This is a genomic window from Moraxella bovoculi 237, from assembly GCF_000696305.2.
Classification (GTDB): Bacteria; Pseudomonadota; Gammaproteobacteria; order Pseudomonadales; family Moraxellaceae; genus Moraxella; species Moraxella bovoculi.
Map to the genome: position 1 here is coordinate 173,015 of NZ_AOMT01000005.1, position 230,686 is coordinate 403,700.

206 protein-coding genes, 1 other RNA gene and 7 pseudogenes (2 of these 214 cut by a window edge) are annotated in these 230,686 nt (G+C 45.4%); 124 read left to right on the forward strand and 90 right to left on the reverse strand.

Annotated features, from left to right (window positions below; all coding sequences use genetic code 11):
* Both MBO_RS01190 and MBO_RS01195 read left to right on the forward strand, forming a co-directional pair.
* Nucleotides 1-651: the 3' portion of an FAD-dependent monooxygenase gene (locus tag MBO_RS01190; RefSeq protein WP_052585217.1), read on the forward strand. Its footprint begins 606 nt before the window's first position; only the last 651 of its 1,257 coding nucleotides appear in the window; its start codon lies beyond the left edge, outside the window; its stop codon occupies nt 649-651.
* A gap of 280 nt (nt 652-931) precedes the next feature.
* Nucleotides 932-2,329: a serine hydrolase domain-containing protein gene (locus tag MBO_RS01195; protein ID WP_080702131.1), complete on the forward strand. Its 1,398-nt coding sequence runs from the start codon at nt 932-934 to the stop codon at nt 2,327-2,329.
* 116 nt (nt 2,330-2,445) lie between these two features.
* On the opposite strand, the gene MBO_RS01200 is transcribed toward MBO_RS01195, so the two are convergent.
* Nucleotides 2,446-3,357, reverse strand: coding sequence for a lysine exporter LysO family protein (locus MBO_RS01200; protein ID WP_036362244.1), 912 nt, complete (start codon nt 3,355-3,357; stop codon nt 2,446-2,448).
* Between the two features lie 241 nt (nt 3,358-3,598).
* Between MBO_RS01200 and MBO_RS01205 the strand changes: the two genes are divergently transcribed.
* From MBO_RS01205 to ttcA, 3 genes are all read left to right on the forward strand, one after another.
* On the forward strand, nt 3,599-4,783 hold the full coding sequence (locus MBO_RS01205) for a mechanosensitive ion channel family protein (RefSeq protein ID WP_052585218.1): 1,185 nt from the start codon (nt 3,599-3,601) through the stop codon (nt 4,781-4,783).
* An 84-nt stretch (nt 4,784-4,867) separates the two neighbouring features.
* Nucleotides 4,868-7,642, forward strand: coding sequence for a bifunctional 23S rRNA (guanine(2069)-N(7))-methyltransferase RlmK/23S rRNA (guanine(2445)-N(2))-methyltransferase RlmL (gene rlmKL / locus MBO_RS01210; RefSeq protein WP_080702132.1), 2,775 nt, complete (start codon nt 4,868-4,870; stop codon nt 7,640-7,642).
* Nucleotides 7,643-7,689: 47 nt separating this feature from the next.
* Nucleotides 7,690-8,775 (forward strand): tRNA 2-thiocytidine(32) synthetase TtcA, encoded by a 1,086-nt coding sequence (gene ttcA / locus MBO_RS01215; protein ID WP_036362248.1) that lies wholly within the window; start codon nt 7,690-7,692, stop codon nt 8,773-8,775.
* 44 nt (nt 8,776-8,819) lie between these two features.
* Here the strand turns inward: ttcA and aroQ are convergent, their stop codons facing one another.
* A complete protein-coding gene (gene aroQ, locus MBO_RS01220) occupies nt 8,820-9,302 on the reverse strand; it encodes a type II 3-dehydroquinate dehydratase (protein ID WP_036362252.1) in 483 nt (160 codons plus the stop codon).
* A gap of 308 nt (nt 9,303-9,610) precedes the next feature.
* Here aroQ and MBO_RS01225 point away from each other — a divergent pair, with 308 nt between their 5' ends.
* The 4 genes from MBO_RS01225 to hemW all read left to right on the forward strand — a co-directional run bounded on the left by MBO_RS01225 (nt 9,611) and on the right by hemW (nt 12,871).
* Nucleotides 9,611-9,820, forward strand: coding sequence for a cold-shock protein (locus tag MBO_RS01225; protein WP_036362254.1), 210 nt, complete (start codon nt 9,611-9,613; stop codon nt 9,818-9,820).
* A gap of 155 nt (nt 9,821-9,975) precedes the next feature.
* Nucleotides 9,976-10,428, forward strand: coding sequence for a hypothetical protein (locus MBO_RS01230; protein WP_036362257.1), 453 nt, complete (start codon nt 9,976-9,978; stop codon nt 10,426-10,428).
* A gap of 14 nt (nt 10,429-10,442) precedes the next feature.
* Nucleotides 10,443-11,669: a DEAD/DEAH box helicase gene (locus MBO_RS01235; RefSeq protein ID WP_046699902.1), complete on the forward strand. Its 1,227-nt coding sequence runs from the start codon at nt 10,443-10,445 to the stop codon at nt 11,667-11,669.
* The gene (gene hemW, locus MBO_RS01240) at nt 11,669-12,871 is read left to right on the forward strand and encodes a radical SAM family heme chaperone HemW (protein WP_036362260.1); all 1,203 of its coding nucleotides are present in this window, start codon (nt 11,669-11,671) and stop codon (nt 12,869-12,871) included. The genes MBO_RS01235 and hemW overlap by 1 nt, the downstream gene beginning before the upstream one ends.
* A gap of 104 nt (nt 12,872-12,975) precedes the next feature.
* Here the strand turns inward: hemW and MBO_RS01245 are convergent, their stop codons facing one another.
* On the reverse strand, nt 12,976-13,116 hold the full coding sequence (locus MBO_RS01245; protein ID WP_036362263.1) for an entericidin A/B family lipoprotein: 141 nt from the start codon (nt 13,114-13,116) through the stop codon (nt 12,976-12,978).
* A gap of 146 nt (nt 13,117-13,262) precedes the next feature.
* On the opposite strand from MBO_RS01245, the gene MBO_RS01250 reads away from it, so the two are divergent.
* On the forward strand, nt 13,263-13,799 hold the full coding sequence (locus tag MBO_RS01250; protein ID WP_036362266.1) for a tRNA (cytidine(34)-2'-O)-methyltransferase: 537 nt from the start codon (nt 13,263-13,265) through the stop codon (nt 13,797-13,799).
* Between the two features lie 68 nt (nt 13,800-13,867).
* Here the strand turns inward: MBO_RS01250 and MBO_RS01255 are convergent, their stop codons facing one another.
* From MBO_RS01255 to tusD, 3 genes are read right to left on the reverse strand one after another with little or no spacing between them, the layout of a single operon-like run.
* Complete coding sequence (locus MBO_RS01255; protein WP_036362269.1) at nt 13,868-14,185, reverse strand: TusE/DsrC/DsvC family sulfur relay protein; 318 nt, start codon at nt 14,183-14,185, stop codon at nt 13,868-13,870.
* A complete protein-coding gene (locus MBO_RS01260) occupies nt 14,185-14,493 on the reverse strand; it encodes a hypothetical protein (RefSeq protein ID WP_036362272.1) in 309 nt (102 codons plus the stop codon). Before MBO_RS01260 ends, MBO_RS01255 begins: the two co-directional genes overlap by 1 nt.
* 12 nt (nt 14,494-14,505) lie before the next feature.
* A complete protein-coding gene (tusD, locus tag MBO_RS01265; RefSeq protein ID WP_036362275.1) occupies nt 14,506-14,886 on the reverse strand; it encodes a sulfurtransferase complex subunit TusD in 381 nt (126 codons plus the stop codon).
* Nucleotides 14,887-14,977: 91 nt separating this feature from the next.
* Here tusD and glnE point away from each other — a divergent pair, with 91 nt between their 5' ends.
* Nucleotides 14,978-17,770, forward strand: coding sequence for a bifunctional [glutamate--ammonia ligase]-adenylyl-L-tyrosine phosphorylase/[glutamate--ammonia-ligase] adenylyltransferase (glnE, locus tag MBO_RS01270; protein ID WP_036362278.1), 2,793 nt, complete (start codon nt 14,978-14,980; stop codon nt 17,768-17,770).
* A 1-nt stretch (nt 17,771) separates the two neighbouring features.
* Here glnE and MBO_RS01275 read toward each other — a convergent pair whose 3' ends face one another.
* The 6 genes from MBO_RS01275 to MBO_RS01300 form a co-directional block, all read right to left on the reverse strand.
* A complete protein-coding gene (locus MBO_RS01275) occupies nt 17,772-18,302 on the reverse strand; it encodes a glycosyltransferase (protein ID WP_160169649.1) in 531 nt (176 codons plus the stop codon).
* A 117-nt stretch (nt 18,303-18,419) separates the two neighbouring features.
* Nucleotides 18,420-18,989: a hypothetical protein gene (locus tag MBO_RS01280; protein WP_036362281.1), complete on the reverse strand. Its 570-nt coding sequence runs from the start codon at nt 18,987-18,989 to the stop codon at nt 18,420-18,422.
* A gap of 24 nt (nt 18,990-19,013) precedes the next feature.
* Nucleotides 19,014-19,844 carry a glycosyltransferase family 32 protein gene (locus MBO_RS01285; RefSeq protein WP_052585220.1) on the reverse strand — a complete coding sequence of 277 codons (831 nt, stop codon included), beginning with the start codon at nt 19,842-19,844 and terminating at the stop codon, nt 19,014-19,016.
* Nucleotides 19,831-21,258, reverse strand: a complete 1,428-nt coding sequence (locus MBO_RS01290; protein WP_036362284.1) for a mannose-1-phosphate guanylyltransferase/mannose-6-phosphate isomerase — start codon at nt 21,256-21,258, stop codon at nt 19,831-19,833. Before MBO_RS01290 ends, MBO_RS01285 begins: the two co-directional genes overlap by 14 nt.
* A gap of 15 nt (nt 21,259-21,273) precedes the next feature.
* On the reverse strand, nt 21,274-22,875 hold the full coding sequence (locus MBO_RS01295; protein ID WP_036362285.1) for a glycosyltransferase family 2 protein: 1,602 nt from the start codon (nt 22,873-22,875) through the stop codon (nt 21,274-21,276).
* An 88-nt stretch (nt 22,876-22,963) separates the two neighbouring features.
* Complete coding sequence (locus tag MBO_RS01300; protein WP_036362288.1) at nt 22,964-23,428, reverse strand: Lrp/AsnC family transcriptional regulator; 465 nt, start codon at nt 23,426-23,428, stop codon at nt 22,964-22,966.
* A gap of 245 nt (nt 23,429-23,673) precedes the next feature.
* Here MBO_RS01300 and leuA point away from each other — a divergent pair, with 245 nt between their 5' ends.
* Nucleotides 23,674-25,404 (forward strand): 2-isopropylmalate synthase, encoded by a 1,731-nt coding sequence (gene leuA / locus MBO_RS01305; RefSeq protein WP_036363113.1) that lies wholly within the window; start codon nt 23,674-23,676, stop codon nt 25,402-25,404.
* Nucleotides 25,405-25,525: 121 nt separating this feature from the next.
* A pseudogene (locus MBO_RS01310) lies at nt 25,526-26,545 on the forward strand (helicase HerA-like domain-containing protein); the annotation flags it as partial.
* On the opposite strand, the gene MBO_RS01315 reads toward MBO_RS01310, so the two are convergent.
* Together MBO_RS01315 and MBO_RS01320 are read right to left on the reverse strand one after the other, a co-directional pair.
* Complete coding sequence (locus MBO_RS01315; protein ID WP_080702135.1) at nt 26,515-26,931, reverse strand: EamA family transporter; 417 nt, start codon at nt 26,929-26,931, stop codon at nt 26,515-26,517. The pseudogene MBO_RS01310 and the gene MBO_RS01315 sit on opposite strands and share 31 nt — an antisense overlap.
* A 16-nt stretch (nt 26,932-26,947) precedes the next feature.
* Nucleotides 26,948-27,607, reverse strand: a complete 660-nt coding sequence (locus tag MBO_RS01320; RefSeq protein ID WP_036362291.1) for a TerD family protein — start codon at nt 27,605-27,607, stop codon at nt 26,948-26,950.
* Nucleotides 27,608-27,865: 258 nt separating this feature from the next.
* Between MBO_RS01320 and MBO_RS01325 the strand changes: the two genes are divergently transcribed.
* The gene (locus MBO_RS01325; RefSeq protein ID WP_052585221.1) at nt 27,866-28,633 is read left to right on the forward strand and encodes an META domain-containing protein; all 768 of its coding nucleotides are present in this window, start codon (nt 27,866-27,868) and stop codon (nt 28,631-28,633) included.
* An 83-nt stretch (nt 28,634-28,716) separates the two neighbouring features.
* Here MBO_RS01325 and ruvC read toward each other — a convergent pair whose 3' ends face one another.
* A complete protein-coding gene (gene ruvC, locus MBO_RS01330) occupies nt 28,717-29,301 on the reverse strand; it encodes a crossover junction endodeoxyribonuclease RuvC (RefSeq protein WP_036362294.1) in 585 nt (194 codons plus the stop codon).
* 170 nt (nt 29,302-29,471) lie between these two features.
* On the opposite strand from ruvC, the gene MBO_RS01335 reads away from it, so the two are divergent.
* Nucleotides 29,472-30,083 carry an FxsA family protein gene (locus MBO_RS01335; protein ID WP_036362297.1) on the forward strand — a complete coding sequence of 204 codons (612 nt, stop codon included), beginning with the start codon at nt 29,472-29,474 and terminating at the stop codon, nt 30,081-30,083.
* Between the two features lie 130 nt (nt 30,084-30,213).
* On the forward strand, nt 30,214-30,777 hold the full coding sequence (locus MBO_RS01340; RefSeq protein WP_052585222.1) for an MORN repeat-containing protein: 564 nt from the start codon (nt 30,214-30,216) through the stop codon (nt 30,775-30,777).
* Between the two features lie 41 nt (nt 30,778-30,818).
* On the opposite strand, the gene MBO_RS01345 is transcribed toward MBO_RS01340, so the two are convergent.
* Nucleotides 30,819-31,760 carry a LysR substrate-binding domain-containing protein gene (locus tag MBO_RS01345; RefSeq protein ID WP_036363126.1) on the reverse strand — a complete coding sequence of 314 codons (942 nt, stop codon included), beginning with the start codon at nt 31,758-31,760 and terminating at the stop codon, nt 30,819-30,821.
* A gap of 272 nt (nt 31,761-32,032) precedes the next feature.
* Here MBO_RS01345 and MBO_RS01350 point away from each other — a divergent pair, with 272 nt between their 5' ends.
* The 4 genes from MBO_RS01350 to MBO_RS01365 are packed head-to-tail and all read left to right on the forward strand — an operon-like array spanning nt 32,033 to nt 36,510.
* Complete coding sequence (locus MBO_RS01350; protein WP_036362300.1) at nt 32,033-33,565, forward strand: AmpG family muropeptide MFS transporter; 1,533 nt, start codon at nt 32,033-32,035, stop codon at nt 33,563-33,565.
* An 18-nt stretch (nt 33,566-33,583) separates the two neighbouring features.
* Nucleotides 33,584-34,423, forward strand: a complete 840-nt coding sequence (prmC, locus tag MBO_RS01355; RefSeq protein WP_036362303.1) for a peptide chain release factor N(5)-glutamine methyltransferase — start codon at nt 33,584-33,586, stop codon at nt 34,421-34,423.
* Nucleotides 34,416-35,201, forward strand: coding sequence for a HesA/MoeB/ThiF family protein (locus tag MBO_RS01360; RefSeq protein WP_036362306.1), 786 nt, complete (start codon nt 34,416-34,418; stop codon nt 35,199-35,201). The genes prmC and MBO_RS01360 overlap by 8 nt, the downstream gene beginning before the upstream one ends.
* 22 nt (nt 35,202-35,223) lie before the next feature.
* Nucleotides 35,224-36,510, forward strand: coding sequence for an ABC1 kinase family protein (locus tag MBO_RS01365; RefSeq protein WP_227712640.1), 1,287 nt, complete (start codon nt 35,224-35,226; stop codon nt 36,508-36,510).
* A 118-nt stretch (nt 36,511-36,628) separates the two neighbouring features.
* Here the strand turns inward: MBO_RS01365 and MBO_RS01370 are convergent, their stop codons facing one another.
* Nucleotides 36,629-38,017 (reverse strand): DUF3482 domain-containing protein, encoded by a 1,389-nt coding sequence (locus tag MBO_RS01370; protein WP_080702136.1) that lies wholly within the window; start codon nt 38,015-38,017, stop codon nt 36,629-36,631.
* A gap of 210 nt (nt 38,018-38,227) precedes the next feature.
* On the opposite strand from MBO_RS01370, the gene nspC reads away from it, so the two are divergent.
* The 7 genes from nspC to MBO_RS01405 all read left to right on the forward strand — a co-directional run bounded on the left by nspC (nt 38,228) and on the right by MBO_RS01405 (nt 45,308).
* Nucleotides 38,228-39,427, forward strand: coding sequence for a carboxynorspermidine decarboxylase (gene nspC, locus MBO_RS01375; protein ID WP_080702137.1), 1,200 nt, complete (start codon nt 38,228-38,230; stop codon nt 39,425-39,427).
* A 72-nt stretch (nt 39,428-39,499) separates the two neighbouring features.
* Nucleotides 39,500-40,741 carry a saccharopine dehydrogenase family protein gene (locus MBO_RS01380; RefSeq protein ID WP_036362315.1) on the forward strand — a complete coding sequence of 414 codons (1,242 nt, stop codon included), beginning with the start codon at nt 39,500-39,502 and terminating at the stop codon, nt 40,739-40,741.
* Nucleotides 40,742-40,818: 77 nt separating this feature from the next.
* Complete coding sequence (locus tag MBO_RS01385) at nt 40,819-41,415, forward strand: 6-pyruvoyl trahydropterin synthase family protein (protein ID WP_036362318.1); 597 nt, start codon at nt 40,819-40,821, stop codon at nt 41,413-41,415.
* Nucleotides 41,412-41,843 (forward strand): tRNA (adenosine(37)-N6)-threonylcarbamoyltransferase complex ATPase subunit type 1 TsaE, encoded by a 432-nt coding sequence (gene tsaE, locus MBO_RS01390; protein ID WP_036362322.1) that lies wholly within the window; start codon nt 41,412-41,414, stop codon nt 41,841-41,843. Before MBO_RS01385 ends, tsaE begins: the two co-directional genes overlap by 4 nt.
* Entirely contained in the window at nt 41,840-42,991 is a 1,152-nt protein-coding gene (gene miaA, locus MBO_RS01395) for a tRNA (adenosine(37)-N6)-dimethylallyltransferase MiaA (protein WP_036362325.1), read from the forward strand. The genes tsaE and miaA overlap by 4 nt, the downstream gene beginning before the upstream one ends.
* 60 nt (nt 42,992-43,051) lie before the next feature.
* The gene (hfq, locus tag MBO_RS01400; RefSeq protein WP_036362328.1) at nt 43,052-43,714 is read left to right on the forward strand and encodes an RNA chaperone Hfq; all 663 of its coding nucleotides are present in this window, start codon (nt 43,052-43,054) and stop codon (nt 43,712-43,714) included.
* 103 nt (nt 43,715-43,817) lie between these two features.
* Nucleotides 43,818-45,308 (forward strand): SulP family inorganic anion transporter, encoded by a 1,491-nt coding sequence (locus tag MBO_RS01405; protein ID WP_036362331.1) that lies wholly within the window; start codon nt 43,818-43,820, stop codon nt 45,306-45,308.
* Nucleotides 45,309-45,427: 119 nt separating this feature from the next.
* Here the strand turns inward: MBO_RS01405 and MBO_RS01410 are convergent, their stop codons facing one another.
* The gene (locus MBO_RS01410; RefSeq protein WP_036362334.1) at nt 45,428-45,874 is read right to left on the reverse strand and encodes a phospholipase D-like domain-containing protein; all 447 of its coding nucleotides are present in this window, start codon (nt 45,872-45,874) and stop codon (nt 45,428-45,430) included.
* 246 nt (nt 45,875-46,120) lie between these two features.
* Between MBO_RS01410 and sodA the strand changes: the two genes are divergently transcribed.
* Entirely contained in the window at nt 46,121-46,735 is a 615-nt protein-coding gene (sodA, locus tag MBO_RS01415; RefSeq protein ID WP_036362337.1) for a superoxide dismutase [Mn], read from the forward strand.
* Between the two features lie 64 nt (nt 46,736-46,799).
* Here the strand turns inward: sodA and mnmC are convergent, their stop codons facing one another.
* From mnmC to lon, 4 genes are all read right to left on the reverse strand, one after another.
* The gene (gene mnmC, locus MBO_RS01420) at nt 46,800-48,695 is read right to left on the reverse strand and encodes an FAD-dependent 5-carboxymethylaminomethyl-2-thiouridine(34) oxidoreductase MnmC (protein ID WP_036362340.1); all 1,896 of its coding nucleotides are present in this window, start codon (nt 48,693-48,695) and stop codon (nt 46,800-46,802) included.
* Nucleotides 48,688-48,993, reverse strand: a complete 306-nt coding sequence (locus MBO_RS01425) for a YciI family protein (RefSeq protein ID WP_036362343.1) — start codon at nt 48,991-48,993, stop codon at nt 48,688-48,690. Before MBO_RS01425 ends, mnmC begins: the two co-directional genes overlap by 8 nt.
* Nucleotides 48,994-49,032: 39 nt before the next feature.
* Nucleotides 49,033-49,656 carry an inner membrane-spanning protein YciB gene (locus MBO_RS01430; RefSeq protein ID WP_036362346.1) on the reverse strand — a complete coding sequence of 208 codons (624 nt, stop codon included), beginning with the start codon at nt 49,654-49,656 and terminating at the stop codon, nt 49,033-49,035.
* Nucleotides 49,657-49,800: 144 nt separating this feature from the next.
* The gene (gene lon / locus MBO_RS01435; RefSeq protein ID WP_036362349.1) at nt 49,801-52,230 is read right to left on the reverse strand and encodes an endopeptidase La; all 2,430 of its coding nucleotides are present in this window, start codon (nt 52,228-52,230) and stop codon (nt 49,801-49,803) included.
* A gap of 274 nt (nt 52,231-52,504) precedes the next feature.
* Between lon and MBO_RS01440 the strand changes: the two genes are divergently transcribed.
* Complete coding sequence (locus tag MBO_RS01440; protein ID WP_036362352.1) at nt 52,505-53,830, forward strand: Na+/H+ antiporter family protein; 1,326 nt, start codon at nt 52,505-52,507, stop codon at nt 53,828-53,830.
* Nucleotides 53,831-53,882: 52 nt separating this feature from the next.
* Here MBO_RS01440 and MBO_RS01445 read toward each other — a convergent pair whose 3' ends face one another.
* The 3 genes from MBO_RS01445 to MBO_RS10155 are packed head-to-tail and all read right to left on the reverse strand — an operon-like array spanning nt 53,883 to nt 56,907.
* Nucleotides 53,883-55,325, reverse strand: coding sequence for a M16 family metallopeptidase (locus tag MBO_RS01445; protein ID WP_036362355.1), 1,443 nt, complete (start codon nt 55,323-55,325; stop codon nt 53,883-53,885).
* Between the two features lie 15 nt (nt 55,326-55,340).
* Nucleotides 55,341-56,738 carry a M16 family metallopeptidase gene (locus MBO_RS01450; RefSeq protein ID WP_036362357.1) on the reverse strand — a complete coding sequence of 466 codons (1,398 nt, stop codon included), beginning with the start codon at nt 56,736-56,738 and terminating at the stop codon, nt 55,341-55,343.
* Between the two features lie 37 nt (nt 56,739-56,775).
* Complete coding sequence (locus MBO_RS10155; protein ID WP_265013576.1) at nt 56,776-56,907, reverse strand: hypothetical protein; 132 nt, start codon at nt 56,905-56,907, stop codon at nt 56,776-56,778.
* Nucleotides 56,908-57,143: 236 nt separating this feature from the next.
* On the opposite strand from MBO_RS10155, the gene MBO_RS01455 reads away from it, so the two are divergent.
* From MBO_RS01455 to MBO_RS01485, 7 genes are all read left to right on the forward strand, one after another.
* On the forward strand, nt 57,144-57,359 hold the full coding sequence (locus MBO_RS01455; protein WP_036362360.1) for a hypothetical protein: 216 nt from the start codon (nt 57,144-57,146) through the stop codon (nt 57,357-57,359).
* A 47-nt stretch (nt 57,360-57,406) separates the two neighbouring features.
* The gene (ftsY, locus tag MBO_RS01460) at nt 57,407-58,342 is read left to right on the forward strand and encodes a signal recognition particle-docking protein FtsY (RefSeq protein WP_036362363.1); all 936 of its coding nucleotides are present in this window, start codon (nt 57,407-57,409) and stop codon (nt 58,340-58,342) included.
* A 35-nt stretch (nt 58,343-58,377) separates the two neighbouring features.
* On the forward strand, nt 58,378-58,923 hold the full coding sequence (locus MBO_RS01465; protein WP_227540046.1) for a methylated-DNA--[protein]-cysteine S-methyltransferase: 546 nt from the start codon (nt 58,378-58,380) through the stop codon (nt 58,921-58,923).
* A 157-nt stretch (nt 58,924-59,080) separates the two neighbouring features.
* Nucleotides 59,081-60,109 carry a quinone-dependent dihydroorotate dehydrogenase gene (locus tag MBO_RS01470; RefSeq protein WP_036362368.1) on the forward strand — a complete coding sequence of 343 codons (1,029 nt, stop codon included), beginning with the start codon at nt 59,081-59,083 and terminating at the stop codon, nt 60,107-60,109.
* Nucleotides 60,106-60,636, forward strand: coding sequence for a CvpA family protein (locus MBO_RS01475; RefSeq protein WP_227540047.1), 531 nt, complete (start codon nt 60,106-60,108; stop codon nt 60,634-60,636). The genes MBO_RS01470 and MBO_RS01475 overlap by 4 nt, the downstream gene beginning before the upstream one ends.
* 16 nt (nt 60,637-60,652) lie before the next feature.
* Complete coding sequence (gene purF, locus MBO_RS01480; RefSeq protein WP_036362371.1) at nt 60,653-62,173, forward strand: amidophosphoribosyltransferase; 1,521 nt, start codon at nt 60,653-60,655, stop codon at nt 62,171-62,173.
* A 164-nt stretch (nt 62,174-62,337) separates the two neighbouring features.
* Entirely contained in the window at nt 62,338-63,642 is a 1,305-nt protein-coding gene (locus MBO_RS01485) for a lytic murein transglycosylase (RefSeq protein WP_227712641.1), read from the forward strand.
* A gap of 65 nt (nt 63,643-63,707) precedes the next feature.
* On the opposite strand, the gene MBO_RS01490 is transcribed toward MBO_RS01485, so the two are convergent.
* Nucleotides 63,708-64,628, reverse strand: a complete 921-nt coding sequence (locus MBO_RS01490; protein WP_036362379.1) for a transaldolase — start codon at nt 64,626-64,628, stop codon at nt 63,708-63,710.
* Nucleotides 64,629-64,852: 224 nt separating this feature from the next.
* On the opposite strand from MBO_RS01490, the gene pheA reads away from it, so the two are divergent.
* The 6 genes and pseudogenes from pheA (at nt 64,853) to MBO_RS01520 (ending at nt 70,741) form a co-directional block, all read left to right on the forward strand.
* Nucleotides 64,853-65,962, forward strand: a complete 1,110-nt coding sequence (gene pheA, locus MBO_RS01495) for a prephenate dehydratase (RefSeq protein WP_036362382.1) — start codon at nt 64,853-64,855, stop codon at nt 65,960-65,962.
* A 69-nt stretch (nt 65,963-66,031) separates the two neighbouring features.
* Entirely contained in the window at nt 66,032-68,344 is a 2,313-nt protein-coding gene (locus MBO_RS01500) for a bifunctional prephenate dehydrogenase/3-phosphoshikimate 1-carboxyvinyltransferase (RefSeq protein ID WP_036362384.1), read from the forward strand.
* Nucleotides 68,344-69,231, forward strand: a pseudogene (rarD, locus tag MBO_RS01505) (EamA family transporter RarD). Before MBO_RS01500 ends, rarD begins: the two are co-directional and overlap by 1 nt.
* Before the next feature lie 19 nt (nt 69,232-69,250).
* Nucleotides 69,251-69,604, forward strand: a complete 354-nt coding sequence (gene folB, locus MBO_RS01510) for a dihydroneopterin aldolase (protein WP_036362389.1) — start codon at nt 69,251-69,253, stop codon at nt 69,602-69,604.
* A 17-nt stretch (nt 69,605-69,621) separates the two neighbouring features.
* Nucleotides 69,622-70,041: a 2-amino-4-hydroxy-6-hydroxymethyldihydropteridine diphosphokinase gene (locus MBO_RS01515; RefSeq protein WP_052585223.1), complete on the forward strand. Its 420-nt coding sequence runs from the start codon at nt 69,622-69,624 to the stop codon at nt 70,039-70,041.
* 47 nt (nt 70,042-70,088) lie between these two features.
* Nucleotides 70,089-70,741, forward strand: a pseudogene (locus tag MBO_RS01520) (IS1595 family transposase).
* 70 nt (nt 70,742-70,811) lie between these two features.
* On the opposite strand, the gene MBO_RS01525 reads toward MBO_RS01520, so the two are convergent.
* Nucleotides 70,812-71,792 carry an LpxL/LpxP family acyltransferase gene (locus MBO_RS01525; protein ID WP_227712650.1) on the reverse strand — a complete coding sequence of 327 codons (981 nt, stop codon included), beginning with the start codon at nt 71,790-71,792 and terminating at the stop codon, nt 70,812-70,814.
* 103 nt (nt 71,793-71,895) lie between these two features.
* Nucleotides 71,896-73,839, reverse strand: coding sequence for an ATP-binding cassette domain-containing protein (locus tag MBO_RS01530; protein WP_036362395.1), 1,944 nt, complete (start codon nt 73,837-73,839; stop codon nt 71,896-71,898).
* Between the two features lie 78 nt (nt 73,840-73,917).
* On the opposite strand from MBO_RS01530, the gene MBO_RS01535 reads away from it, so the two are divergent.
* The 6 genes from MBO_RS01535 to MBO_RS01560 all read left to right on the forward strand — a co-directional run bounded on the left by MBO_RS01535 (nt 73,918) and on the right by MBO_RS01560 (nt 77,901).
* Nucleotides 73,918-74,133, forward strand: coding sequence for a SlyX family protein (locus MBO_RS01535; protein ID WP_036362398.1), 216 nt, complete (start codon nt 73,918-73,920; stop codon nt 74,131-74,133).
* 185 nt (nt 74,134-74,318) lie between these two features.
* Entirely contained in the window at nt 74,319-75,716 is a 1,398-nt protein-coding gene (locus tag MBO_RS01540) for an outer membrane protein transport protein (RefSeq protein WP_036362400.1), read from the forward strand.
* Between the two features lie 113 nt (nt 75,717-75,829).
* A complete protein-coding gene (gene rpe / locus MBO_RS01545) occupies nt 75,830-76,528 on the forward strand; it encodes a ribulose-phosphate 3-epimerase (RefSeq protein WP_036362404.1) in 699 nt (232 codons plus the stop codon).
* A complete protein-coding gene (locus tag MBO_RS01550; protein WP_036362408.1) occupies nt 76,528-76,860 on the forward strand; it encodes a hypothetical protein in 333 nt (110 codons plus the stop codon). Before rpe ends, MBO_RS01550 begins: the two co-directional genes overlap by 1 nt.
* Nucleotides 76,860-77,171, forward strand: coding sequence for a hypothetical protein (locus MBO_RS01555; RefSeq protein WP_036362411.1), 312 nt, complete (start codon nt 76,860-76,862; stop codon nt 77,169-77,171). The genes MBO_RS01550 and MBO_RS01555 overlap by 1 nt, the downstream gene beginning before the upstream one ends.
* A 61-nt stretch (nt 77,172-77,232) precedes the next feature.
* A complete protein-coding gene (locus tag MBO_RS01560; RefSeq protein ID WP_052585224.1) occupies nt 77,233-77,901 on the forward strand; it encodes a hypothetical protein in 669 nt (222 codons plus the stop codon).
* A gap of 55 nt (nt 77,902-77,956) precedes the next feature.
* Here the strand turns inward: MBO_RS01560 and MBO_RS01565 are convergent, their stop codons facing one another.
* Nucleotides 77,957-78,598 carry a response regulator gene (locus MBO_RS01565; RefSeq protein ID WP_036362415.1) on the reverse strand — a complete coding sequence of 214 codons (642 nt, stop codon included), beginning with the start codon at nt 78,596-78,598 and terminating at the stop codon, nt 77,957-77,959.
* 392 nt (nt 78,599-78,990) lie between these two features.
* Here MBO_RS01565 and MBO_RS01570 point away from each other — a divergent pair, with 392 nt between their 5' ends.
* The 4 genes from MBO_RS01570 (at nt 78,991) to MBO_RS01585 (ending at nt 84,953) form a co-directional block, all read left to right on the forward strand.
* Nucleotides 78,991-80,124, forward strand: a complete 1,134-nt coding sequence (locus tag MBO_RS01570; protein ID WP_036362419.1) for a D-alanyl-D-alanine carboxypeptidase family protein — start codon at nt 78,991-78,993, stop codon at nt 80,122-80,124.
* A 108-nt stretch (nt 80,125-80,232) separates the two neighbouring features.
* Nucleotides 80,233-80,877, forward strand: a complete 645-nt coding sequence (locus MBO_RS01575) for a thiamine phosphate synthase (protein ID WP_036362422.1) — start codon at nt 80,233-80,235, stop codon at nt 80,875-80,877.
* A gap of 11 nt (nt 80,878-80,888) precedes the next feature.
* Nucleotides 80,889-84,431 (forward strand): transcription-repair coupling factor, encoded by a 3,543-nt coding sequence (gene mfd / locus MBO_RS01580; protein WP_080702160.1) that lies wholly within the window; start codon nt 80,889-80,891, stop codon nt 84,429-84,431.
* An 84-nt stretch (nt 84,432-84,515) separates the two neighbouring features.
* Entirely contained in the window at nt 84,516-84,953 is a 438-nt protein-coding gene (locus MBO_RS01585) for an HIT domain-containing protein (RefSeq protein WP_036362425.1), read from the forward strand.
* A gap of 208 nt (nt 84,954-85,161) precedes the next feature.
* On the opposite strand, the gene MBO_RS01590 is transcribed toward MBO_RS01585, so the two are convergent.
* Nucleotides 85,162-85,548 carry a septal ring lytic transglycosylase RlpA family protein gene (locus MBO_RS01590; protein ID WP_046698120.1) on the reverse strand — a complete coding sequence of 129 codons (387 nt, stop codon included), beginning with the start codon at nt 85,546-85,548 and terminating at the stop codon, nt 85,162-85,164.
* A gap of 265 nt (nt 85,549-85,813) precedes the next feature.
* Here MBO_RS01590 and MBO_RS01595 point away from each other — a divergent pair, with 265 nt between their 5' ends.
* From MBO_RS01595 to ruvA, 4 genes are all read left to right on the forward strand, one after another.
* On the forward strand, nt 85,814-87,019 hold the full coding sequence (locus MBO_RS01595; protein WP_036362428.1) for a phosphoglycerate kinase: 1,206 nt from the start codon (nt 85,814-85,816) through the stop codon (nt 87,017-87,019).
* A 238-nt stretch (nt 87,020-87,257) separates the two neighbouring features.
* On the forward strand, nt 87,258-87,563 hold the full coding sequence (locus MBO_RS01600; RefSeq protein ID WP_036362430.1) for a hypothetical protein: 306 nt from the start codon (nt 87,258-87,260) through the stop codon (nt 87,561-87,563).
* Nucleotides 87,564-87,730: 167 nt separating this feature from the next.
* On the forward strand, nt 87,731-88,768 hold the full coding sequence (gene fba, locus MBO_RS01605; RefSeq protein ID WP_036362432.1) for a class II fructose-bisphosphate aldolase: 1,038 nt from the start codon (nt 87,731-87,733) through the stop codon (nt 88,766-88,768).
* 65 nt (nt 88,769-88,833) lie between these two features.
* The gene (ruvA, locus tag MBO_RS01610) at nt 88,834-89,463 is read left to right on the forward strand and encodes a Holliday junction branch migration protein RuvA (protein WP_036362434.1); all 630 of its coding nucleotides are present in this window, start codon (nt 88,834-88,836) and stop codon (nt 89,461-89,463) included.
* Between the two features lie 62 nt (nt 89,464-89,525).
* On the opposite strand, the gene MBO_RS01615 is transcribed toward ruvA, so the two are convergent.
* Nucleotides 89,526-90,398, reverse strand: a complete 873-nt coding sequence (locus MBO_RS01615; RefSeq protein ID WP_036362435.1) for a LysR family transcriptional regulator — start codon at nt 90,396-90,398, stop codon at nt 89,526-89,528.
* 347 nt (nt 90,399-90,745) lie between these two features.
* Between MBO_RS01615 and MBO_RS01620 the strand changes: the two genes are divergently transcribed.
* From MBO_RS01620 to MBO_RS01650, 7 genes are all read left to right on the forward strand, one after another.
* On the forward strand, nt 90,746-91,048 hold the full coding sequence (locus MBO_RS01620; protein WP_036362437.1) for a hypothetical protein: 303 nt from the start codon (nt 90,746-90,748) through the stop codon (nt 91,046-91,048).
* Nucleotides 91,049-91,191: 143 nt separating this feature from the next.
* A complete protein-coding gene (gene leuC / locus MBO_RS01625) occupies nt 91,192-92,610 on the forward strand; it encodes a 3-isopropylmalate dehydratase large subunit (protein WP_036362443.1) in 1,419 nt (472 codons plus the stop codon).
* A 15-nt stretch (nt 92,611-92,625) separates the two neighbouring features.
* Nucleotides 92,626-93,276: a 3-isopropylmalate dehydratase small subunit gene (gene leuD / locus MBO_RS01630; RefSeq protein WP_036362446.1), complete on the forward strand. Its 651-nt coding sequence runs from the start codon at nt 92,626-92,628 to the stop codon at nt 93,274-93,276.
* A gap of 163 nt (nt 93,277-93,439) precedes the next feature.
* Entirely contained in the window at nt 93,440-94,510 is a 1,071-nt protein-coding gene (leuB, locus tag MBO_RS01635; protein WP_036362449.1) for a 3-isopropylmalate dehydrogenase, read from the forward strand.
* Between the two features lie 239 nt (nt 94,511-94,749).
* Nucleotides 94,750-95,724, forward strand: a complete 975-nt coding sequence (locus MBO_RS01640) for an energy transducer TonB (RefSeq protein WP_052585225.1) — start codon at nt 94,750-94,752, stop codon at nt 95,722-95,724.
* Nucleotides 95,725-95,775: 51 nt separating this feature from the next.
* A complete protein-coding gene (locus tag MBO_RS01645; protein WP_036362452.1) occupies nt 95,776-96,330 on the forward strand; it encodes a MotA/TolQ/ExbB proton channel family protein in 555 nt (184 codons plus the stop codon).
* A gap of 10 nt (nt 96,331-96,340) precedes the next feature.
* Nucleotides 96,341-96,742, forward strand: coding sequence for an ExbD/TolR family protein (locus tag MBO_RS01650; protein WP_036362455.1), 402 nt, complete (start codon nt 96,341-96,343; stop codon nt 96,740-96,742).
* A 73-nt stretch (nt 96,743-96,815) separates the two neighbouring features.
* Here MBO_RS01650 and MBO_RS01655 read toward each other — a convergent pair whose 3' ends face one another.
* The 4 genes from MBO_RS01655 to dnaQ are packed head-to-tail and all read right to left on the reverse strand — an operon-like array spanning nt 96,816 to nt 101,190.
* Nucleotides 96,816-98,108 carry a DUF2868 domain-containing protein gene (locus MBO_RS01655; protein ID WP_052585226.1) on the reverse strand — a complete coding sequence of 431 codons (1,293 nt, stop codon included), beginning with the start codon at nt 98,106-98,108 and terminating at the stop codon, nt 96,816-96,818.
* 2 nt (nt 98,109-98,110) lie between these two features.
* Nucleotides 98,111-98,968 (reverse strand): RnfABCDGE type electron transport complex subunit B, encoded by an 858-nt coding sequence (locus tag MBO_RS01660; RefSeq protein WP_227540048.1) that lies wholly within the window; start codon nt 98,966-98,968, stop codon nt 98,111-98,113.
* A 15-nt stretch (nt 98,969-98,983) separates the two neighbouring features.
* The gene (nudC, locus tag MBO_RS01665) at nt 98,984-99,850 is read right to left on the reverse strand and encodes an NAD(+) diphosphatase (protein WP_227712642.1); all 867 of its coding nucleotides are present in this window, start codon (nt 99,848-99,850) and stop codon (nt 98,984-98,986) included.
* Nucleotides 99,847-101,190, reverse strand: a complete 1,344-nt coding sequence (gene dnaQ / locus MBO_RS01670) for a DNA polymerase III subunit epsilon (RefSeq protein ID WP_036362458.1) — start codon at nt 101,188-101,190, stop codon at nt 99,847-99,849. Before dnaQ ends, nudC begins: the two co-directional genes overlap by 4 nt.
* 251 nt (nt 101,191-101,441) lie before the next feature.
* Here dnaQ and MBO_RS01675 point away from each other — a divergent pair, with 251 nt between their 5' ends.
* From MBO_RS01675 to MBO_RS01705, 7 genes are all read left to right on the forward strand, one after another.
* The gene (locus tag MBO_RS01675; RefSeq protein WP_227712643.1) at nt 101,442-102,083 is read left to right on the forward strand and encodes a class I SAM-dependent methyltransferase; all 642 of its coding nucleotides are present in this window, start codon (nt 101,442-101,444) and stop codon (nt 102,081-102,083) included.
* A complete protein-coding gene (locus MBO_RS01680) occupies nt 102,067-103,290 on the forward strand; it encodes a TIGR03862 family flavoprotein (RefSeq protein ID WP_036362463.1) in 1,224 nt (407 codons plus the stop codon). Before MBO_RS01675 ends, MBO_RS01680 begins: the two co-directional genes overlap by 17 nt.
* Nucleotides 103,291-103,437: 147 nt before the next feature.
* Nucleotides 103,438-104,520 carry a 3-phosphoserine/phosphohydroxythreonine transaminase gene (gene serC / locus MBO_RS01685; RefSeq protein ID WP_036362469.1) on the forward strand — a complete coding sequence of 361 codons (1,083 nt, stop codon included), beginning with the start codon at nt 103,438-103,440 and terminating at the stop codon, nt 104,518-104,520.
* A 99-nt stretch (nt 104,521-104,619) separates the two neighbouring features.
* On the forward strand, nt 104,620-105,396 hold the full coding sequence (gene gloB, locus MBO_RS01690) for a hydroxyacylglutathione hydrolase (RefSeq protein WP_052585227.1): 777 nt from the start codon (nt 104,620-104,622) through the stop codon (nt 105,394-105,396).
* A gap of 13 nt (nt 105,397-105,409) precedes the next feature.
* The gene (locus MBO_RS01695) at nt 105,410-105,988 is read left to right on the forward strand and encodes a manganese efflux pump MntP (protein ID WP_036362477.1); all 579 of its coding nucleotides are present in this window, start codon (nt 105,410-105,412) and stop codon (nt 105,986-105,988) included.
* Between the two features lie 81 nt (nt 105,989-106,069).
* Entirely contained in the window at nt 106,070-106,918 is an 849-nt protein-coding gene (gene rsmA, locus MBO_RS01700; RefSeq protein WP_036362480.1) for a 16S rRNA (adenine(1518)-N(6)/adenine(1519)-N(6))-dimethyltransferase RsmA, read from the forward strand.
* Between the two features lie 9 nt (nt 106,919-106,927).
* A complete protein-coding gene (locus tag MBO_RS01705; protein WP_036362483.1) occupies nt 106,928-107,779 on the forward strand; it encodes a symmetrical bis(5'-nucleosyl)-tetraphosphatase in 852 nt (283 codons plus the stop codon).
* Nucleotides 107,780-107,841: 62 nt separating this feature from the next.
* Here MBO_RS01705 and rpsT read toward each other — a convergent pair whose 3' ends face one another.
* A complete protein-coding gene (gene rpsT / locus MBO_RS01710; RefSeq protein WP_036362486.1) occupies nt 107,842-108,111 on the reverse strand; it encodes a 30S ribosomal protein S20 in 270 nt (89 codons plus the stop codon).
* A gap of 300 nt (nt 108,112-108,411) precedes the next feature.
* Between rpsT and MBO_RS01715 the strand changes: the two genes are divergently transcribed.
* The 8 genes from MBO_RS01715 (at nt 108,412) to MBO_RS01750 (ending at nt 116,990) form a co-directional block, all read left to right on the forward strand.
* Nucleotides 108,412-109,122 (forward strand): NAD-dependent epimerase/dehydratase family protein, encoded by a 711-nt coding sequence (locus tag MBO_RS01715; RefSeq protein WP_036362491.1) that lies wholly within the window; start codon nt 108,412-108,414, stop codon nt 109,120-109,122.
* A 133-nt stretch (nt 109,123-109,255) separates the two neighbouring features.
* Nucleotides 109,256-111,943: a DNA gyrase subunit A gene (gene gyrA, locus MBO_RS01720; protein WP_036362494.1), complete on the forward strand. Its 2,688-nt coding sequence runs from the start codon at nt 109,256-109,258 to the stop codon at nt 111,941-111,943.
* A gap of 152 nt (nt 111,944-112,095) precedes the next feature.
* A complete protein-coding gene (locus MBO_RS01725) occupies nt 112,096-112,824 on the forward strand; it encodes a DUF3800 domain-containing protein (RefSeq protein ID WP_036362497.1) in 729 nt (242 codons plus the stop codon).
* Nucleotides 112,825-113,304: 480 nt separating this feature from the next.
* Complete coding sequence (locus MBO_RS01730; protein ID WP_036362505.1) at nt 113,305-114,282, forward strand: DUF1852 domain-containing protein; 978 nt, start codon at nt 113,305-113,307, stop codon at nt 114,280-114,282.
* A gap of 84 nt (nt 114,283-114,366) precedes the next feature.
* A complete protein-coding gene (locus MBO_RS01735) occupies nt 114,367-115,401 on the forward strand; it encodes a methionine synthase (RefSeq protein WP_036362510.1) in 1,035 nt (344 codons plus the stop codon).
* Between the two features lie 80 nt (nt 115,402-115,481).
* Nucleotides 115,482-115,976, forward strand: coding sequence for a flavin reductase (locus MBO_RS01740; RefSeq protein WP_036362512.1), 495 nt, complete (start codon nt 115,482-115,484; stop codon nt 115,974-115,976).
* A 137-nt stretch (nt 115,977-116,113) separates the two neighbouring features.
* Nucleotides 116,114-116,782: a glutathione S-transferase gene (locus MBO_RS01745; protein ID WP_036362517.1), complete on the forward strand. Its 669-nt coding sequence runs from the start codon at nt 116,114-116,116 to the stop codon at nt 116,780-116,782.
* 10 nt (nt 116,783-116,792) lie between these two features.
* Complete coding sequence (locus MBO_RS01750) at nt 116,793-116,990, forward strand: hypothetical protein (RefSeq protein WP_036362522.1); 198 nt, start codon at nt 116,793-116,795, stop codon at nt 116,988-116,990.
* Between the two features lie 55 nt (nt 116,991-117,045).
* Here MBO_RS01750 and MBO_RS01755 read toward each other — a convergent pair whose 3' ends face one another.
* Together MBO_RS01755 and MBO_RS01760 are read right to left on the reverse strand one after the other, a co-directional pair.
* Complete coding sequence (locus tag MBO_RS01755) at nt 117,046-119,136, reverse strand: DNA primase (protein ID WP_036362529.1); 2,091 nt, start codon at nt 119,134-119,136, stop codon at nt 117,046-117,048.
* Between the two features lie 205 nt (nt 119,137-119,341).
* Nucleotides 119,342-120,310: an outer membrane protein assembly factor BamD gene (locus tag MBO_RS01760; protein ID WP_227712644.1), complete on the reverse strand. Its 969-nt coding sequence runs from the start codon at nt 120,308-120,310 to the stop codon at nt 119,342-119,344.
* A gap of 196 nt (nt 120,311-120,506) precedes the next feature.
* Here MBO_RS01760 and MBO_RS01765 point away from each other — a divergent pair, with 196 nt between their 5' ends.
* Nucleotides 120,507-121,538 (forward strand): RluA family pseudouridine synthase, encoded by a 1,032-nt coding sequence (locus MBO_RS01765; RefSeq protein WP_052585228.1) that lies wholly within the window; start codon nt 120,507-120,509, stop codon nt 121,536-121,538.
* Between the two features lies 1 nt (nt 121,539).
* Nucleotides 121,540-122,349, forward strand: a complete 810-nt coding sequence (pgeF, locus tag MBO_RS01770; RefSeq protein ID WP_036362534.1) for a peptidoglycan editing factor PgeF — start codon at nt 121,540-121,542, stop codon at nt 122,347-122,349.
* A 101-nt stretch (nt 122,350-122,450) separates the two neighbouring features.
* On the opposite strand, the gene MBO_RS01775 is transcribed toward pgeF, so the two are convergent.
* From MBO_RS01775 to MBO_RS01785, 3 genes are read right to left on the reverse strand one after another with little or no spacing between them, the layout of a single operon-like run.
* Entirely contained in the window at nt 122,451-122,726 is a 276-nt protein-coding gene (locus MBO_RS01775; RefSeq protein WP_036362540.1) for a hypothetical protein, read from the reverse strand.
* Nucleotides 122,711-123,991 (reverse strand): TolB-like translocation protein, encoded by a 1,281-nt coding sequence (locus tag MBO_RS01780; protein WP_052585229.1) that lies wholly within the window; start codon nt 123,989-123,991, stop codon nt 122,711-122,713. The genes MBO_RS01775 and MBO_RS01780 overlap by 16 nt, the downstream gene beginning before the upstream one ends.
* 11 nt (nt 123,992-124,002) lie before the next feature.
* Nucleotides 124,003-124,740, reverse strand: coding sequence for a cell envelope integrity protein TolA (locus tag MBO_RS01785; protein WP_036362545.1), 738 nt, complete (start codon nt 124,738-124,740; stop codon nt 124,003-124,005).
* Nucleotides 124,741-125,044: 304 nt separating this feature from the next.
* On the opposite strand from MBO_RS01785, the gene hrpA reads away from it, so the two are divergent.
* The 3 genes from hrpA to trmA all read left to right on the forward strand — a co-directional run bounded on the left by hrpA (nt 125,045) and on the right by trmA (nt 131,832).
* Nucleotides 125,045-129,199, forward strand: a complete 4,155-nt coding sequence (hrpA, locus tag MBO_RS01790) for an ATP-dependent RNA helicase HrpA (protein ID WP_036362557.1) — start codon at nt 125,045-125,047, stop codon at nt 129,197-129,199.
* Nucleotides 129,200-129,353: 154 nt separating this feature from the next.
* Entirely contained in the window at nt 129,354-130,499 is a 1,146-nt protein-coding gene (locus tag MBO_RS01795; RefSeq protein ID WP_036362561.1) for a beta-ketoacyl-ACP synthase III, read from the forward strand.
* A gap of 223 nt (nt 130,500-130,722) precedes the next feature.
* Nucleotides 130,723-131,832 carry a tRNA (uridine(54)-C5)-methyltransferase TrmA gene (trmA, locus tag MBO_RS01800; RefSeq protein WP_036363168.1) on the forward strand — a complete coding sequence of 370 codons (1,110 nt, stop codon included), beginning with the start codon at nt 130,723-130,725 and terminating at the stop codon, nt 131,830-131,832.
* Here the strand turns inward: trmA and MBO_RS01805 are convergent, their stop codons facing one another.
* Nucleotides 131,833-132,492, reverse strand: coding sequence for a putative quorum-sensing-regulated virulence factor (locus tag MBO_RS01805; RefSeq protein ID WP_036362566.1), 660 nt, complete (start codon nt 132,490-132,492; stop codon nt 131,833-131,835).
* 109 nt (nt 132,493-132,601) lie between these two features.
* Here MBO_RS01805 and prfA point away from each other — a divergent pair, with 109 nt between their 5' ends.
* From prfA to MBO_RS01845, 8 genes are all read left to right on the forward strand, one after another.
* A complete protein-coding gene (gene prfA, locus MBO_RS01810; RefSeq protein WP_036362569.1) occupies nt 132,602-133,681 on the forward strand; it encodes a peptide chain release factor 1 in 1,080 nt (359 codons plus the stop codon).
* 65 nt (nt 133,682-133,746) lie between these two features.
* Entirely contained in the window at nt 133,747-133,944 is a 198-nt protein-coding gene (locus MBO_RS01815) for a DUF2798 domain-containing protein (protein ID WP_052585230.1), read from the forward strand.
* The gene (locus MBO_RS01820) at nt 133,944-134,333 is read left to right on the forward strand and encodes a hypothetical protein (RefSeq protein WP_052585231.1); all 390 of its coding nucleotides are present in this window, start codon (nt 133,944-133,946) and stop codon (nt 134,331-134,333) included. Before MBO_RS01815 ends, MBO_RS01820 begins: the two co-directional genes overlap by 1 nt.
* A gap of 120 nt (nt 134,334-134,453) precedes the next feature.
* Entirely contained in the window at nt 134,454-135,983 is a 1,530-nt protein-coding gene (lysS, locus tag MBO_RS01825; protein WP_036362571.1) for a lysine--tRNA ligase, read from the forward strand.
* 143 nt (nt 135,984-136,126) lie between these two features.
* The gene (dnaX, locus tag MBO_RS01830; protein WP_036362573.1) at nt 136,127-138,235 is read left to right on the forward strand and encodes a DNA polymerase III subunit gamma/tau; all 2,109 of its coding nucleotides are present in this window, start codon (nt 136,127-136,129) and stop codon (nt 138,233-138,235) included.
* A gap of 302 nt (nt 138,236-138,537) precedes the next feature.
* Nucleotides 138,538-139,410 (forward strand): LysR family transcriptional regulator, encoded by an 873-nt coding sequence (locus MBO_RS01835; protein ID WP_036362575.1) that lies wholly within the window; start codon nt 138,538-138,540, stop codon nt 139,408-139,410.
* Nucleotides 139,411-139,554: 144 nt separating this feature from the next.
* Entirely contained in the window at nt 139,555-142,017 is a 2,463-nt protein-coding gene (locus MBO_RS01840; RefSeq protein WP_036362576.1) for a hypothetical protein, read from the forward strand.
* A gap of 16 nt (nt 142,018-142,033) precedes the next feature.
* Entirely contained in the window at nt 142,034-143,746 is a 1,713-nt protein-coding gene (locus MBO_RS01845) for a hypothetical protein (protein ID WP_036362579.1), read from the forward strand.
* A gap of 196 nt (nt 143,747-143,942) precedes the next feature.
* Here the strand turns inward: MBO_RS01845 and accC are convergent, their stop codons facing one another.
* The 7 genes from accC to yajC form a co-directional block, all read right to left on the reverse strand.
* A complete protein-coding gene (gene accC / locus MBO_RS01850) occupies nt 143,943-145,295 on the reverse strand; it encodes an acetyl-CoA carboxylase biotin carboxylase subunit (protein WP_036362582.1) in 1,353 nt (450 codons plus the stop codon).
* A 7-nt stretch (nt 145,296-145,302) separates the two neighbouring features.
* Complete coding sequence (gene accB, locus MBO_RS01855; protein ID WP_036362592.1) at nt 145,303-145,731, reverse strand: acetyl-CoA carboxylase biotin carboxyl carrier protein; 429 nt, start codon at nt 145,729-145,731, stop codon at nt 145,303-145,305.
* Nucleotides 145,732-145,995: 264 nt separating this feature from the next.
* Complete coding sequence (locus MBO_RS01860) at nt 145,996-146,610, reverse strand: LOG family protein (RefSeq protein ID WP_036362594.1); 615 nt, start codon at nt 146,608-146,610, stop codon at nt 145,996-145,998.
* 32 nt (nt 146,611-146,642) lie between these two features.
* Nucleotides 146,643-147,545 carry a DMT family transporter gene (locus tag MBO_RS01865; RefSeq protein ID WP_036362598.1) on the reverse strand — a complete coding sequence of 301 codons (903 nt, stop codon included), beginning with the start codon at nt 147,543-147,545 and terminating at the stop codon, nt 146,643-146,645.
* A gap of 89 nt (nt 147,546-147,634) precedes the next feature.
* The gene (gene secF / locus MBO_RS01870; protein WP_036362601.1) at nt 147,635-148,777 is read right to left on the reverse strand and encodes a protein translocase subunit SecF; all 1,143 of its coding nucleotides are present in this window, start codon (nt 148,775-148,777) and stop codon (nt 147,635-147,637) included.
* Nucleotides 148,778-148,786: 9 nt separating this feature from the next.
* Complete coding sequence (secD, locus tag MBO_RS01875; RefSeq protein WP_036362605.1) at nt 148,787-150,664, reverse strand: protein translocase subunit SecD; 1,878 nt, start codon at nt 150,662-150,664, stop codon at nt 148,787-148,789.
* Nucleotides 150,665-150,757: 93 nt separating this feature from the next.
* Nucleotides 150,758-151,084, reverse strand: a complete 327-nt coding sequence (yajC, locus tag MBO_RS01880; RefSeq protein ID WP_036363174.1) for a preprotein translocase subunit YajC — start codon at nt 151,082-151,084, stop codon at nt 150,758-150,760.
* A 359-nt stretch (nt 151,085-151,443) separates the two neighbouring features.
* Between yajC and MBO_RS01885 the strand changes: the two genes are divergently transcribed.
* From MBO_RS01885 to MBO_RS01895, 3 genes are all read left to right on the forward strand, one after another.
* Entirely contained in the window at nt 151,444-152,571 is a 1,128-nt protein-coding gene (locus MBO_RS01885) for a CNNM domain-containing protein (protein WP_227712645.1), read from the forward strand.
* A gap of 130 nt (nt 152,572-152,701) precedes the next feature.
* A complete protein-coding gene (locus MBO_RS01890; RefSeq protein ID WP_227712646.1) occupies nt 152,702-153,262 on the forward strand; it encodes a hypothetical protein in 561 nt (186 codons plus the stop codon).
* Nucleotides 153,263-153,608: 346 nt separating this feature from the next.
* The gene (locus MBO_RS01895) at nt 153,609-156,401 is read left to right on the forward strand and encodes a LysM peptidoglycan-binding domain-containing protein (RefSeq protein WP_052585232.1); all 2,793 of its coding nucleotides are present in this window, start codon (nt 153,609-153,611) and stop codon (nt 156,399-156,401) included.
* A gap of 97 nt (nt 156,402-156,498) precedes the next feature.
* Here MBO_RS01895 and MBO_RS01900 read toward each other — a convergent pair whose 3' ends face one another.
* Complete coding sequence (locus MBO_RS01900; RefSeq protein ID WP_036362608.1) at nt 156,499-157,260, reverse strand: Nif3-like dinuclear metal center hexameric protein; 762 nt, start codon at nt 157,258-157,260, stop codon at nt 156,499-156,501.
* A gap of 215 nt (nt 157,261-157,475) precedes the next feature.
* Here MBO_RS01900 and MBO_RS01905 point away from each other — a divergent pair, with 215 nt between their 5' ends.
* The gene (locus tag MBO_RS01905) at nt 157,476-158,654 is read left to right on the forward strand and encodes a S1C family serine protease (RefSeq protein WP_052585233.1); all 1,179 of its coding nucleotides are present in this window, start codon (nt 157,476-157,478) and stop codon (nt 158,652-158,654) included.
* Between the two features lie 50 nt (nt 158,655-158,704).
* Here the strand turns inward: MBO_RS01905 and MBO_RS01910 are convergent, their stop codons facing one another.
* The gene (locus MBO_RS01910) at nt 158,705-159,958 is read right to left on the reverse strand and encodes an NRAMP family divalent metal transporter (protein ID WP_036362613.1); all 1,254 of its coding nucleotides are present in this window, start codon (nt 159,956-159,958) and stop codon (nt 158,705-158,707) included.
* Nucleotides 159,959-160,407: 449 nt separating this feature from the next.
* Between MBO_RS01910 and MBO_RS01915 the strand changes: the two genes are divergently transcribed.
* Nucleotides 160,408-161,163, forward strand: a complete 756-nt coding sequence (locus MBO_RS01915; RefSeq protein WP_036362618.1) for a MipA/OmpV family protein — start codon at nt 160,408-160,410, stop codon at nt 161,161-161,163.
* Between the two features lie 40 nt (nt 161,164-161,203).
* Here the strand turns inward: MBO_RS01915 and yghU are convergent, their stop codons facing one another.
* From yghU to MBO_RS01955, 8 genes are all read right to left on the reverse strand, one after another.
* Nucleotides 161,204-162,004, reverse strand: a complete 801-nt coding sequence (yghU, locus tag MBO_RS01920; protein WP_036362624.1) for a glutathione-dependent disulfide-bond oxidoreductase — start codon at nt 162,002-162,004, stop codon at nt 161,204-161,206.
* An 81-nt stretch (nt 162,005-162,085) separates the two neighbouring features.
* The gene (locus tag MBO_RS01925; RefSeq protein ID WP_036362628.1) at nt 162,086-162,562 is read right to left on the reverse strand and encodes a hypothetical protein; all 477 of its coding nucleotides are present in this window, start codon (nt 162,560-162,562) and stop codon (nt 162,086-162,088) included.
* 43 nt (nt 162,563-162,605) lie between these two features.
* Entirely contained in the window at nt 162,606-163,142 is a 537-nt protein-coding gene (locus tag MBO_RS01930; protein ID WP_036362634.1) for a hypothetical protein, read from the reverse strand.
* Nucleotides 163,143-163,246: 104 nt separating this feature from the next.
* A complete protein-coding gene (locus tag MBO_RS01935; RefSeq protein WP_036362641.1) occupies nt 163,247-164,890 on the reverse strand; it encodes a dihydrolipoyllysine-residue acetyltransferase in 1,644 nt (547 codons plus the stop codon).
* An 11-nt stretch (nt 164,891-164,901) separates the two neighbouring features.
* Nucleotides 164,902-167,727, reverse strand: a complete 2,826-nt coding sequence (aceE, locus tag MBO_RS01940) for a pyruvate dehydrogenase (acetyl-transferring), homodimeric type (RefSeq protein WP_036362645.1) — start codon at nt 167,725-167,727, stop codon at nt 164,902-164,904.
* A gap of 355 nt (nt 167,728-168,082) precedes the next feature.
* Nucleotides 168,083-168,556: a bacterioferritin gene (bfr, locus tag MBO_RS01945; protein ID WP_036362648.1), complete on the reverse strand. Its 474-nt coding sequence runs from the start codon at nt 168,554-168,556 to the stop codon at nt 168,083-168,085.
* Nucleotides 168,557-168,598: 42 nt separating this feature from the next.
* Complete coding sequence (gene bfr, locus MBO_RS01950) at nt 168,599-169,093, reverse strand: bacterioferritin (protein WP_036362653.1); 495 nt, start codon at nt 169,091-169,093, stop codon at nt 168,599-168,601.
* Between the two features lie 413 nt (nt 169,094-169,506).
* Nucleotides 169,507-169,701: a (2Fe-2S)-binding protein gene (locus MBO_RS01955; protein ID WP_036362658.1), complete on the reverse strand. Its 195-nt coding sequence runs from the start codon at nt 169,699-169,701 to the stop codon at nt 169,507-169,509.
* A 305-nt stretch (nt 169,702-170,006) separates the two neighbouring features.
* Between MBO_RS01955 and MBO_RS01960 the strand changes: the two genes are divergently transcribed.
* Nucleotides 170,007-171,419 (forward strand): L-serine ammonia-lyase, encoded by a 1,413-nt coding sequence (locus MBO_RS01960; protein ID WP_036362661.1) that lies wholly within the window; start codon nt 170,007-170,009, stop codon nt 171,417-171,419.
* A gap of 76 nt (nt 171,420-171,495) precedes the next feature.
* Here the strand turns inward: MBO_RS01960 and MBO_RS01965 are convergent, their stop codons facing one another.
* The 5 genes and pseudogenes from MBO_RS01965 to xthA form a co-directional block, all read right to left on the reverse strand.
* The gene (locus MBO_RS01965; protein WP_036362665.1) at nt 171,496-171,897 is read right to left on the reverse strand and encodes a DUF4377 domain-containing protein; all 402 of its coding nucleotides are present in this window, start codon (nt 171,895-171,897) and stop codon (nt 171,496-171,498) included.
* Nucleotides 171,898-172,083: 186 nt separating this feature from the next.
* Nucleotides 172,084-172,996: pseudogene (locus tag MBO_RS01970) on the reverse strand (malate:quinone oxidoreductase); the annotation flags it as partial.
* 235 nt (nt 172,997-173,231) lie between these two features.
* Nucleotides 173,232-173,414, reverse strand: coding sequence for an NF038104 family lipoprotein (locus tag MBO_RS01975; RefSeq protein ID WP_036362666.1), 183 nt, complete (start codon nt 173,412-173,414; stop codon nt 173,232-173,234).
* A 151-nt stretch (nt 173,415-173,565) separates the two neighbouring features.
* A complete protein-coding gene (argJ, locus tag MBO_RS01980; protein WP_036362668.1) occupies nt 173,566-174,780 on the reverse strand; it encodes a bifunctional glutamate N-acetyltransferase/amino-acid acetyltransferase ArgJ in 1,215 nt (404 codons plus the stop codon).
* A gap of 189 nt (nt 174,781-174,969) precedes the next feature.
* Complete coding sequence (xthA, locus tag MBO_RS01985) at nt 174,970-175,785, reverse strand: exodeoxyribonuclease III (RefSeq protein WP_036362670.1); 816 nt, start codon at nt 175,783-175,785, stop codon at nt 174,970-174,972.
* Between the two features lie 118 nt (nt 175,786-175,903).
* Between xthA and MBO_RS01990 the strand changes: the two genes are divergently transcribed.
* The 4 genes from MBO_RS01990 (at nt 175,904) to MBO_RS02005 (ending at nt 177,910) form a co-directional block, all read left to right on the forward strand.
* Nucleotides 175,904-176,347 (forward strand): hotdog domain-containing protein, encoded by a 444-nt coding sequence (locus MBO_RS01990; protein ID WP_036362676.1) that lies wholly within the window; start codon nt 175,904-175,906, stop codon nt 176,345-176,347.
* Nucleotides 176,348-176,434: 87 nt separating this feature from the next.
* Nucleotides 176,435-176,806 (forward strand): ATP-binding cassette domain-containing protein, encoded by a 372-nt coding sequence (locus MBO_RS01995; RefSeq protein WP_036362680.1) that lies wholly within the window; start codon nt 176,435-176,437, stop codon nt 176,804-176,806.
* The gene (locus MBO_RS10275) at nt 176,803-177,021 is read left to right on the forward strand and encodes an ATP-binding cassette domain-containing protein (protein WP_160169650.1); all 219 of its coding nucleotides are present in this window, start codon (nt 176,803-176,805) and stop codon (nt 177,019-177,021) included. Before MBO_RS01995 ends, MBO_RS10275 begins: the two co-directional genes overlap by 4 nt.
* Before the next feature lie 100 nt (nt 177,022-177,121).
* Nucleotides 177,122-177,910 carry an ABC transporter permease gene (locus MBO_RS02005; RefSeq protein ID WP_036362685.1) on the forward strand — a complete coding sequence of 263 codons (789 nt, stop codon included), beginning with the start codon at nt 177,122-177,124 and terminating at the stop codon, nt 177,908-177,910.
* Between the two features lie 26 nt (nt 177,911-177,936).
* On the opposite strand, the gene MBO_RS02010 is transcribed toward MBO_RS02005, so the two are convergent.
* The 3 genes from MBO_RS02010 to MBO_RS02020 all read right to left on the reverse strand — a co-directional run bounded on the left by MBO_RS02010 (nt 177,937) and on the right by MBO_RS02020 (nt 181,859).
* Nucleotides 177,937-178,803 carry an SDR family oxidoreductase gene (locus MBO_RS02010; protein ID WP_036362690.1) on the reverse strand — a complete coding sequence of 289 codons (867 nt, stop codon included), beginning with the start codon at nt 178,801-178,803 and terminating at the stop codon, nt 177,937-177,939.
* A 117-nt stretch (nt 178,804-178,920) separates the two neighbouring features.
* Nucleotides 178,921-179,886: a protease SohB gene (gene sohB, locus MBO_RS02015; protein WP_036362694.1), complete on the reverse strand. Its 966-nt coding sequence runs from the start codon at nt 179,884-179,886 to the stop codon at nt 178,921-178,923.
* Between the two features lie 119 nt (nt 179,887-180,005).
* Nucleotides 180,006-181,859, reverse strand: a complete 1,854-nt coding sequence (locus tag MBO_RS02020) for a potassium/proton antiporter (RefSeq protein ID WP_036362697.1) — start codon at nt 181,857-181,859, stop codon at nt 180,006-180,008.
* 413 nt (nt 181,860-182,272) lie between these two features.
* On the opposite strand from MBO_RS02020, the gene aspS reads away from it, so the two are divergent.
* The 3 genes from aspS to MBO_RS02035 are packed head-to-tail and all read left to right on the forward strand — an operon-like array spanning nt 182,273 to nt 185,738.
* Complete coding sequence (gene aspS, locus MBO_RS02025; protein WP_036362704.1) at nt 182,273-184,069, forward strand: aspartate--tRNA ligase; 1,797 nt, start codon at nt 182,273-182,275, stop codon at nt 184,067-184,069.
* Nucleotides 184,070-184,083: 14 nt separating this feature from the next.
* Nucleotides 184,084-184,995, forward strand: a complete 912-nt coding sequence (locus MBO_RS02030) for a lysophospholipid acyltransferase family protein (RefSeq protein WP_036362709.1) — start codon at nt 184,084-184,086, stop codon at nt 184,993-184,995.
* Nucleotides 184,992-185,738 (forward strand): hypothetical protein, encoded by a 747-nt coding sequence (locus MBO_RS02035; RefSeq protein WP_036362715.1) that lies wholly within the window; start codon nt 184,992-184,994, stop codon nt 185,736-185,738. The genes MBO_RS02030 and MBO_RS02035 overlap by 4 nt, the downstream gene beginning before the upstream one ends.
* 67 nt (nt 185,739-185,805) lie before the next feature.
* On the opposite strand, the gene MBO_RS02040 is transcribed toward MBO_RS02035, so the two are convergent.
* Both MBO_RS02040 and MBO_RS02045 read right to left on the reverse strand, forming a co-directional pair.
* Nucleotides 185,806-185,973, reverse strand: coding sequence for a hypothetical protein (locus MBO_RS02040; RefSeq protein WP_162888273.1), 168 nt, complete (start codon nt 185,971-185,973; stop codon nt 185,806-185,808).
* Between the two features lie 187 nt (nt 185,974-186,160).
* Nucleotides 186,161-187,657 (reverse strand): DUF3360 family protein, encoded by a 1,497-nt coding sequence (locus MBO_RS02045; RefSeq protein WP_036363188.1) that lies wholly within the window; start codon nt 187,655-187,657, stop codon nt 186,161-186,163.
* A 406-nt stretch (nt 187,658-188,063) separates the two neighbouring features.
* Between MBO_RS02045 and MBO_RS02050 the strand changes: the two genes are divergently transcribed.
* The 4 genes from MBO_RS02050 to MBO_RS02065 all read left to right on the forward strand — a co-directional run bounded on the left by MBO_RS02050 (nt 188,064) and on the right by MBO_RS02065 (nt 192,795).
* Complete coding sequence (locus MBO_RS02050) at nt 188,064-188,264, forward strand: DNA gyrase inhibitor YacG (RefSeq protein ID WP_036362720.1); 201 nt, start codon at nt 188,064-188,066, stop codon at nt 188,262-188,264.
* A 30-nt stretch (nt 188,265-188,294) separates the two neighbouring features.
* Nucleotides 188,295-189,458, forward strand: coding sequence for an aspartate aminotransferase family protein (locus tag MBO_RS02055; RefSeq protein WP_036362728.1), 1,164 nt, complete (start codon nt 188,295-188,297; stop codon nt 189,456-189,458).
* 166 nt (nt 189,459-189,624) lie between these two features.
* The gene (locus MBO_RS02060; RefSeq protein WP_052585236.1) at nt 189,625-191,271 is read left to right on the forward strand and encodes a phospholipase D family protein; all 1,647 of its coding nucleotides are present in this window, start codon (nt 189,625-189,627) and stop codon (nt 191,269-191,271) included.
* A gap of 147 nt (nt 191,272-191,418) precedes the next feature.
* Nucleotides 191,419-192,795, forward strand: coding sequence for an MFS transporter (locus MBO_RS02065; RefSeq protein ID WP_160169651.1), 1,377 nt, complete (start codon nt 191,419-191,421; stop codon nt 192,793-192,795).
* 34 nt (nt 192,796-192,829) lie between these two features.
* Here the strand turns inward: MBO_RS02065 and MBO_RS02070 are convergent, their stop codons facing one another.
* The 9 genes from MBO_RS02070 to MBO_RS02110 all read right to left on the reverse strand — a co-directional run bounded on the left by MBO_RS02070 (nt 192,830) and on the right by MBO_RS02110 (nt 198,767).
* On the reverse strand, nt 192,830-193,189 hold the full coding sequence (locus MBO_RS02070) for a DUF1345 domain-containing protein (protein WP_167334323.1): 360 nt from the start codon (nt 193,187-193,189) through the stop codon (nt 192,830-192,832).
* A 42-nt stretch (nt 193,190-193,231) separates the two neighbouring features.
* On the reverse strand, nt 193,232-193,495 hold the full coding sequence (locus tag MBO_RS02075; RefSeq protein WP_160169652.1) for a hypothetical protein: 264 nt from the start codon (nt 193,493-193,495) through the stop codon (nt 193,232-193,234).
* 96 nt (nt 193,496-193,591) lie between these two features.
* Nucleotides 193,592-194,257 carry a ribose-5-phosphate isomerase RpiA gene (gene rpiA / locus MBO_RS02080; protein ID WP_036362742.1) on the reverse strand — a complete coding sequence of 222 codons (666 nt, stop codon included), beginning with the start codon at nt 194,255-194,257 and terminating at the stop codon, nt 193,592-193,594.
* A 125-nt stretch (nt 194,258-194,382) separates the two neighbouring features.
* An RNA gene (ffs, locus tag MBO_RS02085) (signal recognition particle sRNA small type) lies at nt 194,383-194,479 on the reverse strand.
* A gap of 63 nt (nt 194,480-194,542) precedes the next feature.
* Nucleotides 194,543-195,046, reverse strand: coding sequence for a phosphoglycerate mutase family protein (locus MBO_RS02090; protein WP_036362745.1), 504 nt, complete (start codon nt 195,044-195,046; stop codon nt 194,543-194,545).
* Nucleotides 195,043-196,368, reverse strand: coding sequence for an NAD(P)H-dependent glycerol-3-phosphate dehydrogenase (locus MBO_RS02095; RefSeq protein ID WP_036362749.1), 1,326 nt, complete (start codon nt 196,366-196,368; stop codon nt 195,043-195,045). Before MBO_RS02095 ends, MBO_RS02090 begins: the two co-directional genes overlap by 4 nt.
* 49 nt (nt 196,369-196,417) lie before the next feature.
* Nucleotides 196,418-196,996 carry a nitroreductase family protein gene (locus MBO_RS02100; protein ID WP_036363194.1) on the reverse strand — a complete coding sequence of 193 codons (579 nt, stop codon included), beginning with the start codon at nt 196,994-196,996 and terminating at the stop codon, nt 196,418-196,420.
* Nucleotides 196,997-197,007: 11 nt separating this feature from the next.
* A complete protein-coding gene (zapE, locus tag MBO_RS02105; protein ID WP_036362754.1) occupies nt 197,008-198,111 on the reverse strand; it encodes a cell division protein ZapE in 1,104 nt (367 codons plus the stop codon).
* Nucleotides 198,112-198,119: 8 nt separating this feature from the next.
* Nucleotides 198,120-198,767, reverse strand: coding sequence for an alpha/beta hydrolase (locus MBO_RS02110; protein WP_036362761.1), 648 nt, complete (start codon nt 198,765-198,767; stop codon nt 198,120-198,122).
* A gap of 214 nt (nt 198,768-198,981) precedes the next feature.
* On the opposite strand from MBO_RS02110, the gene MBO_RS02115 reads away from it, so the two are divergent.
* Nucleotides 198,982-199,335 (forward strand): hypothetical protein, encoded by a 354-nt coding sequence (locus MBO_RS02115; RefSeq protein ID WP_036362765.1) that lies wholly within the window; start codon nt 198,982-198,984, stop codon nt 199,333-199,335.
* Nucleotides 199,336-199,500: 165 nt separating this feature from the next.
* Here the strand turns inward: MBO_RS02115 and MBO_RS02120 are convergent, their stop codons facing one another.
* A complete protein-coding gene (locus MBO_RS02120) occupies nt 199,501-199,812 on the reverse strand; it encodes a winged helix-turn-helix transcriptional regulator (protein ID WP_197971976.1) in 312 nt (103 codons plus the stop codon).
* A gap of 699 nt (nt 199,813-200,511) precedes the next feature.
* A complete protein-coding gene (locus tag MBO_RS02125) occupies nt 200,512-200,826 on the reverse strand; it encodes a DUF4238 domain-containing protein (RefSeq protein WP_036362772.1) in 315 nt (104 codons plus the stop codon).
* A gap of 298 nt (nt 200,827-201,124) precedes the next feature.
* On the opposite strand from MBO_RS02125, the gene MBO_RS09915 reads away from it, so the two are divergent.
* The 4 genes and pseudogenes from MBO_RS09915 (at nt 201,125) to MBO_RS02145 (ending at nt 205,548) form a co-directional block, all read left to right on the forward strand.
* On the forward strand, nt 201,125-201,367 hold the full coding sequence (locus MBO_RS09915; protein WP_197971972.1) for a hypothetical protein: 243 nt from the start codon (nt 201,125-201,127) through the stop codon (nt 201,365-201,367).
* Nucleotides 201,368-201,856: 489 nt separating this feature from the next.
* Nucleotides 201,857-203,851, forward strand: coding sequence for a BCCT family transporter (locus MBO_RS02135; RefSeq protein WP_036362777.1), 1,995 nt, complete (start codon nt 201,857-201,859; stop codon nt 203,849-203,851).
* A 458-nt stretch (nt 203,852-204,309) separates the two neighbouring features.
* A pseudogene (locus MBO_RS02140) lies at nt 204,310-204,600 on the forward strand (nuclear transport factor 2 family protein); the annotation flags it as partial.
* Between the two features lie 165 nt (nt 204,601-204,765).
* On the forward strand, nt 204,766-205,548 hold the full coding sequence (locus MBO_RS02145; protein ID WP_036362780.1) for a hypothetical protein: 783 nt from the start codon (nt 204,766-204,768) through the stop codon (nt 205,546-205,548).
* 52 nt (nt 205,549-205,600) lie between these two features.
* Here MBO_RS02145 and MBO_RS02150 read toward each other — a convergent pair whose 3' ends face one another.
* The 6 genes from MBO_RS02150 to MBO_RS02175 form a co-directional block, all read right to left on the reverse strand.
* Entirely contained in the window at nt 205,601-207,361 is a 1,761-nt protein-coding gene (locus MBO_RS02150) for an amino acid ABC transporter ATP-binding/permease protein (RefSeq protein ID WP_080702144.1), read from the reverse strand.
* Nucleotides 207,358-209,187 (reverse strand): thiol reductant ABC exporter subunit CydD, encoded by a 1,830-nt coding sequence (gene cydD, locus MBO_RS02155; RefSeq protein WP_080702145.1) that lies wholly within the window; start codon nt 209,185-209,187, stop codon nt 207,358-207,360. Before cydD ends, MBO_RS02150 begins: the two co-directional genes overlap by 4 nt.
* A gap of 104 nt (nt 209,188-209,291) precedes the next feature.
* On the reverse strand, nt 209,292-209,507 hold the full coding sequence (locus MBO_RS02160) for a hypothetical protein (RefSeq protein WP_052585237.1): 216 nt from the start codon (nt 209,505-209,507) through the stop codon (nt 209,292-209,294).
* A gap of 2 nt (nt 209,508-209,509) precedes the next feature.
* Nucleotides 209,510-210,040 carry a PP2C family protein-serine/threonine phosphatase gene (locus tag MBO_RS02165; RefSeq protein WP_052585238.1) on the reverse strand — a complete coding sequence of 177 codons (531 nt, stop codon included), beginning with the start codon at nt 210,038-210,040 and terminating at the stop codon, nt 209,510-209,512.
* A gap of 54 nt (nt 210,041-210,094) precedes the next feature.
* Nucleotides 210,095-212,170: a DUF262 domain-containing protein gene (locus MBO_RS02170; RefSeq protein ID WP_036362782.1), complete on the reverse strand. Its 2,076-nt coding sequence runs from the start codon at nt 212,168-212,170 to the stop codon at nt 210,095-210,097.
* An 11-nt stretch (nt 212,171-212,181) separates the two neighbouring features.
* Nucleotides 212,182-213,516 carry a DUF262 domain-containing protein gene (locus MBO_RS02175; RefSeq protein WP_052585239.1) on the reverse strand — a complete coding sequence of 445 codons (1,335 nt, stop codon included), beginning with the start codon at nt 213,514-213,516 and terminating at the stop codon, nt 212,182-212,184.
* A 538-nt stretch (nt 213,517-214,054) separates the two neighbouring features.
* On the opposite strand from MBO_RS02175, the pseudogene MBO_RS02180 reads away from it, so the two are divergent.
* Nucleotides 214,055-214,351: pseudogene (locus MBO_RS02180) on the forward strand (transposase); the annotation flags it as partial.
* Nucleotides 214,352-214,412: 61 nt separating this feature from the next.
* On the opposite strand, the gene betA reads toward MBO_RS02180, so the two are convergent.
* A complete protein-coding gene (gene betA / locus MBO_RS02185) occupies nt 214,413-216,125 on the reverse strand; it encodes a choline dehydrogenase (protein WP_036362787.1) in 1,713 nt (570 codons plus the stop codon).
* Between the two features lie 38 nt (nt 216,126-216,163).
* Complete coding sequence (gene betB / locus MBO_RS02190; RefSeq protein WP_036362790.1) at nt 216,164-217,681, reverse strand: betaine-aldehyde dehydrogenase; 1,518 nt, start codon at nt 217,679-217,681, stop codon at nt 216,164-216,166.
* A 319-nt stretch (nt 217,682-218,000) separates the two neighbouring features.
* Here betB and betT point away from each other — a divergent pair, with 319 nt between their 5' ends.
* The 3 genes and pseudogenes from betT to MBO_RS02205 all read left to right on the forward strand — a co-directional run.
* On the forward strand, nt 218,001-220,028 hold the full coding sequence (gene betT, locus MBO_RS02195; protein ID WP_036362794.1) for a choline BCCT transporter BetT: 2,028 nt from the start codon (nt 218,001-218,003) through the stop codon (nt 220,026-220,028).
* Nucleotides 220,029-220,108: 80 nt separating this feature from the next.
* Nucleotides 220,109-220,429, forward strand: a complete 321-nt coding sequence (locus MBO_RS02200; protein WP_036362797.1) for a helix-turn-helix domain-containing protein — start codon at nt 220,109-220,111, stop codon at nt 220,427-220,429.
* Between the two features lie 191 nt (nt 220,430-220,620).
* Nucleotides 220,621-220,761, forward strand: a pseudogene (locus MBO_RS02205) (IS3 family transposase); the annotation flags it as partial.
* Nucleotides 220,762-220,847: 86 nt separating this feature from the next.
* Here the strand turns inward: MBO_RS02205 and fumC are convergent.
* Entirely contained in the window at nt 220,848-222,239 is a 1,392-nt protein-coding gene (gene fumC, locus MBO_RS02210) for a class II fumarate hydratase (RefSeq protein WP_036362800.1), read from the reverse strand.
* Nucleotides 222,240-222,371: 132 nt separating this feature from the next.
* Between fumC and MBO_RS02215 the strand changes: the two genes are divergently transcribed.
* Nucleotides 222,372-222,935 carry a 5-formyltetrahydrofolate cyclo-ligase gene (locus MBO_RS02215; RefSeq protein WP_036362804.1) on the forward strand — a complete coding sequence of 188 codons (564 nt, stop codon included), beginning with the start codon at nt 222,372-222,374 and terminating at the stop codon, nt 222,933-222,935.
* A gap of 4 nt (nt 222,936-222,939) precedes the next feature.
* On the opposite strand, the gene pdxA is transcribed toward MBO_RS02215, so the two are convergent.
* Complete coding sequence (gene pdxA / locus MBO_RS02220) at nt 222,940-224,007, reverse strand: 4-hydroxythreonine-4-phosphate dehydrogenase PdxA (protein ID WP_036362807.1); 1,068 nt, start codon at nt 224,005-224,007, stop codon at nt 222,940-222,942.
* A gap of 120 nt (nt 224,008-224,127) precedes the next feature.
* Here pdxA and dnaB point away from each other — a divergent pair, with 120 nt between their 5' ends.
* The 6 genes from dnaB to putA all read left to right on the forward strand — a co-directional run.
* Nucleotides 224,128-225,618, forward strand: a complete 1,491-nt coding sequence (gene dnaB, locus MBO_RS02225; protein WP_080702147.1) for a replicative DNA helicase — start codon at nt 224,128-224,130, stop codon at nt 225,616-225,618.
* A gap of 26 nt (nt 225,619-225,644) precedes the next feature.
* Nucleotides 225,645-226,802 carry an alanine racemase gene (gene alr, locus MBO_RS02230; RefSeq protein ID WP_036362810.1) on the forward strand — a complete coding sequence of 386 codons (1,158 nt, stop codon included), beginning with the start codon at nt 225,645-225,647 and terminating at the stop codon, nt 226,800-226,802.
* Nucleotides 226,803-226,901: 99 nt separating this feature from the next.
* Nucleotides 226,902-227,822: an ornithine carbamoyltransferase gene (gene argF, locus MBO_RS02235; RefSeq protein WP_036362813.1), complete on the forward strand. Its 921-nt coding sequence runs from the start codon at nt 226,902-226,904 to the stop codon at nt 227,820-227,822.
* 160 nt (nt 227,823-227,982) lie between these two features.
* Nucleotides 227,983-228,696 carry an SIMPL domain-containing protein gene (locus MBO_RS02240; protein WP_036362816.1) on the forward strand — a complete coding sequence of 238 codons (714 nt, stop codon included), beginning with the start codon at nt 227,983-227,985 and terminating at the stop codon, nt 228,694-228,696.
* A 79-nt stretch (nt 228,697-228,775) separates the two neighbouring features.
* Complete coding sequence (locus tag MBO_RS02245) at nt 228,776-229,843, forward strand: L,D-transpeptidase family protein (protein ID WP_036362819.1); 1,068 nt, start codon at nt 228,776-228,778, stop codon at nt 229,841-229,843.
* A 202-nt stretch (nt 229,844-230,045) separates the two neighbouring features.
* Nucleotides 230,046-230,686, forward strand: partial view of a bifunctional proline dehydrogenase/L-glutamate gamma-semialdehyde dehydrogenase PutA gene (gene putA / locus MBO_RS02250; protein ID WP_036362821.1) — the start only. Its footprint extends 2,947 nt past the window's final position; only the first 641 of its 3,588 coding nucleotides appear in the window; the start codon lies at nt 230,046-230,048; the stop codon falls past the right edge of the window.

Genomic DNA, 230,686 nt, shown 5'->3' on the forward strand with positions numbered 1-230,686 from the left:
CAGACAGCGATTTGCTGCGCCATTAAGACTGCCCATCCGCATGATAATACCGCGCGTCAAGCCATGCTGCCAACAGGAACATTGGCATTATTGCCATTGGCAGATCTTGAAGAGGGGGATGATGGTCATTGGCAATCGGTGGTATGGACGCTTGCAACCCAAACAGCTGAAGAATGTCTGATGTTATCACCCAGTCAGCTTGCAGATAAACTGAGCATAGCGAGCGGATTTGAGCTTGGGGAGATTCTTGATATTGAGTCGATTGCAAGTTTTCCGCTGTCCGCGCAAGTTGCTAAGACATACACGGCGCTCCACACCTTACTCATCGGTGATGCGGCGCATGGCGTGCATCCACTGGCAGGGCAGGGGTTGAATTTGGGACTGGCAGATGTGCAAGCCTTGCTTGATTTGATGGAGTGTTGCGATTTGTCAGACAATCATCAAAATGCTCGGTTGTTACGCCGCTATGAACGAGCAAGGCGTGCGAAAAACGCGCTGATGATGCACAGTTTTTCATTGATTAATCATGCGTTTGTGGGCGATGTCTTTCAAAAAGAGCCGATGAGATTCATTCGGTCGGAAATGGTGAACATGGTGGGCAAAATTCGCCCCTTGATGGAGTTTTTCAATAAAAAAGCAAGTGGATTTTAGAGAGTAAAAAAGCTTGAATGGGCATGGTTGATCGGATCTTTAAACAAGCGTGGCATTTGGTGAGAATGAGATGATGAAACGCAATCAAACTCTACAAATTTATAACAAAAATTAACCCCATTCATCATGTCGTTGCAACCAAGTTTTGTTATCATGTTTGATGGATATAAAAGGCATGTCGTTACTTTCCTATGGTAATTTTATGATGCGATATTTGCTTTTTAACTTGAAGTTATTTGATTTTTTTTAACTGTAAAATAAACAATCGGAGGTTTTTTTTATGATTAATCGAAAATACACAAACCTTGCCTTGGCAACAGGTTGTCTGTTGTTATTATCAGCATGTGCAACCAGCAATGCAAGCACCAAGCATAGTGGTCATCAGTCAAACACTCCGAAATCCATGCTGAGTGAGGCAGAATCCTCACCGATACTAGATGGAGTACAATCAGAGCCTGTTGGACTTGGCATCATGCAGGGCTTTCCACCACCTGCGGACAAAACCATCAACATACTCAACGCCAGAGACTTTCCTCAGCTTCGTTGGACTTTTAGCAACATTCCAAATCTTGCACCAACGAAAGTCGTTGCATCTGCTCGAGAAAATCTTTATAAATTTCCTGTTGAATTGGACGGCAACATTGGCAAGATTAAGTTCATGCCTCAATTTCTACCAGCCGATCAGACTCAGCCAATCACCGTAGAAGATGCTTTTGTGCGTAAAGTTTATGGCGACTCAATGATCGTGCTACACGATGGAAGGATTGTTTATGAAACCACGCCAAACAAAGCTTATGACCCAATCGACGGTACGCATATTTTGATGTCGGTAACCAAAAGCCTTACAGGTACGCTGGCAGCCCAACTGGTTCATGAGGGCGTGATTGATGCTTCAAAGCCTGTTACTTACTATGTGCCAGAGCTTGCCAAATCTGCATGGGGCGATGCCACAGTTCGTCAAGTGATGGACATGACGGCTTCTTTGGATTATAGTGAAGATTACGCCGATCCTAATTCGGACATCAATGCGTTTTCTAAATCCATGTTGCCTGTACACCCATCAAATTATAAAGGCCCTAAGAGCATGTATGAGTTTTTGACCACAGTCAAAAAAGACACTCATCCGCATGACACTGGATTTGAATACAAAACTGTCAATACTGATGTCTTGGCGTGGATCATCGCTCGTGCAACTGGCAAAAGTGTGAATGTGCTGTTCTCTGAGCGTTTCTTTAAGCCAATGGGAATGAATGTTGATGCTTACATGCTTGTAGATGGTGCAGGAAGTCCTTTTGCTGGCGGTGGCATGAGCATGAATTTGCGTGATATGGCGATGTTTGGTGAGATGATGCGTAATAATGGTCGTTTCAACGGCAAGCAAATCGTTTCTCCATCGGTGGTCGCAGACATCATGCGTGGTGGTGATCGTGCCAAGTTTGCCACTGGTGGCTATCCAAACCTAAAAGGGTGGAGTTATCGCAACATGTGGTGGGTTACCCATAACGATCATGGTGCCTATATGGCTCGTGGCGTACATGGTCAAGCCATCTATATTGATCCAGCGGCTAAAATGGTAATTGTGCGTTTCTCTTCAAACCCTGTTGCCAGCAATGCCCATAATGACCCATGGTCATTACCTGCCTATCAAGCGGTCGCAGAGTATTTGATGAAGCGATGAGCATGAAAGAATGACGGTTTGGCGATTGGTTGAGTTGATCAGCCAATCGCTTTTTTATTGATTGATGCCTTGGTGGGTTTATCCATGCTTTTTTTTGGATTAAAGGGTTGATTGAATTAGCCCAGTGTGCTAAAAAATACCATCATGATGGGTGAGATGATGTTGGTAATGAATCCAAAACTGATGATGGTTGGAATGATCTTAGTGCCGCCTGCTTGGGTGAGTGTTGGCAGGACAAAATCAAGACTGGTCACGCCACCAAGCCCAATCGCGGCTGACTGTGAGTAGCGCATGACCCACGGAATAAAGATCAGCGCGATGATCTCTCTTGATAAGTCATTCAGCAGAGCGACGCTGCCCCATACCGCACCATAGGCGTCTGTCATCACGGTACCTGATAGAGAATACCAACCAAACCCTGAAGCTAAGGCCAGACCCTTAGTGATGGACACTTCCTCAAAGAGCAGTGCAAATACCACGCCTGAAAGCAGGGTAATCACTATAAATACAGCACTAATCTGAAGTCCGCGCTTGTTTAGCATGGCTTCTTTTAATGTCACACCAGACCCCTTTAGGCTAACTCCCACCAAAAACAATAGCGCCATCAATAACACAGTAGTCGTGTTATGAGGCGGCAGTAGGCTATCCGGTAGAACCTTCGCGATGACAAAACCAATTACCAGACAGCTAATCTGTACAAGGCTACCACGCAAGTTGATTTTAGGTTTGGTGTTATTATGATGATGGGTATGTGTAGAGGGCGGCACAAACTTATCAAAGGCAATCAGAGCGGCTGTTCCTACACCAATGGTCAGAGCAATCAGCGTGCTTAGATATAACGTAATGGCGTCGACTTTTTGGCTTAGATTCTCAACAAGACCCAGCTCGATACCAATCACAATCAAAATCAAAAAAACCAGGTAATTCAAGGCGCGCTCGGCAACACTCGCCCAATTTGCGTAGCTAGGTAGTGCAAAGCCGATGAACATGGGTGTTAATATGAGTAATAAGGTGATCAGTCCATTCATCTTAGTAACTTATGCCGTGTCGTATCGAGAGTTGTTTTTTGGTTTTGTTATTTTAAATAGCCAAAAAATAAAAATCTGCCAAAAACCATGATTTACTGACGAAAAAATTCAAATAAAGCAGTTATTTGGCGTTAAATTTTGTTAAAATAAGCAAACTTAACGGATGTCTTGCGACAGGCCATTAAGCCATGCGTATTATGCCATTTTAACATCAACCCGCTCTTAACGCCACCATTAGATTATGAACACCCATAATATCACTCGGTTTTTTGAAAATATCATGCGCGACTTATACCAAAGCGTGTATTTATTTTTGGGTGGTTCGCTTGATGATCAGACCTTAAACTGGGCGGATCGCGGTCTTGCATTTGCAGCGACCATGATTAAGATTGTCATTCTGCTTGCGATTATCGGATTTATCTATTGGTTTTTGGTGTATTGCGTTAAGCATGCGCGTGCTTTTTTACACTTATCTCAGCGTCAAGTGCGCGTGATGCGTGCCGTGCTGCGTTACACGTGGTTTGTTGCCAGTCTTATTGCGATCATGATGCAGATTGGCTTTCATACAGATACAGTGAAGGCGACAGCGAAGGCGGCAGGCTGGGCGGGCTTCTATTATGTGTTGTGGACGATGTCGGGCAAGATGCTCAGCAGCGTTCTAAAGCATTATGAATTAAACGCATCCATCGAGCAGCTGCTAAAGAACATGGTTCTTGTCATCATCCTAGTGCTGACGACAGCGAGCGTACTTGCTCAGTTTGGCTTTGACATCGTGTCGTTGGTGGCGGGTCTTGGTATTGTGGGTTTGGCTGTGGGTTTTGCCGCCCAAAGTACGCTTGCTAACTTCATTGCGGGCATTACCATCTTGATTGAGCAGTCATTTCAGGTGGGTGACTGGATTCGCTTGGGTGACAAAGAAGGACGCGTGGTGAAGATTTCGCTACGAGCGACGCAGATTCTTGATCGTGATAATATCATTATTATCATTCCAAATGCTACCGTGGCATCGTCTGAGGTGGTTAATCTTACCTCTAAGAAGATGATTCGTTTTGATGTCAAAGCGCGTATTGCCTTGGAGGCGGATATAAGTCAAGCTCGAAGCATCATCGTTAAGACGCTTGCCAAAGACGAAGTAGTGTTAAAGCATCCTGCACCAATGGCAACCGTGGCGGAAGTCGGCGAATCTGGCGTGTATTTCATCGTGCGATTCTGGGTGGCACCATTATCCGTGGCACGCATCCCGATCATCAAAGAAAACATCAACGAGAAAATCAAACGCGCCCTAGATGAAGCAGGGATTAAAGCGCCTTATCCGCACATGCGCCTGATCGTCGATGATCATAATATCTTGCACATCCCCACCACTCAGGTGGAGGTAGCAGAGCACATCGAAGAAGATCTAGAATCTGCTGCTCGCAAAAACTAACTGCTATCTAATAATCAAGTAAAAATACATTCAAAATATGCTATAATAGGCGGTTTATTTGCCTTGCGTATTTTTGAGAAAATTATGAGTAGTCACACCCCTGTTCTGATTAATCCTTTTGAGAAGTTCGATGTTAATGATTTTGAGCTGATCATCACTTGTGCTGACGGGCTTGAAAATGCGCTATTAATCGAGCTTGATAGCTTTGGCTTGGCGGGTGAGATTCTGCGCGCAGGGCGTATTCGTGTGCAAGTGAGCCTTGCCAACTTCTACCACATCTGTCTGTACAGCCGTGTGGCGAGCCGTGTGCTGCTGCCGATCGGCGAATATCATTTCAAACAAAAGCAAGCAACCACTAACCAAATCTCAAAAGACGCCAAAGGGCGCACCGTTACCCGCACACTAGACACTCAGATTATCGATGAAGATGTGCCTGAGGCGCTTTATAAGTTCGCTGCGCGATACGACTGGGCGAAGGTTTTTGGTCTGGATGATACGTTCGCCATTCGCCTATCTACGGATAAGCGCCTAACCGTAAATCAGCAGTTCGCCACGCTACGCATTAAGGATGCCATTGCGGATAATTTTAATAAGCAATTTGGTGAGCGTCCTGACGTCTCCAAGACGCCAGATTTTCATATCTTTGCGGCGGCGAATAATAAGTTCGCTGAGCTCTTTTTGGATTTATCAGGCACCAGTCTGCATCGCCGCGGCTACCGCGTGGTTAATACCGCTGCACCCTTAAAAGAGAACTTGGCTGCAGCGTTATTATATGAATCGAATTGGCATACTGGCAAGCATGACGCGCTGATCGATCCGATGTGTGGGTCGGGTACTTTCATTACAGAAGCATTGCTCATGCGTGCCGACTATCCTGTGGGGCTTGATAAGACAACAGCGGAGTTTGGTTTTTATCATTGGGCGTATCATGATGATGTGCTTTGGCAGGAGGCTGTGAGCCGTGCCAGTGAAAGATTCCACGCCAATCTAGATAAGCTTGCCCAAAACCCACCCACCGTCATCGCATTGGATGCAGATGCCAATGCGACTCATGCCTGTCATCAGAACTTATTGGCATCGGGTCTAGCGCCCATCATCAGCCACATCACCCTGCAACAAAAGGCGGTATCAGGGCTAAAAGACACATTGTCAAAAATCCGTGCTGACCATCCGCTAATCATCACAAACCCGCCTTATGGTGAGCGTCTGGGCGAAAGTGATTTTATTAAGCCGCTGTATCATGGGCTTGGCTTGTCGGTGGTGGACGGGCTGATGCAGGCAGACGTGACCCGTGCTGACATGGCAGTGCTGGGCAGTCATGTAGAGCATGTCGATACGCTACCGATCATCGACCCTAAGACACTGCGCTGTCATAATGGCGCGCTGACGGTGTATTTCCGTCATGGGGCGCTTGATTTGTCCAAAAAAGACAGCTTAATTGAGAGTTTCGTTAAGCGCGAAATTAGTAATGAAGAATCGCAAGAATTCATCAACCGCTTCCAAAAGAACTTGGCGCATCTAAAGAAGCTTGCTAAGACTGATGACGTCACCAATCTGCGTGTTTATGATGCTGATCTGCCGAATTATAATGTCGCGATTGACCTGTATGATGATAAGGTGCATGTGCAAGAATACGCACCACCTAAGCAAATTCCTGCCGATGTCGCGAAGGCTCGATTCAATCTGGTGTTAAATGGGGTGCGCGAAGTGCTGGGCGTGTTCCGTGAAGATGTGTTTATTAAGACACGCGCCAGACAATCGGGCAATGAGCAATACACCAAAAATCCCAATGCGGACACCAAGCGCAAAAAAATGTACGTCGCGCGTGAGCATGGGGCGTACCTGTATGTGAATTTCACCGATTATCTAGATACGGGGCTGTTCATTGACCATCGAAACATGCGTCAAATCGTCGCTAACGCCAGCCGTGCCAAGCGTGTGTTAAACCTATTCGCCTATACATGTACAGCAAGTGTACACGCCGCAATGGCGGGCGCGCGATCGGTCACGAGCGTGGATTTGTCCGCCAACTACCTAGATTGGGGTAAGCAGAATTTCGCCCTAAATGGCCTAGTGCTGGATGCTGAATATGAAAGCGGGCAAAAGTATCAGTTCATCGCATCTGATGTCTTTGAATGGATCAAAGAGCACACCGAGCAGTACGATGTGATATTCATCGATCCACCGACTTTCTCAAACTCCAAGAAATTCAAAGGCACCTTCGATGTTCAAAGGGATCATGTTGCCCTGATTAATCGTGCGATGAACCGCCTGTCTGCTGATGGCGTGCTGTATTTTAGCAACAACTACACGCGTTTTGAATTGGATGAGAGCCTAAACGCTCGCTATGACGTGGTGTGTATCACGGATAAGACCATCGGGTTTGACTTCAATCCGAAAAAACCCATCCATCAAAGCTATCAAATCCGCCACAAAAATGGCAAAAAAACCATCAGTCAGCCATCTGATCAATTCGATGCTAAAGCTCAGATCGCAGATGATGAAGCTTATCATGCAAGACGCCACACACAAAAAGACGAGTTCAAAAAGAATCGATTCAAAGATGATTCTAAAGACTTCAAAAAATCTGGCGCCAAACGCGATGACTTTAAAAGACGTGATAAAAAATCAGATGATTTTAAAGGTGGCTTTAGAACGAATGCTAAAGAAAGTTTTGGTAGCACAAAAGACTTTAAAAGAGATCATCGCGACAGAGATTTTAATGGTCAAACTAATACGCCAAAATCAGACAAGCCAAAAGTTCGCTATGAAAAGATTGACGGTAAATTGGTTGCCGTGCCAATCGAAACCGCGCAGACTGACAAACCTAAAAAATATACGGTAAAACCGAAATCTTGATGTTTATTTTAAGATCAATGATGTTTAAAGAAATTTGAGAAACAGCCATGACCGACAGCCAAACCTTAAACGATGACATTTTAAATCAAGAAATCCTAAACGATGTAGACAGTCATTCTGAAATCGTTCACGCCTTATCTACCGATAGCGAGCGAGAGACGGACACGGACGGTGATGATGAACATGACTTTGATGACGGTATTAAATCCGCGCGCTTTAAAAAATTACAAAAGAAACTGCGTAAAGAAGTATCATGGGCGATTCGGGATTTTAACATGATTGAAGACGGGGATGTCGTCATGGTGTGTATCTCGGGCGGTAAGGACAGCTTTACGTTGCTTGATATATTGCTGTTTTTAAAACGTATTGCTCCGATTAACTTTGATGTTGTGGCGGTCAATCTTGACCAAAAACAGCCCAATTTCCCAGAGCACGTCCTGCCCCAATACCTATCCAAACAAGGCATTCCGCATTATATCCTAGAAAAGGATACTTATAGCATTGTAAAATCGGTTGTGCCAGAGGGTAAAACTTACTGCTCGGCTTGCTCTCGCCTAAGACGTGGCTCGCTGTACGGTTTTGCCAAGCAGATTGGGGCGACTAAGATTGCTCTGGGTCATCATCGTGATGATATTTTGGCGACTTTCTTTTTGAATTTGTTTCATGGCGGAAGTCTAAAAGCCATGCCCCCTAAGCTATTATCCGATGATAAGCAAAATGTGCTAATCCGTCCGCTTGCCTATGTTGCTGAAAAGGACATTATTAAATACGCCAATTATAAGCAGTTTCCCATTATCCCTTGTGGGCTGTGTGGCTCGCAAGAAAACCTGCAACGGGCGATGATCAATGACATGCTTCGGGAGTGGGATAATGCCCACCCAAAACGCCTAGCCAGTATGTTTAAAGCCTTGCAAAATGTCGCCCCAAGCCAGCTTGCTGACCGTGAACTGTTTGATTTTGAAAGTCTTAAAACCGAGCGGACGGACGATGAGAGGCTGTTTGAAGGGGATAATATCCAAGTCGGCGTGAGCGAAAAACTTGCCGATATTGGCTTGCCGACCGCCCCACAAGTGCAAACCTTTAACCCAAAATTTAGCAACAAAATCCCAACGATCAATCCTGTACTGGATTAATAAAAAAGCCCTAAATTTAGGGCTTTTTCATCGGGTATAAGTACTCAATGTGAAAGGTTGATTTTGTAGAGATTTTTTAAAAACCACATAAGCGCCATGTCATAACCCATGTCACCAAGTCCGCAGATGACGCCGACCGCCTTATCCGAAAAATACGAATGTGAGCGAAACGGTTCACGAGCGTGCACGTTGGACAGATGCACTTCAATAAAAGGCTTATTGATGGCTGATAGCGCATCTCGAATGGCGACTGAGGTATGAGTGAGTGCTGCAGGATTGATGATAACAGCATCAATGGGCGATTCACAAAGCAGACCCAGATTGCCAACAGCATCAACGATGTCGCCCTCGTGGTTCGATTGTAGGCTGATGAGTTCAATGCCGTGCGATTTGGCTGTCTTGGTGAGTCGCTCTATGATGTCATTTAAAGTGGTCGTGCCGTAGATCTCAGGTTCGCGCTTGCCCAATAGGTGCAAGTTGGGACCGTTGATGAGAAGAATCTTCTTGGATGGGGTGATTTGTTCCATATTGATTGCTTGATTTGATGAATTTGCTTTATTTTATCAGATTTGTGAGTATTTTGGGTGTATTGACGATATTGATGGAAAATTTCAGTCATTATTCCACAAAAACACTTGTATTCTTGGTTTATCATTGATATGATAATTTACAGCAGTTATTCGCAGATGTGGTTTTTTGTAATTGTCTAGCAAAGCGTGTGATTGTATTAGCCATGACAGTGAATGGGTGTTTTTAAGGTGTGGGTGTTTGCCCGACTTGCTCAACTTGCTTGCTTAGGCTTTGGCGTAACAAGCGTTATCGATAGGAATGAAATATGTCAGTTCGTGAACAAGGTACTGTAAAGTGGTTTAATGATTCCAAAGGCTTTGGTTTCATTCAACGTGCTACAGGTGAGGATGTTTTTGTGCATTTCCGCGCGATTCTTGGCGAGGGCTATCGCTCTTTAAAAGAAGGTCAGGCTGTGGAATTTGTCGTGACTGAGGGTGATAAAGGATTGCAAGCTGAAGAAGTAAGCAAGCTGTAACGCTTTTTTTGACCCGTAAAAGTCCGCTATTTTGGCGGGCTTTTTGTTGCTTTGAGCACTCCGAATTGCTTAGATAATTTTGCAAATCATTTGCATAAATTGATACAATATGCTATTGTGGTGGCATTTTTATGTGACAATTTAGGAGTAATCAGATGAAGTTTGCACAAAAATTAGCAATCGGCGCATTGGCAGTGACAATGAGTGCATCAGCCATGGCTGCTGACAACAAAGGCGCAGATGCACTAACCAACGCAGAAGAAGGTGCACTAAACATCTGTGATGTCGTGTCTGAGGGTATATTCAACATCTCTGCCATGCATCAATCAAACATCTCAGAAGCCGAAGCCAAAAAAACCATGGACGAAGTCGCTGCTGATTTGATTAAGCAGCATGGCAATGATGAAGTAACCGCATTCGTCAAAGAATTCTGGCAAGACAGCTTATCAACCATCATCTATAAGCAGCCAATCCAAACCGCTGATGACAAAAAACGCGAAATCGTTCAAGCCAATGCCATAGAATCAGGCCTTGCTTGTCTGGGTATTTTGCTTGGCGAGAAAGAAGCTGAGCAAGCACTCAAGAAAATACAGCCCGGCCAAAAATAACTAAGGATATCAATTTGAGCCATCAAGCCAATAAAGACACAACTACTCCATCAGGTTTTGTAAAATTTCATGATTTGCCATTGTCTGAGACGACATTAAAGGCGATTCGTGCGCTGAATTTTGAGAATCTGACACCCATTCAGTCTCAGATTCTACCGCATACGCTTGCCAATCAAGATGCCATTGGTCAGGCTCAGACTGGCACTGGCAAGACAGGGGCGTTCTTGATTACTATTATTGAGTCGTTGTTAAAGCGTCCTTTTGGCGAGGATGAGCGAAGATTCTTAGGTGAGCCGCGTGCGCTTATTCTGGCGCCAACGCGTGAATTGGCGCAGCAAATCTATGCTGACTGCCGAGAGCTGACCAGATTTAGCGACCTTTATAATCTGTGTATTACAGGTGGTGCCGATTTTGACAAACAAGCCAAGCAGCTTGAGTGTCGCCCACTTGATATTCTGATTGGTACACCGGGTCGTATTATTGATTGGGTGCAAAAAGGCGTTCTATTCTTGGATCGGGTTGAGGTATTTGTACTTGATGAGGCTGATCGCATGCTTGACATGGGATTCATCCCTGATATTAAGCGCATTGTGCGACACATGCCTGCCAATACCCATCGCCAAAGCCTGCTATTCTCAGCGACATTCAATACTGATGTGATGAATTTGGCGTATCGCTGGCTTAATAATCCTGCTTTTGTGGAGATTGCACCTGAGAGTAAAACCAATAAAGCCATTGATCAGCAGTTTTATCTGCTGACTGAACGTGAAAAGATGTCGGCACTAAGAGAGATTCTCTCAGGTAGTGATGTCAAAAAAACCATCGTCTTCGCCAATCGTAAAGATCAGGTAAAGCGTCTGTATGACAATCTGCGCCGTCAATTTGAAGTTACCATGCTCTCAGGCGATGTCGCCCAGCAAAAACGAGAAAGATATCTACAGCGCTTTAAAGAGGGCGAAGTAAATATTCTGGTCGCGACAGACGTGGCAGGGCGTGGCATTCACGTTGATGATGTGACCCATGTGGTTAATTATACCTTGCCTGATATGCCTGACGACTATGTACATCGTATCGGTCGTACAGGGCGCGCAGGGCACACTGGTGTGTCTATCAGCTTTGTTAGCGAGAATGATGCTTTTAACCTGCCTGCGCTCGAAGATCACGTCGGGATTAAATTTAAACTAAATCAGTTTGATTTTAAGCCTGCCGATGTTGTTGATAATCCTAAGAGTGATGATTGATGAATCCTCTTTTGGAGCTGCTGCCCGAACGTATTCCTTTGTCATTATACATTCACATCCCGTGGTGTGTGAAGAAATGTCCGTATTGTGATTTTAATTCACATGCGCTACCCGATTCACCTGATGATGCTGTGCTGACTGCGCCATTCTCTGACTATGTGGATGCGATGATTTTGGATGCGCGTTCTCAGCTGTCTTTTGTGCAAGGGCGTCAGATTCATTCGGTGTTCATCGGTGGCGGTACGCCGTCACTATTGCCCGTTCATGAATTTGCAAGATTATTCGATGCGCTGCGTGCGATGTACGACTTTGCAGATGATTGTGAGATTACACTTGAGGTTAATCCAGGTACGGTAGAGCATGCGCCTTTTGAGGAGTATCTGGCGCTTGGGATTAATCGACTGTCCATTGGTGTGCAGACCTTTAATGAAGAGGCGCTGGGAGTACTTATGCGCATTCATAATCCCAACCAAGCCATCAATGCCATTCGCAATGCCAAGCAAGCAGGATTTCGCCGTATTAATGTAGATCTGATGCATGGGCTGCCGAATCAGACGGCAGACTTTGCGGTTCATGACCTACAAACAGCCATAGACGCTGGCGCAACGCACATCTCATGGTATCAGCTGACCATTGAACCTAATACGGCCTTTTATCGTGCACCTCCTGATCTGCCCGAAGAGGATGTGTTGGAGTCAATCGAAGAATCAGGGCGTGCGTTACTGACTGAGCATGGCTTTGATAATTATGAAGTGTCAGCATGGACAGGCAAGGATGATACACCATGCAAGCACAATATTAATTATTGGCAGTTTGGGGATTATCTAGCCATCGGTGCAGGCGCGCACGGTAAAGTTACATTGCATGGACATCCTGAGCATGATGATGGCATTTATCGCTTTCATAAATCGCGCCTACCCAAGGACTATATGCATGCCGAATCATCAGCGCCCAAGATGGTAAATTTTGAAAAAATCAACGAAGAAAATCTGCCATTTGAATTTATGATGAATGCACTAAGATTGCGCCATGGTGCTAGCACGCAGATGTTTGAGGAGCGTACGGGGCTGTTTGTCAGTACGATTGATAATGAGCTTTTGCCATTACAGCACGAGGGCTTTATGGTGCATGACGCTAACCTACTAAGCCCAACAGCCATGGGCTTTAGATATGTGAATCATTTGGTGCGTTTATTTTTATGATGTTTTGGCAATGAACTAATCGTTAATTTTTGATTGATTTACGCCAAAAATAAAATGCCGAAACTTGATTAATTTCAGCATTTTATTGATAATTTCAAAAGAAATTAGATTTTGTTTTGAACTTTTTGTGCGCCGTCAGTTACTGCGTCGCCAGCTTTTGATACGTCTTTGCCAAGACCTTTAACGGTGTTGCAACCAGTTAGAACAAAAGCAGCAGCAACAGCAGCGATGATTAGTTTTTTCATGGGAATTTCCTTAAAAAATTGGGGTTGGAATAAGTTCTTTTTTAATGAACTTAAACTTATATTAGCGAAATTTTGAACAACTTTGTGTAATTGTATGTAACTTTAAGTTATTAAATGTCAACTTAAAAGTTTATTAATCCAAGACCATGACCACTATCCATATTGTATTATTTTCACCCAAGATTCCAAATAACACCGGCAATATCATCCGTCTGTGTGCAAATACAGGTGCAAAGCTGCATTTGGTACGACCTTTGGCGTTTGAACTTGATGATACCAAGCTAAAACGAGCAGGGCTGGATTATCACGAATACGCCCAAATGCGGGTGTATGAGAACTGGAGAGAATGCCGAGATGCGCTGAGGGCTCAGGGTATTCATAAGATGGTTGCGATGACGACGAAGTTTAGCCATTCTTTCTATGAATATGATTTTAACCATGTTGATGGCGGTGATGTTGCGCTTGTATTTGGTTCTGAGACGGACGGTCTGCCTCAGGATGTGCGTGATGACATCGGTTCGGATAATTGGCTAAGGCTGCCGATGCTGCCAGAGTCTCGCAGCCTTAACCTTGCCAATTCGGTGTCTATCTGCCTGTATGAGATATGGCGACAGCTTGACTTTACGGGAGATGTTGGCGAGAGTGTGGGTTATCATCGACTATCGTCTCGTCCTGAGGATTGATCGGTTTTAATATTAAAGGCGATGTTTTGTGCATCGCCTTTTTGTTTAGGGTTATTTAGCTTTAGGTTTTATAGGCAATTCGGTGGCTTGGGCAGTCCTGCGATGCGATTCACGTGACGTGCCACTAGGCCTGTGTTAAATAATGCTTGTAATTTGGCATTATTAATCTCATCATCGGGTAGGGTAGATGATAAATGCTTGATAAGTGGGCGTGTGGCGGGACTGTGATGATATTTATCAAAAAAAGCCCGCACTTGCATTAAGATTCGATAGTGAACATCGGTAAGCTCGACATCCAGCGCATCCGCCAAAGTCTGTGCGACACTTAGCGTCCATTGTGTGTGGTCTTGGAGGTGTCCATCAGCATCTAATACTAAGTCTGTCATTAAAACTCCAATATGCTGTCAAATAAAGACAAATCAACTTGCGCACTTTCTGTCTGTGTAAGCATGTCCTTGATAGCATCATCGAATTGATTAACATCAAACGTCGTCCAAGCCTTGGGCAGGTCGTACAGTTCAAGCGATTGAACCATGCCATAGAGGCGCGATTCCTTATCTGCTAAGATAACATTAGACTTGTCCGCAAAATAAAACTGCACCTCGTGATCGAAGCTTGCTAGGGTAAAACCTAACGCGATCGCTTCATAAGTGATTAGCTCACTGTCTGATTTTATATTGATTAAGAATCTCATGCCAATCTCTCACTAAAACTGAATCACGGTGGCGCCGTCATCAATCCGTAATGCCAACTCTGATAGCCCAACCAGGCGAAAGGGCGCGCGTAGATTATCGCCATTAAGACCGTGTCGATTGGCGTTATCGACATCAGTAATACCGCGCGCCAATGCCGTGCTGACACAGACGGGTAGGTCTAGATTGTGCTGCTTTGAAAGTTTCACCCATTCATCGCTAATGCTGGGCACATCGGCGGTTTGCCAAAGTAGGCGGCTGGCTGTATATGCGCCATCACCATAAAAAAATACGCTAAGCATCTCGCCAGCTGTTAAGCGTTCTTGGGCGGTGTGTAGTGCCTGTTTGCTCTGGTTGCTGTGAGGGCTTGAAGTGATGAGTAATAAAGTTGCCATAAATCAAAAAATCACCAAATTTATGCTTATTATAGCCTAATTTTTGGTGTAAAATGGCAAAAATTGAGCGGCTTTTTAAAATTTATCCATCATGATGACATCTGTATTCACACCCAATCAAACCGAGCTTGAGATTCTAAGTCTTGCCAGTCCTTTTGCTTACTCAGTGTACGATAAAAAAATTGACGAGGCACAAGCATTCTTGGGGGAGTTTGGCTTTGAGCGTGCGTTGACCCGAGGTGATTTTGATGTGCTGATTGGGCGTTTTGCAGCGCATTCCGATGAAAACGCTGTCATGACAGGGTTTAGACAGCTTCGTAATCTACTCATGCTAAAATGGGTCTGGCAGGATGCGCTGGGCGTGATAGAGCTTGAAAAGTTGATGGGTGAGCTCTCAGAATTTACCAACGCCTGCATCTGCCATGCCAAAAACCACGTCTATGATAGGTTGGTTGAGAGATATGGCGTGCCGATGACGGTGGTCGAGGGGCGAAAACAGGTAGATGAATTCGCCGTGATCGCCATGGGTAAGTTGGGTGCGATGGAGCTGAATTTATCCAGTGATATTGATTTGATCTTTATTCATAAGGGTGTGGGCGAGACTGACACGAGCGAACACGGCAGAAAAAGCATCGACAATCAAAAATTCATGACCAATCTGGGTCGTGGCATCATCCGTCTGCTCGATGAGGTGACGGCAGATGGCTTTGTGTTTCGAGTGGACATGCGACTGCGCCCGTGGGGTGATGGTTCGCCGCTTGTGATGACGACGGCCGCACTTAAGAAGTATTTTGGTCAGCATGGACGTACTTGGGAGAGATTTGCTTGGCTAAAAGCACGAGTAGTGAATGAGGTTTCTGAGCCGTTCTTGACCCAAATACTCAATCTGCGCAAGAACTTCGTCTATCGTTATTATATTGACTACAGTGCGTTCGGTGCGCTGCGTGAGATGAAGTCGATGATCGTCAGCCAGCAGACGCAGCGTCAGGATCTAGATAATGTCAAGCTGGGTGTTGGTGGTATTCGTGACATTGAATTTATCGTGCAGGCATTCGCACTGATATATGGTGGCCATCAGGCGGCGCTCGGAGAGAATTTATCCTGTCTTGCTGCCATCGGTGTGCTTGATGAGTTTGATTATCTGTCCCGCGCTGAGGCGGATGAGTTGGCGTCAGCTTATCGATTCTTAAGACGGCTAGAGCACGCCATCCAAGCACGCCACGACAAACAAACTCAAAAACTTCCTGACGACCTCGATGAATTAACTGCCATCGCTCAGATTATGGGGTTTGATGGTGTTGATGATTTTCGGCAGGTGCTTGACACGCATCGGCAAAAGGTGTCTGTGCCTTTTGAGCGCATGGTGACGGATCGTCAAAGTCCTACCCAGGAGCTCAGTGACACTAAGGATGCTTGGCAAGAAATCAAAGACGTGCTAAGTGATGAAAGCGTACAAGCGCTTGATGAATTCATGTCATCAAAGTTGGTGCAGGGTCTGGATGATGAACCAAAATCCCGCCTAGAATCTGCCTATCCCATCATATTACACGCGCTATTAGAGCACGCCAAAAAAGATGGTGTAGAGCGTGCAGACATGGCAGTATCAAGGTTGGTGAGCTTGCTTGAGGCGATATGTCGCCGCTCGATTTATCTTGTGATGATCGCTGAGAACCCAAATGCCACCATTGCGCTCATCCCGATGTTGTCAGCAAGTCCATGGATCGCCAAAGAGCTGGCTTTATACCCCATGCTGCTGGATAACTTTTTACAAAAGCGCTATTTGCATTTGCCCGATAAAGCAGAACTTGCCGACATTCTGCGTCAAAGCTTGCTTCGGGTGGAGCGTTTTGATGATGAAAGTTATTTGGCAAATATTCGATTATTTAAAAAGACTCAAGTTTTGGCTGTGGCGACTGCCGATGTGTTGGGGCTGCGTCATATCATGAAAGTTTCTGACAGCTTAACGTTCATCGCTGAGGTGGTGGTGGAGTCAGCACTGTATCGTGCCTTTGATGAATTGGTGTGTAAGCACGGCTATCCAATGCTACAAAATGGCGAGAGAGCAAGTCATGCGCACATTGGCTTTGCAATCATTGGCTATGGCAAGCTTGGTGGCATTGAGATGTCTTACGCCTCCGATTTGGATGTGGTGTTCTTACATGAGATCGATGAAAAGGCAGACACGGATGGTGAGCGTGCGGTGAGCGGCATGAAATTCGCCTCTCGCCTGATCCAAAAGATTCTCACCTATCTGACCACACAGACCCGCGATGGTCGCGCTTATGAGATTGACATGAGGCTTCGACCTTCGGGTAATGCTGGCGTGATGGTGGTCTCTTCGCATGCGTTCGAGATGTATCAGCATGACAAGGCGTGGGCATGGGAACATCAAGCGTTGGTGCGGGCGCGTGCCATCGCTGGGGATGTGCGCGTGATGGCAAGCTTTGATAAGATTCGCACTGACATTCTAACCAAGCCTTATGATAAGGCGAAAGTGCGTACGGATGTCATCGAGATGCGCCAAAAGATGCAAACCCATCTGGGCAATAAAGACAGTGGGAGGGCGGAGTATCAATTCCATCTAAAACAGGACTTTGGCGGTCTGGTGGATATTGAGTTCTTGGCGCAGTATGTGGTGCTTGCCTTTGCTCATGATTACCCGAACCTGGCCATATGGTCGGATAATGTTCGTATCTTTGAGGAAGTAGCGAAAACTGGGCTGTGGAGCGTGGAGCGCTGCGAGAAATTAATCCAAAGCTATCTAAATCTACGCAAAAAAACCCATGAACTTGCTCTGATGGAGCAAAAAATCATCGTCCAAGACGACACTTGGCAGGAGACTCGTGAGTTTGTCCGCGGGGTTTGGGATGGGGTGTTAGGTTAGGTTAGTCCATGACTTCATTATTAAATATTTGTTTGGCAAAATTTTGCCATGAAATGGGCTGATAATGTTGTTTTATGTGCTGCTCTTTTTGGGTGATGTAATCGGGATTATTGATTAAAAACAAGAACTTATCACACCAAGCATTGACATCATGCGGACTGACATAGTCAATAAAATCACCACCTGCTTCTGGCAGGGCACCTGCATTTGATGCTAAACAGTATTTGCCCATAGAGAGGGATTCTGCCACAGGTAAGCCATAACCTTCGATAAATGAAGGATATAGCGTAAACCAACAATGTTTAAATAAAGTGATGAGTTGGTGGTCAGTAATGTTATTTAGCATGACAATCTTGTCTTTAATGCGTTCATCGGTGGTTAGGTTATGTAATAGTTCATCAACTTTCCAGCCTTGCCTGCCAACAAAATAAACTTTTGGCAAATGGTCAATGCCTTTTTCTAATAATTGAAGATACATCTCATAAATCAAGGCATGGTTTTTACGAATCTCAATGGTGGAAACAAACAGCAAATAAGGTTCATGGATTAAAGATTGTATAAAAGTATCATCACTACCACTATCTGCTTTGGTATGCAAATCACAACCCAAGGTTAAAACCTGCATGGGGACAAGTGGTAGGTTATTTTTTTAATAATAATCTATAAGTTCATGTTTGGTAAAGTTAGAATTGCAATAGAAAATATCCACCACTTTGGCAGCTTCTTTTATGTACTCAAAAAATAATTGAGTATTGGCATTAAAAAAATATTGGGGATAATTAATGGGAATTAAATCATGGCACAAAACTTTTAAAGTAATATCCTTTCTTTTTTTGACGAATGCAAAAGAACGCATTTCAAGATGACCAAGTTTTTGCCCAACACCGATAATCGTGTCATTATCATTAAAGCAATGATTAACAATACCAAATAAAAATTTGATTTTATTAATTCTTTTTAAAACACTTCTTTTAAATTTCTCAGGAAACTTAGGCTTGGTTGTCTGTGGATAATTGCCATTTTTTAAGTTTTGTAATGTTTGGCGTAATTTTTCATTTTCAATAATCACAAAACCCATGCGGTCATCAAATGTACAAAAGCCGATGGTTTTTCCTTGTTGTTGCAATTGGTAAGCGTACAGGCATAACTCGTATTCGGTGCGAGCAATGCCAGAGAATTTGGTTTCAAATAAAATATTTGAGATGTTAATCCAAATCATAATGACTCTCTTGGGTGGAGAAAATTATTCTTTAAATTTGCCCATGGATTTTAGGGTGTTTTTAAAGAGTCTGGCGAAAACGATGTATGTGCTGGATAAAAAATTAAGCCAAGTGCCTTGATTCACCACATAGCCTTTGTGACTTGCATAATGCCCTTTTAGGACTTTTGTGTGAGCGGTATTAGACTCTAAGGCGCTATAAACAAAGCCGATGTCTTTATCAAATCTTTCAAAGCGAATGGAGTGTAAATGTTTTATTTCGTGAATGGCTTTGGTGTATGCAAGGGGACCTGTAACGAACAATACGCCACGCTTGCCATAACTATGCACACCATAGTGCCATGCTCGGTAATTTAAAATGTTATCCACGACTGAATCTAATATATGTTTCATGACGGGTGAATGTTTTTCACAGATGATAAACCATTGTTGGTATTCGCCATCTTTGATGCCAAGCTCTTCGGTAAGATATAAAAATTTACCCGTGCCTTCGTCTTTTTGCCCTGCTTCATTTTGCCATTGGGTAACAATAAAGTTATCATCGGGCTTGATGACTTCACTTAATGGATGGATGCAAGTGCTTTTGATGTCAAGATATACACCGCCTTCATGGTAGAGTACCAAATAGCGGAATAAATCGGCTTTGGCTGCTCCATAGACAGGATTGATGCGATGATAAGCATCCAAAATCCGACCATCGTCATGTACCTTGATGTATGCCAATACAGCAGCATCATCATAAAAACGGTATTCCCAATCAGGATTTTTATCCTTAAGTTCGGCAACAATCGGAGCAATGGGTGTTGGCAGCGTTTGGGTTTTATAGGTTTGATGAATGATTTTAGGAATTGCCATTGCCAGTCCTACCATAAATGTCATCAAAACGAACGATGTCATCTTCGCCCAAGTAGTCGCCAGATTGCACTTCGATAATCTCCAGTGGAATCTTACCAGGGTTCTCCAAAGAATGGGTTTCACCAAGGGGGATATATACCGACTCGTTTTTTGCTAATAAAAAACTCTTATCTGCTTTATGGATTTTTGCGGTGCCATTTACCACAATCCAATGTTCAGAGCGGTGATGGTGCATTTGCAAAGACAGCTTTTGGCCGGGATTGACAACGATGTGCTTGACTTGATAGCCTGTATCCTTGGCAAGGCTGTCATAATGACCCCAAGGGCGATACGCTTCTCGATGAATGTCGTGTTCGTATCGGTCGTTGTTCTTGATTTTTTGAACAATGTGCTTTATGTCTTGGGCGTGGTCTTTATTTGCAACCAAAATGGCATCTTTGGTTTCAACCACGACCAAATTCTCCACCCCCACCAAAGTGATTAGGCGATTTTCACTATGAGCATAGTTATTATGACTGTTGTGGGTGATGACATCGCCAATTAAGATATTGTTTTCTTGGTCTTTGGTTTGGATGTCCCATAATGCCGACCAAGAACCAACATCGCTCCAGCCTGCATTTAAAGCAACAACCACTGCATTGTTGGTGTTCTCCATGACGGCATAATCAATAGAGTCAGAGCGACAGCTTTCAAAAATGGCTTTATCAATGCGAATAAAATCCAAGTCTTTCTGGGTGTTTAGCATGGCTTTTTGGCATACGTCTGCAATATCAGGCGCATGAGTGGCCAGCTCCTTTAGATACTGACTTGCCTTAAACATGAACATCCCACTATTCCACAAAAAATCTCCGCTTTTCAGGTAGTTTTGGGCGGTAGCGTAATCGGGCTTTTCTACAAAGGTGTCAATATGGTGCCCGTGTAATAAGGCTTTGCCTTGTTTGATGTAGCCGTAACCTGTCTCGGGATGTGTGGGCGTGATGCCAAAAGTGACCATGTTGTCTTGCAGGGCAAGCTCATGGGCGTTGATGATACTTTCGGTAAATGCTTTTTCATCATTGATGACATGGTCAGCAGGCAACACAAGCATGACGGCATCGTCATTTTTCTTTAGGTGATATGCCACCAAAGCAGTTGCAGGGGCGGTATTTTTGCCAACAGGTTCAAGAATAATGGTTGGATGAACACCAATCTTACGCACTTGTTCTGCTACTAAAAAACGATGTTCTTCATTGCAGATTAATATGGGTTCAGCACAATTTAATTCTTTTAAACGCAGAACGGTTTTTTGCAGTAGAGTGTGTTCATCCAGCCCCAAAGTAAGAAATTGTTTTGGGTATTTAGTTCTTGACAAGGGCCATAGCCGAGTACCGCTACCGCCAGCCATGATGACAGGAATGATGTTGGTGGAATGCATAATGATGTTCCTATTTTATTTATTCTTGTTAGACCGATTCATCTGCCACAGCATGATGTATTTATCGAACGTATAGCCCAAAGACGCTGCCGCCAAGATATAGCCATACGCTCCGCCCATAAAGTCTGCACGGATAATGTACTCACGCACAAACGAAAACCACGAGCGAGCGAGCAGTCCTGCCATGCTTACCGTTTTGCCTTTTGTGTATTTTTCTTTTGCCCAATCAAAGCTGTATCGGATGTTTTTTACCAAAAAATGGTGTAGATTGTCGTTGGTAATGTGGGGCAAATAGCCCTTTAGTACCACGCTTGGCACGCCTTGTTGGTCAAGTGATTCATGGACTTCTAAATCCGAATATTTAAAATGCGTGCGAGTATAGAGCCGAGCAAGCTTGTCGGTGTACCATGAGCGTGGCTGAACCTCCACACCACAAAAGGTATTGACCCGAGCAATGGCAAAGACCTTATCCGTCTGTACAGGCTGTCTTAACACGTCGGCGATAGACAGCCTTAATTCTTGGTCAAGGCGTTCGTCCGCATCCAGCACCAATACATAATCGCTCGTGGCGTAGGACTGAGCAAGTTGGCGTTGTTTACCAAAGCCTTGCCAGTCGGTATTGAGGTACCATTTTGCCCCAAAAGATTCAGCAATCTTGCGAGTATCATCGGTGCTACCGCTATCTAGGATAATGATTTCATCTACCAAATCATGCACGGTATCAAGGCACGCTTTTAGGTGCTTAGATTCGTTTTTGCAAATCATGACAAGCGACAGCGTACTTTTTTTTTCGGTTAAGTCAATAGGCGTAAGAGTTTTGGTAAATTCTACTGATTTTAAAAACGCTTGTTCGGCTTGGTTGTGGGTCAAATCGTACAAAATGGCATATTTATTAAAGGTGTATTGGGCAAACATGAGCGAGTAAATCAGCCCATATCTGCCCTGCAAAAAACGACCGTCCACAAAATACTGCTTAAAAAACGCCCAAAATGGGTTTAAAATCACCTTGCTAAATTTGCCTTTTTTGCCCTGTCTGTGCCTATCGTCCGCCCATGCTTTGGCGTATTCTAGGCGTTTGGTGAGCCAAAATAGGGGTGTGTCTGCCGTATGATGTCTCATAAAGCCGTCAAGTGTGGCAGTACTTGCCCCATTTAGCACGACCGATTCATGCACTAAGTTATCGTCATAATTGTGTTTTTTGGGATACAGTCGCCAATGAGCCTTGACCGCCCATAGCCTGTTGTCAATCTCATATCCAAAAATACAGTCTATGCGTTTGATACCATATACCGTATCAGCAGGGGGATTTTTGATGACCGCCAAAACGCTCTGTTTTAGCTCATCGGTTATCTCTTCATCAGCATCCAATGCCAGTATCCACTCGCCTGTGGCATAAGATTGGGCAATTTGTCGCTGCCTGCCAAAGCCTTGCCAGTCGGTATTGACGTGCCATTTTGCCCCATATTGTTCGGCAATTTCAAGGCTGTTGTCGGTGCTGCCGCTATCTAAGATGATAATCTCGTCCGCCAAGCCGTCTAGGGCAGGCAAGCTGATTGCCAAATTTTTGGCTTCATTTTTGACAATCATGACGACCGATAGGGGGTATTGATTTTGCATGGGTGATTACTGTGGATAAATTCTGGATATTATACTTATTAATTTGCATAATTTTAAGTGGTTAATGATATATTTTTTCATTAACATTTTAGGTGGCAACCCGAGTAAAAACCTCTCTTAACTCAAAACTGGTATGAAGCTGACTGACCCCATCAATTTTGCTCAGCCTATGGAGTAAAAACTCTTCATAATGACTCATATCACGCACCACCACCTTTAATAGATAATCTTCCGACCGTCCTGTAACAAGGCTACATGACACCACTTCATCAAAGGTTTTGATGTGATTTTCAAATTCGCCAAAGCGTTCGGCGGTGTGTATATCCATACTGACCGCCACAAAGACGGACAATGTATTGCCAAGCGAGCGAGCGGACGTGTGGGCGTGATAACCTGTGATAACACCCATGTCTTCAAGCCGTTTAATCCTGCGAATGACAGGTGTGGCGGTCAGATTGACCTGCTCACAGATGTCGGCAACAGCAAGGCGAGCGTTGTCCGTGAGTAGTTTTAGGATTTTATGGTCAATGGGGTCTAGATTAATGGCACTCATTATGGAAATTCATCAAAATTTGGCGGATTTTACCATAAATTTATCATTTTTTGGTAAATATGGCTAAGATATGCCAAAAACTTTTGTAAAATTGGTAAAAATTAGTGCAAAATTTTGGTATGATAATACAATGATTTATTAAGGTTTCCCGTTTGTCCTGAGTTTATCGAAGGGTAGGAAAACCCTTGTGGTTCGACAAGATCACCACGAACGGTTTTAATTTAAAAAATATAGCGAGCCTAGACATGACAACACCCAAAATCACCCCAAAAAATCCTGCGTTTGATTTTACCAAATACCGCCCCTTTGAATTTGCCCCAAACCTGCCCGACCGCACTTGGTGCGACAGACGCATAGAAAAAGCCCCAATTTGGGCGAGCGTGGATTTGCGAGACGGCAACCAAGCCTTGATTGACCCCATGACCATTGAGCAAAAATTACGCTTTTTTAAGTTGCTCGTGGCGGTTGGGTTTAAAGAGATTGAGATTGGTTTTCCGTCTGCTGCCCAAGTAGAATTTGATTTTACACGCTTACTTATTGAAGGAAACCATGTGCCTGATGATGTTACTTTGCAGGTGCTTGTACAGGCTCGTGAGCATTTGATTGAGCGTACCTTTGAGAGCCTAAAAGGGGCAAAACGTGCCATTGTTCACGTTTATAACAGCACGTCAAGGGTGCAACGTGATAAGGTCTATCAGCTTGACAAGGACGGTATTAAGGCGATTGCGGTGGGTGGAGCGACTTTGCTAAGAGACATTGCGGGGCGTTATCCTGAGACCGAGTGGATTTTTCAGTACAGCCCTGAGAGTTTTAGTCAGACCGAGACCGATTTTGCCGTAGAAGTGTGCCAAGCGGTGTGCGATGTGTGGCGACCCCAAGACGGTCAAAAAGTGATTTTGAACCTACCTGCAACGGTAGAAGCGTCCACGCCCAATCTATATGCCGACCAGATTGAGTATTTTTGTCGTCATTTACCAAGCCGTAAAGACGTGATTGTGAGTCTGCATGCGCACAATGACCGTGGCTGTGGGGTGGCGGCAAGTGAGCTTGGCGTGATGGCAGGGGCTGACCGTGTGGAAGGCACATTGTTGGGTAATGGCGAGCGTACGGGCAACATGGATATTTTGACCATGGCGATGAACCTGTACACACAAGGGGTGGACCCTGAGCTTGACTTGTCGCAGGTGAGCGAGATTGTGCAAGTGACGACCGATTGCACCAATCTGCCTGTACACCCACGCCATGCCTATGTCGGTGAGCTTGTGTTTACCGCATTTAGCGGTTCGCACCAAGATGCCATTAAAAAGTCGCTTGACTATAACGAAAAACACCCCGAAACCGAACAGCATTGGGACGTGGCATACTTACCGATTGACCCTGTGCATATCGGACGCAGTTATCAAGACGTGGTGCGTATCAATAGCCAGTCGGGTAAGGGCGGGGCGGCGTATATCTTACAGCGTCATTATGGCTTTGATTTGCCACGTTGGACGCAGATTGATTTTGCTAAAGTGGTGCAGAACCAAGCCGAGAGTTTGGCTCGTGAGCTAAAAACAGATGAGCTCCTTGACATCTTTACCAAGACTTATTTGACCCAAGAGATCTTTAAATTAAGCGATTATCAGATTAACAACAAGGGCGGAGATGTGTCATTTAACGGGCAAATCGCCACGCCAACCGATGTGCTAGAAATCATCGGGCAGGGCAATGGGGCATTGTCGGCATTCATTGGCGGTCTTGTTAAGGCGACAGGTAAGGATATCCACGTTACCAATTACTCCGAACACGCCATTAACGTCAAGGCGACCGAGAGCCTACTTGATGACGAGTTTGGCGACAACCAAACCAACTCAGCGGCGGCATCATACGTTCAGTTAAATATTGACGGCAAAGTGTATTCGGGCATTGGCGTGTGTAGCAGTACCGTATCGTCGATGTTAAAAGGCGTGTTGTCAGCTTTAGCCCAAACTTGGTAAGAAAAGCAAATAAAATAAAATAGCGCAATCTGTGATTGGATTGCGCTATTTTTTGTGATGAAATTTAACAATTTGATAATTTTGACACTGGTGAATTGCGATTCACACCAAAGGGTAAACAATGATCCATTTTAATCTAGCAAAGACAATCGATAACGCCACCGACTTATCCTTGATGGGGAAGATGGCGAACCGCCACGGACTTATCGCAGGTGCGACTGGTACGGGTAAGACCATCTCGCTTCGTAAGATGGCAGAGGAATTTAGCCGAGCGGGAGTGCCTGCATTCTTGGCGGACGTGAAGGGTGATTTATCAGACATTGTCAAGGCAGGCGAGTCAACTGGTAAGGTTGGTGAGCGTATGGCACAGTTCGGTTTGGATGAGAATTACCTGTCTGGCTTTCCTGTGCGATTTTGGGATGTATTTGGTCAGACAGGTATTCCTGCGCGTGTGACGGTTAGCCAAATGGGTGCGATGCTACTAGCAAGATTGATGAATTTGAATGATACTCAAGAAGGGCTTTTGAATGTTGTATTTAAAGTCGCTGATGATAATGGCTGGCACATCCTAGACCTAAAAGACCTGCGTGCGATGCTGACTCACATCTTGGATAATGCCAAAGAATACCGCACCAAATATGGTAACATCTCACCTGCCAGCGTAGGGGCAATTCAGCGTCAGCTACTACAGTTTGAAAGTGAAGGTGCGGATACTTTCTTTGGCGAGCTTGCCCTAAACCTTCAAGATTGGGTGCAAACCAATGACGGCAAAGGTATCATTAACATCCTAAATTCCGAGAAGCTCATGCGTGTGCCACGCTTGTATAGTGCGTTTTTACTTTGGTTCTTGGCGGAGATTTTTGTGACTTTGCCTGAGGTGGGCGACCTTGATAAGCCAAAATTTGTATTATTCATTGATGAGACGCATTTGTTGTTTGATAATTCACCAAAAGCACTGGTGGAGCAGATTGAGCAGGTGGTGCGACTCATCCGTTCAAAAGGTGTAGGTGTGTACTTCGTCACCCAAAATCCATTGGATTTGCCTGATAGCATCCTGGGTCAATTGGGCAATCGCATCCAGCACGCCTTACGCGCGTTCACACCACGCGATCAAAAAGCCGTCAAGGCGGCGGCTTTAACTTTGGTTAGTCTTTCGCCTAGAAAGAGCGACGCCATCAAGATGATCGCAGCACCTGCCGCATAAGTTAAAAATGCCACTAAGGAAATCGATGCTTCGCTGAACGCCCAAGTCTCAAAGAAATATAAACAAAATATCCCAAAAAAGAATAACAGGGCATAATGATGCCAGTATCGTGAGAGTGTGCGGCATTCGATACGCAGCTTGGGCTTTGATAGACAATAGATAGCAATGATGATAAAGGCGATGAAGCATTTATAAAAGGCGAGAACGCTGGGCATCAGTCCTGCCTGAAGTCCAAGACGCGTAAATACCCCAATCGTACCATTTAGCATCGCTGCTATGAGTGCCAGATATTCAGCGCGCATGGGCGTGATTTTGAGGTTCATCGATCAATCGTATTGATTACCAACGCGTGCTATCAGCACTCATGAACTCTGCAGCACTGTCTAGTAATTTTGCCATCTCGTTATGCTTGATGGGGTGTAGTGGTACGTGTACAAGCCAATCGTTACCGTCTTTTTTTAGGTGCCATGCGATGATGGCATGGGTATTTTTGTCAAGTGATGCCAATTCAAACTCATGTGCCAATACGCCATCGTTATCTCTTAAGATGCCCAACCCTTTAGTAGCGCGTGTCAGACAGTGACGATGATGGCTGGCGATGACGATGAGAATGTGATGGGTTTTCTTGTCCAGTTTATCTAGATGTAGGTCGATTTTTTCTTGATTGATGAATTTATCTTCGAAGCTGGTTGCGCCCGTGAGTGCATCGCCGCCATGACGCACACTGTTATTGTCTGTGCGAATGTTACCGTAATAAACGCGTTGTAATTCACTGCCGCTTTGATCCAGCAGTACGCACGCCATGTCAATATCCATGGGTGTTGGCTTCTTATTCATCTTAGGTAGACAAGACAGAAGTGCCTGAATGCCTTCTTTGTTGATTTCTGTAGCTTCATAGCGCACAGCAGGCGTGATGATTTGCCCACTAAGTCCTAATTCGCTTAGTGTCTTGGGTTCAAAAAAAGCTCTTAATGGTTTATCAATCGGTGATTGCGACATGGTTTTCCCCTTTAATTTTTTGCTATTGTAACAAATTTTCTATAAAAAACCTAATGTATCAACACAAGAATGTTGATATCATCTAACCAAAATTTGCCAAAATAGATGGCTTGGCACTAAAGTCAACTACCGACCAATAACAAAAACTAACACACTTGTTTGCTCAATGATGCTATCATCGTAGAAAATCAGAACTTATTTTTAATTATTGTTAAATAAATCTACCAGTTTTGGATAAAGTTTTTAAAGTTGAATATCATGACAAAAACAATCATTCAAGCCTTAATGCTATGTACGCCATTGGCGTTATTGGGCTGTCAGCACAATAATGATGTGGCGACACCCAATCGCGATCCGACCGCCATCACCAAGTCTTTGGCGGATGAGCTGTACGATTATGATTGGCGGCTTGTTGCGTCTGATGATGCTCGATTTAATCAGTTCATTGAGGCACGCTCGGTGTATTTGACGGCGGCTGAGGATCGATTAAGCTTTGGCGTGGGGTGCAATGTGCATTCGGCTGGCTTTACGCTTGTCAAGGATGTCTTGACCATCAGTGACGGTGTTGCTGCGACTAGCAAAGCGTGCGACCCCAGTGCTCATGAGGCTGAACGAGCGTTGGTAGCGTCATTTAACAATGCCAAATTGACGCTAAAAGTTCAAAATGATCGTCAGGCTGTTCTGACGCACACGCACCAAGATAAAAGCTGGACATGGCAAGGAGTTAAAAAACCTGACGTGCTGTACGGTGAGCCGGTGGCGTTATACTGGGAGATTGAGCCTGAGCCGATATTGTGTGCCAATAATGCTCCAAACTGCCTTAAGGTGCGCAATGTACGCTATGATGAGCAAGGCATTAAGATGGGTGCGGGTGCTTGGCGTGAGTTTGATGATGTGATTGAAGGCTATCATCATGAGGCTGGTGTGAGTAAAATCATCCGTCTAAAAGCCTATACAGACAAATCCACAGGCGAAACTTTCTATGTCTATGACGGCACGGTAGAATATGGATTGGCTGATCGTTGATGATGACACACTATAAATAAAGCACCGTGATATGGGTGCTTTATTTATATCTGATGAGAATTTAACACAGTCAAATCAAATCATCAGCGTAAGTTCAAGAAATCTTCTTCGGACAGTCGCCAGCGGCCTTTCTTCTTTGAGCTACTGCGACCTGCCAATGCCGTATTGCCCAGAAGCTTATGCATGGAATGGCTTGAATGCGCATGGCAAATGGCGCACGCCAAACCATCGGCGGCATCCGCTTGCGGCACGACCTCTAATGACAAAATGCGGCACACCATGGCACAGACTTGTTCCTTGTCGGCGGCGCCATAGCCGCAGACGGCTTGTTTGATTTGGCGGGCGGTGTATTCTGACACCATCAGATCAAGCGCGGTTAAGGCAGCGATGGCAGCGCCGCGAGCTTGCCCCAGTTTTAGCGCAGAATCAGGGTTACTTGCCATGAATACTTGTTCGATGGCGGCGTGCATGGGCTGATCGCTGTATTTTTGATAGTGCTTGACGATGCGCGACACCCCAGAGAATATCTGTCCTATGCGTGTCGGCATGTCGCTGCCATCGGTGCGAATCGTCCCTGCATCTAAGAAGGTAAGCTTGTCCGCTTGGGTGCTGATGATGCCATAGCCCGTCATGCGTGAGCCAGGATCGATGCCGATGATAAGTGTCATAAATTCGCCAAAAGTGTCAAAACTGAATAATTGTGCTAAAATCTAAAATGCTGGGCTTGAATTTTTTATATTTGCCCAAATTTTTGAATGCACCAAGAGGTTGCCATAGTATAGCGCATTTTTGGTTGTTTTTGAATTTATTCACTGTTCAGGTTTTTTAAGGAAAATATATGGGTGCTGTTGTTGGCATTGCTTTGGTTTGGTTTGTCATTGAGATGCTGCTTTGGTATCTTGTTGCGCAGTTTGTGAGTGGCTGGTGGGTGTTCTTTTGGTTCATCGTCGCTGCTGTCATCGGTCTGATGCTGATTAAAAATGCCGCCGCCACGCTTAACCCAATGGCGCAGCAGCTAAAACAAATGCAAAGCGGCGTTATCCCCAACCCTGCCAATCAGCCCGCTGAATCTACCGTTGCTAAGTCAGTTGCGACAGGGATTGCAGGTCTACTATTGTTACTACCAGGCTTATTGAGTGATGTGGGTGCGGCATTGTTGCTATTGCCATTCGTGCAGCGCAAACTTACCAGCGCCGCCAAGAATTACGCCCTAAAAAACCAAGACAAGATGATGCAGATGATGTCTCGTCAGATGGGTGGTCAAAGCCCGTTTGGCATGGGTGGCACTGTTAATCCGAATAACCCATTCGGACAAGGCAATCCGTTCGGTCAAGGTGGCGGCTTTAGTGGTTTTAGCAAAGGCGGTTTTAATCAAGGTACGACCGTGGATGGAGAGGCTAAACCCGTCCAAAAAGACATTAAGCGATTGCCATCTGCCAATGATGAATGATTAAAATCTACCTAACCTGTCCAGTGTGGCGGGTTTTTTATTGCGTACTGTGATTGTTTTGGTTAATATAAAGATTTTATGAAGTGGATAAGTGATGATGAGAAAGGCTATTTTGCTTGGTGGAATATTGATGCTGGCTGGGGCCGTTCACGCCAAAGAGCTGCCCGAAGGATTTAATGAGCTTATACGCACCGATGAAGGCTGTTATCTTAACAACTCATTCCCAAAGCCAAAAGAAACTGCCTCATGGACAGGCGGCTGTGTTGATGGTTGGGCTGACGGATTTGGGGTGATGCGCTGGTATAGTGATGGCGTGCTAACTGAGACCTATGTCGGTGAATACAAGAAAGGCAGGATCAATGGCGTGGGGCAGTACACATGGCGAGATGGTGGCATTCAAACAGGTGTCTGGGTGGATGATGTCATGCAAGGATTGGGCGAGGCTATCGCGGGCAAGGGGCGGTATCGTGGCGATGTCTATATTGGTAATTTCAAAGATGGCATGATGCATGGACGAGGTAAGTATCATTTTCACATGCATAATGAAGATTTTCAAAAACTATCAGGCGGCAGGGCGGTTGATTTGATTGATATTTCGGTTCGCAGCGGGAAATATTGGGTTCTTGATGTTATTCATGATCATAATGACGTGGTAGCAGTGTGCGGCATACATGAGCATGAAGACTGTGAGTAACCAATCCGCGACGTGACACGGATTTGGTGTAAGGTGCTGATTTAACCTGCAAATTGCGCTTGGCACAGCTTGATGAATTCGTGCCCGAATTTACGAATCTCGCTGTCGTCACGCACCGCAATCCAACTCGTGAATCGCCCAAAATGCGTGATGGGGATCGCCACAAGGTCTGGATAATGCTTGGGCTCGTAAGCCATCTCAGCGATGATGCCAATGCCAAGACCTGATGATACATAGGTGCTAATCACATCGGAGTCAAGCGCCGCTAGGACGATGTCTGGGGTCAGCCCTTTTTTGGTGAATGCCTTGTCAATCGCACCGCGACCAGTAAAACCGCCATGATATGTCACAATCGGATAGCTCGCCAAAGTAGGCAGATCCACACCATCAATCACGCCTGCCAGCTCCGCCAGTTCGTGATCCTTAGGCACGATGACCACATGCGACCAATCATAATAGCGGTGGCAGCGCAGAATGTCATTATTGAGCAGGCTCTCGGTAGCGATGCCAATATCGGCCTGTCCGCGAATCACCATCTGCGCGATGGTCTCTGGGTCGGCTTGTTGAAGTACCAGATTGACTTTGGAGAATTTCTCGCGGAACGCCTTGATGATGCTAGGCAGAACGTAGCGCGCCTGAGTGTGCGTGGTGGCGACCGTCAGTGTACCTGCCGCGGCATCATTAAAATCAAGACTTAGATTCTCAATCGTACGAATCTCAGCAAATATCGCTTCAATGTGCGGCAATAATGCCTTACCAATGGGTGTCAGCCCTGTCAGTCGTTTACCTTGACGTGTGAAGACGTCTGATTTTAGCTGGTTCTCTAGAGCGGCGATTTGTTTGGATAGGCTCGATTGGCTGGTGTGTAGCAGTTCGGCAGCTTGACTAAGGTTATAGCCATTGACCACGGTGTGCCAGACGGTTTCGAGTTGTTTTAGCTGGATTTGTAGGTGACGCTGATTGATGACGATGTCAATTGCCATGAGAATGCTCGATTGTAAACCAAAAGACCAAAAATGTTCGTAAGAAATAAAGCTGCCGATGAGTGGCTTTAACTCTGCCATTATAAAAATACTGACATAAAAACAAACCGCTAAGACAGTAAAAGTATATTCCAAAATTGAATATACTGCAAAAGTTTATTCTAAATAATGACTTAATTAACAATAAACTTTGCAAAAAAAGCATTTTTATCTTAATATTGCACCATTTATCTTAATTTTAAGATTTATATTATTATCAAAAGAGATGGTTCATGACTGACTTGGTTCGCTCGACTTCGTCGTTCGCCGCCTTTAAAGAGGCGTATTTTAACCCGCAGGCGCTTGCCATGCTGTTCTTGGGCTTCGCTGCTGGTGTGCCGATTCTACTGATTTTTAGTAGCTTGGGGCTTTGGCTGCGTGAGGCGGGCATTGATCGCAGTACGGTGACGATGTTTAGCTGGGCGGCTTTGGGTTATTCGTTCAAATTCATCTGGTCGCCTTTGGTGGATGTACTGCCTGTACCTGTGCTTAATAAATGGCTTGGTCAGCGTCGCGCTTGGCTATTATTGACACAGATGGGCATCATCGGTGCGATCGTGCTCATGGCGAGCGTTGATCCAGCAGAGTCTAGGCTATCCATCATGGCGCTGGGTGCGGTGCTGCTTGGCTTCTCGGCGGCGACACAGGATATTGTGATTGATGCGTATCGTATCGAATCAGCACCCAGTCAGATGCAGACCGCGCTGTCAGCGACTTATGTCGGTGGCTATCGTATCGGTATGATTGTCTCTGGTGCAGGCGCACTTTATTTGGCGGATTTTTTTGGTTCGAGCGAGGCGGCTTACAGCTATGCAGCATGGCAAAAAACCTATCTCATCATGGCGGCGGTCATGCTCATCGCTGTGGCAACGACCTTATTCATTCGTGAGCCAAAATACACCGCCAAAAAAGAACACATGAATTCAACTCCGGATAATCTGCGCTTGCTTGTTGTCTTTGCGGTATCGGTGATTGGATTTATCTTCACCTATGTACAGGTGGGCAGTGTGCTACCTAAGACGGATAGCGTGGGTCTAGGTTTCTTGTATGGTGTGGTGCGATTCATATCAAGTGGCATCGTGATGGGTTTGATTGGCTATGCGCTGGTACAGGTTGGCTTGGTGGCTAAGTCTGTCGCGGCGCGTGCATGGGTGATGCCGATCAGAGATTTCTTTGAGCGTTATGGCAAAAAGGCGCTGTTGGTGCTTGCGCTCATCGGGCTATATCGTATCTCGGACATCGTCGCTGGTAACATCTCTAATATCTTCTATCAAGACCTGGGATTCACCAAGACACAGATCGCCAAAGCGGTGAAAGTCGTTGGCGTGATTGCAGCCATTGGTGGGGGCTTTGTGGGCGGCTGGATCGCCCAAAAAACTGGCGTCATGCGTGCGATGATGATTGGCGCACTGCTTGCCTGTGCGACGAATTTGCTATTTATCTTGTTATTCTATACGCCGACATCGTTCATGATGTATATGGCGGTCATCACGGATAACTTGGCAGCAGGACTGGCAAGTGCGGTATTTATTGCGTTCTTGTCAGCTTTAACTTCCATTCGCTTTACGGCGGTTCAGTACGCACTGTTCTCATCACTGATGACGCTGTCGCCAAAGATTCTAGGCGGCTATTCAGGGGCGATCGTGGATGCGACGAACTATCCAGTATTCTTTGCCATTACTTTTGTGATTGGTATCCCGATTCTGTTATTGGTGTATTTGGTGAATAAGTACATCACCATCGAAGAGCCTGTTATCAAGAAATAGATTCATACTAAAAATCATATGTTAAATCAATCCATCAAAACCATCAAGCAACAATGTCGCACCATGAGCAGTGAGGCATTGCCTTATCAGTGGCTCGAAGGATGGCTCATGTCTGTGCTAGATAAAGACAAGCTGTTTTTAATAATGCATGATGATTATATGCTGACTGCGGATGAATACGACAGATTCATGCAAGGCGTGGCGCGAATGAGATCAGGCGAGCCGTTGGCATATCTGGTGGGTGAGCAGGATTTTTTTGGGCGTACGTTTAAGGTGAATCCCAGTACGCTGATTCCTAGACCTGACACCGAAAGGCTCATTGAAGCTGTACTTGATTGGCTAAGCGCCCAAACCATAGATTCGCCCAGTATCTTGGATCTGGGTACTGGTTCAGGGTGTATCGCGATCACGCTCGCTAAAGAATTACCAACCTCGGACGTACTGGCAGTGGATATGTCGGTAGATGCGCTTGCGGTAGCGACACAGAATGGGCAGAGATTGGCTGCGGATAATTGTCGTTTTGTGCAGTCGAATTGGTTCGGTGCGGTACAGGGTGAATTTGATACAATTGTATCTAATCCGCCATATATTGATAAAGCTGATAAGCATCTAAACGCGCTTCATCATGAGCCAATGACGGCGCTCGTGGCGGATGATCTGGGGTTGTCTGACATTATGATGATCATTGGTGGTTCGGTAGAGTATCTAAAATTAGGTGGTCTTCTTGCCATCGAACATGGTTATGATCAGGGGCAAAGTGTGCGTGAATTGTTCATACGCCAAGGCTTTGATGATGTGCAGACCATCAAAGATTATGGTGGTAACGATCGGCTAACGATGGGGGTATGGCATGGCTGACCAAAATACACAAGCAAACACTGAGCTGACAGACAGCGAACTCATGCGCTACTCTCGGCAAATTCTACTAAATGATTGGGACATGGATGCGCAAATCCGCCTAAAAAATAGCACCGTTCTGATCGTGGGTGCGGGCGGTCTTGGCTGTCCTGTATCTCAAATATTGGCGCGTGCTGGGGTGGGCAGGCTGCACCTGATCGACCATGATGTGGTGGATGATAGCAATCTACAGCGCCAAACATTATTCACCAAAGAAGACATTGGGCGATCCAAAGCCGAAACCGCCTGCCATAAGCTACGTGAACAAAACGAGCTCATCAGCATTGATTATACGTATGTCAAGCTGAATGATGAAAATATCAGTGGCCATCTCGAGCAGGTATCGCCTGATTTGGTGATTGATTGCACGGATAATTTTGCCATCAGGGATCTATTAAATCACGCCTGCCGTCAGCGTGGACTGCCCTTATTGTCCAATTCAGCGATCGCAGAGACGGGGCAGATTGCGCTATTTACCAAGGAAACCGGCTGCTATCAATGCCTGTTCGGTGCCGAGAGAGGTGATGAACTCAACTGCGCGACATCTGGTGTTCTGGGGAGTACGGTATCCATCATCGGCTCGATGAGTGCTCAGATGGCACTGGATTTTTTGGGACGTGGAAATAATCCGATCGCTCATGAACTGCTGCTGTGGCAGGGGCGCAGCATGAGCCTGCGCAAGATGAGATTTGCCAAAGATGAGACTTGTGCCATCTGCTCTGCTACCAATGTTATCTAAACTAAAATTATCAATAAAGACCATGCTAAAAAAATCACCACTATCCTTAGTCAAATCCTCTGTCAGTACATCGCTCAATGTCCTTGGGCGCATCCAAAAAACCGCAAGCGTGGCAGGGTTGTCAGCGCTTAGGGTGGCTCAAGGCGAAAAGATGGATGCACAGCTACTCAAAGAATCATTTGAGCAGATGGGCGTGACTTACATCAAGCTTGGGCAATTCATCGCAAGTACACCGTCTATTTTTCCCAGAGAGTATGTACTTGCCTTTCAAGACTGCCTAGATCAGACCACGCCTGTGCCGTTCGATGAGATTTTGGCGGTGCTGCGCGAAGAACTTGTGACTGATGAGCGTGGTCTGGGTGATATTTTTAATTATATTGACCCAAAGCCCATCGCGTCGGCAAGCATTGCACAGGTGCATAAGGCGGTACTGAGTGACGGCAGGCAGGTTGCCCTAAAGGTGCAAAAACCTAAAGTCGCTGCGATCATTCATACGGACCTGACTGTATTGCACAGCAGTTTTTGGGTGGTGGAGAAGATCATACCGTCGATGCGTGCGGCGAATCTTGCACCCATCCTGGATGAGATGCGTGCGCGCATGCTGATGGAGACGGATTTTTTGGCGGAGAGTCGCCATATTGAACGCTTCAAAGATTATCTAAAGAAAATTGGCAATACTAAAGTTACCGCACCTACCGTGCATAAAGAGTTAACTACCAGGCGTGTATTAACGATGGATCTGTTGGTGGGCAAATCCTTGGTGGATGAGAGCTTAGGACTTACCAATAATACCGAACACGCCAAGCAGGTGATGAGTGATGTGCTAGACACCTGGTTCTTGTCATTGATGATGACGAGCGAATTCCATGCCGACCTGCACGCGGGTAATCTGATGATGCTTGAGGACGGTCGGATTGCGTTTTTGGATTTTGGTTTGGTGGGACAGATTGAGCCTAAGAGTCTGCAGGCGTGCTTTATGTTGGTGCAGAGCCTTCAGGTGAGCGACTATCTGGGCATGGCTCAGGCGATGGTAGATATCGGCATGACAGGCAACAAAGTGGACGTGAATCGACTCGGTGAGGATCTGCATCGGATGCTAGGTAAGGTCGGTAAAGACAATCAACCAGAGAGTCTAAATGTAATGATGCTGGAACTAGCCGAGATTGGCAAACGTCACGACATTCATTTTCCTAGAGATTTTGCGTTACTGCTTAAGCAGCTGTTGTATTTTGATCGCTTTATGGTGACACTTGCGCCTGATATGGAGTTATTTGAGGGTGAGCGTCTAAAGATTGTTGGTGATGGTTAAGTGAGCTTCACTAAGGTGCTTACCATCGAGAATTTAACCAATAATAAAGCGTTTAATTTTCACATAACACAACAGAAACCGGCGATATCTTTCGCAGTTTCTGCTGTGTTTTAATTTATCAGTCTAATTTTTCTAGGTGCTCAAGTAGTATTGTGCTGAGTTTATCGCTTAAATCTTGGCGCAGTCCCATGTTGTCCTCATAGCGACCATCTAGGCTGGAATAGTGCGGATTGGCGCGCGCTTTTTTTAGGGGGCTTGGCAGTTTATCGGTTTGCCATGGTAGGGTGTTGTCAGGGTTATCCGTTGCGATGGCATTTAGACTGGCATGCCCGCGGTGTCGTAGCGCATGATGTAAATTCTGCGCGCGTGTGGCAAGTAGCGTGAGCGTGGCAGCATCGATGGTCAGTGTCTGAATGCCCATTGCCTTATCCTTGATGGCGCCCGTATTCGGCAGAAGTCCGCCAATCACGCCGCCCAGCGCTGTACCCAGCCCCAGACTCGCTCCTAATGTGGCCACGTCAATACCCGCGCCTACGATCATGCCCGTCACGCTGCCGCCAGCCGTGCGAATCCCATAACGCGTCAATAGATCGGTGTCAAATACGTCCTGTTCTCGACCTTTAATCTCAATATCCACCTCGTCAACGGCGGCGTTATAGAATTGATATAGGTGCAATAATTTGCCCTGCATGATGTCCTCAGACTGGCGCACCGCTGTCTGCATGGCGCTTAAGGTTGGCGCAGGATCTTCATCTTCATCGATTTTTTTACTAAAGCTTGCAACATTCACTAGGAAGTCAGCGATGATGGCAGAGCCTGACTCGGCCATGTCCTGCCAACTGTCTCGTCTGTTGTTTTGTAGGCTAGTGAATGCGTCATCGTGCGTGCTTAGAGTGGCAAGGTTCTGCCAAAGATGCATCTCGCCATCAAAGTCAAACGCCACAGTATCAAAGGCATTTACCACGTGAAGTGCGCGCCGAGACAGCATGTCGCGCCAGGTTGCCATGTTTTCTTCATTGCCTTTAATGAAGTTAAACACAGGCAGGACAGGCGTGCCGCTGCTGGCGAGAATGGCAAGTTCGTCTTTATATTTTGATAGTACAGGTTCGCGAGCATCGATGACATAGATGGCGATATCAGCATCGATGAGGCTGCGGATGACCTTGGTTTCTTGGCTAAAATCATCGCCAAGTCTGGGGTCGTCATTGTCCACCGCTGCTAAGAATCCTTGAAGTCTCTCAATGCCGTCGGTGCGCCCATCGGTATGTTCTTGGATAAAATCCATCACACCTGTCGCATCCTCCAAGCCTGGGGTATCATGCAGCGTGATCAGTGGCTGACCATGAGCGTCCATGATCTGCACTGCAGCGACATGACGTGTGGTGGCAGATTCGTTCTTAACCTCGCCAAATTGTGCATCGCGAAGTAGGGTACGCATGAGAGAGGTTTTGCCGACATTGGTATGTCCGATGACGGTGATGCTGGCTGTGTTCTTAGTGGTGGTCATGATGTGATGATTTTTAGGGTTTTGATTATTATAAGTGCATCAACAGCGAAATAAAAGCTAAAAATACGACGAGCTCATTTAGGCTGATTAAAATTAAGTCTAAATATGTGTTTGGGATGAGCTGTGCGGTCGATTTGGCAGTCAATGCATTGGTTTTTGTAAAATTTATGTTACAATGATGGCACTTTATTTTAAGCCTAAGATTATCTCATGAACGATACGAAACTTAATATAAATCCACCACAGAGATCCGCTCAGCAGGCTTTGCTGTTGCAAGGTCTAACCACGCCTTATTATCTCTTAGATGAACAAAAAATCACCCAGAACCTTGCCATCATAGACCGCCTGTGCCAACTGTCGGGCGCTAAGGCTTTGCTTGCACTGAAGTGCTTTGCGACTTGGGGTGTGTTCGAGGCGATGCGTCCTTATCTGCATGGTACGACATCTTCATCGCTCTTTGAGGTGAGATTGGGTGCTGAGAAGTTCGGCGGCGAGACGCATGCTTATAGCGTTGCGTACAGTCATGGCGAGATTGATGAAGTGCTCGACCATGCTGATAAGATTATCTTTAATTCTATTAGCCAGCTTCACGCCTTTAAAGACAAAGCTATTGCCAAAGGCGTGCCTGTCGGACTAAGACTTAATCCCAATACGAGTAATTCTGCGTTTATTTTGGCGGATCCAGCACGTCCTTTTAGTCGCCTTGGTGAGCACGATGCCACAAAGGCGATGGCGGTGGCTGATGACATCACAGGCGTGATGCTGCATTATAATTGTGAGAATGAGAGCTTTGAGGCGTTTAGCGCAAGCTTAGATGACATCGAACACAAATTCGGTGAGCTGTTTTATCATCTTGATTGGGTGAGCTTGGGCGGCGGTATTCATTTTATCGCAGAAGATTATCCGCTTGAGAAATTGGCGCAGCGGTTAAAGGATTTCTCCCAAAAATACAATGTCCAAATCTATCTAGAGCCAGGCGAGGCATGCGTGCATGATGGTGCGGTGCTTGTATCTAGCGTGCTCGATGTCATGGAAAATGGCAAATCGCTCGCCGTCGTAGATGCCGCCACAGAAAGCCACATGCTAGATTTACTTATCTATGGGCAGTCGGCCAATCTGCAATCCATCAATGGCAAGGATATTAACCTAGCGCCACACACAAGTGATGACAGCACCATCATCTATGGTAAGACCTGTCTGGCAGGCGATATTTTTGGTGAATATCGCTTGGCTGAGCCACTAAAAGTGGGCGATCAGGTGGCATTTGGTAACGCGGCTGCCTACACGATGGTAAAAAAGAACTGGTTCAATGGCGTGGACATGCCATCCATCATCATTAAGAAACTAGATGGTACGATTGCGATTCAGCGCTGTTTTGATTATGAAGATTACAAAAACAGCTTGTCTTAATACGTGTGATTTAAATAGCCAATCTGATTAAACGACATAAGAGCTGTGTGATGGCTCACAAAAGGAGAGAAAATGTCTAAACCCAACATTTTAATTCTAGGCGCAGGCGGTGTGGCGCAGGTGGTCGCGCACAAGGTGGCAGAGTATCGTGAGTATTTTGGCGATATTCACCTTGCCAGTCGCAGCATTCATAAATGCACCGCCATCACTGATGATGTGGCGACTAAGCGGGGAGTATCCATACACACTCATGCGATAGATGCATTGGATACGGAGGTATTGATAGAATTCATGCGCTCGATAGATGCTAATATCGTGATTAATGTTGGTTCGACATTCATTAATCAAAGTGTGCTAAAGGCCTGTATTGCGGTGGGCGCAGACTACCTAGATACCGCGATTCACGAAGATCCTGCCAAAATCTGTGAGACGCCGCCGTGGTACGAGAATTATGAATGGAAGCATAAAGACGCCTGTGAGCAAGCGGGCATCACCGCCATCTTGGGTGTTGGATTCGACCCTGGCGTAGTGAATAGCTACGCGCGCCTTGGGGTTGATTATTTTGATAAAGGAACAACGACCGATATTGACATCATCGACATCAATGCTGGTAACCACGGCAGATATTTTGCGACGAATTTCGACCCTGAGATTAACTTTAGAGAATTTACAGGCAGGGTTTATACTTGGCAGAATAATGCTTGGCAGACCAATCAGATGTTTGAGGTCAAGCGCACCGATGATCTGCCTGTGGTCGGCATCCAGAACAGTTATCTAACGGGTCATGATGAGATTCACTCATTGCATAAGAACCTAGACGTGCCGAACATTCGTTTTTGGATGGGATTTAGCGATCATTATATCAATGTCTTTACCGTGTTAAAGAATCTAGGCTTGCTGTCAGAGCAGCCTGTTACGACAGCAGAGGGCTTAGAAGTTATCCCACTAAAAGTCGTCAAGGCAGTACTGCCAGACCCAAGCTCACTTGCGCCAAATTACACTGGCAAAACCTGCATCGGCAATAAGATGCGTGGCAAAAAAGACGGCGTGGAAAGTGAGATTTTTATCTATAACGTTGTCGATCATCAAGAGGCCTATGCGGAGGTTGGTAGTCAGGGCATCTCGTACACCGCAGGTGTGCCGCCAGTTGCAGCTGCCATTTTGATTGCCAAAGGCGTATGGCGCACACGCAAAATGGTCAATGTCGAAGAGCTTGATCCACGTCCATTTATTAATCTTTTGAATACCATGGGGCTGGTGACGCGCATTGTCGATGATGGCGGTGATCGCTTACTTGAATTTGATGGGGTGTGATGGGCGCGGGAAAATCGTTTCATAAAAAGGTGCTTTATGTTAGAATAAAAAGTTATCCTAATAAATAATACATTATCATGCGTATCCGTAAACTTTTCAAATTTGAAAACGCCCACATCGTCCGCAACTGCACGTCCGACCGTTGCAGTCGCTCCATTCATGGGCATAGCTATCAGGTCGAACTTATCCTAGAAGCCCATGCCCTTGATAACGGGCAAATGGTCTATGATTTTGGGCTATTAAAGTCGCACATTAAGGACTTGATTGACAGTTTTGATCACGCAATTACCTTTTGGGATAAGGACGATGGCGATTATATCCGTGCGTGCAAGGACTTTTCGGCTCGTTGGATAAGCCTGCCTGTGTCGCCGTCTGCCGAGCAGTTTAGCCGTGTGATTTTTTATTGGGCGGACAAAGTCATGCAAAACACCACCACTCAAAATGGCGAAACAGACGTATCAGTCTATTCGGTCATCGTCCACGAGACCGCCACAGGGTACGCCCAGTGCTTTCGTGAAGATGTTGAAAGCGAACGCATGGGCAAATTGTCGCTTGATATGTTTGAATTTAGCGAGCAAGTCAAAGCCGAGTGGGGCGATAGTGAGCTGTTTGATAAGCTAAAACGTGGCGAGAAATTTGTCAATCCAAAGCCGTTAAGACAGGTTGAAGTATGACAATCATCTTAAAAGACGAAACCGACACCCAGCGCCTTGCCAACGCCCTTGCCAAAACCAACCCCGCAGGCAGTTTGTGGCTATCGGGCGATTTGGGGGTGGGCAAGACGACCTTTACCCGTTATCTTTTGCGTGAATTGGGACATACAGGGGCGGTAAAAAGCCCAACTTATACCTTAGTTGAGCCGTACAATATCAAGGGTAAGCCTGTGTACCATGCCGACCTATATCGGCTAAATGACCCAGAAGAGCTGGATTTTATTGGTTTTTTTGAATATTTTGACGAGACAGATTCGCTGATTATCATTGAATGGGCAAGCCGTGCCGAGACTGTCTTGCCAAAGCCTGATATAACGATAAACATCACAAGAAAAGCCGATGAAAGGCGGGTGGTAGAGATTACTGGGGTGGATTTGGATTTGTCATGAATTTACATTATAAATCCCTGCCTGATAACACTGTCCTATCGCTTATCGCTCCAACGGCAAGCGGTAAGACTGATTTGGCGTGCCGTCTGTATGAGACAGGGCGGTTTGAGCTGATTTCAGTGGACAGCGCGTTGATTTATCAGGACATGAACATCGGCACGGCAAAACCGACCGATGACGAGCTTGCTCGTTTTCCGCATCATCTCGTTAATATCATCAAGCCCACCGAAACTTATAATGTCGCAACTTTTGTGGCGGACGTGGAGCGACTGATTACAGGCATTCACGCACGGGGTAAGATTCCGCTACTTGTGGGTGGTACGATGATGTATTATATGGCACTCTTGGACGGCTTGTCCACCGTGCCTGACACCGACCCTGCCATTCGTGGGCAGGTCATGGCGTGGCTGTCTGACAAAGGCATTGGCGAGCTGTACGTCTATCTACAAACGCACGACCCCAAGATTTGTGAACGTCTAAAAATCTCTGACACCCAGCGTATCACAAGGGCGGTGGAAGTGCATATGCAGACAGGCACGCCCATGAGCGCATGGCAAGATACGCCCAAAGTCGCCCCTTGCCATAATCCACGTCAGCATTGGCTGACCCTATCGGTTGAGCCTGAGCGTGCGTGGTTACATGAGCGTATCGCCAAACGCCTTGATATTATGTGGGAGCAGGGCTTGGTGGATGAAGTGATTTATCTTTTGCAAAGATACCCCGATTTAACGCCTGACATGCCGTCCATGCGGTGCGTGGGCTATCGGCAGGTATTGGAATTTTTGGCGAAAATCAATCACAAAGCCATGCAAGTGAACCCTGCAATGGCAGAGCTTAGCGACAAAGTGCGTTCCAAGATGCCTGATGAAGATAGGTTGTTTTTTGATCAAGGGGTGAATTTGGATGAGTGTTCACCTTTTTTGATTAATAAATCGACAGATTTGACAATAAATTTACAAAAACAACAGCCAAATCTCTTACAAATGGCTTGTCAAGATATGAAAAATAAGGCATTATATGCAACAAGACAGTTAGCAAAACGCCAATCAACTTGGCAGCGTAGCCTTGCTCGTCTGAATGGTTCATCGCATGATGCGGTGATTGTACCATTTTCTAGCATACAACAAGTAGAAAAGCAGTTATTATAAAATCCAATCCTGCTTACGCATTGCATATTTGCATTATTTACTTTCGTTCGGAGAATTTTTATGTCAAAAGGGCAAAGTTTACAAGATCCATTTTTGAATGCGCTGCGCAAAGATCGCATTCCTGTGTCGATTTTTTTGGTTAATGGCATAAAGCTACAAGGACAAATTGAGTCTTTTGACCAATATGTAGTACTTCTAAAAAACACCGTCAGTCAAATGGTTTATAAGCATGCCATCTCGACGGTGGTGCCAACGCGTAACCCGCGTACAGACGGCGCACCTGCTTCTGGCTCACCGACAGGATACCCAAATGCCCCAATCGGTGTGATGTCATCGAGCAGCTATCAATCGGGCTCTATGTCTGGTGGCATGAATCCAGGTTTTGACCGTGGTATGAATCAGGGCTTTGAGCGTCAAGGTGGCTTTAACAATCGTCCTGCTGGTGGTTTTACACGCACGCCGCCCGCTGATGGTTTTGGCTCTCGCGGTGGATTTGATCGCGGCGGCTATCCACAAGGCGGCGGCATGAATCAAGGCTTTGACCGCGGTATGAATAATACAGGTTTTGATCGCAGCTTCGATAGAGCGGCATTTGATGAGCGCGGCTTTGATGGTAAAAACTTTGACAAGAAAGAAAACCGCAATCTAGATCGCGGTGGATTCAATGATAAAGGATTTGATGCCAAATTTGGCAACGAAGGTGACGACAAATTCAATGGCTAAATGATAATTCACAAAAACCGCATGGCAAATCATGCGGTTTTTTTTGTTTTTTCCATACTGGTCTTTGTGATAAAATAGCTGATTTTTTTATTGTTGGTTGATTATGAATTTTGAAAATATCAAGCAAGCATGGTTTTCGAATGTGCGAGGCGATGTGCTATCTGGCTTGGTGGTGGCGCTTGCACTCATTCCAGAGGCGATCGCCTTTTCGATCATTGCAGGCGTTGATCCTAAAGTTGGGCTTTATGCGTCGTTTTGTATTGCGGTGGTGATTAGTTTTGTTGGTGGTCGTCCTGCCATGATATCGGCAGCGACGGGCGCGATGGCACTTGTCATGGCAAGTCTAGTGCGATATCATGGTTTGCAATATTTATTGGCAGCGACATTACTAACCGGTGTGATTCAGCTCGTTGCGGGATTTTTCAAGGTGGGATATTTGATGAAGTTCGTCGCCCGAGCTGTAGTGGTGGGCTTTGTGAATGCTTTGGCGATTTTGATTTTTATGGCGCAGTTGCCTGAGTTTGTGGATGTCACTTGGCATACTTATGCGCTTGTCGCAGCAGGCCTTGGTATTATTTATCTGTTCTCATACCTACCTAAGATTGGCAAGATTATCCCATCACCTCTGGTAACGATCGTGACTTTGACGGCTGTTACGGCAATATTGGGTATTGATGTGCGAACAGTTGGTGACATGGGCGCGCTGCCTGATACATTGCCTGTGTTTTTGCTGCCTGACATTCCATTGAATCTTGAGACGCTTTTGATTATCTTACCTTATTCTGTGAGTCTGGCGGCGGTGGGCTTGCTTGAGTCTTTGATGACGGCGACCATCGTTGATGAGATGACTGAGACGGACAGTGATAAGAATCGCGAAAGCAAAGGTCAGGGCATTGCGAATATTGTCAGTGGTCTGTTTGGTGGTATGGCGGGCTGTGCGATGATTGGGCAGTCGGTGATTAATGTTAAATCAGGCGGTCGCACGCGCCTATCGACATTGCTGGCGGGTATAATTCTACTGATTATGGTGGTGTTTTTGAGTGATTTGATTTCAATCATCCCCATGCCTGCGCTTGTCGCTGTGATGATTATGGTGGCGATCGGTACGTTTAACTGGCAATCCATCAAGGAGCTAAAGACGCATCCGCTTGGGTTTAATGTGGTGATGCTGGCAACAGTTGCGATCGTTGTATATACGCATAATTTGGCGCTGGGTGTGGGCGCTGGTGTGCTGCTGTCTGCATTGTTCTTTGCCAATAAGATTGGTAGATTCATGACGGTGCAAAGCCTGCCGACAGGTCGTGATGACAGTTTGGCTTATGGCGTCCTTGGGCAAGTGTTTTTTGCGTCTGCGGATCGCTTTATGGATCAATTTGAATTCCACCCACAAGTTAGGTCAGTCAGCATCGATGTCAGTCATGCGCACTTTTGGGACGTGACGGCGATATCAGCACTTGATAAAGTGGTGTTAAAATATCGTAAAATGGGTGCAGATGTGGAAGTATTCGGGCTAAATGAAGCCAGTCAGACGTTGGTTGATAAATTTGGTCAGCATGATAAGACCGAAGACGTGGATGTGATCTTTAAGCACTAAACATCTAATTATTTAAAACCATCTTGTCGGATGGTTTTTTTATTTAAAGTGGCCATTCGATGGGCAGCTACTTTAACAGCCAGACGCCAACGCGTTTGTGCCAAGATGCAGCGGGGTCTTTATGGTAGGTTGTTTAAGATATGCTCATCAGCAGCCTGCGCCATCTCTGGGCTGTTGATGATGCCCATCTCGTTATTATGAATGGCGGAACGTGGGTCTAGATTGTACGAACCCACGAACATATATCGACCATCAACGGTAAAAGTTTTGGCGTGAAGGCTTGAGCCACTACCGCCACGATAGATACTTGCCAGACCTTGTTTTTTCTTTTGGGTGATGGGTGCGGCATCGGGCTTTAGTTCAAATAGCTTGATATCTGCCTTTAGTAGCGGTTTTCGGTATTTGGCGTAGCCACTATGCACAGCAGCGACATCATTCGCCGCCAGTGAATTGGTGAGAATATGAATGGATGTGCCTGATTTTGCAATATCGACAGGCAGCTTTTGACCGTATTTGGTCGGGACGAAATAATGCAATAAACAGTACGCCGCATAATAGATAGGCAATGATCATGATGGTCCGCCAAAAGGTTACTAGGATTATAAAATAATCGCAAATTTTTTAAAAGTGAATTTAAGATACATACATCAAAATACGCCAAATCCTTGGTATGTGCTCTATGTAACGCTTGTGTTGATTTTACGCAACTTTTGGTTTTTTACTTGATTTTGTCATACTAAACCCTTATATTACAATGAACAGTTAAACACTGTTGTAACATCATTCATCATTAATTTATAAGGAATACCGTTATGGCATTTGTATTACCAGAATTAGGCTATGCATACGACGCTCTAGAGCCACATTTCGATAAAGAAACCATGGAAATCCACCACAGCAAACACCACCAAGCTTATGTAAATAACGCCAATGCTGCGCTAGAAGGCACTGAGTGGGCGGATAAATCTGCTGAAGAAGTAATCGCAAATCTTGACAGGATTCCTGCTGACAAGCAAACCGCAGTCCGCAACAACGCAGGCGGTCATGCGAACCACAGCCTATTTTGGACCATCTTAAAAACTGGCACAGAGCTTAGCGGTTCACTAAAAGAAGCCATCGAGCGTGATTTTGGTTCTGTAGATGCGTTCAAAGAAGAATTCGAAAAAGCAGCGCAAACTCGCTTCGGTTCAGGCTGGGCATGGTTGGTTAAGCAGGGTGATAAGCTGGCTGTTGTCTCTACTGCTAACCAAGATAGTCCATTGATGGGCAAATCAGTAGCAGGCTGCGAAGGTCAACCGATCATCGGTCTTGACGTTTGGGAGCATGCTTACTACCTAAAATACCAAAACAAACGCCCAGACTACATTAAGGCATTCTGGAACGTGGTAAACTGGGATGAAGCACAAAAACGCTTTGAGGCGCTATAATCATTAAGTTGATTCCAAATAAAAAAACGGCTAGTAAATCTGGCCGTTTTTTGTATTTGATGAATTATTCATTGTCCGATAAAGGGGTTTGAAGTCGTGGACGATTTGGGCTGATTTTATTCAGCAGGATTTCACTGATGGGCAGAACCTCATCACAGATCATGCCTGCGATCATCTCGCCGCATAGTGGCGCGAAAGTAAAACCCTTTGATCCCATGCCATACATCGAATAGACGCCACCTTCAACCTGTCCGACGATGGGGTGGTAGTCAGGTGTTTGCGCGCGAATGCTGGCACGCCCAGATAGGCGATCAGGAGATGGATTTAGATGCTTAGAAATCGTTGGCAGTCCTTGGGAGAATTTATCAATATTAAATTGGTGTTCTTCATTATTAACGTCCGTATCTGTACAATTACGCACAAAGCTGGCGCCCATCAAGAAATAATTCTCATCATCATTGAATTTGGCGCAGTAGCCATCGTATTTGATCGGCTGATTTGGCAGCTTGGAGTTAGTATCATCATCAATGGCTAGCCATGAGACTTGACCGCGAATTTTACGTGGGTTAAACAGCTTGTCATGCAGTAGATGGCTTTCATAACCTGATGCGATGATGACGCCATCGGCAAAATGAGTATTGTCGCTTGCGTTCAATATCACGTCGCTATCGGCATCAGCTATCTTTGTGATTATCTCTTGTTTAAATGAGATGAGCGGATGGGATAGGATGGCTGTAGCAAGGTTCTTGGGGTGGATGAGACCTGCCTTTGGCACGAGGGTATGGATTTTCTGATTTGGATAGACTGATGTGATCTCATGGATGAGCTCGTCAGGGTAAGGACTGATCAGCGCTTGTAGCTTGTCCGTGCTTTTTTGGGTGGGTAATAAAAAATCCATCACGCCCGACTGCACGAAGACATCGCCATGTTTATTTAATGCTTGATAAAACCGCTCGGCATATAAGAATGAAACCGTGGATAGATGCTCCTTGGCGTGTTCGATGAGTGAGAGCTTGGGGGCGAACAGCGCTCTGGGATTTGCCGATGCACCTGTTGGTGGTGTGTTCTTATCAAAAATAGTCACCTGAATACCGCGTCTGGCAAGTGCCAAAGCGGCACACAGCCCTGATACACCTGCGCCAATGATGGCGATGTGATTGTGAATCTGCTTAGGTTTACCGTCTTGACAGGATAATTTACCTGTCAGCATTTCGCGCTTACGACCAAATCCTTGGCGCTTAGTCACCTCAAAGCCGGCAGCTTGCAACCCACGTCTGACAAAGCCTGCTGCGGTGAATGTCGCGAGCGTCGCACCTGAATTAGACAGCTGACTGATGGCGCTAAACAGCTCATCTGACCATAGGTCACTATTCTTGCTGGGAGCAAAGCCATCTAAGAACCACGCATCAACCATCAAGGTAGGCTTATTCTGTACACATCGAGATTGAATTAAGTGGTCAAAGCTCTCTTGGGCATCACCTAGCCACAGATCAAGAGTAATGTCATCTTGAATGTGAATGCGATGACAGCCTGGCAGGGGTAGCGGGTATTGATGGATGAACTGATCGATGAAGTGTTGAATTTGTTTATCATCTTGCCATGCTAAAAGAGCGGTGCGCAGATCATCTTGGCTTAGGGGGAACTTTTCAGTACTAATGAAATGCAGTCTGGCACTGGCATTTAGTTGTTGATTTTGTTTTAAGGTTGTCCAGAATTTGCACAATGCCAAGAAGTTTAGCCCTGTGCCAAATCCAGTCTCGGCGACGACAAAGGTCTGTCTGTCGCCAAGGTTGGCCAGTCTATCGGTAAGGTCATTGCCTTCGATGAATACATAATGACTTTCGTGTATTCCACCTGCATGCGAAAAATACACGTCATCAAATGCGTGCGAGACTGGCACGGTGTTGCCCAGATGGTCAGTTTGCCATGTGATGTCGGCAACACTCAGCGTGTTAGTCATTGCTGTCTTTGGGCAGTGCTTGGATGAAAGGCTTAACATCGACGTGGCTGTAGACGCCACTGTGTAGGTATGGTTCATCGCCCGCCCATGTGCGCGCTTGTTCGATGTCGTCAAAATGCGCGATGATCAGGCTGCCACTCATGGCAGGTTCACCGTGATTGATGGGTGTAGGACCTGCGATAACGAGGCGGTTTTGAGCGTGTAGGGCGGTCAGTCGCTCTAAGTGAGCAGGGCGAATCTCGGCACGCTTGGCGGTGCTGTCGGCGACGTCATGACCGATGATGGCGAATAATGGCATGGTGTATTCCTTGTGTGATTGATGTTGTGATAAAAGTTATTATTTAGTAGGTGCTTCTTCAAATTTAAAATGCTTACGCAGCACGACAAACATACCCACCATAAAGCTCATCATGACAATAATATCACCAAAAGCGGTAAATTCACCCCAGTATTCGCCGTTCATGAATACAAAGGCAAAAAAGGCGTGTAGGCTTGCCATAAGCGTGAATAGCCCAACCCATGCCCAGTTCAATTTCATCCAGCCCTGAGCGGTTAAATTTAATACAGGGTCTAGCAGCTTACGAATGATTGGCTGGCGTGCTTTATTAAATAATGGCGAGATGGCAAGACCTAGGGCGAAGGCAAGATTAATCAATATCGCCTTTAAGCGGATGTAATAATCGTCACTAAGCGCAAGGGTTAGCCCACCAAAGACGACAGTCATCAGCAGAACGAACCATTGTTGTTTTTCTAGGCGGAATTTTTGACTAAAAAACAAATAACCATAAATGATAGTCGTCGCAAGTATGAGCCCAAGTGTACCTACCAAGATGTGATTATTATCCACACCGCCAGACAGCCCAAAGATTGACAACAGGGGATGGTTGGCGTCTGTCTTATCCGTGTTCTTATAAAGAACATAAAAGATGATGAGCGGTAGGAAGTCGAGTAGGGATTTCATGAGTTTAACTGTTTTATTTAAACGTCATATTTTACATGGTTTTGGCCGAAAAATCAGCCTTTAGTTGCTAGTTTTGCCGTAATTAAACCATCGAATCTAAAATAACAAATAAGCCCAAATCAATTGGGCTTATTTTATCGTTCATTAGCTTCTTAGTGTCTTATCGTTCGCATCAACGACCACACTCGGCTTTAAAGGCATAAGTGGGGCGACTAGGGCGACTTTTAGGACTTCGTCAATGGTCTCAACCGCTTGAATGGTTAAGCCTTCTTTGACGTTGTCAGGAATGTCGGCAAGGTCAGGTTCGTTGGACTTGGGGATAAGCACGTGCTTGATACCGCCACGATGTGCGGCAAGTAGTTTTTCTTTTAGACCGCCAATTTTTAGCACCTTACCACGCAAGGTAACCTCACCCGTCATGGCGATGTCGGCACGAATGGCAATGCCTGTAAAGGCGGACACCAAAGCGGTGGTCAGAGCGATACCTGCGGACGGACCGTCTTTTGGCGTGGCACCTTCGGGCATATGCACATGAATGTCGGTGTCTTTGAATTTGTGATAGCTGATACCAAAGCGTTCGCCCCCTGCTCGCACCACGCTCATGGCGGCACGGATAGACTCTTTCATGACATCGCCAAGCGACCCTGTAAAGACAAGCTCGCCCTTGCCCTGCATGGTGGCGGTCTCAATGGTGAGTAGCTCACCGCCCACCGAAGTCCACGCAAGCCCTGTAATCCGCCCGATTTCAGGTTCTTTTTCGGCAAGTCCAAAGTCAAAGGGTTTAACGCCCAGATAGTCAGCGATGTTATCGTCCGTTACCGACAACGGCTCAATTTTCGTGCCTTTTTTGGGTTTAATGCCATAAGTCTCAACTTGCGAACGCACCGCTTTACGGCTGATTTTGTTAATCTCACGCTCCAAGTTACGTACGCCTGCTTCACGGGTATAGTGGCGGATAATGCTAAGAATGGCATCATCGGTAATGTCCAACTCATCTTTACTAAGCCCGTTTTGTTCTAGGGCTTTGGGGGTGAGATAGTTGTGAGCGATGTTCATTTTTTCGTCTTCGGTGTACCCTGGCAGACGAATAACTTCCATGCGGTCAAGCAGGGCAGGCGGTATGTTCATGCTGTTGGCAGTACAGATAAACATCACCTCCGACAAATCCAAATCTAAGTCAAGATAATGGTCATTAAAGCTGTTGTTTTGAGACGGATCAAGCACTTCTAGCAGGGCAGACGCAGGGTCGCCACGGTAGTCCTGTGCCATTTTGTCAATCTCATCAAGCAAAAACAGCGGATTTTTGACTTCTACTTTTGCCAAAGACTGCACGATTTTGCCGGGCATGGCTCCGATATAGGTGCGTCTATGCCCACGAATCTCAGCTTCATCACGCACACCGCCCAACGCCATACGCACAAACTTACGCCCTGTGGCACGAGCGATACTCTCGCCAAGCGACGTTTTACCAACCCCCGGCGGGCCTACTAGGCATAGGATAGGACCACGCAGTTTTTTGACGCGAGATTGTACCGCTAGGTACTCAACAATGCGGTCTTTAACATCATCTAGCCCATAGTGGTCTTTATCAAGAATATCTTTAGCTTTATTTAGGTCAATGGATACCTTGCTTGCTTTTTTCCATGGGGTGTCAAGTATCCACTCCACATAGCCGCGCACGACAGATGCCTCAGACGAGCTTGGGGGCATTTGCTTTAACTTTTTAAATTCGGTTTCGGCTTTTTTGCGGACATCATCAGGTAGGTCGGCTTCTTTTAGGCGTTTTTCAAGTTCGCCATCTTCTTCGTCGGCACCATCATTTAGGTCAGAAAGCTCATTTTTGATGGCTTTCATTTTTTCGTTCAAGAAGTACTCGCGCTGATTATTTTCCATCTGTTTGCGTACAGTGTCTTGAAGCTCGTGCTCTAAGGTGCGCTCTGCTTTATTACTGGTGAAATATTCAGTCAGCGCGGTGTAGTACGCCATCATATCATCGCGCTCTAGGATGTTTTGTTTGTCCTCGAGCTTCATGGAGATGCGTGTGGCGATAAAATAAGTCAGCTCAAGAAAATCATCAATGCGACTGGCAACACGAATAATCTCACGCGCATTACGCAATGAGGTCTCAGCATAATCGGCAAAGAAATCAAGCAATACAGCACGATGCGCATCGCTCTCGTCATCACTCATCGGGCTCTTGACAGGCGCTTCATGGAAGCGAGCGATGAATGTATCGGCATCGATGTCGTCGATTTTGGCGCGGTATAGACCTTCAATGAGGACTTTTAGGCAGCCATCATCATTGTCGTGTGGCATGGTGCTAATCACACGGCAAACTGTGCCGTACTCGTACAAGTTATCAATGTCCACCTCTTCGCTCAGAGAGTCTTTTTGAGAGACGACAAAAATCTTCTCGTCGTATTCATCTTGGGCAGTCTTAATGGCGGCCAGTGACTGCTCACGACCGACGAACAGGGCGATCTGCATGTGCGGATAGACCACGACATCGCGCACCGCCAATAATGGCAAAGTGTTTTCGTTTTCGTTGTCAGAAGTTAGGACTTCATCAGTCATGAAGTTCTCCTTAATATCGTTAGTTATCGTGCTTTGGTTTATGGTGGCGATATTTTAAAAATGCAAGCAAGTTGGTTAATTTTTACTAAAATGAAATCAAAAACTTCTCAGATTTATTGAGTTATCATGAGTTATATTTTTGCTATTTTGTTAGTTTTTGTAATTTGTCTAGACCAATATAATTGATAACTTATTGATTTTTTATTATTTTTTAATTAATTTAAAAAATCAAAAATCCGCTATAATTAACGACTTTTCTTATTAGGAGTTAATCATGAATGCAGTATTGATTGCTGTTATTGTCATGGTCGGTCTGTCATTGGCACGCGTGCATGTCGTGCTAAGCTTAATCATCGGTGCGCTCATTGGTGGTTTGATGGCAGGGCTTGGGGTGGCAGACAGCTTAAACGCCTTCCAAGAAGGCATCAAAAATGGCGCGCAAATCGCGCTTTCCTATGCGATCTTAGGTGCGTTCGCGATGGCAATCGCTCATTCAGGCGCACCAAAGTTGCTTGCGGACAGTCTGACTGCACGCCTAAATGGTGCTGGCACAACTGGTGCGGTGAAGTGGGCGTTATTTGGGATTATCCTTGTGATGGCGGTGTTTAGTCAGAACTTGATTCCTATTCACATTGCTTTTATTCCGCTGATTGTGCCGCCGCTGCTGTTGCTATTTAATGGCTTGCAGGTGGACAGACGATTGGCGGCGTGTATCATCACCTTTGGTCTGGTGAACACTTATATGTTCATCCCTTATGGTTTTGGTGATATCTTCTTGAACCAAATTATCCTAAAAAATGTCGGCGATGCAGGCATGGATACCACAGGCGTATCGATCATGCAGATCATGATGATTCCTGCTTTAGGTATGCTACTGGGTCTGCTGACGGCCATCTTTATTAGCTATCGTAAGCCAAGGGTTTATAAAAACATCCAAGTTCAAACCAGTCAAGAGCATGATAACACAGCATCTGATAAGCCAAGCACTTACCGTGCGGTGGTGGCGCTGATTGCCATTGTGATCGCGTTCGTGGCGCATCTATATACAGACTCGCTGCTAATTGGTTCGATGGCAGGCTTTGCGGTGTTCATGGCATCTGGTGTGGTCAAATGGCGTGAAGCAGATGGCGTGTTTAATGACGGCATCAAGATGATGGCAATGATTGGCTTTATCATGATTAGCGCGCAAGGCTTCGCCGAAGTGATGAAGGCGACAGGGCAGATCGATGCATTGGTGGCAGGTGCGATGGACATCTTTGGTGGCAACAAAGGTGTGGCAGCGCTGGTGATGCTGATCATTGGTCTTGTTGTGACTTTGGGGATTGGCTCGTCATTTTCTACTGTGCCGATTCTGGCGGCAATTTATGTGCCATTATGTATGGCGATGGGATTTAGCATACCTGCGACTGTGGCGCTGATTGCGACAGCTGGTGTGCTTGGTGATGCTGGTTCTCCTGCTTCGGATTCAACACTGGGTCCGACCATGGGTCTTAACATCGATGGACAGCACGACCACATCAAAGACACGGTTATCCCGACTTTCGTGCATTATAATATTCCGCTGATCATTTTTGGCTGGATTGCGGCGATGGTATTGTGATACCTTATATTCATAATAAAAAGGCGGATGTCATCATCCGCCTTTTTTGTTTTTATTCTTGGAACAAATGAGATAAATCAGGCTTATCTTGACCCACTGTTACGATGATAAAATCATTGGGCTTGATGGTGCTTTTAAGCGCTTGATTGGCCTCGTCTAATTCTGTGCTTTGGATGCGTTTGATTTCATCGGTTGCATAGCTGTCAGGGAGGTTATGCAAGTTTAGCGTCGTTGCTATACCATGAATGGCGGCATTACTGGCAAAGCTCATTGGATAGCGATGGGTTTGTTGGTTTTTTACCAGATTTAGCTCATCTTCGCCGATGCCTTGGCTGATCGTGTCATTAACTATTTGTAGGGTATCATTGATGGCATTGATAGCTTGATTGCTGGCGGTTGAGAAGCTGATTTGATAACTGCCGGCATTCTTAAGCGATGTGCTTCGACCGTAGATGCCGTAGGTGTAGCCGCGTTTTTCACGAATCTCATCCATCAGACGCGCATTGAAGCTACCGCCTGCTAGGGCATTATTTGCCAGACCAAACTGCGTTTTTTGGATGAATTCTTGCTCATTGGTGGCGAATTTTGGGGCGAGATGTCCGATGATGATGCTCGTCTGGGTGCTGTCATGCGGCACGTGTATGTGAGCTTTGGTCGGATTAGTCGGTGTGGCTATCGCGCTAGATGCTGTGCCATTTGGTAGGCTGCTTGCGATGTCGTTAGCGATCTGGCGCGCACGTTCCTGACTAAGATTGCCAGTGATGGTGATGGTGGCATTTTGACGTACCAAGAACTTATCCATGTAGGTGTTTAGATCATTACGAGTCAGCTGGTCCACGGATTCAATGTCGCCTGTGGTAAGCGTGCCATAGGGATGGTCTTTGAATAGCGCTTGGGTATAAGTACGGTTCGCGATGTAGTTTGGGTTTTGTTCATTTTGTCTAAGGGTGTTTTTTAGGGTTTCTTTATTGCGAGCCAATACCGATTCATCAAAGGCAGGCTCTGTCAACATCTGCTTCATCAGATCAAGGGCGTCATTGAGTGTCTCTTCGTCGGACAGGCTGCGCAGCGATACGCCAAAGCTGTCCTTACCTGCTCCTGCATCTAGCTGTATGCCTAAACTGTCTCTTTTTAATAAGAAGGCTTCTTCATCGAGAGTTTTTGTGCCTTTGGTTAGGAGTGTGGCGGTCATGTTGGCGATGCCTTGTGCGTCTGGGCGAATCTTGCCATCATGAGCTGACCCTGCACGAAATTCGACGCTGATATCCACCATTGGTAAGCTGTCTAATTTTGTAAAAATAACAGGTACATTCCCAGCAGCCTGGAATCGCTCAAAGCTGGGTAGATGAAATTCTGCCTGCTTGATATTTTCTAAGCTATCAAGTTTGGGCAAAGGCTGACTAAAATCAATGGGTGTCGTAGCTGCATGATCGCTTGCGTGGGCAAGACTAGTCATGCTAAGTAATATACCAAAAGTCAGGTATTTGATTTTCATCGTTTTTATCCTTTTTTATTGAGTGGATTGATTATCCGAATCGTTGTCTTTAGGCAGTATGTATAATGTCGTTAGGTTGTCTTTGGTGAGATAATGCTTGGCGACTTCTTGCACCTTTGCGGGGTGAATTTGCTTTAGGTCTTCAGGTAGTCTGTCATAACTGTCCACAGGCAGACCCATGTTGGCAAGCCTCCCGATGATCTGCGCCTGAGCGGTAATGCTGTCTTGGGCGAAAGTCAGCTCAGACAGTAACGATGTGGTGATGCGCGTCATCTGCTGGTCGGTAATCGGTGTGTTCTTGGCGGCATTAATCACATCTAAGATCGCTTGTTCTGCTGTGTGTAGATCGACACCTTGTCTAGGTACGGCCTGAATAAAAAACAGACCATCGCCACGATCAAAGGCATCATAAGAAGCATAAATCTGGCTAAATAGCTGCTTTTCGCGCACCAACACACGCTCAAAATAACTCGACATGTCGCCATCTAGCGCATACTGGAATAAAGACAGGGCGTGTGCTGTTTGTTTATCGCTGGTGGTGATGGATGGCACATTATACGCCATCATGAGTGAGGGTAATTTTACCGCTTGCTCAGTGGTTGCATGGCGATAACCTTGATGGGTGGGCTGCGTGGGCATAACGCGCTCTGGGATGTTGATGGCCTTTTTGTCACCAAAATATTTTTTGGCGTTGTTGATGACTTCATCATAATCGACATCGCCGACGACCACGAGCGTGGCATTATTTGGTGCATAATAGGTGTCGTACCACGCCTGTAGATCTGCCGTGCTAAGATTCTCGATGTCTGCCATGCTACCGATGACGGGGCGGAATTTTGGGCTGTCTGGCTGACTTAGCGCGATAAATTCTTCATAAGCCTTAGATAGAGGGTTATCCTCAGTGCGTTGGCGACGCTCTTCTTTGATGACCTCTTTTTCGATGGCGACTTCGCTGTCTTTTAGGTGTAGATCCTGCATGCGAAATGATTCCATCTGCATGGCGAGCGGATAATAGCTGGCAGGAAATAATTCGTAGTAAGCCGTGTGCGTATCTGAGGTGAAGGCGTTATTTTGACCGCCGAACTCTGAGATGAGGCGGTTAAATTCCGTGCGTTTAAGGTGTGCATTATCTTTGAACATCATGTGTTCTAAGAAATGCGACATACCCCCTTTGCCGATGGGCTCATCATTTGAGCCGACTTTATACCACAGCTGTGTCATGGCGATTGGTGCGCGAGCGTCTTTTTTGATGACGATGTGCAATCCGTTATCTAGGGTGGCTTCGTGATAGTTGGTTTGTTTGACTGGGGTGGTTTGTGAGGCTAACGCGGTGTCGCTTGGTAAGCTTTGGCAGGCGGTGAGCGATAATACACCCACAATCATCGCCATGCTAAGTTTGGTTCTTAAAAACATGATACAACCTTATTGTGTTAAATAAAAAATGTAAGAGTTAAAATCCTGCGCCAGCAACGACACTGACCGTGGGTTTGATGCCGCTATTTTGAAGGGTCTGGCAGGCGCTAAGCTGAGTTAAGCCAATTGCGATAAGGGCGATGGCGATTATTTTGTACAATGATGTCATGGGATGTCCTTGCTAAGTTGGTTGAAATTGCTAAATTTGACCTTATCTAGTGTGCAAAAATAGCATTAAAAACCATCATAAGTCAAATAAATGAGAATGGTTAGCACAAATATTCCTTGTGTGGCATGATTTGATTGGTATGATGCTCGGCGTGGGATGTATTTTTGTGTGATAGACTGATCATCAAAATATCGACAAGACTATGATATAATACAAAACAAAAAGAGGCGGTCATCATGAATGACATAACAAAAAATATACCCAAGAATCAAACAGTAATGCCAAGCGATGATGAGCAGATGCTTGATGAGATTAAGCATGAGGATGATAATTTTGTTCCATTATCAAGCCCGCCAGATTTGACGGATGATGATGAAGATGCTCGTCTTAAGGTTATCAATGAGAGCAACACCAAAAAAGAAATCGTCGTGCCTGTGATGCCATTAGTTTGATGTTGTCTGAGGTTAAGAAAATTTAGTTTGTTGAATGTGAGTGAATAATGAGCGAAAATCAAGGCTGGTTTAGCCGAATGAAACAAGGACTGTCCAAGTCTAGCAAAAACCTAACCGAAGGGCTGATGAATGTTCTGGTTGGGGGCAAAGAGATTGATGACGAGCTGCTGGAGGAAGTCGAGGATCAGCTTTTGGTGGCGGATATTGGCGTTGATGCCACGAATCGCATCATCAAGAGCTTAACCGAGCAGACGGCACGTGGCGATTTGATCTATTCGCATTCATTATATAAAGCCCTAAAAAAAGAGCTGGTCGAGATTCTAGAACCTAAAGTCCATCCTCTACAGATCGACACGTCAAAAAAACCATTCGTCATTCTTATGGTAGGCGTCAATGGCGTGGGTAAGACGACCACCATTGGCAAGCTCGCCAAGCGACTACAAGGCGAGGGTAAGTCGGTGATGCTCGCAGCGGGGGACACTTTTCGCGCTGCTGCAACCGAGCAGCTGCAGATCTGGGGCGAGCGTAATGGCATTCCTGTGGTTGCCCAAGGACATGGTGCTGACAGTGCTTCGGTCATCTTTGATGCCATGCAGTCAGCGCGCGCCAAAGGTATTGATGTGCTGATCGCAGATACAGCAGGACGCCTGCAAAATAAGATACATCTGATGAACGAACTAGAGAAAGTCGTACGCGTCATGAAGAAGGCAGATGAGACGGCGCCGCATGAGACGATGATCGTTCTAGATGCTGGCACAGGTCAAAACGCCATCAACCAAGTTCAGATATTTGGTGAGGCGACGCCATTGTCAGGCATTACCATCACTAAGCTAGACGGCACCGCCAAGGGGGGTGTGGTCTTTAACGTTGCTCAGAATACCGACGTGCCGATTCGCTATATTGGCGTGGGCGAGCGCATTGATGATTTGCAGGCATTTGATCCTAATGATTTTGTCGATGCGCTGTTTGATGAAGAGCAATAACAATCTACGAACCGTCCACCATTTAGGGTAGCTTCTTGTGGGTAGAATTTAGCATGGTTTATCTGACTTATGGACCACCATTTGATTTGCCGATGATGGTACTGTGCGTGCATGAGGGTAGGCTGTGCTCGCTGCATTGGCAAAATGAACCTACTCAGGCGCGATTTAATTTGAGTGCTGAGCCAGTTCATCTGATTTTGCAGGACTTGAATTTCGATGTTGCAGATCATGTACTGGCTCATGAGGTGACAAGGCAGCTTGATGAATACTTTGCGGGCAAAAGGCGAGCGTTCGATGTGCCGCTTGATTTGTCTTGTGGTACGCCTTTTCAGCAGCAGGTGTGGCGAGCACTATGCAGCATTCCTTATGACGAGACCATCAGCTACAAAACTTTGGCGACCATGATTGACAAACCCACCGCCTATCGTGCTTGCGCCAACGCCAATGGTAAAAATCCCATCAGTCTCATCGTTCCGTGTCACCGTGTGATCGCAGCGGATGGCAGTATTGGTGGCTATACCGGAGGCATTGGGATTAAAGAAGTTCTGCTTGGTGTCGAAAAAGGTGAATTAAAATTATGATAAATCATCAAGTTGATGCTCATAGCAACGCCAGAGAATTAAAATACGAACTGATGACAAAAACATTGGCAAAAGCTATCTTAGGTCATGTATCTGTGTTATAATTAAACGATTTTTTTCAATTTTGTATCTTCTTAGGCTTTTTGGGGTTATTTTCATGTCATATGCGTTACTTCGTCCGTTCTTGTTTAACATGGCTCCAGAGCGCGCACATGAATTCACCTTGAACATGCTTGAAAAAGCCAATAATGCTGGATTGCTGGGCTTTGGCTATGCCAAGCAGGCCTTGCCAACCACTTGCATGGGGGTTAATCTGCTTAACCCTGTGGGGTTGGCGGCCGGTCTAGATAAGAACGGCTCACACATCGATGCGCTCAGCGAGCTAGGATTTGGGTTCTTGGAGATTGGCACAGTAACGCCGCGCGCGCAGTCAGGTAACGATAAGCCAAGACTGTTTCGCATCCCGCAGGCGGGCGCGATCATTAACCGCATGGGCTTTAATAATGAAGGCGTCGATCAGATGATCCAAAACATCGAACGCGCCAAATACCAAGGCGTGCTTGGCATTAATATCGGTAAGAATGCCGTTACCCCTGTTGAGAAGGCGCTTGATGATTATGTGTACTGCCTAGAGCGTGTCTATCCTTATGCCAGCTACATCACGATCAATATCTCAAGTCCTAACACTAAGAATCTGCGCAGCCTACAAGGCGGAGACGCGCTGTCAGCACTACTAGATGGCATCAAAAATTGCCACAGCAGACTGGCGAATGACTATGGTTTTTATGTGCCGCTTGCCCTAAAGATCGCACCAGATTTGGATGAGTCTCAAGTCGATGAGATTGCACGCACGGTGATTGAGTTTGATGTTGATGGTCTGATTGCTACCAATACGACACTATCTCGCGTGGGTGTGGAAGATTATCCATATGCTGATGAGACGGGTGGTCTGTCAGGTCGTCCTGTGAGCCACAGCAGCACGCAGATTTTATCGCAATTCCATGATCGCTTAGCGGGCAGGGTGGATCTGATCGGTGTGGGCGGTATTGATGAAGGTGAGCTTGCGGTTAAGAAACTAAAAGCAGGCGCCAAAGCCGTACAGATCTACTCAGGTATGATTTATAAGGGTCCTGCGCTCGTGACAGACTGCGTTCAGGCTATCGCAGGTTACCAAGACGGACAATGACAGCACTTACCGAATCTATGACGCTCATCGATGTTTTTATCGCCTTTATGGTGCTGATGGGCTTGTGGCGTGGCTTTACTGCTGGTTTTGTCAAGACAGCAGCGTCTTTGGTGGCGTGGCTGTCAGCACTTATCATCGCCTCACGCACCGCTAAGGAAGTAGCGCCATTTTTGGCAGGATTTATCGAAAATCCTGTGCTACAGATCGCGGCTGCTTTTTTGTTGGTTGCGCTTGGTGTGGTTGCTGTGGTGTATCTTTTGACATCCATCATCACAGGCGCATTAAAGACCCTAAAGCTGGGCTTTGTGGATCGTCTGCTTGGTGGTGTATTGGGTGCGGCGACAGGCATTCTAAAAGTGCTCATCATTCTAAGTATCGCATCACCGCTATTGATGCATCTGCCTAACTGGCAACAATCAATCTTAGCTCAAAATCTCTTACCACTTGCCCCGATCGCCATGGAGCTATTACAAGAAGCGCTGGGCGGTGCATGGCAACAAATCCAAAATCCCTACCAATCATCTTAATCAATTGGAGTAAATTATGTGTGGCGTAATCGGCGTTGTGGCGCATGAACCGGTAAATCAGATGCTGTATGATGGCTTAACCATGCTGCAGCATCGTGGACAAGATGCGGCGGGGATTGTCACCTTAAAAGACGATCGTCTATACCTACGTAAAGACAATGGCATGGTGCGCGATGTCTTTTTGAATCAGCACATGGTGCGCTTGGTGGGTAATTTTGGTATTGGCCATGTGCGCTACCCAACGGCAGGCACATCAAGTACGGCAGAGGCTCAGCCGTTGTATGTAAACTCGCCTTATGGCATTGCGCTGGCGCATAATGGCAACCTAACCAATGCTGATAAGCTTGCCAAAGAGATCTATGAGAGTGATCATCGTCATCTAAATACCGATTCGGATTCGGAAATTCTTTTGAATGTTTTTGCCAATGAACTCCAAAAATCCACCAAGCCGAACCTTGAGCCTGATGATATTTTCCATGCACTAAAAGCGGTCTATCAGCGCTGTGAAGGTGCGTATGGTGTGGTTGCCATCATCGCAGGTCACGGTCTGCTTGCGTTCCGTGATCCGAATGGTATTCGTCCTCTAGTCTATGGTCGTCGCCTGACAGATCAAGGCGTGGAGTATGTCGTGGCATCTGAATCCGTGGCGATTCAGGCGCTTGGCTTTGAAGTGGTTCGCGATGTGGCGCCAGGCGAAGCGATCTTTATTGACTTACATCACAACCTACACACCAAGCAATGTATTGAAGGCGTTAAGCACACACCTTGTATCTTTGAGTATGTTTACTTTGCCCGCCCTGATTCGATCATTGATAACATCTCAGTGCACAAAGCGCGCATGCGTATGGGTGAGAAGCTTGCCCAAAAAATCGTCCGCGAGTGGGGCGAGGATCACGGCATTGATGTCGTCATCCCTATTCCTGATACGTCTCGTAATTCAGCGCTTGAGCTTGCTATGCATCTGAATGTCAAATATCGTGAGGGCTTCACCAAGAACCGTTATATCGGCCGTACATTCATCATGCCAGGGCAAGGTCAGCGTAAAAAATCCGTCCGTCAAAAGCTAAATGCCGTACCACTTGAATTTAAAAATAAAAACGTTCTACTAGTGGATGATTCTATCGTGCGTGGCACAACTTGTCATGAAATCATTCAAATGGCGCGTGATGCGGGCGCAAAAAATGTATTCTTCGCCTCTGCTGCACCAGAAGTGAAATTCCCGAACGTCTATGGTATTGACATGCCATCTCGTCATGAGTTGATCTCATCAGGCCGCACAGTGGAGGACGTTCGCGAGATTATCGGTGCGGATCGCCTAATTTTCCAAGATTTGGATGATCTGATCGAAGCGGTAAATAATACCAAGTACAGCCGTGTTGATGAGTTTGACTGTTCTGTTTTTGATGGTAATTATGTTGCAGGTGGTATTGATGAAAAATACCTAAATGACCTGCAAGCCAAGCGTAATGACGCCGCCAAAAATACCGTAACCGTCGTGGATACGCCTGTGGACATGACCGGCATCACTGGTGTGTAAGATTAGTGCTAAAAATAAGTCGCCGTGTGGCGGCTTATTTTTTATGGGTTATAAGTACCAAATGACGAAACGTAACTTAAAATTATTCGACTTTTGCGTAATTTTACGTTAAAGTGTTGGCGCATTTATTAATTAGTTGTGAAGATTTTATGAAGCGTATCAATTTGAAACCGGGCCTTGCCCTAACTGTGCTGTCTGCAGCAGTATTAACCGCATGTAATAACACAGCGCCAGTTAAGCAGCCACCCATCAAAATCGTACATGGCACCAGCATTCCACAGCCTGCACCGATGCCCAAGCCTGTGGTGATACCACCGCCACAGCCTGCACCGCAAGTTCAAATGCCAACGGCGCGTTATTATGCTAATTTTGATGAATGGAAGCGTGATTTTATCAATCGCACCATCGCCCAAGGCTATGAGGCGGGCTCAGTTCATCGCCTGATGAGTGGCGCAAGCTTGAATCAAAGAGTAATTGATCTTGATCGTTCTCAGGCCGAATTTACCAAGATGCCTTGGGAATATGTCAATGGCGCAGCATCGTCGAATCGCGTCAATCAAGGACGCGCTAAAATCGGCGAGTATCCAACCACCTTCAATAACACCCAAAATAACTACGGTGTTCCAAAGGAGATCGTCGCAGCGATCTGGGGTATGGAGTCTTCATTTGGTGCAGGCATGGGCAGCATGGATCTGGTCAGCGCCTTATCGACCTTGGCTTATGATGGACGTCGCCGCCAGTTTGCAGAAGATCAGTTGATCGCCATGTTAAAGATGATCAACCGCGGTGATGCATCTATTAGTCAGCTAAAAGGTTCGTGGGCAGGCGGTATGGGTCACACACAATTCATCCCAAGCACTTGGATGAATGAAGGTGTTGATGGTAATAATAACGGTCAAATCAGCCCGTGGAGTATCGGCGATTCACTAAACTCTACTGCAAGCTACCTAAAAAATGCCGGCTGGATCGTGGGTCTGATGCCGTATTATGAAGTAAGGTTGCCTGCTAATTTTGATTATAATTTACTTAAGAACAAACAAAGCCTTGACGCATGGCGACAGCTGGGTCTGACTTCAGCAAGCGGTGAATATTTTGGCGGTCAATATCTGTCAGAGTTGTGGCTGCCCGCAGGTAAAAATGGACCTGCGCTACTACTAACGCCGAACTTCGATGTCATTAAAGTCTATAATAATTCATCAAGCTACGCGCTAGGGGTTTCATTGCTGGCGAAACGCATTGGCGGTGGCGGTGGGTTGGTGGCGTCATGGCCAACTTATGAAGAGCCGCTGTCTCGCACCCAAATCCAAATCCTACAAAGAAACCTAACCGCTCAAGGCTTTGATACTGGCGGTGTTGATGGTGTGGCAGGCTCTAATACGCGCCGCGCTTTTGCCAATTGGCAGTCGGTCAACGGACAAGTTCCTGATGGGTTCATCAGCCAGAACACCGCGCGTAATTTGATCTGGTAAATTAAGCCTATCAATCACTCATAAGAAAAACCATGCTATTTAGCATGGTTTTTCTTTGGTATAAATTAAGCTTGTCTTAGATGATTTGTTAAGGTTTCGCGTGCTTGGATAAATCCGTCAATGCCTTTGATCAATAAAGCATTCAAAGGTTCGTTGTCTTGGATGGTGCGAAATTCTGCTTCGGTCAGTGGTGTTGGCTTTGGCAGGATGTCACCTTGATAATCAAGCACTTTGGAGACAAGAAGGCTACTATTAGCCAGCTCATCAAGCAAGGCGGGCGAGATGGTGAGTAGGTCGCAACCTGCCAAGGCAATCAGCTGATGAATGTTCCTAAAGCTTGCACCCATCACCTCGGTACGATAGCCATGTTTCTTGTAGAATTCGTAGATACTTTTGACCGAGTTAACACCCATGTCGTCTTCGATGGCGACGTCATTGACGCCTTCTTGGGCTTTTTGAAAGTCGGTAATGCGACCCACAAAAGGCGAGATGAGTGTGACATCAGCATCTGCACAAGCGCGTGCCTGAGCTTTAGTGAACAGGAGGGTAAGGTTGCAAGCGATGCCTTGTTTTTCTAGGATTTCGGCGGCTTTGATGCCTTCCCAAGTCGCGGCTATCTTGATTAGGATTTTCGATTTATCAATGCCCAACTCTTCATATAATTTAATGAATTCTAAAGCTTTATCGACAGTGCCTTGGGTGTCAAAGGACAGTCTGGCATCCACTTCGGTGGACACACGACCTTCAACCAACTCACTGATTTTTTTGCCGAGGGCGACCGTTAGATGATCGATGGCGACATCAAAATCTTGCCCTTTGACTTGGTCGATAAGGTCGTCATGCTCACCACTTAATAGGGCGGCGGTGATTAGGCTTGGGTTGGTCGTGGCGTCCTGTGGTCTTAGTCGAGCGACGGCGGACAGATCGCCAGTATCTGCAACGATGGTGGTGTGTTTGGCAAGCTCGGTTAGGCTATTTTGAGTCATAAGTTTTCCTAAATAATCATCAGACAATGGCGTGAAATTAGCATATTTTTGGTGATTTTACCAGTGATTTACTGAAGCTTCATGACAATATCATAAAATGTGACAGTCCAAATAAGAATTTTATAAAAATTATCAAAAAAAGTGCGCGCAAGTCGGTAACAATTGTTCAAAATCATGGTATTATTAACGGTATTTTAGTTATTCGAGCATAAAGGGTTAAATGTATGAGCGATAATCAAGCGACGAACCTAGACACCAACCAAATCAGCGATTTGCGTGGTAAGATTGACAGCATTGATGAACAAATTCAACGACTTATCAACGAGCGAGCAGGCATCGCCCAGCAGGTCGCCATTTCCAAAAAGAACCATGAAGACCACCCCATTTTTTATCGCCCTGAACGTGAAGCCCAAGTGCTAAAAGCGGTCATGGCTCGCAACACAGGCCCGCTATCGGGCGAGAAAATGGCACGCCTATTTCGTGAGATTATGTCGGTGTGTTTGGAGCTTGAAGCTCCGCAAAAGGTCGCTTTTTTGGGGCCTGTTGGCACGTTCACCCACGCCGCCGCCCTAAAACATTTTGGCAAGGCAGCGACAACCGTACCGCTTGCCACGATTACCGATGTGTTTCGTGAAGTGGAGGCAGGCTCTGCCATGTATGGCGTGGTACCTGTGGAGAACTCGTCTGAGGGTGTGGTTAATCATACGCTCGACGCATTTTTGGGGTCAAGCCTAAAAATCATCGGTGAGGTGGAACTGCCCATTCATCATAATTTTTTGGTGGCAGAACATACCAAAGTGGACAGCCTAAGTCGCATTTATTCGCACCAACAGTCGCTTGCCCAGTGCCGTCATTGGCTTGATGTCAATTTCCCCAACGTGGAGCGTGTGGCGGTGTCAAGCAATGGAGAGGCGGCAAAACGCCTACAAAACGAATGGCATTCGGCAGCCATTGCAGGCGATGTGGCAGTGGCAGAATACAGCTTGCACAAATTATACGAAAATATTGAGGACAACCCCAACAACACCACTCGCTTTCTTATCATCGGGCATGAAGCGGTCGCCCCAAGTGGGCAGGACAAAACGTCTATCGTCGTGTCAAGCCCAGACCGTGCGGGGGCGTTGATCGAGCTACTAGAACCCCTCAAAAAACACGGCGTATCCATGACCAGTATTGAAACCCGTCCCGAGCGTCCGAACAAATGGGCGTATGTGTTTTTTATTGACATGACGGGGCATATCGCTGACGACAACGTCAAAAGCGCTATTGAAGACATTGCCAAAATCGCCAAAGACGTGCGAGTATTGGGGTCATATCCAAAGGCGGTCTTGTAATCGCCGAATCATCAATCAGGCTTGATGGAGATTGAGCCTGATAAATTGTAACTTATGAATGAATAAAACATGATTATGTTCCAAAAAGTCGCTATCATCGGGCTTGGAATGATTGGTGCGAGCATCATCAGTGCCATGCGCGATAGAGGGTTGTGCCATCATGTCATCGCTGCCGATCATAATCTTGATGGGCTGGATTTTGCCAAGCGTATCGGTCTGATTGATGAGATCGGGGCGAGTGTGGCAGATGTGTGCCGTGATGATGTTGATTTGTATATCATTGCAGCACCAACCAAGGCAACCACGCAGATCATCAATGAGCTTGCTCATGCTAAGATGGCTGGACTGATCGCTGATGATGCCATCATCACGGATGTGGCAAGCACGAAAGGTAGTATCTACAAAGCAGTATTGGAAGCCTGTGAGAATGTGGGTCAGCCAACGGATTTTTTGAGCCTTGTGTTGTCGCATCCCATCGCAGGTGCGGAGAATTCAGGCGTCACTGCGCGTAACGCCAAATTATTCGTTGGACGACAGTTCATTATCTGTGATGATAATCCACCCACCGCCCAGAACTGCTTTATCCAAAAAATCAAAGCTCTGTGGGAAGCGATTGGGGCGAATGTCATCATCATGACCAGCCAAAGACACGATGAGATCTTGGCTTATACGAGCCACCTACCACATTTATTATCCTTTAATCTGACTCATCAGCTTGCCAGCCACGATGATAATTTGGACATCTTTAGGTATGCAGCGGGCGGTTTTAAGGATTTTAGCCGTATTTCGGCAAGTAGTCCTATCATGTGGCATGATATTTTTATGGATAATAAGGATGCTTTGCTAAAGTCGCTTGATGATTACGAAAAAAACTTGCAGGATTTTCGCAAACTGATCGAGCAGGGCGATTCTGAAACATTGATAGCATGGTTGACCGCCGCTCGCCATGCACGCCGTCACTTTGGCCACATGCTTGCCCAAAGTCAAATCAGCCAAGCAGGTCAAAACAAACATAACGATTCAACCATACAGGAAAATGACATGACAAGCCAGGCTTATCACATTCGCCCAAGTCGCCATATCAACGGAACAATCACGGTTACCGGCGATAAATCCATCTCTCACCGTTCTATCATGCTGGGTTCATTGGCGGATGGGGTGACTCATGTCAGTGGATTCTTAGAGGGTGAAGATGCTTTGGCGACCTTGCAAGCCTTTAAGGATATGGGTGTAAAAATCGAGCGAGATGGTGATAAAGTTACCATCCATGGTGTCGGTGTGGATGGCCTAAATGCGCCGCAAGATGCGTTATACATGGGGAATTCTGGCACAAGTATGCGCCTGCTTGCAGGGATTCTGTCTGCACAGGCTTTTGATAGTGTGATGACAGGTGATGTCAGCCTATCAAAACGTCCGATGGAGCGTGTGGCGACACCCCTAAGAAGCATGGGTGCAGCGATTCAGACCACGGGAGAAAAAGGCACTGCACCAATCTCTATTACTGGTGGTCAAAAGCTGTCTGCCATTGATTATACGCTACCTGTGGCATCTGCTCAGATTAAGTCTTGTCTAATCTTGGCCAGCCTATGGGCAAATGGCACGACCACCATTACAGAGCCAGAAGTCAGTCGTGACCATACAGAGCGCATGCTGAAAGCTTTTGGTTATCCAATCAAAAAAGACGGTAATTCAATTTCCATCACAGGCGGTGGCCGTCTGACAGCGACAGATATTGTCGTGCCTGCTGACATCTCTAGCGCTGCATTCTTTATGGTGCTTGGCGCAATTGGCGGTGGCAATGGTTTGACGATTCGCAAGGTAGGCATGAACCCAACGCGTACGGGCGTAATCGATATTCTACGCCTAATGGGTGCTGATATCACCGTGTCTAATGAGACTGTGGTTGGCGGTGAGCCGATCGCTGATATCACGGTTAAACCATCTGAACTAAAAGGCATTGATATCCCTGAATATCTGGTGCCACTTGCGATTGATGAATTTCCTGTGTTGTTCGTCGCTGCCAGCTGCGCGATCGGTACGACCAAGTTAACAGGAGCTAAAGAACTCCGAGTTAAAGAATCTGATCGCATTCAGGTCATGGCTGATGGTCTAAGCGCTCTAGGTATTGACTGCACCGTACTGGATGATGGCATCATCATACAAGGCAAGGGTGAGCCGATGACTGGTGGCGAGCGCAATACAGTCTTTGGCGGTGGCGAGATCCAAAGTCATCACGATCATCGTATCGCCATGAGTTTTGCGGTGGCAAGCGTACGCGCATCGGACGATATTATCATCCAAGGAACAGAAACAGTAGCGACAAGTTTCCCGAATTTTGCTGAGCTTGCCAATGAAGTGGGTTTAAACATCGCGGTTAGCTAATGGCAAATACAGGCATTCAAGCCACCCCAAAAGGGCTAATGACGGCTCTTTTGGCGTTTTTGATGTGGGGTAATTTTCCCTTTTATTTTAAGCTGTTGGACGGTTATCATGCTGTTGAAGTCATCGTTCATCGGGTGGTGTGGACGTTTGTGGTTTTAAACCTTGTTGTCATCATCGGCAAACGGACGGCTTGGCTTAGCCAAATTCGCCAAAATCCCAAATGGCTAGTCTTGACCTTTGTGTCGGCTCTCTTGATTGGCACAAACTGGCTAACCTATGTGTGGGCGGTGGCAAATGATAGGGTGCTTGAAGCAAGTCTTGGCTATTTTATCAATCCCTTAATGGGCGTGGGGCTGTCGCTTGTCATCTTTAAAGAACGCTTGCGACTTTTATAAAAAATCGCTGTCGCCCTTGCCGTGCTTGCCGTTGGCATTCAGGTGGTGCTGTTTGGCGGTGTTCCGTGGGTAAGCTTACTGCTTGCGCTGTCCTTTGTCTTTTATGGGGTTTTGCAACGCCAAACGCCTTTTAATGCCATTGACGGCTTATTTATTGAGACGGCTTTATTATTGCCTTTATGTCTGATTTGGCTTGTTGGTGCAAGTGTTGTCAGCTCCGATGTGGCATTTTGGCTATCAAGCAGTGTTTGGCTGCTTGCTTTGGCAGGTCCAATTACGCTAATTCCACTGTTATTGTATAATCAATCAACCAAACTCGTGAGTTTTAACACCTTGTCATTTTTGGGTTATTTAACACCCAGTATTGTCTTTATCATTGCGGTGTTTTATTATTATGAGCCGATTGATGTCAAGCGCTTGGCTATCTTTGGTTTGATTTGGCTTGGACTGTTGATATTTAGCGTGGACATGGTTAGATATAGAAAATCTTAAATTAATTAAAGGAAATGTGATGAGCGACATTGTCTTTGTGCAGGGATTAAAAATTGATACAGTGGTTGGTGTGTACGATTGGGAGCAGGCCATTAAGCAAAGCCTAATCATCGACGCCAAAATCAGCTGTGACATCAGCCAAGCGGCTGCCACAGATGACGTCGTGCATGCTGTTAATTATAAAACCGTTTGCGAAGACATCGAGCGCATTTGCCATGAGATGAAGGCAAAGCTATTGGAATCATTGGCGGAGAGTATCTGTCGCCATATCCTAGATCATTACCCTTGTCACAGCATTACACTCACCATCCATAAGCCCAATGCCATCAAGCAAGCCAATAGTGTTGGTGTTAGCATTACGCGTAACAAATAATCACCATGGATAATACTATGGGTGACTTAAGTGATGAATTGATGGTGCGACGCCTTGTGATTGCACTTGGCAGTAATGCTGATAGTGAGCATGCCTTTAGCATCGCCAAAGCTGAGCTTATAAAGCTGGGCAATGTTCGACACTCATCAATGGTCATCGGTCGGGACTTTACAGGCAGAACACAGGCCATCTATTATAACGCTTGCGTGTACCTTAAACTGGATAAGCCTTGCTTGATGAGTGTTATCTATCATAAATTAAAAACCATTGAAAGGCTGTGCGGGCGTACAGATGATCGAAACGCCGTACCCATGGATTTAGATGTCTTGGCGGTGTCTGATGGTCATGGGTGGCGCATTAGCAAAAAAAGACTGCCGTTTAAGGCGCATGAAAGGGCAGGCTTATCAGAAGTGGCGGTTTTTTTATTGGCGTACTAAAAAATTATGAGGCTGTACTAGAATAACTCTCATGTTATACTAGTTTTATGAAGATAACCCATTGTAAACTAAGTAAGAAAGTACAAAAAGACTGCTTGAATTTTTTGTACTTGAAGTTACTGCTCGCTCGGCAGCTGATTTGCTACAAATACACTCAAATTCATCAGCGCTATTCTATCACAAAATCAGACTTGTGATAGAATACCATCTTAATCTTGAGGCTAAAGAATTGTTTGATGGCGAAATAGAGCTTGATGAAAGCTATTTTAGCGGCATTCGCAAAGGCAAGCGTGGTCGTGGAGCTGGTGGTAAAACAGCTGTCTTTAGTCTTTTAAAACGCAGCGGTAAAGTCTTTGTGCTTGTGGTTAAAGACACCAAGACTAACACACTAATGCCCATTATCGTCGGTAAAATCAAACCTGACAGCATTGTCTATACTGATAGCTATAAAAGCTACAATGCGCTTGATGTAAGTGATTTTAAGTATTTTAGAATTAACCATTCCAAAGAATTTGCCAAAGACCACAATCACATCAACGGCATTGAGAATTTCTGGTCACAAGCCAAGCGTGTTTTAAGAAACTACAATGGCATTGACAAAAAACATTTTCACTTGCTTATTAAGGAAGGTGAATTTAGATTTAACTATGGCACACCCTTTAATCAACTTAAAGTGCTGGGAAAATGGTGTGGGGTTTAGGCTAATCTAGTACAGCCCCAAAATTATTTAAGCGCGAAAAAGCGGATAAAAATTTTATCCGCTTTTTGCTTTATTGATAATAATCCGTCCCGTCCGCCTGTGTTTTAAACCGCCGATGAAACCACATCCATTGGGTAAGGTCTTTTTTAATGTTATTTTCTATCATATCATTAATACGCTGTGCGTCCGCCACTTCATCATCGCTAGGATAATTTTCAATGACAGGCGATAGGCTAATATGATAATGCGGACGTTTGCCTTTGGGGATATTATCAGGCGTTTGGCGAATCATGTCAAAGGCAATAAATACAGGCGGATTTTTTTTATTCATGCTGGCAAATCGCCTTTGGGCGGTAATGGTTGCAGACGGCACACCAAAAAATGTCGCCATAACCCCATGCTCTAAGCCAAAATCTTGGTCAGGGCTATACCATATCACTTTGCCGTCTTTAATCCGACTAATGAGTTTTTTCATATCACGGCTGTTGATTTGTTCGTCAAAAATATGACGGCGACCATTATAAATAAACCATTCCAAAAGTGGGTTGTTTTGTTTGCGGTACATACAATCGGCAGGGAAAAACTGCGTACATAACCGCCCACCCAAATCTAATGTGGTAAAATGCCCACCCAATAATATCACAGCTTTATTTTCTTTTTGGGCGGTGATTAAATGCTGCAATCCTGAAATGCTAAATGTGCGTTTAAAGACATTGGGGCGGAACCATGCGTTTAACGTCTCAAAAATACCAATGCCTTGATTGACAAAAACTTGTTTGGCGATTAGCACTTTTTCATCATCAGATTTATCAGGGAACGCCAAAGTCAGATTGGTGAGCGTATCTTTGACCCGTCTTTTTATTAACATATACGCCAATTCGCCAATTTTTCTGCCAAGCCAAAACTGCATACGCAAAGGCAAATAAATAAGCGGTAAAAATATCATTAACGCAAACCAAATTCCCCAATATTTTGGTAATAAAAATTCCCATTGGAATACAGCTTTATCCACCACGTTTGTTTGCTTGTGCGTGGCGGTCAAATCGGGCATTTTTTTAATGTCAATTTGTGGGTTATTTGATTGTGGGGCTTGGTTATCGGTGTGGCAATTACCCCCACAACAGTTTTTGTTGCTCATTGTTTTTTGCCTATGTTTATTTTACCAAATTTTCCAATTCGTCCCAACGCTCCAACTTCTCCATTAAAATCTCATCAATCTCCCCAAGCCGTTCGCTATATTGGGTCGCCAATGCCAAATCGCTAACGAATAGCGAACCGTCCGCCAGTTTGTCATTTAGCTCGCTTTGCTCGTTTTCAAGTTCGGCAATTTCATTGGGCAGGCTTTCTAATTCACGTTGTTCCTTATAGGAGAGTTTGCGTTTTTGCTCAGGCTTGGACGTGTCGGATTTTGGTTTGTCGGCTTTGATTGTTTCTGATTTTTCAACTTTATCTGCTTTGGGCTTGGTTGGTTCACTCCGTGCTTTTTGGGTGAGATAATCTTGATAACCGCCCACATATTCGTCAATCACGCCATGACCGTCCTTGTCCGTGCCAAATACCCACGTTTGTGTTACCACGTTGTCCATAAAGGTGCGGTCGTGGCTGATGAGTAAAATCGTACCGTCAAATCCTGCAACAAACTCTTCCAAAAGCTCCAAAGTTGCCATGTCAAGGTCGTTGGTCGGCTCATCAAGCACCAAGACATTGGCAGGTTTTAGCAAGTTTTTGGCGAGCAATACACGGGCTTTTTCGCCCCCTGATAGAGCCTTGACAGGCGTTCTGGCACGGTTTGGCGTGAACAAGAAGTCCTGTAAATACCCCAAGATGTGCGTGCGTCTTCCGCCCACGTCCACATAGTCTGAGCCTTCGGAGACGTTTTCGGCAACGGATTTATCAAAGTCTAATTGGTCTTTTAATTGGTCAAAAAAGGCGATATTTAGGTTCGTACCAAGCTTGACTGTACCGCTCACTTTGGCAGAGTCATCAAGCCCAAGCACGGTGCGGATTAGGGTCGTTTTGCCCACGCCATTATTGCCGATGATGCCAACTTTATCGCCACGCATGAGCAGGGTTGAGAAGTTTTTGACCAGTATTTTGCCGTCATATTGCAGGCTTAAGTCCTTGACTTCACACACGATTTTTCCTGATTTTTCGGATACGTTTTGGGTGAGTGAGACGCTCCCCACCACATCACGACGCTGCTTTCGCTCTTCACGAAGTGCCTTTAACGCACGCACACGCCCTTCGTTGCGAGTACGCCTTGCCTTAATGCCTTGGCGAATCCAGACTTCTTCTTGGGCAAGTTTTTTGTCAAATTCTTCAAAGGATTTGGCTTCGCTGGCAAGCTCCAATTCCTTTAATTCTTGATAACGAGCATAGCCCTTAACCCCTTGCGTTACGTCATAAGTGGAGAGTTTACCCCTATCCAATTCCACAATGCGAGTGGCAAGATTGTCCACAAATTTGCGGTCGTGCGTGATAAACAGCACGGTTAAATTTTGCCCGAGCAGGTAGTTTTCCAGCCAATCAATACTCTCCACGTCCAAATGGTTGGTCGGCTCATCAAGTAGCAACACATCAGGCTTAACCACCAACGCCCGAGCGAGCAGGACACGGCGTTTTCGTCCGCCTGATAAGTCGGCAAGGCGATCTGTGGGATTTAGCCCCATGTTGTCAAGCAAGGTGCGGGCACCTCGCTCCAATTCCCAGCCGTGCAAAGCATCAATCTCATGTTGCACGTCCGTCATACGCTCGCAGGCGGTCATGTCGCCCGCTGTGCATTTGTCCGATAGGTCGTGGTATTGGCGAAGCAGGGTTGCCACTTTTTCATCGCCATTCATGACAATGTCAAGCAAGGTACCGTCATCGCTTGGTACGTCTTGGGCGAGCATGGCAATCTTAACACCGTCTGCGATGATAATCTCGCCGTCATCAGGGGCTTGCGTGCCGTCAATGAGCTTAAAAAGCGTGGATTTGCCTTCGCCATTTCGTCCGATGAGACACACCCGCTCGCCTTTATCAAGGCTAAAATTGACATGGTCTAAGACAGGAGCAACGCCAAAGGCAAGGGAGATATTTTTTAGATGAATGAGTGCCATAATTTATTTTCAATACGGATTTTCAATGATAAAATAGGTCAATTATAGCAAATTTTACACTTTAGAGGGGAAAATAAAATGAGCGATACTCATGCTGATATTACTGATTTGCAGATCAAAATCGCCTATCTTGAAAATACGGTAGATACGCTAAATGATGTCATCGCCCAACAAGATAAAGCATTAAAAGATTTGCAAGATCAGTTAAAGTTATTGTATAAATTCTTAGAAAGTCGTGATGATGACGGTATTGCTCCGTTTGATTTATTGGCAGACAGACCACCACATTATTAAGAAAATTGCCGATAAATAAAATACAAATTGCAATGAAATTACCTAAGTTTATCCCTTGTATTGCGGTAAAATTTGTTTTAATATGTACAAACGCAAGTTGTTACACTTTATGTCTAGGATGATGTCTTGCGTATCAACGGGTTGGTGAATAAAACCCACAACAAGGACAAACTTGGAGAATGACGATGTCTAAATTTAATTATACAACGCTTGCCGTTGCAATCGCTTCTATTGGGGCGATTGGCTCAGCGCATGCAGCAGGTCTTGATCGCTCGGGTCAGGATGTATCAGCGTTTTTGCAGGACGGTACATATGCTGAGGCAGTCTATACTTATATCGATGCGGATATATCCGGAAAGGATAACAGTGGACGCTCAACGGGGGATGTCGCAGAAGCTTATGATTTCTTCCGTTATGGGGTAAAAACGGACATTAATGACACATTTAGCGTGGGTATTCTCTATGATGAGCCTTTTGGGGCGGCAGTTGATCATTTTGGCAGCAGTAATTTTATTACTGAAGGCGGCGATGCAACTGTAAATGCTCTAACAGGTGGGAGGGCGCCAACTTTGGCGGCCGCTCAAGCAGGCCTTGCCCAAGCACAAGCTGGTATTGCTCAATTGCAAGCCGCCATCGCGCAAACAAAAGCAGCAGGTGGTGATACTACTGCGTTGCAAGGACAGCTTGCATCTGCTGCAGCGACTGTACGTCAGCTGGGCGGGGCAATTAATGCGGCAACCACAGCTGAAGCGCAGAGTGGTCAAGGAACTAATGTAGAAATTCGTACGAATAATATTACCGGTCTTTTGGGTGCAAAATTTGGCACTAATAAAAATTTCCAAATTTATGGCGGTCCTGTTGCACAGCGTTTAAAGGGTGAGGTTCACTTGCGCGGTGTGGCATACCAAGCTGCGACAGGCTATGATGCAAAAATCTCAACTGATACTGCACACGGTTGGGCTGCGGGCGTTGCTTATACTAAGCCAGAAATTGCCTTAAAAGCTGCGCTTACCTATCGTTCGGAGATTGAGCATGAAAGTAGCATCTCTGAAGTAATGCCTGCACTAGGCGCTGCTGGTGTAACCACACGTGATTTTAGTGTAACCCTGCCAGAGTCTTGGAACTTAGACTTCCAAACTGGCATTAATCCAACTACATTACTAACTGCTAAAGTTCGCTATGTACCTTGGTCTGATTTTGATATTCGTCCGCCAACATATGGCGATGCGACCCTTGCCAGCATCGGTAATTCATTACCTATCATTGACTATAGCAAAGATCAATGGTCGGGCGAATTGGGTCTTGCTAAGAAGCTCTCTGATAAAGTGGCGGTATCTGGTAGCGTTGGTTACGACAGTGGCGCGGGCAATCCTGCCAGCAGTTTAGGGCCAATTAAAGGCTATTACAGTGTCGGCTTGGGTGGTCGCTATAACTTTACGCCAGAATGGTCATTCTCTTTGGGCGCTAAATACTTGAAATTTGGCGATGCTACAGCGCAGTTGCCAACTCGTACTACCGTCGGCGAATTTGACGATAATGATGGTTTCATCTTAGGTGCTAAATTGGCTTACCACGCCAAATAATCCGATAGCAATCCCAGATGAACAAGCCAAAGCCGTGCGTTTTGGCTTGTTTTTATTTTCAAAAATATCTAAAATCTGTTATCATAAGCCCAAATTTTTAATCATTCGACCTTATGAAAATCCTACCTGAAAAACAATTTCTTATCGCGCCATCCATTCTGTCTGCTGATTTCGCCAGACTTGGTAAAGATACTGCAGCCGTGCTAGACGCAGGGGCGGATATAGTGCATTTTGATGTCATGGATAATCATTATGTGCCAAATTTGACCTTTGGTGCGATGATTTGTAAAGCCTTAAAAGACTACGGCATCACCGCGCCGATTGATGTGCATCTTATGGTAAAGCCTGTGGATAGAATGATCGAAGAATTTATCAAGGCGGGGGCAGACATCATCACGTTCCACCCAGAAGCAAGCGAGCACATTGATCGCAGTCTACAACTCATCAAAGATGCAGGTGTTAAATGCGGACTTGTTTTCAACCCTGCCACGCCACTGCATTACTTGGATTATACCATCGATAAACTTGATCAGATTCTTATCATGAGTGTCAATCCTGGTTTTGGCGGCCAGAAGTTTATTGATGGCACGCTTGATAAAGTGCGTGCAGTTCGCAAGATGATCGACGAGCGTGGGCTTGACATTCGCCTAGAGATTGATGGTGGTGTCAATCCTGATAATATCCGTGCGATTGCGGATGCAGGCGTGGATATGTTTGTGGCGGGTTCGGCGATTTTTAATAAGCCTGATTATAAAGCTGTCATCGATCAGATGCGTGCAGAACTTGCCTTAGTGCAGACGAAGGTAATCTAATGAGTGATAAACATAATTCAAGCGCTGCCAACATTGCGCCAAAAAGCGTCATCCCCTTGGGTGTGACCATCTCTTTATTTGTCGCATCGCTTGTACTAAGCTTGGCAGGGTATGGCTTTCGTCTGATGGCGGGTGATGATGTGAATGACGTGCTGAGTCATGCGATTAAGGTCGTGCCTTTTTTCTTATTTGTCATGCCGGCTTTGATTTGGCTTGGTAGCGTAGTACTGAACAAAGTAGGTAAAGCTGCCATTCATCCGCGTAATGCGTGGACGTTGGGCTGGCTGTTATCCACGGTATCCATGCTGTCCATCATGGGAGTGTATAGCTAATGTCAGGTCGTCTCATTCCTGATAGAATCGTACCCAAAGACATCCCAAAAGGCTTAATCGCAACCTTGATCATCTTGGTGATGCTGATTGGGCTGTCAGGTTTTCGCTTAGGTCAAGGTAATCGCCTACAAGGTTGGCTGCATGTGCTTGAAAATTGGGTCATCTGTCTGATTCTTATTCCTGCCTTTACTGCCTTGGTCGCGGCACCCATCAAATACCGCGATCGCAGTTTTGACCTTAAGATGGCGTACTATCTTGGTATGTTTGTCTCGTTTTTATTTATGATGGCAAAGCTTCGCTATTGGCGTTAAGACTTGAAAATTTTGTCATTGTCTTTATTATGGTTATAACTGCAAAATTTTGGAGTGGTCGATGTTTGATAAAGCTGATAATGAATTGATTAAGCGTCTAATAGAAGAGGCTGAGGTCATTATTGAAGAAGAAATTCAAAAAAGATTATATCAAGAAAATAACGCTGTTAGCACAAAAAATCAGAAAGAAGTTACCCATACAGATAATTCTGATGATGCTCAGGAGTCTGTACCAAAAAAATCACGAAAAAGAACCAAGAAATCTAACGATGCCTCAAGTGAGTCTGTAGATGGTTTGGCTGCCGAATCAAGCGACCAAGACCCGCCTAAGCGTCGTCGAGGTCGCCCAAGAAAGGTAGTTAAACCAGAAGTCGTCGATGATGAGGCCGATAGCGCAGATGCTAACTTGCCATCATCTACCGCCAACAAAAAACCCATTGCAAAAAGCCTTATCAAAGAGCGAGTTGATGGTGAGATGATGATAAAAGAGGCGATATTAGAATTTGTTGAGCGTGAAGATGGCGTGCTGACCTTGCAGGAAGTGGGTAATGAAGATGAGCCGATGGTAACCATTCATTTCTCAGAGCAAGTGAAGGCAATGATTGGCAAAGATGAGATCCAAAATGTCGGTCAGAACATGATTCATGCCGCCATCGCTACTGTCATGCAGCGCCAAATGGATTCATGGCACGCTCACATCTATGACGAACAGCCGACCCATTATAGTTAATATAAATAAACAAAAAGCCACGGATTGTGGCTTTTTGTTTGAGCGATTCGGTTGGTTAATTGGCCTCAATGAGTCCGTGTCTGATAGCAAGATGCGTGAGCTTAACGTCGCTATTAACACCCAATTTCTCAAAAATACGATAACGATAGGTGTTCACAGTCTTAACGCTAACGAACAGCTGATCGGCAATCTCTTGGGCGCTTTGGCAATTCACAACCATCATCGCAACTTGTTTTTCGCGTTCAGACAGCGCATCAAAAGGTGACTCCGCCTGTTCGCCAAGTACGGTATCTGCCAGCTGTTCGGCGACATCGTGGCTAAAGTACTTACCGCCACCATGCACCTTTTTGATGGCGCGAATCATCTCGTCGAGTGGTGTGCCTTTGGTGATATAGCCATTGACACCTGCCTTTAGTAGCATCGAAGGGTAGGGCTGTGCTGATAAGCTGGACACAGCGAGTACTTTGATGTTCTGATCGATCTGCTTGATGCGGCGAGTTGCCTCAACACCGCCCACATTTGGCATATTAACATCCAATAACACGACATTAGGACGATGGTGGCGCGCAAGTTGAACCGCGGCATCGCCATTGTCAGCTTCGGCGATCACTTTGATCTGAGCATCATCATCAAGCATTCGCGCAATACCCATGCGCACTAAATCGTGATCATCGACTACTAGCACTTTAATCGACATATGTGTTCCTTGGATGTTATTTCATTTTTTGAAAGTTTAGCACAATTTGTAATGATTACAACCAAATATTACAGATTTTAAGATTCATCAATTTTATTGAAAAATACCAAATTATTACCAGAAAATTACCCATTATAATTACTTACAATATTATTAATCTTTTGGGATGTTTTTATGGGTTTTCGTGAAAAATATACGCTTTTGTCACACATCGGACAATTTGATGTGTTAGAATAAAGACGTCAAAAATTGTCTTTATTTTGGGTGGATTGCATAGACAATCTAATAAATAACCAAGGGTGTCGCTTGTGCTTTTCTAAGATGTTTCATCATAAATCACAAAAGTGCGGCAAATCAATAGGCGAGTGGTCGCCCATAGTTAAGGATTTATCATGAAAAATGCTGAATTAATGAAACGTGCTAGTACTCAGATTGCTGTTTTGGCTTTAATGACCTCAGGTGCTTCAGCGAATGCATTTACTGTAGATAGTAGCAATCAACGCACGGTGACTGTCACTCGTGCCACACCTTCAGTAACAACCACTGTGACGCGCGCTGTGCCTACGCCACCACCTAGTAATACGGTCAAAACTACCAAAACCATCACGCCAGCAACAGCTCCTACTGTTAGTTATCGTTCACAGCCAACCCAGACGACATATAACGCACCAACATACACCGCACCTGCTATTCCTGTGACGCCAGCTACTATCATAAATACAGTTAATGCTAACAATTACAATGCACCTGTGTTTGACCAGCTTGCTATTAGCACCAATTCATCAGCAGTGGCGGTACTTGACCTACAGTCAGGCGATCTGATTTATTCTAAGAACATCGATGCAACCCGATCTATCGCCTCTGTGACTAAAGTAATGACTGCAATGGTCATCTTGGATGCTGGGCTTGACATGCGTGAAGACATCACCATTATTCCATCAGACCTGGTGGGTGCCAAAAAAGCAAGTACGAACCTGCGGGCAGGCGACCGCCTAAGCCGTTCAGAGTTCACCTTAATGATGCTGATGAAATCAGAAAACCCAGCTGCTAAAGCGCTTGCTCGTACTTATCCAGGTGGCTACAATGCATTCATCCGTGCGATGAATGATAAGGCTGCCAGCCTAGGCATGTATCAGACTAGCTTCTCTGATTCATCAGGCTTGGACCCGCGCAACGTCGCTTCTGCCAATGACCTTGTGAAGATGATGAAAGCGGTTAGTGAAGAGGGTCGCTATCAGCTGATCCGCAATTTCTCAACTGCGCCTAGTTATGATTTTTACATTACTAACTTTAACAGCGGTAACAGGACATACAAAGCCAACAATACCAGCCGTCTGGTACGCTCAGGTGGTCATCCTATTGGTGTGTCTAAGACTGGCTTCATCCGTGAGGCGGGTTACTGCGTGGTGATGGAGACGCATGTGAACAACAAGCCGGCGGTTATTGTTCTACTTGGTGCTAACGCCTCTCAGTCTCGCTGGAATGACGCAGAGAACATCTTGACTGAGCTTGCTTATCGTCGTTAATAGCTGATGATTTGAGCATGAATATTAAGCCTAGATTTATAGATCTGGGCTTTTTTGTGTTGGTAATTTACGTTATAATGATGTGATTTTTTATGATTAAAATGCCTTATGTCAAGCCCAAAACTCTACCTACTCACCAATGATGATGAGATTACAACACTCATAGATAAATTAGAACGCGCATTAGACACAGGCGTGGTATCGCTACTGCAGATCCGCCGAAAGGCAACGCTTAAACAATATGACTTGGCGACAGTTTACCAAGAAGCTGAGCTTTTGGTCAGCCTTGCGGATAAATATGATGCCGATGTGGTGATAAATGATGATTTGGAGCTGGCATCGCATTTTTGTACGGGACTGCATCTGGGGCAGCGAGACGGCAGTGTGGCGGTGGCACGAGAGATTTTAGGCGATGATGTGGTGATTGGTCGCACTTGCCATTCGGACATCGCATTATTCAAGCAGGCCAAAAAAGAAGGTGCAACCTATGGGGCGATGGGCACCGTGTTTGCTTCTTTCACCAAGCCAAAAGCAGGGTTGGTATCCATTCCGACACTTCAAAAAACCGCTAATCTAGGCTTGCCATTATGCGTAATAGGTGGCATCGCACTTGATAACGCCTATCAGCTTAGAGATGGGTTGGCAGGCACGCCACTAGAATACATCGCAGTGACGGCAGACATCATGTCACACAGTAGTGATACCATCGCCGCCAAATGCCGAGCATGGCAACTAAAATTGCAAAATTGGTAACCTATATTATCATGACAGACATTCATATTCACACGCCTAGTTTTACAGCCAACCTCCACACCCACTTTACTGCCCAAGCGGACGCAAGTTTTGCCTTGTGGCTTGCCACTCTTGCCAAAGACAGCACGGATTTGACCTTAGTCATTTGCCAATCCCAAAGCGAATTACAACGCCTTGCCGATGAGCTGCATTTTTTTGGCATATCCGCCCATGTGTTTGCCGATTATGAGACGCTTGTTTATGACAATCTGTCGGTACACCAAGACATCATCTCCGAGCGGATTGACCTTTTGACGCATATGCCGACAAGGGGCGTGCTACTGGTGAGCGTGCAGACACTCATGCAAAAAATCACACCGCCAAGCTATCCTTTGGGGCGGTTTTTTGATCTGAATGTAGGCGATACCTTTGATATAGAGCATGAGCGTGAACGCCTTGCCAAGGCGGGCTACAAGGCGGTGGATAACGTCTATATGGCGGGCGAATTTGCCGTGCGTGGAAGTATTGTGGATATTTTTGCGGTGGGGCAAGCCTTGCCGTTTCGTTTGGAATTATTTGATGATGAGATAGAAACGATTAAATTTTTTAATCCTGATACTCAGCGAACTGTTACCGATGAAGAGCTTGATAAGCTCAAAAAAGACGGCGTATTTGACGACAAAACCGCCCCAATATCGCCCAAAGTGGCAAGTTTTCGTCTACTGCCTGCCCGTGAATTTGACTTAGACGACAAAGAGACGTTCCGCCAAAATTTTGCCAGCCTTTTTCCCAATGCGTCCGCTCGCAAAGTGGAATTTTATAATGACGTTATGAATGGCATACAGCCGTCTGGGGTGGAGTATTACGCACCGCTATTTTTTGATTTGCATGAATGGCAGGCGGCAGGCACGCTGTTTCATTATTTGCCCAAAAATACGCTGGTTGTCTGTGATGACAATTTGTCCGCTCATCATCACAACTTTTGGGAGCAGGTAAACGCACGCTATCATTCTCGGGCGTTTGATAAGGACGTGCCAATCCTGCCCCCTGATTATTTGTATTTGCCAAGCAATGAATTTTTTCAAGCCTTAAAAGTGTATCCAAGGGCAGTATTTGGCAATAAAGAAAATTCACTTTCCTTATTTCGCCAATTTACCGCCCACACCGTCCCCAATTTGCCAATCAATCATCAAAAAGACGAACCCTTGGGCGAGTTTTTGGACTTTGTGGGGGCGTGTGATGAGCCGATTTTATTGGTGTGTGAAAGTGCAGGTCGCCGTGAGATTATTTTAGAATTATTAAAAGGCAAACTTGACAGCGACACGGTGGCGGATTTTGGTGAGTTTTTGGCAAATTTGGATAAATTTAACCAAAAAATTGCCTTAACTGTTGCCCCGATAGAGCGTGGATTATGGCTAAAAAATAAGCAAAATCAAGGCTTTTGTGTCATTAGCGAAACCCAAATTTTTGGGCGAGTGGTCGCTACTACCAAACGCAAACGCCAAAATGCCTTATCGCAAGCCTTTTTGATAAAGTCGGTAAGCGAGATGACCGAGGGGTCGCTTGTCGTGCATTTGTCTTATGGCATTGGGCGGTATCAGGGGCTTGTCGTGCTTGACGTGGGTGAGGGCGAGCAGGAATTTATCCATATCAAATATGCCGATGATGCCAATGTTTATGTGCCGATTACCAATCTTGCTTTAATTGGGCGGTATAGCGGTACCGATAGCGAGGCGGTGCAGTTGTCAAAACTTGGCTCGGGCAAGTGGGACAAAGCACGCCAAAAGACCTTGACCGACATTTATGACGTGGCGGCGGAGCTGTTGAATGTGCAGGCTCGCCGTAACGCCAAGCAGGGCATTAGTTTTGACATTGACATGGCAAGTTATGAGCTGTTTGCCAGTGGGTTTGCCTATGACGAAACGCCTGACCAGCAAAGTGCCATTGAAGCGGTGATGTTTGACATGAAACAGACTAAGCCCATGGATAGGCTTATCTGTGGTGATGTGGGTTTTGGCAAGACGGAGGTCGCCATGCGGTCAGCATTCATTGCGGTGCAGGCAGGTTATCAGGTGGCGGTGCTTGTGCCAACTACGCTACTGGCGGGGCAACACGAGGACAGTTTTAAGGACAGATTTGCCGATTGGGCGATTAAGATTGAAAGTCTGTCTCGTTTTGTCGGTAAAAAAGCCCAAGATAAAGTGCTTGCTGACCTAGCAGACGGTAAGGTGGATATTGTCATCGGTACGCACCGAATTTTGCAAGATGATGTTAAATTTAAAAATCTAGGCTTGATGATAATTGACGAAGAGCATCGTTTTGGCGTACGCCATAAAGAAAAAATCAAAGCCATACAAGCGGACGTGGACACGATCACGATGACCGCCACGCCCATTCCACGCACGCTGAACATGGCTTTGTCTGGTATGCAGGACATTTCTATCATTGCCACACCGCCAGCCAGAAGGCTTGCCATTAAAACTTTTGTCGCTGAAAAAAACGAGCAGACAACCAAAGATGCGATTTTGCGTGAGATTTTGCGTGGGGGTCAGGTGTATTATTTGCACAATGACGTGGCGAGCATTGACACGGCGGCAGAGAACTTGTCCGAGCTTATCCCTGAGGTGCGTGTGGGCGTGGCTCATGGGCAAATGGCGGAAAAAGAACTCCACGATGTCATGAGTGATTTTTATCACAAAAAAACGAACGTGCTTGTTGCCAGTACCATTATTGAGACAGGCATTGACGTGCCAAATGCCAATACGATTATCATCAACCGAGCCGATAAGTTTGGACTTGCCCAGTTGCACCAACTGCGTGGGCGAGTGGGGCGATCTCATCATCAGGCGTATTGTTATTTGTTTGTGCCGTCCATTAAGGGGCTGACGACTGATGCCAAAAAACGCCTTGATGCCATTAGCCGAGCCAATACGCTTGGGGCAGGGTTTATGCTGGCGAGCGAAGATTTGGAGATTCGTGGGGCGGGCGAGATTTTGGGCAAGGAGCAGTCGGGCAATATGCAGACCATTGGTTTTGGGCTGTATATGGATATGCTAGAACGTGCCACAAAGGCGATAAAATCGGGCAACACGCCAAGTCTAGCGACCCCGCTTGATTTGGTGAGTGATATTAACATTCATGCGTCCGCCTTGATACCGAGCGATTATTTGGCGGACGTGCATGAGAGGCTTTTGTGCTATAAGCGTATCGCCAATGCCGAGACGGTGGACGAGCTAAATGAGATGCGTGCCGAGATGATAGACCGTTTTGGGGCGATGCCAACCGCCCTTGCCAATTTGTTTTTGGTACACAAAATGCGAGTGCAAAGCATACCACTTGGCATTAGCAAAATTGACGTAACTGCTCATGGGCTTAGTATGGAGTTTAAGGCGGACACGCCTGTGGACGGTTTGGCGATTATCAAGCTCATTCAGTCTAATGACGGCTATCGTATGAACGGGGCGACAGGGCTAAAATACACCTTTAAAGACGAAAAAGACGTGGTGGGGCGAACCAATGCGGTGTTTGAGCTATTAAGTTATCTGAGTGGTAATTCATCAAAAGATAAAAGCTAGCTTGCTATAAATACTCAACACACCCCAAATTTTATGTTACAATAGCACAATTTATAAGATTTGATTAATTAAAAGAGAAAAGTAATGTTTCAACTACATCCAACATTAGCCAAAGATACGTTTTTGGTGGGGGATTTTCCATTATCTACCGTTCGTTTGATGAACGATTGCCAATTTCCTTGGCTGATTCTTGTGCCACGCGTGTCGGGCGTTAAAGAAATCTACGAGCTATCACCTGCTGATCAAGTGCAGTTTTTGCGTGAGTCAAGCTGGGTATCTAGCCAAATGGCTAAAATCTTTGGCGCGGATAAGATGAACGTGGCAGCATTGGGCAACCAAGTACCACAGCTGCATTTTCACCACATCGTCCGCTACCAAAATGACAGTCGCTGGCCGAACCCCGTATGGGGCGTGCCTGCGATTCCTTATACCAAAGAAGTTTTACAGCACATGCAGCAGACCTTGATGATGGCACTGCGCGGACATCATGAAATGCCCTTTGACTGGAAGATGAGTGTTTAAGGTTTAAGCTGTTGATTGGTCTTAAATTATTTTAAAAGTATGTTGTACATACTACTAAATATATTGCCATTAAAGCCCCGTTACTCAAGCGGGGCCTTTAACTGCTCTAATCTTTATTGCTTATTACTCATGTGATTTGATTGAATTGCTCTGTCTTATAAGCATTAAAAATCCCCAATCATTCGGTTGGGGATTTTTATGTGGGTGATTATTCGTTGTAGGCTAAGCTAATTTGTTCTTCTTGCTTAGGCTGGTTCTTTTGAACAGGTTTTACAGTAACTTTAACCAGACCTTGAGACAGTGGCGCAAGCTGAGAAAAGCCATTTTTGGTGAGGTCGATGCGACCTGCTTTGCCGATGCGGTCATTAACCTTGCAGATGATGGAGTTGCCATTTTTTTGGTTGGTTACTTCCACATAAGTGCCAAGTTTGTATTGGTTCGATGCGCAGGTCATGCCTCGGTTGCTGAACGTTTCGCCGTTGGCGGTTTTGCGACCGTTGAACTTGTCTGCATAATAAGATGCAGTCGTTGATTGAGCATGAGCGGCTTGTGTGGCAAGCATGATTGCTAAAAAAGCACCAAAATAATTTCGCATAAATACCTTGTTGGTTAAAATGGACGCTTATTATACTGTATTTGCAAGCGATATGCAACAGCTTTACTTTGTCTTTACAAAATGATAACTTTTAGATGGATTGGACTAAAGTAATAATTATTTTGTGAAAGCTAAGTCTGCGCCTAGCAAATTATTGGTGTATTTGTTGCAGGGTAGCAGTGAATTGTTTATAATAATTCGCGCAAAAATATGGTAATTTTAGGTGAAAATCCTAAGTCAATATAACTTAACAAGGTGGATAGACATGACAGTTTTATCAATGAAGGATGTGGATTTATCAGGTAAGCGTGTACTGATTCGTGAGGATTTGAACGTGCCAATTAAAGATGGTGTGATTACCAGTGATGTACGCTTGCAGGCGGCATTGCCCACCCTAAAAGATGCGCTTAATCAAGGTGCGGCGGTTATTGTCTGTTCACATCTAGGTCGTCCTACTGAGGGTGAACCTGAAGAGAAATATTCGCTAGCACCTGTGGCGGACTACCTTGCCAAGGCGTTGGGCTGCCCTGTGAACTTCTCAAAAGATTATCTAAGCTTAGGCGTCGATGCTAAGGCGGGTGAGATTACTTTGCTTGAGAATGTTCGTTTTAACGCAGGCGAGAAAAAGAACAGCGAATCGCTGTCACAGCAGTACGCCGATCTGTGTGATGTGTTTGTGATGGATGCATTTGGCACCGCCCACCGTGCCCAAGCCTCAACCGAGGGCGTGATTCGCGCAGCGGCAGCGGCAGGTAAGCCTGTGTGCGCAGGCAATCTACTATCAGAAGAGTTGTCGGCATTGTCTCGTGCGCTGGATAAGCCTGACGCGCCTGTGCTTGCCATTGTTGGTGGCTCAAAAGTCTCAACCAAGCTGGATGTTCTATTAAGTCTGGCTGACATCTGTGACAGCATCGTCGTGGGCGGTGGTATTGCCAATACTTTCTTGGCAGCGACAGGCGTGAACGTGGGTGCGTCTTTATATGAGGCGGATCTGATTGATACTGCCAAGACCATCATGACGAAGACGAACATTCTATTGCCAACCGACGTCGTGGTTGCTAAGAAGTCTCAGATTGATTTTGAAGATTTTTTAGGTTCTTTAGAAAAGGCGGATGCAATCACCAAGTCTGTCAATGATATCGCTGATGATGAGATGATCCTAGATGTAGCAGAAAATAGTGCCAACGCCATTGCAGATGCCATCAAGGGTGCTAAGACTATTTTATGGAATGGGCCAGTGGGTGTCTTTGAGGTTGACAAATTCGGTAAAGGCACGCAAATTCTGTCATTAGCAGTAAAAGATAGTGCAGGCTTTAGTATTGCAGGCGGTGGTGACACATTGGCCGCGATTGATAAATATGGCGTGGCAGATGATGTCAGCTATCTATCAACAGGTGGCGGTGCGTTCCTAGAATTCGTCGAGGGTAAGGTATTGCCTGCCATTAAGGCTCTAGATGAGGCGAATGCTTAATCATCTAAGCGAACCTTTGTTATTTACCAACGAATTGTTATTTTTTGTTGCGTTTGTCAGATTTAGCCTTGTAAATTTTATTTGACAAGGCTAAACTAACGACATTATTTTTAGTAATGTGCTCATTTAGAAGCTTAAAAGCAAGTCGTGATTAAATTGACTGTTCATTTTTGAATGATGCTATAAACTATCTAAATAACCATGCACAAAAACCAATAACTAACTAAAGAGAATTCTTATGAAAAAATTACTTGTCGTTATTGCTGTTATCGGCACATTTGCTTTGGCAGCTTGCAGTCAAAACACTAAAGACAAAGCTGCAGAGACAGCTGATGCTGCCAAAACTGACATCGCAGCGAACACCGCTGCAGTAGCTAAAGAAGCAGAAGCTGCCGCACAGAATGTAGCAGAAGCTGCTAAGTCTGGCGTAAAAACTGCTGCTGATAAGACTTCTGAAGCAGCCAAAGAAGTTGGTGCTATGGCGGATGCTGTGACCAATGTTGATAGTGCAGAAGCAAAAGTTCCAGAAGATCAAAAGTACTGATCTGATGAATAAAAAAGCTCAACTTGATTGGGCTTTTTTTATTGCAAGTTATAAAATTTCCAAAAAATCAACTAGGCGATAATATGATAATTTGTTATAATGCATCCTGTTGAAATTTTGGTATTTTTAGTTAGATTCTAGAAGATTTATCGCATTAGGAGATAATAATGGCACTAGTATCATTGCGCCAACTACTTGATCATGCAGGCGAGCACGCTTATGGATTGCCTGCCTTTAACGTGAATAACTTAGAGCAAATGCGTGCCATCATGATGGCAGCAGACAAGACCGATTCACCAGTTATCGTACAAGCATCAGCAGGTGCTCGTAAATATGCGGGCGCGCCATTCTTGCGCCACCTTATCCTATCTGCAGTTGAAGAATGGCCACACATCCCTGTAGTAATGCACCAAGACCACGGTACCAGCCCAGCCGTTTGCCAGCGTTCTATCCAGCTTGGCTTTAGCTCGGTGATGATGGATGGCTCACTGCGTGAAGATGGTAAGACGCCTGCTGACTATGACTATAATGTGAGCGTGACTCGTGAAGTGGTTAAAATGGCGCACGCGTGCGGCGTATCGGTAGAGGGTGAGATCGGCTGCCTAGGCAGTCTTGAGACTGGTATGGCCGGCGAAGAAGATGGTGTGGGCGCAGAAGGTGTTCTTGATCACAGCCAGCTATTGACTTCTGTTGAAGAAGCACGTCAGTTCGTTGCTGATACGAATGTCGATGCGTTGGCGATTGCGGTAGGTACTTCACACGGTGCTTATAAATTTACTCGTCCACCGACAGGCGATATCCTAGCGATCGACCGCATCAAAGAGATTCATGAGGCACTGCCAAATACGCACCTTGTAATGCACGGCTCAAGCTCAGTACCACAAGAGTGGCTACAGATCATCAATGAGAACGGTGGTAACATCGGTGAGACTTATGGTGTGCCAGTTGAGCAGTTGGTAGATGCCATTAAGCACGGTGTGCGTAAGATTAATATCGATACCGACCTACGTCTAGCCAGCACGGGTGCAATTCGTAAATTCCTAAACGACCATCCTGCTGAATTCGATCCTCGTAAATACCTAGCAGCATCAATAAAGGCGATGGAGGAGATTTGTGTGGCGCGCTATGAAGCATTCGGTGCAGCGGGTAATGCCAGCAAGATTCGCCCAATTTCTCTTGAAAAAATGGTTGAATATTATCAATAATTTCAACTCATCGAATAAGGGCGTAATGATTTGCGCCCTTATTTTATTGATATTAGGACTATAATATGATTGGATTAATCAAAGGTGAAGTATGCTATCTAAATGCACCCTTAGTGTGTGTGATGACTCAAAGTGGTGTGGGTTATGAGATTGAATTGCCCATCCCTGCATTCTGCCAACTTAGCCTAAATGAGCCGGTCAGCATCTATACGCATCTGCATGTTCGCGAAGATGCGCAGCTACTGTATGGCTTTGGCACAAAAGAAGATCGCGATGTCTTTAGAAAGCTCATCAAGATTAACGGTGTTGGTGCGAAGATGGCACTTGCGATGTTATCGACATTATCAGCAGGTGAATTAAAGCGCGCTGTTGAGCACGAGGACGATTCGGCACTTGTGCGCATTCCAGGCATCGGCAAAAAGACCGCTCAGCGTCTGATCATCGAGCTAAAAGGCAAACTGCTAGAATTCGGCTCAGACATCAGCGAGCTTAGTGGACAGGGTGAGTTCTTTGATGTAAGCCTGCAGGCGGATAATCAAATGCAGATCATCGCAGAGGTTGAAAGCGCCTTAATCGGGCTGGGCTATAAAGAAAAAGAAGCTCAAAACGCCATCAAGCAAGCTCAGCTTGGTCTGGATGATGTAAATATCTCAAGTCTGCTAAAAGCATCATTAAAACAGCTATCAGGCTTTTAATCATTGGCGTAATAATTGTTTATTAACAAAAAGACAGAATAAGATATTCTGTCTTTTTGCATTTAGTCGCTGATGGATAGCAGATCTAAGAGTGCCTGTGTGCTGGCGGAGCGCGTAAGATTCGGGTTGGTAACCAGACCTAGATGACGCTGTAGCTCAAAATCTTCAGCCATGTCAATTTTGACTAGTTCGTGATTAATCAAGGTCTCTGGCAGTACAGACCAACCAAGCCCGATAGAGACCAACATTCGAATCGATTCGAGCGGGTTTGTGCTCATTGTCGCGTAGGGGCGTAGATTGTGGCGGTTAAATTCTGATAGGGTAATCTGACTGGTAAAGGTATTCACCGCGGGCAGAATGGCGGGGTGGTGCGCTAATTGTAGTAGCGTGACGTCGCTTTTTTGGGCGAGTGGGCTTAGTGTGCCAGTCACGAAATACAGAGGGTCTGACCATAATGTATGGTAATTCAAACGCAGGTCATAAGTAGGCGGCAGGGTCAAGAATGCCAAGCCGACTTCACCTTCAAGTACCGCTTTATGCGCTTCTTCAGAATCCATGAATTTCACTTCTAGCTGTACCGCAGGATAGGTCTGAATGAATTGCTTCAATACGGGCGCTAGGTGATGCAGCCCGATATGATGGCTGGTGCCGATGACCAGTCTGCCGCTGGCGGTTTCTTTTGAGTGTTGAAGACTGGCGCGGCAAGACTCATAATCTTCAAGCCATCTTTTGGCGTAGGGCAATAGATCGTGTGCAGCAGGAGTGGCGATGATGCCGCGTCCGACGGTGTCAAACAGCGTCACGCCAAATTCACTCTCAAGATTCTTGATGCGCTTACTGACGGCAGGCTGGGTGATAAAAAGCTTCTCGGCAGCGCCAGAGATACTGCCGGTCTGCATGACGGTGACGAAGGTGATTAGGTTTATGGTGTTCATAATAATAAGTATCAAATAAATTTGGTTTATTTTAATAAAAAAAGTTTGTAAATAAATAAAAAAATTGATTTTTTATTAAATTTACGTAAATTTTTATCAAAGAATGCGCGATGTTGTATAAGATTCATCGACTGTCACCAAGACCACCAAAAGCTGCCTGAATAATGATATGATGATGGCATCTTATGTAATTGGATAGTGCGATGAAAAGACACCCACATTTACAGCCATTATCTCGCGAGCATCACCCTGGGCTGTTGATTAGTAATAAGGCGATGCAGGCGAACGAAGCAGATTATATGATACATTGGTAGGCGTTGATAAATTGTCTGACCATACAGATCCCAATGCACTTTAATGTTGAGAAGACGTATATTGCTGATGTCATACTCGCCAAGTTCAATGAAGACGAAGCGAAGATGCTCGCTACAGAGATGCTAAAGCAGCACGATGATATTGAAGCCTTGATGGGTATAAAGCAGCCCGGCGTATCTGATGTGCAGGCGCTGGCTTGGGCATTGTATGATCATATCCGCTTTGAGGAGCGTGAAGTGTTTGCAAAGGCGCAGACGGTATTAAGCGAAGCTGAATTAAAGGTGATCTATGATGCGTCTGATGATCGCGTCAAAAGATATGCCAAGAATCGCTAATTTATTAAAATTAAGCTAATAGAATGACTCTTATATATTCCAATAAATTAATTAAAATATAAAAATTATAAATTATTTTTATAAAAAAATATGTGATATAATCACATAAAACCAAATAAATGCCCAGATCATAGGAGTATGATATGGCAGGCAAAACCCTTTACGATAAACTTTGGGACGACCATTTGGTCAAACAACGTGATGACGGTTCATCACTTATCTATATTGACCGCCAACTGTTACATGAAGTAACGTCTCCCCAAGCCTTTGAAGGCTTAGAGCTTAATAACCGTAAGCCGTGGCGACTGTCGGCAAATATCGCAACGCCCGACCACAACGTTCCTACATCTAGCAGAGAGCGTGAACAGGGCATTGCAGGGATTGCTGATGACACCTCTCGCATTCAGGTTAAGACCCTTGATGACAACTGCAAGTCGTTTAATGTCGTACAATTTGGCATCAATGACGTACGCCAAGGCATTGTTCATGTAGTTGGGCCTGAGCAGGGTTTGACCCTACCAGGGATGACGGTGGTGTGTGGGGATAGCCATACCGCCACGCATGGGGCGTTGGGCTGTTTGGCTCACGGTATCGGCACAAGTGAAGTGGAGCACGTTCTTGCCACGCAGTGCCTTGTGCAAAAGAAAATGAAAAATATGCTGGTGAGAGTGGACGGTAAATTGGGCAAAGGCGTTACGCCAAAAGACGTTGTACTTGCTATCATCGGTAAAATCGGCACGGCAGGTGGGACAGGACACGCCATTGAATTTGGTGGACAGGTGTTCCGTGATATGTCCATTGAAGGGCGTATGACCGTGTGTAATATGGCGATTGAAGGCGGTGCTAGAGTCGGTCTTGTGGCGGTGGATGATAAGACGATTGACTATGTCAAAGGTCGCCCCTATGCCCCAACAGGCGATGATTGGGAGCGTGCGGTTGCTTATTGGAACACTTTGCATTCTGATGATGACGCTCATTTTGATACGGTGATTGTGCTAAATGGCGATGAGATTGAGCCACAGGTGTCGTGGGGTACGTCCCCCGAAATGGTCATTCCTATTAGCCAGAACGTGCCAACCCTAGCCGGTGCCAAAGATGACGTACAGCGTAGTGACTGGACTCGTGCCTATCAGTATATGGGCTTGACGGCAGGGCAACCGCTATCCGACATTCAGCTTGACCGAGTGTTTATCGGCTCTTGCACCAACTCACGCATTGAAGATATTCGTGCGGCGGCAGAAGTCGTTAAAGGTCGCAAGGTCGCCCCAAGTATCAAGCAAGCGATGATTGTGGCAGGTTCGGGTTTGGTTAAAGAGCAAGCCGAGCAAGAAGGGCTTGATAAAATCTTTACCGAAGCAGGCTTTGAATGGCGTGAACCGGGCTGTTCTATGTGCCTTGCGATGAATGCTGATAAATTGCAATCAGGCGAGCATTGTGCCAGTACAAGTAACCGTAACTTTGAAGGTCGTCAAGGCAATGGCGGTCGCACGCACCTTGTCAGTCCTGCTATGGCAGCAGCGGCGGCAATCGCAGGGTATTTTGTGGACGTGCGGACGTTTTGAGATAAGGAATAAAAGATGAAAAAATACACCACCGAAATCGGCATTGTTGCTCCGTTAGACCGTGCCAATGTGGACACCGATTTGATTATCCCCAAGCAGTTTCTAAAATCCATTAAACGCACAGGCTTTGGCGATAATTTATTTGACGAGTTGCGTTATTTGGACGAAGGCTTTTTGGGGCAGGACATTGCCAAACGCCCAAAAAACCCCGATTTTGTGCTAAACCAAGAGCGTTATCAAGGGGCAACGATTTTGCTTGCCCGTGCTAATTTTGGTTGTGGGTCTAGCCGTGAGCACGCCCCTTGGGCATTAAATGAATACGGTTTTCGTACTGTGATTGCTCCAAGTTTTGCCGATATTTTTTATAATAACTGCTTTAAAAATGGTATGCTCCCTGTGATTTTATCAGAGAGAGACATTGATGAATTATTTAAAGAGTGTTTTGATAATGCAGGCTATCAATTAACCGTGGATTTGGCAAATCAAAAGGTGATTAGCCCAAGCGATAAAGAATATGCTTTTGAAGTGGACGCATTTCGTAAGCATTGCTTATTAAATGGCTTAGATGATATTGGTTTGACCTTGCAAAATGCTGATGATATTAAGGCCTTTGAAGAAAAAGCCCGTGCGGATAGACCTTGGGTGTTTAGGGAATTAACGGCTTGATTTTTTATAATTTGATAGTTGGTGATAAATGTAGGAGTGAATTGCAATTCGCCTAAAATGATAATGTTATATAGGTCAAATATAATTTGCCCCTACCAATATTTTTAAAACATCATTTATTTATCATATTTTTAGTCTTGAATAAGTACAAAAAGGAAACCCCATGACAAAACACATTGCCATTTTAGAAGGCGACGGTATCGGTCCTGAAATCATCGCCCAAGCCGTGAAGGTACTCGACAAACTTATCGCTGACGGTTTGGACGTAAGCTATGAATACGCCTATTTGGGCGGTTCGGCATATGACAAATACGGCTCGCCATATCCTAGCCAGACCCAAGCCATTTGCCAAAAGGCGGATGCGGTGCTATTAGGTGCGGTTGGCTCGCCACAGTATGACAACCTTGACCGTCCACTGCGTCCTGAGCGCGGGCTATTGGCAATTCGTAAAGATTTAAATTTATTTGCCAACCTGCGTCCTGCCATTTTGTATAAAGAACTTGCCAATGCGTCCACTTTAAAGCCCGAAGTTGTATCGGGATTGGATATTTTAATCGTACGAGAATTAACAGGCGATATTTATTTTGGCGAGCCTCGTGGGATTATTACCAACGACAAAGGCGAGCGTGAGGGCTTTAACACCATGCGCTACAGCGAAAGCGAGATTCGCCGTATCGCTCATGTGTCGTTCCAATCCGCCCAAAAACGTGGCAAAAAGCTGTGTAGCGTGGATAAGGCGAATGTGTTAGAGACGACCGAGCTGTGGAAAGAGATTCTCAACGATGTTGCCAAAGAGTATCCTGACGTTGAATTGTCGCATATGTATGTGGATAATTGCGCCATGCAACTGGTTAAAGCTCCCAAGCAGTTTGATGTGATTACCACAGGCAATATTTTTGGTGATATTTTGTCCGACCAAGCGTCCATGCTCACAGGCTCTATCGGTATGCTACCATCAGCGAGTCTAAACGAGACAGGCAAAGGGCTGTATGAGCCGTCTCATGGCTCTGCCCCTGACATTGCAGGGCAGGATAGGGCGAATCCATTGGCGACCATTTTGTCACTTGCGATGCTTGTGCGTTATAGTCTAAATGATGAAAATCGTGCGGTTCAGATAGAGCAGGCGGTACAAAAAGTGCTAGAACAAGGCTATCGCACGGCGGATATTTATGAAGACGGCACGACATTGGTTGGCTGTACAGAGATGGGCGATAGAGTCATTACTGCGTTATAATAATGATGATGCCAATAGCAGGGTTTGGCAATACATCAAATCCTGCTTTTTTTATGATAAATTCATATTTGTAAATTGTTATCATTATGTTATAATAATGTTTTACAGTTTGTGGAATATTTAAAAAAAATTGGCTTGATATTCTTTATAAAATCCAATATAATACGCCATTGATAATTATTATCGTTCGTATTATAGCTTATCACTCGACAGCATAGGTGTAGCAGGCAGTCATCATCATGAATAATGTGAATTCTACTTCGAATAATGGCATCAAAGCCATGGCGGTTGGTGTGGCGATTGCGCTGCATGGTTTGGCAGGGTTGGGCTTGGCGCACATGCAGATGCCGGAGCTTAAGCCGCTAAAGATCACACCGCCCATCAAGATAGAAATCATTGAACCCATCAAAGAGCCTGAAATCGTTGAAATAAAAATCAACAATCTAGAATCGCCTGAACCACCCAAGCCGATCATGGCGCCAAAAATTGAAAAAAATCCGGATCCACGTCCTGCGCCTGCGCCTACAAAGCCAAAAGTAGCAGAAACAAAGCCTGTCAAGCCCCAACCGGTGAAGCCCGCCCAAACCCCTAAGGTGACTGAACCAGAGGTTGAAAAACCACAAGTAACACAGCCCTCAGTAGATCAGGCGCAACTCATCGCTGCACAGCAACGCGCACAAGAGCAGGCAAGATGGGAGGCTCAGCAACGTGCTGAAGCTGATAGATTAGCTCGTGAAAAAGCAGCTGCCGAAGCTCGTGCAAGGGCAGATGCAGAGGCCAAAGCTAAAGCCGAAGCTGACGCTAAAGCAAGAGCAAGAGCCGAAGCTGCTGCCAAAGCTGCCGCCGCAGCCGCAAAAAATAGCACTGATGCAGGTAGTGGCAAAGGTCATAACTCAGGCGACAGCATAGGACCTGTGTCTTTAAGTGCTGCCGAAGTCGATGCAAGCTGGAGAAGAAAGCCAAACTTAGCTCAACTATGCTCTCCTAGACTAACAGGTAAAACGGTGAATGTCACTGTTAAGCTAACGATTGATGAAAAAGGCTCTATCCAAAATGCTAGCGTTACCCAGTCATCAGGCGACAAATCCTTTGATAGAGATGTTGCCAGAGCTTATAAAAGTGGCAGGTTAAAGCCTTTTATTAGAAATGGTCAGGCGGTTAAAGGCTTTGCAAACGTACCAACAGCCATTACTATCCCTAGTGGTGCTTGTTAATTTAAATTATTAGTTTGATATTATAAACTTTACCTTTTGTGAGGAATTGTTATGGATTTTGCATTTTATTGGGGTCATACAGACGCCGTTAGTAAAACCCTATTCTTTATTCTATTTGCTTTATCTATCATCTCGTGGGTAGTTGGCATCATTCGTGTGGCACAGTCGTGCAAATTAGCAGGCAGCATCGGCGATAGCCTAAAGCAGTCAATCTCCAGTTCAGCTACTGATCTAGACGGGCTTGATTTCGGCCAAAAGAAAATGGTCGTTGAGCAAAAGCTGCTTCAAAACGTCGCTCGCTATCGCTACGAGATGGAAAAAGGTCTGCCAATCTTAGGCACGACAGCATCGATTGCGCCATTCATTGGCCTGTTCGGTACGGTTTGGGGTATTTTCCATGCCTTGCACAGCATCTCTAAGAGCGGTCAGGCTGGTCTGGCACAGGTGGCAGGCCCTGTGGGTGAGGCGCTCATCATGACTGGCTTAGGTCTGGCGGTGGCGATTCCTGCGGTGGTGTTTTATAACATAGCGACACGCATGAACAAGCGCGCCATTCATGTTGCGAATGATGCAGCGCACCAGATTTTAGCTCAGACGGCGCGATAAGGAGTCTGTTATGGCGTTTGAATTAGGCGATCAGGACAATGGCGGCATGAATGAGATGAACCTCATTCCGCTCATTGACATCATGCTTGTGTTGATGATTATCTTCTTAGTCACGGCAACCGTGCTAAATCCTACCGTACCGCTCGATCTGCCAAAGACCAGCGCAAGTGTGAATGAGCAGCCGCCAGAAGTGCTACAAGTTAGCATCGACAGCCAAGGCGACATCTACTGGGACAGCCAAAAAATCAGCCTAGAAGAACTACAAAAACGCTTCGCTGATGAAGCCGCCAAAGGCAATGACCCACAGGTGCATCTGCGTGCTGATCGTGAAGGTAAATACGACATGGTCGCACAAGTTTTGGCGACAGCGAGCACGGCAGGATTGTCTAAGATTGCTTTTGTAAATGAGTGATTCATGAGTAATCGATGATGAATGTATAATAAAAAGCCTTGTGTGATACAAGGCTTTTTTTATTATAGATGATTTATTCATCGATGATGGCAATGCCCATCTTACCAAGCTTTTGATGCCATGCTTGGGCGTGGTTATTCTGAGCATTATCAGCATTGATAATTTGTGCTACCAACCCAGCCGTCGCCAAGCCAGATACCTTACGCATGACGCCACGATCGGGCAGGATGTGTGCATCGATGAGAAGGTAAATGAGCGCATCAGATGCTTTGGCGGTACTGATGGCTTTATCAATGCTACTCTTATCGTCAACTACACCAAATTCATGGCAGATATTGATCGATGGATAGGTGATGGGTGTGTCATTCGGGCGCTCTAGGATGACGCTAATGAATGATTTGTCACTGATGTCCATCGCAGGGGGTGTGATGATGGCACTGCTTGGCGTGTAGTCATCAGGGTCGATGACGCGCTGACTAAATGCATTTAATAAAGTAGCGTAGTAAGGCTTTTTTTGATCGATTTGAAAATCGTGGCGTGACTTGATAAGGCAGGTCACGTACGCGATGAATCTTGGTAGAATGCCATATAATGCGATGCTTAGCATGACCAGCCAGGCAAATTTGGCATTCTGTTCGCTTGATGGTGCGCTCATGTTTGGCAAGTCAAAGCCAAGCAAATTCGGTAGTACCCCAAAGATCTGCATCATCTGCACAAAATGAGCATCGGTAAGCAGTGTTGACTCCCAAGTAAAATCGTAACGACGAAATAAGAATAAGCATAACAATGCCACACTGGCGCCAGTCAGTGATGACAGCCATGCACCATGCAGCAGCGCACCAAGATACCAGCGGCGCACAGGGCGATGGATGTCAATCTGTAACTCTAAGGCGTGCTGCATGGGTGGATTATCACCTGCATCGATGATCTTATACAGTAGCGGCTTTTCGATGGTAAGCCGTGACAAAACCCCACCCAAAAATGACAAGTCATCACGACGAATCAGCCCGATAACCCACCATAGCAGCGATAGGCTGTGCCAACCCAGTAGCGCGAGCAGCACATAGAAGAAGTTGATGATCTGAGTGCCAAGTAAGCCCATCACACCAACAAAACCCATCAAAAAACAAATGATATAAACCAACCGTCCATAGCCTTTGATGTAGAATTTGGCTTGGTCTAGGGCGGACTCTATCTTGCCATTACTGTCAATCTTATGCGCGCGGATGAATAGCTTATCCAGCGGCGAGGCAGATTCGGACTTGACAGCTTCGGTGATGGTCTTTGGGTGCTGTGCGAAGATATAGTGGCTTTCTTCTAATCTTCGTACAAGATCGGTATGTTCGTGGGTGTGTCTGATGGTCATGATCAGCTCGACTCTAGGGATTGTAGTTCTTGATGAAGTTGTGCTAACTTTGTACGTATTGTATCATCATCTCGAACGGACAGCTGTTTGGTGAGTTTTTTTATTTGGGTGCGAAGCTTCGCTGCGGCGATGGTGTTTTTTGCGGTGTTGGCATTGATGGACTGTGTGGTCTGGGTAGATTCGCTGATGACGTTTGCCATCGCTGATTCCACGGTACTAACCACAGGCTTGGTGCCTTGCTTGATGCTGCGTTCGACGCGGTTTAAATGATGGTGATAGCGGCGGCGCAGATTTGACTGCTCATCGATGCGCTGCTCATCGCTCAGTATTCGGGGGTATTCCACCAGTTCGATGCAGTCCACAGGGCAAGGGGTTAGACACAGCTCGCAGCCTGTGCATAGATCGGTGATGATGCTGTGCATGTGCTTGGCGGTGCCGATGATGGCATCGACAGGGCAGGCGGGTATGCATTTGGTGCAGCCGATGCAGTCAGGTTCGTTGATGATGGCGCGTACTTCGATAGGGCGCTGAGTTTGTTTGTCGGTGCGCCATTTGCTGGGCGTGGCTGCACTACTGACAACACCTAGAATGTCTGCGATGCGATCGGTGACATCTTGCCCACCTGGTACGCACAGATTTGGTGCTTCGCCATTCATCACGATGCCATGAGCATAAGGCAGACAGCCATCATGATGACCGCACAGACCGCACTGAGTCTGTGGCAATACAGCATCGATCTGCACGATGGCGATGCGTTTGTCATCTGGTATGTCATCTAGCCTAAGCGGGCTAAACAGGACGGGCAAATCTTCTAATCGGGTAAATGTGATGGTCATGGCTGGCAAGCGCTGGCTGTTCATTAATCTAATTGGTGGTTAAGTGGGCAGATGAATGACGCTTTGGATAAGCGTGTGTGCGATCGTGCCTACTTTTGGCGTTAGGGGTAGATTATCTACATCAAAAAATCTAGCATCTTTAATCTCATCTGCCTGAGGGTAGATCTCACCACCGGCATAATCAGCGATAAACCCAAGCATTAGGTTCGTCGGATATGGCCATGGCTGGCTGCTGTGGTAGCGTAAGTTGGAGACTGACAGACCGACCTCCTCCATAACCTCGCGATAAACGGCACTCTCTATCGACTCGCCTGCCTCTACGAATCCTGCGATGAGTCCATACATGCCAGTATCACCATGTCTGTGATGCAGTGCAAGCAGGATCTGGCGCTTAGCGGTTGTTGGGTGAATGCGTGTGATGGCGGTGATGATGCACGGCTGTACACGTGGATAGACGCGGTGACGGCATCTTTGGCACATCATGGCGTGTTCGCTCTGATGACGATGTGTGCGACCACCACAGCGCGAACAGAATTGATGATCTTGCTGCCATAATATCAGTTGAATCGCTCGGCTAATGGTGTGTGCTAAGGCGTCATCTAGCGTGTTCACGGCATTTCTATAACTTAAGAATGCCAAAGATTTGTGCGTGCTGGTGTCGTATTTATCACCATAGGCGTGAATAAGTTTTGTCTTGATGGCAGCGTCTTTTGAGATGGCGAAGGTGTTAGATGGCGTAACTTGAGAAGCGTGTCCGTTATGCACTTCACCAAAGCCAAGCAAGACCGCTTCGCCAAGCGAGACCGCTTCATCTAGCATCACCCCTTGAATCGTGATGGGCAAGCCATCTTCATCGCACAGGACACTGTCCTTATCTATGATCAGATATTCTACATGATTCATCATGACAGCACCGTCGCACGCCAAGTGCTGTCTGCATCCATGTCACCAGCAGAAGTGCATATCAAACCCGCCAAATCAGACAAATCCTGAAAGCCCGTCGCGCTTGACTTGGCATCTGCATGATCGTCGCCGTATTCCATCTTTATCGCCATCTGCCCGCCTGTCATCGCAAGATAGACTTCAGCCAGAATCTCGGAGTCAAGTAAAGCTCCGTGGAATGTACGATCTTGATTGCCAACATCTAAGCGACGAACCAGAGCGTCAAGTGAGTTTTTTTGGCCAGGATAGAGTTCCTTGGCGATGGCAAGTGAGTCGGTGGTTTGGATGCGATCTAGAAAGTCGGTCAGACCAACTTTATCAAATTCCATCTTCAAGAATCGCATATCGAACGCGGCATTATGTGCGATGACCTCGCTACCTATCATAAAATCATAAATCTGCTGCGCAACATCGGCAAACTTCGGTTTATCTAGTAAGAATTCATTTGAGATGCCGTGAACGCGGATAACTTCATCATCCATCTCTCTTTCAGGATTGATGTAGACGTGTAGCTTGTTACCGGTGAATTTACGATCGACTATCTCAACGATACCCACCTCTACGATGCGGTCGCCACCTTGATCCTCAAAACCAGTGGTCTCCGTGTCCATGATGAGCTGGCGAGCGCGTGAACCATAATTATTCGGCGATGGTAGAATCGCCCAAAAGTCGCCATTAGCGCGCTGAGTATTACCATCGTAATCGGGATTTTGGTTGTTGTCAGGGCTTATCTTAAAAGTGTGGTCATTCATGACTGTGGCTTGTTTTGGATTATTGGTATTATTTGGTTCGCTTTGGTTGGATGTATCAGCATCAGGTGGGTGGTCGGGATTGTCAGAACTGATGTATTCTTCACCTGCACCGATGACGCCTTGATTGGCCAGTTGGTCTGCCATCTCATTGCCTTCGTGTCCTGCGTGCCCCTTGATCCATTGCCAATCGATCATGCGACCTTGGGTCAGTGCATCGAGATCCTGCCACAGTTCAACGTTTAGAACGGGTTTTTTGTCGGCTTTGCGCCAGCCGTTCTTTTTCCAGTTGTGTATCCATTGGGTGATGCCGTCTTTAACGTAGCCTGAATCTGTCCATATCTGTATGGGCGTGTCGGTAGGGGTGTGCTTTAGAGCGGTGATTGCGCCTAATAGCTCCATGCGGTTGTTGGTGGTGTCAGCTTCCCCGCCCCAGAGGTTATGGATGTCGCCATTAGGGTGGATGATGTGCGCGCCAAATCCGCCCGCCGATGCGCCTTGTTTGCCATTGCCTTTACAGGCACCGTCAGTGTAGGCGATGATATAGTTATTCATGATAAAACTGTGATTTAAATAATATGGATAAACCGAACATTATAAATCATCGCTTGGCTTTTGTCATTTTAGATCATTAATTTAAACATTATTGATACAAGTGGCATATTTTAAGGAAGTTCATCAAATCAGGCAGTGCATTCGTGGTAGCGGGTGAGTGCTTTGGGATTAATTTAGCAGTGGGTAATTCATGAATTTATCGGATAGATTTGCTATAATAATTGAATATTTTTTTGTTAAAAGCGATGACCATGAGCGATTTATCCCACCGTTTTAACCGCCTGTTTCGCACAGATGCGATCAGCCCACCTAAGAATGTCGAGCCGTTAGATGTGTCGAATGCGCCATTATATTTGGAAATTGGTGCTGGCAAGGGCAAGCACGCCTTATTATTCGCCAAGCAGAGTCCTGATAGGCATTTGATCGCGATTGAGCGCACCAGCGAGAAATTCGAAGCATTCGATAAGCTTGCTAAGGCGGAGAACCTGCCTAATCTCAACGCCGTCCATGCTGACGCCATCGCTTACACCGCGCATCACATCGCCCCAAACTCGCTTGATGGCGCATTCATTCTATACCCCAATCCTGAGCCAGCCAACAAGAATCAGCGTTGGCTGAACATGCCGTTTTTTGAATTTTTGGTGTCGCGACTAAAGCCAGGTGCGACCATCATCCTTGCCAGCAACATCGGCGAGTACATTGATGAGGCGCAGCATCTGCTTGATGAGGTATGGTTATTGCCTTATGAGCGATTCGAGATTGATGCAGAATCGGCACGTACGCATTTTGAGATTAAATATCTGGCGCGCGGAGAGAAGTGCCAAGAGCTCATCATTCTAAAGCCGAACTATTACCAAACTCGATTCGATCAGATTGATGACCCAAAAGAATAATTCTGCCCCAGCCGTCGCCATCATAGGCGCAGGCGCATCGGGTCTAATGGCGGCGGAAGTGCTGTCAGCGCGCGGTATTGAGGTTCATGTATTTGAGCAGATGCCCACTGCAGGACGCAAAATTTTGATGGCGGGTAAGACAGGGCTGAACATTTCGCATAGTGAGCCTTTGGATGACTTTGTGATACGTTACACACCAAGCGATGTGATGGCGAAGTTTGTCCGAGATTTTCATGCTGAGGACATACGCACGTGGATGAATGGACTTGGTATCGATAGCTATGTCGGCTCTAGCGGACGCATATTTCCTGTGCAGATGAAGGCGTCTGACCTGCTGCGTGCGTGGCTATCTAGGCTGAGCGAGCAAGGGGTGCAATTTCATTATCGTCATGCCTGTATGGGTGTGCAGGATAATTTGGTAAATTTTATAAAAAAAGATAAGCGTGGGGATGAGCTTGATCGCTTTGAGCGTCGGTTTGATGCGATTGTCTTGGCGTGTGGTGGTGGATCTTATGCGCGCCTTGGTAGTGATGGTGCTTGGCAAGCTTGGTTCAGTGATGATGAATTAACACCGCTGTATGCCAGTAATGCTGGTGTGGTGCGTTCGTGGTCGCCATTCATGAATGATGTCTTTGGACAGGCATTAAAGCGCATCACCATCACAGCAGGCGACGAATCTGCACATGGTGATGTGGTGATTAGTCATTATGGCATGGAGAGTGGGCTGATTTATAAGTTAAATCATGCCATGCGTACGATGCTTAACGAGTCGGGGCGTATTCGATTGCAGATTGACCTGATGCCAGACAAGTCCATTGACGACATCGCAAAAGCACTTAACAAATCAAAAAAACAATCACTGAATAACAGCCTACGCAAAGCAGGGCTGGATGCCACAAAAATAGCCTCATTAAGAGAATGTACACATAAGACCGACTGGTCGGATTTATCAAAAATGGCAGCATTTGTTAAGAATTTGCCTGTTGATTTTGATGGGTTTCGACCGATGGATGAGGCGATCAGCACGGGCGGTGGCGTAAGGCTGTCCGTGGTAAATGATCAATTGCAATCACGTCGTAACCCTCATCTATTCATCGCAGGCGAGATGTTGGACTGGGATGCGCCAACTGGTGGCTATCTGCTGACCGCTTGCCTTGCAATGGGACGTATGGTGGGGCAGAGCGTTGCTGATTTTATCCAAAATTGACAACCGTTGGGCTTGAGCGGCTAAGATGGCTGATGTTGGCATGTGCATCGGTTAAGTTTATCATCAAAACCACCCATTAAAGCCTTAAAATCTGCTACAATAGCAATCAATTTTTATCATATTTATTTACTAACTTTGGGGATTGTTATGACTCGTTTTGCTAATTTTTGTGCTGGCCCTGCATCAATGCCGACCGCTGTCTTAGAAAAGGCCCAAAATGAGATGCTTGATTGGCGTGGCACAGGCGCGTCTGTCATGGAAATCAGCCATCGCAGCGCTGACTACATTGAGATCGCCAGTAAGGCAGAGGCCGATCTGCGTAAGCTGATGAACATCAGTGATGATTATGCGGTACTGTTTTTGCAAGGTGGTGCTGCATTGCAGTTCTCGGCGATTCCTTTGAATCTACTCAATGGCGGAACAGCCGATTATCTAAATACAGGCGCATGGTCAAAAAAGGCTTACAAAGAAGCCAAGCGTTATGAAAACTTAGGTTTGGGCAAGGTTAACCTAGTCGCTACCGGTAATGGCGCTGATGTACCAACTCAAGACTCTTGGCAGCTGACGGATGGTGCGGCATATTTTCATTATTGCCCAAATGAGACCATCCACGGCGTACAGATCTTTGAGACGCCAAAAGTCAATGCGCCAATCGTGGCTGACATGTCATCTTGCATCCTGTCCGAGCCGATTAATGTGAATGATTTTGGTATGATTTATGCAGGTGCACAAAAGAACATCGGACCTGCCGGATTGACTTTGGTGATTATCCGCAAGGATCTGCTAGAGCAAGCGTCGTCTTGGTGTCCGAACATCATGAATTATAAAAATCAATTCGACAATGACAGCATGCTAAACACACCATCGACCTATGCATGGTATCTGTCAGGATTGGTGTTTGAGTGGCTATTGGATAATGGTGGTGTTGAGGCGATTGCTAAGATTAACCGAGCCAAAGCACAGACGCTATACCGCGCCATCGATGAGAGTGATTTTTATCGCAATAAGGTCAACCCAAAACACCGCTCCATCATGAATGTGCCATTCCAATTGGCGGACACTAAGTTGGATAAGCTATTCTTAGAAGAAAGTAAAAAAGCAGGTCTATTAAACTTAAAAGGTCACCGTGCCGTCGGTGGTATGCGAGCGAGTATCTATAACGCCATCACGCTTGAGCAAGTAGAATCCTTGGTTGATTTTATGAAAGCTTTCGAGCAAAAACACGGCTAATGTGGCGGTCACATGGAGAAACCACGGCAGGACGCAGGCTCTTGTGCGTGGTTTTTCTATCTCATCGGCGTATCAATATAAAACAACAAGGATAAGATCATGCTAAATATTCATGCGTTAAAAGCATTTAATGATAATTATATCTGGTTGCTGGTCAAGGGCGATCAAGCCATCATCATCGATGCAGGCGATGCACAGCCAGTCTTGGATTATCTAGCAGATAATGCGCTTAAACCCATTGCTATGATCATCACACACCATCACGATGATCACACAGGCGGCGTGGCGAAAATTAAAAATACCTATCCTGGAATTCAGATCATTGCCCACAGCACCCATGGAGTTAATGCCACCCAATGTGTGGATGAGGGTGATGAGTTTGAATTGCTGGGCGTTGTATTTAAGGTATGGCGAACAGCAGGGCATACAGACACCCATTTATCCTATCTGTGCGACATGGGCGATAGGAAGCATGTATTCTGTGGTGATACGCTGTTTAGCGGTGGCTGCGGGCGCGTGTTCACAGGAACGATGGGCGAGCTTTTTGATAGCATGATGCGATTTAATGGTTTGGCGGATGACACGCTATTTTATCCTGCGCATGAATACACATTGTCCAACCTTAAATTTGGTCATACAGTTTGTGCTGATGATTATAAAACGGCAATTGAAAATGCCATCGCTGAGACTAAAGTCAAGCTCACTCGTGGCGAGATTTCATTGCCTACTACGCTGGGTAATGAAAGACAAATCAATGTGTTCTTGCAAGTGCATCACGAGCAGATGATAGATACTATCAAGGATAAATACCCACTTGCTGATGAATTGCCACTGAGTGTATTCACCGCGCTACGCGAACTAAAGAATAACTTCTAAGATTTTTGCACTCATGAGTATTGTTTCTTTGGTGGCGTTGGCACTTGGTATGTCGATGGATGCCTTTGCCACCGCCATCGCCAAAGGGGCGACCTACCAGAACCCTAGCCTTACCAGAGCATTGAAGGCGGGTGTGTTGTTTGGGGTGATCGAAGGGGTTGCACCCATCATTGGCTGGCTGCTTGGAGAGGCGGCGCAAGGCTGGCTGTCTCATGTGGATCATTGGGTGGCTTTTGCGCTGCTTGGCTTTTTGGCGTTTAAATTCATGCGCGATGCACTCAAAGGCGATGTGCAGATCAAAGATGATCAGCAAAACATGGCAAAAAGTGGCTTTGGACTCATGTTAATCACCGCAGTGGCAACGAGCATTGATTCACTGGTCGTGGGTGTGTCACTTGCCTTTTTGGAGGTGAATATCTGGCTGGCTGCCGCCCTAATTGGCTTGGCGACGATGATTATGGTTACACTTGGGCTGTATCTGGGTAACCGACTGGGGCGTCGTTTTGGTAGGGTTGCCATGTTCGTTGGTGGGGTGGTGTTGCTCATGATCGGCACGATGATTCTAGTCAGTCATCTGATGAGCGCGAGCTGACGTGATTTGTCTAGACGAGCGGCATAGAAAAAACATCAAAAATATGCTATCATTAATTGTTATAATCATTCAAAGAGCAACATGCGACACATCCCAAAAACCCCACAAGAAGCCCGCCACGCCCCAAGAAAACGCTTTGGGCAGAACTTCCTTCATGACACCAGCGTGATTCGTCAGATCGTTGATAGCATTCGCTTATCACGTGGCGATAACTTGCTTGAGATTGGGCCTGGACTTGGTGCATTGACTGAGCCGCTCTTGTCTGAGGTTGATGGCATGACTGTGGTGGAGCTTGATCGCGATTTGGCAAGTTCATTAAAAATCAACATCGGCGCGAACAGCCATGAAGATTTCACCATCATTAATGACAATGCTATGCACGTAGATTATCGCGAACTTGCGCACAAAGTGGGTAAGGGTGCATTTAGAGTGGTGGGCAATCTGCCTTATAATATCTCAACGCCCATTCTGTTTCGCTTGTTGGAATTTAGCGATGTTATCACCGACATGCATTTTATGCTACAAAAAGAAGTCGTTGATCGGATCACCGCTGAGCCGAACACCAAGGCGTACGGGCGACTGTCCGTCATCATGCAGTACTATTGCATGGCAGATTATCTCTTGACAGTGCCAAAAGGCGCATTCAACCCACCACCAAAAGTCACCTCTGCAGTGTTTCGTCTAACCCCATTTAAACAAAAACCCATCACCGCCCAAGACGAAGCGTTATTTGCGACCATCGTTCGTGAGACGTTCAACCATCGCCGCAAGACCTTGCGCGCGATATTCAAGACCGTGAGCCTATTACCAAAACTACAAGAACAAGACTTTGAATCTGTCGGCATCGATCCTCAGGCACGTCCAGAGTCGCTATCAGTGGCAGATTTTGTTCGCCTGTCTGACCTAGCGGCTCAAAAGCAAGTTAATTAATAAAAACCTATGAAAGACCAACAACTTATCAACAGAGCCTATCGCCATGAATACGTGATTGGCGATTTGCAGGGGTGTTTTTTTGCATTTAATCGTCTGCTTGAGATCTTAGATTTTGATGAGACACAAGACAAAATCTGGCTGGCAGGTGACATTGTGGCACGCGGTGAGGATTCTTTGGCAACCTTACGAGAGGTTAAGAGACTATCGGATATCGGCGCGCTGACCACAGTATTAGGCAATCATGACATCACGCTCGTCGCGGTATGGCGTGGTATCATGCCGCCTAAGCCAAAGGATAAAACCTTGCCCATCTTTGCTGCGCCAGATTGTGACGAGCTGTTAAATTGGTTACGCAAGCAGCCGCTGTTAGTGTTCCCTGATGACAAGACAGTGCTGGCCCATGCAGGCATCCCGCCCAATTGGTCAATCGATGATGCTGATCGCCATGCCAGAGAATTGCAAAAGGCATTAAGCGGTGATCTTGATGATCTGGACGAGCTACTGCCAAAGCTATACAGTAAGAAATCTGAAGGCTGGTCGGATGAGCTGCGCGGTGCCAAGCGGATGCGTGCGATAGCCAACTACCTCACCAGAATGCGACTGTGCGATGAGAATGGCGTCTTGGAATTTAGCTTTAAAGAAGGGCTATTAGATGAGATGCCCAAAGGATTTCGTCCTTGGTTCATGTGGGATGTGGCGCGGGAAAGACGCATTTTGTTTGGTCATTGGGCAGCATTAAAGGCGCAGATCGCCAGCGCAAACGTTCGTGCGCTAGATGGCGGCTGTGTGTGGGGTGGTGAGCTGGTGGCTTACCGTCTAAGCGATGGCGCAGTGATTCGATTTGGCGATGATGATTGAGACAGTCTCACCAAAACATAAAAGCCCTAACAGAAGTTAGGGCTTTTATTATTCACTAGCAATTAAGCGTCTTTAAGTGCTTTGATTGCTTTGTTTAGGCGACTCTTATGACGAGCAGCTTTATTCTTGTGGATGATGCCTTTGTCAGCCATACGGTCGATTACTGGAACAGCTTTCTTGTAAGCTTCAGTAGCCGATTCGTATGATTTTGCTTCGATGGCTGCATTCACGCGCTTGATGAAAGTACGCACCATAGAGCGTTGAGACGCTAAGTGTTGGCGACGTTTAGTGTTTTGACGAGCGCGTTTGCGAGCTTGTGCTGAGTTTGCCATGGTTTATCCTTGGATAAAAAATTGTTAATGTTAAATTCAAAAATGCTAAGCGAGATAATTCTGGCAGCCACCGAATTATCAATTTTGGTATTCATGACCAAAAATAGACACGTTGCCTAACATATAAAGCACCATTTTATCAAAATATCTAAAAATACTCAATAAAAATCGACACTTATCTGAGGATTGGCGTATTTTACGGTATTTTTGGGGTATTTGGCAAGCCCTTGACGTAACACAGTGAGAAATTTGAAGCAAAATTATGGTAAAATAGCCTGATTTTAGAATGTTTTTTGATTTATGAAAAGAAAAGCAATTATCATCGGTGGTTCGGGGCGTGTAGGACAGGCGTTGGTGCGCGAGCTTTCTGCATTATATGACACACTCATTATCATCACACGCACACAGCCACGAAGCATCAGTGAGAACATGCACGTGTATCATGTGAATAACTTTGATGCGTTGGAAGATACCATTGCTTCGATGCCCATCGGCGCTGATACGGATGCTTTTAGTTGTCTGGGCGCTGCCAAAAAAGACACCGCCAGCCAAGATGAATTTTATCAGGTTAATGTGCTGTTTAATATCGCCTTTGCCAAAGCTTGCCGTGATAAGGGCGTATCTCGATTCTTTTATTTGTCAAAAGCAGGTGTGGAGAGTGCAGGTAAAGACGCTGAGCTCATCGCCAAGGCGGATGTTGAGTATTATCTAAAAACCCTAAAATTCGATGATGTGACGGTGTTTAGATTGCATAAATTAAGCCCCGCCAAAGAGAAGCTTTCTTTAAAAACAGCCGGTAAGCTGAGCCTTAATCTTGCCAAAAATACCATCGGTGCCATCATACCTTTTGATAAAACGAAAATGCTTATGCCAAAACGTGTGGCGGCTGCCATGTCGCTGGCTGCTTATCGGCTGAATCTACGGAGTAAATACCGCACGAATGAAGAGAATTTTCACGTGATTTCTCATGATAAGATGTGCGCCATGACCGAAAAACAAACACATCATTAAGTGTGGTTGGTATTGCTCCCAATTTTCCATCTTAATGCCCAAAAAAGCCCTGCTAATGCGGGCTTTTTGTGTTATTTTTTATAGTTTTATGGTAAAATAGACGTTTGATTTTAAAGAGAAAAAAGGGTTCTTTATGACCGATAGCGTAACCCCCGTTGGGATTGTTGATGAATTAAAGCAGTCCTACCTTGACTATGCGATGAGCGTCATCGTCTCTCGTGCCTTGCCTGATGTGCGAGACGGCTTAAAGCCTGTTCACCGCCGTGTGATGTACGCCATGCACGAGCTGTCCAATGATTATAACAAACCCTACAAAAAATCTGCCCGTGTCGTGGGCGATGTTATCGGTAAATATCACCCCCACGGCGACACTGCCGTGTATGATGCCATTGTGCGTCTTGCCCAGCCGTTTTCTATGCGGTATATGATGGTGGACGGACAAGGTAACTTCGGTTCGGTGGACGGCGACCCGCCTGCCGCCATGCGTTATACCGAAGTGCGTATGCAAAAACTCACGCATCAAATGCTTGCCGACCTTGACAAAGACACGGTGGACTGGGAGGATAACTATGACGGCTCCGAAAAAATGCCGTCTGTGCTACCTGCCCGTGTGCCAAACCTGCTTGTCAATGGAGCAACGGGCATTGCGGTGGGTATGGCGACCAACATGGCACCGCATAACCTAACCGAAGTTGTGAACGCTTGTCTTGCCTATGCCGACAATCCACAGATTGATGGCGATGAGCTGGCAAGCCACATCAGCGGACCTGATTTCCCCACAGGTGGTATCATCTATGGGCGAAGTGGCATTTTTGACGCTTATCGCACAGGTAAGGGGCGACTGCACATTCGTGGGCGTTATGTTATTGAAAATATGGAAGGGGCAAGTAAAGACCGTGAACGCATTGTCTTTACTGAGATTCCTTATCAAGTCAATAAAGCCAAACTCATTGAGCAAATCGCCCAACTTGTCAATGACAAAAAATTAGACGGTATCACAGGCGTGCGTGATGAGTCTGACAAAGAGGGTATGCGGATTGCCATTGACCTAAGACGTGGCGAAAATGCCGAAGTGGTGGTAAATAATCTATTTTTGCAAACACCCTTAGAGTCCAGTTTTAGTATTAACATGGTTGCTCTTGACAACGGACAGCCACGCCTTATGACCTTGCATGACTTGATTGCCAGCTTTATCCGTCATCGTCAAGAAGTCGTTACACGCCGTACCATTTTTGAGCTGAATAAAGCCAAAGCTCGTGGACATTTGCTAGAGGGTTTGACCATTGCCCTTGCTAACATTGATGACATCATTGAGACCATTAAAAAGTCCGCCAACCGTGCCGAGGCTCGTGAGAACCTGCTTGGGCGTATCTGGCAGGCGGGCAATGTGGTTGTCATGCTAAAAAATGCAGGGGCAACGTCTATCCGCCCCGACATTATAGAGGGCGAGGATTTAAACGCCCCGTTTGGGCTTATCAATGACGACAAAGAATACCGCCTATCACCCGACCAAGTAAACGCCATTTTGGATATGCAGTTGCATCGCTTGACAGGTTTGGAGCAGGATAAATTGTCCAAAGAATACCAAGAGATTTTGGGCGAGATTGCACGCTTACAGATGATTTTGGCGGATTTTGATAAGCTCATGGGCGTGATTAAGGCGGAGCTTATCCAGATTCGTGATGATTTTGGCGATGAGCGTAAGACCGATATTGTGGACGCACGAGCTGATTTTAGCCGCGAAGATTTAATCCCAGAGCAGACGGTGGTCATGACCGTGTCGCATACAGGCTATGCCAAAACCCAAGCGGTGAGCGACTACCAAGCCCAAAAACGTGGCGGAAAAGGCAAATCAGCGACCGCCATGAAAGAAGATGACGTGATTGAGCATTTATTAGTTACCAGTACGCATGCCCATATTTTGTGCTTTACCAATACAGGGCGAGTGTTTGGCTTGCGTGGCTTTGAAGTGCCGATTGCGTCTCGTGGCTCAAAGGGCAGACCGCTTGTCAATCTTATCAACATTGACCCAAGCGAGAGCGTAACCGCCATTTTGCCCGTGGAGAGTCTGGCTGATGACGGTAAATTTGTGTTTTTTGCCACGGCAAGCGGTACGGTCAAGCGTGTGGCATTGTCGCAATTTGCCAATTTGCGTGCCAACGGACTAAGAGCCATTGACCTTGTGGATGGCGATACCTTGATTGGCGTGGCGATTACGGACGGTGAGCAACAGATTATGCTGTTCTCCAACGAAGGCAAAGCCATTCGATTTAAAGAATCCGCCATTCGTGCCATGGGACGTACTGCCAAGGGCGTGCGTGGTATCCGTGTCAATCTGCTCGCCAGTCTCGGCTTGGACGATGATGAGCCGACCGATGATGATACCGATGATAGTGATAATGACAGCGTAGTGTCGGTCAGTCGCGTGGTGTCGCTCGTGGTTGCCCCACAGGCAGGCGAGATTTTGACAGCGTGCGAAAACGGCTACGGCAAACGCACTCCGATTGACGACTATCCGACCAAAGGACGTGGCGGTCAAGGCGTGATTGCCATTAAGACGTCAGAGCGTAACGGTCAGCTTGTCAAAGCGGTGGCGGTAACAGGCGATGAAGACGTGATTTTAATCTCCGATAAAGGCACGCTTGTCCGCACACCTGTCGCTCAAATTGCAACCGCAGGACGTAACGCCCAAGGGGTCAAGCTCATTCGCATTGGCGAGAGCGAAACGCTGGTGGGGCTTGCCTGTGTGGAACATGAAGAGCCAAGCGATGATGACAGCGAACATGGCGAGGTGATAGAAGCGAGCCAAGATGGCGAATGATAAAAAAGGCGGATTGATGTCCGCCTTTTTGTTTGGGGGTATTATTTTTTTGACTTAACCCACCATCTTATTTTTTAGAAAAAAACAGGATAGTATTTTTTGGTATTTTGTTTTTATAATGACGACAAAATAGCAAACCGTTAAGAGATGACATGAATTTTAGTGATTATATTGTTTATGTAGATGAAAGTGGCGACCATAATTTGGATAACATCAATTCAAAATACCCTATTTTTGTTTTGGCATTTTGTATTTTTAATAAAAGATATTATAACAATCATACTGTTAAAGAGATTCAAAACCTAAAATTTAATTATTTTGGGCATGACATGATTATTTTACATGAGCGAGACATTCTAAAACGTAAGGGGGTGTTTAATCAGCCCAATGAGACACACCAAGCATTTTTAAATGATATTAGTGAATTGATGAAAAATAATAAATTTGTTGTCATCGCTTGCGTTATTCGCAAAGATGAACTGCCCAAAGCCGATACTGCGGACAATCCTTATCATTTGGCAATGTCAATGGGGCTTGAACGCTTGAATGATTTTTTGGATGAAAAAAGACAGCAAGATAACCAAACTTTTGTGGTATTTGAGCAACGTGGATTGAATGAAGATAAATTGTTAAAAGCTGAATTTGAGCGTGTTTGCCAAGATAAATGCTATCCATTTCAACTGATTTTGGCATCAAAATATGCCAATTCATCGGGTATGCAACTGGCGGATTTAATCGCACGACCCATTGGTAACCATGTATTAAGACCTGATCAGACTAACAGAGCCTTTGATATTATTAAACATAAATTTTATTGTAAGCATGGAGCAAGCAATACAGGGCATAATTATGAAGATTTGGGATTGAGAGTTTATCCCTAAAACAAAAGCCCCAAATTTCTTTGGAGCTTTTGCCGACTAGGAATTACGCTTACGCTACCCTGTCCATGGTTATATCTTATCCTTATTTGTGCATAAGGTCAATGAAAATTGCAAAAAAATGTGCATAAAATTGTAAAAATATTTACATAAAATTAAAACGCGCGTTGAACTAGCTTCATAGGGTACGTCCCACGCACCTTTTGAATAAAAAAATCTTATTGGTGCGTATTACGCACCTTGCCACCAATAAGAAATTTAATGCGGTTTTGTGGGAACAAACACAACACCCAAAAAATCATACCTTATCACCAACCAAATTGCAATTTACCCCCACAAATCCACTCAAAAACAAACGCCCAAAACCAAAAAAATCTCAAACCTGAATTTTTTTCAACTTTTTTTAAAAATATATCATTTTTCTTTATCACAAAAATGTGGTTTAATATACACATTCCAAAAACAACCCCGCAAGGTGAAAAAATGACCACACAATTTCAATGCCGAGTGCATGCCCAGCGTTTTGATGAAAACTATGAGCCAGCCAGTAGCACTCGTTTGACCACCAACTTTGCTAACCTAGCTCGTGGCGAAAACCGCAAACAAAACCTACAAAACGCCATTAGAATGATTAACAACCGTTTTAACGATTTGGCGACTTGGGACAACCCAACCAACGACCGCTATTCGGTGCTGATTGACATTGTGTCCATTGACATTGACGTGTCAGGCAAGGGCGAATTTTTCTCAGGATTGGAGTGGCTAAAAACGTCTGTACTTGACCACAAAACAGGCAAAACCATTGATGGTATCATCGGCAACAGCTTTTCATCGTTTGTCCGTGATTATGATTTTAGCGTGCTACTTCGTGAGTACAACAAGGATAAGCCTGAATTTAGTGTGCCAGAAGGCTATGGCGATTTGCATGGCAAATTGTTCAAATTTATGGTTGCGTCCGAAGAGTACAAAGCCCAATCCAAAAAACCGCCTGTACTGTGCCTTAGTGTTGCGACCACTCGCACCTACCACAGAACGACCAATACGCACCCGATTTTGGGCGTGGAATATGTACAAAACGACTATTCATTGACCGATGAATATTTTGCCAAAATGGGCTTAAAAGTGCGTTACTTCATGCCACCAAAATCGGTTGCTCCGTATGCGTTTTATTTTGATGAAAATGCTGATTTGTTGAACGATTACACTAACTTAGAGCTCATCAGCACCATTGCGACCATGGAAGCGTTCCAGCGTATCTATCGCCCAGAGATTTATAGTGCCAATTCGGTGGCGGGGCAAGTGTACAAGGGCAGTCTAACTTATGAAGACTATGCCGTGCCGAAAGTGGATTATGACCGTGTGGAGCGTAACGATTTGGCGGTAAAACAAGGCAAACTTGCCGAAGAGCAATTTATTAAGCCGTATAAAGAGATTTTGGACGCTTGGCTTGCCGAAAAATAAAAGATGAATTTCAATCAACCGATTTAATTGTCGGTTGATTTGAATTTTTTTGGTATAATGCAAATTTTAATTTAGGAAAATACAATGAGCAAAATTTTACTTCCCACTTCCACCGCAGGCAGTCTGCCAAAACCATCTTGGCTTGCCGAACCCGAAAAACTGTGGTCAGAATGGAAATTTGAAGGCGATGAGCTACGCCAAGCCAAGCAAGACGCCCTTTTGATATCGCTTGCCGAGCAGTCCAGAGCGGGCATTGACATTGTCAGTGACGGTGAGCAGACTCGTCAGCACTTTGTAACCACGTTTATTGAGCATTTGGACGGTGTGGATTTTAACAAGCGTGAAACCGTCCGCATTCGTAACCGCTACGATGCGTCTGTCCCTAGCGTGGTAGGCGATGTGTCTCGCCCAGAATCAGTGTTTGTGGACGATGCCAAATTTTTGCGTCAGCATACCGACAAGCTCATCAAATGGGCTCTGCCTGGTCCGATGACGATGATTGATACCTTGTATGATGGGCATTATAAGAGCCGTGAGAAGCTCGCGTGGGAATTTGCCAAAATCCTAAATGAAGAAGCAAAAGAGCTAGAAGCGGCAGGCGTGGATATTATTCAGTTTGATGAGCCTGCGTTTAATGTGTTTTTTGATGAACTAAACGATTGGGGCGTGGCAACTTTGGAGCGTGCCATCTCCGGGTTAAAATGCCAAACAGCGGTACATATCTGCTACGGCTATGGCATTAAGGCGAACACCGATTGGAAGCAAACGCTTGGCAACGAATGGCGACAATATGAAGAGAGCTTCCCAAAACTGCAACAATCCAAAATTGACATCATCTCACTAGAATGCCAAAATTCTCGTGTGCCAATGGATTTGATTGAACTGATTCGTGGCAAAAAGGTCATGGTTGGGGCGATTGACGTGGCGACCAATGAGATTGAAACACCTGAGCAAGTGGCGGATACGCTTCGCAAAGCCTTGCAATTTGTGGACGCCGATAAACTCTACCCAAGCACCAACTGCGGTATGGCTCCACTATCTCGTGCGGTTGCTCGTGGTAAGTTGCACGCTCTTAGCGAAGGGGCGAAAATTATCCGTAACGAGTTGACAGGTAAATAATCAGCCAAATCGAATGAATGTTGGGTTTTCTGTATGAAAATCCAACATTTGTATTTATAAAATAATTTAAGAAAATAACAATGGTATCAGTAACAGATTTTAAAGACGCAATGGCAAAACTCACTACCGCTGTTCATGTGATAACGACAGACGGTGTGGCAGGGCAACATGGTTTTACGGCATCGGCAGTATGTAGCGTGACCGACACGCCCCCAACCTTGCTTGTGTGTATGAATACAAACATCGGATTTTATGACAATTTTGTCAAAAATGGCGTGCTTATGGTCAATACCTTGACCGCTGAGCAGTCGCACTTATCTAATGCGTTCGCATCACGGCTAAATTCTGATGAGCGTTTTGAACACGGCACTTGGGAGAGACTTGCCACAGGTTCGCCAATGCTAACTGATGCCTTGATGAGCTTTGATTGCAAGATTGGCGAGATTAAAGAAGTTGGCACACATGGGGTCTTTATCTGTGAGATTATCGCCATTCGTCAAGGCGACAGCGATAAGGCATTGACCTATTTTAACCGTAATTATCACAAAACCGATGAAGGCACGGCATTGGCATAAGATGACTGGGCGAAAAGCATAAAGCATGACGTGAGTTGTAATCTTTTTGTTTTGGTGGGCTGATAAATTTATCGCAAAAGCTAACATTTTTTAATAATCGGCATTATAATAATCCAATCTCCACAACAGGAAATCCTATGCTAACTCTTCATCATCTCAATCAATCTCGCTCATTTCGCATCTTGTGGCTGTTGTGTGAACTAAACACCTTATACGGCACGCACTTTAAAGTCATCAAACACAACCGTACAAAAAGCCACCTTGCTCCAAAAGAGCTAACCGACATTCACCCCATGGGCAAAGCTCCGATTTTGGTAGATGAAACTCATGGGCGGACGCTTGCCGAGTCAGGCTTTATTATTGAATATCTGCTACGATACTATGATACGGACGGCAAATTATCGCCCACCGATGAGACGTGGGAAGATTATGCGTTTTGGTTACATTTTGCTGAAAGCTCCATGATGCCACCGCTTGTCATGCGACTAATTATGTCAAAAGTCGCCACCAAATCGCCCTTATTGGTGCGTCCAATTGCCAAAAAGATTGCCGATAAGGTGGAGGGTTTGGTGATTAATGATAATGTCGCCCAAAGTTTCGGGTTATTAAATGCCCATCTATCGGATAAAGACTGGATAGCAGGTGACTTTACAGGAGCGGACGTACAGGCGTATTTTGCGGTCAAGGCATTACAAAGCCGTGGCGGACTTGGCAGTTGGGATAATTTAAAGGCGTGGCTTATCCGCTGTGAAAATCGTACTGCTTATAAGCAAGCGGTGGAGCAGGGTGGTAAAATTTTTGAATAATGGATTGATGATGAATCAGCCTAATAAACCAGAAATCATGAATAATATTGGCATTAAGATATTGGTTGCGGCGCTTTGTGCTATTAGCTTCGTGGCAGGCATGTATGCCCATAAGTCACGTCAGATTAACGCTTGTCAAGCGATCGGTGGCGAACTGACAGAGCATGGCAGTGCGGTGTTATGTCATATGAGTGAGCATCAGAAGTGATGCATGATGGCGTGGTAGATTAGCCATCTTTAATAGCCATCTGATTGGGCTACTGTTATGAATTTAGGGATTTGGAGAGTAAGCTTTTTTGGTTGCTATCCCATTGTCTGAGTGCGTGTAGGCGCCGCTTATGAATCTCTGATAAGATGATGTGCTTGCTTTGTTCTTGTTGTTTTTTGAAATGATATTGTAGAACTTGGCTTAGTAGTTCATTGAAGAATAATGAAATATTCTGAGGTTCGTGCCCATCAATCTGCAAGAAGAACTCTCGCCAATGACTGACCAAGACGTCATGTAAGGCATGGTTTGGTAGGCTTGCCATGATAAAATGCGCTTGCTCATCGATGGTATGCCGATCGTTGGTCTGAATTAGTGGAGTGATTAAGCCATCTTTGCCGAGTTGGATTAGGCGAATGATGGTCTGAGTTAGTTCAAATAGCGCAGCATCACCGATCGACTGCCAAGTTGGCAATGCAGGCAGATGCAAATTATGTGCTTCAAGTTTATCTACGAAATCCACATGTACATCCACCACGCCCGAATCGGTCAAAATATCGCCCAATAAATCATGCTCCAATAAATGCGGTGCGTACAGAAAGCACAAGTACAATAAAATATTGCGATTGACACTTGCTTCGTAATTGGCCTTATCGATGATATAACGCTGACCACGCTCATCTTTTGCGCCCAGACGGCGATAGATGTCGTTATTTAGCCACCATTTAAAACTAGAGCCTTTGGGGAATTTTGCGGTGAGCTCTTTTAGGTTTGCCATGGCTGCCGCCTTGTTCTCAGGCAGGTGAACATCATAGCGTGAGCTTAACACGTCAAACACGTATTCTGATGTACTGAGCGCACCTTCAATTTGCGCTCGCATCGCATCTGTGCCATGCGCTTTGATATAAGTATCAGGGTCATGGTTGTTGGGTAGGGTTAGAAATTTTAGCTGTTTGCCATCGGGCAGTACGGGGGCAGCGACTTCCAGAGTTCGCCAAGCGGCACGCTGTCCTGCGCCATCGCCATCGAAGCACAGTGTGAGCGTGTCATTGTATTTTAGCAGATTGGCGATTTGTCCTTCATTCGCAGCAGTACCCATCGGTGCGACCGCGCCGTAGATGCCCGCTTGATACAGCGCGATGACATCCATGTAGCCTTCTACCATCAGATAGTCATTGGCACGCGCCTGCCGCGATTCATACAGGCCGTACAGGATATGCTGCTTGGCGAATACGGGGGATTCTGACGAATTGATGTATTTTGGCATCTCATCGCCAAGTGCGCGACCGGCAAAACCAACCACGCGGCCTTGCTTGTCCTTGATAGGGAAAATGACGCGATCACGCAACAGATCAAAGTCGCGACCCTTCTGAGAAGTGCGCACCAAGCCTAGTAGCTTTAGCCCCTCGATGTCCTGCGGGAAAGCCTCTTCAAGATGTTGCCAACCTGGTGGCGCATAACCCAATTCAAAAGTATCAATCGTCTGTGTGCTAAGACCGCGCAAACTAAAATATGCCAGTGCTGACTGGCTGTTCTTTAGATGGTATTTATAAAATTCACAAATATGACGTAGCAATGTATATAGATCGCCTTGCTCATTGGTAACTTCAGGTTGTGGCGATGGGTAATCCTCATAATGATCGCCATACACATCATCATAAAACACATCTTCGCGTACGATTGCAGATTGTTTTGGGTGCTGCTGATTAAAATCAACAGTGTTGGTGTCAGACTTGATGTTTTGAGAGGGTGCAGACTGTGCTGCTTGCTTTGCCTTTGGGGTGTTTGGTTTTGTGGTGTTGGGTTTTTGAATGTTGGTTTTTTTGTATTTGATGGATTTTTCAAAGGCATCGTCTTTGGGCAGCTCAATGCCTGTTTGCTCAGACAGGGCTTTTAACGCCTCGCCAAAACTCATCCGTTCTAACTCTCTTAGAAAGGTAATCGCATTGCCTTTTGAACCACAGCCAAAACAGTGATAAACATTCTTCTCAGGATCGACATAAAAAGAGGGGGTTTTTTCACCATGAAACGGACAGCATCCCTTAAATTCGCGACCAGCAGGCTTTAGTATCGTGTGGCGACGAATCATGCCGACCAGATCGGCTTGACTGTTTAGCTGTTCAATAATGGATTCAGGAACACGAGGCATGATTGGCTACTAATAAAAAGACGATAATCCCACAAATGTTTAATTTATGGGATTTTGGGTTAGATTGCAAGAAGTATTTGTCTATCTATGACAAATATTAACGTGGCACCTCATTGGCTTGACCCGCTTCAGCTTCTTGAGCTGGTAGACCCAACCCGATGCGTGGACGATGCGTCTTTTGGGTTAGAGTTACTTCTTCTTGCTGCTACTGAGTGGCGACAGGCAGTGATAGGTTTCGACCTTGGCGGATGATCTGTTCGCGCGTTTTGCCTGCATAGTTGCTAGAAGCTGGCTCAAACTTATCCTTAGTACGACCGAACTTACCAAAGCTTAACGTCGATAATGTGCGCTTACCCCAAGATGTCGCGCCTTGGTTTGGTAGGCGAACTTCGCCGTTGTTGGCTAGATGTTGCGGGTAGTTGATTTGTAGTAGGGTTTTGTATTGATTGGCGGTATCGGTCATGCCTAGCTTATCATAGCTATACGCCAACACAGCAACTGCCTCAGGGGTAGCGGTTGATTGTGGGTAGTATTGGAATACCCATTTGGCGCGGTTGGCAGCAGCCAGATACGCTTCACGCTTAATGTACCAACGTGCTGCTGTCATCTCATGCTCAGCAAAGTCGTTATAAATCGCCGTCATGCGCTGCGCTGCATCTGGTGCGTATTGGCTGTTAGGGAAGTTATTAACCAATGTCTGAAAATCATTGAATGCCAGACGCAACCAAGAGGTATCACGCTGTGATTGATCTAGCTTGAATAGGCGTGATGCCTTAGGTGAGCCGCCCATGTTGGTAACGCCTTGTACATACAGTACGTAATCAAGGTGGCGACTGGTTGGATACGCGCGGATAAATTCTGCGGTGCTTTGAGTGACCGCTTCAAAATCATTAGCTTGGTACTGAGCATAGATCAGATCAAGCAGAGCGTCTTGAGAATATTGACCTGTTGGGTAGAATGTTCGTACATTCGTTAATGCGGTGATCGCCTCGCGATAACGCTGTTTAGCAAGTGCATTTTGAGCATCGGTATAGTAGCCGCTTTCTGGTTTTTCAGCGGTGCTGATAACTTCTTCTTTTTTGCCAGTTATGCCTTTTAGGGTATTACAGCCAGTCAGGGCAACACTGCCTGCGATGACAGCCGTGATGACTTTTAGTTGTAATGATGTCTTCATATCGTCCTCGTATGATGCTTAATGCAAATGCAAACTTTTTAATAAAAATAAACGTTCGTTAGTTTACCACAATTTTAAACCAAAAAAAGACTTATTGTATTTTTTGATGATTATGACAAGAAAAAAAAGCACAAATGTGATAAAGTGATAAGCCATTTTATCTTCTTATTTATAAAGCAGTATCAAAAGTAACAAAATGACAACGCACAGCACCGAACAAGACATAATGCTTGACAGTCACATTGATGGCGAATTTGATGAAGAATTAAACACCTCTGCCAAAAATACCGTAAATCTCACCCATCGGGTCACGGATGATGAAGTGGGTTTTCGCCTTGATAAATTAGCATCGATGGTGCTTGAGGATTTCTCTCGAGTGCAGCTACAGGGATTTATCGAAGATGGTACGCTTACGGTTAATGGCGCAGCCCAAAAACCAAAATATCGCGTGAAGTTAAACGATGAGATTCATCTGTGTGCTGTCATCGAGAATCATTCTGAAGATCTGCCGGAGAATATTGACATCAATATCATCTATGAGGATGATGACGTTGTGGTTATTAATAAGCCAGCGGGCATGGTGGTGCATCCAGGGGCAGGCAATCGGACAGGTACCTTGGTGAATGCACTGCTTTATCATTATCCTGATAGTGCACATCTACCACGTGCAGGATTGGTGCATCGCATCGATAAAGAGACAACTGGGCTCTTGGTCGTGGCACGCACTAAGGCAGCGCAGATGAATCTGATCGAACAACTAAAGGACAAAAGCGTGTATCGCCATTATCAGTGTATCTGCCAAGGTGTGCCTAGCGATATCTTGAGGCATTCGGTGATTGATCTGCCCATCGCGCGCCATCCGACTCAGCGCACCAAGATGGCGGTGCGTGATGGCGGTAGAAATGCCGTAACTTACATCATGAAAGCCACTCCCATCCATGAACGTTATAGTCTGCTTGATGTGAGACTTGAGACAGGGCGTACGCATCAGATTCGTGTGCATTTGTCGCATTTGGGCTTTGCGCTGGTGGGAGATCCTGTGTATGGTGTGCCCATCAAGTCTGGCTTGGATAGGATTCATCTAGAAGCCTTAAAATCTTTTAATCGTCAGGCTTTGCATGCTTATAAATTGGGTTTCATTCACCCAGTAACGAGCGAACAGATGGCATTTCATGCGCCATTGCCTGATGACATGCAGGCACTGATTGATGTGATTAGTGAGGATTAAGATGGGCGATAAATTAATGATTCTACATCGCACGCCGCGCGTATTAGTTGCTCAGACGACGGCGGGTGATTTTGATAAATTTGGATGTGACCTATATGGGCAATTCAATGTAGGATTGCATGTTGGCGATAGTCCTGCCAATGCCCTGCAAAACCGCGCGAAATTACTAAAAATGCTAAACGAGCTTGGTCAGGTGAATGCCATTCACTGGCTTGATCAGGTGCATAGTGACAACGTTGTGGATGTTGATCAGTCATCATCTATGAATGCACATACGGCAGATGCGCTCATAACGAAGTGCAGAGGGCAAGCGCTTGCCATCATGACGGCCGACTGTGTGCCTGTGGCGATCTTTGATGATGCGAATGCTGATGCGAGTGTTGCATGTATCCATGCAGGTTGGCAGGGACTTACCAATGGCATCATTGCCAAGGCCTTATCAAAAATGCGTGCATCGAATACATCTGCCAGCCATCATGCGGTCATCGGTGCGCACATCAGTCAGTCTGCTTATGAGATCACCAGAGAGCTGGCTGATAAGATTGTCAATTTGGTGTGTGCCAGTGATTTGGTGGGTATGGATGGCGATGAGCTGTATCAAGCCATCATTGCAGACAGTCAAGATAATGATAAATGCCTGATAAATCTAGATAAATTAACCAGATTACAACTAGAAAATCTCGGCGTGCAGGTCATGAATCAATCATCGCTGTGCACTTATACAGACCCAAGGTTTTATTCTTATCGTGCGCAAACACACGCCAACAAGAGCACAACTGGCCGTATGGTGGCTATCGTTGTCAAGTTATGATTGGTGTATTGATATTGTAACAACAAAGCAATGCCAATTCATACACCGATATTGACAATCCAAACATCGACACCCAAGAGCAATCGTTTGGCTCTATATGTCTAAAACCAACTTTCTAACAGATAGAACCCTTGTGAATCCGCGAACTTCTTGGTGGCGGATTTGTTCTTTATGGGGGAGTTGGTTGGGGTGAGTATGATGGGGCTGTCTGTTTTGGTAGGTGTGTTGGCATTAAGCGCAGCCTTTTGGGCAGCGTTCGGTGTCAATGTGATGGGCAGAGGACTTCTGGCCACCTGAATGTGCTGGCAGCCCGATAGTGTCACAATGCCCATCAATGATAAAGTTAAAATGCGCTTAGACATCATCGTGCTGACCATGTTGGATCTTTGATGATGCCTGTGGTAGGTAGGATGATTTCACGCCCTGTATTTAGCTGCTTGATGATGAGCTTGCTGTCGTTGCCTATATGAGTACTATAGACGATGCTTGTGCCATTAGGTGAGAAGCTTGCCATGCCTTCGGTGCCGATTTTTGCGATGGTTTTTGGGTTGGTGCCGTTAACATTTGCAACGATCAGATTGCTGCCTTGAGTGTAGGCTAGGCGTGTGCCATCATGGCTGACTCTAGGGCTGCCGCCTGCAGTGATGCGAATTGGGGTGTTGTTATTTAGGCGGTAGATGCTTTGGCTGCGAGTGCCATTATCAGCGGTGAAGATGATTTGACCGTTAGGCAGATACGATGGCGAATTCTCGGCACCGTCTAGCTGAGTGATGGTGCTGAGTCGATTGGCAAGCAAGTCAAGTCGATAAATATTCGGGTTGTTGTTATCATGGCTGCCTGAGAATAGCAGAGCGTTGCCATCTGCTGAAAAGGCTGGCGAGAGATTACTGCCCTTAAATGGCGTGACGAGTGTTTTTTGATCGCTGCTTAACTCTTGAATATAGATAAGCGGTAGTTCATCTTGGCGCAGTATGGTATAGGCAAGCTTAGTGCCATCTGGTGAGAATACGGGTGTTAATATGGATCCATTGACATTCTCGATGTTCTTAACGTTCTGCGTGGCGACATCCATGACTTTAAGCGTAGAGATTTTTTGATTGGCCTTGTCGGTCTCTTCGACATAAGCAATCTTACCAACTAAGTCATTCGTCGTACCTGTGATGGCAGCATAGATCTTATTACTGATGGCTACCGCGGCGGCTTGTAGTTCTTGACTGCTGGTACCAAAGATGTGTGTTTGCCGCGCGCCGATGAGCTTAGGGGAGCTTAGATCGACAATATCAAAATTGGTTGCAGTCTTGTCGCCTAGGATGATATGGCTGCTACCGATAACCACATATCGATATCCGGTGTTGCGCCACGCATGAATGTTATTGATGACATCTTCGGCGTTCTGCGGGTGGTTGGGTAGGTTGTTGTCGCTGCTTTTTAATTTGGTGTTATTAAGATGTGTTAATGTCAAGTCGCTTAGGGTTTGATTGCCCAGAAATGGCACGATTGCCACTTGGTTTGGGTTTGTGTTGCCTGCCTTTGTGACTTGTAGTACCAGATCTTCAGCATGTGCAGCTGGTGTGACTGACATGGCTAAGGCTACTGATAGGGATATCGAGCTTAGTGATCGTGAGATGAATTTTGTGTGCATATAATATCCTATTATTGAGTGCTGTTGAATTCAATGGTCAGGGAATTTTTAAGTCCTGCCATCTCGCTAATTGGTGAGCTGTCATAGATGGCCGCCGTAGCACTCGAGGCAAGCTCCTGATCGCCATTGCCAACACGAACGCCCGTGACATTACCTGCATCATCAAGCTGCATCGTGACCATGAGTTTCTTACCGCCTGTGTCATTATATTTTTCCCATGCCATGATGATGCGCGCTGTGGCAGCACTTGCGGCTTGTTTTAGGTCGGCGCTGGGCGTGGTCTTCTGCGTAGTGCTTTCTTGGACAGTTGGTGTATCGATGGATGCCGATCCTTGTGTATCATAAGTCATTATGGCTTCATCAATGGGCGGATGCTCGATGTGTTCATACTCATATACAGGCGGATGACTTGGCTGCTGAATGTCTCGGATGGGTTGCCATTTCGGCTTGCTGGGTGTGCTTGATCTGAATATCGGTTGAAATTCTGCTTGGTCGCCTACATTATGATGAATGGTTTTTTGAACTATTGTTCTACTTAACGAACGAATGCGCTTGGCATCTGCTTGGGATAGGGTTTGAGTCTCTAGAACATTGACCTTAGGCGGATGGACAGGCTTTACCGATAGCATCGGCAAGATTGCAAGCAAATGCACCAATATCGTCACTAAGATGGCAATTAAAATGGTGGATTTTGTGATTCTTGCAGGCTGAATATTGACTGGCTGTTGATCGGAAGTAGCGCTACTCATGGGGCTTATAGATGGGCTAAAACTTGGATCATTTTATCATAGTTTTGGGTGCTTGCCTATTTGTGGATATTATCGACTGCATTCACTAAGAACAAAATTGCACCCTTGCCAAAAGTCCATTACAATATTACCAAATCTGATAAAGGTTGCCTGTCAATTGATTTGTATGTTGATATGGGCAGCTTTGAAATATTATAAATCGACATCTCGGTCAATGATAAATGAGCCAAACATCAATATTATATAATCTAAACAGAAGCTAAATTTTTAACTTAAATACATCACCAAATAATATAGAACAACGATGAATAATTTACCCATATTAGCCAAAGATCAATACTATCTAAGCAGACTTGCCAGAGAAATAAAGCACGCCCACGCCGAAGACAAAACAAAAAAACAAGTACGGTTCGATGAGATCGCACAGCGCTCACGCAAGATCGTGCAGGCGCGCATCGATAATATTCCTGCCAATCTGACCGAGCTTTTGAATCAAGATCTGCCGGTAACCAAAGAGGCGGACACACTCATTCAAGCCATTAAAGATCACCAAGTCATCATCGTCGCAGGCGAGACAGGTTCGGGCAAGACAACTCAGCTGCCCAAACTTGCCATGCTGGCTGGTCGCGGCATCACAGGGCAAATCGGACATACGCAGCCAAGACGTCTGGCGGCGCGTTCGGTGGCAGGGCGTATCAGTGAGGAGCTGGGCGAGAGTCTGGGCAAGACAGTGAGCTTTAAGGTGAGGTTCACCGAAGAGGGCGGTCAGCACAGTATCGTTAAGCTGATGACGGATGGTATTTTGCTCGCTGAGCTTGGCTCGGACAGGTTCTTAACGCGTTATGATACCATCATCATCGATGAGGCGCATGAACGCAGTCTTAACATCGATTTTATTTTGGGTTATCTAAAGAGTCTGCTGCCAAAGCGCCCAGACCTAAAAGTCATCATCACGTCTGCCACTCTAGATACGCAGCGATTTGCTGATTATTTTGCCAAGGATGGTAAGCCTGCGCCTGTATTTAGCGTCGAGGGGCGCAGTTACCCTGTGGAGGTGCGTTATCGTCCTTTGACCGATCAGATCATAGCCAGCCATGACGATGATGCCTTTGATGAGGCTGAGGATAATCTGCCCAGAGCGTTGACAGCTGCAGTCGCTGAATGCTTAGATGATGCTGCCAAAAAAGGTCATCCGCATCAGGCGGATATCCTAATTTTTGCCAGTACAGAAGCCCAGATTCGAGAGCTTCAAGACATCTTGACCACGTATGCGCCACTGCACACCGAAGTATTGCCGCTCTTTGCTCGTCAGAGTTTTGCTGAGCAACAGAGAATCTTTGCGCCATCGGGTAAGGGTCGGCGCATCATCATTGCCACCAACGTCGCAGAGACTGCCTTGACTGTGCCGAACATTCGCTACGTCATTGATTTGGGTTTTGCGCGTATCAGCCGTTATAACTACCGTTCACGCATCCAAAGACTGCCCATTGAAGCCATTAGTCAGGCAGCGGCCAATCAGCGTAAAGGTCGCTGCGGTCGTATCGGTGATGGTGTGTGCATCCGCTTGTATTCTGAAGAGGATTTTAATGCGCGCCCTAAGTTTACTGAGCCTGAGATTCTACGCACCAATTTGGCAAGTGTGATTTTGCAGATGGCGCGGTTGAACTTGGGCGATGTGGCTGAATTTGATTTCATTACCCCACCAGATTTTCGTTTGGTGAATGATGGCAAGAAGCTACTGCTTGAACTCGGGGCGATCCATGATGCGCCAACCAAAACCGCCATCAAAAAACGCAAAAATACCCCAAGTAGCCTAACCAAAATCGGTCAGCTGATGGCGAAGATGCCGATCGATCCGCGCCTTGCTAGAATGCTAGTCGCAGGTGATCATTTTGACTGCTTGGCGGACATGCTTATCATCGTATCTGCGCTGGCGGTACAGGACGTGCGTGAGCGCCCGATGAATAAACAAGCCCAAGCCGACCAAAAACATGCCTTATTCCGCCGTGATAATTCTGACTTTTTGTTTTATTTAGAGCTGTATCAGGCGTTGTTTGGATTGCATGAGACTAATGATAACCAGCTGCTTAGTAGCAATGCAAGGCGAAATTTTGCCAAAAAGCATTATCTTAGCTTTACACGCATCCGTGAATGGCAAAAAACCCATGAACAGCTATCTGCGATGATGGCAGAATTGGGCTTTGAAATCAAAAAGCCCGCAGATCAAGATTCTAAAGATACACCAAAAATCGACACAAAAAAAGGCACACGTCTATCATTAAATAAAAGAGGCATCAAAAAGACCAAGGGTGTCAGCCTAAATGCGCTAAAATCTATCAGTGCCAATGGTGTGCCTGATAAAGCCGCGATTCAATACGCCAATATCCACCGCGCATTATTAACCGCGCTTTTGTCCTTTGTGGCGCATAAGACTGACACGCTGGGTGAATATCTCATGGCGCGCAGCCAAAAGGCGCGAATCTTTCCTGCCAGCACCCTGCACAAAAAAGGCGTCGATTGGCTCATGGCGTTCGAGGTGGTGGAGACCTCTCAGGTGTACATGCGCTGCAATGCCAAGATTGAACCTGAGTGGATTGTCTCAGCGGCGGCAGATCTTTTAAAATACCATTACTTTGAACCGCATTGGTCAAAAAAGACAGGGCGGGTGCGTGCCTATATGCAGATCAGCTTGTTTGGGCTGATTGTTGTTGCCAAAGAGCTGACCAACTACGAGCCTGTGGACATTGAGCACGCCAGAGAGATCTTTATCCGAGATGCGTTGGTGGGGGATAATTATGGTTTTAATGCCAAATTCCTAACGCATAACACCGCCAAAATCAAAGACGTGGAGCGCATCGAAGACAAGCTTCGTCGCCGAGATCTGTTGGTGGATGAAGAGCGGCTTTATCAATTTTATCATCAGCAAATCCCTAACCATATCGCCAGTCGTAAGGCGTTTGAAGAATTTTATCATGAAAAAGCGAGCGACAATCCTAACTTCTTGTTCTTTGAAGATGATGATGTGCTCAATGAAAACATCAACGCCAATCAGGACTTTCCTGAGACATGGCAGCTGGGCGGGGTTAAGTTACCTCTGTCTTATGTCTTTGACCCAAGTTCAGACGATGATGGCGTGACTGTGCGCGTGCCGATCAAGGCGTTATCTCAGATTGACCCGGTGGCGCTCCTGTGGGGGGTTGCAGGTTGGCGCTATGAATTGGTGCTTCAGCTATTAAAAACGTTGCCCAAAGAGCTGCGCCGTCAAATCGTTCCAATTCCAGATACAACGGACAAGATTTTTGATAGATTAAATGCCGATAGCGGCGTAGGGCTACTAAGTCAGCTGTCTGATAACCTACTGCGTCTAGGCGTGCGTGTCAGCCCCGATGATTTTGATCTTACCAAAGTAGATAACTATCTAAGACCGCTCATCTGCGTGGTGGATGATAAGAATCACATCATTGAAAAAAGCCGAGACTTAGAGCGATTAAAATCGCGCCACACCACGACCATTCGCCAAGAAGTGATGGTCGAAGAAGGCTTGCACCATGCATTCCCTGAGCATTTTAATTTTGTGCGTAATAAACACACTTCTGGTGTGGTCATGCAAGAATTCTCTGCATTAAAGGCGGACAAGGTGGGCACGGCGGTGTCGATTGTCCAATTTACCGAACTAAAATCCGCCCTTAGCACGCATAAGCAGGGCGTGCTGGCGCTCATCAAATCAAAGCTTAGTGCCAAACAAAAGCAGCTCACCAGTCAGGTGGATAAGACATTTAAATTGGCGTTCGCACCACTTGGCGACCTTGAGAAGCTAAAAGCCATCGTTGTTGATGCAACATTGCAGGCGTGTTTTTATGATCATGCGCCAAGATTCATCGACAGCTCCAGCGAGGATGCTCGTCAGCACATTGGTGCGCTTATTGATGATGAAACGTCTTGGTTGGTTGAGCATTTGCCTTTTGATGCTGATGAGTTTAACGTGACCCGAGATAAGATTTTGAGTGAATTTCTCTTAACGGGTCAAGGCGTCCTAAAAATTCTAAAAGACATCTACACCGCTTGGCAGACGGCGCGCGGTAAGCTGCTCATGCTAGATAATGAGATTTTTGGTGAGAGCATTGAGGATGTTGAGGATCAATTGGATGATTTGGCGTTGTCTGACTTTGTATATCGGACGGATGTCATGCGCTGGCGAGAATATCCGCGTTATTTGCAGGCACTAAACACCCGATTGGACCGCTTGACTCACAACTTAGATGCTGATCTTGATGGGGTGTATCTGCTTGATGTACACATGGAGCGACTCGCCAATCGTGCGCATGATCCTAAGATCGCCGAATATCGCTGGCTCATTGAAGAATATCGCATCAACCTATTCGCTCAGCCCATGAAGACAAAATCACCTGTATCCACTAAGCGGCTTGAGAAACTGTGGGCAAACTTAAACACAAAATAAGTCGTTTATAGCCATTTAAAAAACCCTTAAATTAGTGAAAAAATGTTCACTAATTTAAGGGAAGTTGTGATAAAATTTTACAACTGGTTACATCTTTTGTGATAAACTAAAGACAGTTTATTATATTAATAGTGAATAATACTAAGGATTATTTATGCCAATTTATCTTACCGCAACAGGGCTGCACACCCCAAAAGACAAAATCACCAACGAAGAGCTCGTGGCGAGTTTTAACACCTATGTGGATAATTATAACCGTGATAATGCTGCTGCGATCGAAGCAGGCGAGAAAGTCGCGTTGCAGCATTCTACCGCTGAATTCATTGAAAAAGCATCAGGCATTAAGTCTCGCTATGTCATCGACAAAAAAGGCATTTTAGATCCTGAAATCATGGCGCCAGTTTTCCCTGCGCGCAAGTTGGGCGAAGAGCTGTCCATCATGGCGGAGATGGGTGTTGATGCACTCCAAAAAGCCCTAGATGCTGCAGGACTTAAAGGCGAAGATTTAGATGGCATCATCTGCGCCTGTTCTAACTTTCAGCGCGTGTATCCAGCCATCGCCATCGAGATTCAAAACGCCATCGGCATGAAAGGTGGCTTTGCCTTTGACACCAATGTGGCGTGTAGTGCGGCGACTTTTGGTATTGCTCAGGCTACTGGCATGATTAAGGCCGGTCTTGGTAAGTGTGTGGCGGTGGTGAACGTTGAGATTACCTCAGCTCATCTAAATTGGCGTAATCGTGACAGCCATTTCATCTTTGGTGACATCGCGGCAGCCACCATCGTCGAAGAGCTAGGCACACCAAAAGGCTATGAAGTACTCGACTGCAAGCTCTACACGCAGTTCTCAGCCAATATCAAAAACGAATACGGATTCATGGACAGAAGTGAATATCTGGCAGCAGGTCAAGACATTCATGCTGACATCAAAGAGCCTGTGACAGATAAGTTATTCTTACAAGAAGGGCGTAAAGTATTCCGCGAGGTCTGCCCAAAAGTATCTGAAATCATCAGCACCCATTTGGCAGAAAATAACATTGATAATCAGCAAGTTAAGCGCCTATGGCTACATCAGGCCAATATCAACATGATCGATCTAATCCTGCGTACTGTGATGGGCAAAGAGGCGGATAAAGCCATTGCGCCGATCGCCATTACCGAATATGGCAATACCAGTTCGGCAAGCCCAATGATCGCTTTCCATGAGCATCAAGATGGCATTGAAAGTGGCGATCTTGGGGTGATTTGCTCATTTGGCGCAGGTTATTCGATCGGTTCTGTCATCGTGAAGAAAGTTTAATCATTGAAAAACACCTCAACTGGCTTGAGGTGTTTTTTTGTTCTTTATAATTTATTTAACATAATCCAAATGGCAGACCCAAAGGCTAAAAAAATAAAATCGTACCTTTAAGTCAGAACTTTACTAAGTTTAACCGCAAGCCTTATGGTGAATTTGGATGACAATATTTTGTTGTCTGGCTTAGCATCTGTTATAATGCATGTTTTATTTAGATATTGATATGATGAATCCTCAAGCCTACCAAGCCCAGTTGTCCGCTAAGATTGACCGCATTCAATCGCAGTTTGCGCAGTTTAACCCCCCAACCCTAGAGATCTATGAATCGCTTGTCAGTCATTTTCGTCAGCGTGCTGAATTTAGAATTTGGCACACCGAAGATGATTTGTTCTATGCGATGTTCGAGCGCAATGATTCGGGTAATAAAAGCGTCGCACGCGTGGATGAATTTCCCATAGCGAGCAGGGCGATTAATGAGCTGATGCCGATTTTACTTAATCATCTTAAAGCTGATCCGCTGCTGTCAGAGCGATTATTTGAAGTGCATTTTTTAAATACCTTGCATGGACAAATGCTGGTTACGCTCATCTATCACAAGAAGCTGAACGAACAATGGCAAGCTTTGGCAAGCGATTTGACCGATAAATTAAACATCAAGCTCATCGGGCGTAGCCGCGGACAAAAATTAGTATTGTCCGATGATTTCGTCGTCGAGAAGATGACGGTGAGCATTAAGGGGCGAGACGAGGACTTTTATTATCAACAGATTGAAGGTGGGTTTAGTCAGCCTAATGCTTATGTGTGCCGCCACATGCTAAATTTTGCTTGCGATGTAGCGGACAAAATCAGCCAAAATGACCAGAGAGATCTGCTGGAGTTGTACTGTGGTAATGGCAATTTTACCCTGCCATTGTCTAAATATTTTAATCGAGTGCTTGCCACTGAGCTGGCAAAATCGTCGGTAAACTCAGCCAAATGGGCGATTGACCATAACGACATTCAGAACATTGCCATCGCACGTCTGTCTGCCGAAGAGTTCAGTCAGGCGCATAATGGCGAACGTGAATTTAGACGATTGACCGAGAGCGATATCGATATCAAATCTTACGATTTTAATGCTGTATTTGTTGATCCGCCGCGCGCAGGAATTGATGATGAGACGTTAAAGATTTTGGCGAATTTTGAGAATATTATTTATATCTCGTGCAATCCTGATACACTATTCGATAATTTGCAGATGCTATATCACACGCATGAAATTAAGCGTTTTGCGTTATTTGATCAATTTCCCTACACGCATCACATCGAAAGCGGTGTTTGGCTTGTCAAGAGATAATCAGCATTCTAGCGCCGTCTTTAGCGCGATACCAATGTCTTGTCTGGCAAGCCATCGCTTATAATCAGGCGGTATGTCTTTGAATTCTTTGCCTTTGTGCTTGCCAAATGGCATGGTCTTAGGCAGGCAATTCAAGAACAGCGTCTCAAAGTCATCCGCTTTAATGCGCTCATTCAATGCCATCAGCACCTTATGGGTAAACAGCACATCAAAATACGCCCCATGCGCGTGCATCTTATAAGTCTGCCTATCATCTGGATAAAAGTGCGTCAGTAGCGCGCCAAGGCTAAACTTGGGCAACTCATCAAAAAATTTCCGCGCCAGTATGCAGGTACAAATCGGCTTGATATTTGATATATCAACGCCTGCATTTTTGAGAACACTAAGATCATAACTGATGTGATGACCGATGAGATAGGTGGTCTGTGGCATGACAAAACTGGTGTGGGGTGGGCATTCTGCAACGTCTTCATCATAGATGCCAGTGACTTTGCTGGCGCCGTATTCGATGGGTTTTTGAGGGTTGAACCGAGCGTTAAAATGCTGACCTGTCGGCATAAGAAGGTTGTCAATCTCAAGCCATGCGATTTCGGTGGCATGAGGGTCTTTGGTGCCTGTGGTCTCGGTGTCTAAAATCAGCGCATGGGAAGAAGTATTCATCTGGTAGGTTTAAATTTTAAAAAAGATTGGGTGGATTATACCAAAAATTTAATGCAAAAACCGTCAAAATATGGCAAAATAACCCGTTTAAAATTAGCTTATAAATACCATGAAAGAGAGCCTACGCCACCGCCTAGACCAAATGGCGGACAGATTTGAAGAAGTGACCGCCTTATTGTCTGACCCTGACACGATCAGCGACAGTAAGAAGTTCCGTGCTTTGTCGGTTGAGCATAGCGATTTGTCCGAGCTTGTGGACGCTTGGGGAAAGTTTTGCCAGGCTGAAGAAGACCTAGCAACTGCTAATGAAATGCTGTCCGACCCTGACATGAAAGAGATGGCAGAAGAAGAGATTGATGCTGCCAAAGCTGAGATTGAGCGTCTGGGCGATGTGCTAAATGTCCTAATGCTGCCCAAGGATCCCAACGACAAGGCGACCGCCTTTTTGGAGATTCGAGCAGGGACAGGGGGTGATGAAGCGGCGATATTTAGTGGCGATTTGTTCCGTATGTACCAAAAATATGCCCAAAGTCAAGGTTGGCAGGTGGAAGTCTTATCTGCTAACGAAGGCGAGCATGGTGGCTATAAGGAAATCATCACCCGAGTGTCGGGCGTGGGCGTGTATGGACGGCTTAAATTTGAAAGTGGGGCTCATCGGGTTCAGCGTGTACCAGCCACCGAGTCACAGGGACGTGTACATACGTCCGCTTGTACGGTTGCGATTATGCCTGAGATTGAGCTTGATGATACGGTTGAGATTAATCCTGCTGACCTACGCATTGACACCTATCGCTCAAGCGGGGCTGGCGGTCAGCACGTCAATACCACTGATTCTGCCGTGCGAATCACTCACATTCCCACAGGCGTGGTTGCCGAATGCCAACAAGAACGCTCACAGCACGCCAACAAAGACAAGGCGATGAAAATGCTTGTCGCCAAAATCCAACAAGCCAAAGTCCAAGCCCAGCTTGATGCCACAAGCGACATGAGACGAAATTTGGTGGGTTCAGGCGACCGCTCCGAGCGTATCCGCACCTATAATTTCCCGCAAGGACGCATGACCGACCACCGCATCAATCTGACGCTTTATAAGTTAGATGCCATTATGGAGGGCGATTTGGGGGAATTATTGGATGCACTCTTGCGTGAACACCAAGCTGACCTAATGGCTAGCGTTGGTGGTGAATAACTAAGAGTGTACAGCATGAAAGGTTTTATTCCTGCCAAATTTACGCCAATTGTCTTTGCGTTCATATGTCTGGCATCATGGCATTCTTGATGTCGGCGGTGTCGGCTGTGGTGAATACTGGCTTTGGTGGTAAGTATTTTACACGTGTGATTGGCGCGTATTTGATTGCCTTTCCCCATTGCTTTTGTTTGTGTGGCGATACTAAGACCAGTTGTGATGAAATTGGTGGATTTAACCATCAAAAAATCGTGAGACCAATATAATGAGATTGAAACTTGTGATGATATTGGCGTTTTCCATATTAGGCTGTGCCCACTCACCCAATATAGAAAATGAGAAAATCACACCCAAAGAAGTAAAATTTCAATCCAAAAACGCAAGCCCTGCCGAGATTGACGAATGTCAAAAACAAGGTGGCAAGGTGAAGAAGGTGGGTATGCTACAATTTGATAAATGCATCATCACTTATCCCGATGCAGGTGAAATGTGCACCAAAGGCGATGATTGCCAAAGTGGGAGATGTGAGCCAAAATCGAATAATGGGCTCAAGCTAACCAAGGCAATCATAGGCGTATGTAAAGTGGATAACAATCCGTTTGGCTGTCGCAGCTTTATCGAGAGCGGGCAGGTGCTGACACTGTGTGTGGATTAAATCTCTTGATCGTGCTAGGCTGATTGATTGGGATTTAAAGCGTTGGCTTGGAAGTAAATCAGTATCAGAAGCAATAGTTAACCAAATTTAAAATTTAATGTAATGTTCTAAGGCGTAATTATGTCAAATAACCAACCTCAAACCGAACTTATCGACACCAACGAACTCATTCGCCAACGTCTTGAAAAGCTAGATATATTAAAACAAAAGGCAAGCGAGCAAGGCAAAACCGCTTATCCAAACACCTTTAAACCTGCCGACTATTGTGCCGATTTGCAAGACAAATTTGCCAATGTCGATAAAGCAACCTTAGAAGCGGACGCAGAAGCGGGCAATAAGACTTGTGCCAAAGTCGCTGGGCGTGTCATGCTAAACCGTGGCTCGTTTATCGTGATTAGCGACATGACAGGGCGTATTCAGTTGTATGTGGATAGAAAAGGGCTACCTGCCGAGACCTTGGAGCTGATTAAATCCTTAGATTTGGGCGATATTGTCGGAGCGAGCGGTTATATTGGGCGTTCGGGCAAGGGTGATTTATACATTCATCTAGAAGATTTTGAACTTTTAACCAAGTCGTTACGCCCCTTACCTGACAAATTTCACGGCTTAACCGACACCGAGGTTAAATATCGTCAGCGTTATTTAGATTTAATGGTAAACGAAGACACCCGAAAAACCTTTGAAATCCGTGCCAAAGTTGTGGCGGGCATTCGGGCGTTTTTGGTGGGCGAGCGTTTTATGGAAGTAGAAACGCCGATGATGCACGTTATCCCTGGCGGTGCGTCTGCTCGTCCGTTTGTAACGCACCACAATGCCCTTGATATGGAGCTGTTTTTGCGTATCGCGCCTGAGCTGTACCTAAAACGCCTTGTTGTCGGTGGATTTGACCGTGTGTTTGAGATTAACCGCAACTTTCGTAACGAAGGCGTATCCACTCGCCACAACCCTGAATTTACGATGATTGAGTTTTATCAAGCCTATGCTGATTATAAGGATTTGATGAGCTTAACTGAGCGTATGCTTGAAAAATTAGCAACTGATATTTTGGGTACGACCGATCTGCCTTATGGCGATGAAGTGTTCAGCTTTAAAGGCCCATTCAAAAAAATCACGATGTTTGATGCGATTTTGGAACATAACCCAACCTTTACCGCCGACAATGTCAATGACCGTGAATTTTTAGCGAATTTTGTCAAAAATGAATTAAAAGAAGAAGTTAAGCCGTCTTTTGGTTTGGGTAAATTACAGACGATTGTCTTTGAAGAGACGGTAGAAACCAAACTTCGCCAGCCGACTTTTATCACCGAATACCCTGCCGAAACGTCGCCACTGGCCCGCCGTAATGATAACAATCCACACGTTACCGACCGTTTTGAGATGTTTATCGGTGGGCGTGAGCTTGCCAATGGGTTTAGTGAGCTCAACGACCCCATTGACCAAGCCGAGCGTTTCCGCCAGCAAGTTGCTGAAAAAGATGCAGGCGATGACGAAGCGATGCACTATGATGCCGACTTTATCGAAGCCTTAGAATACGGCTTACCGCCAACCGCAGGGCAGGGCATTGGTATTGACCGTCTGGTGATGCTCTTTGCCAATGCACCAAGCATTCGTGATGTGATTTTATTTCCGCACATGAGACACAAAGGTTAATCTAGTAATTAAAAAAGCAGGTGGTATACCTGCTTTTTTATTGGATTTTTATTGGTTGTTTTTGTTTGTTGAATATCGGTTTTGGGTTTAGAGCAGTTGTTTTTTAGTGTATAATTGCCTAATACTTTATTACTAAAACCGTCATGTCTGATTATCAAGTCTTAGCACGCAAATACCGCCCCAAAAATTTTAGTGAATTATTGGGGCAAACCCACGTCTCCCAAGCCCTATCGCACGCCATTGATACAGGGCGATTGCACCATGCTTATCTGTTTACAGGTACTCGTGGCGTGGGTAAGACGACCATTGCACGGATTTTGGCAAAGTGCCTAAACTGCGAAACAGGCATCACCAGCACGCCCTGCGGTGTGTGTGACACCTGCGTGAGCGTAGATAATGGGCGGTTTATTGACCTGATTGAGATTGACGCGGCAAGTCGCACCAAGGTAGAAGACACTCGGGATCTGTTAGAGAATGTCCCTTACGCTCCCACCCAAGGTCGGTACAAGGTGTATCTCATTGACGAGGTGCATATGCTCTCCACACACTCGTTTAATGCTCTGTTAAAAACACTAGAAGAACCCCCTGAGCATGTCAAATTTATCCTAGCGACCACCGACCCCCAAAAGCTCCCTATTACGATCATATCGCGTTGTCTACAGTTCGTGCTTCGTCCGATGTCGCAAGAGCTTTTGCATGAGCATCTAAGTAAAATACTTCAAAATGAAAACATCAGCTATAGTTATAATGCTGTTTGGCAGTTGGCACAATCCGCCAAAGGCTCGGTGCGTGACGCACTGTCATTAACTGACCAAGCCATTGCTTTTGGCGGTGGCAGCCTGAATGACGAGACTGTGGTCAGTATGCTGGGGCTTGTGGATGGGCTAGATGTGCTTAACCTGATACGGGATATTTATCTGGATAATCGAAGTAGCGTGGCAAATCATATCTCAAGACTACGCACTCAGATGGTGGATGCGGTCGCGGTACTTGATAGACTGGTTGATAGCCTGCATGAACTTGCCATGATGCAGTTCTTGCCGGTGCCACTTGATAAGAATGATACACAAAAACAAGCCTTCACCCAGCTATCTGCGCAGATACCTGCTGATGTGTTGCAGCTGTATTATGAGATCGCCATCAAATCGCGTGACAGCGTGCGCCTGGCGACCACACCGATGCAGGCACTTGAGATGGGAATTTTGCGATTGCTTGCGTTTCGTCCGCTTTTGACGAATGAAGTATTAAACATTGAGGGCGCACCAGTAGTTGGCTCTGACATTAAAGATGTAGAATCGCCTGATGGTAATCAATCTCACAATGATCATTCTTCTACAGGTGTCACTCATGGTGATGATACGAATGGTGAAAATCTATTACAGACTGATGATCTTAAGATTGATAACGAGATTAATGCAGTAGCCCATGACAATGACCTGTCATTAGATGAACTTCATCAAGAAGAATCAATTGAACTAAACTTGCATGATCCAGCTTCTAAAAAGCTGACTTATGATGATAAACAAAGCGATGCTAAGACAGTTGAGGCTGAACCATCCGCTGAATTTGCCTCTAATGATACGATTGGATACAAAGAACCATCAGATGATGTTGGTGGTCATATCGTCAACGATCAAATCGACATCCAAGAGAAGACGGCTTTAGAGTCATCACCTGCAAATCCTATTGAGACCAATGATGCAATCAATCAACAAGATGAGCTGATTTCTCAAACGCTTTTAACTGACAACCAAACAAACTTAGCCACTAACCCAAAGCGAGCCTTAAAAGCCAAACTGATCGCACCTCAGGTTGAGCTATCAGGCGAGTGGACGGCACAAAAATGGGATTATTGGCTGGCATTGGCGCGTCAAGAGCATCTGTTCAACAATGACGAGTTGGCGCTCTTGCACAGCAGTCGCATGGTGGGGGAAATAGATGGCAAAAGCACGCTGCATGTGGACAGCCATAACTCGCAGGTGGACGTTAGCTTTAACTCTGCCAAAGCCAAAATCACCGAGCGACTACCGAACATGCAGCTTCAAGACGACTTGCCATTGTTGGATATTGCAGAAAAAGCAGACATTCCGTACCAATTACAAAAAAAGCGCGATGCTCAGGTGATGATAGATGCTCAAAATCAAATCATCCAAAGTCCTGTGGTACAGACCTTATGGCAGCAAGGATTCATTGATGACCACGGAGAAGATACGCGCATCCTATCAGGAACGAAATTAACCTTAGATGATTAATATTTAATATATTTAAATTATTGATTTTAATAAATAATTATAAAAAAATTGACGGCTGTTTGACCTAATACGTGAAAATTATTACTAAATCCTTACAAAATACGTGGATTTGTTTCGATTTATGCAAAAAATATGTATAAATTGTTTACTAATTGCACATAATCTCTGTTATAATATACATTTGACTGGTTTGTGTAACGGGGAAATTAAGGTAAGCGTATAGAGATTTTGGCAGATAACCAAAACAGCATCATAAAAGCCAGCCTGCCCTGATGGATTTGGAATAACTTTGAAGGTCGAGTATGTTAGATAATTTGCGTGGTATGGCAGTTTTTGCCAGCGTGGTGCGGCATGGGTCTTTTAGTGGTGCTGCCAAAGAATTGGGTATTACAACAAGTGCTGTCAGTCAGCAGATCCGCTCTCTTGAATTGGATTTGGGCGTGGCGCTACTACATCGCTCAACGCGAAAACTAAGCTTGAGCGAAGCAGGTGAAAGCCTTTATACCGCTGCCTTGCAGATGGTAAAAGCGGTTGAGCAAGGGCGCGACAGCGTTAGTCAATTAAAGGATGAGATTGCAGGCAGTCTTCGTATCGCAACATCGCCAGAGATTGCGCGCGAATATCTGATTTCTGCGCTGAGTACGTGGCTTGACGAGCATGAGAACCTGTCTTTGAATTTGATCGCACGCGGCGAAGAGCTTGACATGATTGAAGATCGCATTGATTTGGCGGTTGTGTTAGAAGAAAATCCGCAAGGTGTAACACTGACTAAAGTCAAGCAGTTGTTGCTTGCATCGCCAAGCTATCTAGATGTGCATGATGCCATCGGCGCACCAAAAGACCTGTCATCACACGTCTTCATCACCCATGGCGACAAACAAAACGAAAATCTAGAATTTCAAAAAGGCGAGGATAAATTTAGCATCCGTGTCTCGTCACGCTTGATGAGCAACAATCAAGCCATCGCGCTTGATTTGGCAGCAGCGGGTTATGGCATCGTTAAGTCAAGCGAATTGAATGCTAAGGCACTCATCGAGTCGGGTAAATTGGTGCCAGTGCTTGCTGATTATCAGCTGCCAACACTGACCTTAGGCGCATCTACTGTCGCCAAAGAGCAGATGCCCACCAAAGCAAAAAAATGCCTCGAAATGCTCATTGCTTATTTTGACAAATAAATCTAAAAAGACCTTGATTGCCTAAGGTCTTTTTTGTTGCTAATAACTGTGAAATTTTTATCTCAATCGTTTAAAAAATTGTCGCATTTACGTCATATTTTAGTATAATTGAGTATCATTTTTGATGAAGATTAGGGAATAACGATGAAAATAAGCCAATCAAGTGGTCGATTTAAGACTTTATTGAAGCCTTGCGTGCTATTGGTAGGTGCAGCGATGCTGGTCGCTTGTCAAAATACCAGTACGTTCAGCGATTCAAATGCCGCCAATATGGCACAAGCCAATTTGGCGAGCAGTCATGCTGCTGATGCCCGTGCATTATTTAGTGATCAGGTATCATCGCCCATCGTGCGTAACAAGGCAATGCTGACCGAAGCACTGGCGGCGCATTTATCATCAGAAAGACATACGTTAGGCACGTATCACTATAAGGCAGTAAGCATCGGCAACCCTGATGGTGTCGATGCTTCGGCAGATACTTTGCTCGCCAGCGCGATTAAGACCTACGAACACAAGACCAATCAGGACATTCAAGGCTACGAGCCAGATTATTATCGCTCAAGCACGGATTATATTTACGCTGATAGTGATAGCATGGATGATAGCTTGTCCGAGCTGCCTTATCTGCGCTATGATGATGAGCAGCTGGGTCGCACACCTGATAGCACCGTAACACGAGGCGAAGGTTTGGTGTTTGAAGGCGATTATCATACCAAGCGTAGTCTGGCGAACAGTGCGATTAGCGGGTTCCATAGCTGCATTGCCTTAGCTTCATATGAAATTGATGATTTGGTACGAGATGAGCCAAATATTAGCATAAGCAAGCAAGCGGTAAAAGGCCAACTAAAAGCCATCAGTGATTGTCAAAAAGTATTTAACCAGTCCGTTGAAGATGAGAAGTTGTTATCAGGCTCTGGTTATATCAGTTCCGATGTGGCGCATTTCCGTGGCTGCGCGCTGAATTTCGACAAAGGCGTTCGCCAAGTTCTTGCACCAAATCGCCAAACCAAATCTTACGATGACGACAGCTATGCTTATTATAATTTGGTGTACATGGATTATTTTGTGTGCAATGAAGTGGATAATTTTAATCGCGCGCTTGAGCCATGGGATTATCTGAATCAGACTTCTGAACAAGATTTGAAATTAATCGCTGCTCGAAAAGAGTGCGCATTGACACATCAGGCAGGAGTGCAAAAGCTATTCGCGCGTGGTAAATCATACGATAAAAACAAAGAAGAGTTCGCTGATAATTACATCAGCTATATCAATTGTGTTGATGGCTCCATTAAGGATAATACCGATAAGGATTACAACCCTGAGCCGATTAATGAGCTATCAGAAGTATCTGTCCGCACGTCAGAGCAGTATTCAGCCGTGCATGGTTATGGCAGCTATGATGATTACGAACCACAATCTCGCATCTCATCATGGTTCGATGCCTATAAGAGTATGAAAGCTGCACAACAAGAAGGAAGAAAACCTCGCCTGCCGGCGGGTCAGATGCCGAACATTTTTGGTAGTGTATTAGGCAGCATGCTAAATCATATGAAAGTATCACCTGAGCAGGTGCTCGCTCAGAATCTGTATCGTTATAATAACACAGCGCTGACCATACTTAGTCACCATCGTCCGCAGCAGCGCCAAAGCAAGATGCTGTATTCGATGGATTACTACTCTCCCACCGCCGAGCAGTCGATTCAGTTGCCTGTTCTGTTAGACTTCGAACATTCAAAAGCCAAGGCAGATGTCGCTGCACTATTGCCGGTCATCGCCATGCTCACCCCAAAACATGCACCCTTACCCAATGAACTGCCTGATCAAGAGATAACCTTTACACTACCAAATGATCTGCATAATCAACTGCCGATGACGGTGATCTATGATGCGACCCAAAAAGGCGTTCTAAATGCCTTTAATGAGCTTGATGGCGATCAATTTACCGCTATTGACATCAGCGATGATAAATTTGCCAAAGATATTGGAGCGAGTCGCGCTATTAAGGTGAATTTTGACGCGTATGGAACGGGTCAGTTCATGGGTGTAATCATCAAGCACATTGGCAAAGCCTTAAAATCATACGTTGATGCACATCCTGAAGTGTACGAACAGGGCGACAAAGGCGATAACATCAAGCGCGCCATTGACGACTTGGCGATCATCAATGACGGCTATCACACGCGTGATCTGGGCGGTCTGATGCAGATCATTGAAGGTGTTTTACCCGTGGACTTTCATCAGGCGAATTATTTTTACCTGAATCGCCAAGGCAAAATCGTTGGCATGCAAGTGATTGGTAGATTTGATGATGCGATGCAGCAGATTCGCGTTGAGACTGTGGGTCAGGTGCGTTATTCTAACATGCCATTTGAGCATCCATTGAATGACAAATTTGCGAATAGCTTTAGCACAGCAGAAGAATTTGATGGTACGGTTTGGCTGTCAGACATCAGTCAAGAAGCCAAACTTAAAAAACAGGCATTAGAAGAGCGACTGTCTTATGAAGAATCATATGATGAGTACGGCGATGATGATCTTTATGATGATGAAGGCGCAACCAACGCAGCTCAAGCAGCTACTGCCGCTGCGCAATATAGCCAAGACTAAATAATAAGGACATATGATGACTTTAATGAAATTTACACCCTTTGCGATCGCTGTGTCGCTTGCCTTATCAGCTTGCACCACAACAGGACAAAGTGCGCTAACCCCTGAAGAATCCAAAATGCCCACCGCGCCAGATGCCAAATCAGCATTAAGACAAGCAATTCAATCTCAGCTGCGCTCATCTTTTGATTATCAAACGACGGTCTACGCCTCCAATCATATTCGCCGTGATGCATTGGCGAATGCCACGCCTGAGCAGCTATCTGCCGCTGACAACATGATGAGAGTGTGCGAAAATGAACACGAAGAAGCGTACATTGCGCTATTAAAATCAGAACCGTCTGACGATTTAGATGATCAAAAACAAGCCATTAAAAAGCGCTATCTATCATGTGTAAGTGATCAATATGGCGTGGATGCTTACGAGAGCTTTGATTTTGAAGAGTTTTATCAACAGTCTAAAGACTTAACTCCTGAAGAGATGAGAGAGGTACTTACCACTGCCATCTCTGCTCATGCAGAAAGCCAAAAGCTAAAATTCCAAGAAGTCAATTCTGCTAAGCATGACGGCAATCACACCGCACTTGATGTCAAGAAAGCCAAGCTGTTGAACGAATATCTCATCAAGCCCACCAAGGCTACGATTGTGGGGCGCTATCAGCCGCTATCTGGCATAATCACTGCTTTGCCAAGTGTTGAATATCATTCTAAGAATCTCAATATCGCCATGAATCAGCCGATTTACGTTGATCTAAAAGCAGGAATCATTTACCTGTGGGCGGACAATTTCGCGTTGGCGAACAGTAATCTGGCTGACAAGAATCTTGGCGATAAATGGCATAATAAATGGCTTGCCATCCCGCTAAATGACGGTAGCCTGCCTGAGGGCTTTGCCAAAGAATTCATCCGCGCCTACCTTAACGCCAAGAAAGAAAGCTTCCAAAGCCTAGATGATGCATCCATCAAGCAAGTCTCTGCGCAGGCGCTATACGACTTGCCGTTCTTTGAAGAGAATGTCAATGACACAGTGAAATCTCGCATCAACGACAGTACGCGCATCATTCAAAATGCACCAACTGCCAAGGCACGAGCCTATAGCCGCTATATCTTCGCTGACACATTGTATAATGATATCACTGCCAAATACCCGCAGCTTCAGAATGAACCGACTTATCATGAGTACGACTTGATTGATGGTGAAAGCAGCATCAATGTGAGCGCACCCATCGGTCAGAGCCAGGATGAAACAGACACTACTGATAAGCTAAAATTCAGCAGCGAAAAATTCATGGGCTTGCTACTAAGCATTCTAAGAGTTCAAATTGACGGCTATTATGACAATCTAAATCAGTCAGGGTCAGCAGCTGAAGAAAGCGAGGTGTCTTCATATGCGCCCGTTTGGCATTACGGCATCAAATCAGGTCAGATCAACTGGATACATTATCGTCATTATCTGACTAAGCAAATCAAACAAGGTCAGCTCGCTAAAGATGTGATCTCTGCCAAAGAGCCGATGTTTGTGGATGTATTTACGACCATCAATCCTAAGGCCAGCCATGACTTTGATCGTCTGCCAAGTCATCTGCGTGTGCCAAATGCTCAAAATAGCGTAAACGTGTTTGAGTATGGTAACGAATTCATTGAACGCCTAAAGTCCAGCGATGATAAATATCGCCAAATCATGCTACAGTTGCTAATGGGGGCAGAAGATGCGCAGGAAGATCATTAATCGACGCAGACAACGACCACATCCCGCCAAGCTAAGAGCTACTCGCTTGGCAAGGCGTAATATTCGCCAGCAACATCTTATAGCGAAAAGACGTCAGCTCTGGCGCTTTATCTTTATCAAAAAAGTGGTTTTGATCGAAGGTTAATTCGTTGTAACTTGACAAATAAATAAGGGTGCCGGTCGCACCCTTATTTGATTATTTGCTGTCTTGTGGCTTTAGCAGATGATTTTCTAGATAATGAATGTTTTGTGCTTCATTAACAAAATTCTCATCTTGAAGAATAACATCGCGATGTAGTGGAATGTTGGTCTTGATGCCTTCGATGATCAGCTCATCCAATGCGTGCAATGTCTTTGCAACGGCTTGACTGCGTGTTTGCGCATGGCAGATCAGCTTACCAATCATTGAGTCATAGTAGCTAGGGATGTTATACCCTTGATACAGATGACTATCAAAGCGTACGCCAGAACCGCTTGGTGCGAACAGATTTTCGATCTTGCCAGGGCAGGGCATGAAAGTCTTAGGATCTTCCGCATTGATACGGCATTCGATAGCATGACCGCGGATGGTGATCTCGTCTTGATGATAAGACAGTCCATAACCTGCGGCGATTTTTAATTGCTCAACGATGATGTCAATGCCTGTAATCATCTCAGTAACAGGGTGTTCTACCTGAACACGTGTATTCATCTCAATAAAGAAGAATTGACCGTCTTCATATAGAAACTCAAAGGTGCCCGCACCGCGATACTTAATCTGCTCACAAGCGCGCACGCACGCATCTAGAATTGGCTGTCTGATGTCATCAGGTATGCCAGGTGCTGGCGCTTCTTCTAGCACTTTTTGGTGGCGCCGCTGTAGCGAGCAGTCACGATCGAACAGGTGTAGGGCATTACCATTGCCATCGCCAAGTACCTGAACCTCGACATGGCGAGGGTTCTTTAAGAATCGCTCCATATATACGGTATCATCACCAAAGGCGCTTTCAGCCTCTGCCTTGGCAGCTTGTACTTGGTTGATGAGTTCTTCGAAGCGTTCTACCACACGCATGCCACGACCACCACCGCCAGCTGCTGCTTTTACGATCAGCGGAAAGCCGATGTTCTTAGCCTGCTCTTCGGCGTTGTGTAGAGTGATTGCGCCAACAGAGCCTGGCACAGTCGGCACGCCCGCTTTTTTCATGGCGTTAATGGCTGATACTTTGTTACCCATTAGGCGAATGTGATCAGCATGAGGACCCACGAAGGTCAGGCCCGCTTCTTCTACTTTCTCAGCAAAGTCAGCATTCTCCGACAAAAAACCATAACCAGGGTGAATCGCATCCGCGCCAGTCACTTCAGCAGCTGATAGGATGGCATTCACGTCAAGATAACTTTGAGAAGAAGGGGCGTTACCGATGCATACCGCTTCATCTACGAATCGCAGGTGCATGAGATCTTTATCGGCTGTCGAGTACACGCCCACAGTAGAGATGCCCAGCTGCTTACAGGCACGTACGATGCGCAGGGCGATCTCACCACGGTTTGCAATCAATAGTTTTTTAATCATGATTCACCTACGCTTTGTAGCGGATGACAGGCTGACCGAATTGTACCACGTCGGCATTATTTACCAGAATCTCTTCGATGATGCCGCTTTGGGTGGCTTCTAATGGGTTCATGATTTTCATCGCTTCGATGATACCTAGCTGGTCGCCTGCCTGGACTTTCTGACCGACTTTAACGAACGGAGGATCATTTGGGCTGGGTGCTGAATAGAATACACCCACCATTGGCGAGGTTTCAACTTTGCCGCTCGGTGCCTTTGGTGCGGTGGCCGCTGAAGGTACAGCAGGTGCGGCTGTGGTTGCGACAGGTGCGGCGATGGTCTGTACAGCGACGTTACGGGTTAGATTCACGTAGTTATCATCATGACCGTATTCAAGATTGACCAGATCTTTTTCTTCCATTAAATCAATGAGTTCACGAATTTTTTTGATGTCCATAGCCATCACCTTTTAACAATGGGTTGAAATTAAAAAGTTAAATAACACCGTTTATTGTAACAAATTTTTTCAAAAACGCCTAGCGTAAAACTGGGAGTGCGTCATTTAACTTGCTAAAAATTGTTCAAAATGCGCCAACAAACACGCAAAAAAACAGATTGAATATAGTGTACATTCGTTTTATTTTATTGCAAGTGTTTTTTGTATGAATTTTGATGATTTCATCAAAAAATGCTCAATTTTTAGCAAATATTTCATCAAGAATTACCAAGTTGGAATGTCTTGTTCGCCCAGCCAACTTGGGCGTACCCATTTGGGCGCATCTTTAAATTCAAAGTTTGCCATTTGCTTTAATAATTCTGCAGGATCATCAGATACACAGATCAGATCCATGTTCGACTGCGGCATGAAGCCTTCATCTGCGCATCGCTGCAGTGTCTCTAAGAACGGTGTAAAAAATCCTTTGGTGTTAAGAATGCCGATTGGTTTGGCGTGCTGACGTAGCTGTAGCAATGACAGCACTTCATAAAGCTCCTCCAAGGTGCCAATACCACCTGCCATGGCGATGAATCCATCAGCAAGCTCAATCATCTTGTATTTTCTGGTTGCCATGTCAGGTGTCTCGATTAATTGGGTTAATCCTAGATGAGCAACTTCTTTTTGCTTTAAGAATGTAGGAATCACGCCCGTCACTGTTCCGCCATGCGCTAGGGTAGCATCTGCAATGGTGCCCATCAGACCTACTTTACCACCGCCGTAGATGAGGTGCATGCCTTGGAAGGCCAGAGTTTTGCCCATCTGCTTGGCCGCTTCGTAATAATCGGGTGTCGTCCCGAAGTTTGAACCGCAGTAGATGGCGATGTTTTTTAGAGTGTTCATATAGCCTCCTATGATTAAGATGGTTTTTTAAATTAAGAACGATTGAGCCAGCGCCACGGCTGTACCGTGCCAAGCCCCATGCCAATGAGACCGAGCACCATGACCGTGCTAAGTGGTTCACCCAGCAGTGGTACAGCGAGCAGGGCAGACATAAAGGGCGCAAGTGACGATAGCCCGCCCGCCTGAAAAGCACCCAATCGCGCGACCGCCATGGCATAAGTAACTGTGGCAACAATCATCACCAGTACGCTATGAAAGATGCCTTGTATGCCTAGGTGAATGATGCTTGCGTTCGGCGAAGAAAATCCAATAAAAAATGCATAGATCGGCAAATAAATAATCGCCGACCAAAAGACCGTACTACACATCGCTTGCCATGGAGTTAGTTGCCATTCTCTAAGTAGGACGCTAAAGCCCGCCCAGCAAAAAGCACAAGCCACAAAAATCGCATCACCGGTATTGAAGTGATACGCGCCTGTCATGATCATTGTCGTCATCGCCAATAAAGTCATGATGATGATACCAAGTGCGATTTTGGTGTTGTGATCCGGCTTAACCCGAAAGAATGCCCACAGTAGCAGCGCAGTCGCCACAGGAATCATACCATTTAAGAATACAGCACCGTGAACCACAGGCGCAAGAGCAAAGGCGGTATAAACCAGACAGCTATACCCAGCACCACCCATTAGCGCTAGGACAACAGATCGTCTCGACCATAGGAATTGCCAGTCTTTTTGATGGTGGATGACCGGCAGTAGAATCAATGCAGAAAAGGCAAAGCGCATGGCGATCACATCCCAAGGCGAGATTTGCCATGCCACGGTGACTCGTGATAGCAGGCTAAAACTTCCCCATACACACATGGTAAGTAGCACCAGAAGATAGCCTTGGGTTCTTTGTGATAATTGGTTAAATGAATGGCTTGGGCGAAGCATGATTGTATTAATTTGAATTTTTATTATTTGTTTAAAGTATTATACGCCAAAAAGACAAATCCCCAAATATGGCATTTGGGGATTTTTGATTAGTCTTTGGCATTTTGAAGTTCGGGATCGGCGAATACCACCACCTCTTCTTCAAATTCAGGCTTAACCTGTACGACAAAGTCCTCTCGAGACAAACCCATGCGCAGCGGGATTGAGCTGGCAACATAGATCGAAGAGTAAGTACCTGCAATCGTACCGACAAACTGAGCCAGTGCAAACCAGAACAGACCATCACCACCCAAGAATAAGAGCGCAAGCACCACCACGAAAACGGTTCCTGTGGTCATGAAAGTACGTCTTAGTGTTTCGGTCAGTGACAGGTCAACTACTTGATAAGGCGTCAAACCACGAACACGGCGGAAATTCTCGCGAATGCGGTCATAGACAACGATCGTGTCGTTCACCGAATAACCAATCAACGCAAGAACGGCCGCTAGCACGGTCAAGTCAAATGGCCAACCAAAAATAGCAAACAAGCCACACACCACGATCACGTCATGAAACAGTGCCAGTACCGCACCCAAAGCCAGCTTAAACTGGAATCGGAGCGATACATAGACCATCATGAGCAACAGCGCCAAACCGATGGCAAGTAATGAATTTAGATAAATTTCATTACCTACCTGACTGCCAATGATGTTAATGTTCTCAACACTGGCAGGATTTGATGGTAAGTTTAATGCTGAGGTTAGCGCTTGGCTAAGACCTTCAGGGTCTTGGGTATCCTGAGGTGGTAGGCGAACCAATAGTTCACTACGCGTACCTAGATACTGTACAACAGCATCATTAAAGCCTTGCTGCGATAATGCACTGGCAACTTGTGCCTGCTCAACAGGCTGACCATAAGAGACGTCAGCCGACACACCACCGGTAAAATCAAGACCAAGGTTTAATCCCTTAACTGCGATGGCGACCACACTTGCAATCACCAGTAGCGCTGATAGGATAACCATCGGGATCTCAAGCTTCATGAATGGCAGGATGCGACGGTTGCCAATCAGCTTGGCGCCACCTGCTTTTTCAGCGGCTTCATCAACAGCGATGATGTCTTGATTGGCAAGCGCTTCTTCGTTCGCACGAGCATTACTGCCTTTACCATCGCGGCGTGGACCACGGCGACGACGCGCCTCTTTAGCATTTAGTTCGTCGTGGTTATCGATTGGATTATTATCATTTGTCATCATATACTCCTAACCGATGCTGATTTTTGTCAAGTTTTTACGATAGCCATACCAAATCTGCATGAGTGCACGCGTCACGATGATGGCGGTAAATAAAGACGTGATGATACCAATGGCAAGCGTAATCGCAAAGCCTTTGACAGGGCCTGTACCAACCGCGAACAAGATAAACGCTACCAATAGCGTGGTCATGTTACCATCTAAAATGGAGCTAAACGCACGGTCAAAACCTGCCACGATGGCTGATTTGGCTCTGGCGCCTGCGTCAATCTCTTCACGAATACGCTCAAAGATAAGTACGTTAGCATCGACCGCCATACCCATGGTCAATACGACACCGGCAATACCTGGCAGTGTCAAAGACGAGCCAATGATTGACATGATGGCAGCCAGCATGACAATGTTAAAGGCAAGCGCAATACTGGCAATCACACCACAAGCGCGATAGAAGACGATCATCCACAAGAAGACGAGTAGATAGCCGATTTTTGAGGCGAATAGACCCTTATCGATGTTGTCTTGACCCAATGATGGGCCGATGGTACGCTCTTCAACGAAATACATTGGTGCAGCCAGTGCGCCAGAACGAAGCAGTAGGGCAAGCTCATCAGCCTCGGCAGTAGAGTCCAGACCGGTAATCACAAAAGATGAACCTAGTACAGCATTAATCGTCGCACGGTTAATGACACGTGTCTCAGAATATGGCGTACGAACTTCTGTCGTCTCTCCAGTCTGAGGGTCGGTCTCGTAGCTTACGCGCTGTTTGTTTTCAATGAATAGCACCGCCATTTGTTTGCCTACAGCAGGAGCTGTAGCGTTTTGCATCAGCCTACCACCTTGAGTGTCAAGGTTGATCGATACTTGTGGGCGGCCATTTTCATCCAGACCTGCTTGAGCGCCTTGAACTTTTTCACCAGTAACGATGGGCTGGCGATTCAAAAGTATAGGCGGGCCATTTAAGTCACCAAAAGGATAAGCTTCGGTGCCAGCAGGCGCAATGCCACCGGTAAAGCTATCAGTGTCATCGCTCACCATGCGAAATTCTAGGTTTGCCGTGCGACCAAGTACACGCTTAGCTTCAGCGGTGTCTTGTACACCAGGCAGCTCAACGACGATGCGGTTAGCGCCTTGTGATTGAACCAAAGCTTCAGCGACACCAAGCTCGTTGATACGGTTACGCAGGGTCGTTAAGTTCTGACCCACTGCATATTCATTAATCTCATTAAGACGAGCTTCGGTGTAGCTTAGTTGTAGTGCTGCGCCTTCGGTATCAGCCAAAGGACGCAATGTGAATTCGTTTGCCATCTGGGCTTGTAAGATGCTCTGTGCGCGATCACGAATGTCATTGCCATTGAACACAAGCATCATACCATCTTCGGTAGTACGTAGGCTTTTGATGGCGATCTTGTCGGCGCGTAGGGCGCGTCTTGCGTCTTGGCTTGCGGTTGCTAGGCGTTGCTCTAGGGCTTTTGCCATGTCCACTTCAAGCACGAAGCGCACACCACCACGCAAGTCTAGACCTAGCTTCATCGGTTTTGCGCCGATGTTACGCAGCCATTCTGGGGTGGTTTGGGCAAGGTTTAGAGCGACGACGTAGTTCTCACCCAATTCACGGCGCAGAACTTCTTGAGCTTTTAATTGATCTTCGGCGGTTGATAGACGCACCAAAGCGCTATTATTACTAAAGCTGCCGCCATGATGGCTAAGTCCTGCTTTATCGAGCAGTCCTTGAGATTCGTTTACAACATCTTCTGTTAATTGCACGCCAGCCGATGCACCAGTAATCTGTACCGCAGGCTCATCAGGGTATAAATTAGGCAGGGCATACAAGCCAGAAATGACGAGCACTACAGCGATAAGTATGTATTTCCAAGCAGGGTAATGCATAGGTTTTTCTTATGGTTAAGGCGCAATTTAGCGTTGCGCAAAATTAAAACAATGAAAAAAAACAAAACCTGCCAAAGCAAGTCTTGTTGTTGCTTAGATATTGTCTATTGTACCAGCAGGTAGAACGCTGATGACGCTTGCACGTTGAACTTTAATAGAGTTGGTCGGGTTTAAAGCGATGACCGCATAATCACCCTCGATTTTGGTGATTTTACCCATAAGACCCCCGGCAAATACCACTTCATTACCCGCTGCTAAGCTATCTACCATCGCGCGATGTTGTTTTCTTTGCTTTGATTGTGGGCGAATAATTAGGAAATAAAAAATCGCAAAAATAGCCACCATTGGCAGGATTTGCAATAGGGCGTTTGGTTGTGCTGGGGCAGCAGCTGCGTGTGCGCTGGTGATGAATAATTCCAACATATTATAACTCCTTCAATAAAAAAATGAGTGAATAAAAGGCAAAAATAACGCATATCATATCACAAAAATACCTTATAAAACCATGTAATTTCACGGATAATCTGAATGATAGCAGGTGATTTTTCTTAGAATCAGACCAAGCTTGCCAGAATGTGCGCCAAATCATTTCACGGCATTTAAATTTAAAAATAAGCAAGGTTTTGAATCTTTAAAGGATTTTTATAAAAATACCATATAACAATGCTTGCAGTTGTGGTGATTTTGGCTTAATATTACATTTCCATTTTTATTAATTTCCCTTTATGCCCCGTCACCGATCGCGCTTTATCCCTTATTTTCTTATTTTTAGTCTTTGTTTGCCTTTGGCTGCCCATGCCAATCAAAGTGCACAAGTCGGCACGACCAACATCATTTTGCTTGTGTTTTTTATTTCCTTATCTTTGGTCGCATCATTTATTTGTTCAATTTCAGAAGCCACGCTTTTGACGATGACGCCATCTTATGTTGATACTCTTCGAGAAGAAGATCCAAAAGCTGCAGCGCTCTTGGAGGATGTTAAGGTCAATAACATCGAGAAATCCATCTCATCTATCCTTACATTAAATACCATCGCGCATACTTTGGGTTCGCTTGGTGCTGGTGCGCAGGCGACGATCGTCTTTGGCGATGTGTGGTTTGGTGTGTTTAGTGCGGTGATGACGATTGCGATTTTGATCGGTACAGAGATTATCCCAAAGACGCTAGGCACGACTTACTGGCGACGTTTTGCCATTCCGGTGGCGTATTATGTGCGCGCGATTAATTTTGTATTAATGCCGATCGTGTGGTTCGCAGAGAAAATCTCTAGGTTGGTGACGCGTGGTAATACAGAATCGACTTTTAGCCGTCATGAGTTCATCGCGCTTGCCAATCAGGGTGAGAGCTTGGGGCAAATGAGTGAGCTTGAGACGCGTATTATTAAGAACTCTTTGGCGCTTAGCATGATTAATGTCGAAGACATCGTGACGCCACGTTCTGTGATCGTGGCATTCGATGAGACGATGACGGTCGGTGATATTTTTGCCAATCATCCTAAGCTACCGTTTTCTCGTTTTCCGATTTTTAGTGAAGATTTGGACGATACTACAGGTTTTATTCTAAAGTCTGACCTGCTCATCGCCAAGGCCAACCAAGAAAATCACACGCCGATCAAGCATTTCAAGCGTGATATTAATTTTGTGTTTGCTAAAATGAAGCTGTTCGATCTGCTTGATCTTATGCTAAAAGAACGTGTTCATATCGCGTTGGCTGTGGGTGAATTTGGCGAGGTCAAAGGTCTGGTAAGCCTCGAAGATGTGCTAGAGACGCTATTGGGTCTTGAGATTGTTGATGAATTCGACCGCGTGGATGACATGCAGGCATTGGCACGTCAATTAATGGATCGCCGCATGAATCGCATCGGGGCCAAGCTTGAAGAAGTTGAACCATTGGATGATGATAAATAGAGCAGCACACATTAAGCTCTTAAAAATGCAACAAGTTGTTACAATTAGCCATGATTGATTAAAGGTAATTTGCTATCTTTACCTTATCTCGTCACACCGACGATAATAATTCATCTACATGAGGTGCAACATGAGCATCAAGAACGATAAAAAAACTTACCTAAAAACAGGCATGAAAATCGGCGCATTCGCCACTGCGATTGCGGCGGTGACGAAACTACCCATGAATGAAGTTAGCCGTTCTATGGGACTTGGCTTGATGGCAGCATTGGGTGCAGCGACATTAATCAGTGCGCCAGCCCATGCGATCAGCGAATCATCTGTTCAAGCTTATGCTGCTGCCATGAATCAAGCAGCCAATAGCCAAAACATCGGGCAAATCTCACGCCTTATCTCTGATGAAGTCATTATCTCTTTGACTCGTAACGGCAAAACTGCCAACTTAGATAAGAATGGCTATCTACAGCTCCTCCAAAAAAGCTGGGCAAAATCAAACAATTACCGCTATAACATCGGCATCAGTGATGTGGTGATCACAGGTAACCAAGCCCGAGCTCAGGTAGTGACCACAGAGACGTGGACAGAAAATGGCAAGCCTGTTAAGCTTATCACGACATCGAGAGCGACACTGTCAGAATCTGGTTCTAATGCGGTGCTAATACGTTCGGTATCTCAGATAACGATTAACTGATTTTTGGTGTTGTGAGTTGATGATGCTACTGCTCAAAATATAGTTATTTTTTCAGATACTTTACCGTCAGTGGTGTTTTGTAAAATAAGCACGGCTGACGGTATTTTTATGGTAAATTTTTGATTTGATGGTTGATAATGCACAAAAAATCAGGCATTATTAAGCAGTTATTTTCACATTGTAAGGTTTGATGTTTGCTTGGGTTGTACTAAGTGATAATCTACCGATGTTTATATCGCCTGAGTGCTGATTTATGTTATGCTTGGGTGGATAAATTATTTGTAAAATATGGAATTTTATTCATTATTTTTTTATTTTATGTTTTGGTAATTAAGGCTTATCCCATATGTCACATTCATTGTCTACCAACGACCATCCAGACTGCACAAAAAACCAAAAAAATTCACGCACAGTGGGGCTGATGAAGCCATTGACGCTTGCAGTGTCGGCTTATTTTTTGGCAGCATGTAGTAGTACAGGCACCAGCACTAGCACGCCAACCAACAATACTTCACGCACAACCGTAACGCCAACCACACAAAGCCAATCAAGTGGCTATAGCGGCGTGTTGGATGAAGCGATGCTTGATGAATTAGAAGATTTATTGCAAGCCACGGACATGAGCATGGTGCAAGGCGATGCTTTGACGGTTCAACGCTATGGTAACTTATGGGATCGTGTACGCCGTGGCTACAAGATGGGCGACACCTATAATGCTCGTATCGAAGCTCAAAAGTCATGGTTCTATAGCCGTCAAAGCTACCTTGATCGTCTGACTGCGCGTGCATCACGTTATCTGCACCATACAGTGACGGAAGCAGAGCGTCGTGGCATCCCAACTGAGCTTGCATTACTGCCAATCATCGAAAGTTCGTACGATCCATCTGCCACCTCTAATGCGGCGGCGGCAGGTCTGTGGCAGTTCATCCCAAGTACAGGTCGTATTTATGGTCTAAATCAAAGCTCAAGCTACGATGGTCGCCGTGATGTGATCGAGTCGACTCGTGCTGCCTATGATTTCTTGACCAGCCTTTATAATCAATTTGGCTCATGGGAGCTTGCCTTGGCGGCTTATAACGCAGGTCCTGGCAGGGTGTCTCGTGCTATTCGTGCTAACGAAGCGGCGGGCTTGCCAACTGATTATTGGTCATTGAATCTACCTACTGAGACGATGAACTATGTGCCACGCTTTATCGCGGTGTCGCAGATTGTCGCATCGCCATCTAGCTATGGCGTAAACTTGCCTGCCATTGCCAACCATTCGCATTTTAGGACTGTACCTGTGAACTATGGTATTAGCTTACAAGAAATCGCTAACATCACTGGCGTGCCTTTTGATGAATTGCGTCTACTTAACCCGGCGTTAACGAATTTTACGGTCGATAGTGCAGGCCCAAATCGTATCGTAATTCCTGATAGTCTAAATAGTGGTGTTGATGATCAGCTGTCTGCACTGACTGGCTTTGGCTATGGCGGTTCATATTCAGCCACAGCGCCTGCACAGACGACTCAGTACGTTCTACCAAATAAAGGCGCTGCTGTCAATTCAACATCACAGCAAGAGCTGATGCAGTCTAATACCTTGCCGACCACAATTGCGCAGGTGACTGCCAATAACACCATCGTTCAAGAGCCGCCATTGACTCAAGAAGAGCGTGACTTTATCGCTGCACAGATCCAAGCGACGACACCTGAAGCGGTACAAGCGGTAAACCCTAACGACGGCAATATTCAGCTAGACGCACTACAGACAGCTCAGTCTGTATTACAAGCACGTGGCCAGTCCAAGTCACTAAGCTACTCAGCACCTGCCACGACTGTCGCAGTTGCACCACAGCCACAACCTGTTGCATCTGAGCCTGTCATTGAGCCAAGTTATACACCGCCACCTGTGGCAGCTCCGCAGCAGCCACGTCCACAGACGAATGCCAATACATCTCGACCTGCAGAGCGTAAACCTGCAGAGCGTAAACCTGCAGCACGTCCTGAGAGTTATACCGTGCGCTCTGGTGATACATTGACAGGCATCGCTGCAGCGAATAATCTGACAGTAAATCAATTAGCAAGCTATAACAACATCAGTACGAACACCTATGTTCAACGTGGTCAGAAATTGTGGTTAGTACCAGGTAAGGTCAAACCATCACCTAAGCCTGCACAAACAGCCACCAATACAGCCACTAAGACTAATAACACTGCTAATAACACCAAGACAGCAACACACCGCGTACAGGCAGGTGAGAGCCTAACTTCTATCGCACGTAAACACGACATTAGCGTGCATCAGCTGGCTGAGCTAAACGGTCTGTCGCCAACTGATGGTCTATTGATTGGTCAGCAGATTAAGGTACCTGCCGCAAAAGTGACAAATGTCGCGCCTGCCGCCAATACAGCACCGAAGCCTGCCAGTCAGCGTGCAAGTGCTCAGACGGGTGCTTATACTGTTAAGCCAGGCGATACGCTAACAGGCATTGCTAATAGCTTGGGTGTGTCTAATGCGGACATCGCAGCGCTGAATAACTTCCAGCCAAATGCTGGCATGATTGCAGGTCAGGTCATCAAGGTGCCGGTATCAAATGCAACCGTTGCTCGTAAATTAAATAATCAACCGATCAAGTACACCGTCAAATCTGGCGATAGCCTGACATCGGTGGCATCACGTCACGGCATTACCATTAAGGAATTGGCGGATGCGAATGATCTAAATACCAATTCAAACTTACTATTAGGTACGACCATCACCATTCCTGCTGCAGGTTCTGCTAAGCCTGCTCGCAGACAAAGCGCAAACACTAAAGCGACGCCATCACAAGCTACGCCTGCAGGTAACACCATCGCCAATACTGAAAATTACACCGTTCAATCTGGTGAGCACTTAACAGGGTTGGCGACCAGATTTGGTGTGTCTGTCAATGATTTGGCGAAGACAAATAATCTTGCCACTAATGCTCAGTTGCGCCGCGGTCAAGTTATTAAGGTGCCAAAGCTTACCACAACCTATAAGGTAAAATCGGGCGATAATCTGATCTCGCTAGCACGTCGCTACGGCATCAGCACTGAAGAGCTTGCAAAGATGAATAATCTTGCGAATAACGCAAGTCTTCGCATCGGTCAGACGCTAACTGTACCGAACAAATAAACCAAACAAAAAAACCGCACATAGAGTGCGGTTTTTTTATTACTTAAATAAATGCTATATGCTAGAGCCTAAAGTCTTGTCTATTTACAGCCTAATATCATGCAGGATTGTCAATATCTACAAATACCACTTCCACGCCCATCTCCTTAGCGACGACCTCGCCAAGCGCACGAATGCCATCGCGTTCGGTGGCATGATGCCCTGCGGCAAAATAATCTATGCCTAGCTCACGCGCACTATGTGTCGTGCGCTCGGAGATCTCCCCTGAGATGAACGCGTCGCAGCCCATCTTGGCGGCTTGTTCGATCATGTCCTGAGCGCCGCCTGTACATAGTGCGATCTTGGCAAGGTGGGATTTACCACTTGCGATATGTAGTGGGGTGCGACCCAGTTTGGCAGTGATTTTATCAGCAAAATCAGCAGGAGTAATCGGCTCGCATGTAGCGATGTTGCCAATCGGATGCTTCTCATGGGGATATAATGCGCCAGTTACCTCAAGGTCAAGCGCCTTGGCAAGTAGGGCATTATTACCGATAATAGGATGGGCGTCCAAGGGTAAATGATATGCGATGAGCGATATCCCATGCTGCATCAATGTGCGCACACGACGACCTTTCATGCCAACCAAAGGCGCGGGTTCACCTTTCCAAAAATAACCATGATGCACCAAAATCGCTTGTGCATCTTCACGGATGGCTTCATCAATGAGTGCTTGACAGGCGGTCGTTCCAGTGATGACCTTGGTGATGGGGGTTTCGGCATCGACTTGTAGTCCGTTGGGGCAGTAGTCGTTAAATTCATCCGCGCCTAGGTATTCATCACAAAAGGCACTCAGAGCGGTAGCGGTAATGGCGGTCATAATAATTCTACAATAATAAAATAAATTATTTTAACGATTTTTTGTTTATTGTGCAAATGTTGGGTGTTTGTGGTGATTTATAAAATTGCAGCCTCACTCAGTGATTAATCGTATAATTGAGTAATAATTTTATTTAAATTCACTTTATCTTCGCAAAATTATCCCAATATTTATCCATTATAATACCGAAGATTTAATTTGAATAAGGATACTGAATGAACCATCCGCAGCATTCACCACGTCGTGAGAAGGGCGCAAGTATTTGGCTGATTTTGCCATGGCTGATCGCATTAGTGTTGGCAGCTGTTTTATATTGGGCCTTTTTTATGCGTACGCCCCAGCAGGCGATAGCACAGCCGACACATGAGAATCAAGCTTGGACACCCGTAACGGCTGAACCTACCCAAATCTCCAACGCAGCACCCGCCATCAGCTCATATAAAGATGCGGTAAATCGTGCCGCTAAGTCAGTGGTTAATATCTATACAACTCAGACCGTTCGCCATCCTTATATGAATGATCCGGCGTTTAGGGAGTTTTTTGAGCAGTATTATGGTGCTCAGATGCAGCAGGGCGCAAGCTTGGGTTCGGGGGTGATTGTCTCACAGGATGGCTACATCGTCACCAATGCGCATGTCGTCAATCAGGCTGATGACATCATCGTCGCGCTAAACGACGGGCGCAAGACGCGCGCGAAAGTCATTGGCAGTGATGCAGACAGTGATCTGGCCGTGATTAAAGTAGAGCTTGATGATCTAGAACCGCTGGCTTTTCGCAGTTTGCCCATCAGTGTTGGCGATGTGGCACTTGCTATTGGCAATCCTTTTGGTGTTGGTCAGACAGTTACTCAAGGCATCATCTCAGCGACAGGGCGTACAGGACTTGGTATTAGTAGCTTTGAGGATTTTATTCAGACGGATGCAGCGATTAATCCTGGTAATTCAGGCGGAGCGCTCGTTGATTCTGAAGGCGCGCTTGTTGGGATTAATACGGTTATTTATTCGCGTTCTGGTGGGTCGATGGGCATTGGCTTTGCTATTCCAACAAGCATTATTGAGCAGGTCATGAACGCGCTCATCACCAATGGCAAAGTCAGCCGTGGTTGGCTTGGTGTTGGCATTGCCCAGAATCAAGCCAATCCGATCAGCCTAGAATCAAGCCAAGGCGTCTTGGTGACGCAAGTCTGGGAAGGTGCGCCTGCTTATGCTGCAGGACTACAGGCGGGCGATATTATCGTGGAGCTAGATGGCGTTGCGATCAAGGATGCCAATACTCTATCAGGTGTGGTGTCTCGGCACACACCAAATACCACACTAACAGCAAAAATCATTCGTGATGCAGAGCTAATGACGCTTCAAATCACACTTGGAGAACGCCCAAATCTAGACAGATAATCCAAATAATAAACCTGCCACATGAGCAGGTTTATTATTTGTAAAATCAATCAACCAATGATCTTAAAAGACTGCAATAAGAACAGCAGGGTGAATGCTAACAAGAATGCGATACCTGTGATGGCGTACCATTTCATGACCGGTGTTAGTTTGTTTTCGGTTTTGATGAGTGAGTAGTTTAGGTAACCAAAGATAGGCGCGGTAACAAAAGCGCTGATCATGGCGAATTTTAATAATGCGGCCAATTGACCCATAAAGAAGGCAATCAATACATAACCTGCAATCGCGGTGAATGTCGTCCATAGTTTGACATACTTTTCAGACAATAGGGTGTCGCCTGATTTAATCAGTGATAGGCTCTCTGCGTTGGTACGTCCATAACCGTCGATACACGTGATCACCGTGCCAAACATGCACAAAAATGCAATGAAGGTAACAAGCAATCTTGACCATTCGCCGATGGTCTGCGTGTACATCTCGATCAGCTGACCAACATAGGCGCCGCCTTGCATGGCAATCTCTTCGCCTGAGCCATATTGTACGAATACGCCAAGCGCCAAGAAAAATAGCGCCAAAATCGCAGATGTCATATAGCCTACATTAAAGTCAACCATGCCTTGATAGCGGCTGGTGTGATCGGTACGGATTTTCTTGGATGTCCAAACCGATGTGATCGCTGAGAATTCTAGTGGCGCAGGCATCCAGCCCATGAGTGCGATGATAAAGCCAAGCGTTGCCAGATTCCAAGGTGACGCCTCAATAGAATCAGGCTGCATCACAGGAGGCTTGCCCACGGCAACCGCGACTGCGGCGATGGTTGCGACAGTCAGGGCCATGATGATCCACTTGGTGATGTTGTCAAGTACTTTATAGTGACCAGCCACCAACAGCACCCACGACGCAATCATAACCCCCGCCGCAAGTGGTAATGTGCCAAGCTCGAACGGCAATAAATGACCTAAAATCACAGCACACAGCAGGGCGACCGCACCCGTACTGATGATGCCCGACATGATGCACAGAATAAAGAAAATCCACAAGTAAGCACGTGATTTTTTGGCGTAGCCGACAACTAGGCTGTCGCCTGTACTGTAGGCATATTCGGTACCAAAGCGATAAAATGGGTACTTAAATACGTTCGCCAAAATAATCATGATGGCAAGCTGCCAACCATAAAGCGCACCAGCTTGCGTTGATGAAATCAGATGCGAACCACCGATTGCTGCTGACGCCATTAGAATGCCAGGTCCGAACGCACGCCAGTTTAGCGTTTTGCTTGTGCCTATTTGGGATAAATCTCTCATAATCCACCAAATTCCAAAAAATAAAAACAACATGCTAAAACAAAAGCGCAAGAAATACCATCAATTAAATCATGAATTATTGTAATGCCAAATCAGACTAATGGTTTTTAATGAGCAATATAAATCAAGCATGGCGAATATGGATCGTAAGATTGGCGGGTTTATTAATAAAATGAACAGTACAAACTAAGATAAAAATGATTTAACTAAAGGTCGATAAAAGCTTCTATAGCTATTTTTATTATTTAACATAATATACATTATGCGAAGTATAACTAATCGGTTCTGGTAATTTTTGGACATTCGTAATTTTAAATGAATCGCCTGTAAGATCCATTGGTTTGCACGGTTTTTAATATCAGATTTACCCATTTACCAAAAACTACACATCATTTATAGATTTGTTTTATAATAGCTTTGATTTCATTTACTTTATTTGGGAATTAATCATGAAAAAATTCGCCGCGTCAGCTTTTGTTTTGGCTTTTGTAAGCCTTACTGCCCACGCCCAAAGCCTGCCTGTCGATCCAGATGCGCGGCTTAGTCTTGGTGTGAATGTCGGCTACATCGCCAGCGCTTATAAGACTGACAAGACAGTTGGCTTTGCCCCACAAGGTTTTTATGACAATAACCGCTGGTACATTGAAGGCGGAGAATTGGGCTTTTATCCTTATAAAGACAGCAAGCATCATGCGCGCATCGGCGTTGGCTACGATGGGCGTAGCTTTGATCCAGATGATGCTGATGATGAAATTAAAGGCTTGGATGAGCGTAAAGCCTCCATCCTTGCACATGCCAGCTACATGCACATCACGCCAATTGGTGGATTCAAGGCTAAAGTTGCTACCGATGTTGGCGGTCGTCATGATGGTACGGCTGTGACCTTGTCGCACGTTAGCCGCTTTAATGTCGATAAATTCACCATTTATCCATCATTTGGCGCGACATGGCGCGACAAGAACTACAACAACTACTACTATGGCGTGACTGAGCGTGAAAGCGCACGCACTGGCGTACAGGCTTACCAAGCGGATGATGGCATCAGCCCATTCATCTCTGCGATGGTCAATTATGACATGAACGACAATATCGCCCTATTTGCCAATCAGCGCTTTGTATGGCTGTCATCAGCCCAAAAAGACAGCCCAATGACTGAAGGTAGTGTCGAGAGTACAACTCGTCTTGGCGTGAATTATAAGTTCTGATATACCACAAAAATCCGCTCAATGTTGAGCGGATTTTTGTTCAATTAATTGGCTGTAGGGTTAGTTTTTCGGCCTGTTGGACGGCATCACGAGCAGCGATGCGTTTTGCCCATTTTTGGACATTTGGATAATTGTCCACATCCAAGAAAGTCGCCGCATCATAACTGTCCGTCACGTACAATTTACCTAATACCAACCAGCCATACCAAGGATAAATCGCCATATCTGCAACGCTGTACTCGTCAGCTGCGATGTAATCATGATTCGCCAAGTGTTGATTTAGCACATCAAGCTGACGCTTGGTTTCCATTGTGTAGCGGTTGATGGCGTATTCGATTGGTTCTGGCGCATAAGCATAAAAATGCCCAAACCCACCGCCCACAAAAGGCGCAGAACTCATCTGCCACATGAGCCAAGATAATACTTCAGCATTCTTGGCGGCATCTTTTGGTAAAAACTGGTCGTATTTTTGGGCAAGGTATAACAAGATCGCCCCGCTTTCAAAAACACTTACAGAATCATCGCCAGTATGATCGACAAGCGCAGGAATCTTTGAGTTTGGATTGATTTCAACGAAGTCTGAACCAAACTGATCGCCCGTCATGATATCAATCTTATAAGCATCAAAATCAAGCAAACCTTGAGCCTTTAATTCCTCTAGAATGATGTTTACCTTAACGCCATTTGGGGTGTTTAGGCTGTATAGCTGATACGGCTTATCGCCGCTTGGTAATGTCTGTTCATGTCGTGCGCCGGCGGTTGGTCGGTTCGTGCCGCCAAATTTACCGCCCATATTAATGGCATTAATACCCCAAACTTTTGGGGGTATGTAGGTTGTCATGACAACTCCTAAGATTGATATATTGATGAATTTATCGTAATTACCATATAATTATATATTAATTACTTTGTGTAGCTTGATTTATTTTAAACGCTTGCAAACACCGCCATAGCCATCTTCAAAATAAAAACGTTGCGTGTCTTTATCATCGAATGCCACATAATGCCAATCGTTTTCTTGAAAGCCCTCAACAATGTATTCTTGATATTCGGCGGTTTTGCTGTCATCTACTCTAACGAGCCCACCTGGCAAGAAGTAATACTGCTCATAATAATCCAAGCTGTTCAAGCCATCCATATGTAGCTTATCACCCTCTAGGCGCCAGTTGTAATGTGTCTCGATAAATTCTAATGTGGGGCTAGATGGGCCTTGATATATTATCTCATTATATTCATCGGCCGTGCCATCAGCATGGTAACGTATCAGACGTTTGTTCTTTTCGCCTTGATAATCGGTCTGGCATAACCAATCACCAACCACATCGGCACGTGTAAAGCTCATCGCATGACTTGGCAGTGCCAAAGCCATCAAGATGGCACTTATTAATAATACTCTCACTGATACTCCTTGTTCGTATGTGTCATCATCGTTCATGGGTGAATTAAAGTACGCGCTTGCAATAACCCTGTTCTACAGGCAAAAAATCTTCCTCTACAGATGTGTAGATATAGGTGTTCTTGTCAATAAATTTAATCTTTGATGACAGATCGTCAACCATAGATTTCTCTAATTCGGCGCGATTGATAACGGTGTTAAATATCATAAAACCATATTTTGATATGCCTGTACTTTCTTCGTCATAGTTTGGCATGTCCACTTCATAATAACTGATAACAGCATCATAAAAGCTCATGACATCACCATCGAGCGCCCACTTAGAGATGAGTTTTGTCTTGTTGATTTGATGATATTCAGACGCCTCATCATCAAAATACATCACGGAGTTTTCGCTATGTGTTCCATCCGCTCGATTCTCAATGACGGATTCGGCACGAAACTGCAATTCTGGATCATGATCATAACATTGCCATTTGCCGATTAAGTCATCCTTAGTAAAGGGAATGTCTGCAAAAGCTATATTGCTGATGCAAGTCGAAGTAATAACAGCTAACGTCAATGATTTGAAAAATAACTTCATGCACAAATCCAAGCAAAAAATTTAGTATAGCCAAACAATGCCTATTTTACAATCATCCATACACAAAAAAGGCGGTATGATACCACCTTTTTTGTTTGTTTTTATTAAAGTAAGATTTTACGCGGGTCAGCCAACAGCTTAGCAATATAGCGAGTGAACACCGCCGCATCCGCTCCGTTAATCGTACGGTGGTCGTACGATAGAGACAACGGTAGCATGAGACGTGGCTCAAACTCTTTGCCGTTCCAGCGTGGCTGATAAGTAGATTCAGAGATCCCCAAAATCGCCACTTGCGGATGGTTGACAAGTGGTGTGAAATAAGTACCGCCCATGTTGCCTTGGCTTGAAATGGTGAATGACGCACCTTGCAATTCTTTGGCGGACAGTTTCTTATCACGGGCTTTTTTGGCAAGCTCACCAATTTCAATGGCAAGCTGGCGAATGCCTTTGGCTTGGGCATCACGAATCACAGGCACAATCAAGCCATCATCAGTCGCCACTGCAATACCCATGTTCACCGATTTACGGATAATCATTTGGGTGTTGTCGTCTGAGACATGGCTGTTGAATTTAGGGTGCTGGGTCAGAGCATACGCCACCGCCTTAACGATAAACGCCAAAATGGTCAAGCCTACGCCTTGAGCCTTGAACTCGGCTTTTAGCTCGTTACGCATGGCTTCGGTATCGGTAATGTCCGCCAAATCAAACTGCGTAACCTGTGGCAAAAGCGTGTTTAGGTTAAGCTGTGGGATAGAGACTTTTTGTAGGCGCGTTAGATCAACCGTCTCAATCTCACCCCAGATTTCTTTATTGCTCATGTCAGGCAGTGGTGGCAAGCTGATCGCTGAACCGCTTGCAGCAGGTGCTGCTTTTGATGAAGCTTGCGCACCCGTCATCACCGACTTGACATAGCCGAATAGGTCTTCTTTTAGGATGCGACCGTGGGCAGCTGTACCTTTGACGGTGCTGATGTCCACGCCCAGTTCACGCGCAAGCTTACGTACCGCAGGCCCTGCGTGAGCGTCTTTGGCTCGTGCGTTAACTTCTACTTCTGGCAGTTTGGCGCTGCTTGATGATACAGGTTTTGGCGACTCATCTTGAGCAGATGCTTTTGGCGCTTCTTGTTTTGGTGTATCTTTTGGCGCAGCTTCTGCTTTGGATGCTGGCGCCGCCCCTTCTGCCTTGATGACAACAAAGGCTTGACCATTAGATACACTATCACCAGCATTGACTAAGATCGACTCGACCACACCACTGACAGGTGCTGGCACTTCAACCGATGCTTTGTCAGATTCTACCAACAGCAGTGGCTGATTCTCTTCTACTTGATCGCCAACGCTCACCATAATCTCAGCGATCTCAGCACTATCAACACCTAGATCAGGTAGATTATGGGTCTGGCTACCACCAGCAGGTGCAGACTGAACTGATTCGGCAGGCTTAGCCTCTTCTTGAGCAGGGGCTGGTGCTTCTGATGTCTTCGCTGATTCGTCATTTGGGCTTTCAGAAGCTGCCGCGCCATCCGAAGCTTCAACGCTAAGTAAGACGCTGCCTTCGCTAACGCTGTCGCCAACATTAATGGCAATGCTGGTTACCTTGCCAGAGACAGGCGACGGTACTTCTACCGACGCTTTGTCTGATTCTACTAGGATAATGTTGTCATTTTCGTTGATGATGTCGCCAACTTTAACCAAAATTTCGGCGACTTCAGCACTATCTACACCCAAATCAGGGGCTTTAATTTCCATTGATCGTCTCCTTATTTAGGTTCTGCGATATTGTTGTCATTTAGGATCGGTGCATCTGCCTTATCTTCGGCACGCCCTTCGCTGCTGATGGCGTCATCAGAATCTTCCACAAAATCTGGAACTGGCGTTGGGTTTTCGTTCACGGCAGCGGCAGGCGCATCCGGGAAATAATCATAATGCGGCTGTGGCTGCCATGCAGGTGCTTGATCCACATCGATCTCAAAGCTATTGATTGCATCTTGAACCAAACGAACATCGATCTCGCCTTCGTCAGCCAACTTCTTCAGTGTCGCCACGACAATGTGTTCAGCATTAACATGGAAGAAGTTGCGCAGCTGCTCACGGCTGTCAGAACGACCAAAGCCATCCGTGCCCAAAGTGGTGTATGGGCGACTGTCAGGTAGCCAGCCACGGATTTGCTCTGAGTAGTTACGCATGTAGTCAGTTGCCGCAACCACGATGCCTTGATGCGAAGCAAGCTGTGAAGTTACCCATGGGGTCTTAGCTTCTTGGGTTGGGTGCAGACGATTGTAGTCGTCGCATGCCATGCCATCACGAGTCAGCTCGTTGAAGCTGGTGACACTCCACACGTTTGCCTTGATGCCAAAGTCGTCATTTAGGATGCGAGCTGCTTTTTGAACTTCGCGTAGGATAACACCAGAGCCCAGAAGCTGAACTTGGCTTGAGCCATTGTCTTCTAGCAGGTACATACCGCGTTTGATGCCTTCTTCGACACCTTGTGGCATGGCTTCGTGCTCGTAGTTCTCATTCATCAGTGTGATGTAGTAGTATACGCGCTCACCTTCGCCATACATGCGTTTTAGACCGTCATGCATGATAACGGCAAGCTCATAGCCGAAGCAAGGATCATATGTAACACAGTTAGGTACGGTGCCAAATAGAATGTGGCTGTGACCATCTTGATGTTGTAGGCCTTCACCGTTTAGCGTGGTACGTCCTGCAGTCGCCCCGAACAAGAAGCCTTGTGCTTGCATGTCGCCAGCCGCCCAAGCTAGGTCGCCCACGCGCTGGAAACCGAACATTGAGTAGTAGATGTACATCGGAATCATCGGCAAGGCGTTGGTTGAGTAGCTGGTTGCAAGGCTAATCCAAGAACTCATCGCGCCTGCTTCGTTGATGCCCTCTTCTAGCATGTGACCATCTTTGGCTTCTTTATAACCCATCAGTGCTTCAGCGTCTTCGGCGACGTAGTTTTGACCGACTGATGAATAGATACCAAGCTGGCGGAACATGCCTTCTAGACCGAACGTACGTGCTTCATCTGGTACGATAGGCACGACATATTTGTTCAGTGCTTTGTCTTTTAATAGTGCTGACAATAGACGCACGAATACCATTGTGGTCGATTGTTTTTTGCCTTTTGAGCCTTGCAGTACTTGATCAAAGATAGACAGCTCTGGGATTTGTAATGGTGTGTGACCACTACGACGTGCCGGCAAGTGTCCGCCCAATGCTTGACGACGACCCATTAGGTATTTGTATTCTGCTGAATCTTCTGATGGACGATAAAATGGCAGCGTCTTAAGATCTTCATCGGTAAATGGCAGATCAAAGCGATCGCGGAAGTATTTTAGACCACTTTCGTCAAGTTTTTTGATTTGGTGGGCTTTGTTAACCGCTTGGATTTGGTTTGATAGACCATAGCCTTTGACGGTTTTTACTAGAATAACCGTTGGCTGACCTTTGGTTTTCATAGCTTCAGCATAAGCAGCATAGACTTTTTTCGGGTCGTGACCGCCACGGTTGAGACGCTGAATCTCATCATCAGACAGATCTTTTACCAGTTCTTCAAGCTCTGGGTATTTACCGAAGAATTCTTTGCGGATAAATGCACCATCACGCGCTTCGTACAGCTGATAATCACCATCAACCACTTCTTCCATGCGGTGTTTTAGTACGCCCGTGGTGTCTTTAGCAAGTAGCGGATCCCAATGATCACCCCAGATCACCTTGATCACTCGCCAGCCTGCGCCGCGGAATACAGATTCTAGTTCTTGGATGATTTTGCCGTTACCGCGCACAGGACCGTCTAGACGTTGCAAGTTACAGTTGATGACCCAGATTAGGTTGTCAAGCTTCTCACGACCTGCCATTGAGATTGCGCCCAAGCTTTCAGGTTCGTCCGTCTCGCCGTCGCCTAAGAATGCCCATACTTTGCGGTCTTCGTCTTTGATGAGGCTGCGGTGCGTCAGGTATTTTTGTGCGCGTGCTTGGTAGATGGACATCAATGGACCTAGGCCCATCGATACTGTTGGGAATTGCCAATAGTCAGGCATCAAATATGGATGTGGATAGCTTGATAGACCTTTACCACCCACTTCGCGGCGGAAGTTTTTGAGTTGGTCTTCGCTCAAGCGACCTTCTAGGAATGAACGCGCATACATGCCTGGTGCGCCGTGACCTTGATAATAGATCATGTCGCCGCCAAAGTTCTCATCAGGTGCACGCCAAAAATGGTTAAAACCTGTCTCATACAGTGTCGCAGATGATGCGAAAGTCGCCAGGTGACCACCCAGCTCATCATCATTTTGGTTAGCACGCATCACCATCGCAAGCGCGTTATAACGAATCAATGCGCGCAGCTTACGCTCCATGTGAAGGTCGCCAGGATAGTTCGGCTCGTCTTCAGCAGGAATGGTATTGATATAAGCAGTGTCTAATCGGTTGAACGGCAAGCCTTCTTGTACCGCCATGTTGTATAGTGCTTTTAGTAGAAATTGAGCGCGTTCTTTATCAGCGTTTTTGATAACCGAGGCGAATGCGTCAAGCCACTCTTGGGTTTCGACATGGTCGGCATCTTTATAATAAGTGGTCATAAAGGTATCCTAATAAAAATTTAGCCAAATATTGGCGGTGAATTTAAAATGTGCAATCGTCGTCGCGTTGCCAGTCAAGTAAATTACACGTCTTTTATGGCAAAATGATGAAACTATTAATAGCACACTTTAAAGATCATTTGTATTATAAAGGCTTTTTTCAAAAAAGTTTATCGTTTTTAGAAAATGAAAAAATTATCAACATTTTTTTAAAAAATACTTATTTTAAATCAATTCATTATGGCATATTTTTATATTATAAATAAGAATTATAATTATTTATAGTCATTTTATTGCCATTAAAAGAACCGACAAACCCATATATATGGTCTGTCGGTCATAGATCATTCCCAAATCAATCTTCAGTGGATTGGATTTGGATGTAATTTTGAATGCCGATGTCTTCGATTTTCTCTTGTTGAGTCTCAAGCCAATCTTCGTATTCTTCGTTACCGTCTTTTAGTCTGATCAACAGCTCACGAGAAACGAAATCGCGTTTTTCGGTGCATACGCCGATGGCATCAACAAGCACGTCATGCTTACGTTTCTCTAGACGTAAATCACATGCCAAAATCTCTTCTACGTTCTCGCCGATGAGCAACTTGCCAAGCTCTTGCAAGTTCGGCAGACCTTCTAATAGTAGGATGCGTTCAATAAGCTCATCAGACCATTTCATCTCTTGGATGGACTGCTTATAAAATACGTCGTTTAGCTCTTCAACGCCCCAATTCTTCACAATGCGTGCATGCAAGAAATACTGGTTAATCGCGATGAGCGACTGACCCAGCACGCTGTTAAGTGCGCGGATGACTTCTTTATCACCTTTCATGGTTACTCTCCTAACAAATACCCAAATTAAACAATCTGCAAATTAGTGTGCAGCGCCAACCGTGTCCGGTTTAGCAGTCTGGCTTTGTAGGTAGTTTTGAAGACCCATAAGCTCGATTAGGCGAAGCTGTTTTTCTAGCCAGTGCGCGTGATCTTGTTCGGTATCTTCTAGTTGGCGCACCAACATATCACGAGTGACATAGTCGCGCTCAGCTTCACAGATGGCGATACCTTCTTTTAGATGCTCTTGAACGGTGTATTCTAAGTTGAGATCAGACTGTAGCATGGCAGGCACGTCAGCACCAATGTTAATCTTGCCCACTTGCATGTTAGGTGTGCCGCCTAGCATGATGATGCGATTGATGATAAGACGTGCATGCAGTGTCTCATCTTCCATCTCGTGATAGATGCGATCGTGCAGCTTGCCAAGTTCCCATTCCGCATACATTTGAGAATGGATGAAATACTGATCGCGCGCGCCTAATTCGCCAGCCAATAAAAAGTTTAGATAATCAATGACTTTTTGAGAAGATTTCATCTGTTGCTCCTGTTTGTGTTAAAAATACAAGATGATGGATATAGCTACCCATCAAGTTGAGTACATATTAACATAAATACGACAAATATCACCCTAATAATTGTATAACAAATGAACTGATAACGGAATGCAATCTGCGAATGGCTCTCACATTGAAAACGTATTTAACTGAAGTTTTGACATAAATTTAAGATAAAATCATTCTCAAATAGACATTATAAGTATTTGATTTTACTAATATAAATAAAAGAATAACAACTCACAATAGCAAGCTGTTATCATTTAAGGATAATTTTATTTTATTGATTTAATAATGATTATCGATTATTAGGATTAATCAATAGGAATGATGGTCACGTGGATGCGTCCTGCGCTACTTATAGAAATATTATCGTAACATATTTAACTTTCAATTAACCTGCCATGGCATTAATCACAGGAAAGGCGGCTTGATGTTCGTCGATTAGGTCTTGCACCATAGGCACACAACAGCCGCAGCAAGTACCAACTTGCAATGCATCTTGAAGACCTTGTAGGGTATTAATACCTTGAGTCATGGCGGTGTTGATTTGAGTGTCTTTTACATCGTGGCAGATACATACGTACATGATGGTCTCCTGTGATGGGCGGTGAGACTTAGCCGCCCTTCCCCATGTTGAATGATAAAAATCAAAGTCCGTGATTGATTTGATGAATACTATAACAGGAACAATTCTTGTTTTCAACAGTTTTAAGAATTTTTCTTATTTAATAAAGAAAACAAATAACAATCGCATTAATGATAAATAAAACAAAACATTCCTGACTATTTTAGTCGGAAATAGACGAATATATCAGTATGTAAACAGATTTATTTTATGGCATAATATCGCTGATAATTTGTCTATACCTAAAATCTTAAAAAGGAATTCGCATGATTAGTGTTTTTGATTTATTTAAAATTGGCATAGGCCCTTCAAGCTCGCACACGGTCGGACCTATGGTGGCGGCGAACCGATTTCTACAATTGCTTGGTGACGATGTGCATTTGGTCAATAGCATACGGTTGGATCTGTATGGTTCACTGTCCGCCACGGGCAAGGGACATGCCACAGATACCGCAGCGATGTTAGGATTATTAGGTCATCAGCCGCGCACCATGGACACTACGAAGACGGATGATTATTTAGCGCCCATCATGAATGATGGTGTCTTGCTGCTGGGCGGTGTCAGGCAAATATCGTTTAACTATGACAGTGACATCGTCTGGTATGATGAAGTCACCCTGCCCCATCATCCTAACGGCATGAGCATTAGTGCTTTTTTGGATGATGATAAAATTATCTCGCAGACTTATTACTCTATCGGCGGCGGCTTCGTCGTGGATAAGGATGAGATCATGGCTGATGAGCCCATAGATGAAGACATTAATTTTCCTTATCCTTTTGAAATGGCGTCAGAGCTGTCCGCCATCTGCGAAGCCAAATCTCTAAACATTGCCGAGCTCATGATGCTAAATGAATCAGTAATTCGCCCAGAAGAAGAGATTAAAGACTATCTAACCGAGATATGGGAGGTCATGCAGGCGTGTGTAACCCAAGGCTGTCAAAAAGATGGCATCTTACCCGGTGGGCTTAATGTCAAACGACGCGCCAAGGGTCTATATGATCAATTATCTAAAGAATATGGTCGCTCTTCTGATGGTGGCCTTTTGGCGATGGACTGGGTGGATCTGTATGCCTTGGCGGTCAATGAAGAAAACGCTGCGGGCGGTAAGGTCGTCACAGCGCCGACCAATGGTGCCGCAGGAATCATTCCTGCTGTACTGCACTACTATCGTGGTTTTATCCCGTCGTTCAGCTATCAAGGCGTGCGTGAGTTCTTGTTGGTGGCAGGTGCGATAGGCGCGCTCATCAAACAAAACGCTTCAATCTCAGGTGCAGAAGTCGGCTGTCAAGGCGAAGTTGGTTCTGCCTGTGCCATGGCGGCGGCTGGCTTGGCTCATGTGATGGGCGGGTCAGTTGCGCAGTGCTTGAACGCTGCTGAGATTGGGCTTGAGCATAACTTAGGTCTTACCTGCGACCCGATAGCAGGATTGGTGCAGGTGCCTTGCATCGAGCGCAACGCCATGGCATCGGTTAAGGCGATCAATGCGGCGCGTCTTGCACTTCGAGGCGATGGCTCGCATCATGTGTCACTAGATAAAGCCATACTGACCATGAAGGAGACTGGTCGCGACATGATGGATAAATACAAAGAAACCGCGCGCGGTGGTCTGGCCGTCTATGCTGATAGTCGCATTCCTACTGCCAGCATTGGCATTAATGTGGGCTTTAGTCAATGCTAAAATGTCGATAATACTAATATTTCACCCAAACAAAAAGATCTCTAATTGTAGAGATCTTTTTATGAAAGACAAGCGATTAGTTGGTAATTTCTGGTGTTTTAGAGATTAGCTTGTTCAGTGTCCATACAGGTTTTACATTATCGCCTTCGGTAACGCTTGTTTGCTTAACATCTAGCACATAACGGAAACCTTCTTCGTATTCAAAACCTTCGATTCCACCGCTTAGTACGTTAAAGTTACGATCGATGGTGCGACGATATTGTAGACATTCGCCAGCAACTTTAGTACCAGTTGTGCTGGTTAGTTCGCACACAGCTTTACGTGGTGCGATCTCTACTTGGAAGCTTGGGATTTTAATGATTTTAACTTCCTTGGTCTGACCTTCTAAAGTCATAACACGCGTATCATTTAGGTTGTTTGATGCACAGCCTGTCAGGGCAATAGCAGCAGCGGTCAATGCGATGGCAAATTTTTTCATGATTAATCTCCTTGATTGTGATTTATTGATAAAAATTAATATCAATATAAAGTAGAAAATCTTAATCTTAACTTTGTGTTAATTTAAGCAAAATACTTGCTGATTTCATAATAGCACGCTAATATTGCTATTATGTAACAGATTAACGGTAACATTGTATAATAAATAGGTAATGCACAAATTAGCTGGGAATGCTTTTGCCAATAGATCAAGCATCATATAAGGCGAGGTAGATGCGCTAAGAGATGTGCCAAGCAATGCGGTCACAGAGGCATCTTGTGAGACGAATGGCTCGGTAACGAACTGTAGTTTGGTTTTTTCACCTGGGGCAGTTTTGATGATCTGAACACGCTGACCGCCTTGGGCTTTTGTCCAATCTTCCCATTTGGCTTCTGGGTAGTATTTTTGAAGTTCGGCAAGTTTTTGATTGTCAGACAATGGTACTTGGCTAACTAGGTATTTCACCAAGTCCAAATTCTCAAGGCCTGTAGTTGCCATCGAGATGGTGTTGTCTTTGGTGGCTGATGCCATTAGGTCGGTTTGTGAGCCATTTTTTAGGAACTTATTAGAGTAAGTTGCGAATGGACCAAACAAGACATATTTTTTACCATCAATGTAGCGTGTGTCGATGTGCGGTACGCTCATCGGAGGCGCCCAGCTCGGCACGGCCATAGACTTTGGCAGTACGTGCGTTCACAACTTCGGGGTTGTCGGTCATCAAGAATAGACCACCCACAGGAAAGCCTGCGTAGTATTTGCTCTCAGGTAGATCTGTCATCTGTAGTAGCTTGATGACAGCACTGCCAGCACCGATGGACACATGACGTGTCTTGGTGTGAGTAGTTGTACCGTCTTTTAGGTTCTTAACGCTGATCGTCCACGTGTTATCATCATTACGGCTAATGCCTGTAACTTCTGAATGTGTAGACAGCTTGAAGTTTTGGTTCTTGTTTAGATGGTCGACAAGCTGAGTTGTAATCGCGCCGTAGTTCACGTCAGTACCAATGTCCATGCGCGTGGCAGCTATTTTTTTGTGCTTCATCACGACCTTGGTGATCGGTGGCGCCCATTGACCGATAACTAATTTGTCTTCTTTAAATGCAATTGCCAACAAGATTGCAATCGTAATCAATATTTTTTTATAAAAAATCCAAAGGCGAAATCGCGTTATGTTGTGAAACAAAAAAAGATTTGGGTTGCATTAATTGGTCATAAACCAATTGAAGTAAGCCAAATCCATGCTAAAAATGTGCTATTCTATATGAAATAACCCAAAAAAAATTAATTTTAAAACTTTATATCATTTTAAATTAGCAAAAAATTAACAATTAAATTTAATCATCGTCCTTTTTGCTGTCACCTGGCACGACCGCTTTGACGACTTTGGTGGTGCCTTTAACCACACCTTTGGTCGTTTTGTAGGCGACTTTTATGGGTAAGGTGACAACTTTATGGACGCAGCCTTGTAGGATAAAGGCAGATAGAGCGATGGTTAGTAGGATAGAAATATTTCTCATGATACATCTCAAATGATGGAAAATTGGCGGCATTTTAGTGGTTTGTGATGATTTTTACAAACAGTTTTTAAATTAACTGAGTGACTGCATACAGTTTGGGGCAGTTTTCACCACCCCAATGAAACAATCATGACAATAGGAACTAAAAGATTTAGCTGCGATAATCAGCATTGATACTGACATACTCATGCGACAAATCACAAGTATAAACCGTATCGGTAAAATTACCCTGCCCCAAATCAATGCTGACGGTTATCTCGGGGCGACTCATGACCACTTTTCCCTGCTCTTCGGTATAACCGTCCGCCAGTCCGCCGCGCTGACAAATGGCAATCTCGTCTAGCGACACGCTTACATGGCTTTGGTCAAATGGCACGCCTGCATGACCCACCGCCGCCAAAATCCGCCCCCAGTTCGGGTCGGACGCGAAAAATGCCGTCTTGACAAGGGGTGAGTGAGCCACCGCATAAGCGACTTTGGCACAGTCGTCCGTGGTTTTACCGCCTGTTACCTTGACCGTGATAAATTTAGTCGCCCCTTCACCATCTCGTACGATGAGCTGGGCGATTTTTAACATCACATCTTTAATGGCTTGGTAAATGGCTTGATAATGGGCATGGTTTTCACTGTCTATCAAGTCCCCCACCTTGCCTGTGGCGATGAGTGTACAGCAGTCATTGGTAGATGTATCACCGTCAATGGTAATGCGGTTGAAGGATTGATTGGTCAAATCCACCAAGATTTTCTGTAACAGCTCTGGGCTGATATGAGCGTCTGTCGCCACAAACCCAAGCATGGTCGCCATGTTCGGACGTATCATCCCTGCCCCTTTGCTGATACCCGTTACCGTGTAAGTCATGCCGTCTATCGTGGTCTGCACGCTATGTCCTTTGGGGGTGGTGTCGGTCGTCATGATACTGTGGGCAGAGTTTAGCCAGTTATCGGCTGTCAAATCCGCCAACGCCTTATCCAGCCCTGCAATAATCCGCTCGCTCGGCAAAGTCTCGCCTATCACGCCCGTAGAATACGGTAGCACTTCGCACGCATTCACGCCTGTTTTGTTCGCCAACGCCTGACAAGTCGCCAACGCCCTATCTATGCCGTCCTGCCCTGTGCCTGCATTGGCGTTGCCTGTATTGATAAGTAAATAGCGTGGCGTGTGCGTTTGGATATGTTTACGCACCAATTGCACAGGGGCTGCCACAAAGTAGTTTTGCGTGGCAACGACCGCCACGCTCGCCCCGTCCTCTATCTCAAATACCGTCAAATCACGGCGGTTTGCATAGCGGACACCGGCTTCACAAATGCCGATTTTTACACCATCAATGGGCAATAATCGCACAAGACTGACATTACCGACTGGCATGGGCTTCTCCTTAGATTTTTAAAATAAATAACAATGAATTGTACCAAAGGCTTTCGCATTTTGCGAATGGCAAATTTATGTTTTTGGAGCTATCTGATTTGTGGTCTAAATTTCACCTAGGTAAATATAGGAACATAAATAAAAAGCGACATACAGCCGCTTTTTTTGTGTGTTTGTATTAAAACGACTTTATAAACCGAACTTCGCCCAAATTGGCGCATGGTCAGACGGCTTTTCAAGTCCGCGAATGTCATAACTGATGCCAGCATCCACGCAGTCTGTGATAAGCCCGTCAGTGCACAGGATATGATCAATGCGCAGACCACGCTTTGGCATGTCTTCAAAGCCCTTTGAGCGATAATCAAACCAGCTAAATTGATCGGCATTATCTGGGTTGAATTTACGATAAGTGTCGTGCAGATTGCGACTCATTAGATCACTGTACCATTCGCGCTCTTCTGGTAGGAATGAGCAGGTACCATTTCTAAGCCAGCGCTTAGCATTCGCATCGCCAATACCCACATCATTATCATGCGGAGAGATGTTCATGTCGCCCATGACGATCAGCTCGCGTCCTTGTCCTTTTAGCTCATCGATATAAGTATTCAAATCCGCATAAAAAGCGCGCTTCATCGGGAATTTCGTCTCGTGGCTGCGATTCTCACCTTGGGGAAAATAGCCATTAATTACATCAATCTCACGCCCACCAATGTCAAAGCGTGCATGAATCAGGCGTCTTTGCGCATCTGGATCGCCAAATGGGAAGCCTTTTTGGACGAAGATCGGCGCATTTTTGGATAATATCGCCACGCCGTAATGTGCTTTTTGTCCAAAAAATTCCACATGATAGCCCAAGCTTTGCACATCTGCCAAGGGGAATGCTTTGTCATGCACTTTGGTCTCTTGTAGGCCGATGATGTCAGCGCCCAGCATATCACGCACGGCGATTAGCTGATGAGGTCTGGCGCGAAGTCCGTTAATATTAAAACTTACAAAAGTGGTCATGTTTGGCTCTTTATTGCTTCTTAAATCATGGCATATTGTAACAAATTTTAGTGAAAAAATTTTAAAAATTTATCAAAGTCAGTGTACAATAATTTCAAATTCTAGCAAGGAAACATGAATGAGCGCACCGATTTTTCATGCCAATTATAAGGTTTATATCAACCACACGGATGCAGGTGGTATTGTCTATCATGCCAATCATTTGACCTTTTTTGAAAATTGTCGCAGGGATTGGCTCACATCACTTGGCTTTGACGGCTATTTTTTTGACACAGAGGGTATGGCAACTGGGATGGATGGGCATGATGGCAAGGTGCATTTTGTGGTGAGTCGTGCTGATTTGACGTATAAATTACCGCTGTTAGTTGATGATGTGCTAGTCGTGACTGTCACCGAAGTTATCAAAAAGTCTGCAAGCCTTATTCTAACTCAGCACATCTATCGCAGTGATGATGATTTTAAAAATGGCAAAATCGCAACCATTGGCGTGATTACCCTTGCCTGCGTGATGAACAGTGAGAACGGCATTCGTCCGCATCGCCTGCCTACGGCATTTCGCTGATCACAGTCTGTCTACTTAGTGTTAATCAGCTGTCCTATCATGCCGCTGATTGCACGCTGTTAGATGAGGTGACTTTTGATTTAAATTTTGGTCAAAAAATTTGCCCTAGTCGGTCGCTCTGGCTCTGGTAAATCGGTGTTATTGCAAGCCCTATCCGATTTATTACCTTTGAATGATGCCATTACCAATAGGATTATGTTAAATAAAAATGGGAAATTAACTCCCCTCAGCCAAATCTCCTCGCCCGATTACCGTTCTGCCGTTGCTCTATTTCATCAAACGCCTAGCCTATCGGACGGCACGGTGCTTGATAATCTAACCGCTCCATTTGGTTTTAAATACCACCAAAACAAGACCTTTGATAAAGATTGGCATTTACAAAAACTTACCATACTTGGCAAACATGACAATTTTATCAATCAATCCATGAGCTGTCAGGGGGTGAACGCCAAATCGTGAGCTTTTTGCGGACGTTGCAATTTAATCCAACGATTGCCCTATTTGATGAGACCACGTCCGCCCTTGATGATAAAACGGCAAATTTGCTCATTAGGCTCGTGCTAGATTGGCATGATGACCATAAAGCCTTGATTTGGGTTACGCACACACCAAGCGAACAACAAGCGTTGGGGGCAAATTTGTGGCGTATGGAGAATGGGGTGTTGGCGATGTAAATTGGCAATAACAAGATTATTAAACGTAGATTTGGGCGAATGTGATTCGCCCAAATCTACACACCATAAAATATTAATTTAAATCAATAACTTATTCATTATGGCAATCACACTTACCCTGACCGACATCGCCCTAGCCAGCACCCTACTGCTTATCACGATAGGCGTGTCGGCATACCTGCGACTTGGCTTAGTCGGCACGCTCATCATGGCAGGGGTACGGACGGTCGTGCAGTTGTCTATGATTGGGCTGATTTTGGCGTGGGTGTTCGCTCGGGAGAGTGAGTGGCAGGTGCTTGCGATTTTGACCGTGATGACACTAATTGCCAGCGTCTCGGCAAAAGGTCGGGTCAAACGCCCCTACAAGGGCTTACTGTCTGATAGTATCACCTCGCTGTCGGTTGCCACAGGTGTGGTTACGCTGATTGCCATGACGCTCATTTTAAAGGTGTCGCCTTGGTACCACCCCCAGTACATCATACCGATTTTGGGGCTGATTTTGGGCAATTCTTTGACCGCCATATCCTTGACCACCAACGAACTTGTGAACGCCATGCACGACAAGCAAGCCCTTATCAAATCTCACCTATCGCTGTCGGCTACCCCCTTTGAAGCGGTGCATGGGCTGGTCAAATCGGCGGTGCTAAATGGCTTGACCCCAACCGTCAATTCCATGCTCGTGGTCGGACTGGTGAGCCTGCCAGGGATGATGACAGGGCAAATACTGGCAGGGGCTGAACCCACGCAGGCGGTACGCTATCAGATTGTTACCATGTTTTTTATCTGTGCAGGCAGTACGCTGTCGTGTACACTGTCGGCGGTGCTGGTGGTTCGGCGGTTTTTTGATGAACGTGGGCGGTTTGTGTTGAATACAAAAACAGCTCCATGATAGAAGCTGTTTTAATTTAAGCAAGATTACAAAAACTTCGTAATCAGTCGCAGTGGCAAATACTTCATGCCTAGCCCAATCGGTAGCCACGGCCACGCAGGGACATAGGCTTCATCGACTTTGGCTTCAATGGCTTTGACGATCACGTCCGCTCCTTCGTCTTCTTCGACTTCAAAAGGCAGGTATTTTGCCCCGATATTTAGGTCGGTACGCACATAGCCAGGGTAGATGGTGGACACCGTAATCGGTAGTTTTTCGCTAATGGTGTCGGCTCGTATCCCCTCGGCAAGAGCTGCCAAACCTGCCTTAGCGGCGGCGTAAGTGGTCAAATGACGTGGCAGACCACGCACTGCAGACATGCTAGATATGACCACCAAATGACCGCTGTTTTGACGGCGGAAAATCTGCATGGCGGATTCACATTGAGCAAGGGCGGAGATAAAGTTCGTCTCGGCAGTCGCACGATTAATGGCAAACCGCCCATGCCCAATGACACGGCTGTCGCCCACGCCTGCGTTTACGATGATTTTATCAAGTATGCCGCCATCATTTTCGATGTCTTTGACAAATTCTTCAAACACGTTAAAAATATCATCATAGACTGTTACATCAAGTGTGCGCACATAGACCTTGATGCCAAATTCTTTTTCAAGCTCGGCTTTTAAGGCTTCTAGTCGGTCAAGGCGTCTGGCACAAATCGCCAAATCATAACCCAAAAAGGCAAATTTACGAGCCATCATTGCCCCAAGCCCCGAGCTTGCCCCTGTAATCAGTACGGTTTTGCCTTGACCGATACCACGAATATCATTCAAATCTTTAATTTTATTAAACTTATTAGCAATCACTCGCCCGAATTTATCGGCTTTGGCAAATACTTCTTCTAATTTTTTCATAATAAATCCAAAAAATAATGAAATAAAAATAGCGAATCAAATAAGCTCGCTATTTTAACGTATTTTTAATAAAATTCCCAATAGTTTAATGTGTACAATCAATCACATACACAGCGCTTATGGACGGTTTAGCTTACTGATTAGCTTGGCTGCTGATTCACCCGCACCATCTATCAAGGCATCAATTGATGAGCTCATTTGTTCGGTCAATCCCAACTTTTCTGCCAATGTAGGCTTACTTCGTAATTGTAATGCATATACATTGTGATTATCCATAAGATTAAGGACATAGGCATCAGAAGTACCCACTTCATCCACAAGGTTCAACGCAAGTGCATCTTCACCGAACCAAAATTCACCTGTAGCGATCTTATCGACATCAAGGCTTGGACGATGTTTTTTGACGAATGCTTTAAATAACTCGTGGATTCGGTTGATTTCCTCTTGATATTTGGCGCGATCTTCGTCAGTGTTCTCGCCAAATACTGTCACGGTACGTTTATACTCGCCTGCTGTGAACATCTCATAGCCGATATTGTGTTTTTTCATCAGTTCATGAAAATTGGGTAGCTGGCTTACCACACCTACCGAGCCGATGATGCCAAAGTCAGAGACAATGATTTTATCTGCGACACAGGCCATCATGTAGCCACCGCTGGCTGCGATTTTATCCACGCATACTGTCAAGCTTAACCCTGCTGATTTGATGCGATCAAGCTGTGCTGCCGCCAGACCATAAGCATTGACCTGACCGCCGCCACTTTCTAGGCGCAGAACCACTTCATCGCCTGATTTGGCTGTTGTGATGATGGTGCTAATCTCTTCGCGCAGATGCGCAACCGCGCTTGCTTTGATGTCGCCATCAAAATCTATCACGTAAATGGTCTTGGCATCATCTGCGATATCAGATTGATCTGTGCCTTTTTTGCTTGATTTGGCCAATTTGCACAGCTTAGAGAAGCATGACTGCTTGTCTTTTTTGGCTTCTTGGGTTGCCTCGAATTGCTTTTGGCGTTTTTGCTTGACTTTGTTTAGGTGAATGATTTGTAATTCAACGGGTTTTTTTGATGAATGAAATAGCATAAATTTTCCTGTGATTTATAAAAAGCATAATGTGATAAAATGAGTTAAGTTTACATAGGGCTTAATGCGTCATTTTACAGCAACTTATACAAAAAATAACAAACTAAAGCCCGTGCGGTCTAATCATTGGACAGATTCTTTAGGCCGATGCCGCGCAGTCGTCCTCGACCGTCAATATCACGAACGATCAGCGACCAAGAGCGATTTAAGCGCACCTCATCTCCTTTGACGGGTTCTGTCTTAAAGTGCGCCATCATAAACTCTTCGACAGTTTTGTCGCGTGCTTCGCTTAATTTTTCCATCAGTTCATCATCAATGCCTGACAGACCTACCGCATTGGGCGGTAAGGTGAATATGTCAAGTGCTGTCGCCACGGGTGCCATTTTGCTCAGACGATTCTGACTAAGTGCGCGCGTGGCTAGATTATAAAACGGCAGATCCATGATACGTGCATGCGGTGATAGCAGCCAATCCCCGTAGAATTCGCTGTTCTTTTGGTACAGTGTGGCGGAGTTGTTGAAGACTTTGGCGATGTTCGCAGCCCAGCCGCCTGACAGCGCATACCACACGATGTCACCGACTTTTAGAACGGTGTCTTCATCAACGTTAATCAAATGCTCTCCGCGCACCACTGCAAATACAGCAATCTCATGCGAATTGACCTTACTTGAGATGTCTTGGGGGTGACGCCCGATGGCAAAAGCACCAACTTTAACCTCAAATTCATAGAGTGTGATGTTCGCCTGATCGCCCACCCAGATTTCATGTTCCGCCTTAGGCTCGGCATCTGTCGGCACCCACACCTTAAAGACGCGCGACATGAACGGAATGGTCGCGCCTTGTGCTAGTAGCGACAGGATAACGACGCCAAAGGTAATATTAAACGCCAAACTTGCGCCCTGTACGTTGCTCATCACAGGAATGATGGCAAGTGTAATAGGCACCGCACCGCGCAAGCCAACCCATGAGATAAATGCGATTTCTCTTAATCGAAACCCAAAAGGTAAAAGACTCGTACCCACGGCAACAGGACGCGCAACAAACAACAAAAACAAGAAAATAATCAATGAATAATGCCAAACTTTCAGCATCTCAGATGGTGTGACGAGTAGCCCCAATACAACAAACAGTATCGCCTGAGACAGCCAAGCGAAGCTATCCATCACGCGCAGTACATGCTCGGTGGCACGTACTTTGGTATTACCGATGATGATACCGGTCAGATACACCGCCAAAAATCCACTACCACCCAGCAGGTTTGTAGCACCAAACACCGCAAGGCCAGCTGACAGAATCAAAATGGCATACATACCATCTGCTAGATACACCTTTGGCAGCAGCAGAGAGATTGCCCAGCCAGCCGCCAGACCTACCATCAAGCCTACGCCAATCTGTTGAATGAGCATGGTGATCACACTGCCAATGCTCTGACTTTGCGGATCTAGATTCAGCGCGATCATCACCGTTACTAATAGAATCGCTAGGGGGTCGTTCGCGCCTGACTCTAGCTCTAGCGTCGCCTGTACACGGTCATTTAACTTGACCCCGCCATTACGCAGTAGACTAAATACCGCTGCTGCATCGGTACTACCGACAATCGCCGCCATCAAAAGGCCCAATCGCCAATCAATGCCCAAAAGCCAAGTGGCAAATAACCCAAGCGCAAGAACAGTCGCCAATACACCCCAAGTCGCCAAAGTGATAGCGGGTCTTAATCCCACACGAAATGAGTTCAATGATGTTCTAAGACCACCGTCAAGCAAGATACAAGCAAGCGCTGCCTGCCCAACAAAGTTCGCCAATGCATATTCTTGGAACTGAATGCCAAGCACGCCCTCTTCGCCTGCAAGCATCCCCACGCCCAAGAAAAAAAGCAATAAAGGAACTCCTAGACGCGCCGAGAGCGTGCTGGTCATGATGCTAATAAAAAGCAGGGCTGCCCCCACCAGATAAATGATATTTAACGCATCCATTGAGCGTGATTTCCCCCTTGTTTTTGGCGATTGGATCGATGAATTTGCTGTTTTTAAAATAAATTATTAAACAAAAATTAAAACTTTTTAAAAACAGTCAATCGTAACACAATTTTTACCCAAAATTCCATATAAAATTCATTCGTTTAGCGTATTTTTCGATATTTTGATTTTTATATCTTGGGCATTGTTTAGAATATACGGCGTTGCAAGATAATCATAAGCCATAATGAAACACTTGCACAGACGGCAATAAATCGGCATAATGTGGCGTTTTTATTTATTTTTATTGAAAATCTTGGTTTTTAACAAATTTAGATTAACATTTTGGCGTATTTTTGCTAAAATCATGAAATCTATCTTTGTATTTTATTTTTAGATTTTTATAGTTTCGTTTTTAAGGCAATTATTCTATGATGCGCAGTCATTATTGCGGTCTTGTGACCGAAGAACTCATTGATCAAACCATCACCATCGCAGGCTGGGTACATCGTCGTCGTGACCACGGTGGCGTGATTTTCCTAGACATGCGCGACCGTGAAGGCTTATTGCAAGTTGTGATCGATCCAGATACTCCAGAAGCATTTGCAACTGCTGATGCTGCGCGCTCTGAATACCTACTAAAAATCACAGGCCGTGTTCGCCGTCGCTATGAAGGCACCCAAAATGACAGCATGACCAGCGGTCAAGTTGAGCTATTGGGTAAAGAGATTGAGCTGCTTGCTAAGGCAGACACCCCGCCTTTCCCGCTTAATGATGACAGCGTTAACGTCTCAGAAGAGTTGCGCTTAAAATATCGCTTCTTGGACATTCGTCGCCCTGAGATGCTAGATCGCCTGCGTTTCCGTTCAAAAGTCACCAATCTGATTCGCAACTACCTAGATGAGCATGGTTTCTTGGATGTTGAGACACCTATTCTAACTCGTGCCACGCCAGAAGGTGCGCGTGACTATCTGGTACCTAGCCGTGTATCTAATGGCGAGTTCTATGCCCTGCCACAATCACCGCAGCTATTTAAGCAGCTGTTAATGGTGGGCGGTATTGATCGTTACTATCAAATCGCTAAGTGTTTCCGTGATGAAGACCTTCGCGCTGATCGCCAGCCAGAATTTACCCAAATCGACATCGAGACTTCATTCCTAGATGATAACGACATCATGGACTTGATGGAAGGCATGACCGTTAAGCTGTTTGATGAATTGCTTGGTGTGAAATTTGACAAGTTTGAACGCATGCCTTATTCAGTGGCAATGCGTGACTACGCTTCTGACAAGCCGGACCTTCGTATTCCACTTAAACTGGTGGATGTGGCTGACATCATGCAGAATGTTGAATTTAAGGTGTTCTCAACCCCTGCTCAAGACCCCAAAGGTCGTGTTGCTGCATTACGTGTGCCTAATGGCGCAGGAATCAGTCGTAAGCAGATTGATGAATACACCAAATTCGTTGGCATCTATGGCGCCAAAGGTTTGGCATACATTAAAGTAAACGACGTTGACAACATCAATAACGGCGTTGACAAAGAATCTGGCCTACAATCACCAATCATCAAGAACATGACCGATGAAGTACTTGTAGAGCTTATCAAGCGTACAGGCGCTGAATCTGGCGACATCATCTTCTTTGGCGCTGACAAAGCAAAAGTAGTCAATGATGCGATGGGTGCACTGCGTGTTAAGCTTGGTCATGACCTAAATCTATTAACTTCAGAATGGGCGCCGCTGTGGGTGGTTGACTTCCCAATGTTTGAAGAGACTGATGATGGTAAATGGACTTCTGTTCATCATCCATTCACACTACCAAAATCAAGCGTAGAAGATGTTAAAAACAACCCAGGCGAGGCACTGTCTGTCGCCTATGACATGGTACTAAATGGTACCGAAATCGGCGGTGGCTCGCTACGTATCTACACCCTTGAGATGCAAAAAGCCATCTTCGAAGCGCTTGGTATCGGTGAAGAAGAAGCCGAAGAGAAATTCAGCTTCCTGTTAAATGCCCTAAAATATGGTGCGCCACCTCATGGCGGTTTGGCATTCGGTCTTGATCGTCTGATCATGCTGATGACGGGCTCATCATCAATTCGTGATGTGATCGCCTTCCCAAAAACCAAGACCGCAGAATGCCCGTTAACTCAAGCGCCTGCTGCTGTAGATAGCAAGCAGCTTCGTGAACTTGGCATTCGCATCCGGGAAAAAGAAAAATCGGAATAAGGCATCTTTTTTTGATGTACGGTTTAATTAGATTTGTGCCACTACCGCTCATGCGCGTGGTAGCACAAATTGCCGCTTGGATCGCCAAATTGACGAATGCCAGCATCTATCGCAGTATTGATAGAAATCTGATGTTAGTCAATCCCAATATGATAGATGCAGACAGAGCTCAATTAGCGACAGAAGCGCTTCATCATCAGATGATTAGTACTGCTGACAGCTTAAAGAGTTGGGCAATGCCTCCAGAATGGTCTATCAAGCAGATTAAAGCTGTACATAATATTGAGATACTAAAAGAAGGATTATCTCATCCTAAGAGCATGCTTGCCATCGTACCCCACATTGGTACGTGGGAGATGATGAATGCATGGATTAATCAATTTGGCAAGCCTGTCATCATGTACAAGCCAGCCAAATCTGAAGCCATGGATCGATTCATCCTGCAGGGTCGCCAAAGATTGAATGCTACCTTAGTACCGACCGATGGCACGGGTGTTAAGGCGATATTTAAGACTTTAAAAGAAGGTGGCTTTAGCATTGTCCTGCCTGATCATGTCCCTGATCCTTCTGGCGGAGTTATTGTGCCATTTTTTGGGATACCTACATTAACCAGTACCTTAGCTCCAAAGCTTGCCCAAAAGACGCAATGCGCTCTTGTGGGCCTTAGTTGCATTCGCCGTGATGACAATGATGGCTTTGAGATCTTTTGCTATCGCTTAGATGATCCTGATTTATACAACAAAGACATCAAAGCTGCAACTTTGGCATTAAATAACGCCATGCAGCGTATGATCGAGCCGCATTTTAGTCATTATATGTGGGGCTATCGACGGTTTAAATTCACGCCTTTTGGTGAGAATCCTTATCTACTGTCTTTTGATCATCTACATCGCCAAGTAATCACCTATAAGGATGGGCACTCATGAGTGATACCAATTATATCATTTGCATGAAATGGGGCACCAAATACGGCCCAGAGTACGTAAACCGCCTTTATAATATGGTAGCGCGCAATCTCACCTTGCCGTTCACTTTTGTCTGCCTGACGGACGACTCAAGCGGTATCCGTGATGAAGTGGTGTGCTACCCCATCCCCGAGCTAAACCTACCAAGCAACATCCCAGAGCGTGGCTGGAAAAAACTCACCACATTCAAGCCCGATCTGTATGCACTTAAAGGCACGGCATTATTTTTAGATATTGATATCGTCATTGTGGATAATATCGACTGCTTCTTTACGCATCAAGTAGAACATGAGGACAGCGTGATGATTATCAGAGATTGGAAAAAGCCTTGGCGTATGGTGGGTAATAGCTCTGTCTATCGATTTAAGGTTGGTTATAATACCTACCCTAACCTTCTAAGTCATTTCGAACAGAATTTTGAGAAAATCCGCAACGAAGTAAGGCATGAACAAGCCTATCTGTCAAATTATCTGCGTGAGCACCATCATCTTGAATACTGGGATCCAACCTGGTGTGTCAGTTATAAATATCACTGCTTACAGAAGATTCCTCTGGCATACTTTAAACCACCTGTGAAGCCAAAAGACGCCAAGATTGTCATATTCCATGGTGAAATTAACCCACCTGATGCGATCAATGGCGGTGGCGGCAAATGGTATCGCCACGTTCTGCCCAGCCAATGGATTAAGGATGCATGGCAATAATTGTAATTAACTTACCCGTCTTGAAAAGTAAAAAAGCACTCAAATGAGTGCTTTTTTATCGTCATGATTAACGCTTAAACATGTCACCTTGGCGGTTCTTTTTGACGTATTCGATCATGCAGTCGCGAAGTAGCTGGCTTGCGGTACGGTTATTGTCACGCGCTGCCTGCTTAAATTGTTCTACGAGATTTTTATCGACGCGCATGTTAAATGTGGTTTGTTCGTTGTGTGCCATGATGGACCTTATTGGATAAAACAAGAAAATAAAACAGGACGCAATTATAACAAGCTTTGTGTATTTTGCAAGGGTTTTGGGCGTGATTTTGCATAAAATTCGCACATTTTTTGCACATTTTATGTCATCACAAAATCCATGCAATGAAAAAGCCGCTCAATGATGAACGGCTTTTGTTAAGAGTTAATTAAACTCTAAATTGTGGTAAGAACGCATCGATACCAGGGAACATACCCACAGCACCCATCGCCACACACAGAATGATAAACCCAATCAAAGGAATCATCACACGTCCAGAGAAGCCCAGATCGCGGCTACGTTGCTTGTCACCAATTAGACCTAGGTTGTCTAGCAGCATGGTCAAAGACCAACCAAACACAGGGTTAACTAGCGCTGAGGCGAATACGACAATCGCAGCTGATTGCGTGGTTTTACCTTTACGGGTCATCTCCATGCCAGCTTCTAGTAGTGGCACAAATACCGCAACGATAAGTGCTGTACTAAGCACAGGCTGCCATACCGCCAAGTCCATTGGATAGCCCCAAATCGCCGCTACGATACAGAACACTGCTGTCAAGATCGCACCCGCTGGAATAGGACGCTTAGCGATGGCTGCAGGAACAATATAAGTACCCCATGACGAACAGAAGTTCGCACCACCCAGTACTGAGCCTGTAATCTGACGAGCAGAACAGCCGACCATGGTGTCATCGATGTTCATGTAAGTACGCTCAGAGCGTGGTGGATAGCTGATTTTTTGGAATACTTGATGACCCAAGAAGTCAGGCGACCACATAGCAACTGCCAGCACCGCGAATGGGAAAGCAACGATAAATGCTTTTAAATCAGGTAGACCCAGTGTCCAACCAGTATCTTCACCCCACCAATACATTGGGCTTAGCGGCGGCAAACCAGGATCAGTCTTAAATTCAAATGGCGCACCTAAGAAGAATGCCAAAGCGCCTGCCAGTGCACAGCCAATCGGTACGGCAAGCCAACGTTTTTGGAAATGCTCAAGTAAGGCATACATCACAATGGTTGCAATGATGATGATAAAGGCAATGTGCGGTAGTCCAATCTTGTCCGCCCAAGCAATCATGTTCTTGACTTGTCCAATTGTGCCGACAAAACCTAAATAAAGCAATAAGCCCCCTGCCACGCCATTACTTGTCAGGCGTGCCATGAGACTACCGCCTTTAAATAAGGCGAGAATTATCCCAAACACACCCATCAATAGACCAAAAGCAAGCGGGTGACCACCAGCGGCGACAACGATAGGAATCAAAGGAATCAAAGGGCCGTGCGTACCGGGTAGGTTTGCAGTCGGCAAGAGAAAGCCTGATAGGATAAGCACAAAGAATGCTGCGATCAGCATTTCGTAACGTACGTTTTCAAGAACGAAGGCCTCAGATAGACCCAAAGGTGCCGCGAAAGCTGCAGCCATCGCACCAACCATCACGATTTTACCGATGGTGGCCGCCATTGCTGGGATGGCGTCTTCTAGCTCAAAGCGATAATCACGCAAAGGTAAATTTACACGCCAACGTTTTGGCTGCATGATCTGTAGCTCATGCTGCAAATATTCGTCACGTGTGGCAAATTCTGAACTAGGTTTGTGAAGTTCGACGTAGCTTTTGCCGCCTAAATCACTAAGAACGCCGTTACCAGCTACTGAATCATCAATTTTATCAGTCACAATACATACTCCTTACCATTGTGATGATTTGAAACACCCAAAAACCCTGTCCTTCCCATCACCTTGATGCTGGAAAAACACTTTTTGGATGCCGATTATCTTTTTAAAACGAGCATCGATAAGCAGCTGTATGATGAATTTCTAAAAATAACCAAACCTTGGATGACGTCATGATCAAACAAATTGCCATTGAAATTTGTTCATTTTTTGAAATATCTCTAAACACTATTTAAACCGTAAATACAGTGCCATCCATGTCCGCGGATGATTATAGCTTGTCTGATTCGTTATGTCATGCGTTATTTTTAAAATTTCTAAAAATTTAGCCACATATCCGTGATAAATTGCCGCTTTATGATACAATAATTTTCAAATTTTAATATCAAGACCGATCATGAATCACACACAAATGCACCCTTGCCCAACTTGCAAAACCCCAACAAAATGGCAAGACAATCCTACTAAGCCTTTTTGCTCCAAGCGTTGCCAGCTTATAGACTTGGGCGAATGGGCATCTGAGAATTATAAAATCGCAAGTAGCGATACGCCATTTAGCGATGAATTCAACGATCCACAAAGCTCAACCATTGATTAAAATTGTTAGTAAATGTAAATAGGAATTATCATGAGTTACTTAATGCCGACATACGCTCGCCAGTCTGTTAATTTCGTGCGTGGCGAGAACTCTTATTTGTTCGATGATCAGGGCGTGGCGTATTTGGATGCATTGACAGGTATTGCGGTATGTGGACTTGGTCATTGCCATCCCGCCATTAGCCAAGCGATTAAAGAACAGGCGGATACACTGATTCACACCAGTAATTTATTTGGCATTCCTTGGCAGGAAAAAGCAGGCGAAATCCTATGCCAAAAAGCAGGTATGGATGAGGTATTTTTTGGTAATTCGGGTGCCGAGGCCAATGAATGTGCGTTAAAGCTTGCCAGACTCTATGCGCACAACAAAGGCAAACAACGCCCGAAAGTAATCGTGATGGAGCATGCCTTTCATGGTCGCACCCTTCTAACTGTTACCGCTACCGCTAATCCGAAGGCTCGAGAGGGTTTTTATACATTGAATGATGACTTTATTCGTGTGCCATTTGGTGATAGCGATGCTGTGCGCGCATTAAGCGGTGATCAGGACATTTGTGCTGTCTTTGTTGAGCCAATTCAAGGCGAAGGCGGATTGCATACACCGCCTGAGGGTTATTTACAAGCGCTGTCAAAAATCTGCGATGAGAATGATTGGCTATTCATGCTTGATGAAGTGCAGACAGGAAATGGTCGCACAGGCAAGCACTTTGCCTATCAGCACAGCAGCGTCAAGCCCGATGTGCTTACCACCGCCAAAGGTCTGGGTAATGGTTTTCCTGTAGGGGCGTGCATGGTGTCAGGTCGTGCTAAGGGATTGTTTGCGGCTGGCTCGCATGGCTCAACCTATGGTGGCACGCCACTAGGCTCTCGCATCGTTTGTGCTGTGTATGAAGCATTAACTGAAGAAGTTCTGGGTAACGCCGCAAAGCAAGGTCAAGCCATCAAGGATGCCGTCATTGCTCAATATGGCGATAAAGGCATTACCACGCGTGGACTTGGTATGATGATTGGCATTGTCATGCCAGATGGTGTGGATTGCAGTCGTCTGGTGGATATCGCCCGTGATCGCCATCAACTGATCATCAATGTCACCGGCGGTAATGTCATTCGCCTATTGCCGGCGCTTAACATCAGCGTGGACGACACAAATGCTCTTATCGAGAAGCTAACCGCCCTGCTTTATGAAGTTTTGTAAGTCATCATAGCAATAAAAAACGCCTAATTTAGGGTGTTTTTTTGCTTGGGATTCTCGCCATTATATTTATACATTCACAATTTTACTATAATCAAGGGCTTTATATTTATCAAATATTTGCTATTATAGGGCGATTTTTTGTCTTTTGGTGATGGTGAGATCTGTCATGATTAACGCGCTTCATGCGTCTTATACTCGTTTGATTGCGATTGGGCTGTGTGCAGCATTGCTTAGTGCGTGCCAATCTTTGCCGAACGTGGCACACCTTGATAAAAGCCTTGCCATCACTCAAAAATCACAACTCGCCCATGCGCAACAGATTCAGACCCAAAGAGTACCTGTCGCAGTATCTGGGTCAGATTTGCGGCTTGGTGATGTCATTGATGAACAACGCCAAGATAATCCCTATCTATCAGGATATTATCCCATCGCCACTGGTGCTAATGCCTTTGCATCGCGCAGCATCCTATCAGACATGGCAACCAAGACCATCGATATCCAATATTACATCTGGCATAATGATGAAGCTGGACAGATGATGGTTAAAGACCTATGGGAAGCTGCAGAGCGTGGCGTGATGGTGCGCCTTTTGCTCGATGACTTTAACAGCTCGCCTAAGCTTGATGAGCTGTTGCTTGCCTTTGCTAAGCACCCCAACGTTGCGGTGCGCCTTGCCAACCCTATGGTGTATCGCAAGTTTCGCACGGTGAATTACCTAATCAGCCCTACTCGCATCAATCGCCGCATGCACAATAAGAGCATGACCTTTGATAATCAGCTTAGTATCATTGGCGGGCGTAACATTGGCGACGAATACCTAAATAACGCCAAAAATAATAACTTTACTGACATGGATGTTCTACTGATCGGACCTGTGGTGGATGAAATAACCACAAGCTTTGAGGAGTATTGGGCGGCATCATCAAGCTATGACATCGAAACCATCGTCAAACCATCAGGCAAGACCATCACGGATGTGATAGATGCCGCCATCTTACAGAATAATTATACCGCCATGGGTCAGCAAGCTCATGCCCTAAGAACGTATCGCCGTGCTGTGGAGACATCTACGATCAGCGAAGATCTGTTGAATAAGCGTGTGCCATTTCGCTGGGCGAAGATTGAATTCTTGGCAGATGATGCTAGTAAACTTACCAAGACCGCTGATCTGGATACGCATTTGGTGGGTTTATTACAAGAAAGATTGGGCCGACCTAATCAGCGGCTCAGCATCATCTCATCCTACTTTGTACCGACTAGAAATGGTGTTCGTACATTAAAACGCCTTGCCAAAAGCGGCGTAAAAATCAGCATATTAACCAATTCATTCGACGCAACCGACGTCGGCGCGGTGCACGCAGGCTATGGGCATTGGCGTCATGACCTGCTAAGCGCTGGTATTGACCTGTACGAACTTAAATCCACCGCTGTCAATGACAAACAGGACGACAATAAATTTTGGCGCACCAAACAAATCACCACTACCAGCCTTCACGCCAAAGCGTTTGCTGTGGATCATGAGCAAGTTTTTATTGGCTCTTATAACATCGATCCACGTTCTGCCAACTTTAATACCGAGCTTGGCGTGATGATCTACGATGAGCGTCTGGCAGAGCAGTTGCACAATGCCCTGCGCAATCAACGCCTACTCAATCAAGCCTACAAGGTCGTCTTGACCAAACAAAACACCTTAGAATGGCACACGTTAGAGGATGGGGAATACGTCATCCATAAGAGTGAACCGAACATGAACCTAAAAGATCGGGCTGGTGTTGCCATCATGGGAACGATGCCGATTGATTGGTTGTTATAAAAGATTGGCAATATTATTTTGAATCCAGTGGCATCATTTGGTGTAATTAATTGAAATTTTGGTATTATTTTTGTGAAAATTAAGATACAATTTGTATAGATGTTCGCCCAATTGTTCGCTGGGCGCATCCCAAAGATGGTTTTAATTATGCACACTCACACAACTGAACTTCTCACCTTAAAACATTATCACATCATCGGCGTTGCAAGCTTATGCGCAGGCATTGCTTTTTTTGATTTTGCCTTATTTATTTACTTGTCCGATTTATTATCCAAAGTGTTTTTTGATAAGATTTCTGAACTCTGGGTGAGTCAATTGCATCTTTTCACACTGTTCGGTGCAGGTTACCTTGCCAGACCTATTGGTGGGTTCATGCTTGGCAGATTGGGGGACACCCAAGGCAGGCGCTTCGCACTAATTGCAGGACTATTGGGTGCGACCATCTCTACATTTACCATTGCGCTGCTACCCACTTATTCGTATCTTGGGATATTTGCATCGCTTGCGCTTATTACCGCCAGATTCTTTCAAGGGTTTGCGATTGGTAGTATTGTTCCTGCATCATGGGTTTTTACCACAGAACACCTACCTAGCAAGAACCTAGGGCTTGGGTGCGGCATCATTTGCGCAACCTGTATGCTGTTCTTATTAGCACTGATGGGATTGGTGAATTTTGTGGAAAACACCTTAAGCTCCGATCAGATGATGAGCTATGGTTGGCGCATTTTGTTCCTGATTGGCGGTATTATTAGCCTATCAGTGGCCTTATTAGTGCGACAGTTTGATGAGACGCCCATATTCAAGTCACTATCAACGCCTAACAAAGAGCTTGATTCGTGCATCGATGGCATCAGCCTTGAGAATGAACCCATCACGAATAATCAAGCCAGCTCTACAGCCCTTCACAAGCCCACTAAGCTTGAGACCATCAAATCCTTATTCAAATATAACAGCTTTGGGTTTGGTGCTGCGATTTTGGTCTCATGGATCATCGCTAGCTTATCTATCTTCATCCCGATGCTACTTACCCCACTTATTGTCAGTAATTTTCGTATTTCTATGGATGACATTTATTTTGGCAGTGTCATCGGATTGATCTTTATGATGTTTGGCGCGGTATTCTTTGGGTTCTTGGTGGATAGAATAAACGCTGGGCGCGTACTTGTGTTTGGCGGCATGTTTCTTATCAGCCAAGCACTGCTCTTCTTTTATCATCTGCGTGCTGGTGGTGAGTTAATATTGGCATGCTTCGCCTTACTTGGGTTTGCCAGCGGTCTGATTGGCGCTCTTCCTTCAGTGCTGACCAGATTGTTCCCAACCAAGATCCGCCTAACTGGCATTGGCCTGTCTTATAATCTGGTGTATTCCGTGGTGGGTGGTGTTTTGCCATTTGCGCTGGGTTATGCCAGTTTTTATTTTTCGTTCGCCCCTGCCGTATATCTTACGTTGATTGGACTTTTGGCGATATTTATTAGCTTCTTTGTGTATTACATTCCACGCTCGAACAGGGATTTGATTCGTTAGCGTTAATTAGAAATGATACTGCCTGTCAGCTCCATCACCACGCCAACACAGCGGTATTAAAGAAGAGTGACAATACACCATGAAACATCCCAATGCGGCGCAGCTTGCGGCTGGTAAAACAAATATCAGACGCCTGCCCGCTGGCACCGATTCCCAATGAAAAATACATAAGATCCCAATAATCAGGGATATTCTCATACGGAAAATCTAGCGGATAATGCTCGTTATTATTCGCATCATAATAGCCATGCGCATAATAAAGCGCAAATAACGTATGAATGAATAGCCAAGCCATCACCAGTGTGCCAAACGTCACCGCCAAATGAAACATCGAAAGCCACCCTGTCATCTGCGCGGATATTCTCATCTCGTGTACGATGGCGATGATGCTCAACACCGAAGTTAATCAGATCAGCACCAACATGATGGATTTTTTCTAATATTCTGCGTGTGCTCGCTTTTTGATTTTTTCAAGATCGATGATCGCAAACATCCCGAAGGTCAGCAGTAGATAAGTCAATAAAAACGCATCCCAAGTCAAAAGATAAATCATCTCCCACTGAATAGACGGAATGAAACGACGCAAAAATCTTACATCGGAGATCAGCACATAGACCAATGCTGCTGTCATGATTGATATGATCAGATGGGCGCTATTTCTTAACAGCCGCTTTAACTTATCAAATGCGCTGTGTTTCATTTGCTTTTTAAACATTGGGTGATGTGGTTATTAATAAAATATCACATATTATAAAACCCGCCAATGACGGGTTTTTGATGCATGTCTTGACTGATATTAAAACCGTACGGTATCCACGCCTTCATCGCCTGCCTTTAGCATGATGTTCGCTGACTGCGCTGCAAAGATGCCATTACAGACCACGCCAACGATATTATTTAGCGTCTTTTCAAATTCGTCAGGGTTACTGATGTCCAAATCATAAGTGTCCAAAATCACATTACCATAATCGCTAACAAATCCTTCACGATAGACCGGATCACCGCCTAACTTGACCAGCTCTCTGGCAACGTATGATCGCGCCTGTGGCAAGACTTCTACTGCAACTGGGAATTTGCCAAGCTTTTGCACGACCTTGGAATCATCAACCATGCACACAAAAGATTTGGAAGCTGCTGCGACAATTTTTTCGCGTGTAAGCGCACCGCCACCGCCTTTGATCATGTTGCCCTGCGCATCAATCTCATCTGCACCATCGATGTACAGATCAAGCTCACCCACAGTGTTTAGATCAAAAATCTCAATGCCTAAAGCGCGAAGCTTATCTTCGGTGACTTTAGATGATGATACTGCGCCTTTTAGTCGAACATCTGCCAATAACTCAATCAAGCAATTCACCGTGCTGCCCGTGCCAACACCTAAAATCATGCCATCTTCGATGTAGCTTAAGGCGGCTTTGGCAGCAGCTTGTTTTTGGGTGAGTTTTGGATCGACTGTGGTCATGATGCACCTATGGCTAATGTTTATTGAGGGAATATTATTTTACGATAATTACATCAAAAATGATAGCATTCATTAAAATAATTAATAAAATCATATACTTATATGAAATTTAGGCAAAAAAATGACTTCATCAGCACATCTTCGGCACACTTTGTATCTACTACCGTTGCTACCTTCCGGTCCTGGCGGGGTTCATAGTACAAAGTTGCGAAGTTACCGATGAAGCCAAGCCCATATTATACTTAAAAAATCATAATTTGCAAGTATATTTTTACGTTGCGCTGATCAAGGCTGTGTTGGGATGAATTGGGCAATCTGCTTAGCAAGTTCGGGGGCTATAACTTCGGTGCCAAACACACGGCATTCAGCCAGCTCAAAGCCACTAGGCGATAAACCATCTAAAATCGCTGCCATGCGTGCAACGATCGGCATATGACAAACGATGATTACCGTAAGCTCATCGGTCTCCATGCCAAACTTATGACGGATGGCGCAGTCAATATCATCAAGTCCGATGTTTGGATCATCATCCGGCGTGATGCTGCTGATGGTGATAAAGGCAGGATTCTGTTCTGCATCCACCAATGACTCAAGGATAATCGCTGCGGTCTGATTAGCGCGGTTATATGGACTGGCAATGATCGCATTAACGGGCGATTCTTTGCTGTAATTTACCAAAAAATCTGCCGTCTCATGAGCTTGCTGCTTGCCAAAATCTGTCAAATCGCGACCAGCATCATCAGCACAATATGGCCCTGCTTGACCATGCCTTACAAAGATTAGCTTCATGTTGGCTCTCCATCATTGTCATTATCAACCTTAGCGGACTTGGCGTCTTTACTTGCCTTTAGCACTTCATCGAATTCTTCACTAAGGCGCGCGTTACTCTCATCGTGCGGCATGACGAATTCAACATCACTTCTAAATCCAGCCTCCATGAGATTTAAAGCGATACCAAGCGGTGCTTTATCTTCATATAGCACAGCATGCAGCGCATGAGTGATGGGCATGTAGATGCCCAGATCTTTGGCGCGCTCATTGACTTGAAGGATGGTATTTACCCCTTCGGCTGTCTGTCCTAGTTTTTTGATGGCGTTATCAAGGCTGATGCCCTTGCCAAGCATGTTGCCAATGCGATAGTTGCGACTAAGCACGGAATTACAAGTGGCGTACAAATCCCCGACACCTGATAAACCCAAGAAGGTCAAAGGATTGGCACCTACCGCCGCACCAAACCGACTCATCTCCGCCAAGGCGCGCGTCAGTAGCATCGCCTTAGTGTTATCCCCTACATCATAAGCGGCTGCCATGCCCATGGCGATGGCATAGATGTTCTTTAAGGCGCCACCAAGCTCCACCCCTTTGACATCATCAGAGGCAAATACTCTAAAAAATGCACTGTGTAACGCTTCTTGCACTGCCATACGAAGCGCTTCAGAATCACTGGCGATCACGGTGGCAGATGGCATGTTATCCATGATCTCAAGTGCAAGGTTGGGTCCGCTCACCACACCAAAATCCACCTGTGGCAGTACATCAGTGATAATGTCACTCATCATGGCGAAGGTGTATTTCTCCATGCCTTTAGTCAGTGAGATGACTGCCTGATGCGTGATGTATGGCTTGATCTGATGTAGCATCTCTCTAAACGCCGAGCTTGGCACAGCCACAAAGATGATGTCTTTGCCCTCGACCGCTGATTTTAGGTCATGGCTGAATTTAAGATTCTCATCGAGCTTATGATTAGGCAGGTATTTTTTGTTAATGCGAGTTTTTTTCATCGCTTTGACAGTGGCTTTATCGCGCACCCAAAGGGTTGCATCACAGCCATTACGCGCTGCCATGTTTGACATGGCCGTACCAAAGCTGCCACCGCCCAAGAACACCAATCTTAGCGGCGCGCCATCTTGAGTGTTTGATTCATCAATGCCAAGCTTAGAAGGGTTCATTTTTTTCTTTTTTAAGCCTGCAAATTCAGCGATGTTCGAGATGATGGGCGCGTTCTCTATGCCGGAATCTTTGATGGCATGCACCGCTTCATCAATACTACTGCTTGCAGCATCGACAATTTTTTTTACTTTTGAATTGTTAACCGCTTTGGGTAATTTCATGGCAAGCCCTTTGATGGTTGTTATGATCCATTAATATGATAAACGTGAATTAATCGCGAAAGCTCACAAAGTCATTGATGTCAATGCTCTCACGCACAGGCATCTGTACATCGCTTGAGCCAACATAAACAAACCCACAAATCGTGTCTTTATCCGCCACATTAAAATGCGCTTTTACTAATGGTTCATTACAAAGTGGCCCTGTACGCCACACCGTGTGATAGCCCAATGATTCTAGTGCAAGCAGTAGGTTCTGAATGGCGGCACCTGCACTCAATAACTGCTCAAATGGTGGGACTTTTTTGTGTTCTTTGATGTCAGTCGCCACCGTGATAATCATTGGCGCGCGCATTGGCATGTTTAGTAGCTTTTGGCGTGCGGTGTCATCAAGGGCATCAGCTGGCGCGTTTACTTCTTCTGCTTGTAATAACACTCTGCCAAACTCAATCAAAGCCTGTCCAGTAAGCACGGTAAATTTCCAAGGCTTTAGCTGCTTATGATCAGGCGCAGCAAAAGCAGCTTGCAATGCGGCAGCAAGCTCGTCATCGTTTGGTACGGGTAGAACAAGCTTACCGATGCTGCGACGCTGATGTATGGTAGTTAATACAGTGTTGTTCTGGTTATCCATGGCAATCCTCATCATCCTTCTACTCGATGCTCTTCAGCAAGATAATCCTCAGACTGCATCTCAAGCAGGCGAGAACGCGTACGCTCAATCTCAAAGGCAAGCTTCTCACCTTGATACAGCTCCAATATCGACTGTTCGGCACGCACCAGCAGCTTCACACGGCGATCATAGAACTCATCGACCAAGTAAATAAAGCGGCGCACAGGATCCATCAAAGTATCGTTCAATGCAGGCACGTTATCGACCATCACTGTATCAAAATCATTGGCAATCTCAATAAAATCTGCCGCTGAACGTGGTTGCATACATAGGGCGCGAAAATCAGTAAGCAGCATGGTCTCTGTACGTTTGATGATGGCAATCTCACGACCTGCGATGGTGATTGGCGCATCTGTCACCGTCTGCCCTGCCGCCAAAGTATCAAACCGCTCTGACAGCCAGCCTTTGGTATCGTCTGACAGAGGATGAGTGTATAGCTTGGCTTGTTTTAATAAACGTAAGCGGTAATCAATACCAATATCAATGTTCATCACGGCGGTGTTTTTTTCGACCTGCTCGATGGCTGGCAAGAATCGATTACGATGAATGCCGTTCTTATACAGGCCTGCCGGCTCAATGTTCGATGTCGCAACTAGGGTAATGCCACGCCCGAACAGCATGGTAAATAGATCACCCAAGATCATCGCATCAGACACATTCGATACAAAAAACTCATCAAAACAAATAACGATCGCCTCTTCGTGGATGATGTCGGCAACTTTTTGAAGCGGATCAGATTGACCTTGAAGCTTGACCAGCTCGGACTGTACACGCTGCATAAAGTGGTGAAAATGCATGCGCATCTTACGCTTGATGGGCAGGCTCTCATAGAACATGTCCATCATCCACGTTTTGCCACGACCAACCCCGCCCCACATGTAGAGACCTTTTGGTGGTGTTGGTTTTGATTTGAACAGACTGGCAAAAAATCCTTGCTTGTTATTCTCATCTGCACGCACAATTTCGTGATGCAGATTGTCAAGATAAGTCATCGCCTGTAGCTGTACCTGATCTTCACTAAAATTCCCTGTTGCAAGTGCCGCGCGATAACGCTCTAACGGAGTCTGAATTGTCATAATTATCCTTAAATCTTGGTATGTGCCGCTAAGGCATTCTTTAGATCAGTAAGCTTACCATGAAAAAGATGCCCAACGTCTGGCATCACAGTGCTATCAAATCCTCGTTCGTTGGCAAATTGCTGCAGCAGACTAGGCGCAACCAACCCATCCTTATCGCCATAGATGACAAAAGTATTATTGGCTTCGATGGACAACTGACTGGCATCGTTACGAACGATGGAAGGTGCGATCAACGCTAGATTATCAAGCTTAACATCATCAAATACTGATGATTTATGAATCAGATCCGCCATGCGACATGCCACAAAGCCACCAAAGCTAAACCCGCCCATCCACAATCGTCTGGCCCCAGTCTTCGTCAATGCCCAAGCCAACACCGTCTGCGCATCGACAAACTCGCCATCGCCATACTCTGAAACGCCAGTCGAGCGCCCCACCCCACGATAGTTAAAACGCACCACATCCATGCCCGCATCACGGCAGAACCTGTACATGGTACTTACCACTTTATTATTCATCGTACCGCCATCTAATGGGTTGGGATGACAAATAAGCGCAAGCATGTCAGAAGGCTGTCTGTCCCCATCCTGCCAAATCGCATCGACTTCGAGTACGCCATGGGGTGCATTTATAAGCGTGATTTCGTTTTTCATGATAAAAATTTACTTAAATTTTGCATTATAACACAATTTTTTGATAAATGAGTTGTGTAGATTCTATGCATTTTTTGATAAATACCGCAATGATTGCTAAGGCTGGGTAATCTTATTCACAAATTTATTACAAGGTCTGCCATGAATATTAAGTATAATCGAGCCAATCTCATGGTATTTGAGATTACTCCATGATTACCCATAAGGAAAACCCATGAAAAAATTAGCTCTTATCGGATCAGCAGCTGTATTATTAAGTGCTTGTGCCAGCACCCAAAGCACATCGCCGGTCATCGCCCGTGGAGACGCGACTTTCGAGACGACAGGACTTGGCAAAACCAAACTCATTGCCCAAGAAAACGCCCTAAACGCCGCCAAAAAGCAATGTGGCATGCGCACCCCTGTTATCGTTAAAGACAGCACCACCTATAATGGCGTCATGGATGAGCGCACGGGCCGTGTCATCGAACAAGGCATCAACGTGGTTGGTGCGATTTTTGGTACTGCGACACCTAGGCTTAGCCGCGATGATGATTATGAGTACAACATCAGCTTTAAATGCCAATGAGCCCAAACCAATCTAAGCCAACTATAAAACAGCGTGATTAAACTCTAATGCAAATCACCGCACAAAAAAACGCAAGCTTTTATCTTGCGTTTTTTAATTTAGTCGAGATGCATTGCGATCAAAGATTCTGTATTTGCGTAATCCAACAAATTGATGACTTATTTATCATGCTGTCTTTGGTGAGTCTTGACTTGCCAAAATATCACTTAAATTGACTTCAAGCCACTCCACCAAGTCCGCCACTTTGTCGCTTGCTTGTTTACCCCAGTCGGTCAAGGTATATTCCACATGGGGCGGAACGGTGTCAAAGGGCTTGCGAATGAGCATACCGTCTGATTCTAGCTGTTTTAGGGTCTTGGACAGCGTACGCTCGGACACACCTTCTGTCTCACGGCGTATCTCGCTAAATCGTTTGGTGCCTGATTGCAATACAACCAGCACCAAAATTCCCCAACGGCTCGTTAGGTGGTTTAAAATCGCACGGCTTGGGCAATCTTTGGCAAGAACTTTGCCTCAGTCGTCATCGTGGTGTTGCATGGTTTTACCTTTTATTAAATTAAACATTCTGGTTTGAAAGCTTAAAAATCTTGTTTTTTATCATTTTTCAACCCCTCCAAAAATATTGCACAATTGTCTTTTTGGCTTTCGTGCATATATATTTCTGAAATGTTTTTATGACAAAAGTGACGACAATTGAAGAATAATATAATATTAGACTCTTCTTTATCATCCAGATTTGTAATAATTTTTCTGCTTTGAGTAATTATATAGGATTTACATGGACTGACATTAAAAATAATCGTTATAAAACTTTAAGGTTTGCCAAAATAAACTGGAATATTTGATATTATTAGTGCGGGTTCGTTAAATTTATACTCTTTAATAAAAATTTCCCTTTCTTTATATTTTTTAATAATCTAATTTGACCAAGATTTCTGATTTTGTAAGCTAATTTTATATAAAAAAGCAAATAGATTCTTATGTTTTTTATTTTTTCTAAATCCTCTTCGCAAAATCCAATCTCTTTGATGGCAAGTCCAACCATAGTAACTAAACTGCTTAAATATCCTTGTTCAAATTCAAAAAAATCATCCTTATCAATATCATCTTCTAATTGATTAAAAATTTCATTCTTTAAAAATAATTCATCTTGATATGATTTTAGTTTCTTAATTTCTATTGGGTTTTTAAATGCAATAATAAAATAAACTGTATAATTTTTATTTTTTCATTTCTTGTAAGGCTTTCAAGTGGATAATCTCTCGCTTTATTAATTAAAGGACTAAACTGGCTATCAATAAAAGGTGTGATGAATACACTTTCAATTTCGCTATCAAATTTATATAAGTTATTTTGATTTGCTAAATTTTTTGGGACAACTAAATCAAATCTATCGCCTTGCTTGCGAAAGCAACAAATTCTACCTTCTTGATTTTGCCAATTTCTTAAATGAAATTGTGGTATAAAATGATGTTTGACAGGATTTGACATAAAAATTTTCCAAGATTAAGGGTTTGGTAAAATTCCAAATCAATGGTCTAATGAAAGCTTACTAAAAATAAGTACATACCGTTTAAAACTACCTTGTCATACACAACTTACCAAATTTTTGCACTCCTTTCCCATACTCACAAATAAGTAAGTACTACCCATAAACAATCATTTACCCTATAGTGCACGGTTTTACATTGACTTGGAAAATCATGTCATCGCCCAAAAATTCAGAGTTGTTTTTACTGTTATTACTTGGTGTTTTATCCGACTTTGATTCTTTTTGGTGGATTTGTATTTGCCAAGCCTACCACAACTTGCCGACTTTTTTGCCACGTCCACGTCCATGACACAATTAACACTCACCACTGCCATGCTTGGGTTGGCTGTCGGTCAGCTGTTTTTGATAGGGCTGGTGTTGCCTGCCATATCGTCATTTGCAATGAATAGCGAAAGGCAAAATGCAGGGTCGGCGTCGGCCTTGCTTGGCTTTGCTCCGTTTTTCTTGGGGGGGCGGTGGTGTCGCCCTTGGTGGGCATGATATTTTTGTGGCAACTGCGGTAGTGATGAGTGTGTGCGGTGCTGGCATTGGGCGTGTATTGGGGGATAAAAGATAGGATTGGGAGTTTGTAAAAGTAAAAGCCGTTTGAATGTTCAAGCGGTTTTTCTTTTGGTTTATAAACGCACAACACATTAGAAACAATCCAAAAAACCAAAACCATCCATTCATGATATCACTTAAATTAGCATAAAATTTGGCTGTGCCATCACCTAATAACAGGCTAAGTTTGCCACCAAAATTGGTGGTGTCATGCCCTGTAAAATCCGCAACAATCCAACGCGAATTTTATTTTTTGGGTCAAATATGTTACAATCGCCTAAATATTAACGATTTTATTTACAGATGCGCATTGTGTGGCAATGCTAATTTTGCAGGATTCGTTATTTTTGGTGTCATAAAATATGGATATTAACCTTGGCTTATTCATATTTTATCGCACTGCCATTCATTAGAATTAAAGGAGTGTCTATGAGTACGCCCGTACCCAAAAAACACAAACATGGTTTAAATCCCGCGGTGTTCTTGACATCAGCGGGATTAATTGCATTCATCAGCCTATTCGCAATCTTGATGCCAGATTTGGCGGATGCGACATTTAAGGCGGTGCAGTCCGCCATCGTTGATAATGCCAGTTGGTACTATGTGCTGACAGTGGCGTTGATATTGCTGTTTAGTGTCTATTTGGGATTATCTCGATTGGGTAATATCAAGCTAGGTCCCGACCACTCACAACCAGACTACAGCAATCTATCATGGTTCGCCATGCTGTTCTCAGCTGGTATGGGTATTGGTCTGATGTTCTTTGGTGTGGCAGAACCCGTCATGCACTTCTTGACGCCGCCACATGGTGATGGTAGTACGATCAGTGCGGCACGTCAGGCCATGCGTTTGACCTTTTTCCATTGGGGATTACATGCATGGGCGGTATATGCTGTTGTTGCTTTGATTTTGGCGTTTTTTGCTTATCGTCATAACCTACCACTTACTCTGCGCTCGGCACTGTATCCGCTGATCGGAGATAAGATCTACGGCCCCATCGGTCATACAGTTGATGTGTTTGCGGTGGTGGGGACGCTATTTGGTCTGGCGACGTCACTTGGTTATGGTGCATTGCAGGTCAATACAGGACTTAATCATCTATTCTCATTCATCCCCGTGGGGACGACAAGTCAAGTAGTGCTGATCGCCAGTATCTGTGCGTTGGCATCCATCTCTGTGATGTCAGGACTGGATAAGGGTGTAAAGTTGCTCTCTGAGCTAAACCTGGGTCTGGCCGTGATACTCATGATATTCGTGCTATTGGCAGGCTCTACAGTGTTCCTATTGCAGGCCTATGTTCAGAACGTCGGTTCGTACATCTCGAGCATTGTCAGCATGACCTTTAATCTATACGCCTATGACAAGACTGATTGGTTCGGTGGTTGGACCATCTTATACTGGGGCTGGTGGTTAAGCTGGGCGCCATTCGTTGGTCTGTTTATCGCTCGTGTGTCTCGTGGTCGTACCATTCGAGAGTTTATACTTGGTGTGCTATTCGTTCCAGCTGGCTTTACCTTCCTGTGGATGACGGTGTTTGGCAACTCTGCCATTGACATGATTGTAAACCAAGGCAATACCATGCTTGGCGAAGTCATCAATCAAGACGTATCTTTATCACTATTTGCTTTCTTAGAACAGCTGCCCATGTCAGGCATATTTAGCTATGTGGCGCTGCTGATGATTGTCGTATTCTTCATCACATCTGCTGATTCGGGTGCGCTTGTTATGGACATGCTGTGCTCACATGGCAAAGGCAGTAAAGGCTTACGTTATCGTCTTTTTTGGTCGATTGGTGCAGGCGTGGTGGCCATTGCGCTACTATTAGCAGGTGGACTGGGCGCATTGCAGACCATGGCGATCGCCAGTGGATTGCCCTTCGTTACCGTGCTGATGATTGCGATGTATGGACTGCTAAAGGCGCTAAACGTGGACGCCCAAAAGCAAGAAATTCTACAACAAAATCTAAGCGTTCCCCTACCTGCCCAAGGTAGTGGCGTGTGGCGCGAGCGACTGCATGTAATCATGAATTTCCCAAGCCGTCAGGCGGTGAGTCAATTCATCGATACCACAGTCAAAAAAGCCTGCGAAGATGTCGCAGCAGAGCTTCGTGAGCTGGGCGTGGATGCGCGTGTTCTTAACGAAAAACGTGGCAGCGTCGTGCTAATGACCAACCACGGCGATGAGATTGATTTCGTCTATAAGGTTCGTGTATCGAGCCATGCACAGCCTGGATTCGTCAATAGCGATAATGATGAAGACTCAGCCGAAGATGCCAATGACAATCAGACCTACTACCGTGCCGAAGTACATCTAGGCGAAGGCGGTCAGGACTATGACATCATGGGCTGGAGCACCGAAGGGGTCATTAATGACATCGTCAGCCAATATCATCGCCACATGCACTTTTTGCATAGTTTGCGTTGATGGGCTAAAAACCGTTTGAGCAATCAAGCGGTTTTTCTATTTTAAAATCAAGGGGTTGTAAATCTATTAAATCGTAAGGTGCGTACCACACACGACTTACTAAGCTGATTTTATCGGTGCATATGACGCACCCAATATTAGCTTTATTTAAAAAAGTTAAAAATCGATAACCTAAAAACTTTTTTAAAATTATTTTCATACTTACAAAACTGTAAGTACTTACATAAAATAAATTTACTCCCTATAATACGCTCATCAACACAAACCAACCCAATCGGAGTTAATTTATGAAAACCATTTCGTTATCAACCGTACTAGCAATCACCGTTTTGACAGGTTGCCAAGTTGCTCACGGCACTTAGCCAAACACAATCACCAAATCCATTCCAGGCAAGGTTGTTTAGACCCAAACCGAACAGAGTAAAGCCTAGCGCGATAAAGCCAACGCCCTTGCCTTTTATGAAATGGCGTTCAATCAGCACAAAGTCGCCGAAGCCACAGCTAAATATGCAGGCAAAACCTACCTGCAACACAACCCAACGGTGGCGGATGGCGGTCAGGCATTTGTGGACGCATTTGAGCCATTTTTAAAAGAACACCCACAGTCAAAAGCAACCGTTCATCGTGTGGTTGCCGAAGGTGATTTGGTGGTGTTGCACGTGCATGGCCAGCTTGATGATAATGACATTGGTGAATCAGTGGTGGATATTTTCCGTTTTGATGACAACAGCAAAATCGTGGAGCATTGAGACACCATTCAAGCCGTGCCGGAGACAACCGTGAATCGTGATACACCAATCATGGATGATAATCTATGTTAATATTTAACAACACAACACTTAATTGCCCAAAAAAATTTTGCGAAAGCGTGGCGAAATTTGTTACAATGGATGAAATTTTAACTTATTATTGACATGACAACGTATTCACACAACGAAGAGCCACAGGATAAGCCCCAAGGATTATTAGAGAATTTCGCCCAAATTAGCGGATTGGACAGTGATCGACTGGCAGAAGATCTGTTCGTGACTTGGCAGCAGACGCTTGTCAGCATCAAGCGCAGCTATGCCGCTGCAACGAGCAATTTGATTGATGAGATTGAGGTGCCCGTCATACAGTCGCAGATTAATGATGCGCTCTATACTTATGTCGTTAAGAAAGTCGACATGGTTCACGATCTGAAGCTTGAGATTCATGAGGGCTGGCTACGTTTGTCAACGACGGTGAATGTTAAGGGGATTTTCGCCAGTGTGGCGAGTAACTTTGAATTGGTGCATCTACAGCTTGATCGCCACACTCAGCGTGTCGTATTACGACAGATCAGCGATACAGACGTGTTGGAGCTGCACAGCAAATCATGGTGGCAAGCGCCTTTGGCAAAATTTGCGGTCAATACCTATCGCACGCTACTTAAAAAAGACCCCCTGCCTTTTATCTTGAATAAGATCAAAATCAAAGGCGTTCCTTTCACCGAGCATAAAGGCAACGTGATTTATCTTGAGATTGGGCGCTGGCTAAAAAACAGCGAGCAAATCATGAACATCATCAAAAAAGTGCAAATCAATCAAGGCATTCTAGCCAAAGAACAGCTTATCTTACGTGCTAAGCCTAATTTTGGTGAGATTCTAAGCTTGGGCGATCAGAATAGCCCTATCATCACTGAAAAAGACAACCCAAATAAGCCATCCAAAAAATAAACCCAATAAAAATAAAAAATCCCCGATTTGGGGATTTTTAGATTTTTGATTATTAGCCGACACGCAGTATGTCAGCATTCATCCCATCCCATAGCTGATGAGTGGCGATGGCAAGTACGCCTATGTCGCCTTGTTGTTGCATGTCAGTTAGACTCTGCCACACTCTTAGGCGAGTGGCAGAGTCTAGCCCTGCAAAAGGCTCATCAAGCAATAAGATGCTTTTTGGCGACAGCAGTAGGCGAGCCAACGCCACGCGGCGACCTTGACCGCCTGATATTGCCATGCCGTACTCACCCAGTGGGGTATCTAGCCCCTTAGGCTGAGATTTTGCCCAGTCAGACAGCCCTACTTTATCCAGTACCGCCCACAACTCATCATCATTCGCCGCAGGCTTACCAAGACGTAAATTATCCGCCAGACTCTGATCAAAGATATCCACACCCTGCCCTAAGAATCCCAGCGAGCGACCAAAGTCCACACTCTGATAATCAACGCCATTAATCTGTATCCGCCCACCGACTAACGGTATCTCACCTGCTAGCGTAGCCAGCAAGGTGGACTTACCAGCCCCCGATGCTCCAATGATGAGAGTGGGCGCATGATGGCTTAGCGTGGCATTGATGCCTGTCGCCACCATGACCGCTGTCGGCATTTTCACCGAGACATCAGTTAGTGTGAGGGTGAGACTACCGGTTAATGTCTGCTTAGGCTCATTGGCATTGACCATCATCAACTCGTTAATGCGCTCTTTGGCATTGACGCTTCTGCCGTATGCCAATGGCTCAGCAACCAGTGCAGAGATGATTTCCATGAGTCCGAACACCCCCAGAGTTAAGGCAAGGATGATGGCAGGATTTAGATCGGCATAGCTGTTTAACGTCTCTACACGAAATGAAACAATCGCATTCTGCTCAAAATACTGCCCTGCCACTGCCAATAACGCCACCACAGCTAAGGCGATGATCAGCTGAATGAGTGCTTGGGTGCGTCTTTTTAGGCGCAGCACATTAGCGGTATGCGTTGAATGCTTGGCATCAAGGGCGTTCATCTGCGTTATCGCATCACTCCATCTGCCCCATGTCAGTAGCGAGGTCAGTGCTGGTAGGGTGTTTAGTAGGGTATTTTTACGTTCGACAATAAGCTTATTCTCTGTCTTGGCAAGTGTAATGCCGCGGCGCAAGGTCATGATAGCAATCACCAACGATAATGCCATACATACCACCGTCATGACAGCCGAAGGTAAGCTTATTAGCACCAACAGCGACAACACGATGACAGCCACGCTTGCCACGATGAGCGGCGACACCACGCGCAACGGGAATTCATCCAAGACATCAATGTCTCTGACCAGACGCTGCATCGTCTCGCCACTGCTGCGCGTCATCGCATTATTGTTCATGCGTGCTGACAAAGGCAATCTCGCCCAATGCGAAAAAAATCGAACCCGAAGATCCTTTAACAGTCCAAATACCGCATGATGCGACACCATCAGATCGCCATAACGGGCAAAGGTTCGCACGATGGCAAAGCCACGAATGATGGCAGATGGCATTAGGTAGTTAAAGGCATGACTGCCTAGAGCAATAATCCCCGCCACACTTGCCATGGTGATAAACCACCCTGCCAGCATGACCAGCCCTAGCACCGAAAGCACGGTCGCAATGCCCAATACCCACGCGATGAACCACAGCACCTTTTGACTGGCGAACAGTTCAATCAGACGAAATGACTGCTTACTGACGTAGGTCTGATTGGAGTGACCAGCTTGTTTATCCAAAAGTCCTTGCACGTCTTGTCTGCCTTGTCCATTCATGCTGCACCGCCTTGCTGTTCACCAAGCTCATAAACTTTTTCAAAATTATCAGCAGCCACCTGCGCCTTGTCATGCGTTACCCAGATTACGGTCTTACCGGAACTTAATCTGGCCAATAACGCCCAAATCATCGACGCTGTCTTAGGATCTAAATGCTCAGTCGGCTCGTCAAGCAGCCAGACTTTAGCATCTTGGAGCAGTAGCTGAGCAATCGCCAATCGGTGACCTTGACCACCTGATAGTCCGCCGCCACGCTCAGCAAGCATAGTGTTTATGCCATTTGGCAACTGATTGACAATATCCCACAGGGCGACATCTTTAAGAACTTGGACGAGCTCATCATCGCTGGCAGATGGCTTGGCAAGGCGTAAATTATCCGCGATCGACATCGGTAGCAGCGGCACGGTCTGAGACAGATAGCCGATATCCGCGCGTAGTCTTGATACATCAAGATCAGCATAACGCATCAATTTACCATCAGCATGGACGATAACATCGCCCTCAAAGTCACCAAAGCCAAGCAAAATATGTAGCAGTGTTGACTTACCCGCGCCGCTCTCGCCCATCACCGCGGTACGTTCACCCGCACCAAATGTCAAGCTCGTGGGCGAGAGACGGACACGTCCATCATCGCCAAATGCCGTAATGTTCTTAAGTTCAAAGGCAGGCGGGCTCTTTAACGTCATGGCAATGTCACCCAAAGCCTTGGTCTTAAAATTAAGCATTGGGGCGATCGATTTGGCAGATGCCGTTGCTTGCCCTTTAACGTGATATTCCGCCCCCAGACGACGAAGTGGCGCATAGAACTCAGGCACGAGTAGTAGGATAAATAATGCCGTGCTATAAGTTGTCAGTAGCTGCCCTTTCGCCCATGGTAAAATCCCCATCAAGCCAAAGCCAAGATACACCGCCACCAGTGCTATCGACAACGCTGATAAGAACTCTAACACCGCACTATTTAAAAACGCGATCTTAAGCACATCCATCGTACGCTTGCGGTAATCTTCTGAGCTATTGGCGATGTCTGATACGGCAATGTCCACCGCTCCGAGTCGTGACAAGGTATTCACCCCACGAATCCAGTCTAAAAATCGCCCGCCAAGCTGCGCCAAGGCATCCATCTGCTCACGGCTCTTGCGAGTGGTGGCGATGCCAATAATCACCATAAAAATCGGTACAAGCGGCGCTGTCACCAACAAAATCACCGCCGCCATGGGGCTATAGAAAGCCACGCACCCCGCCAAAATCAAAGGGGTGGTCACGGCAGTCATTTTTTGAACATTAAACCGAGCATAGCCAATCAGATGATCAGGCTCATCAATTACCTTTGTCGATAGCGCACCATCTGCGCCAAAATAACGTCTCGCCTGCCCAAGCTCACCTAATTTACCCAGCAGCTTGGCACGTACTGAGCTTGCTACTTTTAGACCTGCATCACTTAATAGATAATCTTTGGCATAACCGATGCCAATACGCCCTGCCATACACCCAAACAATAAAGCCAAATTCAACCACAAACCACTACCCGTCATCCGATCAGACAATGGCACGCCTTGCACAAAGCTCGTCAGCCACCCATCAAAGAGCCACACGAGCACACACGCCTGTCCCACCAACACAACCACACTAGCAATGTCAAGCAAATACGCCATCATCATGGCTTTTTTGACCGGTTTAAAAGTCGCCTTCAAGAACGCATTCGCCATGATGTCTTCTTGGGAGCGTCTGGGTTTTTTGCGCTTTGGTTTTGAGGATTGTGGCGGTATTGATTGCCCTGCGTTGGGCGGCGCCGTGGGCGATCCGGTCGGAATGATTGGCTCGGTCATGGTATTATTATTGTTAAAATTTAGCGTTACATTATCGCTAAATTCAATGATAATTTCAAGGTAAAAACAACCCTCTGCAAGTCATACCATCAAGACCATCACACTCATGCCATGCATCGCACCACAACCAGACTGACGTTATCAAGTTGTGCCTTTGCTCCAGATTGTTTTAGCTGTTTGATGCTGTCATTTAGCCATTCTTTTAGTGGCAGATCCTTTGTTATTAGCAAAAAATTACCTTTTAACACATCACAAAAGCCATCACTAGATAAGAGCAAACACTCGCCCGCCTCTAGCTTGATCTTTTGCTGACTAGCCATCGTTACTGCTGACTCATCACCCAATTCATCAACACAAAATATCCTGTCAGCGCTCCATAACAGCTGGCATGATCACCGTCCTCTGCCAAATCCTGTGCTTTTAGTTCATTAATAAAGCTATGATCCTTGGTCAGGCAATGCCAACCATTACGATATAAATACGCCCGACTGTCGCCCAAATGCTTAATCATCACGCTGTCATTATCAGTGTAGGCACACACCAGCGTACTGCTACTGCCATCAAAGCCCGCCTTATCCGCCAACGTGTCATTTAGCCGATGTTGCAAACCATTAAAATCCACCGCCCCTTGCTCATCATACATAGTCTGCACAAGTTGAAGCAGCGTGCGTGATGTGATGTCTGACTTGGGGCTGACTGCCACGCCATCTGCCACCGCCACACAAAAATCATCGCATTCGCTAAGCGCTGAGATAACGCCCTTATGCTGATAAATCTTGGTATTGACAAGGACAGCGTCCTGTTGATATGGCATACCGCCACGCCAAGTTAGAGCTTGGATCTGGTAAGTCATGTTCTCTCCCAATAGCCCAAAAATGGGCTATTTTATAAGACGATAAATTATTATCTATGTAGAAATTTTCTCATTTAAAAGCTGAATCATTTTTTCACCGTGTTCTTGGATGGTGTTTTTATCCCACGCCTTATAGGTAAACATCAGCAATTGCTTGATGCTGACAGACTGATGACGAGCAACATTGTCTTTATAGCCTGACTTTTTTTCATCGGGCATTCTGTTGTTTAATGATGAATTTTGGCTATGATTGATTAAGCACAGATTGCCAAAATTATTAAGAATTTTTCCATTCTCATCATCATTGTCTGATAATTTTTCACCATTGATTGGATTTTGCGGATAATAATGCTCCACCGAATTTCTGGAAGTGAATTTAAATTCTTTTAAGAATTTTGATAAATCTACGCCTGTTTTAAAATTTTCATCATTTCGCCAACACCATCTGCCTTGCTTACGCCACAAAATATAATCCAAACGATTAAATATAAAGTTCTCCACAGCCGTGCCTGTATTTAGGAAAGCACATCTTTTATCATCATGACTTAAATTTAAAACCAAAACTTCTTGATTGTAAATAATATCAAAATATTCTTTTGAAAAATCATTCTGATAAAAGCGATTAAAATAAAATTTATCACACAACTGTTCCAAAAACTTAATATACTCATTGGCAGGCAGCTCAAATGCACAGCCATCCACCTCGTGTTTTTCCAGTTTTTTTCGACTTTCATCATTTAGCCATTTTAAATAGGCAAATAGCCAATATTTATAGTTTCTGGCTGGAAATGAGTAATGAAACATGGTTTGTAGCATAATAATTTTAGCGTTTTCTTCCGCAAAAGTATTTCTAAAATCATTTTTTTTATCTTTTTTGAGCCATTGATAAGTATAGATACACCAATCATCCTTGCTTTCATGCCCATCGTGTTTAATCACATAACGGTCAAATAATAAACGAATGTTTAGCAAATGTACGGTAAATTTTCTGATTTCATTTTGATTGTCATATAAACCTGATTTTTCAAACTGCGTATTTAGATTGCCTGCGTCTAAGCGATGTATATCAGCGTTAATGCAATTTTTATCTTTTAAGAATAAATACAAAACTTGCACTAATAAGTTAGGAAAATCAATAATAGAAGTAAAACGCTCCCCATCACCTTTTTGATTGTCATCACTACTAAAAATTATTTTCTTTTTTTGTAAAATATTCTCTAAAGTAGGCATATTTTCAGTTGAAACCGTACCACTTGATTCTATACTCTCTTGATTCTCTTGCGATTTATCATGGGTTTTTTTAGAATAAACCGTTTTATATTTATCTCGCAACTTGTTAAACTTATCCAATTGATAAAATGAAAAATATTCTCCTTCATCGGATTTTTTGCCACTTTCATCTATTTTATCATTGGGGAAAAATAAAGCGTCTCGCAATTTAGGCTCAAAAGACGACACCGCATAACGACTCATGTCCGAACAAGAATTCCAAATGGCAGAGAAAATCGCTCTGTCGTTATCATCTTTTAATTCACTCATCAATTTCGCCTTGATGATTTCGTGCTGTTCTAATTGCTCGCCACGATTGTTCATGCGTTCAAAATATTGATTTAAATCAGCGTTGTTGGGCAGTTCTACTTGCATGATTTGAACATTTTTCCAAATAGTTTGCCAGTAATCATCTGCGTTTCCATCTTTTATATCAAATAGACTGTCTTTATTCTTAATCAGATAACTATAAACTTTGGCAATTTGACTATCGCTATTTAATTCGCTTTGTTGTTTGATGATATTAAGCTCATCGCTTGAATTTTGGCGATGTTCAAAAGACAGATTTGATTTAAAAGAATGATTAAGAACCGATAAAATCAAAAACAGCGTGGTCAATCTTTGTTGCCCGTCAATGACTTCAAAAGCATTATCTGCACGCTTTTTAACCGTTAAAGCCCCAAGATAATAATTGTTGCCATCATGATTTTTGATGTCGTTAATCAACTGATTGACTTCTTCTATGTCCCACGCATAATTACGCTGATAAATGGGAATGACATAGCGATTATCGCCATCAAAAAGTTTTTTGACGGATAAATATTCAATTGCATTGCTATCATTGTTAGATTGGTTGGTCATTGTATTCTCCATTAGTTGCTAGTAAACTCTTTTAAAAAGGGCATTAAATACCCATCGGCGCTTTTAAAATCGTGCTTAACTTTTGCTATTCTAAAATTTAATATCTCATCGGCTCTTTGGGTAAGGCAAATGGTATGATATAGGCTATTTAGTTCGGTTTCCTCATCATCTTTATAACCAAAATCTTTCATGGCATAATTTTCAATGGTGGCAAACGAAATCCTAGTTTGGCTCAATCTTAGACAGTATACCCATTGGGCAATTTTTCTAACCGCTTGTTCAAGTTTATAATCGCCAAATTTATCATAATATGCCATGACCATAATACGAAACAGCGTAAATAGATAAAAATCGCCTACTCGTCCAGTATTGGTTTGCAAAGTTTTAAATAAAGGTTTAGGTTCTGTCCTTTCATCATCTTTGGCTTGAATGGTCATGCAGATTTTTTCATTATTTACCTTGCCATTGTCGCCAAACAGCTCATCATACAGGCAGCGATAATAAAAGATGTATTCAAAAAATCCATCGCCATCAATAAAGGTCATCGCCATATCATTGTACTGTGCTTGACCAAATGCACGATTTGGATAGTTTTTTTGTTCATCTTTATTTAAGCCTTGAAAGGTATTGATGTTGTCTTTAATAAACTTTTCAGCGTGTTGAAACTTTTTCCAACGGCGATGACGATACAAAATATCATTCATAATCAATTTTAGCGATATTGGGTGCGTTACCGCATGCTCCCATTCTGCAACGGTTGTATTTATTTTTAGATTGGATTCCCCTTGCATATGCCTTAAATGATACGCCTTTAACAAATCATAAGCTTCCAAACTTTTGCCACGAGAGTTTTGCGAATCAAAATACTGAAAGGCTTCGTCAATGTCGGTTAAAATAACAGTTGCAAAGGTACATTTGCCAAGGATAAAGTTCTTAAAACCATCACCAAGCCCCAAATCTGCCACATAGCTTTCTAGGTATTCATAATTTTGCTTGATATGCTCAACACTTTGGCTATGGTTAAATTTATTGTTAATAGAATTAGGTTCGCCAAATGGATTTTTATTGCCATTTAATACATACAACAATAAAAACAAGCTGGTCAGTCGCTGTTGCCCGTCTACGATGTCATATTCATCTTTACCTGCATCTTTATGCAAAACAATCACGCCCAAACGGCATTCTTGGGTTTTATCCTTTATAAAATAGGAGTAAATATCATCAACAAGCTGTTTGATGTGCTTGGTTTGCCATTTATAGGGGCGTTGGTAATCGGGAATGGTCAGCTTACGGTCAAACATCTTATTGACGGTTTCGATTCCAACTTCTACATTTCTTTCGGTCATAATAACTCCCTGGGATTGTATGGTTTTGGGGTTTGGCTATGCGGTACTTACTCGATAATAGGTATTATTGCACATTACTACGATAACCCTATAAGGCTCTCCAGCCCCAAGTTTTTGCTGTTTTTTACTTATACATGCAGGACTTGACTACATCATCTCGCTCTAAAATTACACAAAAAACCGTTCGCCCTAAGCTATGCCTGTGGGTGAAGCGGTTTTTTGTTATGGGTAGGTATAGCTCACCACGGATGAAAAACCTTTGTTGTATTTTGAGCGGATTGACTATAAATATCTAGGTAAATGTATTTCTCAGACACGCTCCGTCTTGCAAAAAGTATCTTATTGAACAATGCCAATTATATTAAAGTTCAAATTTATTCTTGTCAAACAACAACTTTGCATAAAAAATAAGGGCAATCACTGAACCGCACCCCAAAGCTCGCCACTCACACTGACCTTTGGGGTACTTTCCATGGCAAAATACACAACCGACTTTAAACTGTCTGTAATAGCATACTATCTAAACTGTACCGGTACAGGTTGGCATTATCAAATGTTTCGTAATCAACAAACCTTAAAGAACCATGGCATTACCCAAAGTATGTCAAGAAAGGGTAATTGTCTTGATAATGCAGTGATAGAAAGGCTCGAAGGGACATTAAAAGAAGAGATCTTTTATGAGCAAAGCAAATTTACAAGCCTTAATGAACTTAAAAAATTAATTGATGAGTATATACACTACTACAATTATGATAGAATAAAGACCAAACTAAAAGGACTAAGTCCTGTCAGATACAGAAACTTAGTCCTTGGTCAAACCACTTATCTTTATTAACCTAACCTTTAATCTTGTGTCTAAGATTTGGGTCGGTTCATCACTCGCCCTTTATAAACCCCTAAAACATCATACTCGGGTCAAACGCTCGGACAGGCTCTTGTCTTAGCACATTGGGGTCGGCTTTGTAGTAACCTGCCGTTGATTTTGGCAATTTTTGCCCACGCATGACATCGGCGATTTTTTCCGCCATCATAATGGTAGTGGCATTTAGGTTGCCTGTGATGATAAGGGGCATGATAGACGCATCAACGACACGCAAGCCTTCTAAGCCATGCACACACCCTTGTCCGTCCACCACCGCCATATCGTCCATGCCCATTTTACAACTACAAGACGGATGATAAGCGGTCTCGGCATGATTACGCACAAATTCATCAAGCTCGGCATCGGTTTGGGCTTGACGGCTTGGGCTAATCTCACGCCCACGGTAGTCATCCAAAGCAGGCTGGTGCATAATTTCACGAGTGATACGGATGCCGTCTCTAAACTCTTGCCAGTCTTGCTCGTGCGACATATAATTAAACAAAATGCTAGGGTGGTCGTGGGGATTTAGCGATTTTAGGCGGATACGCCCACGAGACGGCGAACGCATGGAGCCAACGTGTGCTTGAAAACCATGCTCTTCTACGGCATTTGAGCCGTTGTAGTTAATGGCAACTGGCAAAAAGTGATACTGGATATTTGGCCATTCAAATTCAGGACGAGTTCGGATAAAGCCCCCTGCCTCAAACTGATTGCTTGCCCCAATGCCCGTTCCCAAGAACAGCCACTCTGCCCCAATGGCAGGTTGATTGTACCACTTTAGGGCAGGATACAGCGATACGGGTTTTTTGCATTCGTATTGTAGATACATCTCCAAATGGTCTTGCAAGTTCTCGCCCACCCCTGGTAAGTCATGCACAACAGGGATTTTAAATTCATCAAGCAAATTTTTTGCCCCAATGCCCGAACGCTGTAAAATCTGTGGAGATGCAATCGCCCCTGCCGAAAGTATCACTTCTCGCTTGGCATGGACGGTTGTGGGATTTGTGTCATTGCCTTGTAGATACTGCACGCCAATGGCACGCTTACCTGAAAATAGGATTTTGTCGGTTACGGCATGGGTTTTTATGGTGAGATTGGGGCGTGATTTTGCCATGTCTAGATAGCCCCGAGCCGTGCTAGAACGGCGTCCTTTTGGTGTAACCGTTCTGTCCATAGGTCCAAAACCTTCTTGCTGATAGCCGTTCAAATCATCAGTGCGTGGATAGCCTGCTTGCACGCCTGCTTCTACCATGGCATTAAACAGCACGTTACTACCAATTGCCGTGCCACGCTGTGAAGTTGTTACGCTCACAGGACCTGTGCCACCGTGATAGTCGTTTTCGCCCACATCACGGGTCTCGCTCTTTTTATAATAGGGCAAACAGTCAGCATAGCTCCAATCTTCTAGCCCGTCCATTTTTGCCCAATTGTCCAAATCCATGGCATTACCACGAATATAGCACATACCATTGATGAGCGATGAACCGCCAAGCCCCTTACCACGTCCGCACTCCATACGGCGGTTATTCATATAAGGCTCAGGGTCGGTCAGATACGCCCAATTGTAGCGTTTGCCTTGCAAGGGGTACGCCAGTGCCGCAGGCATTTGCGTACGAAAATCTAAGCGATAATCAGGACCACCTGCTTCCAAAAGTAGCACGCTCACATCGCTGTCTTCTGTCAGACGCGTGGCAAGGACATTACCTGCCGAACCTGCTCCGATGATGATATAGTCATATTCTGCCATGAGTATTTTCCTTGTGGTTTGATAAGTTTTGATTGATATTATTTAAAAATGGATTCAAATTTACCCATTTCCACCTGAATGGCTTTGACTTGGGTGTAATAATCCAGTGTCATCATCCCGTTTTCACGCCCAACACCTGATTGCTTATAGCCACCCACAGGCATTTTAGCGTCCGACTCGCCCCATGTATTGACCCAGCAAATGCCCGCTTGCAAGGCGTGGGTAATGCGATGAGCTTTATTTAAATCAGACGTAACCACGCCCCCTGCCAAGCCAAAAATCGTGTCATTGGCGCGCTCTATCGCTTCATCTTCATCATCATAAGTCAAAATACTCATGACGGGTCCAAAAATCTCATCAGTAACAATACTCATCTCATCGGTGCAATCAGTAAAGACGGTCGGTAGCACAAACGCCCCCTTGGACAGCGACTCGCCATGCTCGACAAAATCATCCGCCACCGCACGTCGTCCACCAAACAGCACCGTTGCCCCTGCTTTTTTGCCCTGCTCCATATAATCAAGCACTCGCTCCATGTGGGCAAAGCTCACCAAAGGCCCCATGTTGGTTGTCTCATCAGTTGGGTTGCCCAAGCGAACTTTGGGCAGGCGTGCCAAAATGGCTTGTTCAAAGGCGTGTTTTTTGACACTTGGCACAAAAACTCGTGTGCCATTGGTACACACTTGTCCTGTACTATAAAAGTTTGCCATCATCGCCACGTCCGCCGCCAGCTCAATGTCGGCATCATCACAAACAATCAAAGGCGACTTACCGCCAAGCTCCATGGTTACGTCTTTTAGTGATGATGCTCCTGCAAGGCTCATCACTTTTTTGCCTGTTGCCACCGAGCCTGTAAATGAGATTTTGGCAATGTCAGGGTGTTCGGTCAGATACACCCCCACATCACCACCACCTTGCACGACATTAAACACCCCATCAGGCACGCCAGCTTGGGTATAAATCTCGGCAAGTTTTAGGGCGGTCAAAGGCGTAACTTCACTCGGCTTAAAAATCATGGCATTACCAGATGCCAAGGCAGGGGCGGATTTCCATAGGGCGATTTGAATGGGATAATTCCACGCCCCAATCCCTGCCACCACGCCAAGCGGTTCTCTTTGAGTATAAAAAAAGCTTCCTTCTTTGCCCGTGCGAAGTGGCACTTGCACTCCTTCAACGGCGGTGGCAAGCCCTGCATAATACTCCAAGACGTCCGCCCCTGTAACAATATCCACATGAGCGGTCTCGCTGATTGCCTTGCCTGTGTCCGCCGTCTCAAAGCGTGCCAGCTCGTCGTTTTGTTCACGCAAAATTGCCACCGCTTTTAGCAGTATCCGAGAACGCTCCACCGCTGTCATGCTTGCCCAGATTTTTTGTCCTTCTTTGGCACTTTGTACCGCTTTATCCACGTCCGCTTTCGAAGCACTTTGCAGTTTGGCAAGCGTATCTGCTGTAGCAGGATTGACCGTCTCAAAAAACTCCCCGCTACTGGCGGATACATACTTTCCGCCGATGTATAGTGATGTTTGTTCTACGTTTGGTAGTGATGACAATGCCATAACAAGACTCCTATATTTTTAAAAATTTATCATCAAAACTTATAAATTTTATTCAAAGGTTGATGAAACCAAAGAGATAGGTTATGATAACAAAAAATTATCTATAACGCAAATAATTGATTTTTAATGACTTTCTTGTTTAATTTGTGTAAAATGATTGTATATTTGAATTGATTTTTGTAAACATTTTGTAAATTTATTAGGTTTTTTAAAAACCATTTAGGGTGTGTTAAACCTTGATAACATTCTCATAAAATAAGATGAAAACTTAGTACGCCCTAGCAATTTTATATCATTAACGAACTTGGAAGGTAACACTATGGAAGATACCAAATCCAAAGACGGTCACCTAAACCGAACGGTGTTTATCTGTTCGGCGGTGATTATCGTCTTTTTTAGCTTATATACCATGATGTTTAATGACAGCGCGTCCGCCATTTTGGACGGTGTGCTGGCGTGGGTAAGTACCACTTTTGGTTGGTATTACTTTTTTGCCGCATCGGTGTATATCATTTTTGTGCTGTTTATCGCCTGCTCTCGCTATGGCAACATCAAGCTAGGTCCCAAGCACTCCCAACCCAAGTACAGTCTTTTGACGTGGTCGTCCATGCTGTTTGCCGCAGGGATTGGCATCGACATCATGTTTTTTTCGGTGGCAGAGCCTATCATGCAGTACATGAATCCGCCTGTTGGGGACGGTCAGACCACACAGGCGGCTCGTGAAGCCTTGATGTGGACGATTTTTCACTACGGACTGACAGGTTGGTGTATGTATGCGTTGGTGGGCATTGCCCTTGGCTATTTTACCTACCGCTACAATCTACCCCTAACCATTCGCTCGGCATTGTACCCCATGATTGGCAAAAAGATTGATGGACCTGCCGGTCATGCTGTGGACGTGGCGGCGATTTTGGGGACGATTTTTGGTATTGCCACCACTTGCGGTATCGGGGTTGTGCAATTAAACTACGGTCTGCACGTTATTTTTGATTTGCCTGAAAACTTACTTTGGCAAATTGTGCTTATCGCCCTAGCGGTCGCCATTACTATTGTGTCGGCAACCACAGGGGCATCCAAGGGCATCAAAATCCTATCGGAGCTTAACATTTATTTTGCCTTGGGACTTACCCTGTTTGTGCTGTTTTTGGGCAATACCGAATTTTTGCTAAACGCCATTGTCATGAACGTGGGCGACTATCTTAGCCGTTTTCCAACTTTGACACTAGACACCTTTGCCTACAACCAAACGCCCGAACAAAAACAATGGATTCAAGACTGGACGCTGTTCTTTTGGGCGTGGTGGATTGCGTGGTCACCTTTTGTGGGACTGTTTTTGGCTCAAATCTCAAAGGGTCGTACCATTCGTGAATTTGTCATCGGCACCTTGTCCATTCCCTTTGTGTTTACGCTTGCTTGGCTTTCAGTCATGGGCAACAGTGCCTTAAATGAAGTCTTGGGAGGTAACCTTGCCTTTGCCGAAAAGATCATCGCACGCCCTGAGATTGGTTTTTATGAGCTGTTATCCACTTATCCGTGGTTCTCGGTAACGGCAATCATCGCCTTTGTCTCAGGACTTTTGTTTTATGTAACATCGGCAGACTCTGGGGCGATCGTGCTTAGTAATTTTAGCTTCAAAAGCCAAAAAAACACCGACACGCCCCCCATTTGGATACGCCTGTTTTGGGCGGTGGCAATCGGCATGCTGACCGCTGCCATGCTGATGACGGACGGCATCACCGCCCTACAAAAGGCGACTATTGTCATGGGCTTGCCATTTAGCTTTGTCATGTTTTTTGTCATGGTAGGGCTGTTTAAGTCGTTACGCCTTGAAGATTTTAGAGAAGAGATTACCAAAATCAATGCCGTGCCTGTGGCAGGGGGCGTAGACGTGAGCGACTGGCAAAATCGTCTGCACCGCATTACCGCCTATCCTGACACCCCAGAGACAAAAGCGATGATGACAAATGTCTGCCTGCCTGCCCTAACTGACGTGGCGGACGCTCTACGCCAAAAGGGACTGTCGGTGCGGGTGGAATCGGTTGCCTTGGGCGATGAGCCAAGCCTTGTGCAACATATGCTGACGGTGGATTATAAGGACGAGTATAACTTCGTGTATGGCATCGTCCCCGTTAAATACCCTGTGCCAGAGCGTCCAACGGTTGATGATGGGCAAGAGTTTTATTATCGCTTGGAGACGTATTTGTTTGAAGGTTTGCAAGGCAATGATTTGTCAGGCTTTAACAGCGAGCAGGTCATCAATGATGTGCTTGACAAATACGAGCGTCATCGAGCGTTTTTGCACTTAAATCGTGAAACCCCCGGCAGCCGCCCTGTGTTTCCTAAGTGATTTATCCCAAAATAAAAGCGTGTCAAAAATGAACCGCACCCCAAAGCTCGCCACTCACACTGACCTTTGGGGTGCTTTCTATGGCAAAATACACAACCGACTTTAAACTGTCTGTAATAGCATATTATCTAAACGGACACAGTTACAAGCAAACCGCTAAAAAGTTTAACCTATACACAGACAGCATTGTTGAACAATGGGTCAAACTCTATCAAAAACATGGCATTTATGGTATTCAAAGACGAATTACCAAAGCTGTCTATGACACAGACTTTAAACTTGACGCAATCAAACAAATTCAAAATGGCAAATCCCTAACTCAGCTTTCCACAGAGCTTAATCTACCACAACCTGCTTCACTGTCAAACTGGTTAAAGTCTTCAAGCCAAACCAGACAATGAAAAAGCGTTGATGACTTACTTACTGAACTTGCCTATCTTAGAGCAGAAAACGACTACCTAAAGCTAGATGACTTAATTCGTCAAAAGGAACAATTAAAGAACAAGTCCTGATTGTTCAAGAATTAAGGCATAAACACAAACTTAACAACCTACTGGCATCTTCAAACCTGCCAAGAAGTGTACCGGTACAAACCAACTTTACATCCATCAATGAACTCAAAACAACGATTGATGGGTACATTCATTATTACAATTATGATAGAATAAAGACCAAACTAAAAGGACTAAGTCCTGTCAGATACAGAAACTTAGTCCTTGGTCAAACCACTTAGCTTTATTAACCTAACCTTTAATCTTGTGTCTAAGATTTGGGGGTCGGTTCATCACTCGCCCTTATTTACATACCCTTGATTTTTGATTACTTCGGTGCAACCATGTCTTCTGGTCGTACCCATTCATCAAATTCTTGCTCGGTCAATAGCTCAAGCTCCACCGCCACTTGTTTCAAAGTTTTATTTTCTTTATAAGCGGTTTTGGCAACTTTTGCCGAATTTTCATAGCCGATTTTGCGATTTAAGGCAGTTACCAGCATGAGCGAATTGTGCAAAAAGTAGTCAATCTTTTCACGATTTGGTTCAATGCCTACCGCACAGTTATCGTTAAAGCTGTTGCAAGCGTCCGCAAGCAAGCGAATGGATTGCAAGAGATTAAAGCCGATGACAGGCATAAAGACGTTCAATTCAAAATTACCGCTCGCCCCTGCCATGTTTATCGTTACATCGTTGCCTATGACCTGAGCGACCACCATGGTCATGGCTTCTGACTGCGTGGGGTTTACTTTGCCTGGCATGATAGATGATCCTGGCTCATTCTCAGGAATGGTAATCTCGCCCAGACCACAACGAGGGCCGCTAGATAGCCAGCGGACGTCATTGGCGATTTTGTTTAGGCTACCTGCCAAAGTCTTTAATGCCCCGGAGGCAAACACTTCGGCATCACGGCTTGCTAGAGCTTCAAATTTATTAGGAGCAGTGACAAAGGGCAAACCTGTCAGCTCAGCGATTTTTTCGGCAGATTTGACGGCATAGTCAGGGTGGCTATTTAGCCCTGTACCCACGGCTGTTCCGCCAAGTGGCAACTGATACAAGCCTTGCAAAGCGTTGTCAATTCTCACGAGTGCCAAATCAAGCTGCGCCACATAACCGCTAAATTCTTGCCCCAAGGTGAGCGGTGTGGCATCTTGCAAATGGGTGCGTCCGATTTTGACGATGCCTGCAAAGTCGGCAGACTTTTTGGTAAGCGTATCACGCAACGCCTTGACGACAGGGATAAGTGAGCGGTTAATCTCCACCGCTGCCGCCACACGAATGGCGGTGGGGAAGCTGTCGTTGGTGGATTGGGCGTGGTTTACATGGTCGTTGGGGTGGACGGACTTATAAGTGCCTTTTGGATTGCCTGCAATCTCGTTGGCTCGGTTGGCGATGACTTCATTCATGTTCATATTAGACTGCGTGCCAGAGCCTGTTTGCCATACCACGAGCGGAAACTGGTCAGCAAGCCCGCCTGCAATCACTTCATCGGTGGCTTGTACAATTAAGTCTTTTTGGCTATTTTCAATACGTCCAAGCTCGGCATTGGTCAAAGCAGCAGCTTTTTTGACGGTTGCCATAGCGACAATGAGTGGGCGTGGCAGGGTCTCGCCCCCGATTTTAAAATTATCACGGCTACGCTGAGTTTGAGCTCCAAAATAGGCATTGGCAGGGACTTGCACTTCGCCCATGGTGTCTTTTTCAATGCGAAATTCGGTCATAAATTTTCCTTGTTTGGTGGATAAAAACTGCTAAAATGTTGATGTTACTATAACACCATCAAAAACAATTTTCAATCATAAATCATTCTCATTATTAAATGATAAAATTTATAATATCAATTGGAAAAACTCATGGATAACGCCTTATTAAGAAAAAAAATTCGCCGACAAAGAAGAGATCTTACCACCAAGCAACGCCAGTTTGCCGCCCTATCAGCAAGTTTATATTTGTCCAAACTATTACCTTATTTGCCCAAAAATGCCAAGATTGGGCTGTATTTGGACGATTTTGGCGAATTGCCCACCGCACCGATTTTGGCATTTTGCCAAAATCATGGTTTTACGCCGTTTTTACCGATTACCATTAAGAATAAGCCTTTACGCTTTGCCCCTGTGTTTTTGCCATTAGCCAAAACACCCCTAAAACGCCACAAACTTGGCATGAAAGAACCCTTTGCCAGATATGGCATAAGTGCAGATAACATGGACATGATTATTTGCCCGCTTGTGGCTGTAGATAAGTGTGGCAATCGACTTGGCATGGGAGGTGGATTTTATGACCGCACCTTTGCCCGCTTTCATGGCTTAAAAGTGGGTTGGTGCTATCATTTTCAAGTTGTTGAAAATTTAATGGTTAACGAGTGGGATAAGGGCGTAGATATGGTGATAACCGATAAAGGTGTCCTGCGATTTTGATGATTTAGCTGCACATTTGACGCGCAATGAGAATGGCCTGAATGAGACTGCTTGCGCTCGCCTTGCCTGTGCCAGCTAGATCCAGCGCCGTGCCGTGGTCAACGGACGTACGCACATAAGGCAAGCCCAGCGTAATATTAACCGTGTCGCCAAAACCGTGCGACTTTAAGGGAGCAAGTCCTTGGTCGTGATACATGGCGATGATGGCATCGGCTGATTGCAGATATTTATCAGTAAATAATGTATCAGCAGGCATGGCAAGACTAATGTCCACCCCATCATCAATGAATTCTTGTAGTACAGGGTTGATGGTCATCATCTCTTCATTGCCCAGATGGCCGCTCTCCCCCGCGTGTGGATTGAGTCCGCACACTAAGATCTTAGGGTGCTTAATGCCAAACTGCGTGCGCATGGCTTGCTCTGTAATCACGACGGTCTGACGAACTTCATCGCGTGTAACTGCATTCGCCACGTCCCTCAGGGGAATATGTGTGGTAACAAGCGCCACACGCATTTTGGCATTGGCAAGCATCATCACTACCTTATCACACCCTGCCTTATGCATAAAGTACTCGGTATGACCGCTGAACATCTCGCCGCTATCTAGGCGTACATCGGCATCGATGAGGACTGATTTTTGGATCGGGGCGGTAACGATCGCCCCGATGATGCCATCATTTGCCAAAAGATGAGCAATCCTCAACTGCTTCTCCACCATTGGGGCGTTATGAGTGCATAATTCGCCCGCATTTACTTTGTATTTGCATGATACATTAATAATAGATACATCTTGCTTTGTTGATGACGCCTGAGCCAAATCCAGCAAATCGCCACCATGTATAATGTCATCAAGCTCAATCACCCCAAAGCTTGGCGCATGGCTAATTTTACCCACTTCTTGGAGCATTGTGATACGCTCTTGCCATGCGTGTATGTCAGCCGTGATAAAAATCGGCTTTGGTAGCACATCACCATGATGACAAAGCACGTCGATCACGATATCCATGCCAATGCCGGCTGGCTCGCCAGTGGTGATAAGTAGCGGCTTTATGTGGGAGGTTTGGACATTCATGGATAACTTTTCCTTATTAAATATTCGCTTTTAATCATTAAATTTTACCGTTATTATACCGCTTTTATTTTGCTTTTATGCTAAAATTTGCACCCATCATTGTCACCATCTCGATTCATCATGACCGATTTACAAGACACCGCCAAAGCCGTGAATTCCGCCTTTGAGAATGCGATCAGCGCCTTCAAGAATAACAAAGATAAATTAGCGCCTGCCACATCAAGCGCTGGCGATGATCTGTTGAGCCTACAGCCACCGCACAACATTGAGATTGAGCGAGCTTTGCTTGCGTCATTGATGAGCATTGATGAGTCTTTTGAGAAAGTGGACAGCATCATCAGAGATGAGGATTTTTATGGGGAGCGTCATAAGCACATTTTTCGCGCCATCACACACTTATCTAGAGTGAATCAGCCTTATGACAGTCTGATGGTGCATGACTATCTAAACGCACAGAACCTGCTGAACGCTGCTGGCGGTGAAGAGTACCTGATGCAGATTAACCAAAGTCCTGCGACGCTGTTCAACCTTGTGCCTTATGCTGAGCGCGTGCGTGAGTTTTCGGTGTACCGCCAGCTGATCAAGGCGGCAAATAACATGCTAAATCTCGCCTACCATCCCAAAAAACAAACCGTCAGCGAGATTCTAGACACGGTTGAGGCGGATATTTTTCGCATTAATGAGAATTACACAAGCGGCGTGGGCAAACAAGGCGCGCAGAACATCGTTGACATTCTACAAAACGTCGTCGTACAACTCGATGAACTCAAAAAACGTGATGGCTCGATGATCGGTCTTGCCACGCCATTTGAAGAACTTAACAACAAAACTCAAGGTCTACAAAAAGGCGATATGGTCGTCGTGGCGGCTCGTCCATCGATGGGTAAGACAACTTTTGCGATGAATTTGGCAGAATCGGTACTCATGCAAGGCTTGCCTGTGGTGGTATTTTCTATGGAGATGCCTGCTGAATCTATTGTCACGCGTATGCTTTCGTCGCTTGGGCAGATCAATCAGACCAATCTGCGCTCAGGCAACATGAGCGAGCAAGAGTGGGCTCAGTTCTCAACCGCCGTCACCATGCTTCAAGACAAGCATCTATACGTCGATGCCCGTAACAACCTACCCCCCACCGAGGTGCGCTCTACTTGTCGACGCATCGCCAAGAACCATGAAGGCGGGCTTGGCATGGTCATTATCGACTACCTGCAGCTCATGAAAGTCCCCGGCATGGAGAACAACCGCGTGGGTGAGATCGGTGAAATCAGCCGAAGCCTAAAAGCCCTGGCTCGCGAGATGAACTGCCCTGTCGTCGCCCTATCTCAGCTTAACCGAAGCCTAGAGAATCGACCGAATAAACGTCCTGTCATGTCAGATCTGCGTGAATCAGGTGCGATCGAACAGGATGCCGACCTCATCATGTTCATCTATCGCGATGAAGTCTATAACAAAGACAAGGCGGATAATAAAGGATTTGCTGAGATCATCATCGGTAAACAGCGTAACGGACCGATTGGCACTGTTCCCTTACGATTTGAAGGTCAGTTCACTCGATTTACCAATTTCATCGCAGGCGGTTACATGCCTGAAGATTACGAAGGCGATGAATAATAAACCATTAATACGGATACTCCTTCATGCGAAACACCGCACTGACCATCGATCAAAGCGCGCTGGCTCATAACTTATCCACCATCAAAGACACACTAAATCCCAAAGCACCCGCCAAAGTCATGGCGATGGTCAAGGCGAATGCGTATGGACATGGCGTGTCATATGCACTGGCAGGCCTAAAACAGGCCGACGCGTTTGGCGTGGCATGCATGAGTGAGGCATTAGAAGTCAAAAAAACCTGCCAGACCATCGGCATCAATAAACCCATCGTACTCATCGAAGGGGCGTTTGGCACCGACGAATGGCTGACTGCCATCAATCAAGGGTTTGGCGCGGTGCTTCATAACAAATATCAGCTCGATGATGCCTTAGAACACACCCCTGATCCTGACAGCTTCACCAACACCATCTGGCTAAAATACAACACCGGCATGAACCGCCTTGGCTTTAATAGACAGGACACCATCGCTGCCGCCAAGCTACTACACGACAAAGGTTATAAGCTTATTCTAACCAGTCATTTTGCCTGCGCAGACGAAGATGATAGCCCCATCACAGCGCGGCAGATCAGTCGTTTTAATGATCTATTGGATGAACTGCGTGATACGGTAAGCCCTGACATTCTAGGGTCATTATGTAATTCAGCAGGTATATTTAAGCATGCAGATCAGCATCATGATTGGGTGCGTGCAGGTATTGCCTTATATGGCTCAAGCCCATTTTCTCATATCGATGCACGCACGCTTAATCTTAAGCCTGCAATGATATTTAGCACGCACATTATGGCAGTTCAGTACGTCGAGACAGACGAATCGGTCAGCTACGGCGCTCTATGGCGTGCGCCGAAGCCCAGCCGGATCGGCATCGTAAGCTGCGGCTATGGCGACGGCTATCCGCGCGTGGTTCAGCAGGCATTCGTTGGCGTCATGGTTAATGACATCATCATCCATGCACCCATCGTTGGGCGAGTCGCCATGGACATCATGATGGTAGATCTGACCGACACGAATGCCGACGTCGGGGCAAAAATCATCCTATGGGGTCAAGATGGCGCACCGTCTATTGATGAGATTGCCACCTGCGCAGGGACGATTGGTTATGAGCTCATGTGCCGCACCACCGCCCGCCCGATTCGTCAAGTGCTTACCGAGTCCTTGGTGGATAATCCTTTATCAGAATAAGGTTTTTTGTTGATAAGGCTAGTTATTTTAATATAGCTTTGTTATACTTGCTTTTTTACTATTTTTGCCAATGCGCCAAACACCCCACAAGGAGTTGATATGAGCAGCCCTCGCCACTTTCTTACCTTAATGGATCTAAGCCCTGAAGAGTTACGCATGGTCATCCATCGCGCCTCTGAACTCAAAAAAATGCAGCATAATGGCGAGATTTATCGTCCTTTTGTTGGTCGCACGCTTGCGATGATTTTTGAGAAATCAAGCACCAGAACGCGCGTGTCTTTTGAGACAGGCATGGGTCAATTTGGTGGTCAGGCACTGTTCTTATCTTTGAATGACACTCAGTTGGGACGCGGTGAACCGATCGAGGACTCGGCGCGCGTCATCAGCAGTATGGTGGACATCGTCATGATTCGCACCTTTGCACATGAGCGCGTGCAGACTTTTGCCGACTACTCTAGCGTGCCCGTGATTAACGCTCTGACCGACGATTATCATCCTTGTCAGTTATTGGCAGACATGCAGACATTCTTTGAGCATCGAGGCGACATCAAGGACAAAACTGTCGTGTGGGTTGGCGATGGTAACAACATGTGCGCCTCTTATATGATCGCTGCGCATCAGTTCGGCTTTAAGCTTCGTGTTAGCGCACCGGACGGTTATAAGCCAAAACAAGAGCTTCTTGATAAATACGCACATTGCGTGACTTTGGTCGATGACCCTCTTGAAGCCGCCAAAGGCGCTCACCTTATCGTTACCGATGCGTGGGCGAGCATGGGTCAAGAAGAAGAACAAAAACAACGCGAAAAAGACTTTGCTGATTATCAAGTCAACAAAGCCATCCTAGACGCTGCTGATGCAGATATGCTGTTCATGCACTGCCTGCCTGCGCACCGCGGTGAAGAGATCAGCGAAGATTTGCTTGATGATCCTCGTGCTGTGGTGTGGGATGAGGCGGAGAACCGTCTGCACGCCCAAAAGGCACTGATGGAATTCTTACTAAAAGACAAAATCAAGCTTTAATCCATTCATGAAGACGCACCGCCTTGGTGCGTTTTTTTATTACAATTTTATAAAATAAGCCACAAACAGTACTCACAAATCTGCTTTATTTTTACCCAAAATTACCAAATATCCGAACGCTAACTCTTATAATAAATCATTTTTAGCAATGGGGATTATTATGATCAAACCGTCAAAAATCATCAACTTACTTGGCATCAGCGCACTTGCAATGAGTGCCTTAGGTGTTGCCCACGCCCAGAGTGGCGACAATTATAATCGCATCAGTTTTAGTGTTGAAGCGAAGACACAAGTTGACAATGACGAGATGCGTGCTACTTTAACCAAAACCACCGAAGCAAAGACCGCCAAAGAAATCGCCAAGACTTTAAACGATACCATCAATAATGCCCTTGCCATCGCCAAAAAATACCCCGATGTCATCGCCACGACAGGCCGCCACAGCACCTATCCGCGCTATGGCTCGAATGACAATATTAGCGGCTTTACAGGCAATGCATCCATCCAAATTAAAAGCCAGAACTTCGAGCAATCAAGTCAGCTCATCGCCGATCTACAGACCATGATGGCGCTAGATCATTTGTCTTTTAATGTGTCTGACAAGAGCCAAGACAACCTAAAAAAACAGCTGACCTTGGATGCCGCCAAGCAATTTCAACAAGAAGCAGCAACCATCGCCCAGGTCTTTGGCGCCAAAGACTACAAAATCGTGAATGTACAGCTGGGCGATAACGATAACTACTATTCTCATGCAATACCAACTGCCATGTCGATGGCTCGAAATGAAAGCACAGACATCGAGAACTTAAACCTAGAAAGCGGAAAAGCAACACTTAGCTACAATGCCAGTGGCACAATCGAGCTGATTCGTTAAACGCACATATTTAGCAAAACTTTTAAGCCAACCAAAACTGTGCTATGATAGGCAGGTTTAATCGTATTGGAAGATTATTATGCTACTTAAAAAAACATTTCTAGCAGCCACCCTACTGACCCTAAGTTTGGGGGCGCACGCCCAAGATCTTACCGATGGCGACATCGTTGATGGTGAGGTGGTACAGTCAGCTACTGTAGATAATTCAGCCATCCAAAGCATCGAGCAAGACGGCAAACGTTACACCACCGTCAACCTATCAGACTATGCCAAGCAAGTTAACGAATCAACGTGGTCGCCGAACATGAAGGTGAATACTGCAATGACTGTTAAGATGCAGGTATTGCTTGATTGGAACCACGCATCTCCTGGCCCAGTCGATGGTGGCTGGGGCATGAACAGTAAAAAAGCACTGGTTAACTTCCAAAAAATGCGCAATCTAGAGCCTACCGGCAGGATGGATGAAGCGACTTGGGTAGAGATGACCAAGAAAATCGATCCAAATCAGCCTGTATTGGTGTCATACACCATCACCAAAGAAGACACCAAAGGTCTATATAAGGCACTACCAAGTGATGCCGAATCACGCTCTAAGCTTAAAGCTCTTGGTTATGAGAGCATCCAAGAGATGCTCGGCGAGCGTTTTCATATGGACGTTGCTTACCTAAAGAAACTTAATCCAAATAAAAAATTCGTTGCAGGCGAGACCATTACCGTCATCAATCCAGGCAAACCTTTTGAAGGTCGCGTCACCCGCGTGGTCGCTGATCGTAATGATAAAATCCTATACGCCTATGATGGCGATACCCTAGTCGCCACCTATCCGACCACCATCGGCAGCGCTGCAACCGCCACCCCAAGTGGTAAATTTAAAGTCATTAACAAGGTTAAGATGCCGCACTACAAGGCAACAGTAAACCGCGAGAGCGAAACCAACAAAAAAACCTTCATCCTACCACCAGGTCCTAATAGCCCTGTTGGTGTCGTATGGATGGGTTTAAACAAACCAAGCTACGGCATCCACGGTTCACCAAAACCAGAAGGCATCAGCCGTCAATCGTCACTTGGCTGCATTCGCCTGACCAACTGGGATGTGCTAGAATTACACGCCAACATCCAAAATGGCGCAAGCGTCGAAATCCGCTAATTACGCCCTCCATCCAAAAAGCCAAAAGCATGTACTTTTGGCTTTTTTGCATTTGTCAAAATTTTATATTGATAATTTTTATCAATATAATGGTATAATAATCAGTCATAAGCTGCCTTTACATAATAATTATTCAGACCAATAATTATTTTAAAATATCCTAATAAAGCGCTTATTTTTACCACTTTATGAAGGAAAACCCATGTTTAACTTTGCGCATGTTCAAACTCCGTTGCGTGATGCGATCACGTCTGCCTATCGTCTAGATGAACCCACTGCGGTTCAAAACTTGGCGAACACGCTTAATTTTACCCAAGAACAAAAAAATGAAATCACCGATCTGGCGCGTCGCCTAATCACGCAGGTAAGAGCTGACCGCAGTAAGTCATCAGGCGTTGATGCGTTGATGCACGAGTTTTCTTTATCTAGCGAGGAAGGCATTGCGCTCATGTGTCTGGCCGAAGCCCTGCTTCGCATTCCTGATAACGCCACGCGCGACAAACTTATCCGTGATAAATTATCTGATGGTGACTGGAAAAGTCACGTCGGCAACAGTCCATCGATGTTCGTAAATGCTGCGGCTTGGGGTCTTGTTCTGACCGGCAAACTAACCTCAGATGTCAGCGAAAAATCCCTAGGTTCGGCACTGACCCGCGTAATCCAAAAAGGCGGCGAACCATTCATCCGTGGTAGTGTTAATTACGCCATGAAGATGCTGGGCAAACAATTCGTCACAGGTCAAACCATCCAAGAAGCTCTAGATAATGGCAAAGAGCGCGAGAAATTAGGCTATCGTTTCAGCTTTGACATGCTAGGCGAAGCAGCCATGACCGAGGCAGATGC

Bases quoted from the DNA above. Each gene is read 5' to 3' on its own strand.
- MBO_RS01195 (WP_080702131.1), top strand. From the start codon at position 932: ATGATTAATCGAAAATACACAAACCTTGCCTTGGCAACAGGTTGTCTG.
- MBO_RS01200 (WP_036362244.1), bottom strand. From the start codon at position 3,357: ATGAATGGACTGATCACCTTATTACTCATATTAACACCCATGTTCATC.
- MBO_RS01205 (WP_052585218.1), top strand. From the start codon at position 3,599: ATGAACACCCATAATATCACTCGGTTTTTTGAAAATATCATGCGCGAC.
- rlmKL (WP_080702132.1), top strand. From the start codon at position 4,868: ATGAGTAGTCACACCCCTGTTCTGATTAATCCTTTTGAGAAGTTCGAT.
- ttcA (WP_036362248.1), top strand. From the start codon at position 7,690: ATGACCGACAGCCAAACCTTAAACGATGACATTTTAAATCAAGAAATC.
- aroQ (WP_036362252.1), bottom strand. From the start codon at position 9,302: ATGGAACAAATCACCCCATCCAAGAAGATTCTTCTCATCAACGGTCCC.
- MBO_RS01225 (WP_036362254.1), top strand. From the start codon at position 9,611: ATGTCAGTTCGTGAACAAGGTACTGTAAAGTGGTTTAATGATTCCAAA.
- MBO_RS01230 (WP_036362257.1), top strand. From the start codon at position 9,976: ATGAAGTTTGCACAAAAATTAGCAATCGGCGCATTGGCAGTGACAATG.
- hemW (WP_036362260.1), top strand. From the start codon at position 11,669: ATGAATCCTCTTTTGGAGCTGCTGCCCGAACGTATTCCTTTGTCATTA.
- MBO_RS01245 (WP_036362263.1), bottom strand. From the start codon at position 13,116: ATGAAAAAACTAATCATCGCTGCTGTTGCTGCTGCTTTTGTTCTAACT.
- MBO_RS01250 (WP_036362266.1), top strand. From the start codon at position 13,263: ATGACCACTATCCATATTGTATTATTTTCACCCAAGATTCCAAATAAC.
- MBO_RS01255 (WP_036362269.1), bottom strand. From the start codon at position 14,185: ATGACAGACTTAGTATTAGATGCTGATGGACACCTCCAAGACCACACA.
- MBO_RS01260 (WP_036362272.1), bottom strand. From the start codon at position 14,493: ATGAGATTCTTAATCAATATAAAATCAGACAGTGAGCTAATCACTTAT.
- tusD (WP_036362275.1), bottom strand. From the start codon at position 14,886: ATGGCAACTTTATTACTCATCACTTCAAGCCCTCACAGCAACCAGAGC.
- glnE (WP_036362278.1), top strand. From the start codon at position 14,978: ATGATGACATCTGTATTCACACCCAATCAAACCGAGCTTGAGATTCTA.
- MBO_RS01280 (WP_036362281.1), bottom strand. From the start codon at position 18,989: ATGATTTGGATTAACATCTCAAATATTTTATTTGAAACCAAATTCTCT.
- MBO_RS01285 (WP_052585220.1), bottom strand. From the start codon at position 19,844: ATGGCAATTCCTAAAATCATTCATCAAACCTATAAAACCCAAACGCTG.
- MBO_RS01290 (WP_036362284.1), bottom strand. From the start codon at position 21,258: ATGCATTCCACCAACATCATTCCTGTCATCATGGCTGGCGGTAGCGGT.
- MBO_RS01295 (WP_036362285.1), bottom strand. From the start codon at position 22,875: ATGCAAAATCAATACCCCCTATCGGTCGTCATGATTGTCAAAAATGAA.
- MBO_RS01300 (WP_036362288.1), bottom strand. From the start codon at position 23,428: ATGAGTGCCATTAATCTAGACCCCATTGACCATAAAATCCTAAAACTA.
- leuA (WP_036363113.1), top strand. From the start codon at position 23,674: ATGACAACACCCAAAATCACCCCAAAAAATCCTGCGTTTGATTTTACC.
- MBO_RS01315 (WP_080702135.1), bottom strand. From the start codon at position 26,931: ATGAACCTCAAAATCACGCCCATGCGCGCTGAATATCTGGCACTCATA.
- MBO_RS01320 (WP_036362291.1), bottom strand. From the start codon at position 27,607: ATGTCGCAATCACCGATTGATAAACCATTAAGAGCTTTTTTTGAACCC.
- MBO_RS01325 (WP_052585221.1), top strand. From the start codon at position 27,866: ATGACAAAAACAATCATTCAAGCCTTAATGCTATGTACGCCATTGGCG.
- ruvC (WP_036362294.1), bottom strand. From the start codon at position 29,301: ATGACACTTATCATCGGCATCGATCCTGGCTCACGCATGACGGGCTAT.
- MBO_RS01335 (WP_036362297.1), top strand. From the start codon at position 29,472: ATGGGTGCTGTTGTTGGCATTGCTTTGGTTTGGTTTGTCATTGAGATG.
- MBO_RS01340 (WP_052585222.1), top strand. From the start codon at position 30,214: ATGCTGGCTGGGGCCGTTCACGCCAAAGAGCTGCCCGAAGGATTTAAT.
- MBO_RS01345 (WP_036363126.1), bottom strand. From the start codon at position 31,760: ATGGCAATTGACATCGTCATCAATCAGCGTCACCTACAAATCCAGCTA.
- MBO_RS01350 (WP_036362300.1), top strand. From the start codon at position 32,033: ATGACTGACTTGGTTCGCTCGACTTCGTCGTTCGCCGCCTTTAAAGAG.
- prmC (WP_036362303.1), top strand. From the start codon at position 33,584: ATGTTAAATCAATCCATCAAAACCATCAAGCAACAATGTCGCACCATG.
- MBO_RS01360 (WP_036362306.1), top strand. From the start codon at position 34,416: ATGGCTGACCAAAATACACAAGCAAACACTGAGCTGACAGACAGCGAA.
- MBO_RS01365 (WP_227712640.1), top strand. From the start codon at position 35,224: ATGCTAAAAAAATCACCACTATCCTTAGTCAAATCCTCTGTCAGTACA.
- MBO_RS01370 (WP_080702136.1), bottom strand. From the start codon at position 38,017: ATGACCACCACTAAGAACACAGCCAGCATCACCGTCATCGGACATACC.
- nspC (WP_080702137.1), top strand. From the start codon at position 38,228: ATGAACGATACGAAACTTAATATAAATCCACCACAGAGATCCGCTCAG.
- MBO_RS01380 (WP_036362315.1), top strand. From the start codon at position 39,500: ATGTCTAAACCCAACATTTTAATTCTAGGCGCAGGCGGTGTGGCGCAG.
- MBO_RS01385 (WP_036362318.1), top strand. From the start codon at position 40,819: ATGCGTATCCGTAAACTTTTCAAATTTGAAAACGCCCACATCGTCCGC.
- tsaE (WP_036362322.1), top strand. From the start codon at position 41,412: ATGACAATCATCTTAAAAGACGAAACCGACACCCAGCGCCTTGCCAAC.
- miaA (WP_036362325.1), top strand. From the start codon at position 41,840: ATGAATTTACATTATAAATCCCTGCCTGATAACACTGTCCTATCGCTT.
- hfq (WP_036362328.1), top strand. From the start codon at position 43,052: ATGTCAAAAGGGCAAAGTTTACAAGATCCATTTTTGAATGCGCTGCGC.
- MBO_RS01405 (WP_036362331.1), top strand. From the start codon at position 43,818: ATGAATTTTGAAAATATCAAGCAAGCATGGTTTTCGAATGTGCGAGGC.
- sodA (WP_036362337.1), top strand. From the start codon at position 46,121: ATGGCATTTGTATTACCAGAATTAGGCTATGCATACGACGCTCTAGAG.
- mnmC (WP_036362340.1), bottom strand. From the start codon at position 48,695: ATGACTAACACGCTGAGTGTTGCCGACATCACATGGCAAACTGACCAT.
- MBO_RS01425 (WP_036362343.1), bottom strand. From the start codon at position 48,993: ATGCCATTATTCGCCATCATCGGTCATGACGTCGCCGACAGCACCGCC.
- MBO_RS01430 (WP_036362346.1), bottom strand. From the start codon at position 49,656: ATGAAATCCCTACTCGACTTCCTACCGCTCATCATCTTTTATGTTCTT.
- lon (WP_036362349.1), bottom strand. From the start codon at position 52,230: ATGACTGATGAAGTCCTAACTTCTGACAACGAAAACGAAAACACTTTG.
- MBO_RS01440 (WP_036362352.1), top strand. From the start codon at position 52,505: ATGAATGCAGTATTGATTGCTGTTATTGTCATGGTCGGTCTGTCATTG.
- MBO_RS01445 (WP_036362355.1), bottom strand. From the start codon at position 55,325: ATGAAAATCAAATACCTGACTTTTGGTATATTACTTAGCATGACTAGT.
- MBO_RS01450 (WP_036362357.1), bottom strand. From the start codon at position 56,738: ATGTTTTTAAGAACCAAACTTAGCATGGCGATGATTGTGGGTGTATTA.
- MBO_RS10155 (WP_265013576.1), bottom strand. From the start codon at position 56,907: ATGACATCATTGTACAAAATAATCGCCATCGCCCTTATCGCAATTGGC.
- MBO_RS01455 (WP_036362360.1), top strand. From the start codon at position 57,144: ATGAATGACATAACAAAAAATATACCCAAGAATCAAACAGTAATGCCA.
- ftsY (WP_036362363.1), top strand. From the start codon at position 57,407: ATGAGCGAAAATCAAGGCTGGTTTAGCCGAATGAAACAAGGACTGTCC.
- MBO_RS01470 (WP_036362368.1), top strand. From the start codon at position 59,081: ATGTCATATGCGTTACTTCGTCCGTTCTTGTTTAACATGGCTCCAGAG.
- MBO_RS01475 (WP_227540047.1), top strand. From the start codon at position 60,106: ATGACAGCACTTACCGAATCTATGACGCTCATCGATGTTTTTATCGCC.
- purF (WP_036362371.1), top strand. From the start codon at position 60,653: ATGTGTGGCGTAATCGGCGTTGTGGCGCATGAACCGGTAAATCAGATG.
- MBO_RS01490 (WP_036362379.1), bottom strand. From the start codon at position 64,628: ATGACTCAAAATAGCCTAACCGAGCTTGCCAAACACACCACCATCGTT.
- pheA (WP_036362382.1), top strand. From the start codon at position 64,853: ATGAGCGATAATCAAGCGACGAACCTAGACACCAACCAAATCAGCGAT.
- MBO_RS01500 (WP_036362384.1), top strand. From the start codon at position 66,032: ATGATTATGTTCCAAAAAGTCGCTATCATCGGGCTTGGAATGATTGGT.
- folB (WP_036362389.1), top strand. From the start codon at position 69,251: ATGAGCGACATTGTCTTTGTGCAGGGATTAAAAATTGATACAGTGGTT.
- MBO_RS01515 (WP_052585223.1), top strand. From the start codon at position 69,622: ATGGGTGACTTAAGTGATGAATTGATGGTGCGACGCCTTGTGATTGCA.
- MBO_RS01525 (WP_227712650.1), bottom strand. From the start codon at position 71,792: ATGCCCGATTTGACCGCCACGCACAAGCAAACAAACGTGGTGGATAAA.
- MBO_RS01530 (WP_036362395.1), bottom strand. From the start codon at position 73,839: ATGGCACTCATTCATCTAAAAAATATCTCCCTTGCCTTTGGCGTTGCT.
- MBO_RS01535 (WP_036362398.1), top strand. From the start codon at position 73,918: ATGAGCGATACTCATGCTGATATTACTGATTTGCAGATCAAAATCGCC.
- MBO_RS01540 (WP_036362400.1), top strand. From the start codon at position 74,319: ATGTCTAAATTTAATTATACAACGCTTGCCGTTGCAATCGCTTCTATT.
- rpe (WP_036362404.1), top strand. From the start codon at position 75,830: ATGAAAATCCTACCTGAAAAACAATTTCTTATCGCGCCATCCATTCTG.
- MBO_RS01550 (WP_036362408.1), top strand. From the start codon at position 76,528: ATGAGTGATAAACATAATTCAAGCGCTGCCAACATTGCGCCAAAAAGC.
- MBO_RS01555 (WP_036362411.1), top strand. From the start codon at position 76,860: ATGTCAGGTCGTCTCATTCCTGATAGAATCGTACCCAAAGACATCCCA.
- MBO_RS01560 (WP_052585224.1), top strand. From the start codon at position 77,233: ATGTTTGATAAAGCTGATAATGAATTGATTAAGCGTCTAATAGAAGAG.
- MBO_RS01565 (WP_036362415.1), bottom strand. From the start codon at position 78,598: ATGTCGATTAAAGTGCTAGTAGTCGATGATCACGATTTAGTGCGCATG.
- MBO_RS01570 (WP_036362419.1), top strand. From the start codon at position 78,991: ATGAAAAATGCTGAATTAATGAAACGTGCTAGTACTCAGATTGCTGTT.
- MBO_RS01575 (WP_036362422.1), top strand. From the start codon at position 80,233: ATGTCAAGCCCAAAACTCTACCTACTCACCAATGATGATGAGATTACA.
- mfd (WP_080702160.1), top strand. From the start codon at position 80,889: ATGACAGACATTCATATTCACACGCCTAGTTTTACAGCCAACCTCCAC.
- MBO_RS01585 (WP_036362425.1), top strand. From the start codon at position 84,516: ATGTTTCAACTACATCCAACATTAGCCAAAGATACGTTTTTGGTGGGG.
- MBO_RS01590 (WP_046698120.1), bottom strand. From the start codon at position 85,548: ATGCGAAATTATTTTGGTGCTTTTTTAGCAATCATGCTTGCCACACAA.
- MBO_RS01595 (WP_036362428.1), top strand. From the start codon at position 85,814: ATGACAGTTTTATCAATGAAGGATGTGGATTTATCAGGTAAGCGTGTA.
- MBO_RS01600 (WP_036362430.1), top strand. From the start codon at position 87,258: ATGAAAAAATTACTTGTCGTTATTGCTGTTATCGGCACATTTGCTTTG.
- fba (WP_036362432.1), top strand. From the start codon at position 87,731: ATGGCACTAGTATCATTGCGCCAACTACTTGATCATGCAGGCGAGCAC.
- ruvA (WP_036362434.1), top strand. From the start codon at position 88,834: ATGATTGGATTAATCAAAGGTGAAGTATGCTATCTAAATGCACCCTTA.
- MBO_RS01615 (WP_036362435.1), bottom strand. From the start codon at position 90,398: ATGAACACCATAAACCTAATCACCTTCGTCACCGTCATGCAGACCGGC.
- MBO_RS01620 (WP_036362437.1), top strand. From the start codon at position 90,746: ATGCACTTTAATGTTGAGAAGACGTATATTGCTGATGTCATACTCGCC.
- leuC (WP_036362443.1), top strand. From the start codon at position 91,192: ATGGCAGGCAAAACCCTTTACGATAAACTTTGGGACGACCATTTGGTC.
- leuD (WP_036362446.1), top strand. From the start codon at position 92,626: ATGAAAAAATACACCACCGAAATCGGCATTGTTGCTCCGTTAGACCGT.
- leuB (WP_036362449.1), top strand. From the start codon at position 93,440: ATGACAAAACACATTGCCATTTTAGAAGGCGACGGTATCGGTCCTGAA.
- MBO_RS01640 (WP_052585225.1), top strand. From the start codon at position 94,750: ATGAATAATGTGAATTCTACTTCGAATAATGGCATCAAAGCCATGGCG.
- MBO_RS01645 (WP_036362452.1), top strand. From the start codon at position 95,776: ATGGATTTTGCATTTTATTGGGGTCATACAGACGCCGTTAGTAAAACC.
- MBO_RS01650 (WP_036362455.1), top strand. From the start codon at position 96,341: ATGGCGTTTGAATTAGGCGATCAGGACAATGGCGGCATGAATGAGATG.
- MBO_RS01655 (WP_052585226.1), bottom strand. From the start codon at position 98,108: ATGACCATCAGACACACCCACGAACATACCGATCTTGTACGAAGATTA.
- MBO_RS01660 (WP_227540048.1), bottom strand. From the start codon at position 98,968: ATGAACAGCCAGCGCTTGCCAGCCATGACCATCACATTTACCCGATTA.
- nudC (WP_227712642.1), bottom strand. From the start codon at position 99,850: ATGATGAATCATGTAGAATATCTGATCATAGATAAGGACAGTGTCCTG.
- dnaQ (WP_036362458.1), bottom strand. From the start codon at position 101,190: ATGAATAACTATATCATCGCCTACACTGACGGTGCCTGTAAAGGCAAT.
- MBO_RS01675 (WP_227712643.1), top strand. From the start codon at position 101,442: ATGAGCGATTTATCCCACCGTTTTAACCGCCTGTTTCGCACAGATGCG.
- MBO_RS01680 (WP_036362463.1), top strand. From the start codon at position 102,067: ATGACCCAAAAGAATAATTCTGCCCCAGCCGTCGCCATCATAGGCGCA.
- serC (WP_036362469.1), top strand. From the start codon at position 103,438: ATGACTCGTTTTGCTAATTTTTGTGCTGGCCCTGCATCAATGCCGACC.
- gloB (WP_052585227.1), top strand. From the start codon at position 104,620: ATGCTAAATATTCATGCGTTAAAAGCATTTAATGATAATTATATCTGG.
- MBO_RS01695 (WP_036362477.1), top strand. From the start codon at position 105,410: ATGAGTATTGTTTCTTTGGTGGCGTTGGCACTTGGTATGTCGATGGAT.
- rsmA (WP_036362480.1), top strand. From the start codon at position 106,070: ATGCGACACATCCCAAAAACCCCACAAGAAGCCCGCCACGCCCCAAGA.
- MBO_RS01705 (WP_036362483.1), top strand. From the start codon at position 106,928: ATGAAAGACCAACAACTTATCAACAGAGCCTATCGCCATGAATACGTG.
- rpsT (WP_036362486.1), bottom strand. From the start codon at position 108,111: ATGGCAAACTCAGCACAAGCTCGCAAACGCGCTCGTCAAAACACTAAA.
- MBO_RS01715 (WP_036362491.1), top strand. From the start codon at position 108,412: ATGAAAAGAAAAGCAATTATCATCGGTGGTTCGGGGCGTGTAGGACAG.
- gyrA (WP_036362494.1), top strand. From the start codon at position 109,256: ATGACCGATAGCGTAACCCCCGTTGGGATTGTTGATGAATTAAAGCAG.
- MBO_RS01725 (WP_036362497.1), top strand. From the start codon at position 112,096: ATGAATTTTAGTGATTATATTGTTTATGTAGATGAAAGTGGCGACCAT.
- MBO_RS01730 (WP_036362505.1), top strand. From the start codon at position 113,305: ATGACCACACAATTTCAATGCCGAGTGCATGCCCAGCGTTTTGATGAA.
- MBO_RS01735 (WP_036362510.1), top strand. From the start codon at position 114,367: ATGAGCAAAATTTTACTTCCCACTTCCACCGCAGGCAGTCTGCCAAAA.
- MBO_RS01740 (WP_036362512.1), top strand. From the start codon at position 115,482: ATGGTATCAGTAACAGATTTTAAAGACGCAATGGCAAAACTCACTACC.
- MBO_RS01745 (WP_036362517.1), top strand. From the start codon at position 116,114: ATGCTAACTCTTCATCATCTCAATCAATCTCGCTCATTTCGCATCTTG.
- MBO_RS01750 (WP_036362522.1), top strand. From the start codon at position 116,793: ATGAATCAGCCTAATAAACCAGAAATCATGAATAATATTGGCATTAAG.
- MBO_RS01755 (WP_036362529.1), bottom strand. From the start codon at position 119,136: ATGCCTCGTGTTCCTGAATCCATTATTGAACAGCTAAACAGTCAAGCC.
- MBO_RS01760 (WP_227712644.1), bottom strand. From the start codon at position 120,310: ATGAAGACATCATTACAACTAAAAGTCATCACGGCTGTCATCGCAGGC.
- MBO_RS01765 (WP_052585228.1), top strand. From the start codon at position 120,507: ATGACAACGCACAGCACCGAACAAGACATAATGCTTGACAGTCACATT.
- pgeF (WP_036362534.1), top strand. From the start codon at position 121,540: ATGGGCGATAAATTAATGATTCTACATCGCACGCCGCGCGTATTAGTT.
- MBO_RS01775 (WP_036362540.1), bottom strand. From the start codon at position 122,726: ATGGTCAGCACGATGATGTCTAAGCGCATTTTAACTTTATCATTGATG.
- MBO_RS01780 (WP_052585229.1), bottom strand. From the start codon at position 123,991: ATGCACACAAAATTCATCTCACGATCACTAAGCTCGATATCCCTATCA.
- MBO_RS01785 (WP_036362545.1), bottom strand. From the start codon at position 124,740: ATGAGTAGCGCTACTTCCGATCAACAGCCAGTCAATATTCAGCCTGCA.
- hrpA (WP_036362557.1), top strand. From the start codon at position 125,045: ATGAATAATTTACCCATATTAGCCAAAGATCAATACTATCTAAGCAGA.
- MBO_RS01795 (WP_036362561.1), top strand. From the start codon at position 129,354: ATGCCAATTTATCTTACCGCAACAGGGCTGCACACCCCAAAAGACAAA.
- trmA (WP_036363168.1), top strand. From the start codon at position 130,723: ATGAATCCTCAAGCCTACCAAGCCCAGTTGTCCGCTAAGATTGACCGC.
- MBO_RS01805 (WP_036362566.1), bottom strand. From the start codon at position 132,492: ATGAATACTTCTTCCCATGCGCTGATTTTAGACACCGAGACCACAGGC.
- prfA (WP_036362569.1), top strand. From the start codon at position 132,602: ATGAAAGAGAGCCTACGCCACCGCCTAGACCAAATGGCGGACAGATTT.
- MBO_RS01815 (WP_052585230.1), top strand. From the start codon at position 133,747: ATGTCTGGCATCATGGCATTCTTGATGTCGGCGGTGTCGGCTGTGGTG.
- MBO_RS01820 (WP_052585231.1), top strand. From the start codon at position 133,944: ATGAGATTGAAACTTGTGATGATATTGGCGTTTTCCATATTAGGCTGT.
- lysS (WP_036362571.1), top strand. From the start codon at position 134,454: ATGTCAAATAACCAACCTCAAACCGAACTTATCGACACCAACGAACTC.
- dnaX (WP_036362573.1), top strand. From the start codon at position 136,127: ATGTCTGATTATCAAGTCTTAGCACGCAAATACCGCCCCAAAAATTTT.
- MBO_RS01835 (WP_036362575.1), top strand. From the start codon at position 138,538: ATGTTAGATAATTTGCGTGGTATGGCAGTTTTTGCCAGCGTGGTGCGG.
- MBO_RS01840 (WP_036362576.1), top strand. From the start codon at position 139,555: ATGAAAATAAGCCAATCAAGTGGTCGATTTAAGACTTTATTGAAGCCT.
- MBO_RS01845 (WP_036362579.1), top strand. From the start codon at position 142,034: ATGACTTTAATGAAATTTACACCCTTTGCGATCGCTGTGTCGCTTGCC.
- accC (WP_036362582.1), bottom strand. From the start codon at position 145,295: ATGATTAAAAAACTATTGATTGCAAACCGTGGTGAGATCGCCCTGCGC.
- accB (WP_036362592.1), bottom strand. From the start codon at position 145,731: ATGGACATCAAAAAAATTCGTGAACTCATTGATTTAATGGAAGAAAAA.
- MBO_RS01860 (WP_036362594.1), bottom strand. From the start codon at position 146,610: ATGAACACTCTAAAAAACATCGCCATCTACTGCGGTTCAAACTTCGGG.
- MBO_RS01865 (WP_036362598.1), bottom strand. From the start codon at position 147,545: ATGCTTCGCCCAAGCCATTCATTTAACCAATTATCACAAAGAACCCAA.
- secF (WP_036362601.1), bottom strand. From the start codon at position 148,777: ATGACAAATGATAATAATCCAATCGATAACCACGACGAACTAAATGCT.
- secD (WP_036362605.1), bottom strand. From the start codon at position 150,664: ATGCATTACCCTGCTTGGAAATACATACTTATCGCTGTAGTGCTCGTC.
- MBO_RS01890 (WP_227712646.1), top strand. From the start codon at position 152,702: ATGAGCATCAAGAACGATAAAAAAACTTACCTAAAAACAGGCATGAAA.
- MBO_RS01895 (WP_052585232.1), top strand. From the start codon at position 153,609: ATGTCACATTCATTGTCTACCAACGACCATCCAGACTGCACAAAAAAC.
- MBO_RS01900 (WP_036362608.1), bottom strand. From the start codon at position 157,260: ATGACCGCCATTACCGCTACCGCTCTGAGTGCCTTTTGTGATGAATAC.
- MBO_RS01905 (WP_052585233.1), top strand. From the start codon at position 157,476: ATGAACCATCCGCAGCATTCACCACGTCGTGAGAAGGGCGCAAGTATT.
- MBO_RS01910 (WP_036362613.1), bottom strand. From the start codon at position 159,958: ATGAGAGATTTATCCCAAATAGGCACAAGCAAAACGCTAAACTGGCGT.
- MBO_RS01915 (WP_036362618.1), top strand. From the start codon at position 160,408: ATGAAAAAATTCGCCGCGTCAGCTTTTGTTTTGGCTTTTGTAAGCCTT.
- yghU (WP_036362624.1), bottom strand. From the start codon at position 162,004: ATGACAACCTACATACCCCCAAAAGTTTGGGGTATTAATGCCATTAAT.
- MBO_RS01930 (WP_036362634.1), bottom strand. From the start codon at position 163,142: ATGAAGTTATTTTTCAAATCATTGACGTTAGCTGTTATTACTTCGACT.
- MBO_RS01935 (WP_036362641.1), bottom strand. From the start codon at position 164,890: ATGGAAATTAAAGCCCCTGATTTGGGTGTAGATAGTGCTGAAGTCGCC.
- aceE (WP_036362645.1), bottom strand. From the start codon at position 167,727: ATGACCACTTATTATAAAGATGCCGACCATGTCGAAACCCAAGAGTGG.
- bfr (WP_036362648.1), bottom strand. From the start codon at position 168,556: ATGAAAGGTGATAAAGAAGTCATCCGCGCACTTAACAGCGTGCTGGGT.
- bfr (WP_036362653.1), bottom strand. From the start codon at position 169,093: ATGAAATCTTCTCAAAAAGTCATTGATTATCTAAACTTTTTATTGGCT.
- MBO_RS01955 (WP_036362658.1), bottom strand. From the start codon at position 169,701: ATGTACGTATGTATCTGCCACGATGTAAAAGACACTCAAATCAACACC.
- MBO_RS01960 (WP_036362661.1), top strand. From the start codon at position 170,007: ATGATTAGTGTTTTTGATTTATTTAAAATTGGCATAGGCCCTTCAAGC.
- MBO_RS01965 (WP_036362665.1), bottom strand. From the start codon at position 171,897: ATGAAAAAATTTGCCATCGCATTGACCGCTGCTGCTATTGCCCTGACA.
- MBO_RS01975 (WP_036362666.1), bottom strand. From the start codon at position 173,414: ATGAGAAATATTTCTATCCTACTAACCATCGCTCTATCTGCCTTTATC.
- argJ (WP_036362668.1), bottom strand. From the start codon at position 174,780: ATGCCAGTCGGTAATGTCAGTCTTGTGCGATTATTGCCCATTGATGGT.
- xthA (WP_036362670.1), bottom strand. From the start codon at position 175,785: ATGACCACTTTTGTAAGTTTTAATATTAACGGACTTCGCGCCAGACCT.
- MBO_RS01990 (WP_036362676.1), top strand. From the start codon at position 175,904: ATGAGCGCACCGATTTTTCATGCCAATTATAAGGTTTATATCAACCAC.
- MBO_RS02005 (WP_036362685.1), top strand. From the start codon at position 177,122: ATGGCAATCACACTTACCCTGACCGACATCGCCCTAGCCAGCACCCTA.
- MBO_RS02010 (WP_036362690.1), bottom strand. From the start codon at position 178,803: ATGAAAAAATTAGAAGAAGTATTTGCCAAAGCCGATAAATTCGGGCGA.
- sohB (WP_036362694.1), bottom strand. From the start codon at position 179,886: ATGCTATTTCATTCATCAAAAAAACCCGTTGAATTACAAATCATTCAC.
- MBO_RS02020 (WP_036362697.1), bottom strand. From the start codon at position 181,859: ATGGATGCGTTAAATATCATTTATCTGGTGGGGGCAGCCCTGCTTTTT.
- aspS (WP_036362704.1), top strand. From the start codon at position 182,273: ATGATGCGCAGTCATTATTGCGGTCTTGTGACCGAAGAACTCATTGAT.
- MBO_RS02030 (WP_036362709.1), top strand. From the start codon at position 184,084: ATGTACGGTTTAATTAGATTTGTGCCACTACCGCTCATGCGCGTGGTA.
- MBO_RS02035 (WP_036362715.1), top strand. From the start codon at position 184,992: ATGAGTGATACCAATTATATCATTTGCATGAAATGGGGCACCAAATAC.
- MBO_RS02040 (WP_162888273.1), bottom strand. From the start codon at position 185,973: ATGGCACACAACGAACAAACCACATTTAACATGCGCGTCGATAAAAAT.
- MBO_RS02050 (WP_036362720.1), top strand. From the start codon at position 188,064: ATGAATCACACACAAATGCACCCTTGCCCAACTTGCAAAACCCCAACA.
- MBO_RS02055 (WP_036362728.1), top strand. From the start codon at position 188,295: ATGAGTTACTTAATGCCGACATACGCTCGCCAGTCTGTTAATTTCGTG.
- MBO_RS02060 (WP_052585236.1), top strand. From the start codon at position 189,625: ATGATTAACGCGCTTCATGCGTCTTATACTCGTTTGATTGCGATTGGG.
- MBO_RS02065 (WP_160169651.1), top strand. From the start codon at position 191,419: ATGCACACTCACACAACTGAACTTCTCACCTTAAAACATTATCACATC.
- MBO_RS02075 (WP_160169652.1), bottom strand. From the start codon at position 193,495: ATGAAACACAGCGCATTTGATAAGTTAAAGCGGCTGTTAAGAAATAGC.
- rpiA (WP_036362742.1), bottom strand. From the start codon at position 194,257: ATGACCACAGTCGATCCAAAACTCACCCAAAAACAAGCTGCTGCCAAA.
- MBO_RS02090 (WP_036362745.1), bottom strand. From the start codon at position 195,046: ATGAAGCTAATCTTTGTAAGGCATGGTCAAGCAGGGCCATATTGTGCT.
- MBO_RS02095 (WP_036362749.1), bottom strand. From the start codon at position 196,368: ATGAAATTACCCAAAGCGGTTAACAATTCAAAAGTAAAAAAAATTGTC.
- MBO_RS02100 (WP_036363194.1), bottom strand. From the start codon at position 196,996: ATGGATAACCAGAACAACACTGTATTAACTACCATACATCAGCGTCGC.
- zapE (WP_036362754.1), bottom strand. From the start codon at position 198,111: ATGACAATTCAGACTCCGTTAGAGCGTTATCGCGCGGCACTTGCAACA.
- MBO_RS02110 (WP_036362761.1), bottom strand. From the start codon at position 198,767: ATGAAAAACGAAATCACGCTTATAAATGCACCCCATGGCGTACTCGAA.
- MBO_RS02115 (WP_036362765.1), top strand. From the start codon at position 198,982: ATGAAAAAATTAGCTCTTATCGGATCAGCAGCTGTATTATTAAGTGCT.
- MBO_RS02125 (WP_036362772.1), bottom strand. From the start codon at position 200,826: ATGTCAAATCCTGTCAAACATCATTTTATACCACAATTTCATTTAAGA.
- MBO_RS02135 (WP_036362777.1), top strand. From the start codon at position 201,857: ATGAGTACGCCCGTACCCAAAAAACACAAACATGGTTTAAATCCCGCG.
- MBO_RS02145 (WP_036362780.1), top strand. From the start codon at position 204,766: ATGACAACGTATTCACACAACGAAGAGCCACAGGATAAGCCCCAAGGA.
- MBO_RS02150 (WP_080702144.1), bottom strand. From the start codon at position 207,361: ATGAATGGACAAGGCAGACAAGACGTGCAAGGACTTTTGGATAAACAA.
- cydD (WP_080702145.1), bottom strand. From the start codon at position 209,187: ATGACCGAGCCAATCATTCCGACCGGATCGCCCACGGCGCCGCCCAAC.
- MBO_RS02160 (WP_052585237.1), bottom strand. From the start codon at position 209,507: ATGGCTAGTCAGCAAAAGATCAAGCTAGAGGCGGGCGAGTGTTTGCTC.
- MBO_RS02165 (WP_052585238.1), bottom strand. From the start codon at position 210,040: ATGACTTACCAGATCCAAGCTCTAACTTGGCGTGGCGGTATGCCATAT.
- MBO_RS02170 (WP_036362782.1), bottom strand. From the start codon at position 212,170: ATGACCAACCAATCTAACAATGATAGCAATGCAATTGAATATTTATCC.
- MBO_RS02175 (WP_052585239.1), bottom strand. From the start codon at position 213,516: ATGACCGAAAGAAATGTAGAAGTTGGAATCGAAACCGTCAATAAGATG.
- betA (WP_036362787.1), bottom strand. From the start codon at position 216,125: ATGGCAGAATATGACTATATCATCATCGGAGCAGGTTCGGCAGGTAAT.
- betB (WP_036362790.1), bottom strand. From the start codon at position 217,681: ATGGCATTGTCATCACTACCAAACGTAGAACAAACATCACTATACATC.
- betT (WP_036362794.1), top strand. From the start codon at position 218,001: ATGGAAGATACCAAATCCAAAGACGGTCACCTAAACCGAACGGTGTTT.
- MBO_RS02200 (WP_036362797.1), top strand. From the start codon at position 220,109: ATGGCAAAATACACAACCGACTTTAAACTGTCTGTAATAGCATATTAT.
- fumC (WP_036362800.1), bottom strand. From the start codon at position 222,239: ATGACCGAATTTCGCATTGAAAAAGACACCATGGGCGAAGTGCAAGTC.
- MBO_RS02215 (WP_036362804.1), top strand. From the start codon at position 222,372: ATGGATAACGCCTTATTAAGAAAAAAAATTCGCCGACAAAGAAGAGAT.
- pdxA (WP_036362807.1), bottom strand. From the start codon at position 224,007: ATGAATGTCCAAACCTCCCACATAAAGCCGCTACTTATCACCACTGGC.
- dnaB (WP_080702147.1), top strand. From the start codon at position 224,128: ATGACCGATTTACAAGACACCGCCAAAGCCGTGAATTCCGCCTTTGAG.
- alr (WP_036362810.1), top strand. From the start codon at position 225,645: ATGCGAAACACCGCACTGACCATCGATCAAAGCGCGCTGGCTCATAAC.
- argF (WP_036362813.1), top strand. From the start codon at position 226,902: ATGAGCAGCCCTCGCCACTTTCTTACCTTAATGGATCTAAGCCCTGAA.
- MBO_RS02240 (WP_036362816.1), top strand. From the start codon at position 227,983: ATGATCAAACCGTCAAAAATCATCAACTTACTTGGCATCAGCGCACTT.
- MBO_RS02245 (WP_036362819.1), top strand. From the start codon at position 228,776: ATGCTACTTAAAAAAACATTTCTAGCAGCCACCCTACTGACCCTAAGT.